Origin of the sequence: Pseudomonas sp. LAIL14HWK12:I7 (assembly GCF_000483465.1) — a bacterium.
GTDB lineage: Bacteria > Pseudomonadota > Gammaproteobacteria > Pseudomonadales > Pseudomonadaceae > Aquipseudomonas > Aquipseudomonas kermanshahensis.
The window spans coordinates 171,471-398,267 of the sequence record NZ_AXYZ01000008.1 but is presented as its reverse complement, the minus strand read 5'-3'; the positions used below and the strand labels follow the sequence as shown (position 1 = coordinate 398,267).

The window sequence follows — 226,797 nt, the reverse complement described above, 5'->3', positions numbered from 1 at the left end:
TCAGGCAGGGCGTTGAGAATGGCCTGGTAGAGCGTCGTGTGGCCGGCCAGCGGTTGGCCGTGTTCGTCGTAGGGTTGGTAGCCCCGATCATCGCGCACCACGGTTTTGCCGGCTCGTCCCCGGGCGTTAGTGCCCTGCAGTCGTGGGCCTTGCAGGTTGCCCTCTCGCAATTCGAGGTGCACCTCGCCCGTCCAACCCGGTAGCCGTCGCAGAAAACCCACGGCCAGGGCATCACGGTCCTGCACCGGGCCGCTGTGCTGATAAAAGCGCAGCAGCGCGCGGTCGAGGCGTGCTTCGTGCTGGTAGGCGCGGGCTGTTTCGGCTACCGAGAGCGGCAATCGGCCCTTTCGTTGGCCAAGGGCCAGGTCCTTGGTACGGGTATTGGCAAGGATCTCGGCCTTGGCTCTGCGGCTAAGGGACGGGAAGTCCCGGCCAAGCAGCAGCGTGATGGCGTCGGTGCTGGCCGCTGTGGGGGTATCGGTGGCGCCCAGTGCTTGCAAACAGTCGACAAGCAGGGCGGGGGTGGCTTCCTGATCGACCACCACGCGGCGCACGGCTGCTTCGCTGAAACCACTGCAGCGCAGTGCGCGCAGCAGGGTTTCATCACTCACCGCCGGGCCGCTGTTGGCGATGCGCCGCAGCAGTTTGGCCGCGTCCCACGCCAAGGGCTGTTCGTGCTCCAGCAACCACGGCACCTGGCCATTGCCGAGCAGGCGAGGGGCGCGTTGATGGCCTTTCGCGTGTGCCAGCTGCCAGCGACTGTCGGGGGCTTTTTCCAGCGGCATGGCCTTGCCCTCCAGGTTGATCCACGGTTGGCCCTGCCAGTGGTGCAAGCCATCCGCTCCAGGGGTGCCTGGCGGCCAGGGCGCCTCGCGGGTGAAGGGGCGCAGGTCGCCGTGCCACAGGCGCTGGCCTGTTCTGCCGGGGAGGCGTGTCCAGTTTTCAAGGGGGCCTGCCAGCTGGACCGCGCTGTGCACGGCACCCAGTGCCGCAACCTGCAGCAGGCTGTTGAGCACACCGAACAGATGGCTGATGGCGGCCTCGGTTTCGCCTTCGTTCAGCGCATGGACGCCTTCGAGGAACTCGCCCACGATTTGCGCCCCGCCGACCACCAGCATCACCTCGCCCAAGGCGGGCACGAAAAAGCTGGCCACATTCAGTACAGTCAGCCCCACACCCAGCCAACCGAGCAGCCGGGCAGTTTGCGCCGCCGCGTCGAACTGCGCCGTGGGCACAGCCAGTGTCACGGCATCTGCCAAGGTGGTTTGCACCTGGTTGCTGGCCCTGGCGGTGAAGCATTCGCTGGGCCACGGCGTGAAGTCCAGTGGCAGGCGGGCGTTCTTGTCCAGGGTTTCTTGCCACAGGTCGTGGGGCGAGGGGAACAGCCGGTTGATCCAGTTGAATGACTCACCTTTCTCCAGTGTAGGCGGGGTCGGGTACAGCGCTGCGTAGGGGTAGCGCGGGTAGAGTGTGTGCCGCAAACGCGCAGCGAAGGCGGGTTGCTGCGCGTGGCTGACAAAGCGTTTGAAATACACACGAAAAGGCTCCTCCCATAGCCGCTTCGTGAGTGCTATGCCGACGGCCTGCAAGGACGAGTACTGGTGCAGGGCGCCTTGGGTGTCCCCAGGCAGGTAAAGCAGGCACGGCTCGGTCTGCCCGTGTGGCTCGAGTCGCAGCAGCAGGGCGCCACTCAGCGGGAAACCGAGCAGGCTCAGGTAGCCACATTGCAGGCGCATCGCCCCACTGAGCGTCTGTACCTCGCGCGCGCCGGCAAGCGCGGCCTCGCCCAAGGCTTCGCCGCGGCTGTCGATGTGCCCTTGCAGCCGCGCTGATAACAATTCGACCGCGAAGGCGGCACGGTCCTGCTCACCCAGCAACGCGCGAAAATCAGCAGTGTCGACGTGCTCGCGCAGGTGGTCCAGGTAGCGCTGGCCGAGGTCGAGGCGCCGTACGCCTTTCACGAATCGCACGGTGTCGAGCTGTTCCAGTTCAGGCGCATCCTGGTTGGCATAGAGGCGTACCGGCGTGTCCGCTTGCAGATTCTGCAGGGCAGCTTCCAGCCAGGACCGACTGCGCAGGTGGCCCGTGGTGCGCTCGGTCAACACGGTGGTATCGAGTGGAGGCAGCGACACGCCGGGGTACCAGTGAGCGAGCGCGTCCCTCAACAACGGTCGGCAGAACGCCTCTACCGATTGCAGCGGGGCAAGGGCCTTCTGCAGTGCGCGTGTGGCGCGGTGGCTGTGCAGCAGATGGGTTTTCAGGGCCTGGCGCTGATGCGGGGAAGTCTGGCGAAGCCAGCCGGGCAGGCGCTGTTGAATCAGGGCTACGTGATGGGGGTGCAAATGGCTCATGGGCTGCTCCTGACAGGTTGGAGCAGCGAGGGTAATGACCCGCATTAGCCCGGCTTCAGTATGCTGATAGCACCTTCAACGCCCACCCTGCAGGTGGGCGGGTTCGAGCCCCTGTTCACGCAAGCGTTTGTACAGGGTGGTGCGGCTGATGCCGAGCAGGCGTGCCAGCGATGAGATGTTGCCGCCGCAGCTGTGCAGCAGGTTGGCCAGGTCCGTTGCTGGGGTTTGCGCCAGGGCGGGCGGCGGGCAGGGGGCAGGTGTGCCCGCCTGGGCAAGGAAACACGCTGAAAAGTGTTCGGTGCCGATGGGCTGGCTGCCAGCGAGGGCCAGCGCCACCTGCACTACGCTGTTGAGCTGGCGCAGGTTACCTGGCCAGGGGTGGTGCAACAGCAGGTCGAGTATGTGCGGGGGCAGTTGCCGGGGTTGCCCGGGGGCGAGGTGCCGGGCGTGCACCTGCTCAATCAACGCGCGTCGATCACTGCGTTCGCGCAAGGCGGGCAACACCAGGGTCAACCCGGCCACGCGGTAGTAGAGGTCCTCGCGAAACTGCCCGTTGCGCACGGCTTCGGCCAGGTCGCGGTTGCTGGCCGAAACCACGCGGATGTCCACGGTCACCGGCTCGCCGCTGCCCAATGGCTGGATGCTGCGCGATTGCAACACGCGCAGCAGCCGGGCTTGGGTCGGCAGCGGCATGTCGCCGATTTCGTCGAGAAACAAGATGCCGTGGTCGGCCTTGCGGATCAGCCCGGGGTTGCCCTTGTGGTGGGCGCCGGTAAAGGCCCCTTTGTCATAGCCGAACAGCTCCGACTCGACCAGCTCGGCGGGGATCGCCGCGCAGTTGACTGCAATCAACGGCTGCCCGGCGCGGCGGCTGGCGCGGTGCAGGGCCTCGACGAAGACTTCCTTGCCAACCCCGGTTTCGCCTTGGATCAACACCGGGATGTCTTTTTCCAGTAACAGGCTGGCCTGGGCCAAGGCGTTGTCCAGGCGTGGGTCGACAGGGCTAGGGGCCGGGCGCTTGGGGCTGTGGCGCGGCGCTTGCCACTGGCAGTGGAAGCGGTGGCGCCCGGCGGCCTGCAAGGCGAAGGGCTGTTGCGGCGGCTGGGCAAGCAACTGCTGCAACGGGACTTGGAACAGTTGCTCGAGGTTTTGCCGCAGCGGGTTGTCGCCGAGCAGGCTGTCGGCCCGGTGATTGGCCGCAATGACCTGGCCGCGCTCATCGAACACCAGCAAGCCCGCCCAGGGGCTGTCGAGGTTGTCGGAGGCGCTGTTGAACAGCAGTTGGGCGTGGTGGTCGGCATGCTGCGCCAGTATCAAACGGTTCTCCAGGCTCTGGCCCATCATCCGTACCAGGCCGAGCGTCTGGCTGGCAGGCAAGTACCCGTCGCTGGCCACATCGAGCGCGCCGACCAGCTGCCGTTCGCCATCGAACACCGGCGCCGCAGCGCTGCACAGGTAGCGGTTCTGGCGCAGGAAGTGTTCATCCTGGCCCACATGAATTGCCTCGGCGCAGACCAGCGCCGTGCCGAGTGCGTTGGTGCCGACGCCGCGCTCGTGCCAGTGTGCGCCGGCACTGAAGCCGTGGCGCTGGCGCGGGTCGACGAAGCGCCGCGAACCCCAGCTGTCGAGCAGGCAGCCACCGGCGTCGGCCAGCATCACCAGGTAGCTGGCGTTGCCCAGCAGATGTGCGTATTGCGGCAGCACCTCATCGCGTGTCAGGCGCAGCAGGGCCTGGCGGCGCTCCAGCAGGGCGCTCAGTTCGGCCGGCGGCAGGCAATCGAAATCGGGTGGGCTTTGCGGTTGCAGGCCGTGGTCGCGACAACGCGCCCAGGATGCCTGGATCAGTTGGGCATGCGGCGAAGCGGATGCGGCCATGGGCCTGTCCTGTGTGATTGTTGTTATCAGCCGACCGCTGTTCAGTGTCGTCCACCGTTGTTCATTGTCAAACCTTGGCGTGTTCAGTTGTCCAGCGAATGTGTTCAGCTGTGAACAGGCCATGGCTGACCTTGCGTGGTGAGGGCGTGCGGCAGAGCGTTCAGGCCGGGCTGGCACGAAACTCGCTCTGCCCAGCGGACAACAATCCTAAAAAGGCCACGCCATGTCCTTGGTGCTGGAGCAGGTCAGCCGCAGTGTCGATAACCAGGCCTGCATCGTCGATGCGTCCCTGCGTTTCGAGCCGGGTTCGTTCAACGTTTTGCTCGGCCGCACCCTGGCCGGCAAGACCAGCCTGATGCGCTTAATGGCCGGGCTCGACCGCCCGGACTTGGGCCGTGTGCTGCTGGACGGCAACGATGTCACCGGGGTGCCGGTGCGCCTGCGTAACGTATCGATGGTGTATCAGCAGTTCATCAACTACCCGACCTTGAGCGTGTACGAAAACATCGCCTCGCCCCTGCGCCAGGCGCGCCTGGCCGAATCGGAAATTCGCCGGCGGGTGCAGGAAACCGCCGAGATGCTGCGCATCGAAGCCTACCTGCAGCGGTTGCCGCTGGAGCTGTCCGGCGGCCAGCAGCAACGCACGGCGATGGCCCGGGCGCTGGTCAAGGACGCCTCGCTGATCCTCTTCGATGAGCCCTTGGTCAACCTCGATTACAAGCTGCGTGAAGGCCTGCGCCAGGAGCTACGGGCGTTGTTTGCGGCGCGTAATTGCATTGCCGTGTACGCCACCACCGAACCCAACGAAGCGCTGGCGCTGGGCGGCACCACGACGATCCTGCATGAGGGGCGCATCGTGCAGAGCGGCCCGACCGCTGCGGTCTATCAGCAGCCCAGCAGCGTGCTGGCCGCCGAGCTGTTTTCCGAGCCGCCAATCAACCTGGTGCCTGGGCGCATCGCCGGCAACGAGGTGAGCCTGGCGCAGGCGGTGCACTTTGCCCGCAATGCCGACCTGCAGCGCCTGGGCGAGGGGGACTACCGCTTTGGCGTGCGCCCCAGCCACATCACCCTGGTGCCGACCCATGATGATGACCTGGAGCTGGCGGTGCTGGTGGAGCTGGCCGAGATCAGTGGCTCGGAAACCTTCCTTCACGTGCGCAATGAACACTGGCGGATGACCCTGCACCTGCCGGGTGTGCACGAGTACCAGGTGGACACCCCGATCCGCGTGTTCATCCCCACGCACAAGCTGTTTGTCTTCGACGCTGCCGGGGCCTTGGTGCAGGCTCCAGGCGTGCGTCAGGCGAGGAGTCGCTGATGGCCGAGATCCGCCTGCGCCAGCTGGCGCACAGTTACAGCCGTCAACCGACCTCGGAGGCGGACTACGCCCTACACGCGCTGGAGCATGTGTGGGAGCAAGGCGGCGCCTATGCCTTACTCGGGCCTTCGGGGTGCGGTAAGTCGACCTTGCTCAATATCATTTCGGGGCTGCTTACGCCCTCCCATGGCGACGTGCTGTTCGACGGCAAGCCCGTGAACGCGCTGTCGCCGCAGGCGCGCAACATCGCCCAGGTGTTTCAGTTTCCGGTGGTGTACGACACCATGACGGTGTTCGACAACCTGGCCTTCCCCCTGCGAAACCAGGGCGTGGACGAGGGCAGGGTACGTGCCCGGGTCGAAGAGATCGCCGAGGTACTCGACCTGTCCGCTGTACTGAAAAAGAAGGCGCGAAACCTCAGCGCCGACGAGAAGCAGAAGGTTTCGATGGGCCGTGGCCTGGTGCGCGATGACGTCTCGGCGATCCTCTTCGACGAGCCGTTGACGGTGATCGACCCGCACCTGAAGTGGAAGCTGCGGCGCAAGCTCAAGCAGATCCATGAGCAGTTCAACATCACCATGATCTACGTCACCCACGACCAGTTGGAAGCTTCGACCTTCGCTGACAAGATCGCGGTGATGCACGGCGGGCGCATCGTCCAGTTCGGCACCCCGCGCGAGTTGTTCGAGCGCCCGCGGCACACCTTTGTCGGCTACTTCATTGGCAGCCCCGGCATGAACTTCATCGACGTGCGTGCCGAAGCCGATGGCGTCAGCTTTGACGGCTTGCACTTGACGCTGCCCGAAGGCCTGCGCGAACGCTTGGCAGCAACCACCGGCGGGCGCCTGCAAGTGGGCATCCGGCCGGAGTTCGTGCAGCTTTGGGACAGCCCGCTCGACAACGCGTTTGCCGTGCAGGTGCTGGATATCGAAGACCTGGGCACCTACCGCATCGTCACCTTCCAGCTCGGCAGCGCCACGCTCAAGGCGCGCCTGGGCGAGGATCGCCCGCTGCCGGCGGGGCAGGCCTGGGTCACCCTGCCGAGCCAGTGGCTGATGCTGTATGTCGACGATGTACTGCTGGAGGCCGGACCATGAACAAGGTGCGCAACAACAAGGCGTGGTGGTTGGTACTGCCGGTGTTCGTGCTGGTGGCGTTCAGCGCCGTGGTGCCGATGATGACCGTGGTCAACTATTCGGTGCAGGACATCTTCGACCAGTCCAACCGCTATTTCGTCGGTGCCGACTGGTACCGCCAGGTGTTGCGCGACCCGGCCTTGCACGATGCCTTGCTGCGCCAGTTCATCTATTCCGGCTGCGTGCTGCTGATCGAAATTCCATTGGGCATCGCCATCGCCTTGACGATGCCGACCAAGGGGCGCATGGCCTCGATCTGCCTGATCGTGATGGCTATTCCACTGCTCATTCCCTGGAACGTGGTCGGCACCATCTGGCAGATCTTCGGCCGCGCCGACATCGGCCTGCTCGGTGCCACGCTGGCCAAGCTTGGGGTCAACTACAACTATGCCGGCGACCCGTTCGATGCTTGGCTCACGGTGCTGGTGATGGACGTCTGGCACTGGACGTCGCTGGTGGCGCTGCTGTGTTATTCGGGCCTGCGCGCCATCCCGGATGTCTATTACCAGGCTGCCCGCATCGACCGGGCTTCGGCCTGGGCAGTGTTCCGTCATATTCAGCTGCCAAAGCTGAAGAACGTGCTGCTGATTGCGGTGATGTTGCGTTTCATGGACAGCTTCATGATCTACACCGAGCCGTTCGTGCTGACCGGTGGTGGGCCCGGCAACGCCACCACCTTCCTCAGCCAGACCCTCACGCGCATGGCGGTAGGGCAGTTCGACCTGGGGCCGGCCGCGGCGTTTTCGCTGGTGTACTTCCTGATCATCCTGCTGGTGTCGTGGCTGTTCTATACCGCCATGACGCACGCCGACAAGGACTAGGCCATGAGCGCGCGCAAAGCAGTGCCCCTGTTGCTGTACTTCTTCTTCCTGCTGGTGCCGATCTACTGGCTGCTGAACATGTCGTTCAAGAGCAACACCGAAATCCTTGGCGGCCTGACCCTGTGGCCGCAGGCATTCACGCTGGACAACTACCGGGTGATCTTTACCGATGCGAGCTGGTACAGCGGCTATATCAACTCGCTGTACTACGTGTGCCTGAACACAGTCATTTCGTTGGCGGTGGCGTTGCCGGCGGCCTATGCCTTCTCGCGCTATCGCTTCCTCGGCGACCGTCATCTGTTTTTCTGGTTGTTGACCAACCGCATGGCACCGCCGGCGGTGTTCTTGCTGCCGTTTTTCCAGCTGTATTCCTCGATTGGCCTGTTCGACACGCACATTGCCGTGGCGCTGGCCCACTGCCTGTTCAACGTGCCGCTGGCGGTGTGGATTCTTGAAGGCTTCATGTCGGGGGTGCCGAAAGAGATCGACGAAACGGCCTACATCGACGGGTACAGCTTCCCGCGCTTCTTCGTGAAGATCTTCATCCCGCTGATCGGCTCCGGCATCGGTGTGACGGCGTTTTTCTGCTTCATGTTTTCCTGGGTCGAACTGCTGCTGGCGCGCACCCTGACTTCGGTGAACGCCAAACCTATCGCAGCGGTGATGACCCGAACCGTGTCCGCTTCGGGGATTGACTGGGGCGTGCTGGCGGCGGCCGGGGTGTTGACCATCCTGCCCGGCATGCTGGTGATCTGGTTTGTCCGCAACCATGTCGCCAAGGGCTTTGCCCTCGGCCGAGTGTGAGGAGGGGAGCACATGGAATGGATGGCCTGGACCTTGCCCACGGCGCTGTTCTTCGCGGCCGTCGGCATGCTGCTGTTGTGCATGACCCTGCTTGAACTGCGCCGCCCCTGCGTGGAGCGGCGCGGCTTCCTGCCGATCGTCACCAGCCGTGGCGACCGGTTGTTCATCGGCCTGCTGGCCAGCGCCTACCTGCACTTGCTGGTAGTCGGGGTCAGCGACTGGCCTTTGTGGGTGGCCTCGCTGCTGTCGCTGGGCTGGCTCGTGGTGGTGTTGCGCTGGGGCTGAGCGACGGCTCCGGGAATAACTCAATCGGGAGATCACAATGTTCCACAACAATCATAAACGGCGACATTTGACCCTGGCCGCGTTGCTGGTGCTGGCCAGCGTGCACGGGATGGCGTGGGCCGACCAGTACGAAGACGCGGCGAACAAGTGGATCGGCAGTGAGTTCAAACCGTCGACCCTGACCCCAGAGCAGCAGTTGGCCGAACTCAAGTGGTTCATCAAGGCCGCCGAACCGTTTCGTGGGATGAAGATCAACGTGGTGTCGGAAACCATCACCACCCATGAATACGAGTCCAAGGTGCTGGCCAAGGCATTCAGCGAGATCACCGGCATCCAGCTGACCCACGACCTGCTGCAGGAAGGCGACGTGGTGGAGAAGCTGCAGACACAGATGCAGTCGGACAAGAACATCTATGACGGCTGGGTCAACGATTCGGACCTGATCGGCACGCACTTTCGTTACGGCAAGGTCGAGTCGATCACTGACCTGATGGCCAACGAGGGCAAGGCCTACACCTCGCCGACGCTGGACTTGAAAGATTTCATCGGCATCTCCTTTACCACCGCGCCGGATGGCAAGGTCTACCAACTGCCTGACCAGCAGTTCGCCAACCTTTACTGGTTCCGTGCCGACTGGTTCGAGCGGCCTGAGCTGAAAGCCAAGTTCAAGGAGAAGTACGGCTATGAACTGGGCGTGCCGGTGAACTGGTCGGCCTACGAGGACATCGCCCAATTCTTCACCGAAGACGTCAAGGAAATCGACGGTAAGCGCGTGTACGGCCACATGGACTACGGCAAGAAAGACCCCTCGCTGGGCTGGCGCTTCACCGATGCCTGGTTCTCGATGGCCGGTGGTGGCGACAAAGGCCTGCCCAATGGTTTGCCAGTGGACGAGTGGGGGATTCGCGTCGAGGACTGCCACCCGGTGGGCTCGAGCGTTACCCGAGGCGGTGACACAAACGGCCCCGCGGCGGTCTATGCGACACAGAAGTACGTGGACTGGATGCGTGCCTACGCGCCCAAGGAAGCCCAGGGCATGACTTTCTCTGAAGCGGGCCCGGTGCCGGCCCAAGGCAACATTGCCCAGCAGATCTTCTGGTACACGGCTTTTACCGCCGACATGACAAAACCCGGCTTGCCGGTGGTCAATGCCGATGGCACGCCGAAGTGGCGCATGGCGCCGTCGCCCAAGGGGCCGTATTGGGAGGAGGGGATGAAGTTGGGCTATCAGGACACGGGGTCGTGGACCTTCTTCAAATCCACCCCGGAGAAGCAACGCCTGGCCGCCTGGTTGTATGCGCAGTTCGTAACCTCCAAGACCGTTTCGCTGAAAAAGACCATCGTCGGCCTGACGCCGATTCGTGAGTCGGACATCAACTCCCAGGCCATGACGGACCTGGCGCCCAAGCTGGGTGGGTTGGTGGAGTTCTACCGCAGCCCGGCGCGGGTGCAATGGACGCCTACCGGCACCAACGTGCCCGATTACCCGCGGCTGGCGCAGTTGTGGTGGAGCCATATCGCCGAAGTGGCCAGTGGCGAAAAGACCCCGCAGGAGGCGCTGGATGGCCTGGCCCGCGATCAGGACCGCATGATGGAACGGCTGCAGCGTTCCAACGCACAGGCGACCTGTGCACCGAAGCTCAATCCGGAAAAGGATGCCCAGTACTGGTACGACCAGCCGGGTGCGCCGAAGCCGAAGCTGGCTAACGAGAAGCCCAAGGGCGAGACGGTGAGCTACACCGAGTTGCTGAAGTCGTGGGAGGCAGCGCGCAAGTAATCGGTTGATGACCGCGTTGGCCTCTTCGCGGGGCAAGCCCGCTCCCACAGGTTCATCGCTGTCTTGAAGACAGGTGCCGAACTTGTGGGAGCGGGTTTACCCGCGAAGAGGCCGGTGCAGCGAGCCTAAAACCTTCAGGCAAAAAAAACGGCACCTGCAGCAGGTGCCGTTTTCATGTCACGCCTTGTTACTTATGCAGCTCTTCCGCTGCATACAGCGTGTTTTCCAGCAAGCACGCCCGGGTCATCGGCCCGACACCACCCGGCACCGGGGTGATCCAGCCCGCGCGCGGCAAGGCGGTCTCGTAGACCACATCGCCGACCAGCTTGCCGTCTTCCTGGCGGTTGATGCCCACGTCGATGACGATGGCGCCTTCCTTGACCCACTCACCCTTGACCAGCCCCGGCTTGCCGGCGGCCACGACCACCAGGTCGGCACGGCCGACGTGGCCGGCCAGGTCCTTGGTGAAGCGGTGGCAGACAGTGACGGTGCAGCCGGCCAGCAGCAGTTCCATGGCCATGGGGCGGCCGACGATGTTGGACGCGCCGACGATCACTGCGTTCATGCCGTACAGGTCCTGACCGGTGCTTTCGAGCAGGGTCATGATGCCTTTGGGCGTGCACGGGCGCAGCAGCGGGATGCGTTGGGCCAGGCGACCGATGTTGTAAGGGTGGAAGCCATCGACATCCTTGTCCGGACGAATACGCTCGAGCAACAGCGAGGCGTCCAGGTGCGCGGGCAGCGGCAGCTGCAGCAGGATACCGTCGACAGCCGGGTCATCATTGAGGCGGTCGATCAGGTCGGTCAGGGTTTGCTGCGTGGTTTCGCTGGGCAGGTCGAACGCCTGGGAAATGAAGCCGACCTCTTCACAGTCCTTGCGCTTGTGCGAGACATAGACTTGGGAGGCGGGGTCGGTGCCGACCAGGATCACAGCCAGGCCTGGGGTGCGCAGGCCTTGCTGGCGACGCTCCACGACACGTTGAGCGATCTGCTGGCGCAGGCTGGCGGCGATCGCCTTGCCATCGATTAGGTGTGCAGTCATAGACGCGTGATTAACCATCGAGAAGGAAACAATAAAGAGGGCGCATTCTCGCACGACACGGCCCGAGGGCAAAGGCGGGTGGTCGGGCAAATCCCCTAACCCCTTAAATAATTTAAATTTTTTTGAGAAAGATGTTGACGACCCTGCGCCTCGACTATAACATTCGCCGCACTTGTCGGGCACTGCCTAGCACTGGTTGGCAAAGTCGGGCAGAATGAATGGTTTAGCGGTTCTCTGCTAAAGCATCGTTCGGTTAGGCTGATCGCTTATGCGCCCGTAGCTCAGCTGGATAGAGCATCCGCCTTCTAAGCGGATGGTCGCAGGTTCGAGTCCTGCCGGGTGCGCCATCAGGCAGCTTAGGCAAGCAAGTAGATGTACCGCAATATGGTGGGCGTAGCTCAGTTGGTAGAGCGCCGGATTGTGATTCCGGTTGTCGTGGGTTCGATTCCCATCGTCCACCCCATATTTTACAGAGGCGCCTTGATAGTATCTGGCGCCTTTGTTTTAAGCGTTACGCGGACGTGGTGAAATTGGTAGACACACTGGATTTAGGTTCCAGCGGCGCAAGCTGTAAGAGTTCGAGTCTCTTCGTCCGCACCATGCTTCTGTAAGGTTGTACCGCAACACCGCAATATGGTGGGCGTAGCTCAGTTGGTAGAGCGCCGGATTGTGATTCCGGTTGTCGTGGGTTCGATTCCCATCGTCCACCCCATATTTTTCGAAGGCGCCTTGATCGTAAGATCGGGCGCCTTTGTTTTTTGCGTTTCATGTTGGCGGGTGGGGCGTCTTTTTGTGAAGGGGCTGCCTGCAGCGGCCTCTTCGTGTTTTTTGCCTGGCAGGTCAGGGGCAGGTCGTGCTCATGCCGGGGTGTGTTCCTTGTCTGGCACCAGTCGCACCTCCACACGCTGCCCAAGTGCTCTGGCTGCACTGGCCAGGGTGGCCAGTGTCATACCTGGGTCGTTCTGGTCCAATGCTCTGTCAATCGCTGTTCTGCTGGTGTGCATGCGTTCAGCCAGCGCCTTCTTGCTCATCTTTTTGGCTTTCATGGCCTCGGCTATCTGCCAGGCAATGACGCGTTTGAGTGCGGTTGCGGAAACCTCTTCTGCGAGGTCCTGCTCTGCCAGGAAGTCTTCGAAGTTGGAGCCGATGTGTGGGTTCATCTGTTATCCCTCTTTAGTGCAGCTATACGCTGCCTGGCAGTTTCCAGGTCGATCGTGGGTATTTTTCGGCTTTTTTTGATGAAGCCGTGAAGCAGGATCATCGTCTTTCCTGTTGTGGTGAAAAGCACGCGGGCAATGGTGTCGACGAGATTCACCCTGATCTCCCAGAGGTCTTTCTCAAGCTTTCTTACGAGTGGCATGCCGATTGGCCATCCGATTTGGACTGTTTTGATCTCGGTGCCGATCAAGTGCTTGTAAGTGCGGGGCAATGAGGTCAGCCAATCGCGTACCGGCTCGTTACCTGCTTCGGTGCGATAGAAGTGAGCCTCCAGTGGCATGATTTTCTTGTTCATGGAATAGTACCAAAAAAGGTACTCCATTCAACCTGCAGGAGCCCTCTCGCGGTATAGGCGTATTCCTACGGCCTGGTAGGCGCAGTCTCTGACGTGGGGGTTTTTGGGTGGGATCTACATGCACCCCCTTGTAATCCTCTGGTGACACCCCAATAAAAGCTGATAGATTTCAGCCGGTTGAAACACCGGCCCCGCGGTCGGCAGAGGATAACCCCATGATTGCAAAAGAAGCCCGTCAGGCCCTGGCGCTGCAGCGCTTCGCCGAAGCCAATCCGCAACTGCTCGAAGAAATCCGCGAGTTGGATGCGCGTGAGCAAGCTCAGCAGCTCGAGTGGGCGTTCGAAGATGCGGCGCAGGAGCAGGGCATCGAGCCTTGGGAGCTGGCGCTGCAACTGATCGCCGAAAGCCCCGAGCAACTGCAGGCCATGCGCCTGGAGACCCATCGCGAGGTCGCTGAGGCGTTGGGCATGGCGTGGGAAGAGTACTGCCAGTTCAACGAGATCGACCCTCAATAAAGGAAGCGATTTCGTAGGCAGCAGTTGTTTGACAAGTTATTACGGCTGCGCGTCGCCAAAGGCGTTGCGCAGCCTCAATTGAAAGGGGCTTGGCGGTAAGCCGTGCGGGCCTTGCAAGTTAATCGACCGGCGTGGTTTCCCGTCGTCCCGAGTGGGGTGACTTCTGCTGCGCGACTCACTAGAATGCTTGCCCTTGATTCTGGAGTCGGGCTAACGCCGGCTAACGTCTGTGCAACGAGGAATATCCATGCAAGTTTCTGTTGAAAACACTTCCGCTCTCGAGCGCCGCATGACCATCGCCGTCCCGGCCGAGCGCGTCGAGACCGAAGTCAACAAGCGTCTGCAACAGACTGCCCGTCGTGCCAAGGTTGCAGGCTTCCGTCCTGGCAAGGTACCGATGAGCGTGATCCGTCAGCGTTTCGAAGCTGACGCCCGTCAGGAAGTGTTCGGTGATCTGGTCCAGTCTTCGTTCTACGAAGCCGTGGTCGAGCAGAAGCTGAACCCGGCCGGCGCTCCAGCCGTCGAGCCGAAGTCCTTCGAAAAGGGCAAGGACCTGGAATTCGTCGCAATCTTCGAAGTGTTCCCAGAGTTCACCGTTGCTGGCCTGGAGTCGATCAACGTCGAGCGCCTGAGCGCCGAAGTGGCTGATGCCGACCTGGACAACATGCTGGAAGTCCTGCGCAAGCAGAACACCCGCTTCGAAGAAGTTGATCGCGCCGCGCAGAACGACGACCAGGTCAACATCGACTTCGTCGGCAAGGTCGACGGTGAAGTGTTCGCTGGCGGTTCGGCCAAGGGCACCCAACTGGTTCTGGGCTCCGGCCGCATGATCCCAGGCTTCGAAGAAGGCCTGGTTGGCGCCAAGGCTGGCGAAGAGCGCGTTGTCAACGTGACCTTCCCAGAGGACTATCAGAACCTGGACCTGGCCGGCAAGGCCGCCGAGTTCACCATCACCGTCAACAGCGTTTCGGCCCCTGGGCTGCCTGAGCTGAACGAAGCCTTCTTCGCTCAGTTCGGCATCAAGGAATCGACCCTGGAAGGCTTCCGCGCCGAAGTTCGCAAGAACATGGAGCGTGAACTGCGTCAGGCAATCAAGGCCAAGGTCAAGAACCAGGTCATGGACGGTCTGCTGGCCGCCAACCCGATCGAAGTGCCAAAAGCCCTGCTGGAAAACGAAGTCAACCGTCTGCGCGTGCAGGCTGTTCAGCAGTTCGGTGGCAACATCAAGCCTGAGCAACTGCCAGCTGAGCTGTTCGAAGAGCAAGCCAAGCGCCGTGTGGTCCTGGGCCTGATCGTCGCTGAAGTGGTCAAGCAGTTCGAACTGAAGCCAGACGAAGGCAAGGTTCGCGAAATGATCGAAGAAATGGCTTCGGCTTACCAAGAGCCTGAGCAGGTCATCTCCTGGTACTACAAGAACGACCAGCAACTGAACGAAGTCCGTTCGGTTGTGCTGGAAGAACAAGTTGTAGATACTGTTCTGCAGAAAGCGACTGTGACCGACAAGTCGGTCTCGTACGAAGAAGCCGTAAAACCAGCCCAGGCACCTGCCGAAGCCGAGTAATACGCTACTCTCGTAGGAAACCCCCACAAGCCAGCCTTCGCGCTGGCTTGTGCGTATTCAAGCCATGACTATTTGGGAGTGAGCGCAGGACATGTCCCGCAATTCTTATATTCAGCAGAGCTCTGACATCCAGGCCGCAGGCGGCCTGGTCCCGATGGTTATCGAGCAGTCCGCCCGTGGCGAACGCGCTTACGACATCTACTCGCGCCTGTTGAAGGAGCGTGTGATTTTCCTGGTTGGCCCGGTAGAGGATTACATGGCCAACCTCGTCGTTGCGCAGATGCTGTTCCTCGAAGCGGAAAACCCGGACAAGGATATCCATCTGTACATCAACTCGCCGGGTGGCTCGGTCACCGCTGGCATGTCGATCTACGACACCATGCAGTTCATCAAGCCGGATGTTTCGACCATCTGCATCGGCCAGGCCTGCAGCATGGGCGCGTTCCTGCTGACTGCCGGTGCCAAAGGCAAGCGTCACTGCCTGCCGAACTCGCGCGTGATGATTCACCAGCCGCTGGGCGGCTTCCAGGGCCAGGCTACCGATATCGAGATCCATGCCCAGGAAATCCTCAATATCAAGGCGCGTCTGAACGAGCTGCTGGCCTACCACACTGGCCAGGATCTGGAGACCATCAAGCGCGACACCGAGCGTGACAACTTCATGAGCGCCTCGCGCGCGGCCGAGTACGGCCTGATCGACTCGGTATACGACAAGCGGCAACTGGCCTCCTGATCCCAGGGGCCAGAGCAGGTGGGTGCCGAAAGCGCCTACCTGCGGACTTGAAAAAGCCCGCAATTGCCTTCATCTTGTGTTGCAAGCCTACCGGATTGGATCGATCGAATGACTGACACCCGTAACGGCGAGGACAGCGGCAAATTGCTCTATTGCTCCTTCTGCGGCAAAAGCCAGCACGAAGTGCGCAAATTGATTGCCGGGCCCTCGGTATTTATCTGCGACGAGTGCGTCGACCTGTGCAACGACATCATCCGTGAGGAGGTGCAGGAAGCCCAGGCCGAGAGCAGCGCGCACAAATTGCCTTCGCCGAAAGAAATCAGCGGCATCCTGGACCAGTACGTGATTGGTCAGGAGCGCGCCAAGAAGGTGCTGGCCGTAGCGGTATACAACCACTACAAGCGCCTTAACCAGCGTGACAAGAAGGGCGACGAAGTCGAACTCGGCAAGAGTAACATCCTGCTCATCGGGCCTACTGGCTCGGGCAAGACCCTGCTCGCCGAAACCCTTGCACGCCTGTTGAACGTACCGTTCACCATTGCCGATGCCACCACCCTGACCGAAGCCGGTTATGTGGGTGAGGACGTCGAGAACATCATTCAGAAACTGCTGCAGAAGTGCGACTACGACGTGGAAAAGGCCCAGATGGGCATTGTCTACATCGACGAAATCGACAAGATTTCGCGCAAGTCGGACAACCCGTCCATCACCCGTGACGTCTCGGGCGAAGGCGTGCAGCAGGCGCTGTTGAAGCTGATCGAAGGCACCGTTGCTTCGGTTCCACCGCAAGGTGGGCGCAAGCACCCGCAACAGGAATTCCTGCAGGTTGATACCCGCAACATCCTGTTCATTTGCGGTGGCGCGTTCTCTGGCCTGGAAAAGGTCATCCAGAACCGCTCCACCAAGGGTGGCATCGGCTTCAGTGCAGAAGTACGTAGCAAGGAAGAAGGCAAGAAAGTTGGCGAGTCCTTGCGTGAAGTCGAGCCGGACGATCTGGTCAAGTTTGGCCTGATCCCTGAGTTCGTCGGCCGTTTGCCAGTACTGGCGACGCTCGATGAGCTGGACGAGGCTGCATTGATGCAGATCCTCACCGAGCCGAAAAACGCACTGACCAAGCAGTATGCCAAGCTGTTCGAGATGGAAAGCGTCGACCTCGAGTTCCGCAGCGATGCGCTCAAGGCCGTTGCTCGCAAGGCTCTGGAGCGCAAGACTGGCGCCCGTGGCCTGCGTTCCATCCTCGAAGGCGTGCTGCTCGACACCATGTACGAGATTCCTTCGCAGAAGGATGTCAGCAAGGTGGTGATCGATGAGAGCGTCATCGAAGGGAGTTCGCAGCCGCTGATGATCTACGAGAACAGCGAGCCGCAAGCCAAGGCCGCACCCGACGCCTGATTCAGGTGATGCTTGGGTGATGGTTGCAAGCAAGAAAGGGGCCTACGGGCCCCTTTCTGCTTTTCCTGCGCAAGCGCTTGTAATTTCCCAAGCGTGCCCCCACATTAGGTCCAAGCATCATTTCCACCGGTTTCCGGCCATCAAGGCCGCTGTTAGAGGCGAAATCATGAAGACCACCCTCGACTTGCCTCTTTTGCCATTGCGCGATGTCGTTGTTTACCCGCACATGGTCATCCCGCTGTTTGTGGGGCGCGAAAAATCCATTGAAGCCCTAGAGGCCGCGATGACGGGCGAGAAGCAGATTCTGCTGCTGGCCCAGAAAAACCCAGCCGATGACGATCCAGGCGAAGATGCCTTGTACCGCGTCGGCACCGTTGCCACCGTACTGCAATTGCTGAAGCTGCCTGATGGCACCGTCAAGGTGCTGGTAGAGGGCGAGCAGCGTGGCGCGGTAGAGCGCTTCACGGAAGTGGAAGGGCACATCCGTGCCGAAGTCTCCCTGATCGACGAAGTCGACGCCGCCGAGCGCGAGTCGGAGGTCTTCGTGCGCACGTTGCTGTCGCAGTTCGAACAGTACGTGCAGTTGGGCAAAAAAGTCCCTGCCGAAGTACTGTCCTCGTTGAACAGCATCGAAGAGCCTGGGCGCCTGGTCGATACCATGGCCGCGCACATGGCGCTGAAAATCGAGCAGAAGCAGGAAATCCTCGAGATTGTCGACCTGGCGACCCGCGTCGAGCACGTGTTGGCGTTGCTGGATGCCGAAATCGACCTGTTGCAGGTCGAGAAGCGCATCCGTGGTCGGGTCAAGAAGCAGATGGAGCGCAGCCAGCGCGAGTACTACCTGAATGAGCAGATGAAGGCCATTCAGAAAGAGCTCGGCGATGGCGACGAAGGCCACAACGAAGTCGAAGAGCTGAAAAAGCGCATCGAAGCCGCTGGCCTGCCCAAAGATGCCCTGACCAAGGCCCAGGCCGAGCTGAACAAGCTCAAGCAGATGTCGCCGATGTCGGCCGAGGCTACGGTGGTTCGCTCCTACCTCGACTGGCTCGTGCAGGTGCCGTGGAAGGCCCAGAGCAAGGTGCGCCTGGACCTGACCAAGGCCGAGGAAATCCTCGATGCCGACCACTATGGCCTGGAAGAGGTCAAGGAACGCATTCTCGAATACCTTGCCGTGCAAAAGCGCGTCAAGAAAATCCGTGGCCCAGTGTTGTGCCTGGTCGGCCCGCCTGGCGTCGGTAAAACCTCGCTGGCCGAGTCGATTGCCGCTGCCACCAACCGCAAGTTCGTGCGCATGGCCCTCGGCGGTGTGCGTGACGAGGCCGAGATTCGTGGCCACCGCCGCACCTACATTGGCTCCATGCCAGGCCGTCTGATCCAGAAGATGACCAAGGTCGGCGTGCGTAACCCGCTGTTCCTGCTCGATGAAATCGACAAGATGGGCAGTGACATGCGTGGCGACCCTGCCTCGGCACTGCTCGAAGTGCTCGACCCTGAGCAGAACCACAACTTCAACGACCACTACCTGGAAGTCGACTACGACCTCTCGGACGTGATGTTCCTGTGCACCTCCAACTCGATGAACATCCCGCCAGCGCTGCTGGACCGGATGGAGGTCATCCGTCTGCCGGGCTACACCGAAGACGAGAAGATCAACATCGCAGTCAAGTACCTGGTGCCCAAGCAGGTCAAAGCCAACGGCTTGAAGAAGGAAGAGCTCGAGGTCGATATCTCGGCGATCCGCGACATTATCCGCTACTACACCCGCGAAGCCGGTGTGCGGGGCCTGGAGCGGCAAATTGCCAAGGTCTGCCGCAAGGTGGTCAAGGAACATACCGGCCAGAAGCAGGTCAAGGTCAAGGTGTCCAGCGAGCAGCTCGAGCACCTGCTGGGCGTGCGCAAGTTCCGCTACGGCCTCGCCGAGCAGCAGGACCAGATCGGCCAGGTGACCGGCCTGGCATGGACCCAAGTGGGCGGCGAGTTGCTGACCATCGAGGCCGTGGTCATTCCTGGCAAGGGCCAGCTGATCAAGACCGGTTCCCTGGGCGATGTCATGGTCGAGTCGATCACTGCCGCGCAGACCGTGGTACGCAGCCGCGCCCGCAGCCTGGGCATCGCAGCCGACTTCCACGAGAAGCACGATGTGCACATCCACATGCCTGAAGGCGCTACGCCGAAGGATGGCCCGAGTGCCGGTGTTGGCATGTGCACCGCGCTGGTGTCGGCACTGACGCAGATTCCGGTGCGTGCCGATGTGGCCATGACCGGCGAGATCACCCTGCGTGGCCAGGTGCTGGCCATTGGCGGGTTGAAGGAAAAACTGCTGGCGGCACACCGTGGTGGCATCAAGACGGTGATCATTCCCGAGGAGAATGTTCGCGATCTGAAGGAGATTCCGGAAAATATCAAACAGGATCTTCAGATCAAACCGGTCAAATGGATTGACGAAGTCCTGCAAATTGCGCTGCAATACGCCCCGGAGCCCTTGCCAGATGTGGCTCCGGAGATTGTCGCGAAGGAAGAGAAGCGCGACAGCGACGCGAAGGAAAGAATCAGCACGCATTAGTAGTTTTTGGCTGGGGGGCTTTCCTTGACAGTTTTTTCGGGGCCTTGCTATAAAGCGGCACGCTATTGTTATCAGGCCACCCAGCACTCGTTTGATACGCTTTTCATTACATACTTAGAAACAAACTCAATAGAGAAATAAGGGGACTTAGAGTGAACAAGTCGGAACTGATTGACGCTATCGCTGCATCGGCTGACATTTCCAAAGCTACCGCAGGTAAGGCTCTGGACGCTGTGATCGACTCCGTAACGGGTGCCCTGAAAGCAGGCGACGACGTCGTTCTGGTTGGCTTCGGCACCTTCTCGGTCAAGGAGCGCGCCGAGCGCACCGGCCGCAACCCGCAAACCGGCAACGCCATCAAAATCGCTGCTGCCAAGGTTCCAGGTTTCAAGGCTGGCAAAGGCCTGAAAGACGCCGTCAACTAAGTCGTCTCTTTCAGCCGGGCCCGGCTTCGCCAGGTCCGAGCACGTTAAGGCGGGTCGCAAACGTTCCCGCCTGACACGTTTGCTAAGAAAAGGCGCATCCTCGGATGCGCCTTTCTTTTATCAGGATTCTACCCACGCTCCGCGGTTGTCGACGCAGTGGTACAGCCGTTTCTGGGGGACGCATGCTGCAAAATATCAGGGACAATTCACAAGGTTGGATTGCCAAGACCATCATCGGCCTAATCGTCGTGTTGATGGCGTTGACCGGCTTCGAGGCCATTTTCCAGGCTGCCAGCCATAGCCAGGACGCCGCCAAGGTGAACGGCCAGACCATCAGCCAGAACGAGCTGAGCCAAGCGGCCGACATGCAGCGCCGCCAGCTGATGCAACAGCTGGGCAAGGATTTCGACCCTGCACTGCTGGATGACAAGCTGCTGCGTGATGAGGCGCTCAAAGGCCTGATCACCCGCAAGCTGTTGTTGCAAGGTGCTGAAGATGCCAAGTTCGCCTTCTCCGAGGCCGCGCTGGATCAAGTGATCCTGCAAACCCCGGAATTCCAGGTTGACGGCAAGTTCAACGCCGATCGTTTCGACCAGGTCATTCGCCAGATGGGCTACGGCCGCCTGCAATTCCGCGACATGCTCGCCGAAGAAATGCTCATTGGCCAATTGCGTACCGGCCTTGCCGGCAGCAGCTTCGTCACTGACAAGCAGGTCGAGGCGTTTGCACGCCTTGAGAAGCAGACCCGTGATTTCGCCTCCCTGACCTTCAAGGCCGATCCGGCCGCGGTCAAGGTCAGTGAAGAAGAGGTCAAGGCGCACTACGAGAAGCACGCCAAGGAATTCATGTCGCCCGACCAGGTGGTCATCGATTACATCGAGCTGAAAAAGTCGGTGTTCTTCGACCAGGTCAAGGTCAGCGACGACGAACTCAAGGCCCAGTACGAGAAAGAAATCGCCAACCTCGCCGAGCAGCGCCATGCGGCGCACATTCTCATCGAGGTCAACGACAAGGTCACCGACGCCCAGGCCAAGGCCCGTGCCGAAGAGATCGAGCAGCGCCTGGCCAAGGGTGAAAACTTCGCCGCACTGGCCAAGGAGTTCTCCCAGGACCCAGGTTCGGCCAACAGCGGTGGTGACCTTGGCTTCGCCGGCCCGGGCGTGTACGACCCAGCCTTCGAAGATGCCTTGTACAAGCTGAAGGATGGCCAGGTGTCGGCCCCGGTTCGCACCGAGTTCGGTTACCACCTGATCAAGCTGCTGGGTGTCGAGGCGCCGGAAGTACCGAGCTTTGCCAGCCTGAAAGACAAGCTCACCCGTGACCTGAAGATCCCGCTGGTGGAACAGCGCTACGTCGACGCCAGCAAGCAGTTGCAGGATGCCGCGTACGAGGCGTCTGACCTGGCTCAGCCGGCACAGGACCTGAACCTGAAGGTGCACACCTCCGCAGCCTTCGGCCGTGAGGGTGGCGAAGGTATCACCGCCAACCGTGCGGTAGTCCAGGCGGCGTTCTCGGAAGAAGTGCTGGAAGAGGGTGCCAACAGCACCGCCATCGAGCTCGATCCGGAAACCACCGTGGTGCTGCGCGTCAAGGAGCACCGCAAGCCAGAACAACTGCCGCTGGAAGCCGTGGCCAAGAACATCAGCGAACACCTGGCCAAGGAGAAGGCGACTGCCGAGCTCAAGACCAAGGCGGACAAGCTGATTGCCGGCCTGCGTGATGGTTCTGTTGCCGCTGGCAGCGTCCATGAAGGGCAGGGCTGGAAAGCCTACGAGGCGGTGACCCGCGGTGAGGAGGGTATCGACCCGGCCGAACTGCAGGCCGTGTTCCGCCTGGGCAAGCCGCAAGCCAAGGACAAGCCGGTATACGGCAGCGTGGTCCTGGGCGATGGCAGCCTGGTTGTCTTGCAGCTCAAAGGTGTCAACGAAGGCGCCGCCGCCACCGACGAAGAGAAGCAGCAGATTCGCCGCTACCTCGCGTCGCGTGCCGGCCAGCAAGACTTTGCGGCTTACCGCAAGCAGCTCGAAGCCAATGCTGATATCACCCGTTACTGAGTGATCACTGCATGACAAGACAGGCCGCATAATGCGGCCTGTCTTGTTTCCGGCCTTTTGTAGGAGCGGCCTCCTAGCGCTTCACCCCTTCGTAGTTGTCCAGCGTGTCCCGCGCAATCTCCCGCCCCAGGGCGATCAGCTCGGGGGCCTTGTAGAACTCGAAGAACCGGCACACCCGCTTCGGTACGTTGATCAACACATCTGGCGGGTAACCGGCGATCTTGTACTGCGCCAACGACGTCTGCATCACCTCGAAGCTCTGGTTGATCAGGTCCAGCAGCGAAGCCGGCCCCACGTTGTCGATGATGAACGAGCCGGTGGCCGACTTGGGTGCGCCTTCGCGCTCGGGCGCGGCTGCGGGCTGCTGGCCTTCCGGGTCGGCGACATCCGCCAACCATGGGCTGGGTGGGGCCAGGCCTTCGGCAACGATTTCCTGTTCGATACGTATCAGTTCTTCCGCCGGCTTGCGCCGGAACGGCAGGCGCGAACCCAGTGAGCTAAGCAGCGAATCGAAGCGCATCTTGAAGGCTGCCGGGCGTTCGATCACCGGCAACTGGTACTGCTTCTGGTTGGTGGCGTTGAGGTTGACTGCGATGATCAGGTCGCAGTGGCTGGACACCACCGGCACGATCGGCAGCGGGTTGAGAATGCCGCCATCGACCAGCATGCGGTTGCCCTGCATCACTGGGGTGAACAGGCTAGGGATCGCCGCCGAAGCGCGCATGGCCTGGTGCAGGCAACCTTCCTGAAACCAGATTTCCTGCTGGTGGGTGAGGTCGGTGGCTACGGCGGTGTAAGGAATGCGCAACTGTTCGATGTTGATGTCGCCGACGATTTTGCGGATTTGTCCGAAAACCTTGTCACCGCGGATCGCGCCGAGGCGAAAGCTGACGTCGACCAGGCGCAGTACATCCAGATAGTCGAGGCTTTCGATCCAGTTGCGATACTCGTCGAGTTTGCCGGCGGCGTAGATGCCGCCAATCACTGCCCCCATGGAGCAGCCGGCAATGCAGGCAATGTCGTAGCCGCGCCGCTCTATTTCTTCGATCACCCCGATATGTGCATACCCTCGTGCACCCCCCGACCCCAACACCAGCGCCACGCGTTTACTCATGATTTTCCCTCAGCCTGTGCAACCATGGTTTAACAATGCACCCATTGCTGCCTGTGCTTCAATGTAGACCGCGCTGATCTACGCTAAGCAAAGCCCACACGCGGGCACTTTTTGCTTGCCCATGCGTCGAACAGCCACTCTTTTGACTTTGAGGAATTACCGATGAAAGCCTGGATCTGCCTTCCACTGATTGCCCTGGCCCTTGCTGGCTGTGCGGGCAAGACGGCCTACCGTGACAGCTGCGCGACCCAGCTGGATGCCGCCTGGAAGGAGCTCGACCTGGCCAAGGCCGAAGGGTTTGCCGGTACTGTCAGTTATTCGAAGGCGTTGTCGCTGCTGACGGGGGCCAAGACCCAGCAGCAGTTCGAAGGTTTTGAAGGGTGCACCAAGAAGGCCGAGAAGGCGCGTTTCTACATTCGTGAGTCGCGCGCTGGCCGCTGACCGAGGAGCGTCCCATGTCTGCCATGCTCGATCATGTCGTTTCACAAATCCTGGCCTTGCAAGTGCGCCTGCTGGCCTGCCGCGAGCGGCTTGCCGCGGATACCGACAGCGAGGCACTGCACGACCTGCGCATCGCTGTACGGCGCTTGCGCAGCCTGCTGCGGCCGCTGCGGGGGTTGCCGGGTGTCGAACAGCTGGAGGCCGCTGCCAAGTCCCTGGGCACATTGACGACGCCGTTGCGTGACCGTGAGGTGCTGGCGGCCGAGCTGGTCGGGCGAGGCTTGGTCGAGGTCGGGCAGCGGCGGCTGGCAGGGCGGGGCAAGGCCTTTGCCAGTGTCGCTGGCAGCCCGCAACTGACCCGTCTGCTGGCGATCGTGGATGCGTTTCCGTTGTTCCTGCGTGCGGCGGATCGCGAGGGCCTGGCGGATGCGCTGGAAAAACGCGTCGACAAACGCTTGGTTCAGCAATGGCGCAAGCTGCGCAAGGCACTGGCAGACCCGGCCCACGATCGGCATCGGCTGCGGCTGTTGATCAAGCGTGCACGCTACGGTGATGAGGCCTATCCGCAACTCGAGCATGCCGGAAAAAAACTGCAGCGCCTGCTGAAAAAGGCCCAGGGTGACCTGGGCACTTGGCATGACCGCCTGCAATGGTTGCTGCAAGCGCGCGAGCACGCCGACCTGGCGCCGTGCAAGATCGACTGGGAGCAAGAGCTGCATGAGGCGGAGCGTCAATCCGACCTCACGATGGAGGCTTTGCAGGTGGCGTTGAAGCAGCGATAGCCCGGCATATGACCGATTTAGGGCCTGATCGGTGCAGGCGGGCTGGTTAGTATGTTTCGATGCAGGGCGCGTGCACTACGTGCCCCCAGATCGATACGCTGCAGGAGCCTACGTGCGATGAACTTCACTGAACTGCTCGACGCCGTGCGAGCGAATGCTGAATCGGTAACCGTCCCCCCGACCTGGGCCCAGGGCCGCGCGGCCTTCGGCGGGTTGATGGCCGCCATGGTCTATGAAGCAATGCGCCTGAAGCTGACCGATGACCGCCCTGTGCGCTCCTTGGCCATCAGCTTCGTGGCGCCCGCGGCGGCGGATGTACCGATTCGTTTCGAGGTCGACGTGCTGCGTGAAGGCAAGGCTGTCACTACCTTGCTTGGCCGAGCGGTGCAGGAAGGGCAGGTGGTGACGCTGGTACAGGGTAATTTCGGTGCAGGCCGCCCCTCGGTGGTCGACATCCCGGCGCAACCGGCGTTTGCCATGAAACCGCTGGAGCAAGCCGCCCCAGAACTCCCTTACATCAAAGGCGTGACCCCGGAATTCATGCGCCATGTAGCCCTTCGCTGGGCGGTGGGCGGGCTGCCATTCAGTGGCAACGATTCGCGGCAGATGGGCGGCTGGGTACGCTTGCGCGACATCGCCGACGAAGCGTTGAACGTGTCTCACCTGCTGGCTTTGGTAGATGCTTGGCCACCGAGCCTGTTGCCGCACCTGAAACAGCCGGCAGCCGGCAGTACGCTGACCTGGACCATCGAATTCATCCAGCCCACGCCGACGCTGTCGACACTGGACTGGTGCCGCTATTGCGTCGAGACCGAATACGCGCGTGATGGTTATGGGCATGCCGCCGCCGCGCTCTGGTCGGCTGAGGGCGAGTTACTGGCGCTAAGCCGTCAAACGGTTACGGTTTTCGCCTAGAGGTCCGCTTCAGCCTTTAGTGGCGATGCTTGTGCCGTTCGCGCCAAGCCCGCCACCAGGCCCCGCTCAATACAAAGCGCGGAAAAGTGATGAACTGTTCGGTCAGCAGGCGCTGTACGGCGTCCTTGCGGTTGGCGAACGGCTCGGGTTGTTGGGCTTCCAGTCGATGCCCGTGACGTTGCAGGCCCAGGCCAGCGATCAGAGAAATGATGCCAACGGCAAGCTGACCCAAGTCCAGGGCAAAAAGGCCGGACAACACCAGCAGCACGCCGAGAATGAACAGAGGTACGGCAATCAGGTGCAGCGCCAGGTTGGTCGGGTGGCGATGATTGTGGTGATAGCCACGCCATTGCCAGGCGGGCAGATTGGGCAGGCGTTTGCTCATGGGTATTTCCTCTCGGTCATGCCCAAAGCTTAGTGCGGCCCCCGGGAGGGGGCCAATCGAGCCTGGCTATCGTGACACGCTAAGGTGACTATAGCTTGAGCTGGCCTATGGCCTTGTTCAGCTCGCCAGCAAGGGTCGCTAATTCGTTGCTGGTGGTGGCCGAGCCGACGGTCTGTTGCACGGTGTGTTCAGTGACATCACGGATGCTCACCACCGCCCGGTTCATTTCTTCGGCCACCTGGCTTTGCTCTTCGGCAGCTACGGCGATTTGCGTATTGCTTTCGCGCATCTGCGCCACTGCACCGGTAATCTCGGCCAGCGCCTCACCGGCTGCCTGGGCCTGTTTAACGCAATCGTCGGCCTTGTACGAGCTTTCCTGCATGAACTCCACTGCATCGCGGGTGCCGGACTGAAGCGCGGAGACCATGGTGGTGATCTCGTCGGTCGAGGTCTGCACGCGTTTGGCCAGGTTGCGTACTTCATCGGCGACCACCGCGAAGCCGCGGCCCAAGTCACCCGCGCGTGCTGCTTCGATGGCGGCGTTCAGTGCCAGCAGGTTGGTTTGCTCGGCAATGCTGTGGATCACCCCCACCACGCCGTTGATCTTCTGGCTGTCCTCGGCCAGTTGGCGGATCATCTCGGCGGTCTGCTGCACGCCGCTGGACAACCCTGCGATCGAATCCTGTACGCGGCTAACCACTTCCTGGCCGCTGCCGGCGAGCGTATCGGCCGTCTGCGACAGGTCGCGGGTAGCGCCGGCATGCTGGGCAATGTGGTGCACCGTGGCCGACATCTCGTTGATGGCCGTGGCGGCCTGGTCGGTTTCACTTTGCTGGCCGAGCATGCCGTGGCGCACGTCGTTCATGCTAGACGCCAGGCGCGCTGCACCGGCGTCGAGTTGCGCGGCGGTGAGGGCCACGGTGCTGACCACACGGTGGTAGGTCGACTGCATGGCATTGAAGGCCCCGGCCATCTGGCCGACTTCGTCGCCACATGCCAACGGCACCCGCGCCGACAGGTCGCCGGTCTTCTCCACGTGCAGCATGACGTCCTTGAGGGTGTTGAGCTGGCTGAGCAGGAAGCGGATCAGCAACTGCGAAGCTCCGAGCATGGCCAGCATCAGGATCAGTACGCACACGGCGTAGTTGGTGAAGCGTTCGAAGAACACCTGGCGCACGCTTGGCGACTGGGCCAGTACGGCAACCTGCTGGTCGCCGTGTTGCAGCACCTGGGCGCCGCGCAGCGGGTTGTCGCCCAGCAGCCACGCGGCGGGCAGGTCGACCCAGCCCTGGGCGTTGCGCAGAACTTCGATCGGTTCGCCAGCAAAACGTGGCGTCTGGCCCGGCAACCAGCTGATGACATTGGCTTGCCGGGGCAGCGCTTGCCCGGCAGGCCAGGCGGACAGCAGCTGGGCTTGTGCCGCAGCTTGCGCCTGGGCCGCGTCGGCGCGGGCGCGTTGCTCCAGGTGCACGGCGTAGAGCACCAGCAGCAAGGTCGTGACAAAGGCCACCGCGTTGACGGCCCAGAACTTGTACTTCAGGGAAACATTGCTAAGCCAGGCACCCATGGGCAGGTCTTCTCTGAGTTGAGCGGAAACAATATTGGCAAGGTGCCATCATTGTGCCTGCACCCGACAGAGGCATTCTTGATATGTATCAAGAAAAAACAGGGCAGGGGCCAGCTCAGACTAGTCGAAAGAATGCCCGTGCCGCCGCCGTCGTATGGGCTGCCGTGTGCTCCACGGGCTCGCCCCGGTGCAACGCCACTTCCCTCAGCACCTCCGGCAGAAACGCCGGTTCGTTACGGCCGTTTTTAGGCTTGGGCCTCAGGCTGCGCGGCAGCAGGTAGGGCGCATCGCTCTCGAGCATCAGGCGGCCTTCCGGGATGTTGCCGACCAGGGGATGCAGGTGCGTTCCGCGGCGTTCATCGCAGATCCAGCCGGTTATGCCGATGTGCAGGTCCATGTCCAGATAGGCGAACAATGCTTCACGCTCGCCGGTAAAACAGTGCACCACGGCACCGTTCAGCTGGTCGCGGTAGCCCTTGAGGATGGCCAGTAAGCGCTCGCTGGCATCACGTTCGTGCAGAAACACCGGCAAGCCCAGTTCGGCAGCCAGCGCCAGTTGAGCTTCCAAGGCCTTTTCCTGCAGCGGGCGAGGGGAGAAGTCGCGGTTGAAGTCCAAGCCGCATTCGCCCACTGCCCGTACCCGTTGCTCATTCAGCAATTGGCGCAGCTGACGCTCGCTGTTGGCATCCCAGGATTTGGCATCGTGAGGGTGCACGCCAGCGGTGGCGAACAGGTGTTCAGCGCTTGCATCCAGCTGCTGGCACAGCTCCAGCGCCTGCTCGCTGACCGCCAGGCTGGTGCCCGTCAGGACCATTTGCGCCACGCCTGCCTCGATGGCGCGCTCGACGATGGCCGCCTGTTGGTCGTGGAAACTGCTGTTGGTCAGGTTGACGCCGATATCGATCAGTTGCATGGTGCTATCTCGTGCCGCGGGGCGGCCAGCATAGCAAAATCCGCGTTTTTCGGAAAAAACCAAGAACTTCATGCTGTTGCCATGGTCTTCTGCCGTCATTTATCACGAAGCGGCGATGCCACATGAACGCCGCCCACCGACCTCGGACACGCTTCGCATGCTGCGATACCTGCTGACCTTCTTGCTGATGCTTGGGCTGACCACTGCCGGTGCTGCCCACGCACGCCTGCCAGGGCCGCAGCAAAATATCCCGCCCAGCAAGCTGCGTGACCTCCAGCAGATCCGTAGCAGCAAGGTGCTGCGGGTGTTGGTCAATCAAAGCCGCAACAGCTCTGGCGAGGTCAAGGGCGAGCCGGTCGGCATCGAATACTATCGCCTGCGCGCGCTTGAGCATTACCTGAATGCTCGGGCTGGCGATGGGCAGCAGATTCAGCTGAAACTCATCCCCCGCGCCAAAGAGCAGTTGCTGGGTGCCCTGCAGCGCGGCGAAGGGGACTTGGCTGCCCCGGGTGAACTGCTCGACCCGGTGGTGGTGCGGGGCGTCAGCAGTAGCGCGCCGGTGCTCGACCAGGTGCCGCTGATGCTGGTCGGGCGCAAAGGCGAGCGCAGCTTCAGCCATGTCGAGCAGTTGTCGGGGCGTACGGTCGCCTTGACCAGTGCCAGTGCCGCCGGGCCTTTGATCCAGCAGGTGAACCAGCAATTGGCCTTGCGCAAGCGTGCGCCGATCAAGGTGGAGTGGGTCGACTCGACCCTGGCGGTGGAAGACGTGCTGGAAATGGTCCAGGCCGGTATCTATCACCTGACAGTGGTCGAGCGCCCGATTGCCCTGCGTTGGGCCAGGGTGATGCCGCGTCTGCGCCTGGACAGCCGTGTGCACCTGGGGGCGCCGCAAGCCATGCGCTGGTACGTGGGGCGCGACGCCCCGCAACTGCTGGCCAGCGTCGATCGCTTTCTGCAGGGTTACCGCGCACCGGATAACCAGGATGCCGCGTTCGAGCGCATCTACCGTCGCCAGTACCGCGTACACAACCCCTTGGCGAGCAAGGATCGGCAGCGGCTGAGCGCAGTGCGTGCGGTGCTGCAGAAGCATGGCGAGGCGCAGCAGATCGACTGGCTCAACCTGGCCGCGCTCGCCTTCAAGGAATCGACGCTCAACCCCTCGGCCCGCGGCACGGGCGGCGCCCATGGCCTGATGCAGATTACCCCGTCGGCCGCGCAACGGGTCGGGGTGAGCAATACCGCCACGGTCGATGGCAACGTCCAAGCCAGTGCCCGCTACCTGGCGCTGATCCGGCGAAAGTTCTTTGCCAGTGCCCAGATCAACGAGCGAGAGCGCATGGCGTTTGTGCTGGCGGCCTATAACCTGGGGCCTGAACGGGTCCAGGCGATGCGTGCTGAAGCCCGCCGACGGGGGCTCAACGGCAACCAGTGGTTCTTCCAGACCGAGCGCATTGCGATGGAGCAGGTGGGCATGGGGCCGGTCAACTTCGTCAACAGTGTCAACAAGTACTTCCTGGCGTTCAACCGTGAGCGTGCTGTTCTGGAGCGAGTAGCCAAGCGCTGACAAATCGATTTTGTCGATTGTTATGTTGGGGTTTTTGCGATTTTCATATTCATTGAATTGATTATGATGGCGCCATTCCAACACAACTTCCCGGATTCAAGGACGCCACAACATGAACACCACCTCCCTCAACGCAGTGATCGCAACCCGTGCAGGCGCTGGCCTCAGCGTGATCCGTATCCTGGTCGGCATCATCTTCATGGCGCATGGCGCGCAGAAGCTGTTCGGCCTGTTTGGCGGCTATGGCCTGGAGGGCACCGGCCAGTGGATGGAAAGCATCGGGCTGGCACCGGGTTACCTGATGGCCTTGCTGTCTGGCAGCGCCGAGTTCTTCGGCGGCCTGGCCCTGGTGATCGGCTTGTTGGCGCGGCCAGCGGCCCTGGCGCTGACGGTGACCCTGGTGGTGGCGATCTTCTCGGTGCACATCGGCAACGGCCTGTTCATGTCCAACAATGGTTATGAATTCGCCCTGGCGCTGCTGGCCGGCACCTTGGCGGTGATGATCGAAGGTGCAGGTCGCTTCTCCCTCGACCGCCTGATCGCCCGCTGACAGGCCCCGGGCCTCAAGCTGCATCGTGCAGCTTGAGGCTTGAATCTTTGCGCTTGTAGCTCTAGCATACCGCCTGCGCCGATTTAAACAGCTACTTGCGGGGCGCAGGAGAGGCCCCTCCGGGTCATCCGAAATACCGCTAAAGCGCTGGTTCGGTGACGCCTCCCACCGCTGCCCAGCGGGATTCGCGAGGCGGAGAGAAGCACCATGAGTTGCCCACGTAGCCCACGTACTAGCGTCTGTTTGAGCCCGTTGCCTGCAAACGAGGCCTCCCGCACACCGCGCATCCTGCTCGGTGGCCAGCATCAGCCTACCCTTTTGCGTCATCTCGAAGGCCTTTCACGTCGCAAGGGCCAGGCGCGTGCCTTTCTTATCCAGTTCACCGAAACCTGCTGCCATCTCGCGCAGTATGGCAACGACCGTTTCGACTTGGCAGTCATTCAGGCCCCGGCCTCTGCCGAGGCCGCCGAAGTCATTGGCCATCTCACCCGCATCGCTCGTCAAGGCCTGATCACCCGCCGTTGAGGAGAACGCTGTTGAGCACCAACATCATCACCACCGAAGGCCATGAGGCCCTGAAAAAAGAGCTGGATCACCTGTGGCGTGTCTACCGCCCCGAGATCACCCAGAAGGTGACCTGGGCGGCATCGCTGGGTGATCGCAGCGAGAATGCCGATTACCAATACAACAAGAAGCTGTTGCGCGAGATCGACCGCCGGGTCCGGTACCTGCGCAAGCGCCTTGAGGATGTAAAGGTCGTGGCGTATTCGCCAGAGCAGGAAGGGAAGGTGTTTTTCGGTGCCTGGGTCGAGATCGAGAACGACGAGGGCGAGACCAAGAAGTTTCGTATTGTCGGGTATGACGAGATCTATGGGCGTAACGACTACATCTCGATCGACTCACCCATGGCCCGTGCCTTGCTCAAAAAGGAGGAGGGCGACGAGGTGGTGGTGCAGACCCCGACCGGCGACGCGGCCTGGTACGTCAACAGCATCAGCTACACGTAGGAGCGGCCTTGTGTCGCGATGGGCCGCAAAGCGGCCCCAGTACAGGCGATGGCTAATTAAGTGAACAGTATTACGCTCCTGTAGAGGTTTTTCACCCCTCCCGCAACACGGTCAATGGGCTGGCATTGAGCGCCCGCCGCGTGCCGAGCACCCCAGCACCCCCCACCAGCACTGCCCCCGCCAGCGGTAGCACGAGCAGCCACGGGTGCGGGTTCCATTGCAGGTCGAAGGCATAGCGGTACAGCACCAGCGTGATCAGCTCGCAACCCAGTGCAGCCAGCAACCCGCTGGCTGCGCCCAGCAGGCCAAACTCGATACGTCTTGCCTTGACCAGCAATGGCCGTGCCGCGCCCAGTGCCCGCAGCAGGGCGCCTTGGCGAATGCGTTCGTCCAGTGTTGCCTGCAAGCCGGCGAACAGCACCGCCAAGCCTGCCGCCAAGACGAACAGCAGCACATACTCGACCGCCAGGGTGACCTGAGCAAGGATGCTGCGCAGCTGATCCAGCAACGCGTCAACCTGCAGGATGGTCACCGCCGGGAAAGCCCGTGACAGCGCGACCACATCCAGGTCATGGCCTGGGGCCAGATAGAAGCTGGTGAGGTAAGTCGTGGGCAACCCCTGCAGCGTGCCAGGCTGGAAGATCATGTAGAAGTTCGGCTGGAAGCTGTCCCAGTGCACACTGCGCAGGCTGCTGACCCGGGCCTGGCGTTGCTGGCCACCGATGTCGAAGGTCAGCAGGTCACCCAGTTGCAGCTTCAGGCTCGTGGCCAGTTCGGCCTCCACCGAAACGCCCGGTATCTCGTCGCCCGACGGCAGTGCCTGCCACCATTCGCCTGCCGTCAGTGCATTGCCATTGGGCAATTCGGCGGCCCAGGTCAGGCTGAGGTCGCGTTGCACGGCGCGTTCGCCTGCGGAGTCCTTGCTGACGATCTGCTGCACCGGTTGCTGGTTGATCTGGATCAGGCGGCCGGGCGTTACCGGGTACAGCGGCGCCGAGGCTGCATTGACCTGCTGCAGGTGTTGAGCGAAGGGCTCACGATCATCCGGCAGGATGTTCAGGGCGAAGTGGTTGGGTGCATCCTTGGGCAATTGTGCCTGCCAGGTGTCGAGCAGCTCGGCACGCAGCAATGCGACCAGCGCCATGGCCAGCAGAATCAGGCCAAAAGCCAGGGCCTGGCCAGCGGCAGCCAACGGATGGCGCAACAATTGCCCGAGCCCAAGGCGCCAGGCCAGCGGGGCACCGACCAACAGTTGGCGCAAGCTGCGCAGGCCCAGTAGCAGCAGGCCGCCGAGCACCACCGCCGCGACCAGGCCACCGCCCAGCAGTGCGAAGGTCAGCAGCAGGTCTAGGCTCAGGCGCCACATGATCAGGCCCAGGGCCAACAAGGCGGCGCCATACACCAGCCAACTGCTGGGTGGCACCGGCAGCAGGTCACGGCGCAGCACGCGCAGCGGGGGTACCTGGCCGAGGGCGGCAATGGGCGGCAGGGCGAAGCCGGCCAGGGCGACCAGCCCGGTGCCGATGCCGGCCAGCGCGGGTACGACACCACCAGGCGGAACCACGCTCGGCAGCAGGCCGTGCAGCAGCCGGAACAGGCCCAGTTGCGCCAACCATCCAAGCAGGGCGCCTGCCACGGCAGCCACCAGGCCAAGCATGGCCAGCTGCACGCAGTACAGGCCCAGGGCCTGCCGACGGGAAAGGCCCAGGCAGCGAAGTAGCGCACTGGCATCCAGGCGCCGGGCGGCGTAGCGGCTGGCCGACATGGCCACGGCGACGCCGGCCAGCAATACCGCCACCAGGCTTGCCATGTTCAGGTAGCGCTCGGCTTTGCTCAGGGCGCCCCCAATCTGGCGGTTGCCATCGCGGGTGTCGAGCAGGCGCTGGTTGGCCGCGAGGTTTTTCTCCACGGCCTGGCGATACTGGGCCAGCGCTTCGACGTCGCCGCGCCACAGGTCGCGGTAGGACACCCGGCTGCCCGGCTGGATCACCCCGGTCGCGGCCAGGTCCGCCAGGTTCATCATTACCCGCGGGGTCAGGCTATAGAAGTTGTTGGCGCGGTCCGGCTCGTAGGTCAGTACGCGGCTCATGCGCAGGTTTTTCATGCCCACGTCGATGCTGTCACCGATCGCTAGCCCCAGCGCGGCCAGCAGCCTTGGTTCGACCCAGGCCTCCCCGGGCGCCGGGCCACCCCCGGGGGTTTCCTCGGCATAGGGGGCGGCGGCACTGCGAACTTGCCCGCGCAGGGGGTAGGCGCCGTCGGCGGCCTTGACGCTGGACAGTTGGATGCCGCTGTCACCGCCCACCACACTGGTGAATTCGACCACTTGGGCGTGGCGCAAGCCGAGGGCCTTGCCTGCGCTGATCTGTTCGTCCCGGGCAGGTGCGCTGCCTTGCAGCACCAGGTCGGCACCGAGGAATTCGCTGGCACGTAATTGCATGGCGCCGTTGAGGCGGGCACCGAAGTAACCAATCGCCGTACTGGCCGCAACGGCCACCAGCAGGGCAAAGAACAGCACGCGCACTTCGCTGGCGCGGATGTCGCGTAGCAACTGGCGCAACGCCAGGCCGCACAATCGGGAGAAGGGCATGCTGGTCATGAGCTCAGACCTCCACCGGGGCCACCAGGCGGCCGGCGTCCAGGCGGATAAGGCGCCGGCAGCGTCTGGCCAGGCGTTCGTCATGGGTGACCAGTACCAAGGTGGTGCCGCGCTCCTTGTTCAATTCGAACAGCAGGTCGCTGATGCGCTCGCCGGTGTGGCTGTCGAGGTTGCCGGTGGGCTCGTCGGCGAACAGCACGGCAGGTTGTGCCGCGAAGGCGCGGGCAATCGCTACCCGTTGTTGCTCGCCACCGGACAGCTGGCGCGGGGTGTGGCTCAGGCGCTTGCCCAGGCCAACCCGTTCGAGCAGGGTGCGCGCGTGTTCGCGGGCATCACGGCGGCCGTCCAACTCCAGGGGTAGCATGACGTTCTCCAAGGCGTTGAGGCTGTCTAGCAACTGGAATGACTGGAATACGAAGCCGACATGCTCGGCGCGCACGCGGGCGCGCTGGTCTTCGTCCAGTGGGCCCAGGTCATGCCCGGCGAGGATGACCTTGCCGGCGCTGGGCTGGTCGAGGCCGGCGAGCAAGCCGAGCAACGTCGACTTGCCAGAGCCCGAAGCACCGACGATGGCCAGGCTGTCGCCTTGGGCGAGATCGAGGGAGAGGGCGTGGAGGATGGTCAGATCGCCTTCCGCGCTGGGGACCACTTTGCTAAGGTTCTGCGCAACGAGAATGCTGGGGCCCATGGAGAATCCAATGCGAATGTGGTGGTTGAGTGCCGGTCTGGCCTTGTGTTGCCTGGCCCAGAGCGCCACGGCGGGAACGGTGCTAGTGGTTGGTGATAGTATCAGCGCCGGTTTTGGCCTGGATAGCCGCCAGGGGTGGGTCTCTTTGTTGCAGACCCGGCTCAAGGACGAAGGTTTCGATGATCAGGTGGTCAACGCGTCGATCAGCGGCGACACCAGTGCAGGAGGCCAGGCGCGGCTGCCGGCGCTGCTTGCAGCGCACAAGCCGGCGGTGGTGGTGCTGGAGTTGGGCGGCAATGACGGGCTGCGCGGGCAGCCGCCGCAGCAATTGCAACAAAATCTTGCTTCGATGATCGAGAGCGCTCGGCAAGCGGGTGCCAAGGTGCTGCTGCTGGGGATGCGCCTGCCGCCCAACTATGGTGTGCGTTACACCACGGCGTTTGCCCAGGTGTATGAACAGTTGGCTGCGGAAAAACAGGTGCCGTTGGTGCCGTTTTTCCTGGAGGGTGTGGGCGGTGTGCCGGCGCTGATGCAAGCTGATGGCATCCATCCTGCGCAAGGTGCCCAGCAGCGCCTGCTGGAAAATGCCTGGCCGGCGATAAAACCCTTGCTGTGACGCTTTAAACGGGGCCGGCTTTCGGCTAAGGTTGCGCCCCCCGTTTCGAGAGCCCCCGATGCCGCGCCCCGCCTGGTCCCTTTATGCCTACCAACTGATCGAGCCTGACGAACAGCTCGACCTGTTTGCCTGCCAGGAAGTTCGCGTCCACCTGGCGGCCCGCCAGCTTGAGCTGGGCGTGCCGGTCGACCGTACCTTGTGCGGCGGTTTGCTGCCCGCGCAGCCGCGCTGGTCCGGGGTGCAACGGTCGATCTACCGCGACGACCGCCTGTGCGCGCTCTGCCGCGCCATTCTCGACGCCCAGCGGCGCGGCATGCGCCCGGTGTGGCCGCAGCTTTGATGCCAAACCTGACACACCTTTCATCATCTGAAACGCTTGCGTGACGCCAATGCCTCCCGCTTGCATCGGTGCGGGTGTACAATCGATCCTCTTGACCCACCTTTCGAAGGATTTACCGGATGTTGCCGCGCTTTCCTGCCGTCACCCGTAGCCTGTCCCTGGCCGCCCTGCTGGTAGCGGGCCCCGCTGCTGCGCTGGAGCTGCCATTGCCCCCCCCCGGTGAAGACATTGTCGGCCAGGTGCAGGTGATCAAGGCAAAGTACGAAGACACCTTCGCCGATATCGGCACTGCCAACGACCTTGGCTACCTGGAAATGATCGCCGCCAACCCGGGCGTCGACCCTTGGTTGCCGGGTGCCGGTACCGAAATTATCCTGCCGACCCGCTATGTGCTGCCGCCGGGGCCGCGCGAAGGCGTCGTCATCAACCTGGCCGAGTACCGGCTGTACTACTACCCGAAAGGGCAGAGCGTGGTGTACACCTTCCCGCTGGGCATTGGTCGTGAAGGTTGGGGGTCGCCGATCGCCAACACCAAGATCACCGCCAAGACCCCGAACCCGACCTGGACCCCGCCCGCTTCGATTCGCGCCGAGCACGCCGCCGACGGCGACATCCTGCCGACCGTGGTGCCTGCCGGGCCGGACAATCCGCTGGGCCCGTTCAAGTTCACCCTGGGTGTACCGGGTTACCTGATTCATGGTTCAAACAAGAAGTTTGGCATCGGCATGCGCACCAGCCACGGTTGCTTCCGTATGCTTAATAACAACGTGGTCGAGCTGTCGAAGATGGTGCCGGTAGGTACCCCGGTGCGCATCATCAACGAGCCTTACAAGTTCGGTATCAGTGCTGGCAAGGTCTACCTCGAAGCGCACACGCCGTTGGACGATCAAGGTAATCCGTCGGTGGTGGATAAGCACACTGCGGTTATCAATGCACTGCTCAAGCGTGAAGACTTGGCGAGCAACCTGCGCATGAACTGGGACATGGTGCGTGACGTGGTCGCCGCTGAAGATGGCATGCCCGTCGAAATTGCCGTCCCAGTCGATAATCAGGGTACGGCGCCGATGGTTTCGAGCATCCCGCCTGAACTGCAGTAAGCGTTCGCGAGCTGCCCAGGGCCTGCCTTAGTGCAGGCCTTTTCGTTTGTGCACTGCGTGTTGCGCGGCAATAAAAAAGCCGACCCACAAGTGGGTCGGCTTCATAACAATCCGTGAGGACTATTACTTGCGGCTGGCTTTGTCCAGCATACGCAGAGCGCGCTCATTGGCTTCGTCAGCGGTTTGCTGAGCCTTCTGAGCGGCTGCCAGTGCGTCGTCAGCCTTACGGTAGGCTTCGTCTGCACGAGCTTGAGCGCGAGCTGCTGCGTCTTCAGTCGCAGTCAGACGAGCTTCGGTTTCTTTGGATACGCTGCTGCAACCGGTAGCCAGAACTGCGGCCAGAGCCAGAGCAGAGAATTTCAGAACGTTGTTCATCGTGTTCCCCTTCAAGGACTTTCTATTAAAGAGCCATCTCTCGGAAAAGAGAAACTGGCCGGCGTACATAGTACCCATTACTTGTAGTAAGTAAACTGACAGAGCGCAAGAACTGCAAAAAAAATGTTGCTCCAGGTCACGCCGACAAGATTTGCGACGCGTTTGTGAAAAAAACGTACAGGGGCCGCAACCGTCTGTACTACGGGAACTTTTTTGTTGAACTAACGGTGACTTTGTCTGTCGTTCAGCGTCTTAAGCCCTACAACATCCGGCGGCTGTTGGCGTAACGGGAAGAGTCCATTAGCGACGTTTTTTGCCGTTTTTTAACCGTTGCCACCTTGAGCAATCCTGCTTGCCGCGCCTACTATCTTGTGAATGCCCGACGGTAGAACGATTGCAATCGTCCTGTGGTCCAAGGGGCAACAGGTGGCGTAGAGGATTCTGTGCCGGATAAACCACCATCGGTTAAGGTATGGGTCTGCCGAGAAGACCTGCGAGGAGTAGTGATGAGCGAAGCGCTGACCATCCACCATGACCAAGCCGGTCATCAGTTCGAGACCAACGTGGACGGTCATCGTGCCTATCTGACGTACATGGATCTGGGCAAGCAGACGCTGGACATCTATCGCACCTTCGTGCCTAACGCCCTGCGCGGGCGTGGCATTGCCGCAGCGCTGACCGAGCGGGCCCTGGAGTATGCCGAGCAGATGGGGTACACGGTGATTCCGTCGTGCTCTTATGTAGAACGCTACATGGAACGCCAGCAGCGTCATTCGAGCAAAGTCTGAACCTGTAAAAAAAAGGGCCGCTAAGCGGCCCTTTTTTTGTCAGCCGCGCTGGCGCTGCGGCAGTACATCCTTGAGCTTGGCGTGCATGCTGCGCAAGGTCTTCTCAGTCGCAGCCCAGTCAATGCAGGCGTCGGTCACCGAAACACCATATTGCAGTTCGTTCAGGTCTTTCGGAATCGACTGGCAGCCCCAGTTCAGGTGGCTCTCGACCATCAGGCCGATGATCGACTGGTTACCTTCGAGGATTTGATTGGCGACGTTTTCCATCACCAGTGGCTGCAGGGCCGGGTCCTTGTTGGAGTTGGCGTGGCTGCAGTCGACCATGATGTTGGCCTTGATCTTGGCCTTGGCCAGGTCCTGTTCGCACAAGGCGACGCTGACCGAATCATAATTCGGCTTGCCATTGCCGCCGCGCAGCACCACGTGACCGTAAGGGTTGCCCTTGGTGGTGACGATGGAGACGCCGCCTTCCTGGTTGATGCCAAGGAAGCGGTGCGGTTTGGACACCGACTGCAGGGCGTTAATCGCAACGGTCAGGCCGCCATCGGTGCCGTTCTTGAAGCCGACCGCCGAAGACAGGCCCGAGGCCATTTCGCGGTGGGTCTGGGATTCGGTGGTGCGGGCGCCGATGGCCGACCAGCTGATCAGGTCCTGCAGGTACTGCGGGGAGATCGGGTCGAGCGCTTCGGTAGCGGTCGGCAGGCCCATTTCAGCCAGGTCCAGCAGCAGTTGGCGGCCGATGTGCAGGCCGTCCTGGATCTTGAACGAGTCATCCAGGTACGGATCGTTGATCAGGCCTTTCCAGCCTACGGTGGTGCGCGGCTTCTCGAAGTACACGCGCATGACCAGATAGAGGGTGTCGGACACTTCCGCAGCCAATACCTTCAGGCGTTCGGCGTACTCGTGGGCAGCCTTGATGTCGTGGATGGAGCAGGGGCCGACCACGACGAACAGGCGATGGTCCTTGCCGTCGAGAATATCGCGCACCACTTGGCGGCCGGCAGTCACGGTCTGCAGGGCCGTGGCGCTGAGGGGGATTTCCTTCTTGAGCTGATCGGGCGTGATCAGGGTCTCGTTGGAGGCAACGTTTAAGTCGTCGATCGGTAAATCAGCCATCGTGTTACTCGTCAGGTCACGGGTGCCGGCCGCCAGCAATCCCCGTGCGGCCCAGCAGCAAGAATGTTCGCAGCGGGGAGCCGAACCTTAGCGCGTTACAGGTGGCGCGACAATGGGCTTTGGCCCGTCAGGGCAGGGATTTTCCCGTGCTGGCGGCGCCGTTGCGCGATTGGGGTGCCCAGCGGGCCGCAACCGGTGTAAAAAAGCGCTCTGACATTTACCTGGAGATCGGCATGCATCCGCGCAAACCACGTATCGGGATCATCGGCAGTGGTGCCATCGGCGGCTTTTATGGGTTGATGCTGGCGCGGGCCGGTTTCGACGTGCACTTCCTGCTGCGCAGCGAATACGAGGTGGTGCGCGACCAGGGGCTGGTGCTTGAAAGTGCCGTGCATGGCGCGTTGCAGATGCAGATTCAGGCGTATGCCAATGTTGCCGACATGCCGCAATGCGACTGGCTGCTGGTGGGCGCCAAGGCCACCAGCAACGACCAGCTGGCGCCGCTGATCGTGCAGGCCGCTACACCTGACGCACGCGTGGTGCTGCTGCAGAATGGCCTGGGCGTGGAGGAGCAACTGCGCCCGGCATTGCGCGACGACATGCACCTGCTCGGCGGCCTGTGCTTCATTTGCGTCAATCGCCAGGCCCCGGGGGTGATCCGCCATCAGGCACTGGGTGCGGTCAACCTGGGCTATCACAGTGGGCCGGCAAGCGAGGGTGGTGCTGCGCTGGTCAAGGAGGGCGCTGGGCTGTTCCAGGCGGCGGGTATCGATTCGCAGGCCATGGACAACCTGAGCCAGGCCCGTTGGCAGAAGCTGGTGTGGAACGTGCCGTATAACGGGCTTTCGGTGTTGCTCGGCGCCAGCACCACGCCGCTGATGGCCGACCCGCATAGCCGGGCGCTGATCCAGGCGTTGATGGACGAGGTGGTGCAAGGCGCTGCAGCGTGTGGCCATGTGCTGCCCGAGGGGTATGCCGAGCATCTGTTCCAGGTCACCGAACGGATGCCCGACTACTGGCCAAGCATGTACCACGACCATGCCCAGCAGCGCCCGCTGGAGCTTCAGGCCATTTATGGCGAGCCGCTGGCGCGCGCACGGGCGGCGGGCTGCAGCTTGCCGCGCATGGAGATGCTGTACCAGGCGCTGTCGTTCATCAGCCGCGATACACGCCCCATCTGACGCCTCCTGCGGCCCGCGCCAGCAGCACGCCGGACGGCAAAGCGTGCGTGCGGCGCGCTGCTAAGCTGAAGCTTGCTCTGCCGCAGCGGCAGTCGAGGAGGTCGAATGATCCGCTCCATGCTGTACGCCACCGACCTCGGTGTCTACGCCCCTTTTGTCATGCAGCACGCCCTGGCATTGGCGCGCACGTTCAATGCCGAGTTGTATGTGATTCACGCCGTGGAGCCCATGGGCCAGTTCGCCGAGTCGCTGCTGCAAAGCTATCTCGATGAGCAGACGCTCGACCAGTTGCACAGCCAGGGCGTCAACACGGTCATGGCCAATATCGAACAGCGCGTGCTGGAAAATTTTCGCGATGAACTGGGCGAGGAGGCGGACCTTGCGGTCATCAAGGCGGTGCGTGTGCGCCAGGGTGACCCTGCCCAGGTCATACTCGACCAGGCGCAGCGCTTGAGCGTCGATTTGCTGATTTTCGGAAGCCACAGTGCCGGTGCGGGCGTTGATGTGCCGCTGGGGCGAACGGCGGTGCGGTTGCTGCAGTTGTCGCCTGTGCCGGTGTATATGGTGCCGCTTGCACAGCACCTGGGACGTAGGAAAACGTGAAGCTGGCCGTAGGCTATTACTGGGGCGCGTGTAACAAAATAGTTCTAGATTTATTTCCAGAACCACTAATATAGTTATATATCGTCGCTGCCTGCTGCCGCTGACTCACCGCTGAACCGAGGGAAACCTATGAAGCTTCAACAACTGCGCTACATCTGGGAAGTGGCGCACCACGACCTCAACGTCTCCGCGACGGCGCAGAGCCTGTATACCTCCCAGCCAGGTATCAGCAAGCAGATCCGTTTGCTCGAAGATGAGCTGGGCGTTGAAGTCTTTGCCCGCAGCGGCAAGCACCTGACCCGCGTCACGCCGGCAGGTGAGCGCATCATCAATACCGCTGGCGAAATCCTGCGCAAGGTCGAGAGCATCAAGCAGATCGCCCAGGAATTCTCCAACGAGAAGAAGGGTACCTTGTCCATCGCCACCACCCACACCCAGGCCCGCTACGCGCTGCCGCCGGTGATCAGCAGCTTCATCAAGCAGTACCCGGAAGTGGCCCTGCACATGCACCAGGGCTCGCCGATGCAAATTGCCGAGATGGCCGCTGATGGCACTGTCGACTTCGCCATCGCCACCGAGGCGCTGGAGTTGTTCGGCGACCTGATCATGATGCCGTGCTACAAGTGGAACCGCTGCGTGGTGGTTCCGCAGGGGCACCCGCTGACCAAGCTGCCGAAGCTGACCCTGGAAGCCGTTGCCGAATACCCGATCGTCACTTACGTGTTCGGTTTTACCGGCCGTTCCAAGCTGGACGAAGCTTTCAACCATCGCGGCCTGACGCCGAAAGTGGTGTTCACCGCCGCCGACGCCGACGTGATCAAGACTTACGTGCGCCTGGGTCTGGGTGTGGGCATTGTGGCCAAGATGGCCGTTGACACCAAGCTCGACAGCGACCTGGTGGCCCTGGATGCCAGCGAACTGTTCGAGGCCAGCATCACCAAGATCGGCTTCCGCCGTGGCACTTTCCTGCGCGGCTTCATGTGCGACTTCATCGAGAAGTTCGCCCCGCACCTGACCCGCGAAGTGATGGCCAAAGCCATCCAGTGCCATAACAAGCAAGAGCTTGAAGAGCTGTTCGAAGGCGTCGAGCTGCCGGTGCACTAAGCCGTTCGAGCATGAAAAAACCGGCCCTTGGGCTAATGGTCAGTTAAGCTTCATCCGCCTTAATTGGGGCTGCTGCGCAGCCCATCGCAGGCAAGCCAGCTCCTACAGGTGAGCGAGATTCTCAATAAATACGCTACACCTGTAGGAGCTGGCTTGCCTGCGATGGGCCGCGCAGCGGCCCCATTGGCCGGTTTTTCTTTACCTGTCGATCAGCCCTTGCTGATCAGGTTGCCGGCGTGCAGGCCGCATTCCTTCTGGGTCGACTCTTCCCACCACCAGCGGCCTTCACGCTCGTGCTGGTTCGGCAGCACCGGGCGTGTGCACGGTTCGCAGCCAATGCTGATGAAGCCGCGCTCGTGCAGGCTGTTATAGGGCAGCTCGAGCATACGGATGTAGCCCCACACTTCTTCGCTGCTCATCTGTGCCAGCGGGTTGAACTTGTACAGGGGGCGCTCGGGGGTAGAGAAGGCGCTGTCGATTTCCAGTGCCGCCACCTGGCTACGCGTGCCTGGGCTCTGGTCGCGACGCTGGCCGGTGGCCCAGGCGCTTACCGTGGCCAGTTTGCGGCGCAGGGGTTCGATCTTGCGGATGCCGCAGCACTCGCCGTGGCCGTCCTTGTAGAAGCTGAACAGGCCCTTTTCCTTGACGAACGGGTCGAGCTTGCTGCGATCCGGGCTGAGGATTTCGATCGGCATGTCATAGTGCTCGCGGACCTGGTCGATGAAGCGGTAGGTCTCTGGGTGCAGGCGGCCGGTGTCGAGGCTGAAGACCTTGACCTGTTTGTTCAGCTTCCAGGCCATGTCGACCAGCACCACATCCTCGGCGCCGCTGAAGGAGATCCACAAGTCGTCGCCGAAATGCTCGAAGGCGAGTTTCAGGATGTCTTGCGGTGACTTGTTGGCATAGGTCGCGGCGAGGGCGGCGACGTCGAAGGGTTGGCTCATCAGGCGGTTTCCATCTTGGCTGTGGCGCTGTGCGCTCGTAATGAGGTGATGGTAACAAAAAATGCTGGGTTAGACGCCTGGCATAAAGGCCTTGTGGCGCCGAATCAGAGCTGTTGCAAGGTCTCCATCAGCACCCGCACCTTGGCAATCGATTCTTCGTATTCCGACGCCCAGTCGGAGTCCGCCACCACTGCGCCGCCGCCCCAGCAGCTGACCTGGCCATCCTTCACCAGCAAGCTGCGAATGGCGATGGAGCTGTCCATCTCGCCGCGCACATCCACGTACAGCAACGAGCCGCAATACAGTGCACGGCGGCTGGGCTCCAGTTCGTCGATGATCTGCATGGCGCGGATCTTCGGCGCCCCGGTGATCGAGCCGCCGGGGAAGCTGTCGCCAATCAGGTCCAGTGGGTCCTTGTCGGTGGCCAATTGCCCGGTGATGCTGCTGACCAGGTGGTGAACGTTGGGGTAGCTTTCCAGGCTGAACAACTCGGGCACCTTGACCGAGCCGATCTGGCAGGTACGGCCCAGGTCGTTGCGCAGCAGGTCGACGATCATCAGGTTTTCCGAGCGGTCCTTGGGGCTGTGCAGCAGCTCTTCGGCGTTGCGGGCGTCCTGGTCGGGGTTGCTTGAGCGTGGTCGGGTGCCCTTGATCGGGCGAGTCTCGACCAGCCCTTGGCTAACCCGAATGAACCGCTCCGGCGAGAAACTCAGCAGTGCGCTGCCATCGGCCAATTGCTGATAGCCGGAAAATGGCGTCGGGCACGCCTTGCGCAGCGCCTGATAGGCGCGCCAGGGGTCGCCCTGGCACGGTGCGCGGAAGCGTTGCGTCAGGTTGATCTGGTAGCAATCGCCGGCCTGAATGTAGCGTTGCACCTGGTCAAACGCTGCTTGGTAGTGCTCGGGCTTCAAGTCGCCGGTCATGTTGGCCAGCAGGTGGAAATCGCCAGTTGCAGCACAATCGGGGGCTTCGAACAGGGCAATCAGGCGCTCGCGCTCAGCGCTTGCCAGGCTTGGGTGGAACACCAGCTGGCTGGTTGCCAGCGTGTGGTCGGTCACCAATGCCCAGCGGTACAGGCCAAGTTGCGCATCGGGCAGGCCGAGGTCATCGACGGCCAGGCTGGGCAGGTTTTCCAGGCGCCGGCCGAAGTCGTAGCTGAGGTAGCCGATCAGGCCGCCGGCAAACGGCAGTTCCACCCCAACCGGCAAGTCGGCGTGGCCCAGTTGTGCCAGCCCTGCGCGCAGCCGTTGCAGGAAGGCGCGGCCGTCCTCGTCTGCGTGGGCTTGCAGGTGTTGCATGGGCCAGGCGCTGAGCAGGTCGAAGCGGCCGCGTTCGGCACCGGGGCGGGCACTGTCGAGCAGAATCGCGCCGGGCGCCTGGCGCAGGCGGGCGAAATAGGCGGCAGGGTCAGGCTGGTAGGGCAGGGGGTGGAGCGTACAGGTCGGCATCAGTGTGGACGGCGATGTAAAAGCGAGGAGGGCGATTGTAGACCTGTGTAGGAAATGCGCCTAGCGTTAGCGCGACATTCAACATTGTGTTTTGCCCATTCGCAGCACAAGGCTGCTCCTACAGGGAAGGGCTGCGCGGTACCTGTAGGAGCAGCCTTGCGCTGCGAATGGCTGCAAAGCAGCCCCGGCAATCTCAGCGCGGATGCACGTGCCCGAACAGCCCTTGCGAGACACGAACGCGCTGTTCGGCATCCTCGGTCACGCCGTCCTTGGCCAGCGCCTCGATGTGCGCCTCGATGGCGTGGGTGCGCTGGGTCAGCCCGCAGTCGTTGGCAATCTGGATGTTCAGGCCTGGGCGGGCGTTGAGTTCCAGAATCAGTGGGCCCTTTTCCTGGTCCAGCACCATGTCCACACCGATGTAGCCCAGGCCGCACAGCTCGTAGCAGCCAGCCGCAAGCTTCATGAAGCCGTCCCAGTTCGGCAGTTGCACGCCGTCCACGGCGTTGGTGGTGTCCGGGTGCTTGCTGATGATGTTGTTCAGCCAGGTGCCGCGCAGGGTCACCCCCGTGGCCAGGTCGACACCTACGCCGATGGCGCCCTGGTGCAGGTTGGCCTTGCCGCCGGACTGGCGGGTCGGCAGGCGCAGCATGGCCATGACCGGGTAGCCCATCAGCACGATGATGCGGATGTCCGGCACGCCTTCGTAGCTGATGCTCTTGAAGATCTGGTCGGGCGTGACCCGGTACTCGATCAGCGCCCGGTCGCGGTGACCACCCAGCGAGTACAGGCCGGTAAGGATGCTCGAGATCTGGTGCTCGATTTCCTCGTGGCTGATGATCTTGCCCGACACCGTGCGGTAGCGGTCCTCGAAGCGGTCGGCGATCACCAGGATGCCGTCACCGCCGGCGCCTTGCGCCGGTTTGATGACGAAGTCACTGCGCCCGCCGATGATTTCATCGAGCTTCTCGATCTCTTTCTCGGTCTCGATGACGCCGTACATTTCCGGCACATGAATGCCGGCCGCGAGCGCACGCTCTTTGGTGATGATCTTGTCGTCGACGATCGGGTACAGGTGGCGCTTGTTGTACTTCAGGACATAGTCCGCGTTGCGCCGGTTGATACCCATGATGCCCCGGGCCTCCAGGGCTTTCCAGGTCTTGATCAGTCCGAACATCAGGCATCAGCCTTCTTCAGGAACGCCTTGAAGCGAACGAGCTCGGTCAGGCGGTAGCCGCGGTAGCGACCCATCGCCAGCATGAAGCCCACCAGAATCAGCAGCACCGCCGGGAAGGTGAAGACGAAGTACACCAGCTCCGGCACCATCATCAGCAGGTGCGCGACGGACGCTGCGAACAGGGTGCCGATGGCCACTTTCATGGCATGGCCACCGCCGCGCTCTTCCCAGGTGATCGACAGGCGTTCGATGGTCATGGTCAGGATCACCATCGGGAACAGCGCCACCGACAACCCGCGCTCCAGGCCCAGCTTGTGGCTGAACAGGCTGATGGCGGCGATCAGCACCACCACGAAGGTCAGCACCACCGACAGGCGTGGCAGCATCTGCAGCTTGAGGTGTTCGAGGTACGAGCGCAGTGACAGGCCCAGCGCCGTGATTACCGTGAACAACACGATCCCAAAGCCCAGTTGAGTCTCGCGGAAGGCCAGGGCGATCAGTACTGGGGTGAAAGTACCCAGGGTCTGCAGGCCGATCAGGTTGCGCAGCACCAGGATCACCAGCACGCCGATCGGGATCATCACCATGATCATGAAGGTCTGCTGGGTCTGCAGCGGCAGGCCGTACAGCGAGTACTCGAGGAAGTCGGCGTCGGTGTTCTCGTCGGTCAGCTTGGCCAGGCGGATGGCGTTCATCTCGCTGTTGTTCATGCTGAAGGTGACGTTGGCTTTCTTGCCGCCATCGACGGTGATCAGGTTGTCATCACCGGTCCACCACAGCAGGCGGTCGTTGGGCAGGCCCTGCTCGCCGGTGTCCGGGTTGAAGTACAGCCAGTCGTTGCCGTTGAAGCTGCGCAGCCACAGTTCTGGGGTCTGCGGGGTGTCGGCGACCAGGCGGATGGTGTGGACCTTTTCCATCGGCACGTGGGCGATGGACAACAGCAGGTCGATGACCTGGGCCTTCTTCATGGCCGAGGTGTCGCCGGCCAGCAGCAGCTTGACGTTGTCGTCGTTGAGGTTGTTGACCCGCTTGATGGTTTCGCTGACGAAGGTTTCGACGTCGGCAGAATGCTGGCGGATAGGCGCCATCAGGGCTTCGGCAGCGATCTTCTCGGGGCCGTCGACTGCCAGGCTGTCACGGAAGGTCGGGCCCTTGATGGTGGTCTTTTCGTTGCTGTAGCGCTTGGTCAGCACCAGGCGGTAGTAAAGCGTCTGGTTGCCGCTGGCGCGGCGTGCCGACCAGGTCACCTTGCGGTTGCCGTCGGCACGGTTGACGCTCACCCCATAGTTGTTGGAGATGAAGCTCTCGTTGAGGCTGACGTAGTCGCGGTTCAGTGGCGGCACGAACATCTGCACCTTGACCGGGTCCTTGGTGCTGGCCACGAACTCGACCTTGGCGTCGATATTCCACAGGTCGTCGGTTTCGTCTTCGGTCACCGGGATGCCGAGGAAGAAGATCTGATAAGCGGTGACCGCCACGCCCAGCAGCACCAGGACGGTGATCAGGACTTTCAGATGGAGGGTAAGAGAGCGCATCGGGATTACTCTGCTTTAGGAGCGTCGGTGGCACAGGCAGGTTTGCCGGCCGCGTATTTAAGGCTTGGGTCGACCAGCGCGTCGAAGTGCTTGAGCGCCTCGGAGCCGATCAGCAGCGGGAACTGGAACGCGCTGCGGTCGGTGAGGTTGACTTCGATGGTGCGCAGGGCCTGGCCCATGCAGATTTCGAGTTCGATGACCGGGCGCGCGGTGTAGGCCTTGCCCGATTCGGCATCGTAGTCGCCTGCCCGTCGCTTGATCTTGCTGACGCGCGCGAGGGGGCGTTCGATCGGGTGCGAATGGGCGGCATCGATGGCCAGGTAGAAACGCACCCAGCTCTCGCCGTTGCGCTTGAAGCGCTTGATGTCGCGGGCGCTGAGCGAGGCGGTCTTGGCACCGGTGTCGAGCTTGGCGGCCACTTCCAGGTCCAGGTCGCCCAGCTTTGCGTATTCGTTGAGACCGTACACGGTCTTGCCCGCCGCTTGGCCGATGGCCGGCAGCAGGGTGAGGCATAGCAGCAATAAAACGGGTGTAAGTCTCATAATCCTGGCGCGGTATTGTGCAGGGTTCGGGGCAAGGCGACTGGCAACGACTGCGCAAGCTTCCTCGTTCATCTGTCAACAACATGAATAGATGACAGACACGCTATCCATACTCCGTCGGAGGCGCGGCATTCTATCACGCCGACGTCTTGACGCCAGCGCGTCGCGATCTGACAGCGGCGGGGCAGGGTTAGTTCGTTATTAGACGATTGTCGACAATGTTCATTTTGTCTTTGACTGATCGCGCTTAATTAGCTAATTTCTGGCCATGTGATTATCAGGGTGTCGACAATATGCTGGACCTATCCACTCCCAGCCCAGCGTTGGCGGACGAAACGGAAACCTTGTCCGAAAACGTCTTTCGGCGCATCCAAGCGGCCATCGTCAAGGGCGACATCGCCCCGGGCAGCAAGATCTCCGAGCCGGAGCTGGCGCGCACCTACGGCATCAGCCGCGGGCCGCTGCGCGAGGCCATCCACCGTCTCGAAGGCCAGCGCCTACTGGTGCGCGTGCCGCATGTCGGGGCGCGGGTGGTGTCGCTCAACCATGCCGAGCTGATCGAGCTGTACGAAATCCGCGAGTCGCTCGAAGGCATGGCCTGCCGCCTGGCCGCCGAGCGCATGAGCCAGGCCGATATCGACGAACTGCGCCGGGTGCTCGACACCCATGAGCGCGATGCGGCGTTCCAGGCGGGTGTCGGCTACTACCAGCAGGAAGGTGACTACGACTTCCACTACCGGATCATCCAGGGCAGCGGCAACCAGACCCTGGTCAAGATGCTGTGTGGCGAGCTGTACCAGCTCGTGCGCATGTACCGCATCCAGTTCTCCGCCACGCCCAATCGGCCACGCCAGGCGTTTGCCGAACACCACCGGATTCTCGATGCCATCGCCGACCGTGACGGTGAACTGGCCGAACTCCTGATGCGCCGCCACATCGGCGCGTCCAAACGCAACATCGAGCGTCACTACCTGGACGCCAACGACAATAGCCCACGAGGTGATTCATGACTGTGAAGAGCACGCCCGGCCAACGTTTCCGCGACGCGGTTGCCGCCGAACATCCCTTGCAGGTAGTCGGCGCCATCAACGCCAACCATGCCCTGCTGGCCAAGCGCGCCGGCTTCAAGGCCATCTACCTGTCCGGTGGCGGCGTGGCCGCAGGCTCCCTGGGCCTGCCGGACCTGGGCATCAGCGGCCTGGACGATGTGCTCACCGATGTGCGCCGCATCACCGACGTCTGCGACGTGCCGCTGCTGGTGGATGTCGACACCGGCTTCGGTGCCTCGGCGTTCAACGTGGCGCGTACCGTGCGCTCGATGAGCAAGTTCGGCGCAGCTGCGATCCACATCGAAGACCAGGTTGGCGCCAAGCGTTGTGGCCACCGCCCGAACAAGGAAATCGTCACCCAGCAGGAAATGGTCGACCGTATCAAGGCCGCCGTCGATGCCCGTACCGATGACAGCTTCGTGATCATGGCGCGCACCGATGCCCTGGCCGTCGAAGGCCTGAATGCTGCGCTGGACCGTGCCGCAGCGTGCGTCGAGGCCGGCGCCGACATGATCTTCCCGGAGGCCATTACCGAGCTTTCGATGTACAAGACCTTCGCTGACCGCGTGCAAGCGCCGATTCTGGCCAACATCACTGAATTCGGCGCCACCCCGCTGTACACCACCGAAGAGTTGGCGTCGGTCGACGTGTCGCTGGTGCTGTACCCGCTGTCGGCGTTCCGGGCCATGAACAAGGCGGCCGAGAATGTCTACACGGCGCTGCGTCGTGACGGCACCCAGAAGAACGTGGTCGACACCATGCAGACCCGCATGGAGCTCTACGATGCCATTGGTTACCACGCCTTCGAGCAGAGCCTCGATGCGTTGTTTGCCCAGAAGAAAGGATAAGTGACTTCCTGTGCTGGCCCCTTCGCGGGACAAGCCCGCTCCCACAGGGGTGGCACAGGTCCAAGGCATGGCGCTGTACCTGTAGGAGCGGGCTTGCCCGCGAAGAGGCCGGTACAGGCAAACCGAATTAGCCAGCAAGAAATCCATAACAAATTCAAGAAAGGAGAAACACCATGGCCGAAGCAAAAGTACTCAGTGGCGCAGGCCTGCGTGGCCAGGTGGCCGGCCAGACCGCACTGTCGACCGTTGGCCAGGCCGGTGCTGGCCTGACCTACCGTGGCTACGACGTCCGTGACCTGGCGGCCGGTGCTGAATTCGAAGAAGTGGCCTACCTGCTGCTGTACGGCGAGCTGCCGACCCAGGCCGAGCTGGCTGACTACAAGCGCAAGCTGAAGGGCCTGCGTGACCTGCCGCAAGCCCTCAAGGAAGTGCTCGAGCGCATTCCACGTGACGCCCACCCGATGGACGTGATGCGCACCGGCTGCTCGGTGCTGGGCACCCTAGAGCCCGAATTGACCTTCGAAGCCCAGCACGACAAGACCGACCGCCTGCTGGCGCTGTTCCCGGCCGTGATGTGCTACTGGTACCGCTTCTCCCACCATGGCGTGCGCATCGACTGCACCAGCGATGAAGACACCCTCGGCGGGCATTTCCTGCACCTGCTGCACGGCAAGAAGCCAAGCGAGTTGCATGTCAAGGTGATGAACGTGTCGCTGATCCTCTACGCGGAGCACGAATTCAACGCCTCGACCTTCACCGCACGCGTCTGCGCTTCGACCCTGTCCGACCTGTACTCCTGCGTCACCGCCGCCATCGGCTCGCTGCGTGGCCCGCTGCACGGCGGTGCCAACGAAGCGGCGATGGAGCTGATCGAACGCTTCCAGAGCCCGCAGGACGCCACGGCCGAGCTGCTCAAGATGCTGGAGCGCAAGGACAAGATCATGGGCTTTGGCCATGCCATCTACAAAGAGTCCGACCCGCGCAACGAGGTGATCAAGGGCTGGTCGAAGCAACTGGCTGACGAGGTCGGTGACAAGGTCCTGTACCCAGTGTCCGAAGCCATCGACAAGACCATGTGGGAGCAGAAACGCCTGTTCCCTAACGCCGACTTCTACCATGCGTCGGCGTACCACTTCATGGGCATTCCGACCAAGCTGTTCACCCCGATCTTCGTCTGCTCGCGCCTGACCGGCTGGGCGGCGCACGTGTTCGAACAGCGTGCCAACAACCGCATCATCCGCCCGAGCGCCGAGTATGTCGGCGTCGAACAGCGCCAGTTCGTGCCGATCGAGCAGCGCTGAATAGATCTAGAGAGGCAACCCGTTCCCTTGTGGGAGCGGGCTTGCCCGCGAAGGCGTCAGACCGGGCAACCGATGTGCACCTGCTGACGCCTTCGCGGGCAAGCCCGCTCCCACAGGGACGGAGCAACCTTCCGAATCCTGTGACCGAGCCTGATTCCATGATGAACACCGCATTCCGCAAGCACCTGCCAGGCACCGACCTGGACTACTTCGATGCCCGCGCGGCAGTCGAGGCTATCAAGCCCGGCGCCTACGACGGGTTGCCCTACACCTCGCGCGTGCTCGCCGAAAACCTGGTGCGCCGCTGCGACCCCGCCACCCTCGACGCCTCGCTCAGCCAACTGATCGAGCGCAAGCGCGACCTCGACTTCCCGTGGTTCCCGGCGCGCGTGGTGTGCCACGACATCCTCGGCCAAACCGCTCTGGTCGACCTGGCCGGCCTGCGTGACGCCATTGCCGACAAGGGCGGCGACCCGGCCCAGGTCAACCCGGTGGTGCCGGTGCAGTTGATCGTCGACCACTCCCTGGCGGTCGAATGCGGTGGTTTCGACCCACAGGCGTTCGAGAAAAACCGTGCCATCGAAGACCGCCGTAACGAAGACCGTTTCCACTTCATCAACTGGACCAAGAAGGCGTTCAAGAACGTCGACGTGATCCAGCCGGGCAACGGCATCATGCACCAGATCAACCTGGAGAAGATGTCACCGGTGATCCACAGCGACCGCGGCGTGGCCTACCCGGACACCTGCGTTGGCACCGACAGCCACACCCCGCATGTCGACGCCCTGGGCGTGATCGCCATTGGTGTCGGCGGGCTGGAAGCCGAGAACGTGATGCTCGGCCGCGCCTCGTGGATGCGCCTGCCGGAAATCGTCGGCGTCGAGCTGACCGGCAAGCTGGCACCGAACATCACCGCCACCGACCTGGTGCTGGCCCTGACCGAGTTCCTGCGTAAACAGAAAGTCGTCGGCGCCTACCTGGAGTTCCATGGCGAGGGTGCCCGTGCCCTGACCCTGGGCGACCGCGCGACTATCTCCAACATGGCCCCTGAATACGGCGCCACTGCAGCGATGTTCGCCATCGACCAGCAGACCATCGACTACCTCAAGCTGACCGGTCGCGAAGAGCAGCAGGTCAAGCTGGTGGAAACCTACGCCAAGGCCACCGGCCTGTGGGCCGACAGCCTGGCCGGCGCCGTCTACGAGCGTACCCTGAGCTTCGACCTGTCGAGCGTGGTGCGCAACATGGCCGGCCCGTCCAACCCGCATGCCCGCGTGGCCACCAGCGACCTGGCGGCCAAGGGCATCGCCGGGGTCTGGGAAGATGTCCCGGGGCAAATGCCGGACGGCGCGGTCATCATCGCCGCCATCACCAGCTGCACCAACACCAGCAACCCGCGCAACGTGATCGCAGCGGGCCTTTTGGCACGCAATGCCAACAAACTGGGCCTGGCGCGCAAACCCTGGGTCAAATCTTCGCTGGCGCCAGGCTCAAAGGCTGTGCAGCTGTACCTGGAGGAAGCAGGGCTTGAGAAAGAGCTGGAGCACCTGGGCTTTGGCATCGTCGCTTTCGCCTGCACCACCTGCAACGGCATGTCCGGTGCGTTGGACCCGGTGATCCAGCAAGAGATCGTCGAGCGTGACCTGTATGCCACTGCGGTGTTGTCGGGTAACCGCAACTTCGACGGGCGCATCCACCCTTACGCCAAGCAGGCGTTCCTGGCCTCGCCGCCGCTGGTGGTGGCCTACGCCATCGCCGGGACTATCCGGTTCGACATCGAGAAGGACGTGCTGGGCGTGGTCGACGGCAAGGAAATCCGCCTCAAGGATATCTGGCCGAGCGATGAAGAAATCGACGCCGTGGTGCGTGCCTCGGTCAAGCCTGAGCAGTTCCGCAAGGTCTACATCCCGATGTTTGCCATCGAGGAAGACCGTGGGCCGAAGGTGGCGCCGCTGTACGCGTGGCGCCCGATGAGCACCTATATCCGCCGTCCGCCGTACTGGGAAGGTGCCTTGGCCGGTGAGCGCACCCTGCGTGGCATGCGCCCGCTGGCGGTGCTGCCGGACAACATCACCACCGATCACCTGTCACCGTCCAACGCCATCATGATGGACAGCGCGGCGGGTGAGTACTTGGCGAAAATGGGCCTGCCGGAGGAGGACTTCAACTCCTACGCCACCCACCGTGGCGACCACCTGACCGCCCAGCGCGCCACGTTCGCCAACCCCAAGCTGTTCAACGAAATGGTGCGTAAGGACGACGGCAGCGTGAAGCAGGGCTCGTTGGCGCGCATCGAGCCGGAAGGCAAGGTGACCCGCATGTGGGAAGCGATCGAGACCTACATGGAGCGCAAGCAGCCGCTGATCATCGTCGCCGGTGCCGACTATGGCCAGGGCTCGTCCCGTGACTGGGCGGCCAAGGGGGTGCGCCTGGCGGGTGTCGAGGCGATCGTGGCCGAAGGCTTTGAGCGCATTCACCGCACCAACCTGGTGGGCATGGGCGTGCTGCCGCTGGAGTTCAAGCCGGGTACGGACCGCAACACCCTGGGTCTGGATGGCAGTGAGACCTATGATGTGCTCGGTGAGCGCAAGCCGCGTGCAACGCTGACGCTGGTGGTTACCCGCCGCAATGGCGAGCGGGTCGAGGTGCCGGTGACCTGCCGCCTGGATACCGCCGAGGAAGTGTCGATCTACGAGGCGGGCGGGGTGCTGCAGCGCTTTGCCCAAGACTTCCTCGAAGCTTCTGCTTGAGTGTTTGGGGCTGCTTTGCAGCCCATCGCCGGCAAGCCGGCTCCTACAGGGATAGCGCTTTGCGCCGTAGCTGTAGGCGCTGGCTTGCCGGCGATGGGCCGCGCAGCGGACCTAAGGGTTATTGCATTTTCAGACAGGACAGCACAGCAATGGCACACGCACCACAAATCAAGATCCCCGCCACCTACATCCGTGGCGGTACCAGCAAAGGCGTATTCTTCCGCCTGGACGACCTCCCCGAGCAGGCGCAGATCCCAGGCCCAGCCCGCGATGCGCTGCTGTTGCGGGTCATCGGCAGCCCCGACCCCTACGGCAAGCAGATCGATGGCATGGGCGGCGCCACCTCGAGCACCAGTAAAACGGTGATCCTCTCGCGCAGCATCAAGCCCGAACACGACGTCGACTATCTGTTTGGCCAGGTCAGCATCGATAAGGCCTTCGTCGACTGGAGCGGTAACTGCGGCAACCTGTCTGCCGCAGTCGGTTCGTTTGCCATCAGCAGCGGCCTGGTCGACCCGGCGCGGGTGCCGCGTGACGGCATCGCGACCGTGCGCATCTGGCAGGCCAATATCGGCAAGACCATCATCGCCCACGTGCCGATCACCGAAGGTGAAGTGCAGGAAACCGGGGATTTCGAACTCGATGGCGTGACCTTCCCGGCGGCCGAGGTTCAGCTGGAGTTCCTGGACCCAGCTGCCGACGAAGAGGGCGCAGGTGGGTCGATGTTCCCAACCGGCAACCTGGTAGATGACCTGGAAGTGCCAGGGGTGGGCACGTTCAAGGCAACCCTGATCAATGCGGGTATCCCGACCATCTTCGTCAATGCCAGCGATATCGGCTACACCGGCGCCGAGCTGCAAGACGCGATCAACGGTGACCCGCAAGCGCTGCTGCGCTTCGAGACAATCCGTGCCTATGGCGCCGTGCGCATGGGGCTGATCGAGCATGTCGACCAGGCGGCCGGGCGTCAGCACACGCCGAAAGTGGCCTTCGTCGCGCCACCGAGCACCTACACTGCGTCCAGTGGCAAGGTGGTTGCGGCGGCTGACATCGACCTGCTGGTGCGTGCGTTGTCCATGGGCAAGCTGCACCACGCGATGATGGGCACTGCTGCGGTCGCCATCGGTACCGCTGCCGCCATCCCAGGCACGCTGGTCAACCTCGCCGCCGGCGGGCGCGAGCGCAGTGCCGTACGGTTCGGTCACCCTTCCGGCACCCTGCGGGTTGGCGCCGAAGCGCGTCAGGTGAAGGGCGAATGGACGGTGACCAAGGCAATCATGAGCCGCAGTGCTCGCGTGCTGATGGAAGGCTGGGTGAGGGTGCCTGGCGATAGCTTCTGACGCACCACTGGCGCTCGGCGTTCGATGACTGGGGCCGCTTAGCGGCCCATCGCCGGCAAGCCGGCTCCCACTCCGAACCTGTGGGAGCCGGCTTGCCGGCGATGGGCTGCCAGGCAGCCCCACAATCACAGGAGCTGCAAATGAGCGCCAACGTGGACCTTAACCAGCGCCCGGACTACGACCGGGTGCTGCAAACCCTCGCCGACTACGTCCTCACCTACCGGGTCGAATCCCCAGAGGCACTGGACACCGCGCGCAACTGCCTGATGGACACCCTGGGCTGCGGCCTGCTGGCCCTGCGCTTCCCCGAATGCACCAAACACCTCGGCCCGTTGGTGGAAGGCACGGTGGTGCCGAATGGCGCCCGCGTGCCCGGCACCGCCTACCGCCTCGATCCGGTCAAAGCCGCCTGGGACATCGGCTGCATCGTGCGCTGGCTGGACTACAACGACACCTGGCTGGCCGCCGAGTGGGCGCACCCTTCAGACAACCTCGGTGGCATTCTGGCCGTGGCCGATCACCTGTCGCAAAAACACGTAGCAAAGGGTGAAAGCCCACTGCTGATGCGCGAAGTGCTCGAAGCCATGGTCATGGCGCACGAGATCCAGGGCGTGTTGGCGCTGGAGAATTCGTTCAATCGCGTGGGCCTGGACCACGTGATCCTGGTCAAGGTGGCCTCCACGGCCGTGTGCGCCAAGCTGATGGGGGCCAGCCGCGAGCAACTGCTGTCGGCGTTGTCGCATGCCTTTGTCGATGGCCAGGCGCTGCGCACCTACCGCCATGCACCCAACGCAGGCTCGCGCAAGTCCTGGGCTGCTGGCGATGCGTCCAGTCGGGGTGTGCGCCTGGCCGATATCGCGCTGCGTGGCGAGATGGGGGTGCCTGGCGTGCTCACGGCGCCGCAATGGGGCTTCTATGATGTGTCATTCAGTCATACCAACAAGGACCTGGCGCTCAAACCCTCTGCCCAGCAAGAGTTGCGCCTGCCGCAGCCCTTGGCCAGCTATGTGATGGAGAACGTGCTGTTCAAAGTCAGTTTCCCGGCCGAGTTCCACGCCCAGACGGCCTGTGAAGCCGCCGTGCTGCTGCACCCGCAGGTGCGCAATCGCCTGCATGAGGTGGACCGTATTGTCATTACCACGCAGGAGTCGGCAATTCGCATCATCTCCAAGGTCGGCCCACTGGCCAATGCCGCTGACCGTGATCACTGCCTGCAGTACATGGTGGCGGTGCCGCTGATTTTTGGCCATCTGGTGGCCGAGCATTACGAGGATGTCTTCCACGCTGCCCACCCGAGTATCGACCGCTTGCGCGACAAGATGGAGGTGGTCGAGGACCCACGCTTCACCCGTGAATACTTGGAGGCTGACAAGCGCTCGATCGCCAACGGCTTGCAGGTGTTTTTCAAGGATGGCAACAGCACCGAGCAGGTGGTGGTGGAGTACCCGGTCGGTCACAGGCGTCGGCGCGGGGAGGGCATACCGTTGCTGGAGGCGAAGTTCAGGGAGAACCTGGCGACGCGGTTTGCGCGGCAGCGGTGTGAGGCGATTTTCGAGATGTGCGAGGATCAGCAAAAGCTGGAGTCGACTGCGGTGCACAGGTTTGTGGATTTGTTCGTGATGTGAGGTTGTCAGTGCGCCCCGCGAAGAGGCCCAAGAGGGCAATAAAAAAACCCCAGCATTTCTGCTGGGGTTTTTTTACAGCGTACTGCTACTTACGCTTGAACAACCGGGATCTTGGCGTTGGCCGCAGCCTCGCGGAACTCGGCGATCTGGTCGAAGCTCAGGTAGCGGTAGACGTCGGCAGCCATGCTGTCGATGTCCTGCGCGTACTGCATGTACTCTTCGACAGTCGGCAGTTTGCCGATGATCGAAGCGACAGCAGCCAGCTCGGCCGATGCCAGGTACACGTTGGTGGCGTCGCCCAGACGGTTCGGGAAGTTACGGGTCGAGGTGGAGACCACGGTCGAACCGGTCTGCACACGTGCCTGGTTACCCATGCACAGCGAGCAGCCTGGCATTTCCATGCGCGCACCGGCCTTGCCGTAGATGCCGTAGTAGCCTTCTTCGGTCAGCTGGTGAGCGTCCATCTTGGTTGGCGGGGCCAGCCACAGACGGGTCGGAATGCCACCCTTGACCTTCTCCAGCAGCTTGCCGGCTGCGCGGAAGTGGCCGATGTTGGTCATGCACGAACCGATGAACACTTCGTCGATCTTCTCGCCCTGTACCGAAGACAGCAGGCGGGCATCGTCCGGGTCGTTCGGCGCGCAGAGCACAGGCTCTTTGACGTCGGCCAGGTCGATTTCGATGATTTCGGCGTATTCGGCATCGGCGTCGGCCGACAGCAGCTCAGGCTTGGCCAGCCAGGCTTCCATGGCCTGGGCGCGACGCTCCAGGGTGCGGGCATCGCCGTAGCCTTCGCCGATCATCCAGCGCAGCAGGGTGATGTTGGAAGTCAGGTACTCGGCGATGGCCTTTTCTGGCAGCTTGATGGTGCAACCGGCAGCCGAGCGTTCAGCCGAGGCGTCGGACAGTTCGAACGCTTGCTCGACGGTCAGTTCGTCCAGGCCTTCGATTTCCAGGATGCGGCCGGAGAAGGCGTTTTTCTTGCCCTTCTTCTCGACGGTCAGCAGGCCCTTCTGGATGGCGTAGTAAGGGATGGCATGAACCAGGTCACGCAGGGTGATGCCAGGTTGCAGCTTGCCCTTGAAACGCACCAGGATCGACTCTGGCATGTCCAGCGGCATGACGCCGGTGGCGGCAGCGAAGGCCACCAGGCCGGAACCGGCCGGGAACGAGATGCCGATCGGGAAGCGGGTGTGCGAGTCGCCACCGGTGCCGACGGTGTCAGGCATCAGCATGCGGTTCAGCCAGCTGTGGATGATGCCGTCGCCTGGGCGCAGCGACACGCCGCCACGGGTGCGGATGAAGTCTGGCAGGGTGTGGTGGGTGGTGACGTCGATCGGCTTCGGATAGGCCGCAGTGTGGCAGAACGACTGCATGACCAGGTCAGCGGAGAAGCCCAGGCACGCCAGGTCTTTCAGCTCGTCGCGGGTCATCGGGCCAGTGGTGTCCTGGGAACCGACGGTGGTCATCTTCGGCTCGCAGTAGGCACCTGGGCGCACGCCCTGGCCTTCTGGCAGGCCGCACGCACGGCCGACCATCTTCTGCGCCAGGGTGAAGCCCTTGGTCGAAGCGGCAGGCTGCTCCGGTTTCTTGAACAGGTCGACAGGGCCCAGGCCCAGCTCGGCGCGGGCTTTATCGGTCAGGCCACGGCCAACGATCAGCGGGATACGACCACCTGCGCGGACTTCGTCCAGCAGCACTTCGGTTTTCAGCTCGAAGTTGGTGACCAGTTCGTCGCTGCCGTGACGGCGCACTTCACCTTTGAACGGGTAGACGTCGATGACGTCGCCCATGGCCAGGTTGGTGCAGTCGAACTCGATTGGCAGGGCGCCGGCGTCTTCCATGGTGTTGTAGAAGATCGGGGCGATCTTGGTGCCGAAGCAGAAGCCACCGGCGCGCTTGTTCGGCACGTACGGAATGTCGTCACCGAAGAACCACAGCACCGAGTTGGTGGCGGATTTACGCGACGAACCGGTACCGACCACGTCACCCACGTAGGCAACTGGGAAGCCTTTGGCCTTGACCGCTTCGATCTGGGCCAGAGGGCCGACCGACCCTGGCTGCTGTGGCTCGATGCCGTCACGGGCCATTTTCAGCATGGCCAGGGCGTGCAGCGGGATGTCAGGGCGCGACCAGGCGTCCGGGGCAGGGGACAGGTCGTCGGTGTTGGTTTCGCCAGGCACCTTGAACACGGTCAGGGTGTACTTGTCGGCGATGGCCGGACGCGAGGTGAACCACTCGCCGGCAGCCCAGGACTCGAGCACGGCCTTGGCGTGGACGTTGCCCGCCTTGGCTTTTTCGGCCACGTCGTGGAAGGCATCGAACATCAGCAGGGTGTGCTTGAGCTTTTCGGCCGCGACGGCGCCCAGTTCGGCGTCATCCAGCAGCGCGACCAGCGTTTCGATGTTGTAGCCGCCCTGCATGGTGCCCAACAGCTCGGTCGCGAGCTTGCGGTCGACCAGCGGGGATTTTGCTTCGCCCTTGGCCACGGCGGACAGGAAAGCAGCCTTGACGTAGGCAGCTTCGTCTACCCCTGGCGGTACACGGTTGGTGAGCAGGTCTACGAGGAAGGCTTCTTCGCCGGCCGGCGGGTTTTTCAGCAGCTCGACCAGGCCTGCAGTTTGTTCGGCGTTCAGCGGCTGGGGCACGATACCCAGGGCGGCACGCTCTTCGATGTGTTTGCGGTAGGCTTCAAGCACAGTTATTACCCTCATCAGTGGTCCCTAAAGGGAGTCCGGGACGCTCATCCAGCATTCCCTGCACCCATGCGCAATGACGGCTTCTTGGGCCGCCCAGCCAGGGTCGCAGAGAATCCTTACAGAAGCTGCTTTCAAAGTTTTACGCCTGCAGAACGGGGAGCTGATGAGGGCTGGCACGGGCATGCGAGGGTGCATGGCCCGGGCCAACGCCGTTCTACCGGATTAACTGTGCTCGTGACGCTTTGAAAACAGCTTCCAACGGACATTGTTGCCTTGAAAAGGCCGGGTGATTCTACGGCAAAAAAAGCCTGAAGGTAAGGCGGCGAAGATGACTTTAACGAGTGACCCTGGTTAGACAAAGGGCTAACATGGGCCCGTGTTCCACCGCCAAGCCGTTGTTTTTCATGTCCAACAAGTCCATCAAGACCCCTTGCGTCGGCCTGTGCTCCACGGTGTACGGAGACACGGTATGCCGTGGCTGCAAGCGTTTTCACCACGAAGTGATCAACTGGAACGGCTACGACGACGCGCAGAAGCGCGCCGTGTGGCTGCGTCTGGAGCAGTTGCTGGTGCAGGTGATGATGGCCAAGCTGGAAGTCTTCGACAAAAGCCTGCTGCGCCTGCAGCTGGAGCAGCGCTCCATCCGCTTTGTGGACCAACAGTCGGAATATTGCTGGGCCTACCAGTTGATCGCCCGTGGGGCCCGGATGATCCGTGATCTGGAGGCTTACGGCATGGTATTGCTGCCGGAGTTTCGAGGCTGGGAACTGCCGCAGTTGCGCGACGCCATCGACCGCGAGTTCTTTCTGCTGTCCGAGGCGCATTACCAGCGCTATATCGCCCCGAGCTTCTTGCGCGATGCCCTGGAGAATGGGCAGGGCTGAAATTTCACTGGCCTCTTCGCGGGGCAAGCCCGCTCCCACAGGATGCTGCGTATAACTGTGGGAGCGGGCTTGCCCGCGAAGAGGCCAGTGAAGATACCGGCTCAGTCGCCGGTATATTCGCACCCGCTGGTGCAGGTCTCGTGAATGCGCACCTTCGACAGCTCTGGCAGCAACGGCTTGACCTGCTCCCAGATCCACTTGGCGATCACTTCGCTGGTGGGGTTTTCAAGGCCAGGAATGTCATTCAGGTAGTTGTGGTCCAGCTGTTCGTAGATCGGCTTGAAGATCGCCTTGATCTCGGAAAAATCACGAATCCACCCGGTGTGCGGGTCAAGCGGGCCGGTCAGGTGCAGGCCGACCTTGAACGAGTGACCGTGCAGGCGACCACACTTGTGCCCGGCTGGGACGTGCGGCAGGCGGTGGGCCGATTCGAATGTAAATTCCTTAAAGATTTCCACGCTGTCAGAACTCTGTATGAATCAAGAATGCGCGCAGTTTATCATGGCGCCAGCTGTTTTCAGGTTGAATTAAGGACCGCTGGGTAATCTTAACCCCGTAGACAACTTGAACATCTCTCAGGAGAGAAGACACGATGAAAACCTTGACTGCCCTGTTCACCGCCGCCGCCCTTACCCTGGGCGCCAATGCCGTTTTCGCCAAGGACGTTCAGCCTGACGAAGTGGTCAAACTGGTCAGCGCCAAGACCATCAAGTCGCTGGATGAGCTGAAAGCCACCGCCATGGCCAAGCACCCAGGCGCCGAGGTCACAGACTCGGAACTTGAAGACGAATACGGCCGCTACATCTACAAGGTCGAGCTGCGCGACGCACAGAACGTCGAGTGGGACGTCGACCTGGATGCCAAGACCGGTGAAGTACTCAAGGACGCGCGAGATAACTGATGATCCACTTACCGCGGCCAGCGCGATACCTCGCGCTTTCGCTGCTGGCTGTCTGCTCCCTGGCGGCTGCCCGTGACCTGGATCAGGACGAGGCCCTGGCGTTGCGCCAGAAGGGCGTCATCCTGCCGCTCGAGCAGCTGCTGGAAACCGCCCTGGGGCGTCACCCCGGGGCGCGTTTGTTGGAGGCCGAGCTGGAAGAAGACGACGATCGCTACGAATACGAAGTCGAGTTGCTGACTGCCGAAGGTGTGGTCCGCGAAATCAAGCTAGACGCCAGTACCGGTGCCCTGCTCAAAGACGAGGAAGACGACTGAATGCGCCTGTTGCTTGTCGAGGACAATGTCCCGCTGGCCGATGAACTGATCGCCGGCCTGCAGCGCCAGGGCTACGCCGTGGACTGGCTGGCCGATGGCCGCGATGCGGTGTACCAGGGCCAGAGCGAACCCTACGACCTGATTATCCTGGACCTCGGCTTGCCAGGCTTGCCGGGGCTCGACGTGCTCGCCCAGTGGCGTGCCGCTGGCCTGGCCACGCCAGTGCTGGTGCTGACCGCCCGCGGCTCCTGGGCCGAGCGCATCGAAGGCCTCAAGGCCGGTGCCGACGACTACCTGAGCAAACCCTTCCACCCCGAAGAGTTGCAGTTGCGCATCCAGGCGTTACTGCGCCGTGCCCGTGGCCTGGCCAACCAGCCCACCTTGGAAGCCGCCGGCCTGCACCTGGATGAAAGCCGGCAGTGCGTGAGCCGTGACGGTGTCGATATCCAGCTGACCGCTGCCGAGTTTCGGCTGCTGCGTTATTTCATGCTGCACCCGCAGCAGATCCTGTCCAAGAGCCACCTGGCCGAGCACCTTTACGATGGCGAGACGGAGCGCGATTCCAATGTCCTTGAAGTGCACGTCAACCACCTGCGCCGCAAGTTGGGCCGCAGTGTGATCGAGACGCGCCGCGGGCAAGGCTATATCTACGCCGGGAGCGTTGCGTGAAGTCGATTCAGGCGCGGTTGAGCCTGGGTTTGGTGGCCGTGCTGGTGGTGGTGGGTGCGGTGCTGGCGCAACTCACCCTGTGGCTGTTCGAGGCGGGCCTGCAGCGCTACCTGGAAAACGGCTTGCGCAAGGAAAGCGAGAACCTGCTGGTGGCCCTGGTGCGGGGGCCTTCAGGTTTGCAGTTGGATGAGCGGCGCATTTCTGCGGCCTATCAGCGGCCGTTTTCCGGGTATTACTTTCGCATCGATTTTGACCAGGGCACCTGGCGCTCGCGTTCGCTGTGGGACCTGGACATGCCCAAGCCCGCCGCCCCTGGGCTTTCCGATAGCCACGAGCTGGGCCCAGAGGGGCAGCAATTGCTGGCGCTGCGTGCTGACTATCGCCGCCTAGGCCAGGACATCTCGATCAGCGTGGCGCAGGATTACTCACCGGTGCGTGAGGGCTTTCGGCGCATGCAGCAAATCGGCCTGGGCATGGGGCTGGTGGCGTTGATACTGGTGCTGGTGCTCCAGCGCGTCACGGTTAAGCGCTCATTGCGCCCGCTGGAGCGTGCCCGCCAGCAGATCGCCCAGCTGCAACAAGGGCAGCGCTCGCAACTGGATGCCGAAGTGCCTGTCGAGCTGGCGCCGCTGGTAGGGCAGATCAACCACTTGCTGAGCCACACCGAAGACAGCTTGCGGCGCTCGCGCAATGCACTGGGCAACCTTGGCCATGCGCTGAAGACGCCGTTGGCGGTCTTGCTGAGCCTGGCGTCCAGCGCGCGTTTGGAGGGCCTGCCCGACGTGCGCGAGCAAATGCGCGCGCAGCTTGAGCACATTCAGCAGCGCCTGGCACGCGAACTCAACCGCGCTCGCCTGGCGGGTGACGCTTTGCCCGGTGCCCAGTTCGACTGCGATGCCGAATTGCCGGGGCTGTTGGGCACCTTGGGCATGATCCACGGCGAAGGCCTGTTGCTTGAGCGGGACGTACCGCCGGGTCTGCTGTTGCCGTGGGACCGCGAGGACGTTCTGGAGTTGCTGGGCAACCTGCTGGACAACGCTTGCAAATGGGCAGACTGCGAAGTGCGCCTGGGCATTGCACCGGGCGACGGCGGTTACCGGCTGTGGGTCGATGATGATGGCCCAGGTATTCCAGAAAGCCAGCGCCTGCAGGTGCTGGAGCGGGGCTCGCGGCTGGATGAGCAGGTCGATGGGCATGGCCTGGGGCTGGGCATCGTGCGCGATATCGTCGAGACCTGGGGCGGGCAGCTGGCGCTGCTTCAGAGCCCGTTGGGCGGGTTGCGGGTGAGCATCGACTTGCCGCGCAGGGCTCGATAATGCCGGGGCCGCTTCGGGCCCCTTTCGCGACGCAAGGCCGCGCCCACAGCATTGCCGCAGCGGGCCTGTGAGCAGATCACCACTGCAAAAAAATTGCAGTACAGGCGCATTTTTTTGAATTGGCCCTCGCCAATCCCACCCGGCACAATCCCCGCACGAAACTTCCCAGTTTCCATCTCTCCACGGACGGAGCCCCTTGCGCTATTGCTCTGGCAATACAGGGCCCAGGCCGGCGCGGCTGGGCTTTCTTTTTAACCAGAAAAACTACGATTTCGATTATTCACATGCCTGCTTCGCGTTCCGAAAGTCGTCTGCAGCGGCTGTTGCCCGCACCCCTGAATATCCCCCCCAAAGAATGGCTGCGCGCTGGTATCGGCGCCTTGCTTGGCCTGCTCCTGGCCGGCTGGCTGACCAGCATGGCCTATGGCCCTGGCATCGCTTTGCACCTTCTGGGCCCTTTGGCCGCCTCGGCAGTGTTGGTATTTGCCGTGCATTCCGGGCCTTTGGCGCAGCCCTGGCCCGTGCTGGGCAGTTACGCCCTGGCGGGCGCCGTCGGCCTGGCCATGCGCCAGGGTTTCGGGCCCGAACTTTGGGTGGCGGCTGCTGCCCTGGCGCTCTCGGTACTGGTGATGTGTCTGTTGCGCTGCCTGCACCCGCCGGGCGGCGGTGTGGCGGTCAGTGCGGTGCTGGCCGACCCCGGCCTGGCCGGCCTGGGGGATCACCTGCTGGAGCCGGTGCTGCTCAATGCGCTGATTCTGGTGGCAGTGGCGGTGGTCTACAACCGCCTGACTGGCGTGCGCTACCCCAAAGGCACGGCCCCACGCAAAGAGCTGCATCACACCCACGACCCACTGCCCAGCGAGCGTGTCGGGGTCAGCGGCGCCGACCTGGACCAGGCCCTTGAAGACCTGGGCGAGTTCGTCGACGTCACCCGGGACGAACTGGAGCGCATCATCCTCGCCACTGAACAGCATGCCTTGCAGCGCAGCCTGGGCGGTATCACAGCAGCCTCCGTGATGTCGCGCGATGTGCAGTTCGCGTCACCGGACACCACCCTGGAGCAGGCATGGAAGCTGCTGGCCAGCCACCACCTGAAAACCCTGCCGGTGCTGCAGCACGGCAAGCTGGTCGGCATCGTCAGCTTAAGTGACCTGGTAGGGCCGGCCATGCAACGCGGGCGGTTCCGCTGGCGTGGCCTGTTCGGGCGCAAGGCAGTGCGCATGGAGCAGGTGATGAGCCGGCGGGTGGTCAGTGTCAGCAGCCAGCACCCGCTGGAACGCCTGCTGCCCTTGTTGTGCGAGCAAGGGCTGCACTGCCTGCCGGTGATCGACAATGGCCAGCTGGTCGGGGTGGTTACCCAGACCGACCTGATCGCCGGCCTCAAGCGGCAATTGCTGAGCGCCGCGGGCAGTGCCTCAGATAACCGGGTCCCAGCGCTGTGACCAATCGCTCGCGCCGGCAGCCACCAGCTGGCGGAGTATCGCGAAGGCCTGTTGCAGCGCTTCGCTGTCGCGCTTGCGCGGGTACACCAGAAACGTCGGGTAGGTGAACTCTGGCGCCTGCGGCACGCGCTCGAACACGCCGCTGTCCAGGTAAGCCTGCACCACGCGGGTACGGAAGTAGCCACTGCCGCCCTGGTCGAGGATGAACTGCAAGGCCAGCGGCCCGAGGTTGAAACTCAGTGCCGGGCGCGCGCAGTCGGGCAGGGCGGCGTCGTGCTGGCGGCGGAACGCCTCGCCCCAGTCGATGTAGATGTACGGGTCAGGCTGATCGACCCGGCGCACGCGGATCAGCTTCTCTTCCATCAATTGCTCGACTTGCAGGCCTGGCCCGTAGGTCGGCTGATAGACCAGCGCGGCGTCCAGTAGGCCCATTTCGACCTTGCGCAGCAGCGATTCGCCGTCGCTCACTTCGCTGCGGATGGCATGGCTGGTCAGTTCGCGGTGCAGCGCACTGACCCAGTCGAGCATCATCGGGTTACCCAGGCTCACTTCGCCGCCCACATGCAGCACTTGCTGGCAACCTTCGGGCAGCGGCAGGTCGCGGCGCGCCGCTTCCCAGGTCTGCACCAGCTGGTTGGCATAGCTGACGAAGGCCTCACCATCGCTGGTCAGGCTGGCGCCGTTGCGGCTGCGCACGAACAACTGGCAGCCCAGTTGCTGCTCAAGGCGCTGTACCCGCGCCGTGATCGCCGTTTGTGACACGAACAGGCGTTCGGCGGCGGCGACCAGGCTGCCGCAGCGCACGATTTCCAGAAAGGTACGGGCCTGATCGATGTCCATGGGCTGCTCGGTGGCTAAAAGGGGCGGCCTATTCTAGAGGCTTTGCACCGTTATGGGGCGTATTCGTGTTGTCTGCAAATTTGCAGGTCGGTTGTGACTTTAGTCCCATGGCGCGCCCGGCGTGGCGGTCCATACTCAAGTTTCGCCCTTCAATAACAACAAGTACCGGGTTCCCTTCGACATGAGCTATCAGCACAGCTACGCCCACTCCATCGCCGACCCTGCCGCTTTCTGGGCCGAGCAAGCCGCGCACCTGGCCTGGCACCGCACGCCTTCCCTGACCCTGCAGGAAAACCCAGACGGCACCCACCGCTGGTTTGCTGACGGCCGCCTGAACAGCTGCCACCTGGCACTCGACCATCAGATCGAACAAGGCCGTGGCGAGCAGTTGGCGCTGATCTACGACTCGCCGGTGACCGGTACTCAACAGACGTATACCTACCGACAGCTACGCGACGAGGTGGCACGCCTGGCCGGTTTGCTGCGTCAATTGGGGGTTGGCAAGGGCGATGGGGTGATCATCTACATGCCCATGGTGCCGCAGGCGGCCATGGCCATGCTGTCGTGCGCGCGGATAGGCGCGGTGCATTCGGTGGTGTTCGGCGGTTTTGCCGCCAACGAGCTGGCCTTGCGCATCGATGATGCCCGGCCCACGTTGCTGCTGACGGCGTCCTGTGGCCTGGAGTTCGACCGGGTAATCGAATACAAGCCGCTGGTCGATCGTGCCCTGCAGTTGGCCCGTCACCAGCCGCGCAACGTGCTGGTCCTGCAACGCCCCCAGGCCACCGCCCAGTTGCAGCCAGGCCGCGACCTGGACTGGCAGCAGGCATTGGCAACGGCCGAGCCGGTGGCCCCTGTCGAGCTGGACGCCGGTGACCCGCTGTACATCATGTACACCTCCGGTACCACCGGAAAGCCCAAGGGCATCGTGCGTGAAAACGGCGGCAACGCGGTTGCGCTGTGCTATGCCATGCGCCACATCTACGGCATGCAGGCGGGCGATGTGTGGTGGGGTATTTCTGACGTGGGTTGGGTGGTGGGCCATTCGCTGATCGTCTACGGGCCGTTGATGAGCGGCTGCACCACGGTGTTCTACGAAGGCAAGCCGATCCGCACCCCGGACGCCTCCGCCTACTGGCGCGTGGTCGAGCAATACAAGGTCAACGCGTTGTTCTGTGCGCCGACCGCCATGCGCGCCATCCGCAAGGAAGACCCGGACGGTGAGCGGATCAAAGGGCACGATCTGAGTTCGCTGCGCCAGTTGTTCCTGGCGGGGGAAAAACTCGATTCAAGCACCCACGAATGGCTGGAGCGGGTCACTGGCAAACCTGTGCACGACCATTGGTGGCAAACCGAGACTGGCTGGCCGGTCACCGCGCCCTGCGTTGGGCTGGAGGGCAGCGCGGCGCGCGCAGGGTCGAGCAACCGCGCAGTGCCGGGTTACCACGTGCGTGTGCTGGACGATGACGGCCATGTGTTGGGGCCGAACCACCAGGGGTCGATCGTGATCGCGCTGCCGTTGCCGCCTGGGTGCAGCCAGACGCTGTGGGGCGATCACGAGCGCTACCTGCAAGCGTACCTGCGCACTTACCCGGGCTACTACCACACGGGCGATGGCGGCTACCTGGACGATGACGGCTTCGTCTACATCATGGGGCGCACGGACGACGTGATCAACGTCTCTGGGCATCGCCTGTCCACCGGTGAAATGGAGGACCTGGTGGCGCGTCACCCGGCCGTGGCCGAGTGCGCGGTGATCGGCGTGCATGACGCTATCAAGGGTCAGGTGCCGCTGGCGCTGGTGGTGCTGAAAGATGGCGAGGGCATTGCCGAATCGCAGTTGCTGGTGGACCTGGTCGGCAGTGTGCGCGAAGAAATCGGTGCGCTGGCGTGTTTCAACCGGGTGCGGTTGGTCAAGCGGCTGCCCAAGACCCGGTCGGGGAAAATTTTGCGGGCGGTGCTGCGCAAGATTGCCGATGGGCAGGACTATGTGCCGCCGTCGACCTTGGATGATCCGGCGGTGCTAGGGGAGATCGAGGCGGTGTTGGCGGACCTGCCACGGGCGGGTTGATTCGGTGGTATTGATGGCCCATTCGCGGGGCAAGCCCGCTCCCACTGGAAGCCCTCGGCATTCAGGTTCGGTGACATGCCGGTGGGAGCGGGCTTGCCCCGCGAATGCGCCAGTTCAGCCAACAAAGTACTCAGGCCCCACCTGATGCAACTGCCCCAAGCGGCTGCGGGTGCGCATCAGGTCGGCAATCGCTCCGCCCAGGCTTTCATCCAGCGGCCGCCGCCCGATCACTGTCACCTGCTTGTCCTGGTCATACAGCACATCCACCAGGTTGACGAACCGCTGCTGTGCTGCCAGCGAACATTCCGACAGGTCGTCCAGCCCATCGATCACCCACGCATCGTACTGCGCCGCCAGTGCCAGGTAATCGATCACCGCGGTGGGCTGTTCGCACAGGTCGTCGAAGGCGAACATCACCTGCCGGTCGTTATTGGCCAGCACGCGCAGGCTGCGTTTATTGATGTCCAATGTGGCCGGCTGCGCGTCCGGTACGTTCACCGCCTGGCGTTGCTCGGCAGTGCCGGGCCACACATAGTGCCCCTGGGTAAAACGCTGATGCTCGCGGTTGGCCGGCAGGCTGCGAAAGTCGGTGTCGCCACCGACTTCCAGCACCCGCATGCGCCCGTTGATCAGGCGGATCACCGGCAGGAAGCGTTCGTGGTACAGCGGATTGGGCAGCAGGCCTTCAGGTGCGTAGTTCGACGTCACCAACAGGAAAACCCCACGCTCGAACAGCGCGGTGAACAGCCGAGTGAGCAGCATGGCATCGCCGATGTCATGCACATGGAACTCGTCAAAGCACAACACCCGGCACTGGCCAATCAGCTCGTCCAAGGTAGCGCCCAGTGCATCGTCCAGCGCGCGGTGGCGGTGCATGCCCTGGTGCAGGCGGGCAAAAAAATCATGGAAGTGCAGGCGTCGTTTGGCCTCTACCGGCACAGCCTGGAAAAACCCGTCGAGCAGCCAGCTTTTGCCGCGGCCGACCGAGCCGTGCAGGTACAGGCTGCACGGTTGCCCGTGTTCCAGCTGCGCCAGTTGCTCGGCCATGCTGTGGATGACCCGGCGTTGGCCGTCACTGAGCTGGTAGCCACGGCTGCACGCCTTGTCTTCGAACCAGGCCAGCAGTTCGCTTTCAGGGGCAGTGTTAGCGCGCAGGCGCTGGCCGAGCTGACGCAACGGGGTAGGGATCCAGGCAGGCAAATCGATAGCTCCTTGGTCGATGGCGGTGCAGGGCGCAGCTTGCGCGACGGTCGCCATTTTGACCAATAGAGAAAGCAGTGGGCAATGATCGCCTGACGAGATAGGTCGAGCGCCCGCTTAGGCTTTGCGCTCCAGCTGGCGCTCGATCATGTACTTCACCGTCAACCGGCGCTCCTTGAGGTGGCGCAGGTCTTCGTCGACGAAGTTGCCGGCCGAGATCGATTCGGCGGCCAGCACCTGGTTGTCGATGTCCATGTACTCGTCCAGCAGGCGGTCGAGGGCTTTGTCTTGCTGGCGACGTTGCTGGACGATTTCCCGCGGGTAGTGCAGGTCTTGGTAAAGGTCGTGTGAGACAGGCATGGATACCTCCTTGGTCAATGAATGCGCCTATCTGATTGGAAAGGCGAAATGCGATTGTGTTGAAGCCATGCAGGCGGAAAGCGACGGATGGTTGCCAGGATGGGGTATTGGCAGAGGGAAGGGACTAACTTGCTGTTTTAAAGCATTTTTTTTACATCAGGGGGTTCACAGGCCGAAAGAATGTTGTTAAAGTGCCGCGCATTCCAAGACAACAACCCAGTTGTCACTCAGTTGGAATTGTCAGAGCAGCGTTTGCTGCATCTCGATACAGGGGCGTCGCCAAGCGGTAAGGCAGCAGGTTTTGATCCTGCCATGCGTTGGTTCGAATCCAGCCGCCCCTGCCATTTTCTGATTCAACTCAATATTTCTTCCCGGTGCTTAGCCAGATAAGCGCTGGGTTTTGTCGTTTCTGTTCTTAAGTACTGCCATGCCCGCCAACTGTAGGAGCAGCCTTGTGCTGCGAAGAGGCCAGTGACCGTCAGGGAATGTCCGCTGCGGCTGCCGGCCTCTTCGCAGCACAAGGCTGCTCCTACAGGTAGCGTAGATACGGCAGGTACAGTTGGCGTGCGTACAGCACGTCCGGTTAGCGTGCATACAACAGGTGCTGTAAAGCTACGCCGAGACCCGCAGCAATTCACTCAGCACCCGCGCCAGTTCATCGGCCTGCACCGGTTTTTGAATCACCAGGCTACCGGGCAGTTCCAACCCTTCCAGTTCCGCATACCCCGTCAGAAACACCACCGGTAAACGCGGGTGTCGCTCGCGCGCTGCCAGGGCCAACTGCGCGCCATTGAATTCGGGCATGGCGAAATCGGTCAGCAGCAGGTCGATGCCGTCGTCGAGCAATGCCAGTGCCTGTTCGCCACTGTGTGCCTGGCGCACCTGATAGCCGTACTGGCGCAGCACATCGCCGAGCATGTCGCGTACCAGGTGGTCGTCATCCACCAGCAAGACAGTGTGGTTTTGGCCACTGTCACCGATCGGCTGGGAAACCTCTGGCACCACAGGCTCGCTCTGCGCTTCACCCTTGACCGCCGGCAGGTACACCGCCACTTGGGTGCCGCGCCCGGGCACGGTGTCAATGCGCACGCCGCCACCCGACTGCTTGGCGAAGCCAAACACCTGGGCCAGGCCAAGCCCCGAACCCTTGCCGATGTCCTTGGTGGTGAAAAACGGCTCGAACACTTTCGCCAGCACATCTTCGCTCATGCCGCAGCCGGTATCGCGGATGCTCAGCATCACGTACTCGCCAGGGTCCGGGTCTTCCGGGCGCTGGGGGCGGGCCTCGATGTGTGTGTTGCGGGTGTAGAGGGTCAGTTGGCCGCCGTCGGGCATGGCGTCGCGGGCATTGATCGCCAGGTTGAGGATGATCATCTCGGTCTGGGTCGGGTCGGTCAGTGCTTGCCACAGGTGCGGGTCCAGGTCCAGGCGCACCGACACGTTACCGCCCAGGGTTCGGCGCAGCAGTTCTTCAAGGCCGGCCAGTGTCCGGTTCAGGTTCAGCGGCACGGGCTCCAGGCGCTGGCGCCGGGAGAAGGCCAGCAACTGCGAGGTCAGCTTGGCACCGCGTTCGCCTGCTTCACGGATGTGTGTGAGGCGGGTACGTGCTTTGTCCAGGTCGGCCTTGTTGAGGTCCCGTTCAAGGAAGCTGGCACCGGTGAGGATCACCGTCAGCAGGTTGTTGAAGTCGTGCGCCACACCCGCGGTCAACTGGCCGACCGCTTCCAGGCGCTGCATCTGTTGCAGCGCAGCCTCGATACGCTCGCGTTCGGTGATTTGTTCACGCAGGCGGGTGTTGGCCTCGGCCAGCCCCAGGGCGGACTCGCGCTCGCTGGTGATGTCGCGGGCCACCACGTACAGCAGGGTGTCTTCGGGTACCACCACCCAAGACAGCCAGCGTTGCTGGCCACCGGCATGCAGGATGCGGCCGACAAAGCGCGCGCTGGTGCGGCCGTGGGCGAGGGCGGCCAGCTCCGTGAGGAAAAGCTCCTGATCGGACTCGGGCAGCAGGTGCAACAGTGACGTTTGGCTCAGGCGTTCGCGCGAAAGGCCCAGGCTGGCTTCCCAGGCTGGGTTGAGGGCGACCGGAGTGAGGTCTTTGTTCAGCACCGCCAACAAGTCTTGCGACAGCTCCCAGGCGCGGTCGCGTTCACGGGTACGGCGCTCGACCCGTTCGCCAAGCATCTCGTTCAGTTGCTTGAGGGCGAGGGTGGCCTGGCGTTGGGTGTGAATGTCCTGCAGCACGCCAGAAAAGCGCACGCACTGGTCATCGACGAACTGGCTCTGGCCGCTGCTGAGCAGCCAGCGGGGTTCCAGGCCGTGGGGTTGCGCGATGCGGAACTCGACCCGGTAGTGGCCGCCGCTCTCGGGGCGCATGGCATGCTCCACGGCGTCGCGGACCATGGCCAGGTCTTCGGGGTAAATACCCGCGAAGAACACGTCCAGGGTCATTTCGGTACTGGTGGGCAGCCCGAACAAGGTCTTGCAGCGGTCGTCCCACAGCAACAGGCCTTCCTGTGGGCGCAGGTCCCAGGTGCCCATGCCGGCGGCGTCGATGGCGATGCGGGCGCGCGCCTCGACATCCGCCAGCGCTTCTTCGGCGCGGCGCCGACGCTGGCGTTCCTGCACTTCGGTCAATGCCCGGCGCACGGCCTTTGGCAGCAGCGGCAGGTTTTTTTTCAGTACATAGTCGGTGGCACCCAGGCGGATCATCTCCACCGCGTGCTCTTCGCCGTAGATGCCGGAGAGGAAGATGAACGGGGTGTCTGGCGCCAGGCGCTGGGCGATGGCCAGCACGTCGGTACCGGACGAGCCGGGCAGCACACAGTCGCAAAGGATCAGGTCGTAGTGGCTCTCACGCAGGGCGTGTTCGACGCCGACATGATCGAACACCAACTGCGACTGAACGTGCAGCCCGCTGCGCTCCAGGCGCAGCAGGGTCAGCTCGGCGTCCATCGAGCTGTCTTCGACCATCAAGAGTTTCAGCGGCGTTGGCAGCATGTTCGCGTTGGCCTCAGTTGCTGCCGCGGCGGTTTAGGCGCAGCGAGCCGGGTGGCGGTTCGTTGAGCACGGCCCAGAACACCCCGAGGTCGGAGATGGCGGCGACGAATTCCTTGAATTCCACGGGCTTGACCACGTAGGCATTGACCCCCAGTTCGTAGGCGCGCAACAGGTCGGGCTCCTCCCGCGACGACGTTAGCATCACGGTCGGGATGCTGCGCAGGTCAGGGGTGGTGCGAACTTCCTTGAGCACTTCCAGGCCATCGACTTTGGGCAGTTTCAGGTCCAGCAGCAGCACGGCGGGGTTGCCACCGTCGCGTTCGGCATAGGCATTGCGGCGCAACAGGTAGTCGAGCGCATCGGCGCCGTCACGCAGCACGATGACTTCGTTGGCCAACTGGCTGCGCTCCAGCGCCAGCAGCGTCAGCTCCAGGTCCCGGGGGTTGTCTTCTACCAGCAGGATAGGTTTGAGCATGATGGTACAGGGGCCTCATGTAGTCGCGGCGGGGCGCGGGAGGGTGAAATGGAAACTGGCGCCCTGGTCGATCTGGCCTTCGGCCCAGACACGGCCGTCATGGCGCTCAATGATGCGGCGTACGCTTGCCAGGCCTATCCCGGTGCCTTCGAAGTCTTCCATGCGGTGCAGGCGCTGGAACACGCCGAACAGCTTGTTGGCGTAGGCCATGTCGAAGCCTACGCCGTTATCGCGGATGCACACCTCGACCTCGTCTGGGTGCTCCTGGGCGCGGATCTCGATGCGCGCAGGGTCGCGACCGCGGGTGTATTTGATGGCGTTGCCAATCAGGTTTTGCAGCGCCAGGTTGATGAACGCCGGGTCAGCGATCACCTTGGGCAGGGGGGCGATGTCCCAGACAATTTCGCGGCCCTGGTAGTCCGGTGCCAGCTCGGCGCGTATGGCGTCGACCAGGGCATTGAGGTCGACATCCGACAGGCGCAGGGCCGAGCGGCCCATTTGCGAGAAATTCAGTAGGTTGTCTACCAGGCTGCCAGCGAATTGCGCGGCTTCGCCAATGTGCTGCAGAAAACGCCGGCCACGCTCGCTAAGGCCCTGGCCTTCGATTTCGCCGAGCAACTCGGTGTACCCCGCAATGTGCCGCAAGGGCGCACGCAGGTCGTGGGACACGCTGTAGGAAAAGGCTTCGAGTTCTTTGTTCGAGCGGCGCAGTTCGCCGGCCAGTTGTGCCAGCTCTTCGGCCTTGCGCAGGACGATGCCCAGCACGGCAGTGCGCAGCTCCACCACGCCTTCGACGATCAACGGGTCCCAGGCTTGGCAAAAGCCGCGTACTTCTTCCTGCCAGCGTTCAAAGCTGTGGCGTGGGTCAAGCTGGCCTTGCGGCCCGACCTGTTTGCTTGGCTGCCCGGCCCAGTTGACCGTGCGCACCTGCTCGGGGCGGAACCACAGCAGGTAGTGCGAGTGGATTTGAGAGATGGCCACTGCCAGCACACCGCCGACATGGTCTGCCAGTTCAGGCAGCTCGTCGATGTCGCGGCGTACGTTGTCGCTGTGGAAGACCGTGTCTTCACCGCGCTGGGCCAACCAGTGCACCAGCGCCGTGACTTGCGCCTGCGGTGGCGTCTTGCCGATCAGGTCGCAACGGTCGGCGGATATCACTGCGGCGCCGCTGGCACCGGCAAACTCCAGCAGCACATCGGGCAGGTCGCGCAGGCCCTCACTGACGCTGTCGTGATCGGCCATCGACGAGATCATCCGCACGATGTGCTGGCGCAGGTCGAGCAGGGTACGCGTGCTGGCGTGGGATTCACGCGACTCGATCTGCAGCGACAACACGCTGGCCAGCAGCTCACAGGCGGTACGGGTACGCAGGTCCACCGGGCGTGGCTGGTCATGGTGGCAGGACACCAGCCCCCACAGTTGCCCGTCGACCACGATCGACAGCGACATCGAGGCCAGGGTGCCCATGTTGCGCATGTATTGCAGGTGCACCGGCGACACGCTGCGCAGCGCGGCGAAACTCATGTCCAGCGCCTTGCCGGTGCGCGGGTTGGCGGCGGGTACCAGTTTGGAGGGCTGGTAGTTGGCGTCTTCGATCACGCGGATGCGGTTGACCCGATACAGTTCGCGCGCCTGGCGCGGGATGTCCGAGGCGGGGAAGCACAGGCCCAGGTAGCTGGGGTAGCCGGGGTCGGCCACCTCGGCCAGCACCTGGCCGTTGCCTTCGCTGTCGAACCGGTACGCCTTGACCCGGCCGAACCCGGTGATGCGCTTGAGCTGTTCCACCGACTGCTGCAGCAGGTCTTCAAGGCTGGCGGCCATGTGCAGGTTGCCGACGAAGCTGCGCACCAGTGGGTAGTAATCACCTTGCTCAGCCAGGTCGGCCGGCAAGCGCACGGGCTCGAACTCGACGATCAGCACCTGGTCGTGACGGTGGGCCAGCACGCGCAGCTTGTCGCGCCAGGGCGCACCTGGGCGCAGGCACACGTCGCCGATATGAAATGGAAAGGCCTCGTCGTCGGGCAGGCGTGCAAGGTGCGCGCGCATATCGAAGCCGTCACCGACCAGCTCGGCCAAGGCGCAGCCCAGCAGCTCCCTGGCGGGCAGGCCTAGCCAGTGCTCGGCGTTTTCGCTGGCCTGGAGGATGTGCAGGTCGGCCTCGTCCAGCACCAGCAGAAACCCGTGGGGCTGGATGCTGCCCGGCACCTGGATCGGCTCCTGGGCACAGCGCTCTACGGCCTCGGCGAGGGGGTTGTCTGCAGTTATCAATGAAAACGCTCCTGTCATGCCCGCCCATGCAGCGGTCACGTGTCTGGTGCAGGACGATGGTTGACATGCACCGTACCAGAATGTCGGCTGATTTGCCGGCTCATGGCCATTGGAGGCACTGTGCGACGAGGGGTTCGGTGGCATTGAAGATTTTTTCGCGGTGGCCGCGAACGCCCGCTATCGCTTTATCGCTAATACAAAAAAATGGCTTGAAGCCATCACTGCTATTCCACCCCGCTGCTACGCTCCAATGGGTACACAGCTTCAATGCAAAGCGTCAGCACACAGCGATAAGGATTATAAAGTGACGGAACGCTTTTTGGCCGCGTTGTTTGGCCTGTTGTTGAGCGGCAGTGCCGTAGCGACGGACTTTCTCGTTGAAGTGCGGGTCCTGGTGCAGCGGGGCTGCATGCTGGTCAACCAGACGCGAGATGCCGGGGCACAAGCGTTGGGCCTGATCGACCTGGGCAGTGCCGCGCGGCTCGATGGCCCAGGCGCGCCCTTGAGTGGTGTACTGCACAGCCAGCGGCCGCCACGCTTGGAATGCAACCCCGACACGCCCTATCAGGTGCGGGTCGATGGCGGCCAGCACGGTGGCGCAGGTGAGCTGCGCTTTCTGGCCAACGACGACGGCAAGGCCCGGCCTATTCCTTATCGCTTGTATCGCGACCCCGCCTGGCGCGAGCCGTTGGCGGTCGATGTCGCGCACTCGGCGCGGGTGCCGAGCAGCGGTTCGATCGAACTCCCGCTCTATGCCCGCATCGACAAACTGGCCTGGGTACCACAGGCAGGCCTGTATGGCGACCTGCTCAAGATCACGGTCACCTGGTAAGGATGCCCCCTGCACAAGGACGCGACGCCATGAACCGCACCTCGATCCTGCTGCTTACCCTCGGCCCGCTGCTGTTGCCCGGTGGCGCGGCCCATGGCACCACCACCGGGTTCATCCAGGCGCGGCTGGTGATCAGTGCGGCCTGCCAGATCAGCAGCGGCACCGACCAGCCTGCAACCCTGGGCAACCCAGGCCTGATGGACTTCGGTGAACGTGGCCCGAACTGGGACCAGCCACTGCGCAGCCGGGTCGACGAAGTGGCCGGCGAGGGCCGCTTGCAGATCAGTTGCACGCCCGAGGTCAGGGCCTTCAACGTGCGGATCAACGGCGGCCTGAATGGCAATGACGGCGTACGGCGCCTGAGCAACGGCCGTGAACTGATCCCTTATCAACTGGCGGTGGACCCGGGTGGCAACAGCCGCTACGGCATCGGCCAGGCCCGCGCCTTCACCATCAGCAGCACCCAGCAGATACCGATTCCGATCTACGGCGTGGTAGTGGCGCAACCGCGCGCCCTGCCTGCCGGGCTGTACCGCGACACCCTGAGAGTGACCCTGGACTGGTAACCACGCAAGGAGACTCCGATGCGCACGAACCTCACCCACTGCATCCTCGCCGGCCTCGGTTTGGCCTTGGCTTCCCAGGCCCAGGCCGCCACGGTGACCGGTAACATCACCTCGACGCTGACACTGATCGCGGCCTGCCAGGTCAATGGCAGTTCCGCGAGCTCAGGGTTGAACTTCGGTACCCTCAACTTCGGCACCCAGGATGCCCTGTTCGGTACTGCCAACGCCCAGGTGCTTGGCGGCACGGGTAGCGCCCTGAGCATCCTGTGTTCGGCGGGCAGCATCCCGGCGATCCGCGTGCGGGCCGGTAGCCACGATGGCCAGTCCAGCGGCGGCACGCGTGCACTCGCCGATGGCGCCGGCAACTTCGTGCCCTACGACTTCTACACCGATACCGGGCGCACCCAGGTTCTGGTCATTGACGCCACCATCACCTTGCCGACCAGTACTGGCGTGGCCCAGACCGTCAACCTGTATGGCCAGGCGCGCGGCAAGGCGGGCCTGCCAGCGGGGGTGTACACCGACACGGTGGCCGTCGAGCTGACCTTCTGAGCCATGCGCGGTTGGCTGGCAAGTGGCATCACGGGTATCGGTGTGCTGCTGGCCACGCCTCTGGGGGCGGTGCCCACCAGCACGTTCCAGGTGAATGCGCAGATCGTCGCCGGTTGCCTGGTGGTCGGTGGCGTGAGCAACTACGGCACGCTCGACTTCGGCACCCAGTCGGCGCTGGCCAGCGGCACCCTGAGCACCTCACTGGGGGGCGCCAGCGTGACGTTTCAGTGCACACCCGGGGTAACCCTGAACATGAGCCTGGACGGCGGCCAGAACAACGCCAGTGGCACACGCAACCTCAAGCGTACGGGCGGCACGCAGGTGTTGGCCTACCAGTTGTACCGCGACGCGGCGTACAGCCAAGCCTTCGGCATTGGCCAGAGCGTGGCGGTCAGTTACACCGACCCCACGTCAATCAAATTGCCGGTGTACGGCAGAACCCAGTTGACCGGCACGCTGCCGGCAGGGACCTACACCGATGTAGTGCAAGTGACGGTGACCTGGTGAAACGGCCAGCACCCATGACAGCAGTCTAAGGAGAGTGGCATGTGGGCAGGCGCGAAGTGGGCGCGTGGTTTGATCGGGTTATCGCTGCTGGCAAGCCTGCCGGCGGGGGCAGCCACCTCGGTGCTGATCTGGCCGATTGACCCGGTGCTGGAGGCTGACCAGAAGGCCGGCGCACTGTGGCTGGAAAACCGCGGCACTGCGCCGGCGAACCTGCAGGTGCGGGTGTTCGCCTGGCGCCAGGGTGATTACCAAGAGCAGTTTCAGGCACAGCGCGACATCATTGGCAGCCCGCCCGTGGCCAATATCGCCCCGGGGCAAAAACAGTTGATCCGCCTGACCCGCACCGGCAGTTCGCCCGCCGGCCAAGAGCAGGCCTATCGCATCATCATCGACGAAATCCCCCCAGCAGTCCCGGCAGACAACGCCAGTCAGGGCGCTACGGCCGCGATCCGCCTGCAGATGCGTTATTCGGTGCCGCTGTTCGTCTACGGCGAAGGGTTGTGGGGCAAGGCCGACCCTGAAGGCAAACGTAATGCCGAAGGGGTGGGCAAGCCGCAACTGAGCTGGCACGCAGTGACCGTGCAGGGCAAACCCTACGTCGAGCTGCGCAACACCGGCCCGGTGCATGCGCGCCTGACCGATGTGGTGGTGCAGCAAGGCAGCCAGAGCAAACCGCTGGCCGAAGGCCTGCTGGGCTATGTATTGCCCGGTGCCAGCATGCGTTGGCCGGCGCCGATGGCGCCGAGCGCCGGCAGTGTGCTGAAAGGGCGGGTCAATGGCCAGAACGTGGCGGATGCCATCCGCCAAGGTCAATGAGCCAGCGGCTGAATGAAGGGCAGGGGCCAGGGAGGACCCGGCAATGGTCGGAAACCGTGTGTGAAATGGCTGTCGGCGACGCCGCGCCGCTGGTGCCTGGGGCTGGCCCTGTTCGGCCCCTGCCTGGCACTGGCCGACGACCTGCCGCCACCGCCCACGGAGATGTCCGCCATCGCCGACGCCACGCTGTACCTCGACCTGCTGGTGAACCAGATGCCCAGGGCTGAACTGGTGCCCGTGCAGCAACGGGCCGGGCAACTGTTCCTGGGCAGTGATGTGCTGCGCACGGCCGGTATCAGCCTGCCAGGCGACCCCCAGGGCGAAGTGGCACTGGATGCCGTGCCAGGTCTGCACGCCGACTACGACAGCCAGAGCCAGCGCCTGCTACTGCAGGTGCCGCCGGCCTGGCTGCCGGACCAACAGGTAGGCGATCGCAACCTGTACCCGGCCAGCGATGCGCGCAGCAGTTTCGGCGCCTTGTTCAACTACGACCTGTACCTGAACGACACCGATGAGGGTGGCACCTACCTGGCAGCCTGGAACGAACTGCGCCTGTTCGACAGCTGGGGGACGTTCTCCAGTACCGGCCAGTGGCGCCAGTCATTCAATGGCGCCCAGGCCGACCAGTCGCGGCAGGGCTTCCTGCGTTACGACAGCACCTGGCGCTTCACCGATGAACAACGGCTGCTCAGCTACGAAGCCGGTGATTTCGTCACCGGTGCCTTGCCCTGGACCAGCGCGGTGCGGGTCGGCGGCCTGCAACTGTCGCGCGATTTCGCGGCTCGTCCGGACTTGGTGACCTACCCGCTGCCCGCATTCGCCGGAGAGGCGGCGGTACCGACTTCGCTGGACCTGTTCATCAACGGCTACAAGTCCAGCACCACCGAGCTGCAGCCCGGCCCGTACACCCTGACCAACGTGCCGTTCATCAACGGTGCAGGTGAGGCGGTGGTGGTAACTACCGACGCCCTCGGCCGGCAGGTGTCGACAACACTGCCGTTCTATGTCACCAGCAGCCTGCTGCAAAAGGGCCTGTCGGACTTCTCAGTGGCTGCCGGTAGCCTGCGCCGCGATTATGCCGTGCGCGATTTCAGTTACGGCCCAGGGGTCGCCTCGGGGAGCTTGCGCTATGGCCTCAGCGACAGCTTTACCCTGGAGAGCCACCTCGAAACCGCCGAGTCACTGGTGCTGGGCGGCTTGGGTGGCAACATGCGCCTGGGCAACTTCGGGGTGCTGAATGCGGCCTTGGCACAGAGCCAGTTCGACGGCGAAAAGGGCCATCAGGTCGCCCTTGGTTACCAGTACAACAGCCAGCGCATCGGCTTCAGCTACCAGCGCCTGCAGCGCCATGGCGACTACGCCGACCTGTCGCGGGTCGACAGCCCGGACATGCAGTTGAGCCAACGTAGCGAGCAGGTCACCGTCAGCCTCAACCTCAATGAATACGGCAGCCTCGGCGCTGGCTATTTCGACGTACGCGCCGCAGACGCTTCGCGCACGCGCCTGATCAACCTGAGCTGGAGCAAGCCGCTGTGGGGCAACAGCAGCATCTACCTGTCGGCCAACCGCGAAATCGGTGACAGCCAGTGGGCCGTGCAGGCGCAATTGGTCATGCCGTTCGACCTTAACGGTACCCTGGCGTTAAGCGCAGAACGCAGCAAGGAAGGCGAGGACTTGCAGCGGGTCAACTACAGCCGGGCGGTGCCGGTGGGCGGTGGCGTCGGGTACAACGTGGGGTATGCCACCGGTGGCAACCGCGATGCCTATCGCCAGGCCGATGTCACCTGGCGCCTGCAGTCGGTGCAGTTGCAGGCCGGTGTATACGGCAGCAGTGGCGAGATGACCCGATGGGCAGACGCCAGCGGCTCGTTGGTTTGGATGGACGCCGGGGTGTTCGCCGCCAACCGCATCGACGACGCCTTCGTGGTGGTCAGTACCAACGGCTACGCCGATGTGCCGGTGCGCTACGAGAACCAGCAGATCGGCCGCACCGACAGCAGCGGCCATTTGCTGGTGCCGTACAGCAGCGGTTACTACCGGGGCAAGTATGAGATCGACCCGATGGACCTGCCGCCCGACATCCTGGCACCCGAAGTGGAGCAGCGTGTGGCGGTGCGTCGTGGCAGCGGCTACTTGCTGGAGTTCCCGCTCAGGCGCGTGCTGGCGGCGAGTATCGAGTTGGTGGACGCTAGCCAGCAGGTGATCAAGCTCGGCAGCCGAGTGACCCACGAGGAAAGCGGCAGCCAGGCGGTGGTTGGCTGGGATGGGTTGGTCTACCTGGAGAACCTCTCGCCGCACAACCGCCTGCAGGTGGCGCTGGAGGGCGGAGGGCAGTGCCAAGTCGAATTCGACCTGCCTGAAGGCGCAGGCTCGGTCCCCTTGATCGGCCCATTGGTGTGCCGATGAAGGCCTGGCAGCGAGGGTTGTGGGCGTGCGCGTTGCTGCTGCCGGCAGGTGCGGCGTGGGCCAAGTGCGCGTCGGTGCCAACCTCGCCCGCAGCGTTTGGCACCGTCAGTTCGACCCTGGTACGCAGCACGGTACAGACCGCCTTCAGCAGCAATTCGGGGTTGCAGTGCAACGGCTCGGTGCTCAGCGTGCTCGGCAGTGGCGATACCTTCAAAGCGACCATTCTGCCGGCCACCGGTGGTTTGGTCGGCCCCACCGGTGACGTCATCCCCTACACGCTGTATGCCGACAGCAGCACCAACTACCCGATCACCCGTGGTGTGGCCTTCGATTTTGCCCGCAACGGCATTCTTGACCTGCTCGGGTTGCTCAACGGTACACCCAAGGCGGTGCCGATCTACATGCGCACGCAGCTCAACAGTAACGTCGCGGCGGGGCTTTACCAGGAGACGCTGAGCGTCAACTGGGCCTGGAACTACTGCGATGGGATTGGCATTGGCGGTTTGTGCATCGGCCGAGATAACAGTTCCGGCACTCAGTTTCTCACGGTCAGCCTGACGGTGAGCAACGACTGCCAGATCACCACACCCACCATCAGTTTCGGCAGTGCGCCGGTGGTGTCGGGGTTTGCCACGGTGAACCAAGGCGTGAGCCTGTCATGTACCAAAGGCACCAGCTACACGGTGGGGCTGGATGACGGGCAGAACGTGTCGGGTGGGCGGCGCAGGATGAAGTCGGCGGCCAACAACTACCTGGCCTACGATATCTTCAAGAGCGGCAGTACAGTGCGCTGGGGCTCGGTCACCGGTGCCCGGCGTTCGAGCAGTGATGCCGATATCAACCCAGGGGTGGGTACGGGGACAGGCAGCCAGGTGTTCAACTACAACGCCAAGGTGTACACCGACCAGGCCACACCGCCGGCGGCGAGCTACACCGACAGTGTGACGCTGGACGTGCAGTTTTAGCGTTCTACTGAACCTGCCTCTTCGCGGGCAAGCCCGCGAAGGCGCCTTGAAGGTCAACGCAGTTCGTCAGCCATCTTCAGCAATGTCTCCAACACTGCCCCTGCCAGTGCCTTCGACCGCGCCCCTGACCACCCGGTTACGGCATTGGGTGCATCGTCATGGTCCTTGAAGGGCATTTCCAGCGTCAGTGACAGGCAGTCATGGGCCATGCCCACCGCATTGCACGCCAGCGTGGTATTGGCTTGCCCAGGCTCATCACGTGTATAGCCATGCACGGTCTGGAAGTCCGGGGTCACGCTGCAAAGCGTGCTCCGGAACTGCTCCTCCAGCTTAGCCAGGCGTGGTGTGTAACCGGGGTTGCCCTCGCACGCCGCAGTGAACACATGGGGGATTTCTTCATCCCCGTGCACATCGATGAATGCATCCACCCCGTACTGCTTCATCTGCGCCTGGGCAAAGAACACCTCAGGGCTGAACTCGACGCTGGCGTCCTGCCAAGCACGGTTGAGGTCCTTGCCCTTGAAGTTGGTGCGCAGATGCCCGAGGAAGGCGCCGTCCGGGTTCATGTTGGGGATCAGGTACAGGTCGGCTTTTGCCAGCAGTTGCTGCACCTGGCCATCGTTGGCTTGCAGGCGGTCGATCACGCCCTCCATGAACCACTCGGCCATGTGCTCGCCGGGGTGTTGCTGTGCAATCAACCACAGCTTGCGCTTGCCGGCTGCGCCGTCGCCCGCACGCAGCAAGGGGATATCGCGCCCTTGCACACTGCGGCCGCTGGCCAGCAGTTCGACACCGGGGATCTGCTTGGCGCGCTCGATCAGTTGGTTGTGGCGCGCGCGCGGGTAGGGCTCGAAGTAGGCGAACCAGATCTGTTCCTGCTCGGCAGTCACTTCGAATGACAATGCCTTGCCATCGAACTGGCTGGGTACGCGAAACCAGGTCTGCTGGTCGTAGGAGGCCACGGCGTTGTACCCGGCCCAGGCATTCTTGTAGGAGGATTCGGAGGCGTTATCCAGGCTGAAGCGATGGACCTGGCCCGGCGTCAACCCGCTGACCTTGAAGTGGAACCACTGGAAGTGGCCGCTGTGGGTGTCCGGCCGGATGGCCAGGTGGACCTTGGCAGGGTTGCTGGCATCCAGTACCTGGATGTTGCCGGAATCGAAATCGCAGTCGATCTGCAGGGGGGACAGCGTCACGGTCATCGCCGGGCTCCTTGACGGGCTTTGTTGTGGGGTTACTGTACACCGGTTGCGCGCTTGAGTGATGCAGGTGGCCTGTTGCTTCAGGTGTCGAGGGCTCGACAGTCACTGGTTTGTGCTTTGTTTTGCATATTAGGTTATCGCTAAAATCACTTTCATTTATTAATTGGCTGCCGTTAGAGTCCAGGTTCCCTACCTGCAAGGAGCCGCGGATGTCCATCCGATCCCACCTTTTGATGATTGCCGCCAGCGCATTGCTGGCGACCCAAGCCTTCGCAACCGAACGCCTGACCCTGCGCATTGGTGACCAGAAAGGCAACATGCGTGCGCAGCTGGAGGCCGCCGGTGCCTTGCGCGACTTGCCCTACGACATTCAATGGGCCGAGTTCCCCGCCGCTGCGCCCTTGGCCGAGGCGCTGAATGCTGGGGCGATCGATGCCGGCATCATCGGCGATGCACCGTTGCTGTTCGTGCTCGCCTCAGGGGCGCCGGTCAAGGCGATCGCCGTCGACAAGTCCGACCCTTACGGCACGGCATTGTTGGTGAACCCCGACGCGCCCTTCAACAGCGCCGCCGACCTCAAGGGCAAGCGCATCGCCACGGGCCGCGGGTCGATTGGCCATCACCTGGCGCTCAAGGCGCTGGACCAGGCTGGCCTGTCGGAAAAGGACGTCGAGTTTCGCTTTCTCGGCCCGGTCGATGCCAAGATTGCCTTGGCCAATGGCGCGGTGGACGCCTGGTCGACCTGGGAGCCCTACACCGCGCTGTCCGAGTTGAGCGGGCAGGGCAGGGTGCTGGTCAATGGCCGTGGCCTGTCCAGCGGCAACAGCTTCCTCGCAGCCACCGACAGCGCGCTGGAGGATGCGCCACGCCGGGCCGCACTGCAGGACTACCTGGCACGCCTGGCCGGCGCCCAGGTCTGGGCGTATCAGCACCTGGACAGTTATTCGAAAACCCTCGCGGCGATCATCGGCTTCCCTGAAGAGGCCGCGCGCCTGCAGTTCGAGCGCCGCCAATTGCGCTGGCAGGCCATCGACGCCACCACCATTGCCGAACAACAGGAAACCGCCGACTTCTATAAAGCCCACGGCCTGATGAGCCAACGGCTGGATGTGGCACCGACCTTCGCCAGCGGCTTCAGCGTGCCCGCAACCGATGCACTGGCGGCTCAACGCTAACCCTGTGGCGGGCTTGCCTGCGAGAGGCCACGGCAGTTACAGGGTTTCTCCTTAGTCGAAGGCGATGACCGACGAACAGATGGCGCCTTTGCTGCTTGCCGCAGTCAGCAATATGACGCTTTGAATGTCCTGATCAGGATGGCTCGCGCTCCAGGCTTTGCCGGGCCATCCACTTCAGCAGCGTTGCGATGGGCACGCGGCGGTGCACTTCGTGACGCTGCTGTGCAGCAGCGCCGTCGCCCGTGCGCTCGCGATAACGGCTCAGAATCAAATGCTGGCCATCCTCGGAGACCCGCGCCTCGAGCTCGTGCAGCACCTGCTGGCGAGTGTCGCGCTGCAGGCGCCTGAACAACACCACCGGTTGGGGATCATTCATCGGTGGGTACCCCCGCAGCTCCCCGGCCGTTTGCCAGGCGCGCCAGCCTTGCCTTCGGCCACCCGCTCGGCACGCTGTTGGGCAGTGTAGTCACGCACTGCCAGGTAGTAATCAGGCAGGATGCGCAACGTGTCGGTAACCGGCAGCGCTTCGGCGCGGCCATCCACCACACTGCCTACCATGGCCACATTGCCCAAGGTGTCGACCGTGTCGCTGTTATCGCCGAACGGGTCGAGCGCCAAGCTCAGCAAGCTGCCGGTCGCATCGCGCAGGTTGTGGGTGCCCAGCAGCGGTAGCTCGACGATCGGGCCATCGGCGATGTTCCACACGCCGAAGGTTTGGCCAAAGTCCGACGTGTGTCGGGGTAGCCCCATCTTCCCGGACACATCGATCAAGCCGGCGACGCCCAGGGTCGTGTTGAACATGAAGCGCGTGAGGCTGGTCATCGCCCGTTCGCCGTTGCCTTGCAACAGGTCGTTGACCAAGACCTTGGGTTCGCCGAAGTTGGCGGCGAAGTTGTGCACGCCCTGCCGGGTGAAATCAGGCAATGCGCTATAGCCACGGGCGACCGGTGCCAGCAGGTAATCGTCGACACTGCGGTTGAAGGCGAACACGGCGCGGTTGGCGGGCTCGGCGGGGTCGCTGAGCTGATAGGCCACAGGGCCACAGGCACTGGCAGGTGGCCGCTGGCTGCAGCCGCCGGCAGCGAGCAATGACAAGGCCAGTAGCGCATGGCGGGCTGAAAACCAGGCAGTGGGGGTAGCGGTGGGCATGGGCACATTCCAGACAAGAACTGGCGCCGATGGTGTGGCCGGTTGATTGCCTGGGAATGTCTGGATTATTGCCCGGCTGACACTTTGTTTCCGGGTTGAAATATATGACGGCAGCCCTGGGATGGCCGTAAAGTAAGCCTTTACTCCCTCTGTTCGCGGTGCCCCGGTGTGAGCCATTTGCTGATTGTCGACGATGATGTCGAAGTACTCGACCTGCTGCAGAAGTTTCTCCGCCAGCACGGCTACGAGGTCGATGTAGCCAGTGATGGCCAAGGCCTTTGGCAGGCACTCGAACGGCGCGTGCCGGACTTGGTCATTTTGGATGTCATGCTACCGGGCGACAGTGGCCTGGTGCTGTGCCAGCGCTTGCAGGCCGAGTACAAGGTAGCGGTGATCATGCTCACCGCCATGGGCGAACTGAGCGACCGTGTGGTGGGCTTGGAGCTGGGCGCGGACGACTACCTGACCAAGCCGTTCGCCGCTCGCGAGTTGCTGGCCCGGGTGCGGGCGGTACTGCGCCGGGCAGGCGAGAGTCCGGGCAGCCCATTGCCTGCCTCGTCGCGTGCCGTACTCGAATTCTCTGGCTGGCAGCTGGACGTGCTGCGACGTGAGTTGCGCTCGCCGGAGGGGGTCATGATCCCCTTGTCCAACGGCGAATTCGAGCTGCTGCTGGTCTTCGCCGAGCACCCCAGGCGCGTGCTCAGCCGCCAGCAACTGCTGGACCTGGCGCGTGGCGAAGCGCACGAGGCCTATGACCGCAGCATCGACGTGCAGGTGAGCCGGCTGCGGCGCAAGCTTGAAAGCGACGGCGACAGCGAACCGTTGATCCGCACCTTGCGCAACGTCGGCTACCTGTTCACCGCCAGTGTGACCAAGCGATGAGGCTGTTGGCCTGGGCGCGCAGGGCCCTGCCACGGCCACGCGTCACCATTGCCCGCTGGATCGCGCTCACTACTCTGGCGGCCATGCTCAGCCTGCTGCTGCTCAAGTGGCTGTTCGGTGTGCTGCTCAGCGTGTGGGCGCAGCCGCCGTTGTTGGAAAGCGGCTTGATCGAGAAGGTTGCTACCGTCGCCCGCATGGTCGACGCCGCACCTGTGGCGCAGCGGCCGACCTTGGCCAGCGCCGCAGGTGATGTGTCGTATAGCGTGCAATGGCTACTGCAGCGTGACGAGGCCGGTTTGCCAGCCCTGGTAGATAACGAATTCCACCAAGGGGCGCCGACATTGCGCGCACTCCTGGCGCGCCCGGACGCGCAGATCGAAGTCTACGGGCCGTCCGACTTGCCCGCGCAGGCGCAACCGCGTGGCTATGCGCTTCTGATCGAACTGTCAGACAAGTCATGGCTGCTCTATCGCGCCACCGACCGCAGCTGGGGGCTGGATGAACTGCCGCGCAACCTGATCATTGTGGCGCTGATGATCGTCTCCAGCCTGGCGCTCGCGCTATTTGCCACGCGCTACCTGGCCCGCCCTCTGGAGCGCTTCGCCGAAGGCGCGCGGCGCTTTGGCAAGGACTTCAACGCCCCACCGATCCCAGTGGTCGGCCCTTACGACCTGCGCCAGGCCATTCTGGCTTTCAACGCCACCCAGGCCCAGCTCAAGCATTTTCTCGACGACCGCACGCAGATGCTCGCGGCGATTTCCCATGACCTGCGCGCCCCGTTGACACGCATGCGCCTGCGCGCCGAGTTCATCGAAGAGGGCGAATTGCAGGCCAAGTTGTTCAAGGACGTGGACGAGATGCAGGCGATGGTCGACGCCGCGTTGCAGTTTTTCCGCGATGATGCACGGCTGGAGCCGGCCACGGCGTTCGACCTGGGCGAATTGTTGTCGACCGTGGTCGACGACTTCAAGGATGCTGGGGTGGACATCGACCTCAGCGGGCCGCGCCGGTGGGTCTATGTGGGCCGCCCCATTGGTATCAAGCGGGTGATGGTCAACCTGATCGAAAATGCGGTGAAGTACGGCACTGAGCCGACGGTGCAGTTGGCGATCACTGACGAGCAGATCATCATCCGCGTTCTTGACCGAGGCCCGGGCATCCCAGAGCACTTGCAAGCATGCGTTTTCGAGCCCTTCTACCGCATCGAAGGCTCACGCAACAAGGACACCGGCGGGGTCGGCCTGGGCTTGCCGGCGGCGCGCGCCATCGTCCTCGAACAGGGCGGTAGCGTAACCCTGAGCAACCGCCAGGGCGGTGGGCTCGAGGTCAGGGTCACGCTGCCTGTCGGCTGACCCACCGGTGGCGATCAGAGCCCCAGGTCACTTAGCCCGGGGTGATCGTCCGGGCGCCGCCCCAGGGGCCAATGGAACTTGCGATCCGCCTCGGCGATAGGTTGCTCGTTGATACTCGAATGGCGGTTCTGCATCAGGCCATCCTCGGCAAATTCCCAGTTCTCATTGCCGTAGGCACGGAACCACTGGCCGCTGTCATCGTGGTACTCGTAGGCGTAGCGCACGGCAATGCGGTTGCCGGTGAAGGCCCACAGCTCCTTGATCAGGCGATACTCCAGTTCATGGTTCCACTTGCGTGTCAGAAAGGCCTCCACCTCGGCCCGACCACGAGGGAACTCGACACGGTTACGCCACACGGTATCGGGCGTGTAGGCCAACGCCACCTTGGCGGCGTCGCGGCTGTTCCACCCGTCTTCGGCAAGACGGACCTTTTCGATGGCGGTTTCGCGGGTGAAAGGGGGCAGCGGTGGGCGGGGCATCGTGGGCACTCCTCAGGTGGTTTATAGCTAGGAGCGTAGTCATCGAGGGCGGTACAGGGAATCGGCGTGCCCGGCACTTCATAATTGCGGGCGGCGGAATAATGTTGGGATGCGGAGGTCGCAAGTGAGTCCCTGACTCTGTGGGAGCAGCTGTCTTGTGGTGCTTGTTCCGGCCTCTTCGCGGGCAAGTCGGACCGCCGCACCTGTGGGAGCCGGCTTGCCGGCGATGCAGGCGACGCGGTTTATGGCACCGGCTTTGCCGGTGTTCGCCGGCAAGCCGGCTCCCACGGGGCCCTGCTAAATCAATGAAACATCCTCTCTAGGGGAGGTTCTCAGGCGTTCAGGCTGCGCCGTCCAACGCTGTGCCCGTCGCCTTCGCGCGCCCGCCGAGCCATACCAAAAGCAGCCCCGCAGCCGCCAGCAGCCCACCAGCCATCGGTACCGCCGCGTAGCCCAGGTTCAGGCTGATCACCCCACCCCCGAGCGCAGCGCCCACGGCATTGCCAAGGTTGAACGCGCCGACGTTGATCGAAGAGGCCAGCCCTGGGGCCTCGGCGGCGGCGGTCATGACGCGCATCTGCAGTGGCGGCACCACGGCGAAGGTGAACACACCCCACACCAGCAGCGCGAGGGCGGCGCCCAGGTGGCTGCCCAGCACCAGTGGCATCAGCAGCATGATCACCGCCAACGCACCCAGGAAGATCCGTGCCGCGCCATCCAGTGACCAATCGGCCAGTCGTCCGCCGAGGCTGTTGCCCAAGGTGAAGCCCACGCCGATCAGGACCAGCCCGAGGGTGACGAAGCTGTCCGAGGCACCGGTCAGTTCGGCCAGTACCGGCGCCACGTAGGTGTACAGGGTGAACATGGCGCCGGCACCCAGCACGGTGGTGGCCATGGCCAGCAGCACGCTGGGGCGGGCAATCACGGCCAGTTCCTTGCGCACATGGGGCACGCTGCCGCGCTCACCCTTGGGCAGGGCGTACCACAGCGCGGCCATGGCCAGCAGGCCGAGCACCGCTGTGCCGGCAAACGCCATGCGCCAGCCGACCTGCTGGCCGACCCAGGTGGCGGCAGGCACACCGCCGATATTGGCGATGGTCAGGCCCATGAACATGGTCGCCACGGCGCTGGCTTGTTTGTCCTTGGGCACCACGCTGGCAGCAACCACTGCGCCCAGGCCGAAGAAGGCCCCGTGGTTGAGGCTGGTGACCAGGCGGGAGGCCAGCAGCGTGTAATAGTCCGGCGAAAGTGCCGACAACAGGTTGCCCAGGGTGAAGATGGCCATCAGCGACATCAGCGCGGCGCGCTTGCCGAAGCGGCTGAACAGTAAGGTCATGATCGGTGCGCCGACCATCACGCCGATGGCGTAGGCGGTGATCAGCATGCCCGCGCTGGGGATGCTTGCATCGACGCCTTGGGCGATCACGGGCAACAGGCCCATGGGAGTGAATTCGGTGGTGCCGATGCCGAAGGCGCCGATGGCCAGGGCGAACAGGACCCGTTTGGGAGAAAGCGTGCTCATCGAGCGCTCCGGATGGGATGAAGGGGGGGTAGGAGCAGCCTTGTGCTGCGAAGAGGCCCGTAAACACAGCGAAGATTCATGCTGTGTTCACCGGCCTCTTCGCAGCACAAGGCTGCTCCTACAGTGCAAGCTGCAGCGGCGGGTTGATCAGTCCCAGGCAGGCGCCAGGCCATCCGGGCTGACTTCACGCCCGTTGCGTTCGAGCGTGGCGATGCGCGCCATGTCGTCGGCGTCCAGGCGCAGGTCCCGGGCGAGCAGGTTGCTGGCTAGGTTCTCGCGTTTGGTCGACGACGGAATCACCGCATAGCCCAATTGCAGGGCCCAGGCCAGTGCCACTTGCGCGACGGTGGCTTTGTGCTTGGCGGCGATCTCGGCCAGCACCGGGTCTTTCAGGACCTTGCCATAGGCCAGGGTCATGTAGGAGGTGACGGTGATGCCCTGATCCTGCAGGAACGCGGCCAGCTTGGCATTTTGCAGGTAAGGGCTGAGCTCGATCTGGTTGGTGGCGATTTCGCCCTCGCCAACCACCGCGATGGCTTGCTTGGTCAGGTCGATGTTGAAGTTGGACACACCGATCTGGCGGGTCAGGCCCTGCGCCTTGGCCTCAGCCAGGGCTGCCATGTACTCGGGCAGCTCGACGCCATTGCCCGGTGCCGGCCAGTGGATCAGCAACAGGTCGACATGGTCGGTACGCAATTTGGCCAGGCTCTCGCGCAGGCTGGGGACCAGCTTGTCGGCGGCGTAGTTGTCGACCCAGATCTTGGTGGTGATGAACAGCTCGCTGCGCGGCACGCCGCTTTCGGCGATGGCTTGGCCCACCTCGGCTTCGTTCTTGTAGATCTGTGCGGTGTCGATGACGCGGTAGCCCAGCGCCAGGGCCGACTTGACCGAATCGATGACCGCTTGGCCGGTGAGGCGGAAGGTGCCCAGGCCGAAAGAGGGAATGTTCATGATCTTGCTCCTGATGAGGCTACGTGAACCGAACGGTGCTGGCTTTGGTTGTTCAGGTGAGGGAGCAGTGTGCGGCTTCTCCAGAAGGTGATAAAGCCGTCGTCACTCCAAAGTACTTTGCGTCTGGAGCAAGAATTGGCGCTTGTGGATAAACGCACCGAGAGGTAATGGCGTCGCGATGCGCGCTCTGCGCAATCGCTTTTCAATGGCAAGCAGGTATTCATCTACCACCGCCGCCTGCAGCGCAGCTGATGTGATCAAGCCCCAATTCAAGTGGAGCGCTCGATCATGCCGATGGCAACCCATAGCGACGACCTGCTGGACGAGTTGATCGCCAGCCGCCTTCCCAACTGGCTGGCCAATGCCACACCGGAGCGTCTGAGGGCACTGAACCTTTGCCTGAGCCAGCAAATGGACGTTCAGCAGCAGCTACAGGGTCTTTACCAAGGGACTACTGGGCTCGATGACTTTGCCGCCCCCCTGTTACAGCAGGCTCTGCACGATCAGCAGTTGCAGCTGGACGTGAGCAAGGCGCAGATTCAGTTGAAAGTTGTGCTCCCTGCACCCTTGGCAAAACTGCTGGGCAAGCCGCAAGTGCGGTTTTTCAAGCATTCGTTGCTTGAGGCCGCACTGCACAACTTCAGTGCGGGTGAGGCGGCCTCTCAGGACGGCGCGACATTGCTCGATGAAAACGCCAGCCCCCTTGCGTTTGCGCCCGTGGCATTCGCTGAGCTTTGTCGCACACTCGATGTGGGCAAGCAGTATCAGGACTACCTCAAGGCCCGCTATCAAGCCCCGTTAGAGGAGGGGCACCGTGTCAACCGGATAATCGAAGAGGGCCACCGGGCAGCATTGGAGGCGGCAGTGCGGCTGTCGGCCTTGAAGGGTGAGATCAATGAGCGAAGTTATCAGCTGTTTCTACCGCTCATGTCATCTGTGCCCACCGAGGGCAGTGATTCAGCGGTGTTGATCCCCAAAGCCCTGCGGCTGCTCGGCAAGCAAATTCGTGGGGCTATGGCCTTTGAAGTGCGGCAAGGCGGGCAGGCAACTGCACCTCTGGAAGGCGTACTTTGCTGGATCCCAGGTGACGAGCAGGGGGCCCTCACCTGGTATGGCAACTGGGACACGTTGTTCAGTAGCTTAGGCGAGCTGTTCCGGCTGCCCGGTTATGAGGCGTTTTTCCAGCGCTTCATCGGCCAGCGCGACCGAATGGCATTCACCCAGGCGCTGAGCAAAGCAAAAGCAGCGCGGGCTGCCCACCTGCCTGCCGAACTCGACGGCCGTTATGAAGCTATCGAGCTGCCGCTGTTCGAGCACATGCGTAAGGTGCAGCTCGACACGTTGCTTGATGATGCCAGGGTCTTGGCGGTACCCACGGCAGATCAGGACAGTAATGAGCGCAACGCGCGCCTGCACTTCTACCTGGATGTAGGCTTGTCCGTGCTTGGGGTAGCGAGCCTGTTCGTGCCTTGGTTGGGCTTGCCCTTGCTGGCCATTGCGGCGGTCGAGGTGGTCTCGGGGGTCTACGAGGGCTATGCCGATTGGCAACTGGGCGACCGGCAGGGAGCGCTCGAGCACCTGTTGGGCGTTGCCGAGAACATCGCTCTGGTTGGGGTAGGTGTCGGCGTCGGCGTAATTGCTGGGCGTGTGCTCAAAAGCGCCGGCCTGGTGCGCCGGTTGGTGCCCGTGCGGTTGACTGAGGGGCAGGTAAGCCTGGTACACCCCGAACTGCCGGGTTACGAAGTGCTGGACGACACGTTGGCGGTGGGTGAGCGAGGCGGCGAGGCAGGGCAGGAGCGACTTCGCACCCACACTGGCACCTACAGGTTCGCTGAGGATCCGTTGACACGACAGCTGTGCATTTTGCACCCAACGCGCCTGCAAGCCTACGCGCCGTTGCTGGAGCACAATGGTGCCGGCGGCTGGCGCCACGCGCTTGAAGTTCCGCAGCAGTGGCAGGATGCAGCGCAGATGTTCAGGCGTTTGGGTAGCGCGTTGAGTGAGGTATCCGATGCCACGGCAAACGATGTGTTGCACATCACCGGTTTTGACCAAGCCCGCTTACGCCGTCTGCATGCGCAGAATGCGCCAGCCCCCGCACAACTGCTCGATGCCCTGCAACGCTATCAGCTGCATCAACGTGAGCCCGGGCTGCAGGGTGCAGCATTCGAGCAACGGTTACAGGCGGAGCAGCCTTTGGCCTCCCCTGAGGCAAGTATTCTTCGGGGTGCTTTCCCCGGGCTGAGTGTGCGTGGTGCGCAGGAGATCGTCGCCAATGCCGAGCCAAGCCTGGTGCAGCGCATGATCACTCAGCGGAAAGTGCCCATGGCGCTGGCTGGCACTGCCCGCTGGTACCTGCGCGATGCGCGCGTGGACCGCGCCTGCGCGGGCTTGTGGCAAGCACCGGCGATCAATGCCGATACCGAGCGGCTGGCCCTAGGGCTGCTCGAAGGCTGGGCGCCTTGGCCTGAAGGCGAAAGGGTGGAGATACGCCAAGCGACTCGAGAGGGTGAATTGATCGCCTGGGCAGGGGCGAACAACGCCGATCAGGTGCGTATCGTTGTCCGAGATAACGACCAATACCTGGCTTACAGCGGCACTGGCACACAGCTGACTAACGTTGTACAGGGTGAGAGCCTCTTCGAAGCGTTGCTAAAGCAGCTGGATGCAGCGCAGCGCGGTGTGCTGGGGGAGGCAGGGCAGTCCGCCACGCAGTTGGGGGATGGCTTGAGACAGCGCGCAAACGCGCGCCATGAACAGGCGGAACAATTGATTGGGCTGACACCCGCGTCATTGGGCTTGAGGCCACTCGCACGCTTGAGCGGCGGGCGTTTAGGCTATCCGTTAAGTGGCAGGCCGGGTATGCGTCTGCCAGAAGAACAACCTTCGTTGGTGATCGACGAGGCGCAGGTTCGCCCTCTTCTCGAAGGCCTACGGCGCCTGTTCCCCGACCGCGAAGAGCAAACCCTGCGCCAGTACGCGGATGCCATTGCCCGCACGCCAAGGCGGGATGTCTGGAACCATTATGCTGACTTGGCGCGGCAGGTCAGTACATTGCGCACCAGCCTGGATACCTGGAGCCAAGCGGGGGATGCGGCGCAACGCGCTGCAGGTGCGGACCGTGGTGTGCGGCTGCATTGGAGTGCGTCGCGAGCGATCATGGCGCACGAGATTCTGCAGGCTTGGCATCCACAGTTGCCAGGTGAAACGCCAACCTTCCAACTTGATCTTGACGGCGCGCTGACCGGCGGGGTGCCACCGTTCCCGCACACCGTTGGCTGGGGCCGACTGAGCGGCTTGACGGTGCGCAACGCCAGCGCAACAGAGATGCCGCCCTTCACTGCGCAACAGTTTGCCGGCCTGCGTAGTTTGAGATTGATTAATACGGCCTTGGAGGCACTGCCTCAGTGGCTGTTAAACCTTGAACACCTCACCCACGTGAGCGTGCGAGGCAACCGCTTGGCGGCACTGCCGGCTCAACTTTCGCGCATGGCGCGTTTGTCGAGCCTGGACCTGGGCCACAATCGTTTGACGGTGATCCCGCAGGTGCTTGGGCAATTGGGCGAACTGCGGACCTTGAATCTGGAAAGCAACGGTATCGTCATCGATGCACAAAACGCCGCTCGGCTCGAAAGCATGCAACAGCTGGAGGTGTTGATACTCGACGGTAACCCGCTGGCGAGCATGCCTTCTTTGGTCAGAAGCATCGAGTTGAGACGGGTTACGCTGCGCAACACTCAACTGCAGGCGTTTCCAACCGAGCTGCTTGGCCAGCATCCGAGTATGAGCCTAGCGCTCGAGGGCAACAGGATCGTTGAGCTGGATGATGAGTCTTTGCGATTGATCGCTCGCGACAGGGCGCGTATTTGCCTCGATTACAACCCCTTGTCCCAGGCGTCTGTTCAGCGACTGGACGCCAATGATCGCTTGGAACCGGTGGATCCGTTTGCACCTCAAGAGGGTGATCAGATAATTGCAGATGATCCTCAGCGCGTGCAGGCACTTCGCGCCATCTTGATAAGGATTGGCAACCAGGTGACCAATGCCAGTGCGCGTCTGCCACAGCATGAGGTGCTGGCTGCACATCTCAATGTGCTTGAGCAGGCCAGTACGTTGCGAGAAAGCCTGGAGCAATGGTGCGGCGACGACCCTAACCGGCTGGCCTTTGCACGGCGTCTGCTTGCCAGCTGGCTGCCGGAGGTGCCGGGAAGCGTATCGCCCCCCCACGAGCGACATTTTGCCCTGCGCATTGACGGTGCGCAGATTGGTGCATTGCCGCCATTTCCTGACACGATCAGTTGGGGGCGGCTGCGCTGGCTGCGGCTGATAAACATCGATTTTTCCAGCGTCGCGCCCGACTACTTCAGCCGCTTCACTAATCTGATTCAGTTGCGGATCAACAACTGCCACCTCAGCGAAGTGCCGGCATGGGTCTGTGACCTGCGCAGGCTGGATGATCTGTCATTGTCCAACAACCAGTTGGCGTCGCTGCCTGAAGGCTTGGAGCGATTGACTGACCTGACGATGCTGTTTCTGAATGACAATCGCCTCACCCAGGTACCCGACGCCTTGCGTGGATTTGGCCGGCTTCAACGGTTGGGCCTGGCGAACAACCAGATTGTCGTGGATGTCGGGGGCGCCGCTCGACTGAACGCATTGTCAGCGCTGAGGATGTTGGACCTGAGCACTAACCCGCTCGGTAGCCTACCGACGCTACCGCAAAGCACTTCACTGGAGAGCGTGGCGGTCGCCAATTGCCAACTGGGCGAGTTCCCTTTGGCGCTTATGCGTGAACACCCCAACGTGACGCTCAGGCTCGATGGCAATCGTATCAGTGAGCTGAGTGAGGAAGCGGTCCGCTTGATCCGAGCGAACCCTCAGGGCGTCAACCTCCAGCTCAATCCACTGTCTGAAGGCAGCGCGCGTCGGTTGGCGGCTGTCCAGCCAGTGTTGGAGCCTGCGCAACCGCCTCAGCCGGAGCCACAGCCGCAAGCTCAGGCTGCCCGTGCGCCGGAGCGGGTAGTGGTGAGGATGGCGAACCCGCAGGCTCAGCATCATGGCGTCGACGCCTCGCGTGATCGGTGGCTGCAAGGCCTGCCCTCGCCACTACAGCAGCAACGGCAAGCGCAATGGGCACGGCTCACGGCAGAGCCAGGTGTCGAAGATTGGTTGGCGTTCCTGGACGGTTTGAGTCGAACCGCAGATTTTCAACAGGATGTTGAAGCCCTACAGGCGCGAGTGTGGAGCCTGATCGACGCCTGTGAATTGAACGCACGCGTTCGAGGGGCCATTTTCGATGAAGCGCAACGAGAGGGCATGGCCGAGAGCTATCTGGCCCAGCTCGATCGGCTTGAGTTCGCCCGGGTTCGCGCGCTGCGTACTGAAGGCCTGCAGGGTGATGAACTTGAGCGTGCCTATGTGCAGTTGGCTCGCGAACAGTTGTCCCTTTTGCAGGAAGGCAGGCCTGAAGCACTCATCGAATCGCTTGCAGGCAGCAGGTACTGGCAGGATTATCTCAATCAGCGCTTTACTGAACGGTTTGATGCTCGGCTACTGGGTTTCAATACGCGCGTGGATGCGTTGGATGCCCTGGCGATCGATCCAAATGAATACATGCAGCGTATGGCAGTGTTGGCGGCTGAGCGAAACGCTGTTTTCCATACGTTGATTCGTGAGCTCACCGTTGAGGCGTGCATGCGTCATCCTGCACAGGAGCATTAAGTACCGCAGTGGTGGGGGGGAATGCTGTTTATCTCGGGTTTTGACCAACCAGAGAAGCCGCCAATGCCCTCACCACAGCCTCAACCCTACGCAGTGGATACCCTGATCGCCAGCCGCTTGCCGGCCTGGCTTGCCAGTGCATCCGAGGATCACTTGGGCAAACTGCGGGTTAGTCTGCAGCGCCAGCAACGTAGCCAGCACCGCTTGGCTGAGCTGTTTTCCCGTGTCACGCCACTGGACGCTTTTGCCAAGACATTGCTAGACCAGGCACTGAGTGATCGCCAGTTGCCGGCGCTGGATGTGCGCCAGGTGAAGCTGCGCACCACCACCACCCTTCCGATTGCATCGGTGGGCCCTGGGGGGCTGGGCAATTCGGTGAGCGAGATCGCTGAGGTGAGTTTGCTGACGGCCGCGCTGCACAATTTCAGCGAGCATGAGACACCGCCCTCTGGTGCTTTTCAAACCCACGTCATCGTCGATGCGCAAGGTGAGCCGCAGTCACTGAGCCCGCAGGCCTATGTAGCGCTTTGCCGAAGTGTGGACGTGGGAGGGCGCTACCAGCACCATCTTGAATCAATTCTGTTGGGGCCGGGGGAGAAGAGCAAGCGCGTGGAGGCCCTGCTTGAAGACAGCGCGCGTGCCAACCTGGAGGCTGATGTACGTCTGGCTGTGCTCAAGGGCGAAATTGATGAGCGCGTGTACCTGCAGTTCCTCCCTGTGCTTTCAACGGTGGCCGTGGTGGACTCCGACACTACGCGCCTGTTGCCATTTGATCTGCGTGTGCTGGGCAAGCAACTGCGCGGCGTCTTGGCTTTCGAGGCGCGGCGAGGGGGGCTGACGAGTGCGCCTCTGGAGGGTGTGGTGCTATGGGTTCCCGATGACCCCCACGGTCCGCTGCAGCGTTTTGCGACGTGGGATGAGTTGTGGCACGGCCTGGGTCGACGATGCCAGGCGAAGGGTTACCCAGCCTTCATCCAGCGGTTCATCGGCGAGCGTGACCGCTGTGCCTTCAGCCGCACACTGCGTCGTTTGCTACAGGCCAGAGCGGGTGCGCTGCCGGTTCAGCTAGACGGTCGTAGCCAAGCGATTGATCGGCCGTTGTTCCCGCATCTGCGAAAAGTCCGCCTCGATACGCTGCTGGACGATGCGCGTGTACTGGCCACGCCAACTGCCGAGGCGGACCAGGCTGAGCGCGAACGACGCATGGGCGACTATGCCAGCGCAGGGTTCGATCTCTTGGGGTTGGCCAGCCTGTTTGTCCCTGTTCTTGGCCTGCCGCTGTTGGGCATCGCTGCCTTGCAGATCGCTGACGAAGTCTATGAAGGTTATGCAGATTGGAAGCTAGGTGACCGTGAGGGCGCGTTGAACCACCTGTGGGGCGTTGCCGAAAACGTGATTGCCGGCGTTGCTGTGGCATCGATTGGGCTCGTGGCGGGACGATTGATCGAGCGTTCGGCGTACGTTGATGCGCTGGTGCCGGTGTTGAAGGCACACGACGAGGTTCGCCTGATCGATGCTGAACTACCCGGCTACGCGGTGCCGCAGGTGGGGTTGGCCGTTGGCGAGCGTACCCGTGTGGCCGGGCAGACACGGCTGCGCACCCATTTGGCGACCTACCAGGTAGCCGAGGATGCGCAAGGCGCGGGCTTGCGTATTCAGCACCCCAGCAGACCGAGCGCCTACTCGCCCTTGATCGACAGCAACGGCGAGGGCGGTTGGTGCCATCAGTTGGAAACCCCGCAGCACTGGCAAGGGGCGACGCAGTTGATGCAGCGCTTGAACAGCGCATGGGCGGCGCTCGACCCCCTGACGGCCGAGCGTGTCATGCACACGACCGGCTTTGATGAGGCGCGCCTGCGGCGCCTGCACCTTGAGCATGCACCAGCACCGGCGCGGCTGCACGACGCCTTGCAGCGCTATCAGTTGCATGCGCAGTACCCTGAATTGCACGGCGATGCGTTCGAGCTGCACCTGAGTGGGCTGCAACGCCCCCTGGAGGCGGCAGAGCAGCTGTTGAAGCGCGACTTCCCGGGCCTTACCCCGCGCGCTGCGCGGCAGATCACCCAGCGCGCCGGCCCTGAAGAGGTCGAACGCATGATCGGCACCCAGCGCGTGCCGCTTGCCTTGGCCAGCGAAGCGCGCTGGCTGTTGCGTGACAGCCGCCTGGACCGTGCCTGCGCAGGCTTCTATCAAGCGGCGGCGGTGAATGCCGACACCGAACGGTTGGCATTCGGCCTGCTGGCTGATGCGGCGCCATGGGCACAAAGCGTGCGGGTCGAACTGCGCAATGAAAGCCTGAGCGGGGACCTGCTCGCCCACGTCGGGGCAGAAGGGGCCGCTGACGTGCGTTACGTCATCAGGCGCGGCCAGGGTTACCAAGCGTCGCCTGCTGCCAGCGAAAATGGCACTCTGTTCCAGGCGCTGTGGTGGCACCTCGATGAGGCGCAAAAACAGGTACTAGGTGAGGGTGGCCAGACCGGCGAGCAACTTGGGCATGCCTTGGCGGTGCGGGCCGGTGAGCAACGTGAGCGCGCGGCAACATTGCTTGGCATGGCGCCAAAAGAGGGGGTAGTTCGTCCGCCCGTGCGTTTCGGCGATGGTCGGTTGGGCTACCCATTGAGCGGTGGCGATGCCCTGCGCTTACCGCGCGGTCAGGTCCTGACCACTGCTGATATGCAGGCACGCCAGTCCATTCGGGCAGGGTTGCACCAGTTGTTTCCGCATCGCCCGGCGCAGGATGTGATGTGGCTCGCGCTGCAACTGGCGCAAAGGCCAGGGCGCACGGTCTGGACAGCCTTCAGCGAGCTGGCCAGGCAGGTCGAACGGCTCGACGTGAGCTTGCGCGCTTGGCGGGGGCAGGCTACGGCCGTCAATTACCATCGACGTCAGCGCGTCGGGCAAATGATTCGCGAGGCCTGGGAGCCCGATTTCTATGGCCCTGGCGGGGTCGATGAGTTGATTGTACGCAACGAGCCTGTGGGCAACCTGCCCGTACTGCCGGCAGATCTTCACTTTGGGCATTTGCATCGCCTGAGCTTGAGCAATGTCGGGATGAGCGCGCTGGAGGGGGATTTCCTCGGCCGCTTCCCTCAGTTACGAAGCTTGCAGTTGAGCGGCAACAGGCTGATGGCGCTGCCTGGGCTAGGCAACCTGCGTCGCTTGGTCAGCCTAGATGTGCAGCATAACCGGTTGACCACCCTTGAGGGGGTGCAGCACCTGTCGTCATTGACCCAACTGATCGCGAACGACAACGCCCTCACGGAGGTGCCCGGGTTGGCAACCCTGACCCGGCTCACGCGCCTGGACTTACGGGGCAACCAGCTGGCTGTGCTTGACGGTGTGCAGGGCCTGACACTGCTGACCCAACTGGACCTCAGTGACAACCTGTTGTCAGCGCTACCCGAGCAGATTCACCGGTTGATCCGGCTGCAGTACCTGAACCTGAGCAACAACCAGTTCACGTCGCTGCCAGCGGGTATCGAGCGCATGGTCGGCCTGACCCAATTGAATCTTTCAGGTAATCGCCTTGGCGAGCTACCGGACACACTGCGCGCGCTGACCAGGCTGTTGCAGCTGCACCTGGCCGAGAACAGGTTGCGCAGCGTACCGACGGTGATTGGCACTATGCCCAGCTTGAGAATCCTCAATTTACGCGGCAACCAGCTTGAGGCGATACCCGAGGGTTTGGAGCGGCTGCGGCAGTTGACCGAGCTGTACCTGGCGGACAACCAGATTGTCATCGACGTGGCAGGCGGCCAACGCCTGGAGGCGTTCAGTGAGCTGCGAACGTTCAGTTTGAAGGGCAATCCGATAGGCATGATCCCGCCGCTGCGCAACCTCGACCACTTGCGCCATCTGTCGCTGCGCGCGACCGGTCTGAGTGAGTTCCCCTTGGCGTTTCTGGAGCGTCATACACAGGTGTACGTGGACCTCGCCGACAACCTGATCGTCGAGCTGAGCGAGCGAGCATTGGCGTGGATTCGGCAATACCCCAACCGGCTCAACCTGAACAACAACCCCCTTGATGAGCAGGACCTGGCGCGTTGGCGGGCAGTGTGGGCGCAGTTTGACACGCTGAGCCAACGCGGCTGATACCGCTGCGGGCGGGGTGCTTTGCATAGTTACCGCAAACGCCTCGCCCTGCACTGGTGCAATCGCAGCTCCGGCCCTAGGAGCCTGCGATGCCAGATCTACCCTTTGCCAGCGATTCCACCGACGCCCTGATCGCCAGCCGTTTGCCTGCTTGGCTCACAGCGGCATCACTGGAGACCCTCTACGCCCTGCACGAAAGCCAGCGCTGGCAGCAGCAGGTGCAGCATGAGCTGCACGGTTTGCTGGCGCGGATCACGCCATTGGATGCGTTTGCCGCGCCGTTGCTGCAACACGCATTGCGGGAACAACACTCGCTGACACTCGATGTACGCCAGGCCACGCTGCGGCGCAGAACCTTGCAGCGCTTTCCGTCGTTCGTTGCCCAGATCCCAGATGGGGTCAAAACGCAGGTCTACCAGCACAGCCTGCTGCAGTCGGCGCTGCACAACTTCACCGAGGGCGAAACCCTCGCCACTGGGCTCATGCAGGGGAGTGCGGTATTGGACAGCGAGGGGCAAACTCTCGGGCTTTCGCCAAGGGCCTTCACCTTGCTGTGCCGCTCGCTCGACCTGGGTGGCCAATACCAGGCTTACCTGCGGGGGCAGTTGACCCCAGGCGGGGAGGCTGGCCGGCACATCGAAGCGTTGATGGAGGAGGGCTTTCGCGCAAGCCTGGAGGCTGCCCTGCGACAGTCGCTGGTCAATGGAGAGATTGTGGCGCATGCCTGTGAGCAGTGTGCGCCGCTGGTGGCCATGGTCGCGACAAAGTCAGCGATTGCCGGGTTCGAGCCGCGACAAATCAGGGTGTTTGGCCAGTGGGTGCGAGGGGCCGTGGCCTTTCAGGTCCGTCATGCTGGCCAGGACGGCGTGCTGTGTTGGATCCCCGATGACCCTCACGGCCCATTGACCTGGTTCGCCTCCTGGGACTCGCTGTTCCTAACGTTGGGCAAACAATTCCGCTTGCCGAAGTACGTCGAGTTCTTCCAGCGGTTCATCGGTGAGCGAGACCGAGAAGCCTACACGCGAGCCCTGGACAACGCGTTGAAACGTGCGGGCCAAAATGCACCTGTTCAGCTCGACGGCCGCCACGAGGCGATCGAGCTGCCGTTGTTCGAGCACTTGCGCAAGCAGCAGATCGATACCCTGCTGGACAACGCCAAAGTGCATGCCGTCCCCACCGCCGCTGTGGATGCCCAGGCGCGGGATCGGCGTTTGCACTTCTACCTGAGCTTTGCCCTCGATGCACTGGGCTTGGCGAGTTTCGCCTTACCGGTGCTGGCGTTGCCGTTGTTGGGCATCACAGCGCTGCAGGTGGCGGACGAGGTGTACGAGGGGTATGCCGATTGGCAGCTGGGTGACCGGCAGGGCGCACTGGAGCATGCCTATGCGGTGGCCGAGACCGTGATCATGACAGCCGCCAATGTCGGCGCGGGTGCAGCCTCGCATCGCTTGGCCCGTGCAGCCGTGGTCGATGAATGGGTCCCCGTGCTGGCAGGTCCGCACGGGTTGAAACTGTGCGACCCCGAGCTCCCCGGGTATGCCGTCGAGGGGCCAGGCGCTGTGGGGCAACTGACCGTGGCAGAGGGGCGAGAGTACCTGCGTACACCGGTAGCAAGGCACTTGACCGAGCTGGACGCTGAATCGCAGCAACGGCGCATACGCCACCCTGTCCACGCCGATGCCTATGCGCCCTTGCTTGAGGGCAATGATGCCGGCGGCTGGCAGCATGAACTCGAATGCCCCCACGAGTGGCAGGGGAGTGCTCAATTGTTGCGCGACCTGGGCCATGACCTGGCGCACCTCGATGACCAGGTGGCCCATAAAGTGTTGCGCGCAACCGGGCTCGACGAGGCCCGACTGCGCCGGCTGCATGTAGAGCACGCACCGCCCCCCGCGCGGCTGCTGGATGCCGTGCAGCGTTATCAACTGCATGACCAGTTGCCCTGGTTGCGGGACGAAGGCTTCGAGCGTCATCTGCAGGCGCAGCAAGCGCCCCCCACGGTGGACGAAGCCCTGTTGCAGCGTGACTTCCCCGGGCTCACGGTAAGCGGGGCGCGGGAGATCATCGAGCACGCTACCGAGGCGCAGGTCGAGCACCTGCAAGCACGCCAGCGCGTACCACTGGCCTTGGCCGAACAGGCGCGCTGGTACCTGCGGGATGCGCGCCTGGACCGCGCCTGTGCCGGCCTGCTGCAAGCGGCAGCGCTCAATCGCGACAGCGAGCAACTGGCCTTGGCCTTGATTGCCGACCGGGCGCCCTGGCGAGCTGTACGCATAGAGCTGCGCAGCGGCACGCTGACCGGCGAGCGGACCGCCTGGGCGGGTGCCCAGGCCGCCACTGAAGTGCGCAGCGTGCTCAGAACTGCCAAGGGCTATCAAGCCTTGGATGCCTACGGGCGCCCCTTGCCCACGGCCAATGCCGAGGACAGCCTGTTCCAGGCGCTGTTGCTGCAGCTCGACCCGTGGCAGCGTCGGGCGCTGGGTGAAGCCAGCGAGTCCCCGCAGGCACTGGCCGATGCCTTGTCGAAGTGGGCCAGCGAGCATCGCGACAAGGCCGCCACCCTGCTCGGCATGGCGCCGGTCGGGCTGGGCTTTCGGCCACCGGTGCGGCTGGGCGATGGTCGCCTGGGCTACCCCCTGAGTGGGCGTGGCGAAAGCAGCAATCGCGCACTGCGCCGGGGTATTCAGCGGCTGTTCCCCGATTACGATGACAGCGCCCTTGAAGCCTTCACGAATACCGCCCGTGAGCAGGGGCTGACGCCCTGGAGCTACTACCTGCAACTGTGCGAAGCGCTGCGTGCACTGGATCAGGCGTTAGGGCGCTGGCGCCGGCAATCGTCCGGGCCGATACAGTTGATCAGGCGCACGCGCGTGGCACGGCGCATTCGGCATGCCTGGCAGCGACGCGTACGTGATGCCAGTGGCAACCCCATACTGGTCCTTGACGGCACACGGTTGGGCAGCCTGCCCGACCTTCCGCCGGCGGTGAATTTTGATCATGTGACCGCGTTGACGCTGCGCAACCTTGAGCTGACGGCGGTCAACGCCGATTTTCTCGCCCGCTTCCCGCGGCTGAGCCAACTGGACCTGTCGCGAAACCGGCTGACAGCCATACCCGATACCTCGCACATGGCGAACCTTGAATGGGTCGATCTCAGTCACAATCGCATCGTTGACGTCAGTGAGGCGCAGGCCGCCTTGCTGCGGGCCAACCCCGACAGCGTGCGTTTACACGGCAACCCGTTGTCTCCGGTTGCGCTTGAGCGTGTAAATGTTGCCCCGCCCGCGCCAGTCGTGGAAAGGGTAAATGAGCATGAACAGTGGTTCGAGGGGCTGAGCGAGGCGGAAGCCGCCCGTCGTCGCGGGCAATGGGAAGCGCTAAGCGCCGAAGCCGACAGCGATGCGTTCTTTGGGTACCTCGCAGAACTGCTGCACTCAGAAGACTTTACCCGGCAAGCGCAGGGTATGCGGCGTCGTGTCGGTGAATTGCTCAATGCCATGTTTCACCATACCCACGTGCGGCGTGCAGTGTTCGAGCAGGCCGCCATGCCGCGCGGGCGGGCCGACCTGGATGTGCTGATCGTGAGGCTGCAGGTCGCGCTGCGCACCGATGGCCTGCGAGGCCGGCGGGTCGAGCGTGAGTTACGCAACCTCGGCCGTGAGCTGTTTCGGCTCGATCAGGTCGACCGCTTTGCCGCGCGGCACATCGAACGCTTGCAAGGGCGGCCAGGCCAACTTGATCAGGACGAAATCTACTTGGCATTCCGGGTGGGGCTTGCAGAGCCGTTGAGCCTCTATGGCCAACCGACCTACCTGGACCTTCAGCACGTCGATACCGTAACGCTGGGGGACCTGGCCGAGGCCGAGGCTGCCGTACACCGGGCCGAGACGCCAGAGGCGCTCAGCCAGTTCCTGGTGCAGCAGACGTTCTGGCAGGACCACGTGCGGGTCGAATACAGCGCGCAGTTTGCAGCCATACGCCGCAGGTATGGTGCGCGTTTGGCCGCGCTGGTGCCAGAGCCGGGCCAGGACCATGCGCCAAGTGGGCCGGTCAATGCAATTGTTGCCCAGCGCAGGGAAGAGGAGCAGGTACTCACGCTGACCCTTGCGCGTGGCAACCCGTGGACCTGGTATCGGCTTGAACCCCCGCATGGGCCCGGTTCCCTTGCCTATGCGCATTTGTCGCGGCAGCTTGAACACAGCTTCGAGGCGTGGCGCGGGCAACCCAGTGAACCGGAATATGCTGCGCGGTCCTACATCGCCGGTGTGTTGCGCGAAGCCTGGCAGGCAAATTACCGAGATGAACTGCCGTCTTTGGGCTCATCCGTCGATGGGCTGGCAGTCAGTTCGCTTCCTGATCTGCCGGCCGGCATCCTGTTTGAACGCCTGCGCGCGTTGTCCCTGCGTAACCAGCAGATTGCCACACTGAGCGGCGACTTCCTGCGGCGCTTCCCCAACCTGGAGGATGTCGACCTCTCAGGCAATCAGCTCTCGGCCTTCGAGGGGCTTGAGCATTTGCCGCGCCTGCGCAGGTTGAATCTGGGGGGTAATCTGCTCGAGACCTTGGACGGCTTGGGCAATGCCAGGCAACTGACGGACCTGGACCTCAGTGGCAATCAGTTTGGCGAGTTGCCGGCCGGTATCGAGCAGTTGGAGCATCTGGCCAGTCTCGACCTTTCTTTCAATCAAATGGCTGTGCTGGATGACCGCGCAGGGCAACTGTCGAACCTTGAAAACCTGCAGCTGGGTGGCAACCTGCTGAGCGATGTGCCACGCAGCCTTGGCAACCTTGCCCGGCTAAGCATCCTGAACCTCAGTGCCAATCGGCTGACCCGCGTGCCGGAGCAACTGAATGGCCTCGGCCGCTTGACCCGTCTGGATTTGCGCGACAACGCGATTGTTTTGGACGCCCAAAGCGAGTTGCGACTGGAATGGTTCTCCCGGTTGCAAGTCCTGAGCCTGGAGGGTAACCCGTTGGGTATGGCGCCGAGGCTGCACTACAACGTGCAACTGCGCTATCTGTCATTACGCGCAACCGGCTTGCGCAGTGTGCCCCTGGCGTTGCTGCAGCGTCATCCCGACATGGTCGTGGACTTGCGTGGCAACCGTATCGCGGCATTGAGCGAGGAGGCACTCGGCTGGATAGAGGCGCATCCGGAGACTGTAAATCTTGAGCAGAACCACTTAAGCGAGGCGGTCATGGCGCGGGTGCGCAATGCGCTGGGGCGTCTGCAAGCCGAGTGGGCGCGGGCGGCAGAAGCGGGGGAGGTGAGCGTGACCAGGAAGCCACCGGGGCGCAGGGGCTGACGGGCGGCGGGTGAAGAGGGGTGTACAACAACGCCCCTGACCCGCCAGAGCGCGGGCCGGGGGCGATGAAGATCAGCGGCGGCGGAACAGCGGCAGCGGCTGGTCGGCGGCGGCCTGGTAGGTCACCGAGAAGTCCTTCAGGCTTTGCAGTGCGTCTTCCGGGTCCTTGTCGGCACGGATGGCAAACGCATCGAAGCCACAACGGGCCATGAAGAACAGCTGGTCGCGCAGCACGTCGCCTATGGCGCGCAGCTCACCGGTGAACTTGTAGCGGTCACGCAGCAGGCGCGCGTTGGAGTAACTGCGCCCGTCGGTGAAAGCCGGGAAGTTCAAGGCGATGACCTGGAAGTGCTGCACGTCTTCGCCGATCTCTTCCGCTTCTTCGTCGCTGTCCAGCCAGATACCCAGGCCGCCGTCGCGGGCCTTGAGCACGTGGGCATGGTCGCGCCACAGTTGCAGCGGGACGATGTAGTCGTCGCAGTTGGTCAACTCGTCGAACGACGTTTCCTTGGGCAGCAGGTGCCAGGTTTCGTCGACGATCTCGTTGTTCTTAATGATTCGCTGCATAGACGCGTTCCTTGAAGGGGTCGATGCCGATACGCTGGTAGGTGTCGATGAAACGCTCTTCCTCGGTACGCTGCTCTACGTACACGGCGATCAGCTTTTCAATCACATCGGCCATGGCGTCCTGGGCGAAGGATGGGCCGAGGATCTTGCCCAGGCTCGCGTCACGCGCAGCGTTGCCGCCGAGGGACACCTGGTAGAACTCCTCGCCTTTCTTGTCCACGCCGAGGATGCCGATGTGGCCCACGTGGTGGTGGCCGCAGGCGTTCATGCAACCGGAGATGTTCAGGTCGATCTCGCCGATGTCGAACAGGTAGTCCAGGTCGTCGAAACGGCGCTGGATGGATTCGGCGATCGGGATCGACTTGGCGTTGGCCAGCGAGCAGTAGTCACCGCCCGGGCAGCAGATGATGTCGGTCAGCAGGCCGATGTTCGGCGTGGCAAAGCCACCTTCGCGCAGCTCCAGCCACAGGGCGTGCAGCTGGCGCTGCTCAACGTCGGCGAGGATGATGTTCTGCTCGTGCGAGGTGCGCAGGAAGCCGAAGCTGTAGCGCTCAGCGAGGTCCGCCACGGCGTCCAGCTGCTTGTCGGTCAGGTCGCCAGGGGCAACGCCGGTGGGCTTGAGCGACAAGGTCACGGCCACATAGCCAGGGCGCTTGTGGGCGCGGGTGTTGCGCGAGCGCCAGCGGGCAAAACCTGGGGCTTCGGCGTCTTGGGCGCTGTAGTCGACGTTGTCCAGGGCCAGGTAGTCCGGGTCGACGAAGTGGCGCGAAACACGCTGTACTTCCTCTTCGGTCAGGGTGCTGTTGCCGCCGCGCAGGTGGACCATTTCGGCCTCGACCTTTTCGGCGAACACTTCAGGCGTCAGCGCCTTGACCAGGATCTTGATCCGCGCCTTGTACTTGTTGTCACGGCGACCGTAACGGTTGTACACGCGCAGGATGGCGTCCAGGTAGCTGATCAGGTCCTGCCAAGGCAGGAACTCGTTGATGAACGAGCCGACCACCGGGGTACGCCCCAGGCCGCCGCCAACCAGCACACGGAAGCCCAGCTCGCCCGCTGCGTTACGCACCGGCTCCAGGCCGATATCGTGCACTTCGATGGCCGCGCGGTCTTCTTTCGAGCCGTTGATGGCGATCTTGAACTTGCGCGGCAGGTAGGCGAATTCCGGGTGGAAGGTGGTCCACTGGCGGACAATCTCGCACCAAGGGCGCGGGTCGATGATTTCATCTGCGGCAACACCGGCGAACTGGTCGGTGGTGGTGTTGCGCAGGCAGTTGCCGCTGGTCTGGATCGCGTGCATCTGCACGGTGGCCAGCTCGGCGAGGATGTCTGGGATGTCTTCCAGCGCCGGCCAGTTGAACTGCACGTTCTGGCGGGTGGAAATGTGGGCGTAGCCCTTGTCGTAGTCGCGAGCGATCTTGGCCAGTGTGCGGACCTGGCGCGCGTTCAGCTGGCCATAAGGCACGGCGACACGCAGCATCGGGGCGAAACGTTGGATATAGAGGCCGTTCTGCAGGCGCAGAGGGCGGAATTCTTCTTCGCTCAGCTCCCCGGCCAGGTAGCGGCGGGTCTGATCACGGAACTGCTTGACGCGGTCCTCGATGATCCGCTGATCGTACTCGTCGTATACGTACATAAAAGTCCTGTCTCAGGCTGCATGCAGCTATTCGCGCGCACGGCCGCGCACTCCGGTTCGGAGCTGGGGAACGATATCAGAGTGTGTTTATGCGCTAAAGTGATGTTTTTGCATATGAAAAGAACCAAACGAACTAAGTGAGACTGACTGGCATTTGTTCGTCCGCGTGTGCCGTGGGTTTATACTCGCGGGTTTGTTGCAAGGGGTGTTACCGCATGCTCAAGGCGCTTTGCCAAAGCTTGTGCCTGAGCCTGCCGTTGGCAGCCAATGCGCAGGCTGCTTCCGTCGTGTTCCTTAACCCAGGCTTGTCCACCGAGACATTTTGGGTCAGTTATGCGCGCTTCATGCAGGCCGCGGCTGACGACCTGGGCATGATGCTGCGGGTCGAATACAGCGAGCGCAATGCCGAGCGAACCCTGAGCCAGGCACGGGCGCTGCTAAAGGGCCCGCAGCGGCCGGACTACCTGGTGCTGGTCAACGAACAGTATGTGGCGCCGGAAATCATCCGCCTTTCGAAGGGGACCGGGGTCAAGCTGTTTCTGGTCAACAACGGGCTGACGGCCAGCCAGGCACAAAGCATCGAGGCGCAGCCCGAGAAGTATCCCCAGGTGCTGGGCACGCTGACCACCAACGACGAGCAGGCCGGTTACCAGATGCTGCACCAGATGGTTGCCTTGCTCCCACGCACTGACGGGCCGGTGGACCTGGTGGCCTTCGCCGGGGTCAAGACCACGCCAGCCTCGCAACGGCGCGAAGCGGGCATGCGCCGCGCCTTGGCCGACTTCCCTCAGGTGCGTCTGCGCCAGGTGGTGTATGGCGGCTGGAGCCGTGAGCGCGCCTTCGAGCAGGCGCGTGTGTTGCTGCAGCGTTACCCGAACACCACGCTTGTGTGGTCGGCCAACGATGAGATGGCCTTCGGCGCCATGCAGGCATTCGAGGCGGCTGGGCGCATGCCAGGGCGCGATGCTGTGTTCAGCGCCGTCAACAGTTCGCCCGAGGCGTTGCGGGCGCGGGTCGACGGGCGCCTTGGGGTGTTGATGGGTGGGCACTTCACCTTGGGTGGCTGGGCCATGGTCATGCTGCACGACGATGCGCGCGGGGTGGTGGTCAATCGCGATGGCCTGCGTGAGCACAGCGTGCCCGCGTTGCAGTCGATTGACCAGGCAAAGGCGCGGCGTTGGCTCAAGTTGCTCGAGCAGGCTGATCATGGTGTCGATTTTCAGCCCTACAGCGCTGAAGGGCGCCCGGCTGACTACACGTACCCGTTTCTGACCGCACCGATGGATTACTGAACGCATTGCCACTTGGCGGCGTTGGCGAGGGATGCGGGCTTGGCAACGCCTGAGCGTCGCCCGTCGCCGGACAAAAGACCTTGCTTGAGGAAAGGGCATTGCTCGTCTTAACTGCTGTGGGTGAAGTGCATTCCCATAACCACAACAAGAGGCAATGCAATGGGAAACTCAACCAAGGTCCGCAAAGCTGACAGCAGTGTCGATGCCTGGGCGATTCTTTGCTTGATCGTCCTGGTGGTGGTCACCGCCGTGTATTGGGTCAGCCACCAGTAGACTGCCATTCAGACCGTGATGCAGCCAAGACGCCTGCGGGAGGGATTCCCGCAGGCGTTTTCATGGGCTCAACGCGCGGTCAGGTGCAGGGCCAATTGCACCAGGCCGATCAGTATCAGAATGAACAGCAGGGTGAACACGGTACCCATCGCAATGAAATGGCTGGCTTTGCCGTGGGTGAAATCGCGTGCGCGGTTCTTGCCGCTCTGCACACCGAAGGCGGCGGCGAGGATGCTGTGCAGCATTTGCCAGAAGGTGGGGGGCTTGCCTTGGCTTGAGTCGTCCATGGGGGCTCCTGGGTTTCGGAGGCAATCAGGGACAGTGTAGGCAATGGAAGGGGTGTTGGCTTTGCTGGCCTCTTCGCGGGCAAGCCCGCTCCCACAGGAGGGGCGAGCAAATCCCTGTAGGCGCGGGCTTGCCCGCGAAGAGGCCAGTCAGGCTAGAACGGTCTTAGCTGTCGTACCCAAGGTTCGGCGCCAACCAACGCTCACTCACGCTAACCTCCTGGCCTTTACGCGCGCTGTAGCTGTCGATCTGGTCCTTGTCGACCTTGCCCACGGCAAAGTACTGCGCCTGCGGGTGGGCAAAGTACCAGCCGCTGACCGCCGCCGCCGGGAACATCGCAAAGTGTTCGGTCAGGAACACGCCGCTTGGGCCTGTCTCGCCAATGGCCGTGCCGTCGAGCAGGCGGAACAGGGTTTCTTTCTCGGTGTGGTCCGGGCAGGCCGGGTAGCCGGGGGCAGGGCGGATGCCGCTGTACTGCTCCTTGATCAACGCTTCGTTGTCCAGGTGCTCGTCGCGGGCGTAACCCCAGTGCTCTTTACGCACCTGCTCGTGCAGCCATTCGGCGCAGGCTTCGGCCAGGCGGTCGGCCAAGGCCTTGACCATGATCGAGCTGTAGTCATCGCCCTTGTCCTGGTAGGCCTTGGCCACTTCCTCGGCGCCGATGCCCGCGGTGGTGATGAAGCCGCCGACGTAGTCGGTGACGCCGCTGTCTTTGGGTGCGACGAAGTCGGCCAGCGACCAGTTTGGCTTGTTGTCAGGCTTGATGGTCTGCTGGCGCAGGTGGTGCAAGGTGGCCAGGGGCTGGCCGTCATCGCCATAGACCTCGATGTCGTCATCGGCGACCTGGTTGGCCGGCCAGAAGCCGAACACGGCGCGGGCACTGATTAGCTTCTCGTCGATCAGTTTGTCGAGCATCTCGCGGGCGTCCTTGTACAGCGACGTCGCGGCCTCGCCGACCACTTCGTCGGTGAGGATGCGCGGGAATTTGCCGGCCAGGTCCCAGGAAATGAAGAACGGCGTCCAGTCGATGTACTCGGCCAGGGTGCGCAGGTCGATGTCTTCCAGCACCTTGACGCCGGTAAAGGTGGGCACGGCTGGCTGGTAGCTTGCCCAGTCATACTGCGGTTTGGCCGCGATGGCCTTGGCGTAGCTCAGGCGCTCGGTGCGGGCACTGCGGTTGGCGGTGCGCTCGCGCACTTCGACGTAATCCTGGCGGGTCTTCTCGACGAAGCCGGGCTTGAGCTCCTTGGACAACAATTGGGTCGCGACGCCGACGGCGCGCGAAGCGTCGGTGACGTAGATCACCGCGTCGTTGCTGTACTTGGGTTCGATCTTCACCGCCGTGTGCGCCTTGGAGGTGGTCGCGCCCCCGATCATCAGCGGCAGGTTGAAACCCTGACGCTGCATTTCGCGGGCAACGTGGACCATCTCGTCCAGCGACGGGGTGATCAGGCCGGACAAGCCGATGATGTCGCATTTCTCGTCGCGTGCGGTCTGCAGGATTTTCTCGGCCGGCACCATCACGCCCAGGTCGACGATGTCGTAGCCGTTACAGCCCAGCACCACGCCGACGATGTTCTTGCCGATGTCGTGCACGTCGCCCTTGACCGTGGCCATCAGGATCTTGCCCTTGGCTTCGGGCTTGTCCCCTTTTTCGGCTTCGATGAACGGGATCAGGTGTGCCACGGCCTGCTTCATCACGCGCGCCGACTTGACCACCTGCGGCAAGAACATCTTGCCGGCACCGAACAGGTCGCCGACCACGTTCATGCCGCTCATCAGCGGGCCTTCGATGACTTCGATCGGGCGCGCGCACTGCTGGCGGCACTCCTCGGTGTCTTCGACGATGTGCGCGGTGATGCCTTTGACCAGGGCATGTTCCAGGCGTTTGCCGACCGGCAGCGAGCGCCAGGCTTCGTTTTCGACTTCCTTGGTGGCGCCGCCGCCTTTGTAGTCGTCGGCGATGGCCAGCAGGGCATCGGTGCCTTCCGGGGTGCGGTTGAGCACCACGTCCTCGACCTTGTTGCGCAGGTCGGCCGGGATTTCGTCGTAGATTTCCAGCTGGCCGGCGTTGACGATACCCATGGTCAGGCCATTGCGGATGGCGTGGAACAGGAACACCGAGTGGATCGCTTCACGCACCGGGTTGTTGCCGCGGAACGAGAACGACACGTTGGACACACCACCCGAGCTCAAGGCGTGGGGCAGGTGGTCGCGGATGTAGGCGCAGGCTTCGATGAAGTCGACAGCGTAGTTGTTGTGCTCTTCGATGCCGGTGGCGACGGCGAAGATGTTCGGGTCGAAGATGATGTCTTCCGGCGGGAAGCCGACTTCGTTGACCAGGATGTCGTAGCTGCGCTTGCAGATTTCCTTCTTGCGCGCGGCGGTGTCGGCCTGGCCGACCTCGTCGAAGGCCATCACCACCACGGCGGCGCCGTAGCGCTTGCACAGGCGGGCGTGGTGCTTGAACTGCTCGACGCCTTCCTTCATGGAAATCGAGTTGACAATGCCCTTGCCCTGGATGCACTTGAGGCCCGCCTCGATCACTTCCCACTTGGAGGAGTCGATCATGATCGGCACGCGGGAGATGTCCGGCTCGCCGGCGATCATGTTGAGGAAGCGGACCATGGCGGCCTGGGAGTCGAGCATCCCTTCGTCCATGTTGATGTCGATCACCTGGGCGCCGGCCTCGACCTGTTGCAGGGCCACTTCCAGGGCTTCGGTGTAGTTCTCTTCGCGGATCAGCCGGGCGAACTTGGCGGAACCGGTGATGTTGGTGCGCTCGCCCACGTTGACGAACAGCGACTGGCGGTCGATGGTGAACGGCTCCAGACCCGACAGGCGGCAGGCCTTGGCGATCTCCGGGATCTCACGTGGCTTGTACTTGGCAACCGCCTCGGCGATGGCCTGGATGTGGCCCGGGGTAGTGCCGCAGCAGCCGCCGATGATGTTAAGGAAGCCGCTGGCAGCGAACTCCTCGACCACCGCGGCCATTTCGGCCGGGGTTTCGTCGTACTCACCGAAGGCGTTGGGCAGGCCGGCGTTGGGGTGCGCAGAGACGTGGGTGTCGGCCTTGGTCGACAGCTCTTCCAGGTACGGGCGCAGGTCCTTGGCGCCGAGGGCGCAGTTGAGGCCGACGGAAATCGGCTTGGCGTGGCGCACCGAGTTCCAGAAGGCTTCGGTGGTCTGGCCCGACAGGGTGCGGCCCGAGGCGTCGGTGATGGTGCCGGAGATCATGATCGGCAGTTCGACGTTGTCATCCTCGAACACCTGTTGCACGGCGAAGATCGCCGCCTTGGCATTGAGGGTGTCGAAGATGGTTTCGATCAGGATCAGGTCGGCGCCGCCCTCGATCAGGCCGCGGGTGGCCTCGATGTAGTTTTCCACCAGCTCGTCGAAGGTGACGTTGCGGTAGCCGGGGTCGTTGACGTCCGGGGAAATCGAGCAGGTGCGGCTGGTCGGGCCCAGCACGCCGGCGACGAAGCGCGGTTTGTCCGGCGTCTCCAGGGTCTTGGCGTCGGCCACCTGGCGGGCGATGCGCGCGCCTTCGACGTTCAGCTCGTAGACCAGCGACTCCATGCCGTAGTCGGCCTGGGAAATCTGCGTGGCGTTGAAGGTGTTGGTTTCGAGAATATCGGCGCCAGCGTCCAGGTAGGCTTTCTCGATCGCGGCGATGACATCGGGGCGGCTAAGCAGCAACAAGTCGTTGTTACCTTTCACATCGCTTGGCCAATCGGCAAAGCGCGTGCCACGATAGTCGTGTTCCTCGAGGCGATAACTTTGGATCATAGTACCCATGCCGCCGTCGAGGATCAGGATGCGCTCTTTGAGTGCGTGCTGGAGTGCTTGGAGACGAGCGCTGCGGTCGGACATAGGAACTACCTGGTCGGGCGAATATCAGAAGGTGCCGAATCATAACAAAGCTGCGCGGTTTTTAGGCGCACTGCCCATTTGCATGAATTTAGCTCATGTTGGCGCACAAGCACCCAAGGACGACCAGGCAATCGTGATGGCTTTCAAGAACCAGGACTTTCCGCACATGGTGCATCGTTGTATTCGTGCTTGGGCAGGCGTTTTCGCCTTGCTCATCAGTGGCGCGACCTTCGGGCAGGCTGCCCAATCGAGCCCGGCTATTTCCTACACCCGGGATATCCAGCCGATTTTCACCGAGAAGTGCGTGGCCTGCCATGCCTGCAACGACGCGGCCTGCCAGCTCAAGCTGGAAAGCCCTGAGGGCGCGGTGCGGGGAGCGACCAAGGTGCCGGTGTACCAAGGTGACCGCAGCGCGGCGGTGCCGACTACGCGGCTGTTCTACGACGCCCACAGCGAGGGCGAGTGGCGCAAGAAGGGCTTTTACTCGGTGCTCGACGGCCAGGGCAGCCAGGCCGCGCTGATGGCGCGCATGCTCGAGCTGGGGCACAAGACGCCGCTTACGCCCAATGCCAAGCTGCCCGAGGACATCGTCTTGGGCATCAACCGCAACAACATGTGCCCTTTGCCCCATGAGTTCGACGCCTACGCTGGCGCGCACCCTAAAGAAGGCATGCCGCTGGCGGTCACCGGCCTGACCGACCAGGAGTACACCACCCTGCAACGCTGGCTGGCAGCTGGCGCGCCGGTGGAGTACCAGCCGATTCAGCCGAGCGCGGTCGAGGCCAAGCAGATCGCCGACTGGGAAGAGCTGCTCAACCGCCCGGGTTCGACCGAGGCGCTGGTTGGCCGCTGGCTTTACGAGCACCTGTTCCTTGCGCACATCTACTTCGTCGGCGGCGAGCAGGGCCACTTCTTCCAGTGGGTGCGTTCCCGCACGCCCAGTGGCCAGCCGGTCGACGTGATCGCGACCCGACGCCCCAACGACCCGCCAGGCACCGACTTTTACTATCGGCTGATGCCGGTGCAGGGTGTGATCGTGCACAAGACGCACATCACTTACCCAATGGGGCCGCAGAAGCTCAAGCGGGTCAAGCAACTGTTCTACGCGGGTGACTGGCATGCCTCGGCGCTGCCAGGCTATGGCCCGCGCCACCGGGCCAACCCGTTCGAGACCTTCGAGGCGATCCCGGCGGTGGCGCGTTACCAGTTCATGCTGGATAACGCCGAGTACTTCGTGCGCACCTTCATCCGTGGCCCGGTGTGCCGTGGGCAGATTGCAACCGACGTGATCCGCGACAACTTCTGGGCGCTGTTCCAGGAGCCGGCCCACGACCGCTACATCACCGATGCCCAGTACCGTGGCGAGGCCACGCCGCTGCTGGCCATGCCGGGCCAGATCGACGACGTGGGCAGTGTGCTGGGCCTCTGGCATGCCTACCGCGACAAGCGCAACGAATACGAAAAACTGCGTCGCGAAGCCTATGCCGAAATGCCGGCGCCGGGCTGGTCGACATTGTGGGCCGGTAACGACAATGCACTGCTGAGCATTTTCCGTCACTTCGACAGCGCCTCGGTGACCAAGGGCCTGATCGGGGATGTGCCGCTCACCGTGTGGCTGTTCGACTACCCCTTGTTCGAGCGCACTTACTACCAGTTGGCTGTCAACTTCGATGTGTTCGGCAACGTTTCGCACCAGTTGCAGACCCGCCTGTACTTCGACCTGATCCGCAATGGCGCCGAGGTCAACTTCCTGCGCCTGATGCCGGCCGACCAGCGTGGCGCGATCCTCAGCGACTGGTATCAGAACAGCGGCAAGGTGAAGATGTGGCTCGATTACGAGGACATCGACACTGACACCCCAAGTGGTATCAAGCTGGACCCGGCGAACCCAAAACGCGACTTCGGGCTCAAGCTGGTGCAGCGTACCGGCAGCCTGAATGCGGCACCTGACCCGATCAACCGCTGCCAGGGGGCTTACTGCTCGCGGCCGCAGATGAACGAAGCGTTCCGCAATGTCGAGCAGTCGCTCAGCCGCCTGGTGTCGCGCCCGGCTGCCGGGCTCAAAGTCATCAACCAGCTGCCTGAGGCGACGATGCTGCGTATCGAAGGGCAGGGCGGCCAGCGCCAGGTGTACAGCCTGCTGCGCAACCGTGCGCACAGCAACGTTGCCTTCCTACTGGGTGAGGCCTACCGCTATCAGCCTGGGCTGGACACCCTGACCTTGTACCCGGGCGTGCTCAGCAGCTACCCGAACTTCATCTTCAACATTCCGGCCGAGGACGTGCCCGAGTTTGTCGAGGACATGGAGTATGCGCGTGATGATGCCGACAAATTCGAGCGCATCGTCATGCGCTGGGGCGTGCGCCGCAGCCATCCGCAGTTCTGGCAGTACTTCCACGACCTCAATAGCTACATCAAGGAGACCCAGCCGGTGGAAGCGGGTGTGCTGGACATGAACCGCTACGAGAACCTCTGATCGGTCAACCTGACCTTTCCGAAACAACTGCGGTCGGAAAGGTTGGGTGGTCTTGATCGATTGCAGGGGGGCTGCTTTGCAGCCCTTCGCGGGTGAACCCGCTCCCACAGGGAAAGCGCTGGCCTCTTGACCGGTGCAGTACCTGTGGGAGCGGGTTTACCCGCGAACGAGCGCGTAGCGCTCGCCTCTGCATTCGGCCAGCGGCCTCAATGCACCGGCAATCGCAGGGTATTTCATGCTGTATTCGCTTCAGGCACTGCGGGCGTTCGCCGCCTGGGTGGTGGTCTGCCACCATTTCATGCAGATCTTCTTCGACTTCAAGGCCAGCGGGCCCATCGGCCAACTGCTCACCGACCGGGGCGCTGTCGGCGTCGACATCTTCTTCGTCATCAGCGGCCTGGTTATCTACCTCTCCACCCGCGACAAAGCCATCGAACCCCGCCAGTTCCTGCTCAACCGGGTGCTGCGCATCGTCCCGGCGTACTGGTTCTACACCTTGGTCATGGCGGGCCTGCTGCTGGCGGCCAGCCGCTGGATGCCGCACCAGGAATTCGACTGGCACCACCTGCTGTTGTCGCTGCTGTTCGTGCCTGCGGAAAACCCCGGCGGGTATGGCCTCTATCCGACCTTGAACGTGGGCTGGACGCTGAACTTCGAGATGTTCTTCTACCTGCTCTTCGGCCTGGCATTCCTGGTCCGCCAGCGCCATCAGTTGCTGCTGGTCACCGTCGCGCTGCTGCTGGTGAGTGAAGTGCTGGGGCGGCTGGGTGTGCTCAGCCGCTTCTACAACAATGACATCATTTATGAGTTCCTGCTCGGCATCGGCCTGGGTGTGCTGTATCGGCGCGGTGTGATCCGCCAGGGCATCTGGACGCCCCTGGCGTTGCTCGCGGTGGCGGGGTATGCCATCTACCACCTCGACGCCTCCCAGCGCCTGCTGCATTGGGGCCTGCCGAGCGCGCTGGTGGTGCTGGCCTTTGTCTCCCTGGAACCGTTGTTCGCGGGTAACCGGCTGCTCAAGGCGCTGGGCGACTGTTCGTATTCGGTCTACCTGATCCACGTACTGGTGCTGTATGCCGGCTGGTTCGCCAGCCAGCGGCTGCACCTGAACCCGTACCTGGTGTTTGCCCTGTGCGTGCCGTCCATTGGACTAATGTCGTGGTTCAGCTACCAGTGGCTGGAGCGCGGCCTGTATAGGCGGATGCAGGCCTGGCTGGCGGCGCCACGGGGGCAGGCGCCGGCGTATGCGCTTTCCCGAGTCAAATACTAGGACTTTGTACAAGGGCCAGGTTGGCGTACACTTGGCCGCAAGTCTGTGAGGAACTTCCATGAGCGCTATAACCATTACCGACGCCGCCCATGATTACCTGGCCGATCTGCTCTCCAAGCAGAATACGCCCGGCATCGGCATCCGCATTTTCATCACCCAGCCAGGCACCCAGTACGCAGAGACGTGCATTGCCTACTGCAAGCCGGGCGAAGAGAAGCCTGACGACACCGCCGTGGGTCTGAAGAGCTTCACCGCTTACCTCGATGCAGTCAGCGTACCTTTCCTGGAAGACGCCCTGGTCGATTACGCCACCGACCGCATGGGCGGCCAGCTGACCATCAAGGCGCCGAACGCCAAGGTGCCGATGGTCAACGAGGACAGCCCGATCAACGAGCGTATCAATTACTACCTGCAGACCGAGATCAACCCGGGCCTGGCCAGCCATGGCGGCCAGGTAAGCTTGGTGGACGTGGTCGACGACGGCATCGCTGTGCTGCAGTTCGGCGGCGGTTGCCAGGGCTGCGGCCAGGCCGACGTGACCCTGAAGGAAGGCATCGAGCGCACCCTGCTCGAGCGTATTCCGGAGCTCAAAGGTGTGCGCGACGTGACCGACCACACCCAGAAGGAAAACGCGTACTACTGATACCAGGGTTCGCCGCTTCCTTAGCAACAAACTGTTACGAGTTCAACCCCTGCGACAACAGGCCGCAGCCCGTATTCAAAGGGCTGCAGGCCATCTGCGCCTTCGTCGGGTAGAAGCACTTGGGGTGTCATGTAAGAATGCCCCGGTTTTTCGGCTGGCCCGTCCCAAGGGCCGGTACCTTTCCTGTAAAGGATGGCCTGTAAAGGATAGTTCCATGAATGATCTGTATACCCGGCGCGCGGTTGTCGCCGGGATGGGCGTTCTCGGGCTTGGCCTGCTGGCTGGCTGCAGCCCGGCCCGGGGTCTTGAGTTCAAGTACGGCAAGAACATGAGCAACGAAATCCTTGGGCGCAAGTTCAACCTCAAGGACCCCCAAGGCAACCCGCGTACCCTGTCGAGCTTCTACGGCAGCATGCCAATGATTTTCTTCGGCTTCACCCAGTGCCCGGCGGTCTGCCCGACCACGCTGGCGCGGGCGGCGCAAATCAGGCAGTTGCTCAGGGGCCGCGACCGTGACTTGTTCCAGGTGGTGTTCATTACCCTGGACCCGGAGCGCGACACCCCCGAAGTGCTCGACGCCTACGTCAAAGCGTTCGACCCCTCGTTCACCGCGCTGACGGGCACCCCCGAAGAAATCGCCGAGGTGGCCAAAGAGTTCAAGGTGTTCTACGAGAAGGTCCCGGCCGGGGATACCTACACCATCTCTCATTCGTCCACCAGCTACGTCTACGATACGCGTGGCACCCTGCGCCTGAGCCTTGGGCATTCCCTGAACGCCAAGGAATGCGCTGAAGACCTGGTCACCCTGATGGAGATTTGCTAATGGCTGTTTCACTGCAACCGATCAAGCGCGGCCTGGCCGCCATCGCCCTGCTGGGCCTTGCCCTGCCTGCCCTGGCCCAGACCACCGTGAGTGATGCCTGGGTCCGCGCCAGCGTGCCGCAGCAGCAGTCCACCGGTGCCTTCATGACCCTGACGGCCAGCAGCGACAGCAAGCTGGTTGGCGTTGAATCGCCTGTGGCCAAGACCGTGCAAGTGCATGAAATGACCATGAACGGCGACGTGATGGGCATGCGCGAGGTCAAGGCCGTCGAGTTGCCGGCTGGCAAAGCGGTCACCCTGGACCCGAACGGCCTGCACGTGATGCTGATGGGGTTGAACCAGCAGGTGAAAGAAGGCGAGCAGGTGCCACTGACCCTGGTCATCGAAGATGCCAAAGGCGGCAAGGAAACGCTGCAGGTGCAAGCGCCAGTGCGTCCGCTCAACGCCGAGGCAGGCGGTGGGCATGACCACATGCACATGAAACACTGATTCATCTGGGGCCGCGCATAGCGGCCCCAATTCATTCAGCTACGAAAACGCGGCAATGGCCTGTCGAGGGTCAGCGAGGTCAAGGTCTTGCGTACCTGGGCTTCGTCGGCCTCCAGGGCCTTTAGACTCGCGCGGATCTTGCCGGCGGCGGGCACATCGCCCTGCCGGTCGATCCAGTCGGCAATCTCCTTGCAGGCACTGCTCAGGCAGGCCTGACGCTGGTTCATCAGCGATATGAGGGTGGTGAGCTCTCTTTCGGACATGGCAGGATCCTCCAATTCAGCCCTGTCAGTGTAGCAGTGGCCAGCAAGCTTGCCTGGGGCCGGGTGTCGCAGGGCGTCAGCTTGGCAGGCAGGCGCTGCGGTATGCGCCTGGGGTTACCCCATAGGCCTGCTTGAACTGCCGGCTCAAGTGGCTCTGGTCGGCAAACCCAAGCGCAAACGCCACCTCCGAAGCCGCCTGGCCGCGTTTCAAAAACTCACGGGCACGGGCCAGGCGCCGTTGCTTGAGCCAGGCATGGGGCGGCAGGCCGGTGGCCTGGCGAAACACCCGGGCGAAGTGGAAGGGTGACAGGTTGACCGCCGCCGCCAGGGCTTCAAGCGATGGCGGGTCGGTCAGCTGACTCTCCAGCAGTTCACGGGCGCGGGCCACCGCCTGCGGCTCATGGCCGGGTGCAGCGGGTTCGGCGCATTGCCCATGGCGCTGCACCAGGGCCAGCACGGCATGGCGCCAGGCAGTCTGCTGTTCCAGGGCGCTGGCTGCGCCTTCGGATAACTGGTGCAGCTGGCTGAAGGCGAGCGCCAGGGCCGGGTCCTGGATCACACTGTCCTTGAAGGTGGGCATGCCGTGGCGGCCCAGTTCCAGCTCCTCCAGCACGCCCGTTACCCGCTCATGTTCTGGGTAGAAACCGCGGTAGCGCCAGCCGGCTTCGTGGGCCGTGGCGCCGGTGTGCAGTTCGTCGGGGTTGATCAACACCATGCTGCCCACCGGGGCCAGGTGTTCGCTGCCGCGATGCCAGAAGCGCTGGGCGCCCGACTCGATCACGGTGAACACGTAGCCTTCATGCACGTGCGGGGCGAAGCGCTGCTGGAAATACCGCGCGTGCAGCATTTCGACGTCGCCCAGCGCCGGCGCCTGCCACAGGTGCGTCTGCTCGCGCAGGGGCGTGGTCATGCCAGCCAGCTGCGCAGGAGGAAGAAGATCAACATGCTCACCAGCATGCTCAGCAACACACTGCGGGTCAACAGCACCAAGGCGACGGCCACCACCGAGCCCAGCAGATAAGGGTTGAGCAGGCTCAGGTTCAGCTGGTGGTCAGGCATGAAAATGATCGGCCCGCAGATGGCGGTGAGCATGCCCGGCACCGCGAAGCCCAGAAACTGCCGGGCATTGGAACTCAGGCGCAAGGGCAGGCGTGGTTCAAGAAACGCATAGCGATTGAGAAACACGATGGCGCCCATGGCGAAAATCAGTAACCAGGTCATGCGCGGCCTCCAAAGCACTTCTGGCAAATGAAGCCGGCGCCCATCCCGAGCAAGCCAGCGGCCACCAGGGCGGTTTCCCAGTGCCAGGCACTGAACAGGACCGAGCAGAACAGCGACACGGCCACGCACACCACCGTGGCCAGGTTGCGCACCAGTGGCGCGATCAGGGCGACGAAGGTGGCGACAATCGAGAAGTCCAGGCCCAACTGGTCGAGGTGCGGGATGTTCTGGCCAAGGACGATGCCTGCCAAGGTGAACAGGTTCCAGGCGATGTAGAAGGTCAGGCCCACGCCTAGCGCATACCAGCGATTGAACTGCTGCTGGTCATAATGGCTGGTCAGGGCAAAGAACTCGTCGGTCAGCAAAAAGCCCAGGCCCAACCGCCAGCGCAGCGGCTGGTTCGACAGCACCGGGCGCATGGACAAGCCGTACAGCAGGTGCTGCGATGTCAGCAGCAAGGTGGTGAGCAGGATCGACGCCAGGTTGGCGCCGCCCTTGAGCATGCCGATCGCCACCAGTTGTGCGGCACCGGCAAAGACGATGGCCGACAGCCCTTGGCCTTGCCAGGCGCTGAGGTTGGCCTCGATGGCCATGGAGCCGGCCAGCAGGCCCCAGGGGGCGACGGCCAGGGAAAGCGGGAGAATGGCGATGGCGCCATGAACAAAGGCTTGGCGAGCGATGTGTGGGCTGTGGGGCATGGTGGCTGCAACGCGTGTACTCGGTTGGGCAGCATGCCAGAGTGAAGCGGGCCATGGCTTGAACGATCTTGCTGGTTTGTCGACTGGCCGCTATCGATGGCTGGTCAACCAGCGCTGCGCAGTCGAGCATCCGTTGATGTCCACGGCCTTCTGCAGCAAGGCTTGGCGATGCCCTGGGTCAAGGTCGGCCAGCACCCGGTACACCTCGGCCTGGTAGTCACGCTGGCGCCCCCACTGCATGTTCAGGCCTTGCGGCTGGCTGCGGTTGCAGGCCAGTCGTGTGGTGGGCTGTGGGTAGTAGGGGGCGTATTGGGGGGCCATGCTTGGGATTGCCTCCAACGCAGCGCGATAGTCTGCGCTGGCGTTGTAGGGCGGGCACCAGGTGGCAATGGCCGGTGCCGGGGGCGCGAAGCCTTGCTTGAGGCTCGCCTCCAGCAAAGGGCAGGCAGCGTCCGGGATCTGGGCCACCGGCAGGTAGGTCATGTAGTACAGCGCCAGCCGGTACTGCGCCACGGGGTGGCCAAGCTCCACCGACTTTTTCAGCAGTGCCACGGCGGTGGGCAAGGTGTGCGCCAGGGCCTGGCCCTGGCGGGTGAGCTCCGGGTCGCTACCCACGGCAGTGCGCAGTGAGCTGGCGCCGTCGTCCTGGCTGTCGGCCTGCTCGAGCAAGGGCAGGGCCTGGCGGTAGAGCAAGTCGGCATGCGGGTCGATGCGCACGTCGAGCGCTTGCGCGGCCAGCGGCATCAAGGCGATCACCAGCGGCGACAGGGTTGCCACACGACTCACAGGCAGGCCTCGTGAGGCGGGCGGTCACGACAGGCGGCCAGTGGTTGATGCACGGCTTGGATGTTCATCACAGGTACAGGTACGCCTCGGGCGAATCGGAACGACGACGTATTCTAGCCACCCAAGGGGCCTCGCCGGAAGACCGGCGGGCAACTGTCAGACGAGCTTGATAGGCGTGACCTTGCGCTGAGCGTGTTTTTCCTGGGCCAGGCCCAGCTTGGCGGTAATGACTTTGGCCAGTGCGTTGTTGCCCAGGTCGTTGAGGTGCAGGCGGTCGACGAACAGGTCGGCGCCAAACACGGGGGAGCTGCTGAGCATGCTGTTCATGTCATAGCAGGCTACCGGGTCGGCCTGGTCTTTGATGCGGCGAAAGAAGGCTGTGTGCAAGTGGCTGTCGAAGACCCCGTCCAGCAGGCGCTCGAAGTTCGCGGGCTGCCGCGCCAGCGCCGCCAGCATGGCTTGCTCGCCCGCTGGCAAGGTTTCTCGGCACCAGGGCAGCAGCGGCTGAAGAATGAAGGTGAGGGTGGCGTGGCTGTCTGCCAGCAGCCGCTCCCACTGGCGCAGTGTACGGCCGATGCTGTCGGCCGCGCGGGCCAGGCGTTTTTCTGGGGGCGACAGCGGTTGGGCGGCTGGAGGCGCGGGAGGGGGCGCGGCCAAGGCTTGGCCGATGCGCCGCCAAAGCGATTGTCGGCGGGGGGCTGCGGCAGGCGGCATGCCGTCGCTGAAACTGTTCAAGGCTTCCTGAAAACCTGTGACGTGATGCGCCTCGCGGGGGCTGGCGAGGATTTCGTAGAGGGCCTCATGGGCTAAGGTATTGAGGCCGCTGAGCACCACCACGTGGCCGAGCTGGCCGAGGCGGTGCTGGTGAGTCAGGAACATCAGCAGCTCTTGGCCGGCATTGAGCCCGCAGCCTGCCAGGCTCAGCCAGACCTCGCCGGTCAGCATCGACAGGTGCGAAGCCACCGTGTGCTCATCGCTGCTGGCGCCGACGCCCAAGGCGGTGGAGCCCCCGACCAACAGGTTGATGCGCGGCGCCGTGCCGCGCTCGGCGGCCGAGAAGCGCTTACCGGCGCAGTGGCTGTAGCGCAGGCCGAGCGCATCGGTGTTGATGGTTCCCGAGCGGTAGCCGCTCTCGTGGATGTGCAACGCGTGTGGCGCACGGCGGCTGCCCAGTTGCAGAAAGCGCTGGTAGTCCTGTTGCAGCGGCGAAGGAAGGCCCAAAACATCTGTGCTCGTGTCGGTCGATCTCATGGGCACTCCTTGCGAGGCATCCGGCTCAGGCCGCCAGTTCCTTGAGGTTGTATAGCAGGCCGCCGGCCGCGATCAGTAGCAGGGCGACGCCCGAGGCCAGGCTGATGACGCGATTGCTGCGCTGCGAAGCGATCTTGCCGATGGCGAAGATGTACAGGCTGAGCACGGCAAAATCGATGGCCACCCACAGCAGCGACAGCACCACCATGCTCTTGCCGAACGACTCGGTGATCTGGATGAACTGAGGGAAGAAGGCGATGAAGAAGATAATGTCCTTGGGGTTGGAGATACCCACCATGAACCCTTGCAGCAGGCCGCCACGCCCAGGCCCAGGCGCTTCGTTCGCCGACTCTGAGGTGGGCGCCTGCAGGGCTTCCTTGAGGGTGCCCACGGCGATGTAGCCGATGAACAGGCAGCCCAGCAGGCTCATGCCGCTGAGCCAGGCCTTGTCGATGGCCGCGCTGGTCAGGATGATCCAGGCCGCCGCGCCAATCAGTACCAGGGACGCCCAATTGGTCCCCACGGCAGTGAACATGGCTTTGCGCGACCCGGAGGCGGCAGCGGTGTTGACGATCAGTGCCACCACTGGGCCAGGGGTGGCGATCAGTAGCAGGACAGTCAGGGCATAGGTGGCGGTGAGTGCGGTATTCACGGTCAATTCTCGATCAGTGTGTCGGCTGTTACATGGGCGTGGAACGGGCAGCGCGACGGGTTGAGCGAACCCGCCTCCTGTAGCTGGTACTGCTTCCACTCGTAGTTGTCGGCATCGCCGAACGCGCCAAGGGTGTCGGGCATGATGCCGTTGTTGTAATGCTGTACCCGCTCGCGGATGCGGGCACGGATACGCTTGCCACTTTCGGTGCTGGCGTTGGCCACTTCGTCGAAGTTTTCCCGCGGGTTGATGACGAAGGTGATGTGCGGCCCCAGGTTGCGGCTTTTCATCTGTTGGTGGCCGGGGAAGTTCATGTTGATGAACAGCGGCATGCCGGCGTAGCAGAACGACCAGCCCGTGTCGTGAGGGTCGGTCGGCATCGCCTGCGGCCAAGGATGCGGGTCGCGCGCGTGCACGCCCTGCAAAACTTTCCAGGCCAGCGCCTGTTGCTCGGCAAGGGTGTATTCGCTGGCGGTTTCGAGAAACACCACCAATGGGCTGCCGATGCGCTGCTTGAGCGGGATCGGAGTGATGGTGCGCACGTAGTCAGCCAGGCCCTGGGCGATGTCGTCGGCCAGTTGTTCGGCGCGGGCGAAGAGGATGTGGCAGGTCTCGCTGGCGACTGCCTTGCGGCCAAACAGGCAGGGGAATTCGGGGTTGGCGAGAATGCTGCGAAAATGTTGTATGGTTTTGTACGTCCAATGTTGCGTGTTCCGCACATGTTCAGCGGCCAGCTCTAGCGCATCCAGGCGATAGCAGTTTCCATAACCCGTAAACATGATTTCCCCAGGCATCTAATTAAGTAACGTTCCAGTCATATGCAGGCAGAATCGTTGGTAATCTTTATTATTTACCCGCATTTTCTGAGACAGACTTAACGTTGTAAAACGCGTGGAACTATGACCTACTATTAGTCTCACTCATGCTTCGGACGTCGCCATGTCGGAACGGATTCAGGCCTTGCACGCCCTGCGTGCTTTCGAGGTGGCCTCTCGTTATGGCTCCTTTACCCGTGCGGCGGAGGAGCTGGCGCTGACCCAAGGGGCGGTCAGCCACCACATCAAGACCCTCGAGGCCATGTTCGGCTGCGACCTGTTCGAGCGTCGTGGGCCAAAGCTGAGCCTGACCGAGCACGGGCGTTTGCTGTCACAAGAGCTCAAGGTCGGCTTCAAGATCATCGAGAACGCCTGCGCGTTGCTGCGACAGGACCGTTATGGCGTGCGTCTGAAGGCGCCATCCACGCTCACCATGCGCTGGTTGCTCAGGGCCCTGGACGGCTTCAAGAAGCTCGATGACAGCAGCAGCGTGCAACTGTCGAGCGTGTGGATGGACATCGACAGCGTGGACTTCTATTCGGAGCCCTACGACTGCGCCATCCTGCTGGCCAACGGCCGTTTCCCCGCCGATGTCGAGAGCTTCAAGCTGTTCGATGAGTGGCTGATCCCGGTGTGCCACCCCGATTACATGGCGCAAGCCCAGCCCGACCTTGCCGACCTGCGCCAATGCGAGTTCCTGCACCCGTCGCCGGACCGTCGCGACTGGCGACGCTGGCTGGCGCGGATGGACGCACTGGATATCAGCATCGACCAGGGGCAGGTGTTCGATACCCTAGACCAGGGGATTTCGGCGGCCCAGCAAGGCCTGGGCATCTCGGTGGTGGACTTGGTGCTGGCCAGCTCCGACCTGTCGGCAGGGCGGCTGGTGACGCCGTTCAAGCACGCGGTGGCCACCGGTGACGGATATTACATGACCTGGCTGAAATCCAGCCCCAAGGCCCGGCAGATGCACAAACTGCGTGACTTCCTGATCAGCCAGGTACCGCCGTTGGCCTACAAGGACATCAACTATTTGTACGGTTGAGGGCTGCCTGGGAATACCCGCTCAAGCATGAAATCGATGAACACCCGCAGTTTGGGCGGCACCTGGCGCCCCGACGGCCACAACAGGTAGAAACTGCCACGCCGCTCCATGAAACTGTCGAGTACCGTCACCAGCGTGCTGGCGGCCAGCTCGCGGCGCACGCTGAAGTCTGGCAGGCAGGTGATGCCGCGGTGGTTGAGGGCGAAGCAGATGCGTGTCTCGACGTGGTTGCACACCATCGAAATGGGGATGTCATAGCCCTGGTCGGGGTGCTCCTGACGCAGCGGCCAGGTCTCCAGCTTGCCGTTGCTGGGGAAGCGGTAGTGCAGGCAGGTGTGTGCACGCAGGTCGCGGGGGTGGGTGGGCGTGCCGCGTTCGCGCAGGTACTCGGGCGATGCCACCAGGCGATGCTGGAAGTGGCCGAGGAACTTGGCATTGAGGCGCGAATCCACAGGTTGACCGCCGCGCATCACCACATCAAAACCTTCACCGACGATATCCACCATGCGGTCGGTAAACTCCAGGTCCAGTTCAACTTCAGGGTACAACGCCATGAAGTCGGCCAGCGCCGGCATGACCAGCCCGGTGACCTGGGGCAGGCTCACACGCAGGCGACCGCGCGGGGTTTCACTGGCCTGTGACAGTGCCTGCTCGGTGGCCTCGATCTCAGCCAGGATACGGCGGCTGCGTTCAAGAAACAGCGTGCCTTCGGCCGTCAACGTGATGCTGCGTGTGCTGCGGTGGAACAGGCGCACACCCAGGCGGCTTTCCAGCCGTGCCACGCGCTTGCCCACAGCCGAAGCGCTGATGCCCAACGACTGGCCTGCAGCCACGAAACTGCGGGTTTCGGCCACCCGGTTGAAGACTACGAAGCCGCTGAGGCTGTCCATTGCGCACTCCTGATTGCGGACATGAATGTCCGGGGTGAACGGCATTGTACCCATCTTTTTCCGCAATACCCCCGGCATGCACACTGCCGGCCTCGATCACCACTTCAAGGCACCCTGCAATGTCCCAGACTTCTTCCGCACCGCTCCTGGGTGACAGCGCCGAGCGCTTACCCTTGAGCGGCCTGCTGGCCCTGGCGATGACTGGCTTCATTGCCATCCTCAGCGAAACCCTGCCTGCCGGCCTGCTGGACCAGATCGCCGGCGGCATGACGATCAGCCAGGCCATGGCCGGGCAGTGGGTCACGGCGTATGCATTGGGCTCGCTGCTGACAGCCATCCCGCTGGTGACCCTGACCCAAGGCTGGTATCGCCGCCGTGCATTACTGCTGGCGATTGGTGGCTTCGTGCTGTTCAACGGGTTGACGGCCTTGTCGTCCTCCAATGCCCTTACCCTGGTGCTGCGCTTTTTCACCGGTGCCGCAGCCGGCCTGGCTTGGGGATTGATTGCCGGCCATGCCCGGCGCATGGTGCCGGTGGCCTTGCAGGGGCGGGCGATGGCGGTGGCCATGCTCGGCCAGCCGATAGCCTTGTCCCTCGGCTTGCCCATCGGCACCTGGCTAGGGGCACTGTTGGGGTGGCGGGCCACCTTTGTCGTGGTCACTGTGGTGGCGCTGCTGCTGGTCGTCTGGGTGTTGCGCGCCGTGCCGGACTACCCGGGGCAGGCCGCCGGCAAGCGACCGGCGGCGCTGCAGGTGTTGCGCACACCTGGCGTGGCGTTGGTGCTGTTGGTGATCATGACCTGGATCCTCGGCCACAACATTCTGTATACCTACATCGTGCCGCTTCTGGGGGCGGCGGGGATGGCTGCCGAAATCGGCCAGGTGTTGATGGTGTTCGGCTTGTCGGCGCTGGCGGGCATCGGCCTGGTCGGGCTGTTGGTCGATCGCCACCTGCGCACGCTGGTGCTGCTCAGCCTGGCCGGTTTTGCCGTGGCCACGCTGGTGCTGGGGCAGGCGTCCTCGTGGGCCCTGTACCTGAGCATCGCGCTGTGGGGTGTGACCTACGGCGGCGCGCCAACACTGTTGCAGACGGCCTGCGCAGATGCAGCGGGCGAGGGCGGTGACGTGGCGCAGTCGATGCTGGTGACGGTATGGAACAGCGCCATCGCCTTGGGCGGGATTATCGGTGGGTTGCTGTTGACCGGGGCGGGCGTCGCCTGGTTTGGCCCCGTGGCGCTGGTATTGATTGGCCTGGCGTGGCTGCTGGCCTGGGCAGGGCGCCGTGGCGGGTTCAAGGCCGGCTCCCGATAGTTTCCCAGGCCTACGCGGTCGTTGTAGGAGCAGCCTTGTGCTGCGAAGAGGCCAGTACTGACCATGCAACTCTGCCAGGTTTACCGGCCTCTTCGCAGCACAAGGCTGCTCCTACAGAGGCCAAGTCGGATCTGAGGGCAAAGCCGGATATGGCAGCCCCTGGATTGCCGTGCACAGGGTAGAATCGTCACTTACAGCACAACAGACGATCAGAGGTCCACGCGGTGGAATTGCAGCAGGGCTTTGTCCTGACCCGGCATTGGCATGACACACCCGAAGGCACGTGCGTGGAGTTCTGGCTGGCGACGGACCAAGGCCCGCGCCAGCTGCGCCTGGCGCCGCAAGTCTCGGTGGCGTTCATCGCGCAGGCGCAGGCCGAACATGCCCGCGTGCTGCTGGCCAACGAGCCGGGTGTCGAGCTTAAGCCCTTGCAACTGCGCGACTTCGATCAACGCCCGGTGCTGGGCTTGTACTGCCGCCAGCATCGCCAGCTGATGCAACTGGAGCAACGCCTGCGCAACGCCGGCGTCGAGGTGTACGAAGCCGATATCCGCCCCCCCGAGCGCTACCTGATGGAGCGCTTCATCACGGCCCCGGTGCAGTTCACCGGCCAGCCAGACGCCCACGGCGTGCTCTGCGACGCCCAGCTCAAACCACTGCCAGACTACCGACCACCGCTGCGCCTGGTGTCGCTGGATATCGAAACCAGCGAGCGCGGCGCGCTGTACAGCATCGCCCTCGAAGGCTGCGGCCAGCGCCAGGTGTACATGCTCGGCCCGGCCAACGGCGACAGCAGCGCGGTGGACTTCGACCTGCAGTACTGCGACGACCCTGCCGCGCTGCTCGATTGCCTCAACCAATGGATGGCCCGGCACGACCCGGATGCGATCATCGGCTGGAACCTGGTGCAGTTCGACCTGCGCCTGTTGCACGAACATGCCAAGCACCTGCAGGTGCCTTTGGCCCTGGGCCGCAACGGCGCGCCCATGGCCTTGCGCGCTCACGCCAGCGGCGGCCACGTGTTCGCCGATGCTCCTGGGCGCTTGCTGATCGACGGCATCGAAGCCTTGCGTTCGGCAACCTGGAGCTTCCCGTCGTTCAGCCTGGAGAGCGTTGCCCAGACGCTGCTGGGGGAGGGCAAGGCGATCAGCACGCCATACCAGCGCATGGATGAAATCAACCGCATGTTCGCCGAAGACAAACCGTCGCTGGCGCGCTACAACCTCAAGGACTGCGAACTGGTCACGCGCATCTTCGCCCACACCCGGCTGCTCGAGTTCCTGCTCGAACGCGCCTCGGTCACCGGCTTGGCCGTGGACCGAAGCGGTGGCTCGGTGGCCGCGTTCTGCCATTTGTACATACCGCAGATGCACCGTTTGGGCTTTGTCGCGCCCAACCTCGGCAGCCGCCCGGACGAAGCCAGCCCCGGCGGTTTTGTCATGGACTCACGCCCTGGCCTCTACGACTCGGTGTTGGTGCTGGACTACAAGAGCCTGTACCCCTCGATCATCCGTACCTTCCTGATCGACCCGGTCGGCCTCGTCGAAGGCTTGCGTCAGCCCGACCCGCAGCACGCGGTCGAAGGTTTTCGCGGGGGGCGCTTTTCGCGCAGCCAGCACTGCCTGCCGGCCATTGTCGAGCGGGTATGGCAGGGCAGGGAGGCGGCCAAGCGCGCGGGCAACGCGCCGCTGTCGCAGGCCCTCAAAATCATCATGAATGCCTTCTACGGTGTACTGGGTTCCAGTGGCTGTCGCTTCTTCGACCCGCGCCTGGCATCGTCGATCACCATGCGCGGGCACCAGATCATGCGCCAGACCCGCGAACTGATCGAAGCCCGCGGTTTCGATGTGATCTATGGCGATACCGACTCCACCTTCGTCTGGCTCAAAGGCGCCCATGACGAGGACGCTGCTGCGCGCATTGGCCGCGAGCTGGTGGCCGAGGTCAACCTCTGGTGGCGCCGGCACTTGAGCGATTCGATGGGCCTGGAAAGTGCCCTGGAGTTGCAGTTCGAAACCCATTACCGACGCTTTCTGATGCCGACCATCCGCGGTACCGAAGAAGGCAGCAAGAAGCGCTACGCAGGGCTGGTGCAGCGCGCCGACGGCAGCGAGGAGATGGTCTACAAAGGCCTGGAGTCGGTACGCACCGACTGGTCGCCGCTGGCCCGGGAATTTCAGCAGGCGCTTTACGGGCGGATCTTCCGTGGCCAACCGTACCGCGACTATGTGCGTCAGTATGTGCAGCAGACCTTGGCCGGGGAATTCGATGAGCTGATGGTGTACCGCAAGCGCTTGCGTCGTCCGCTGGCCGATTACCAGCGTAACGTGCCGCCGCATGTGCGCGCCGCGCGCCTGGCCGATGAGTACAACAGCCGCCTTGGCCGCCCCCGGCAGTACCAGAACGGCGGCTGGATCAGCTACCTGATCACCACGGCCGGCCCTGAACCCTTGGAAAGCCTGCAGGCACCCATCGATTACGAGCATTACCTGAGCCGCCAACTGCAACCGGTGGCCGATGCCATCCTGCCCTTTGTCGGGGGTGATTTCGCGGCGTTGACCGGCCGCCAGCTACAGCTGTTCTGAGCACAGGCATTACCTATCTAGCGCCTCGACAAACCGTGGCTGCCTAGGCTGGCCTCTTTACCCACAAGAGGCTTTACGCATGGGCACTACACACTCGCCAGAGGATCAGGCTGGGGGCAATGCCGTCGTCCGCCCCGACACGCTGCAGCACGACAGCGACGCGTTTCAGGATGGTTTCATCAGCAAGCGCCTGCCCCGTTGGTTGCGACAGGCGCCCATTGACCAACTGCCTGCGATCAGCCACGCGTTGGCTAAGAGCCTTGAAAGCCGTCAGCAACTGGGCGCGTTGCTGACGCGCATCGAAGGCATCGATGGCTTCGTCGCCTCCAGGCTGGAGAAGGCGCTCAGCGAGCGTTACGGGGTTACCTACAACCTGCACCGGTTAAAGTTTCTCGAAGGGCGCCGTGAACCGGTGATCAACGCCCAGCCGGTGGGGGCTCACCTCACAGAAGTGGTGTACGACGAAAAACCACTGCTTGAGGTGGCACTGCGCAACTTTACCGCCGAACAGGCCAGCGCGGGCGGCCAGCCGGCGGGCAACCGGTTGCTGGTACCGCGCTCGGGCGCGCGCAAACCGCCCACCGCCATCGCCTTTGCTGCGCTGTGCCGCGAGCTCGACCTGGGGCAGGGCTACCAGCAGCATCTGGACAGCATTCTGAAACCGGCCAATGACGAAAAACGCATCGAGACGTTGCTGGTCGATGCCGTGCGCTACGCCATGCTGGTGGATGGCTACAAGGCCCGGCAAGACAATCTGCTGGATGCCAGCGAGCTGAAATTGCTGGTGGGCATGTGCCTCGAGGGCAAGCTGCTGCGCCTGGCAGGTGACCTGGTGGTGGCCAAGCAGCTGAAGCTGCTCGGGTATGCGCTTGAGCAGGTGGTGGTACTGGAGGTGATCGATCAAGGCCCTTTGTTCAACACCACGCGGCGTTTGCTGATGTATGTGCCGGGTGATCCGGTGGCGCCCTGGAGTGCATTCGGCAGCCTCAATGACCTCAACCGTGAACTGGGCCACCGCTTGCGCGTCAAGACGTATCAGCGATTCTTCAGCCGCTTTGTGCTCAGGCGCGACAGCCAGGCGTTCTTCGCCACGGTAACGCCCGTTTTTGATGACCTGCCGGCCTGGGCAAGTTATGACCTCGTCCCCCGTTTGCAGGCCTACCCGTCACCGCTGTTCAACAGCCTCGCACAGTCGCGTATCCGCCAGATCAAAGAGGATGCGGCAATGATCGCGGTGCCGGTGGCGCGGCTCGACCGCGGGGTCCAGCGTGCCCATGACGAGCGCCTGGCTGCCGAAGGCTGGCTGCTGCTGAACCTGGCGTCGTTTTTTGTCCCGGGCCTGGGCCTGGTCATGCTCGCGGTGACTGTCTGGGAGTTGCTGGGCGAGGTTTACCATGGCATCGAAGCCTTGCAGGCGGGTGATGCCCAGGAGGCACTCGACCATTTGACCCACGTCGCCACTGACCTTGCGGTGATTGCGGCGACAGTGGCGGGCGTTACGGTGGCGCGGCGGTTGTGGGCGCGTTCTGCTGTGGTCGATGCGATGGTGCCTGCACAGCTGGAGGACGGTAGCAGCAAGCTTTGGCAGCAGGACCTGGCACCTTACCGCAGCGTCGCGCCGGGGCCTGCGGCTACGCAGGATGCCTTGGGGATTCGACGCCACGCCGGGCAGGCCTGGATCGAAATGGACGGCCACCACTACCCTGTGGTCGACTCCGGTAGCGATGGCCAATGGCAGCTTCGCCCGCGCAGCGGCAATGGGCCTGCGCTGCGTCACAACGGTGCCGGCGCCTGGCGCGTCTGGAGCGAGCAACCTGCGCAATGGGATGACACCCACCGCATGTTCCGCCGCCTTGGCACGCCGTTGGACAGCATGACGGACGAGCAGATCGACCAGGTGCTGGGCTTTCATGACCTGGGTGCGGATCAGCTGCGGGCCCTGCATGTGTATGGGCGTGCGCCCGAGGCCGGCATGCTCGACAGCGCCGAGCGTTGCAGGATCGACCAACGGATTCGCCAGGTGATCAGCTGCTTGCGGGCGGGTGAGCCGGTCGAGGATGCCACCGTGTTGCAGCATGCCCAGCGCTTGCCGGGTGCAGCCGGTGCGTCGGACCCGCAGCTGGCCGAGCTCGCCTGGGCCCAGCGGCGCCTTTTATTGGGGCGTGTGTATGACGCTGTGCAGGTCAGCGACAGCCCGGGCAGTGCCTTGCTGCGCAACGTGTTTTCGGGCTTGCACCCGCGGGCCGCGCAGGCGCTGCTGACGGCGGCCAATGGGGATGATCGACGGCGGTTGCTGCAGACTGGCCGCGTGCCATTGAACCTGGCCGAAGCGGCCAGGGGCGCTGTGGCGACCATTCGCAAGGTCAGGGTACTTGAAGCGTTGAGCCTGGATACCCCACAGAATGCCGACTTGGCGCGTGTCGCACTGGGGCTGCTCAAGCACTTGCCTGGCACTGGCCAAGGCGTGCGTTGGCGCTTGTTCGAAGGCCATCGCGGTGGGCCGCTGCTGGCATCGACCGAGGACGGCGCGCAGGCATTCGATTTGCTGCACCACGCGGGCACGTTCCAATTGCTGGATGCTCAAGCGGTGCCGCAAGGTGAGGCGGGCGAGCTGTTCGAGGTGATGGCCGCAGCCTATTCACCGTCCCAGCGGGAGGCGATGCAGGTAGCGGAGCCCTTCGCCCATAACCTCAGGGTTGTGCTGGCGCGTGAGGCCCTACGACGTCGTGCCGAACTTGAAGGGCTGCTGGGTGTGCAGCCCCCGGGGGTGTTCCGCCCACCCCTGCGTTTGGCCGATGGCCGCCTGGGTTACCCCTTGGGTGGCCGTAACTCGGGTGGCCCAGGCAGGCCAGAGCGGGCGCTGGCGCTGGCAGCGTCGGTGCGTGACCTGTTTCCCTCGTTCAGTGACGAACAGGTGGCGACATGGACCGACAATGTGCGGCGTTCGGGGCGCCAAGTGGAAGCGGTATTGGCCCAATTGCGTGCAGAGTACAGGGTGCTGCGCAACAGCTTGGAAGGGTGGGTCGGGGAGGCCCAAGGTGCTGAGAGGGAAGACCGTACCTGCATGCGCAACACGCTGCTCGATTGCTGGCGGCGCACCACCGACGGAGGGCAAGCGCACCTCGACACCGACCACAACTACCGCATGGTCCTTTACAACATGCGGCCTGGGGAGCTGCCGGAAATGCCAGCACAGGTCAGCTTTGCTCATGTTTCCGATGTGTCACTGCTGCGCATGGAGCTGCAGGAAATTCCAGCGAGCTTCCTGCTCGCTTTCCCGCGTGCACGGTTACTGGACCTGGGGGGGAATTTGCTGACCCGCTTGCCGCAGCCGTTGCTGCAAATGCAGCACTTGCGTCAGTTGACCCTGACCAATAACCAGATCGTGTTGAACACCAGCCAGGCCGCTACGTTGGCAAGTGCCACAAGCCTCGAGTACCTCGACCTGTCCCATAACCCACTGGGTCGCGCCTTCACCTTGAATGGGCTCACCGTTCTTCGCTGGCTGAACTTGCGCAATACGGGGCTGACGCAGTTTCCGCACGGCGTGGAGAGCCGCTCAAGCCTGGTGTACATGGACATGCGCGAGAACCGCCTGACGCGGATTCCAGAGTGGTTCTATCAACTGGCACCTGGCTTTCGGCGGCGCATCAGGTTGGCCGGAAACCCGTTTGAGAACGCCGAGCTGATTCGCCTGCAGGCGGCGCTGATGGGGCCGGCCATGCCGACGGACGAGGTGTTGCTTTACGAACAACTCGAGCGTGCCCGTGCCGTTTGGGGGGATGCTGTCGGGCCGCGTTATCGGGGCCTGCTGATGGCGGCTTGGGAGTCGGTAGACATAGGGGAGCCTGCCGATCGCTTCTTTCGCGTCCTGCAGCAGTTGCTGCAGTCCGCAGATTTCCACATCAATGCTGAAGCCCTCGCCCAGCGGGTACTGGCCGTGCTGCAGGCGATGGCACGGGAGCCGGCCCTGCGCGAAGCCTTGATGGACATCGCCAACGACGAGTGGGGTTGCCAGGACGGCGCGACCTGGTGCCTCAGTAACCTTGAACTGAACGTGCTGGTGTGGCGTGCCCGGACCGATGAGCCAGGTAATACCGAGCAGGCCTTGCTTGCGTTGGGGCGGCGTTTGTGGCGCCTGGATGAGGTCGATCGGCTGGCTGTGCTGGACATCCTGAATCGCGGCGGCAACCCAGATGAAAGCGAAGTGGGGCTTGCCTATCGCCTCGGGTTGCGCGATCGCCTGAACTTGCCCATTGCAGTGGCCGACATGAGTTTTCGCCCCCTGGCAGGGGTCACTGAGGCGCACCTTGCACGGGCGCAAGCGCAAGTGCTCGAGGCAGAGACGCAGGAGGAAATCGCACGTTCACTGGTGGACCGAACGTTCTGGCAGGGGCACCTGGAACGTGCCCACCCTGAACGCTTTGCGCAAGTGGACAGGCCGTTCCGGCGCCGCCTCGATCGCGTGCTCGACGATGAGGCGTTGACCGACGAGGCCAGGCAGGCTGAGTCGGATGCGATTCTTGCCGCACAGCGCGCTGCCCGGCGCGGGTTGATGCTCGACATGACGCTGGCGGCATTGGAGGCGGGGCCTCCGGGCGCTGGCATCGACGTGTAACAACACCGCGTGTGGGGCGTAGCGCAGCCTTGCCAGCAGTGCCTTTGGGCTATGCTCAGTCAGGAGGCGGCCTTTTCGGCAAAGTCCGTCATCCTGATCTGACGCATGCCTGGAAATTGTCAGTTACTTTTCCTTCGCCACGCAGCTTTTGAAGTGGTTTAGGCTCCAGGTCGGATTTTTCTCCGTGATCTGTAGTCATTGGTTTATCGAGACATTAAGGAGATGTGTATGCTCGTCCGGTCACTGACCCTCGCTACCTTGCTCGCCGTCACCGGCCCACTGTTCGCCGCCGACAGCGACGCTCCATTGGCCAAGGAGCTGGGCAAGGCACGGCCTCTGGTGATCATTGCTCCCAGTTCTGCCGACCCGACATTACGTGGGTTGAACAAAGCCTTGGAAGACCCGGAAATTCAAAAAGCCTTCAAGGAGCGCAGCCTGGTGCTGTACAGCGTTGCCAAGATGGTCGGCAAGCGCGAGGACAAGAACCTCGAGCAGCAGACCACCATGGCCCTGATCCGCGAACTCAAGCTTGGCGCGAGCGCGGGCACCAAGGTGATTCTGGTGGGCAAGGACGGCGAACGGCACATGCTCAAGGATGACGCCACGGGCGAGCCAATCGACCCGCAGGCCATCCTCAAGGCGGTCGATGAGCTGCCGGCGAGCGAGAAGGCCGTGACTGCGCCAGAGCCTGTCGCGGCGGCACCTGAAACCAAGGGCAAGGACAGCAAACCGGCCAAACCCGTCAAACCTGCCAAGCCCGCAGCGCCGCCCAAGCCGCTGGAAGACTGACAGCCTTCACCCGCCACTGGCCGCAGGGGCGGGTGCTCTGTATCACACTGTATCCTGCAGGCCTACAGACCGATTCATGTACAAAATGCCGATTTCGGCGATACAACCCCGACACACCCACCCGGCCTAATGGCTCCACTTTCCAACCACAGTGGAGCTACACCATGACTCATGCACGCAACACTCTCGGCCTGCTCGGCGCCGCCCTGATCGGCAGCATGGCCTTTGGCAGCAGCGCGTTCGCTGTCGAGCCGCTGTCCCAGGGGTATCAACTGGCGTCGGCCAAGGTGCCTGGCGAAGGCAAATGCGGTGAAGGCAAGTGCGGTGGCAGCGGCAAGGCCACCCAGGGTGAGGGCAAGTGCGGTGGCGACAAGAAGGCCAGCCATGGCGAAGGCAAGTGCGGTGAAGGTAAATGTGGCGGCGCTGGCAAGGCAGCAGAAGCCTCGTCCAGCGAAGTGACCGGTAAGTCCTGAGTTAAACCCTTGGAATGACACAACGCCCCTCCTGCTGGTCAGGCGGGGCGTTTTGCGTGTAGTGGAGACTTATCGATGACGACCACACCCTTGCTTGTCGGCCTTGGCCTGCGCCGTGGCCTGATGGCTGAATTGCTTACGCTGGAAGACGGTGCCGTGGATTTTCTGGAGTGTGCGCCAGAAAACTGGATTGGGGTCGGAGGCGCCTATGGCAAAGGCCTGGCGCAATTGACCGAACGGTTTGCGCTGGCCTGCCATGGGCTGTCCTTGTCCTTGGGCGGCAGCCTGCCGCTGGACCGGGGTTTGCTGGACCAGACCCGGCGCTTTCTCGATCGCCATCAGGTACGCCTGTATAGCGAACACCTGAGCTATTGCAGCGATGACGGTCACCTCTACGACCTGATGCCGATCCCCTTCACGCAAGAAGCTGTGCATCACGTCGCCGCCAGGATTCGTCAGGCCCAGGACCACTTGCAGCGGCGTATCGCCGTGGAAAACATCAGCTATTACGCCGCCCCGTACCAGGCGATGAGCGAGCTGGACTTCATTCGCGCCGTGCTCGACGAGGCCGACTGCGACCTGCTTCTGGACGTCAACAATGTGTTCGTCAACGCCTGCAACCATGGCTACGATGCGCAGGCCTTCCTTCAGGGGCTGCCGCCGGCACGCGTCGTCGCCATGCATGTGGCGGGTCATTACGACGAGGCCCCGGACCTCAAGGTGGATACCCATGGCGCACCCGTGAAGGAGGATGTCTGGTCGTTGTTCTCGATGGCCTGCAAGCATTTTGGCGCACAGCCGACAACGCTCGAGCGAGACTTCAACTACCCGCCCTTGGCCGAGCTGCTCGAAGAGACTGACCGCATTCGCACGGTGCAGCGGGAGGTGTCGCATGAGCGAATTGTTGCGTGAACAGCAGTTCTCGCTGGCGCGGCATCTGCGAGATCCGCAGCGGCATGCCCCACCGCCTGGCATCGAGGCACGCCGGCTGAAGGTTTACCGTGAACTGTTCTATGGCGCCATCGAAGGCCTGCTGGCCGGCAGCTTTCCGGTGCTGCGGCAAACCTTGGGCGAGCCGCGCTGGCATGCCCGCGTGCGGGATTTTTATGCCAACTACCGCAGCCAGACACCCTTGTTCACCGAGATCGCCGAAGCGTTCATCGACTACCTCCAGGGCATCGAACTGGATGCCCCGTGGCAACTGGAGCTTGCCCACTACGAGTGGATCGAGGCCCAGCTGTACCTCAGCGATGCTGAAGACCCGGCTCATGACCCACAGGGTGACCTGCTGCAGGGGGAGCCGCTGCTGTCGTGCACGGCCAGGGTATTGGCCTACCGTTGGCCAGTTGACCGTATCGGCCCGGATTATCAACCGCAGGAGGCACCTGAACCCACCTTGCTGCTGGTCTACCGCGACGCCGGGCTGCAGGTACGCTTCGCTCGCCTGGCACCCATGGCTTACCGCTTGCTCACAGAGGTGAGGGGTACTGGGCTGGCGCGTCTGCACGCATTGGGTGGGGATCAGGAGCAAGGCTTGGCACTGCTGGAAAGCCTGCGTGCGCAAGGCATTGTCATCGGTACAGCCTGAGACAAAAAACGGGCTCGGCGCCGACTGGCCCCGAGCCCGTTGCTATTTACGCGTCATGCTCTGGCTGCGAACCGCGCGTTGAGCCAGTGGTCAAGGCTCAAGCGCCCGGCCCCCTTGAGCAGCAGTGGCAGCAGTGCCACCAGGTAGATCAGCGGCAACTTGAAGTTGCCGAAACCCTGGTCGGTGATGGCATAACCCTGCGCCAGCTCCGCCAGGCTCGACCACTGTGACGGCCAATGCACCGCAGCAATGGCCACCACAGTGATGACCATGAGCCCGGCCGAGGCCAGCCGTGTGCCCAGGCCAAGCAACAGCAGTAAAGGCAGCACCAGCTCGGCCCACATCGACAGTTGCCAGTTCAGCGCTGCGGGCAGTGCACTGAACGGGAAGGGGAAGCTGGACTGCAGGTCGCCGAACCAGTTGGTGCCGTTGTATTTTTCCAGACCAGACTCGAAAAACTCCCAGGCCAGAAACAGCCGCAGCGGCACGTCGGCGCTCCAGCTTCCGATCCGGTCAATGTGGCTGAAGGGGTGGGTAAATGCCGTCATGTTTGGACGTGTCATCGGTTTAACTCCTGGCGTGCCAATGTGTGGCCGGGAGTGTGGAGCGGTGGCGTATCGACAGTGTGTCGGCGGAGGCGACAGTGTGTATCGGACTGTAGCGATCGGTTGCGTAAGGCGGCATCGCTATCACGCGTAAGACCTGGAGGGCGACATGCCGGTGGCACTCACTTCAACTCGATCTGTGCACACAACCCGCCACCTTGGCGATTGCTCAGGGTCAAGCGCCCACCCATGGCCTGGGTCAGTTGCTGCGCGATCGCCAGCCCCAAGCCGGTGCCTCCGGTACTGCGGTTACGCGAGCTTTCTACCCGGTAAAAAGGCTTGAGCACTTCATTGAGCTCATCTTCCGGAATCCCTGGGCCGTCATCGAGTATCCGAATCCGGGTGCATCCTGGTTCACGGCTGACCTCCAACTGTGCTTTACCCGCGAACTTCAAGGCGTTGTCCACCAGGTTGACCAACACCCTGCGCAGCGCATGCGGGCGGGTTTCCAGCAGGCCGTCGGCGTTGCCGTGGCGTTCGACCTGGGCGCCGCTGTCCTGGTAGTCGAATACCAGGCTGTCGAGGAAGGCATCCAGGTTGATTCGGCATGGGGCTTCGGTGTTGATGTCCATGCTGCGGGCATAGGCCACACCTTCGCGTACCAGGTGCTCCATGGCATCCAGGTCGTGCGACAGCTTGTCTTTCTCGACCCCCTCGTCCATCACTTCGACCCGCAATTTCATGCGGGTGATGGGGGTTTGCAGGTCGTGGGAAATCGCCGCCAGCAACTGCATGCGCTCCTTGAGGTAGGCCGCGATGCGTGCCTGCAAGGCATTGAAGGCAACGGCGGCGTACTTCACCTCGCGCGGGCCGCTCTCGTCCAGTTGCACACCGGGTTTGTCCGGGTCGAGGTTGTCCACGGCCTGCGACAGGCGGGTAAGCGGGCCGATGGCCAGGCGCACTGCCAGCCAGGTGCACAGCAACAGCACGGCCAGCTGAATCAGCAAAACCACCGGCAGCCAGCGGGCAATCGGTACGGGGGTCGGGGTGACGTCGATGGTCAGGGGCGCGCCATCTGCCAGGTTCAAGTGCACCTGAAAATGCGCATTGGGGCCGGGGATCTCCTGGAAGGTCAGGCGAAAGTCGTCGCCAATGGCTTTGACGATCGACTCGGCGGCCATGGGCGGGTCGCTGGTCGGCATCGCCTGGCCATCCTGGCCCTGGTCAAGGTGGTAGCGGTAGGTGCGCCGCTCCAGGCGCGGCAGCCAGGCGGCACGTTCGGCGGCGGGCAGGCGGTCGAGGATGGCGACCGAAGTGGCAACGTCCTGTTCCAGGTTGCTGAGCATCATCGAGCGGCTGCTGATGTAGCGCTCGTAGGCTTGCAGGCCGAACGACAACCCATAGGCCAGGACCAGCCCTGTGAAGAAGATCAATGCCAGGCGCGAGGCCAGGGTACGGGGCCATTTCATGAGGGCGACTCGAGCAATTGCACCGGCAGCGAGAACACGTAGCCTTCGCTGCGCACGGTCTTGATGCAGCTGGGTTCGCGGGCGTCATCACCCAGGCGCTGGCGCAGGCGGCTGACCAGCAGGTCGATGGAGCGGTCGAAGATGTCCGCCTCACGGCCCTGGGTGAGGTTGAGCAGTTGTTCGCGGCTGAGCACCCGCTGCGGGTGGTCGAGAAATACCCGCAGCAGCCGGTACTCGGCGCCGCTCAGGGCCACCAGGGTGTCTTCACTGTCGAGCAGGTGCCGTGCGGTGGTGTCCAGACGCCATTGGCCGAAGGCCAGCAGGCGGCTGCTTTCGCTGATGGTCAGGTTGGGCGGCAGCATGCGCGTGCGGCGAAGCACCGCATTGATGCGGGCGAGCAGTTCGCGGGCGGAGAACGGCTTGGTCAGGTAGTCGTCGGCGCCCATCTCCAGGCCGATGATGCGGTCGGTTTCGTCGTTGCGTGCGGTCAGCATCAGCACGGGCGTGTTGCGGTGCTTGCCAGCGCGCAGTTCACGGCACAGCAACAGGCCATCGTCGCCAGGCATCATGATGTCGAGGACGATCAGGTCGACGCTGTTGGCTTCGAGAAAGGCGCGCATCTGCCGGCCATCGGCAACGATGCTGGTCCGCAGGCCGTTCTTCTTCAGGTAGTTGCCGACCAGTTCGCGGATCTCGCGGTCGTCGTCGACGATCAGGATGTGATCGACGTGTTCCATGCGCAGCGTTCCTGTATGGGGTGGGGTTGGCGCAGTGTACCGAGCGTCATCGCGCTTGCCTGCTGGGTTTTGTATTGCAGTGTATCTGCCGTTGGCAGAGATACAGGAGGAAGCAGATCACAGGCTCGGGTGACACATACGGGATACCTGGCAGCCGTGTAATGGCTCTCGACCGGGGAGTAACCCTCCCCACCTAAAGCGTTACACAGGAGAGTTGCCATGAACCTCAAAGCCTTCGCCAGCGTCAGCCTGTTTGCCGTGTTCAGTTTCGGCGCCATTGCCGCTCAGGCCGCCACCACCGCGATGAACGATGCCAGTGTGATGCAGTACCGCTACGGTGATCATCTGGATGTGAACAAAGTCCTGTCGGTGCAGGATGATCAGGGCAACACCTGCGGCCTGGTCAACACCCGCATGGACTACCTCGATTCCAAAGGTCAGCATCGGAGTGTGGAATACCGCTCGTACGCCACCGGCGGTTGCCATGAGAATTGATCGCCGCCTGATGTTAAAGGTGGGCGGCATTGCGCTGGCCCTGACAGGCCTGGGCCTGGCGGGCTATCTGGAGGCCCGCGACAGTTACGGCGCCATGCCGTCGCTGGCGGGGGCCAGCCAGTGGTTGAATTCGCCGCCACTGGATGCGCCGGCGCTCAAAGGCAAGGTGGTGCTGGTGGACTTCTGGACTTGGGACTGCATCAACTGCCAGCGCAGCCTGCCGCATGTGAATGACTGGGCACGGCGTTACGCCGACCAGGGGCTGGTGGTGGTGGGCGTGCACACGCCTGAATATGACTACGAGCATGACGTCGCGACCTTGCGCGACAAGGTAGCTGCGCTGGGGATCGGTTACCCCGTGGCAGTGGACAACGATCACCAGGTGTGGAATGCCTGGGGCAACCAGTTCTGGCCGGCGCATTATTTTGTCGACCGCACAGGGCAAGTGCGCCACGTGCATTTTGGCGAGGGGGATTATGCGGGGCAGGAACAGGTGTTGAAGGCCTTGCTGGATGAAAAGGGTTGATGCGCCTGCACCGGCCCTTTCGCGGGGCAAGCCCGCGAAAGGGCCGGTGCCGACTCAGCTAAAACTGGCAAAATGCGCCTGCATCCGCGCCGCATCGGCCTCGCGGCCACTGAACAGCTCGAACGCCTTGACCGCCTGGAACACCGCCATGTTGCTGCCATCCAGCGTGCGGCAACCCAATGCCCGCGCGGCGCGCAACAGTTCGGTTTCCAGCGGGAAGTAGATGATCTCCGCCACCCACAACCGTTCATGCAGCAACTCCACCGGCAGCGGCGTCCCCGGCAGCTTGGCCATGCCCACGGGCGTGGTGTTGACCAGCCCGTCTGCCTCGGCCAATGCTGCGCGCAGGTCAGTGCCGAGCACCGCACGGCCGGCACCGAAATGCCCGTTGAGGTTGTCGACCAGCGCTTGTGCCCGCGTTGCGTCGACTTCGAACAGCACCAGCCGTTCGACCCCTTCGCCCAGCAGCGCATGGGCCACCGCCGAGCCTGCGCCCCCCGCGCCCATTTGCACCACTTGCAGGCGTGCCACATCTGGCAGGCCGCGGCGCAGGCCTTCGGCGAAGCCCAGGCAGTCAGTATTGTGGCCGACCCGTTTGCCGTCCTTGAGCACCACGGTGTTCACCGCGCCGATCCCTCGGGCTTCATCCGACAGCTCGTCGAGCAGCGGCAGAATCGCCTGTTTGAACGGGTAGGTGATGTTGAGCCCGGTGAACCCGGTGTGCTGTGCGGCATCGAGCAGGCCGGGCAGGGCGCTATCGTCTAGCTGCAATTGATCGGCGTCGATCAGGCGATACAGGTAACGCAGGGATTGCGCGTCACCTTCATGCTCATGCAGCGCAGGGGTGCGCGACAGCTGGATGCCGCGGCCGATGAGGCCGGCGAGGATAGCCTGTTGGCTCATGCGGTCTGCTCCTGGAACATTTCCGCGAAGTGGCTCAGGGCCAGGCGGTAGCCATGGCTGCCCAGGCCGCAGATCACGCCGACGGCAATCGACGAGACGAACGACAGGTGGCGGAAGGGCTCGCGTTTGTGCACGTTGGACAGGTGCACCTCGATGACGGGCAGTTCACTGGCCACCAGGGCGTCGCGGATGGCCACGGAGGTGTGGGTCCAGGCGCCCGGGTTGATCAGGATGCCAGCACAGCGGCCACGGGCGGCATGGATCCAGTCGATCAGTTCGCCTTCGTGGTTGGTCTGGCGGAATTCGATTTCCAGGCCTTTGGCAAGGGCACTGTCGGCGCAGCCTTGGGCCAGGTCAGCAAGGGTTTCATGGCCATACTGAGTGGGCTCGCGGGTGCCCAGCATGTTCAGGTTAGGGCCGTTCAGCACAAGAATAAGGGGCTTCATGAAAGGCATCGCTTTGTTGTTTTTGGATGCGCTTATCTTTGTACCACCTGGTTAGTTTCGTCAATTGCGTGAATGGACTTGGATGGGAAAGTGGGCGATAACCGGACGTTTTGCGCCAGTGCCGCCCCCCGCTGATTACAGCATTGTAATGTTCACGCCACCGCCCCGATAAGCACGCCGCCCTACAGTCCCTCGCCAACGCTCGCCGACGAGGACCTGTTTCGTGCCCTGCACCCGTGCCATCCCCCGCAAGATCGCCTTGCTTTGCCTGCTACTGGCGGCCACTGGCAGTGCCCACGCCAGTGGCAGCCTGAGCCTGCCCGAAGCGCTTAGCGCTGCCTTTGCGCAAAACCCGGAACTTGCTGCCGCGGGCCGTGAAATCGGCATTGCCGAAGGCGAGCGGCGCCAAGCGGGGTTGATACCTAACCCGCAGCTGTCCTGGGAAGTCGAGGACACCCGCCGCGAGACGCGCACCACCACGGTCATCCTGAGCCAGCCACTGGAGCTGGGCGGCAAGCGGGGAGCGCGCATCGCCGTGGCCGGTGCCGGCCAGACCATCGCCCAGCTTGACTTGGAACGCCAGCGCAATGGCTTGCGCGCCGATGTGGTGCAGGCCTTCCACGCGGCCCTGCGTGCGCAAACGGCGCTGGAGCTGGCGCAACAGTCCCAGGCACTGACGGAGCGCGGGCTGCGGGTGGTACAGGGCCGCGTCACGGCCGGCCAGTCTTCGCCGGTGGAGGCGACGCGGGCCCAGGTGCAACTGGCCCAGGCGCAGGCGCAAGTACGCCGCGCCGCCTCACAGCGCAGTGTGGCTTATCAGGCGTTGGCGCGGTTGACTGGCAGCCCGGTGGCACGCTTCGACCGCCTGCTGGCCACTGATTTGTCGCCGGGTGCCGCGCCTGCGGCCGAGGCCCTGCTGGCCAGGGTCGAACAGACCGCCGAGTGGCGCTTGGCGGCGGCGCAGGTTGAGCGCGGCGAAGCGTCGTTGGGCTCTGAAAAGGCTCAGCGCATACCCGACCTCACCGTCAGCCTCGGCAGCCAATACAGCCGCGAGGACCGCGAGCGAGTCAACGTGGTCGGGCTGTCTATGCCGCTGCCGTTGTTCGACCGTAACCAAGGCAACGTGCTGGTGGCTGCGCGACGTGCCGACCAGGCCCGTGACCTGCGCAATGCCGTTGAGTTGCGCTTGCGCAGCGAAACCCGCAGCGCCCTCAGCCAATGGGCCACGGCCATGCAGGAAGTGCAGGCCTACGACCGCACCATCCTGCCCTCGGCGCAGCAAGCGGTAGACACCGCCACCCGCGGCTTCGAGATGGGCAAGTTCGCCTTCCTCGATGTGCTCGATGCCCAGCGCACGCTGATCGAGGCGCGGGGCTTGTACCTGCAAGCCCTGGCCTCGGCGACCGATGCGCGGGCTCAGGTCGAGCGCCTGTATGGCGACCTTGAGGGCGGCTTGTGATTCAGGGGCCGCTACGCGGCCATCGCCGGCAAGCCAGCTCCCACAAATGAAGCGCCACGTTGATGCACGGTGCCGTCCCTGTGGGAGCTGGCTTGCCGGCGATGGGTCGCGCAGCGGCCCCATTGGCTTGAGCAACAACACGAACAGCAGGAGCAACAATGAATAACCCACGCAAGATCGCCCTCCTGGCGGTCGCTCTGGCCGTGCTTGGCCTCGGTGGCCTGGCCTGGACCGGCAACCTCGGCCAGGCCACGAGTGGCGAAGCCCAGCACGACGCGCATGGCGAAGACGGCCACGGCCACGATGATGAGCAGGCCGAAGAAGGCCACGCCGACGAGGAAGGCAAATTGTACCTGTCCAGCGCCCAGATCGAGGCGGCTGGCGTGCAGTTGGTAGCTGCCGGCCCCCGCGAGCTGGGCACTGCCATCAGCTACCCGGGTGAAATCCGTTTCGATGAAGACCGCACCGCGCATGTCGTGCCGCGTGTACCGGGTGTGGTCGAATCGGTGCAGGCCGACCTCGGGCAGGCGGTAAAGCGCGGCCAGGTGCTGGCAGTGATCGCCAGCCAGCAGATTTCTGACCTGCGCAGCGAACAACAGGCAGCCCAGCGCCGCCTGGAGCTGGCGCGTCTGACCTTCCAGCGCGAACAGCAGCTGTGGCAGGAACGCATCAGCGCCGAACAGGACTTCCAGCAGGCTCGCCAAGTGTTGCAGGAGGCCGAGATCGCGCTGGCCAATGCTCGGCAAAAGGTCGCGGCAGTCGGCCCCGCCGGCGCCGGCAACCGCTATGAGTTGCGCGCACCCTTCGATGCGGTGGTGGTGGAAAAACACATGAGCGAGGGCGAGGTGGTCGACGCCTCCAGCAACGCCTTCACTCTGTCCGACCTGAGCCGGGTCTGGGCCACCTTCGCCGTCGCCCCCCGCGACTTGAACCGTGTCGTCACCGGGCGCAGTGTCACGGTCAGTGCGCCGGACCTGGGCGCCGAGGTCGAGGGCACGGTCAATTACGTCGGCAGCCTGCTCGGTGAACAAAACCGCGCCGCCACCGTGCGCGCCACCTTGGCCAACCCCAACGGCGCCTGGCGCCCTGGGCTGTTCGTGAACATTGCGGTCAGCGTCGAGCGGTCGACCGCCGCCGTGGTGGTACCGGAAAGCGCGTTGCAGACCTGGGAGGAGCAGACCGTGGTGTTCGTGCGTACCGAGCAAGGCTTCGAGGCACGCCCGGTGACGACAGGGCGCCGCGACGCCGGCCAGGTAGAACTCGTCGCCGGCCTGGCTGCAGGCACTCAGGTCGCTGCCGCCGGCAGCTTCGTCCTCAAGTCGGAGCTTGGCAAAGGCTCCGCCGAGCACAGCCATTGAAACCGGGGACGACGCCATGTTCGAACGCCTGATCCAATTCGCCATCGAGCAGCGCCTGGTGGTGATGCTTGCCGTGCTGCTGATGGCTGCGGTGGGTATCCACAGCTACCAGAAACTGCCCATCGATGCCGTGCCGGACATCACCAACGTCCAGGTGCAGATCAACACCGCCGCGCCCGGTTACTCGCCATTGGAGACCGAGCAGCGCATCACCTTCGCCATCGAAACGGCCATGGCCGGCCTGCCAGGCCTCAAGCAGACCCGTTCGCTGTCCCGCTCGGGCTTGTCCCAGGTCACGGTGATCTTCGATGACGGCACCGACCTGTTCTTCGCCCGTCAATTGGTCAACGAGCGCCTGCAGGTGGCCCGTGAACAGTTGCCCGACGGCATCGAGGCGGGCATGGGGCCGATTTCCACAGGGCTGGGCGAGATCTTCTTGTGGACCGTCGAGGCCGAGGAGGGCGCGCTCAAGGACGACGGTACGCCCTACACCCAGACCGACCTGCGGGTGATCCAGGACTGGATCATCAAGCCGCAGCTGCGCAATGTGCCGGGGGTGGCCGAGGTCAACAGCATTGGCGGCCATGCCAAGCAGTACTTGATCGCACCGGAGCCCAAGCGCCTGGCGGCCTACAAGCTCACCCTCAATGACTTGATCGCGGCACTGGAGCGCAACAACACCAACGTGGGGGCCGGCTACATCGAGCGCAATGGCGAGCAGTTGCTGATCCGCGCACCGGGCCAGTTGGACTCCGCCGAGGACATCGCCAACATCGTCATCGCCAGCGTCGACGGCACTCCGATACGCGTCAGCCATGTCGCCCAGGTTGGCCTGGGCCAAGAGCTGCGCTCTGGGGCTGCGACCGAAAATGGCCGTGAGGTGGTGCTGGGCACGGTGTTCATGCTGATCGGCGAGAACAGCCGCACGGTGTCCCAGGCGGTGGCGGCCAAGCTGGTCGAGATCAACCGCAACCTGCCCAAGGGCGTGGTCGCGGTGACGGTGTATGACCGTACCAACCTGGTCGAAAAAGCCATCGCCACGGTGAAGAAAAACCTGATCGAAGGCGCGATCCTGGTCATCGCCGTGTTGTTCCTGTTCCTGGGCAACATCCGCGCTGCGGTCATTACCGCCATGGTCATCCCGTTGTCGATGCTGTTTACCTTCACCGGCATGTTCAGCAACAAGGTCAGTGCCAACCTCATGAGCCTCGGCGCGCTGGACTTCGGCATCATTGTCGACGGCGCGGTGGTGATCGTCGAGAACGCCATTCGCCGCCTGGCTCACGCCCAGCAACGCCATGGCCGCATGCTGACCCGCGCCGAGCGCTTCCATGAAGTGTTTGCCGCCGCCCGTGAAGCACGGCGCCCGCTGATCTACGGGCAGTTGATCATCATGGTGGTGTACCTGCCGATCTTTGCCCTGACCGGGGTCGAGGGCAAGATGTTCCACCCCATGGCCTTCACCGTCGTGATCGCCCTGCTGGGTGCCATGATCCTCTCAGTGACCTTCGTGCCGGCGGCGCTGGCGCTGTTCGTGACCGGCAAGGTCAAGGAAGAAGAAGGCTTGGTCATGCGCACCGCGCGCAAGCGCTATGCGCCGGTGCTGGGCTGGGTGTTGGGCCGGCGCAAGCTGGCGTTCGCCGGGGCGGCAGCGCTGGTGGTGTTGTCCGGGGTGATGGCCAGCCGCATGGGCAGCGAGTTCATCCCCAGCCTCAGCGAGGGTGACTTTGCCCTGCAGGCGCTGCGCGTGCCAGGCACCAGCCTGTCGCAGTCGGTAGACATGCAGCAGCGCCTGGAGCGGGCGATCATTGCCCGGGTGCCGGAAGTGGAGCGCGTGTTCGCCCGCACCGGCACTGCCGAAATCGCCTCGGACCCGATGCCGCCGAACATCTCTGACGCCTACGTGATGCTGCGTCCGCCCGCGCAATGGGCTGACCCGAGCAAGCCACGTGAGGCGCTGATTGCCGAAGTGCAGCGCGCCGCGGCCAGTGTGCCGGGCAGCAATTACGAGCTGTCGCAACCGATCCAGTTGCGCTTCAACGAACTGATCTCGGGTGTGCGCAGTGATGTGGCCGTCAAAGTGTTTGGGGACGACATGGACGTGCTCAACCAGACCGCTGCGCAAATCGCCAGCAGCCTGCAGCGTGTGCCGGGCGCCTCGGAGGTCAAGGTCGAGCAGACCACAGGCCTGCCGGTGCTGACCATTGATATCGACCGCGACAAGGCCGCCCGCCATGGCCTCAATGTCGGCGATGTGCAAGACGCCATCGCCATTGCCGTGGGGGGGCGCACGGCAGGCACGCTGTATGAGGGCGACCGACGTTTCGACATGGTGGTGCGCCTGCCCGAGACCGTGCGTACCGATGTCGACGGGCTTTCCAGCCTGCTGATACCGGTACCGGCGAGCAGTGCAGCCGGCGCTGCCCAGATCGGTTTCATCCCGCTGTCGCAGGTCGCGACGTTGAACCTGCAACTGGGGCCTAACCAGGTCAGCCGTGAGGATGGCAAGCGCGTGGTGGTGGTCAGTGCCAACGTGCGTGGCCGCGACCTTGGCTCGTTCGTGCAGCAGGCCGAGCAGGCCCTGATCGAACAGGTGCAGATACCGCCCGGTTACTGGACGCGCTGGGGCGGCCAGTTCGAGCAGTTGCAGTCGGCCGCCGAGCGTCTGCAGGTGGTAGTGCCGGTGGCCTTGCTGTTGGTGCTGGCCTTGCTGCTGATGATGTTCAACAACCTCAAGGATGGCTTGCTGGTGTTCACCGGTATTCCGTTTGCCTTGACCGGTGGGGTACTGGCGCTGTGGTTGCGGGATATTCCATTGTCTATTTCCGCAGGGGTGGGCTTCATCGCCTTGTCGGGCGTGGCGGTGCTCAATGGCCTGGTGATGATTGCCTTTATCCGCAGCCTGCGCGAGGAAGGGCGCACGTTGCGGGTGGCGGTCGAGGAGGGTGCGTTGACGCGCTTGCGGCCAGTGCTGATGACCGCGTTGGTGGCCTCGCTGGGGTTCATCCCGATGGCATTGGCGACCGGCACCGGGGCCGAAGTGCAACGGCCGCTGGCGACTGTGGTGATTGGCGGGATCCTGTCGTCCACGGCGTTGACGTTGCTGGTGTTGCCGGCGCTGTACCAATGGGCGTATCGGCGCGAAGAGGTGGAGGAAGGCTGATAATGCCGGGCCCGCTGTGCGGCCCATCGCCGGCAAGCCAGCGCCTACAGGTACCGCGCCTTTTCTGGCTGGCGCACTACCTGTAGGCGCTGGCTTGCCGGCGATGGGCTGCAAAGCAGCCCCAAAAATCTCAAACGCTGCTCCGTACCCCAGGCCGCACGCTATCGACGCCGGGCTCATCATGCAACGAAATCCGCGACGTCTCCGGCAATGCCAACCCTCCGACCAGCGCCACCAGCGCAATTACCACCAGGTAAAACGCCGGTGCCAGGCTGCTACCCGTCTGCCCAATCAACCAGGTCGCCACCAACGGCGCAGTGCCACCGAACAGCGTATAGGCCACGTTGTAGGTAATCGCCGACGCGGTATAGCGGGTCCGTGTAGGGAAGCTTTCCGACAGCAATGCCGCAGTCACCACCCCGCTGCACAGCGCGCCCACGGCCAGCAGAATCACCCCCAGCAGCGCCCCGGACAGTGAGCCGGAACTGGCCAGCCAATACGCCGGGAACACACAGACCATCACCCACAGGCAGGTGAAACCAATGGTCTTGCGCCGCCCCACCCGGTCAGAAAACGCCCCGGCCAACGGGCAGCCGACGGCAGCGAACAACAACGCCACAGTGGTTACCAGCAGCGATTGCGCACGGGTGAGGTTGCCGACCAGTTGCAGGTAGGTGGCAAAGTAGGTGGTGAACATATAGAACGACAGCGCCGTCAGCGAGATGAACGCCCCTAGGTTGCGGATGGCCCGGCCATGGTTGCGCAGGGTCTCCTTGAGCGGCGAGTGCTCGTGTTCTTTGCCCTGGGCCACGGCTTCGCGGAACGCCGGGGTTTCTTCCATGCGCCAGCGCAAGTACAGGCCAACCAGGCCCAACGGGGCGGCGATCAGGAAAGGCACGCGCCAGCCCCAGGCGTTCATCGCCTCGGCCGTCAGGTTCGCTTCCAGGCCGTAGGCGATCACCGCCGCGCAGGCAAAGGCAGAAAAGGTCGAGACCGGCACGAAGCTGCCGTAGAACGCGCGCTTGTCGTTGGGCGCATGCTCCATCAGGTAGGCGCAGGCACCGGCGTACTCGCCACCCGCCGAGAAGCCTTGCAGGCAACGGGCCAGGGTCAACAGCACAGGGGCCGCCAGGCCAATGCTGGCATAGGTCGGCAGCAAGCCGATCAAGGTGGTGGAGCCGGCCATCAGCAAGATGGTCAGCGACAGGATGCGCTTGCGCCCCAGGCGGTCACCCAGTGCGCCGAACACGATACCGCCGAGCGGGCGCAGGGCAAATGCCACGGCAAACACGGCGAAGGTCTTGAGCAAAGCCACGCTGGCATCTTCACTGGCGAAGAACTGGCTGGCAATCAGGGTGGCGAGAAAGCCATAGACGGCAAAGTCGAACCACTCGACGAAGTTGCCGATGGCAGAGGCGGCGATCACCCGGCGCAGGGTGGCGGGGGATACCTCATGAGGTGCGGACATGTGGGAGCTCTCCGGTTTTCATTGGCAGCCTGAATGAACGTGACGCGGTCGGGCCGCGTCATCATTGTTGTGCTTGCCAGTAGATCGGTGAGTGCCTGCGGGGGCTTCGTCGAGGGCGACACTGGGATGTCTGTTTCAACCAGGCAGGCTACTGCCGGCCAACCTTCCACGGGGCGTAGTCGAGTTCGCTGTAGCCCTCGGCTGTGCCTTGCTCGTTGGTGCTGAAGCCCGGCATCGTGCTCAGGTCGAGCTTCATGCAACGGCTGTTGAGCTGCGCCTGCAGGTTGCCGTCCAGGCGGAAGGCCGCTTCACGCAGGCGGGTTGGGGAAAGCTGCACCAGGCAACCCTCGACCTTGCCTTGGGCATTGGCCTGGTAGAACACCGTCGCCTTGCCGATGCTGGTGACCGGCTGATCGCGCAGCAGCTGTTGCCAGAAGTACTCGCGCTGGGCGTTGGCGCGTTGGCGCGCACTGCCGGGGGCCTGGATAGACGCAGGCAGCTGAACGATGATCGGTGCGCGTACGTCGAGCGTTGCCTCGCCGCCGAACAGCGACGCAGGCACGACCGGGTAAATGGTCTTCCAGCACAGTGCCTCGACCAGGTTGGCCAACGCCTGATGGTCGGAGGGCATGACGTCGGCGGGCAGCAGCGCGCCGTATTTGAACGGGGCCTTGCTGGCCTTGCAGGCGACTGGGGCGCTGTGCCGGTCGAAGGTGACCTGCAGGGTGACGGCGCCCAGCTGCTCGCCGGTTGGGGCCAGGGCAATGCTGCGCTCCAAGGCGCGCTGCATCTCGACAGTGAAGGTTTTGAACGCCTGCGCATCGGCGGCTGCCTGAGTGTCCGTGGACGCGGACGCTTGGCAGCCAGCCAGGGCAATCAGAGCCGCGCTCAGGAGCGCGGGGGGCAGAGTTTTGAACACGTGAACTTCCTTGCTGAAACGGTAGCCGGGTGTCTTCGTGAGCCGGCGGGTCATGAACGTGGCAGCTTATCACTGGCAGCGCTGCCACGGGATAACCCCCGTGGCAGCGCTGTTCGATCAGAAGCGCATGTCCAGCGCCACCTCGAAGGTGCGCGGAGCTCCCATGTAGTACTGGGAGCTGTAGGCCTGCTTGGCATACACCTCGTCGGTCAGGTTGCGCACTCGCCCGGTCACTGTGGTGTGCTCATCCAGCCGGTAGCGGGCGAAGGCACCGAACAGCGTGTAGGCCGGTGCCTTGAGGGTGTTGGCATTGTCGGCATACACCGAGCCCACGTAGCGCCCATCGACCCCCGCCGACCACGCGGACGTGAAGCTGTAGGTCAGCCACAGGTTAGCGACGCTGGCCGGTACGTTGACCGGCGTATTGCCCTTACGTGACACCGATACCCCGTTGACCGCTTCGTTGAACGTGTCGTACTGCGCATCGACGTAGGCGTAGTTGGCCTCGGCCAGCAGTTTCGGCGTGACCTGCAGCCGCCCCGACAGCTCGACGCCGCGCGAGGTCTGCTGCCCGGCCTGCACCGTCTGGTTGGCATCGTTGGAGTCACGCACGGCAAAGTCCTTGCGCACGATCTGGTACAGCGCCAGCGTGGCGGCGCCGCGGCCGTCGAGGAAGTCGAACTTGCTGCCGACCTCCCATTGCTCGCCCTTGGACAGGTCGAACAGGCCGACGTTGGAGTAGGTCGCCGCCGCCAGTGAACCGGCTGGCAGATCGGCCGAGCTGCTGTACTGCGCGTACACACTGGCACTGGGCGTCAGCGCGTAGGTCAGGCCGATGCGCCCGGAAAGCGGCTCCCAGCGGCGCTCGAAAAACGCCGGCGAGGTGGGCGAGACCGTTCCGTAGTTGGTCACTTGCATGTCCAGGTAGTCATAGCGCAGGGCCGTCAGCAAGGCCAGGCGATCGGTCAGTTGCAGGCGGTTTTCGGCAAACACCGCGCGGTTGGTGACTTCGTGACGACGCTGCTTGGTCAGGCCGGCATTCACCCCGGGGATGTCGTCGAAACTGCCAGGGTCGAAATGGTCGGGGTCGACGACGTCGCTCCAGCTGCTCGACGTCGGGTAAAGGGTCTGGCGCATGCGCGAGTATTCCAGCCCTAGCGACCATTGGCTGGCGAAGCCAAACAGTGTGTTGTCATGGCGCAACTCGATGCGATCGCCCAACAGGTTCTGGTCGTGGCTTTGCAGGTAGGGGCTGCTGCGCTGCACATTGCCATTGGCGGTGTAGCTGTAGCGTTCAACGTTGCGGTAGTCGCGCTGGGCGTTGTAGTGGTACAGCGTGTTCTGCACGCTGGTGCTGTCGCTGAGCTGGTAGTCGAGGATCGAACGCAGCCAGCGTACCCGCTGCTCGTAACGGCCGTCCGCGACATTGTAGTTTTCGAAGCGGCGGCTTTTGTCGATCTTCATCGTGCTGCGGCCCGGCAGGATCGGCGAACCCCAGTACGGGCTGTCTTCACGGTCTTCCTGGTACTCCAGCGCCAGGGTGTGGGTGAGGTTGGGCGCCAGGTCACTGAGTACCGAAAACGCGAGGCTGTCGGTGTTGCGCTGGTTACGGTCGATGTAGCCGTTGCCCTGGCCCCGGCTGAAGTCCAGGCGCATGAAGTGGCGGGCGTCGGCGGGGTTGCTGGCCAGCGCCTGATTGATGCCGAAGGCCACTTCTGAGTCATCGAAACTGCCGTATCGCAGGCGGCCGTCGATGATCTGCTGATCGCGGCTGGCAAGCTTGGTGATGTAGTTGATCGAGCCGCCCACGGCCCCCGCGCCATGCAGGAAAGAGGACGGCCCGCCGATCAGCTCGACCCTGTCGAGTACCCAGGCATCCACTGGCCGGTTGGCACTGCTGTAGCCCAGGTTGATGCCGTTGTAGAGCTGGGTGACCTGGTTCTGGGTGAAGCCCCGGTAGGCGACGAAACCGCCATAACCGGGGTTGGCCGAGGCGTTGACGCCGGTCATGGCGTTGATCACGTCCTGGCTGTCCTTGGCGCCGTGCGCCTCGATCAGGCGGCGGTCCGAGACACTGACCGACGCCGGGGTTTCCCGTGCGGTGAGGCCCAGGCGCGAACCTGTTTGGATCGGCTCGTCCAGTTGCACACCGGAGGGGGCGTCGCGTTCGCCATCAATGGTGGTGGCGTTGAGTTCAACCGGGGCAGTGTCGGCCCAGGCGAAGGTGCAAGTGCCCATGAGGAGCACCAGGGAGGTCTTGCGGATCATGTTGTCGTGTCTTCCACGCAAAAGTCATGGCTGACCGCGAGCGCGCACAGGCGCACCCGATCGAGGTCAGGCGAACAGAAGGGCTGCGGGAAGCGCGGCGGGGGAGGCGCGGGGGTTTAGGGCAGGTCGCAAGTAGCGCGGCGGCGGTTGTGCCCAGCTGCGCACGACAATGGGCGAGGTGGCCCCGGCCTGGGGGGGCAGGAACGCCCAGCCGGTGTGGGCAAGCGGCACTGCCAGGCCGAACGAGGAGCACACGGGGCAGTCGAGCTGGGCCATGTGCTGGTCGCCACCGGCGTTGTCCAGGTTGATGGCCGGGCCGTGGTCACTGCTGATCGAACAGAACCCACCCTCGAGGCCCGCCAGGCGCAGGCCACTCATCTGGCCGTGATGCAGGCCGCACAGCAATAGGCTGAACAGGACGCTGGCATAGAGTGTCCAGGCGGTCAGCGTGCGGGTCTGCCGGGTGGTTTTCATGGCGGCGAATCTATCACCCGAATGCGTGATCGGGTAGCCCTGGTGACGCAAAATGCTGGGGTGCAAAGCACCCCGCTTGGCTCAGGCCGCGCGCTCCAGCACGTCCAGCAGGTCGGCAAACTCCAACGCCAGCTTGTGCCGCGGTGCCATGTGCACCAGCGGCACCGACGCCTGGTGCGACTCGCGCATCTTGATCGAGCTGCTCAGGTACACCGGCAGCACCGGAACCCCTTCACCGCGCAACTGATCGACCAGTGTCTGGTGCAGTGCCGTGCGCCCGGCGAACTGGTTGACGACCACGCCCTCCACCTGCAGCGCTGGGTTGTGGTCCTGGCGCAGCTCCTCCACTTCGGCCATGACGCTGTGCAGCGCATGGCGCGAGAAGCTGTCGCAGTCGAACGGAATCAACAGGCGTTCGGCGGCCACCAGGGCGCTGAACGTGTAGAAGTTCAGCGCCGGCGGCGTGTCGATGTAGATCCGCTCGTAGTCTTCGGCCAATTCCACCAGCAGCTTGCGCAGCTTATTGATCTTGAACTTGCTCTCCAGCTTGCTTTGCAGGTCGCTGAGGTCGGGGCTGGCGGTGATCAGGTGCAGGTTGCTGTAGCGGGTTTCGGTAATCGCCACACGGGGCTTTTTGCCGTGCGCGGTGGCGGATGACAAGGTCTGTCGGAAGAAGTCGGCAATGCCCGAAGGGATGGCGTCATTGACCAGGCCGGTCAGGTAGTAGGTGGCATTGGCCTGCGGGTCGAGGTCGACGAGTAAGGTCCGATAGCCTTCAGCGGCACTGGCGGCAGCCAGGTTGCAGGCGATGCTCGACTTGCCGACGCCACCTTTCTGATTGAAAACCACACGACGCATGAGACGCTCATCCATGAAGAGTGAAAATGTCAGGTTGGGGTCAATCCTATGACTGAAACACGACAGTTTTATGACAAGGCTTGTAACAACTTTTGCGAAGGGTCTGGCCGTGACGGTCTGCGCAGGTTTCAGGGCTGAACCCGCGCGACACACACCCGATTGCGCCCATTCTGTTTGGCCGCGTACAGCGCCCGGTCCGCCTCGCTCAATGCATCGCCAGGCTCGCTTCCGGTGCCGCCCGGCCAATGCGCAACCCCCAGCGAAATCGTCACCGCGCCCACGGGTTCCACCGGCGTATCCTGCACCGTTACCCGTAGCCGTTCTGCAACCGCTGCCGCGACCGCCAAGCTAGCCCCCGGCAGTAGCATGAGAAACTCCTCGCCGCCGGTGCGGCAAAGCAGGTCGCCCTCTCGGCAACAGCGGCGCATCAGCTCGGCCAGCCGCTGCAGTACCTGATCGCCCACCTCATGCCCATGGCCGTCGTTTACCCGCTTGAAGTGGTCGATATCGAGCACGATGGCCGAAAAAGCCCGCCCTTCGGCCTCCAACAACGACAGGCTGAATTCCAGGTTGCGGCGGTTGCCCAGCCCGGTCAGTGGGTCGGTCTGGGCATCGCGGTTAAGCCGGCCGATGCGCTCTTGCAGCAGGTTGAGCCCGAACAGCAGCGCACGCTTGAGCTCAGCCGCCTCGAAGTACCAGGCCGGCACCCGATGCAGGCGCTCGGCGGTGCCTGCGCGGTCCATCGACCTGGCCCCGGCTGCCAATTGCCAGAGTGGCCGAGCGATGGTCATCGCCAGCCACCACAGCACCAGGCTGCCCACCAGCGCCAGCGGCGCCGAGGTGCCGATAACGTTGAGCACAAGGTGGCTCAAGGGCGCCACGGTCTGCGCCAGCGGCTGCTGCGCCACCACACCCCAGCCAGCGCTCGGCACCGTGGCAAACCCTGCCAGCATTTCCACGCCCTGGCTGTTGGTCAGCTGGCGGGTGCCGCTGTCCAGGGTCGCCAGTTGATCGATCAGCGGGTTGCCTTCCACCACCGTGCCCACTCGCTGGTTGTCCGGGTGATAGAGCAGGCGGCGGTTGCGGTCGACCACATAGAGGTACGAGCCGTCCTTGTAGAAGTGCTCGCCCAGCAGGCTGTTGAGGATGTTGCGCTCGCGCAGGTACAGGCTGCCACCGACGTAGCCCAGGTAACGCCCATTGGCATCGAAGATCGGCTGCGACAGTGCCACCACCAGGTTGTTGGCGGCGGACAGGTAGGGCGTCGACACCAGCGCCTTGCGCCCTTGCAAGGCCTCCTGAACCCCGGGCGACTGCACCTTGGTATTGAGGTAGTGGCGCAATGAGGCAGGGGAGATTGCCCGCAGGATCCCGTCGGCATCGACCACGAACGTCGAGTTGAAGGCCAGGCCCTGGTGCAGCACGCGGTCGGTCTCCGCCTGCAGCGCGGCGGCATCAGCCAACTGGTGGGCTTGTACGCCGGCACTGAACGACAACTGCTGCAAGGCACTGGCGATGAAGGTCTCGGTGATCGACGCCAGCTTCGCCGCGTACACCCGGTTGGCCTCCAGGGCGTGGTCGATCAGCAACTGACGCTGAACCCGGTAGCTGGCGAAATAACTGGCGCACAGCATCAGCAGCGCGGTGAGGGCGCAGAGAATCAGAATGAGCGAGCGTAAATCCAGGCGCAATCCGTGCTTGGGGTGTGGCAATCCTGACCTCACTGGTACGAAAAGGGAGTAACCCTGCTGCTTGTAGGTGTAGTGCGTTATTGTCGCCGCGGCGGTGTGTTACGTCGATCAGGAACCTGCTTTTTCCAGTTCAGCCAGCTCATCTTCGACCTGCTGCATGCGCTGCTCGGCCAATGCCTGCACCTGGGTGTCGCGGGCGGTTTCGCGCATCAGCGCGGTCAGTTTTTCGCTCAGGCGCTTGCCGGCCTCTGTCTCTTCAAGTGCGCGGGCCTTGGCCGGGTCCTGCATGGCGTCGACGATGCTGGCGAATTCAGCATCGCTGAAATTCTTTTCGCTGTAGAGCTTGAACAAGTCCTGGCGCTGGTCTTCGACCGTCAGGTGTTTGCGCAGCACCTCACGGATGCGCGCCTCGGGCACCTGCGGGTGGGCTGGGGCCAGCAACGACGCCATGCGGTCGATGTTGTGCTCATAGGCGTCCTGCAGCGGCAGCTTGGCCAGAATCTGCGCTTCGCGGGAGGGTTGTTGGTCGCAGGCGGCGAGGGCGGTGATCAGTAGCAGGGGCAGTAGCAACGTCTGGAGGCGGGGCATGGGGTGGCCTGGTTGGGCGGTCTAGGCCTGCGATTATACCGGGGTCTTGATCGCGATGAGCCCAGAATTTGCCAGGGGCGGCGCGCTGGGGTAGAACCTTTGCCCTCGACTCATTGCCTGTAGCCCACATGCCGAATTGGATCATCCAACCCGTCCCGCGTGACGCCATCGACGAGGTGGTCGTTTTTGTCGACAGCGCCCGCCGCGAACTTTTCCCGCAGCTTGCCGACGCACCGTTGCCCCCTGACTTGGCTCGCTTCGCCGAGACATACCTGGACGGCGAAGGCGTGTTTCTCGAAGCCCGCGATCAGGGCCGACTGGTGGCCGTGATCGGTTATGTGCCCTATGACCACCGCTTCGCACAACTCGACTATCAGCGGGTGCGCGTGGTCGAGGTGGTGCGCTTGTTCGTGTTGCCGGCCTATCGACGCCATGGCCTCGCCGCCGCCTTGTTCGCCGCCTTGCGCGGTGCGGCCGAACAGGCGGGTGTCGAATGCCTGTACCTGCACACCCACCCGTTCCTCCCGGGCGCGATTGCCTTCTGGGAGCGCCAGGGGTTCGTGGTGATCGATGTGGAGCAGGACCCCGTCTGGCAGACCACCCATATGCAGCTGACGCTGGCATGACGTCGCCGTAATCGGTCAGAAACCGCCTACAGCTGTTGTTGTGGCGTGTTCAACGCGTTCATTTCCATAACGCACCTGCTTGCTTACCGTCTCCCTCAAGGCTTACCCAACGCCCCCAAGGGAGATTCACCGATGCCACACATGGCCCTGTACAAGCTCAAACTGCTGGACGAATTCGAAGACTGCAGAGACCCGTGGTCGTTCGGCCACTTCGAAAACAGGCTGATGGATTTGTGGCGGGGTGCCACGCGCCACGACGCTAAGGGCATCATCAATGCGGCACACAAGGAAGGACGTTGGCCCAATACCGTGAAGCGCTACCTGCTGACCAACTACAAGGCGTTCGGCAATGTCAGCGCAGAATTGGAGCAGACGTTTATGGAAGTGCTTGCTGCGATGACCTCGCAGGAAAAAGCCGAATGGGGCTTGCAGCCGCTATCCGCTGCAGCGTCTTGAACCGGGGGGCTGCTGCGCAGCCCGTCACCGGCACGTTGGTGTGAAGCCTGGGTCCCTGAACGATGATCAGAACCCGCCGCCCAGCGGCCATTCGACCGCCAGGCGGATCTGGTCACCATCCAGTTCCGCCTGCGCCGTGTTCCCCCGGTGCGCGTTATGCCGTACCGAGAACGTGGTGCCCTTGGCCTTGCCACTCTGCACCACATAGCGCGCTTCCAGGTCGCGCTCCCAGTGCTTGCCACCCTTGCCATAACCCAGGTACGCGTAGCCGCCGGTGGGGTCGACATGCGTGCCATCGATATCAAACCCGCGCACGTACAGCGCCGTCAGGTTCAACCCGGGCACACCGTAGGCGCCCATGTTCAGGTCATAGCGCGCCTGCCATGACTTCTCGTTCGGTGCATTGAAGTCCGACATCTGCACGGCGTTGGCGATATAGATCGCGCCCCGCGTCACATAGTCGAACGGTGTATTGCCGTCTACCTGCTGCCAGCCCAGGCTGAACCCGTGCGGCCCCTGGTTGTAACGCGACACCAGGCTCCAGGTGGTGTTGTCGATGCGCCCGGACAGCGCCTTGCCGGTGTCGGTGGTGCGGTACAGGTTGAGGTCCAGGCTCAAGCTGCGCCGGTCATCCAGGGCGTGGGTCAGGGTGCTGCCCAGGTAGTGCTGGTTCCAGCTGTCCTCGTAGCGCGAGGTATACAGGCTGCCGCTGAAGGCCGCGCCGGGGTTCCAGACCACGCCGGCCAGGTCGAAGGCATTGCCCTGGCGGCCATTGGAATAGTTCACCACGAACCCTTGATCGTGGCTTGAAGCGTTGCGATCCGCGTTTTCATTGAAGTGGCCGGCCACCAGCCGAAGCGTGTCGATCTCGTTGCTGGTGAGGAAAAACCCCGTCGCGGTCTCGGGCAGCAAGCGGCTGTCGGACGAACTGAAGACCGGGGTTTTCACCCGCTGCTCGCCGTAGGACAGCACCGTGTTCGACACCCGCATCTTCAAGGCTGCGCCTGCTCGGCTGTATTCGTTTTTCGGGTGCCCGTCGTTGTCGATGCCCAGCAAGCGCGCCTTGCCGGCTCGGCCACCGCCGCTGTCGAGCTGTACGCCCAGATAAGCGTGGGCATCGACACCGACGCCGATCAGGCCTTGGGTAAAGCCAGACTGCAAGGTCCCCATCAAACCGTAGGCCCATTCCTCAGCTTTGCCGCTACGTTCGTCGCGTGGCTTGTAGGCATTGCGCGCACTGCTGTTGCGCCCGCCATGCTTGTAGTCGCGCTGGTCGAACACGCTGCGGTTGAGGATGCTCCAGCTGGCGTCTTCTACCAAACCGTTGCTCTGGGACTGAGCGGATTCAGCCAATGCGAGCGGGGTGAGCCCGAGCAGAGGCAGGGCCAGCAACAGCCGGCTCATTGCCCGGCCCCCAGCTTCTGCAGTTGCGCTTCGAAGCGGTTTTTCGCCCGTGCAGGCAGGCTGGCAGGCACTGTGGCCGGCGCCGCGTCACCCACCTGGATCACCATCACCATGCCCATCGCCAGGTGCGGAATGCACTGGATACCGTACATGCCGGGTACGCTGAAGGTGTGCTCGTAGGGCTGGTTGAGCTTGCTCTTGAACGCCTCAGCGCCCTGCGGCAGCAACCCCGGCACACTGGCTGCGTTGTGCCCACTCATGGTCGGCACAAAGCGCACGGTATCGCCGGGTGCGATGCGCAAGTGGTCCGGCTCGTAGACCATCGCGCCCTCCGTACCGCGGTTGAGCATCTTCACTTCATGCACGTCTGCCAGCGCGGCAGGGGCAAACAGGGTGCTGGCGAGCAGCAGGGCGACAGGGCGCAACAACATGGTGGGAACTTCCTGGTTCAGGGGGCGCGAAAACGCAGAATGCGTGCGCCGTCGAAGGGGTCGGTAAGGTAGTGGGCGTGTACGCCGAAGGTGCTCAGCAGGCGCTCTGGGGTGAGGACGTCGAGCGGCTTGCCGAGGGCGACCAGGCAGCCTTTGTCGAGCACCGCGAGGCGGTCGCAGGTCAGCGCCTGGTTGAGGTCATGCAGGGCCACCAGCGTGGTAACCGGCAGCCCCTGCACCTGTTGCAGCAGGCTCAGCTGGTGCTGGATGTCCAGGTGGTTGGTCGGCTCGTCGAGCAACAGCACCTGGGGGCGTTGCGCCAGGGCGCGGGCAATGTGCACGCGTTGGCGTTCGCCACCTGAAAGCGAATGCCAAAGGCGCGTGCGCAGGTGCAGGGCATCCAGGTCGGCCAAGGCCTGCTCGACGATGGCGCGGTCTGCTTTGCTGAACGGCGCCAGGGCCGACAGCCAGGGCGTGCGGCCCAGGGCAACGGCGTCGTACACGCTGATGGCGTCAGCGGTATCCGCTTGCTGCTCGACCAGCGCCAGAGCCTGGGCAATGCGCCGGCGTGGCAGTTGCGTGAGCGGCTCGCCCAGCAGCTCGACATAGCCACTGTCAGGCTTGCGCAGGCCCGCCAGCAGTTTGAGCAAAGTCGACTTGCCCGAGCCGTTAGGGCCGACGATGCCCAGCGTTTCGCCGGGGATAACGGTTAGCTCGATGTCGCGCAGTACAGGGTTGCCGCCCAACTGCAGCCCTAAGCCCTGGCAGGCCAGGGGGGCAATCTTCACGTTGGCCATGACGGTCATGGGCGCCCCCTTCTGCTGACCAGAATCAGCGCGAACACTGGCGCGCCGATCAGCGCGGTCACCACGCCCACCGGGATCACCTGGCCTGGGATCAGCGTGCGCGACAAGATATCGGCGCTGATCAGGAACAGCGCGCCGCCCAGCGCACTGGCCGGCAGCAGGCGGCTATGCCCGGGCCCCAGCAGCAGGCGCAGGGCGTGGGGGATGACCAGCCCGACAAAACCGATGGCGCCGACGATGGACACCATCACTGCCGTCACCAGCGCGGCACAACTGATCAGCAACAACTGGGTGCGCCGTACCGGGATCCCCAGCGACGCGGCCGAGTCGGCGCCGAAGGTAAAGGCATCCAGCGCGCGGCGATGCCACAGGCACACCACCAGCCCGAACAGTGCCACGGGCAGGGCCAGCCACACGGACGGCCAGCGCACGCCACTGAGGTTGCCCAGCAGCCAGAACAGAATGCCGCGCGCCTGCTCGGCAGTGGCCGACTTGGTGATGAGGAACGCGGTCAGCGCAGTGAACAGTTGCGAGCCAGCGATGCCGGCGAGTATCACCTGGGCGTTGTTGCTGCTCGGCCCGGCGGCGCGTGCCAGCACCAGCACCAGCGCAAACGCCGCCAACGCGCCGATGAAGGCACCCCCGGACATGCTCAGGGCGACGCTGCCCAGCCCCAGCAGGCCTACCATCACCGCGCCGGTCGAGGCACCGGCCGACAACCCCAACAGGTAGGGCTCGGCCAGCGGGTTGCGCAGCAGCGCCTGCAGGATCACGCCACACGTGGCCAGCCCGGCGCCACAGGCGGCGGCGACCAGGGTGCGGGTCAGGCGGTAGTTCCAGACGATACCGGCATCGATGGGGTCGACCGGGTAACCGGCCTGCCACAGGTGATTGGCCAGCACTTGGTAGACCACGTTCGGCGCCAGGTTGCTCTCGCCGATCGCCGTGCCGGCCACCAGCGCGACACACAGGGCTGCCAGGGCCAGGGCGCTGTAGGGCAACAGGCGGCTCATCACTGGGCTGCTTTACCGCTGGCGAACGCCGTCGACAGCGTCTGCAGGCCACGGAACAGGCGGATGCCGGCCTGCATGGCGTCGGCGTCGAGGACGATGATGCGGTCGTTCTTCACTGCGTCCATGTTGCGGGTAACCGGGTCGTTGCGCAGGAATTCGAGTTTTTTCTGGTAGTCGTCTGCCGGGAAGCGGCGACGGTCCATGCGGGCGATGATCAACCAGGTCGGGTTGGCCTTGGCCAGGGTTTCCCAGCCCACGGTCGGCCATTCTTCGGTGGACTCGACCACATTGCGCACCCCCAGTGTACGCAGCATGAAGTCAGCCACCCCTTGGCGGCCGGCGACGTAGGGGTCGATATCCAAGTCGGCGCTAGAGAACCAGAACAGTGCCGAGGTGTTCGACAAATCCTTGCCAGCCAACTGTGCCTTGGCGCTGTCCAGGCGGCCCTTGAGGTCGGCGTTCAACGCGGTGCCGCGGTCTTGCACGTCGAAGATTTCGGCCAGCTGGTTGACGCTCTTGTAGATGCTCTCGACCTGGAACGCCTGCAGGCGGGTGCCGTCGGCGCCCACCAGGTTGTCCTTGCCTTCGCAGTCCGACGGCAGCAAGTAGGTCGGGATCTTCAGCTCGTCGAACTGCTCGCGGGTGCCGACCACGCCTTGTGCGCCGACCATCCATTCAAACTGTACGGCCACCAGTTGCGGACGCTTGCCGACCACTGCCTCGAAACTGGGGTCGTTGTCGGCCAGGCGCTCGACCTTGTCGTTCAGCGCCTTGTACTCGGGCAGCACGTTGTTGAACCACAGCGAGGTGCCGGCCAGTTTGTCGCCCAGCCCCAGTGCGTAGAGCATCTCGGTGCCGGCCTGGCCAATGGTCACTGCACGCTCGGGCGCGTGGGCGAAGGTCTGCGGCATGCCGCAGTTGTCGACCGTGAGCGGGTAGTGGGTGGCGGCAGCCTGGGCCAGGCTGGTGAGGCCGAGGCCGGCGATCAAAGCGGCAAGACGAGGCAGCATGAGGGGACGATCTCCTATCGAAGGGTTCACGGAATGAACGCATGGACAGGCATCGCCGAGCCCCGTGCACGCGGCAGGGGGCAGCACCCAGAAAAGGGTGGAGATGGCCATCCCGGACACCCCGCCGGTTGGTGTTTTTGCGCCGGCAGGTCTCCTGACTGGTGCGTCATGGCCCAGCTCCAGCCTTCCCGGACAAGGTTATCCAGTGGCATCGATGGAGCAGGCTCGGCACCTACAGTTGCGGGGGCAGTTCCGTTTGGCCCGCGTTAGCGGGCTTGGGATTCCCTATTAATTCCGTGGTGGAAACCGGCGGCCGGCATGGTAGACCATCAGGCAGCCGGGTGAAAACGCTTTTCAGAAGTACTTGAGCCAGGTGATGTCACGCCGACGCGCCTTCAGCCGGGCGAAGCTACGTACCGGTAGGTACAGCGACACGGCGAGCAAGGCGGCGCCCAGCCACACGGCGCCGATGCCGTCGAAGCCAAAGTAATCCCCCTGGTTGTGGCCGAACAGCGCGACGCAGGCCAGGTAAAGCAGCTTCAGCACATACAGGTGCAGCAGGTAGAAAAACATCGGTGCTGCGCCGTAAACCGCCAGGGCGTTGATCCAGCGGGCCTGGCCGGCACGCTCGAAGGCGCGCAACAGCAGCAGGCCACAGCCCAGGGTGAGGGCCAGGAACAGCAAGGACGGCGGATACTTGGTGATGTTGAAGAAGCTCATCAGCGTTTGCGTCAACGTCGGGTACCCGCTCCAGGGTGCCTCGCCGTAGCCGTTGAGCATGCGCAGCACGACAAAACCAAGCAGTGCGATCACCCCGGCCAGCAGCAGGCGGTGCTGGCGTTGGCCTGCGTCGCTGCCACGGGCGAACCAGGGGCCAAGGCCGTAGCCCAAGGCGATGACGCCGATCCAGGGCAGCACGGGGTACGACGTGCGCAGGCGCAGGTTGTCGGAGAATGCCAGCCAGCCACGGTCGTGCAGGATCGCCCACGGCACGTGCAGGGCCGACTCAGCGCCGAAGTGCAGGCTGTCGAGCAGGTTGTGCCCGGCGACGATGATTGCACCCAGGGCGATCAGCGCTGCCCGTGGCAACCACACCAGCAGCGACAGGGCGATCATGCTCACGCCAATGGCCCAGATCACCTGCAGGTAGATCACGCTGGGGGGCAGTTGGAAGGTCCAGGCGAAGTTGACGAGGGTGAACTCGAGCGCCACCAGGAACAGCCCGCGTTTGAACAGAAAGGCCGAGACATCGCTACGGCCCTGGTACTTCTCGCCATACAGCCAGGCCGAAAGGCCCGTCAACAGGACAAACACCGGCGCGCACAGGTGGGCCAGGGTACGGCTGAAGAACAACGACGGGTCGGTGACGTCGATGGCCATCGGGTCGCTGACCTGGCGGTGCAGAAAGAAGGTCTCGCGGACGTGGTCCAGGAGCATGAACAGGATGACCAGGCCGCGCAGGGCATCGATGCTCTGCAGGCGCTGGGTAAGCAGGGTGGGGGAGGCGCTGGCGCTAGTCATGGAAGGTCGCTGGTAGGAATGGGTGTCAAATGAAACGTTATCTTATAACTTAAATTGGGTGATCAGCAATGGGGATTTGGAGGGGGTGTATGGCGCTGCATAGCCCAAGGCATTCGCTCTCAATGAATTTTTTCGAACTTTCTCCAAAGCGTGTCTCTCGAACCGCTCGTTATCACTGTTTTCACGTCATGGAGACTTCACGCATGTCCGCTCGTCACCTGTTGCGTCACACTTGCCTGCTCGCCTTGATCGCTTCGCCTTTAGCCGCCACCGCCGCGCCCAGTACCGACCCGCTGTTCACCCTCGGCCTGCTGGGTGCCTATAACGACTTCAAATTCGAAGGCGGCAGCGAAACCGACAAGGAACACTTGGGGCAGGGCGGTGTATTCGCCACCTTCGGCAACAAGATGACCGCCGAGTCCGGCTTCATCTACCAGATCGGTGCCGAGGCCAAGTACGGCAAGAAGAATGACAACAAACTCAAGGAAGCCCAGGCCGATCTCGACCTCGGTTGGCGTGCTGCACTGGATGCGCGCAACTTTGTCGATGTGACCGTGGGCGGCGGCTACAGCTGGTCGCGCTTCGAGCCCGAAATCAACGACCTGGACACCAAACTCACGGTCAAGTCGCCCTTCGCCAAGGCGGCCTTGGGTTACAACCATCAGTTCGATGCGTCGACCCTGCGCGTGGAGGTGGGCGCGCGCCACACCCTCGATGGCCGTGCGCGCCTGAAGGTGGATGATTTCGGCAGTGACACCGTGGACCTGAAGGACCGCACCAACCCCTATGCCGAGGTCAGCCTGCTGATGAACCAGCAGGGCGGCATGCCGGTACAGGCGGGGGTCTACTACACCCGCACCGAGTACAAGCTGGATGGCGACTCGCCCGTGGCGGACAACACCAAACTCAAGCGTGATGAGTTTGGCTTCAAAGTCGGCTTGGCGTTCTAAACAGCGATTTGCCAACACCGCGGTTTGTGTAGGAGCAGCCTTGCGCTGCGAAGGGGCCAGTGCAGGCGATGACCGGCATGGTGCATGCGCTGCCTCTTCGCAGCGCAAGGCTGCTCCTACCGTCGGTTAACGCCCCCGGCGGCGCGACACGCGGGCCTCGATGTTCTTGCGCCCGATCAACAGTGGCGGTTTTTCCACCACTGGCTCATCCGCCAGCCACTTGTACATCACTAGGCAATCCACCAAGCCCAGCCGGGCATGCCGGAAAGCCTTGGGCAGGCGGCCGACCGTTTCGAAACCGAGTTTGTGCCACAGCGCCACGGCCACTTCGTTGCTGGCCACGACCGAATTGAACTGCAGCGCCAGAAACCCCTCCTGGCGCGCCAGCTTCTGCGAATGCTCGCACATCATCCGGGCCACGCCACGGCCACGCGCGGCCTCGCAGACCATGTAACCGCAGTTGCCTACGTGGGCCCCGGGGCCGGCAGCATTGGCTTTGAGGTAGTAGGAACCCAGCAGCTCACCGTCGTCCTCTGCTACCCAGGTGCGAAGGGGCATCTCCAGCCACAACTGGCGGGCCTGGTCGAAGTTCAGGGCAGGGTCGAAGGCGTAGGTTTCACGGGCCTGGACAATGGCCTGGAAGGTGGGCCAGAAACGCTCGAAGTCCTCGGGCGTCATGGGGCGGATGTGGATCATGGTGGTTCCTGCAATGGCTGGACCGCCAAGTCTGGGTGGCGCGGCGCCGTCGCGCAAGGGCGGCGACGCCACGCGGGGTCAGCCGTTGGCCTTGCCCACTGCGTCCATGGCGCGTGCCGAGTACACCAATGCGGCGCCGGCGTTCATCGCCACCGCTACGCCAAGGGCTTCGGCAATCTCTTCGCGGCTGGCGCCGTGTTTCACTGCCTGCTGCGAATGCACGGCGATGCAGCCGTCACAACGGGTGGTCACGGCCACCGCGAGGGAGATCAGTTCGCGGGTCTTGGCGTCCAGGTGGTTGGTCTTGGTGCCCGCACCGCTGGCGGTCATGTAGCCGGCCACGGTGTCGGGAGACAACTGCTTGAGATCGCCGATGCCGGCCATCAACTGCTTACGGTAGGCGTCCCAGTCCATCATGCTCATCGTCTTCACCTTGGGGTGGTTGCGAGTGGAGCTTTCAGGCTAGTCGAAAAAGGCGAGGGCATCTGCTGCCTGTACCGACGGCACAGGCAGCGCTGAATCAGATGTAGATGAACACCAGCACCAGTGCAGCCACCACCGCCCATTTTTCCAGGTAATAGCGCATGCGATTGCGCTTTTTCAGCGCCTTGCCGCGTTCGCGGATCTTGTAGATGCGGGTGAATAGCCGGTTGATGCCACCCGTCTTATCGTTGGCATCGTTGGGCGCGGCGGCGGCTGCCATCACGTTGCGGCTGAACCAGCGGTTGAACGCCGTTGCCCAGCGGTACTTGAGCGGGCGCTCGACATCGCAGAACAGGATGATGCGGTTGTGGTCGGTGGTGTTGGCCGCGTAATGGATGTAGGTTTCGTCGAAGATCACGCCCTCACCGTCGCGCCACGAGTACTTCTCGCCGTCCACGTCGATGTAGCAACCGTCATCGTTCGGCGTGTCCAGGCCCAGGTGGTAACGGTAGGAGCCGGCATACGGGTCGCGGTGGCGCACCAGCTTGGCGCCCGGTGGCAAGGTGGCGAACATTGCAGCCTTGACCGTGCCGATGCCTTGCAGCAGTTCGGTGGTGCGTGGGCACAGGGTCATGGCCGAAGGGTGGCTTTCGCCGTACCACTTCAGGTAGAAGCGCTTCCAACCGGTCTTGAAGAATGAGTTGAAACCGACGTCATCGTAGTTCTCGGATTTCTTGATTTCACCGACGTGGAGCAACTGCTGGGCCTCGGCACGGATTTCCTGCCAGTGGTCCTGCAGCGGTTGCAGTTCGGGGAAGGCCTCGACCGGCAAGTAGGGCTTGGCCGGGTGCTTGGAAAACAGGTAGAGGAAACTGTTGACCGGGGCCAGGAAGCTGGAGTGGTCGCCCAGCTGGCGAGTCAGCTTGTGGCGAACGCGACCGCGTAGGTGAACATAGGCGATCGACAGAACAAAGAGGAGTACGAGTGCAATTTTCATGGACGTTTACTTGTCGAAAAATGGCCATGCGCCATGGCATAAGCTGGCCAGCATAAACAATCATGGGAGCAGTTTGTACTTATTGTTACGTGACTACCGCGCGACTTAGGTGTAATGGCCTAGCGCTTGCGCAAACGTTTCATGTCAAGGAGATCACATGGTTCAGGACGTTCGCCCCAGTGGCGCCCCCTTCAAACGGCTGTTTTTCGCCTTGCCGGTCAGCGATGCCCAGCGCCGTGCCCTGGCCCAGTGGCGGCGCGGTTTGAACCTGCGCACTGGCAAGCCGGTACCCGCCGACAACTTCCATGTGACGCTGCTGTTTCTCGGTGATGTAGATACTGCTTTGCTGCCCTCGATCTGCGCTGCGGTCGATGCGCTCAAGCGCCCGGCGGCGGCGCCGCGGCTGTTGCTCGACCGTTTGCAGGTGTGGCCGCGCGCCAGTGCACTGGTGCTTGAGCCGCAGCAAACGCCGCCGGCCTTGCTGCAACTGGTGTATGGCCTGCAGCAGGCGCTGCTGCCACTGGGGTTGGAGGCGGCGAGCCGTGAATACCGCCCGCACCTGACCTTGTCCAGGGACTACCGCGGCCAGCCGCCGGAGGCCGCCACGGCGCCGGAGTTCTTCCTGGCCGCGCGGCACTTCGCCCTGTATGAATCGCGCAAGGGTGTGTACTGGCCGCTTGCGCAATGGCCGTTGACCGAGTGATGCGTGCTGCGTTTTAAAACTCAGGCGTGTACTTGACCGTCAACATGAAGTTGCGGGGTTCGCCGTAGTTGTTGCTGCCATTGAGCTGGTTGAAGCCGGCAACCCAGTACTTCTTGTCGAACAGGTTGTTGGCGTTGACTGCAAGGTTCACTTCCGGCGTCAGCTGATAGGCCAGGCGCCCGCTCCACACGGTGTAGCCAGGCACGGTGTAGGTGCGTTCGTAGCCCAGGGTGTGGCTTTGGCTGGTGAAGCCCAGGCCGGTGCTCCAGCGTTGGCCGTCCAGTGGCAGGGTGTAGTCGGCCCAGGCACGCAACATGTGCTTGGGCGTCCACTGGCTGAACACGCGGCCTTCTTCGTCCGGGTCGTCGAGGAACTTGGTGGTGTTGTAGGTGTAGCCGGCAAACAGCTGCAGGCCGCTGAGCACTTCGCCGCTGATCTCGGCCTCGATGCCCTGGCTACGCACCTTGCCCGCCGCAGTGGAGCAGTACCAGTCATCACAGGCAAAGCCCGAAGCCACGTCGGTCACCGCACGGTTTTCCTGGTCGTAGCGGAACACCGCCAGCGAGGCATTGACCCGGCCGTCCAGCAATTCGCCCTTAAGGCCGGTTTCGTAGTTGCTGCCGATCACAGGCTTGAGTGGCACGTTGTTGACGGCCCGCTCGGTCTGCGGCACGAACACGTCGGTGTAGCTGGCGTACCAGGCCCACTCGCGGGTCAGGTCGTAGACGAAGCCGGCATACGGGGTGACTTCGCCCGACTCGGTCATGCGGCTGGTGGGGGTGCGGCTGCCGGGGTCGGTGCGGCTGTTGAAGTCGATCGAGTCCCAGCTGTAGTCGAACCAGCTGACCCGCGAGCCGAGGATCAGGGTCAGGTCATCGGTCGGCTTGACTCGCCACACGCCGTAAAGGCCTTTTTGGCGGATGTCATAACTGGCCTTGTTGGAGCGCGCGAGCTTGCCGTCGAACACACTGTCACGGCTAGGCTCGGGGCGGTTGTGGTCGATGTCGAAGAGGGTGTCGCCAGACGCGGCGAAGTTGCGCCAATAGGCGTCGTCCGACGTCAGCTTGGAGTAGTTGCCGCCGACGGTGATTTCATGGGCCAGCGGCCCGGTGTTGAAGTGGCCCACCACATTCATGTCCAGGCCCAGCTTGGTGTTGTGGAAGTCGGTGAGCCAGTCGGCATAGGTGATGCCGCTGCCGTCCGGCGCCACGCCCTGGCCGGTGGACTGCACGCGCTGGTGCGTGGAAGTGTTGACTTCGTCCATGCGCACGGCGGCGGCCTTGAACGCCCAGTCGTCGTTGAAGCGGTGTTCGAGGTCCGCGTAGTAGGTGGTCACGTCGGTTTCGGCACGGTTCCAACGGGCGCCGGTGAAGGTCGAGCGGGGCAGGTCGACCGGCTTGCCGTCGGTATAGCGCGGGATGCCACGCAGCATTGGCCGCGACTGCTGGCGGTTGTAGCTGATGCCGGCACCTACGGTGGTGGCGTCGTTCAGGTCAATGTCCAGCGCACCATACAGGGAGTGGGACTTGCTCCATTGGTAGTCGATGAAGCTGTCGCTCTGGTCCTCGTCGGCCACCATCCGGCCGCGTACGCGGCCGTCGGTGGTCAGCGGGCCGCCAGCGTCCAGTTGCAGGCCGTAGTGGTCCCAGGAGCCGGCCTTGCCGGTGACGGTGACGGTCGGGGTGGCCTGGCCGCGTTTGCGCACCAGGTTGATCGCGCCGCCGGGGCTGCCGGTGCCTTGCAACAAGCCCGAGGCGCCGCGCAGGACCTCGATGCGGTCGAAGAACACCAGGTCCTGGGTCGCCCAGTTGCCCAGCGAATAGTTGTTACGCGGGATAGGCACGCCGTCGTACTGCCAGTCGTCGATCTGGAACCCGCGCGATGTCACCACCACGCCTGGGCCGATGCCTTGCGCGCCGACGATCCCGGTGGTGTGGTTGAGCGCCTCCTGCAGGTCGGTGATGCCTTGGTCATCCAGCTGTTTACGGGTAATCACCGTCACCGATTGAGGGATTTCCTTGAGGGTGTGCGTGCCTTTGCCAAGGGTTACCGCGCGGGCGGCGTACGAGCCGCTGCCTTCGCTGGTGGCATCCAGGTAATTGTCGGTGATGCTGGTACTGCCAAGCTCCAGCACGTCGCTCTCTGGGGTTGCCGGGGCGATGCTGAAATGGCCGCTGCTGGTCAGCCGCAATTGCAGGCCGCTGCCGACCAGCGCGGTTTGCATGGCTTGCTCGGCACTCATCTGGCCGACGATTGCCGGCGCCTGCTTGCCGCGTACCAGCTGGGGTTCGAGCGCGATGATGTAGCCGCTCTGGCTGGCAATCCGGTTAAGGGTGGTGGCCAGGCTGGCAGGCGGCAGGTCGAACGCCAGGGTCTGCACCTGGGCATGGGCATTGAGGCTGCTCAGGGCAACGACGAGGGGCAAGGCGCGGGGCCAGAGGTTGAGCACAGAATTCTCCCGAATGAAGTGACTTGTCAGGAGATAGGTGGGACGAGAAACGAAAACCGGACACGCCCGCGAATGATTTTCAAAAATATTTTCATTAGCCGTGGGCGGGGCCGATCAACGTTACCCAGGGGCCGAACGGTTCGACCTTGATCGGCAGGGCTTCCGCCAGGGCGGCCAGCGCCTCCTGCGGCTGGTCGAGCGGGAATACGCCTTGCACGCGCATCCCGCGCACCGCCGGGGCCAGCCGTATGTAGCCGCGCTGGTAGGGGCGCAGGGCATCGATGACCGCGTGCAGGGGTTCGTCGAGCACTTCCAGGCGCCCATACAGCCAGGCGCTGCGTTGTTGCTGCTCGCCGCCCAGTTGCTGGATGCCATCGCTGCGCAGCAGGGCTGCCTGCCCCTGTTGCACGTCTTGCCAGCGGCCATCGCGCAGGCTGGCGCGCACGCTGTGCTCCAGCACCACGACGCGGGTAGCGGCTTGCTCTTGGCTTACCAGAAAGCGGGTGCCCAGCGCCTGCACTTGTCCTTGGGGCGTGCGCACGCGCAGGGGCCGCTGAGGGTCGGCCGCAACCTGAATCACCATTTCGCCACGGCGCAGTATCAGCAGGCGTTGGCTGGCATCGAACTGTAGGTCGACGGCACTGGCGCTGTTGAGGCTCAGGCGGCTGCCATCTGCCAGGGTAAAGCTGCGCCGCTCGCCGCTGGCGGTGTGCAGGTCGGCCAGCCAGTTTTGCGCGCTGTCGCTGCGCCAACCGCTCCACAAGGCGCCTGCGACGACACCCATGCCTGCCAGCGCGCCCAGCACTTCGCGGCGAGAGTGGGTGGGCGTGAGCAGCAGTTGGCGGGCTTCGGCGGCTTGCCCTGGGGCACGTTGGTCCAGCGCGTGCAGCGCCGCAAACGGGCTGCCCAGGCGTTGTTGCAAGCGGTCCCAGGCGCGTTGGTGTGCGGGGTCCTGGCGCAGCCAGTGCGCCAGGCGTTGCAGCAGCGCCTGGTCAGGCGTGCCGGCCTTGAGTGCGACCATCCAGTCGATGGCCTGCTCGCTGATCGGGTCCAGGCGTGTTGCGCTCATGCGTGCACCTCGCACAGGTAGCACTGGCGCAGGGCCTGCTTCATGTGGCGGCTGACGGTGCGTTCGCTGATCTGCAAACGGGCGGCGATGTCGACGTAGCTCATGCCGTCGAGCTGGCTGTACAGGAAGGCGGCCTTGACCATGGCGGGCAAGCCGTCCAGCACCTTGTCGATGGTCACCAGTGCCTCGATCAGCAGCAGTTGCTCTTCGGCAGAAGGGGCGATGGGTTCGGGCAGCAGCGCCAAGCGCTCGAGGTACGCCTGCTCGAGTTGGCGACGGCGGTACCGATCGAAGATCAGCCGACGGGCGATGGTCGAGAGGTAGGCACGTGGTTGCTCGATGCTGTCCGGATCGACGCGTGCGCCCAGCATCTGGCAGAACGCCTCGGCTGCCGTGTCCTCGGCATCGGCGCGATTACGCAGGCGTTTGAAGACATGTTGGAGCAGCCAGCGGTGATGGTCGCTGAAGAAGAAGCCCAGCTTGCGGGTCGATGTGCTGTCCAACGCCTGGTATCCAGTTGTGAGTGTGAATCGTTCTCAATATTAGCTGGGTCGGTTAGTGGGTAGCAATGGGGGGTGAGATGCTGGGTGTGTATGGCTGGGGTTTGATGGTGTGGCGGAAACCGAGCGCCGCGCGGGCGGCGCTCGGTTTCTGCCACACCACAACGCCCCAGCCAGACACCTGACGGCCACCACCAATCAAACCGGCAAACTCTGGTACGCCACTTCATCCCCCGGGCTGCGGTCAAACTGGCGTTTGTACTCGCGGCTGAACTGCGAGGTGCTCTGGTAGCCCACCCGGTGCGCCGTCTGCGCCACTCCCAGGCCCTCGCCGATCAGCATCTGCTGCGCCTTGAGCAGCCGCAGGCGCTTGAGGTATTGCATGGGGGCCATGTCGGTGCAGCGTTTGAAATGCTCATGGAAGGTCGACACGCTCATGTTGGCGCGTGCCGCCAGCGCCTCGACGCTCAAGGGGTCGGTGTAGTGTTCACGCAAGTGGGCGAGGGCGGCGCCGATGCGGGCGAAATGCCCCTGCTGTTCGACCAACGCCCGCAACACGCCGGCTTGCGGGCCGCGTAGCGCGGTATAGAGCACTTCGCGCACCCGCGCCGGGCCGAGCACCTTGGCATCCAGCGGGTCTTGCAGGCAGCTCAGCAGCCGTTCGACGCTTTCGCGCATGGGCGCATCCAGCGCTGCAGAGGTCATGGATTGCGGGGTCTGGGCTTGGACGGCGGCATCCGGTGCCAGGTCCATGCTTTGCACCAATTCACCGAGCACGCTGCGGTCAATGTCCACTGCCACGCCCAACAGCGGCGCCTCGCGGGTGGCGAAGGTTTCGCACATGAACGGCACCGACAACGCCTGGACCAAGTAGTGGCCCGCACCGTACTCCAGGGTGCGCGGCCCCAGCCGCGCGAGTTTGCTGCCCTGGGCCAGGATCATCAGGCTTGGCTCGTAAATTTGTGGGCTGCTGGCGACATAGTGGTCCCAGCTCAGCACTTGCACCTGGGGCAGGTGAGTGGGCACGAAACCCGGGCGCGTGGCGAGGCGGCGGATCAGCGCGCAGAGGGGGGCGTTGGCGTCGACATGGCGGGTGAGCTGCATGGTGAACCTGGGCAGAGAATCAGACAGTTGCATCATCGCAGATTGAAGGTCTAGCGTCAGATGCTTGCGGGTAACTCCGGAGAATCAGGCATGCATGCCGGAGAATCTGCGGTGGGCGAGGGGAGGCAGGGCGCGCAAAATGCGCCGCCTGAATCGTTTCACTTCTCTGCGAGGTCCCGCATGTACACCGCCATCGGTTATGCCGCCCAAACCCCGACCAGCCCTCTGGCTCCCATGACCTTCGAACGCCGCAGCCCGCGCCCGGACGATGTTGCCATCGAGATTCTCTACTGCGGCGTGTGCCACTCCGACATCCACCAGGCGCGCAACGAATGGGGCATCGCCGTGTACCCGTTGATGCCGGGCCACGAGATCATCGGCCGGGTCACCGCGGTGGGCGACAAGGTGTCCGCGCACAAGGTCGGCGACCTGGTAGGCGTCGGTTGCATGGTCGATTCCTGCCGCCACTGTGAGGCGTGCGCCAAGGACCTGGAGCAATATTGCCTGGAAGGCCCGACCATGACCTACGCCACCCCTGACCGGGTCGATGGCAGCAACACCATGGGTGGCTATTCCAGCAGCATCGTCGTCAGCGAGCACTTTGTGGTGCGTATCCCTGCCGGCATGGACCTGCCAAGCGCCGCGCCGATCTTGTGCGCCGGTATCACCACCTATTCGCCGCTCAAGCACCACGGCGTTGGCCCTGGCCACAAGGTAGGCATCCTGGGCATGGGCGGCCTCGGCCACATGGGTATCAAACTGGCCAAGGCGCTGGGCGCGGAAGTGACCTTGTTCACCCGTTCGCCAGCCAAGGCCGAGGAAGCGCGCCGCCAGGGTGCCGACCATGTGATCGTGTCCTCCGATGATGAGCAGATGCGCGCCGCGGCAGGTCGCTTCGACTTCCTGCTCGACACCATTCCGGTGCAGCACGACCTCAATCCGTACCTGGAAACCCTCACCTTCGATGGTGTGCATATTCTGGTCGGCCTGATCGAACCGATTGAACCGGCGCTGCACGCGGCCAACCTGGTGCTCAAGCGTCGGGTACTGGCCGGCTCGCTGATCGGCGGCATCGCCGAGACTCAGGAAGTGCTGGATTTCTGTGCGGAGCACGACATCCGTTGCGATATCGAGATGCTCGATATTCGTAATATCAACCAGGCTTACGAGCGGATGATTGCTGGGGATGTGAAGTACCGCTTTGTGATCGACATGGCCACGCTTCAGGGCTGATCGAGTAGTCGACTGTGCTGGCCTCTTTGCGGTCCGACTTGCCCGCGAAGAAGCCAGTGCAGATCTACCAGACCAGCGCCTTGTCCCACCCCTTCCAGAACAACCAGCGCCGCACTTCACCATGCTCGCCGGTACCGATCTGCCACTCAGGCCGCCCACTGCCCAGCGCAATCACCGAGATGAACCCGGCATGGCTCGCCGCTACCAGCGTGCGTCCATCGGCGCTGATGTCCATGGCGCTGATGGTCGACCCCAGGAAGTGCTGCCAATGTTCCGTGCCCTCTTCGCCAAAGGCCCGCAGGTAGCCGTAGGCATCGCCGACGATGTACTCGCCATTGCCTGCGACCCCGGCATACACCCGCGCTCCGTCTTGCAGCAGTGGGGTGCGTGGGTCTTCGCTGTAATAGTCGGTGTCCAGGCCCGCAAGGTCTGCCACGCGTACCCCCAGTGTGCCGCCGTTGTAGAAGTGGCAGGCATTGACGATCAACTGGTCGCCGCTGCGGTTGAACAGGGCGAAGTGCGGGTATTCGCCGCCGGGGCCGATCTGCGCCACTTCCTCCAACTGGTCATTCAGCACCAGGTGGCGGCTGCATTGTTCACCCACCACGATCAGGCGCCCGTCCGGCGACACTGCACCGTGCTCCATGGCCAGGCCCAGGGCAATATCATCCGGGTCGGTGCCTTCGGCCAGTTCCTCGAGAATCTGCGATTGGCGTGGCAGCAGCCGGGTGGCACCTTCGGCGGCCAGCAGGTAAATCCCCTCGGCGCTCACCAGCAGCACCCGCTGGCCATCGGCGAAGGGCACCAGGCTGGTGGGTGTGGGTGGCAGGTCGAGCGGCTCGAACGGGTAACCCGCTGGCAGGCCTTCGAGCCCGCTAGGCCAGGCCAGGCGAGCGACCTGTGGGCCGCCCCAGCCATCGGTCACGCGCACGCCCTCGGCGTTGGCCAGGGCAAAGTAGCGGCGCTGCGGGCAGCGCCCGAAGTGCTCGATACCGATGACGGGCGTCACGCCTTGTTGATCGATGCGCACCACCTGGCCCTTTTCATAGGGCATGCCAATGCGCGCGAGCAGGCTGCCGTCGTCCAGCAGCAGGACGCTGCAGATGCCTTGCCCATGCGCATCGAGCAGCGGCACCAGCGGCAGGTGGGCGGGCGGCCAGGCGGCGCGGAAGGCTTGGCGTTGCTGTTCGTCCACCCCCGGCCGGTTGATCGCTTCCAAGGCGGCCTGCCAGGCGTCGAGCAGGTGCTCGGTGGCCGCAGGCTGTGGTTCTTCGAGGTTGTCCCAGCCCTGTGCGCAGCCTTGCGCGACGTAGCGGTTGATGGCTTGGGCGTAGGTGGTGACCGCCTGCTGCCACTGCTGCTGGGGTTGTTGCTTGTCCATGGGCGGATCGGGCTCCTTGTTCCGCTTGCAATTCACATTAAGCGGGCATGTTACTCGCAATGTGCCGCTGGTTGTGAGGCCCGGTATTGACGCGTACCATGCCGGCATTCCTTCCAATAACAAACCCGTGCCCCAGCGCGGCCGATACTTGGCCCCTGACGCGCGTCTTTTCGCCATGCCTGCGGAGAATAGAACCCCACCCATGAACGGACCCCTACCCACCGATGTGCCGCCGACCACCGGTAACGGCAGCTGGCTGAGCGTGATCGCCCTGGCCCTCGCGGCCTTCATCTTCAACACCACCGAGTTTGTCCCGGTAGCGTTGCTCAGCGACATTGGCCGCAGCTTCGACATGAGCACTGCCCAAGTCGGCCTGATGCTGACCATCTATGCCTGGGTCGTGGCCCTGGCTTCGCTGCCGATGATGCTGCTGACCCGCAACATCGAGCGCCGGCGCCTGCTGCTGTTCGTGTTTCTCGTGTTCATCGTCAGCCACCTGTTGTCGTGGCTGTCGCAGAGCTTTGCCATGTTGCTGGTGAGCCGCATCGGCATCGCCTTGGCCCACGCCGTGTTCTGGGCGATTACCGCGTCGCTGGCCGTGCGTGTGGCCCCGCCTGGCCAGCAGGCCAAGGCGCTGGGCCTGCTGGCCACCGGCACGACCTTGGCGATGGTGTTGGGTATCCCGCTGGGCCGTGTGGTGGGTGAAGCCCTGGGCTGGCGCGTGACGTTCCTCAGCATTGCCGGGGTGGCATTGGCCACCATGCTGTGCTTGATGAAGTCGTTGCCGCTGCTGCCCAGCCAGAACTCCGGTTCGCTGCGCAGTTTGCCGATCCTGTTCAAGCGCCCGGCCCTGGTGATCACCTACCTGTTGGTGACGCTGGTGATCACTGCGCAGTTCACCGCTTACAGCTACATCGAACCGTTTGCCCTGCATGTGGCGCAGATCAGCGGTGAGCGCACCACGTTGCTGCTGCTGTTGTTTGGTGGCGCCGGCGTGTTCGGCTCGGTGCTGTTCAGCCGTTACAGCGACCGCTTCCCCCAGGGTTTTCTGGTGGGCTCGATTGGCCTGCTGGCGGCCTGCCTGCTGTTGATGTTGCCGTTGTCGGGCAACTTCTATGCGTTTGCTGTGTTGAGCATGTTCTGGGGCGTGGCGATTTTGAGCTTCAGCCTGTCGCTGCAGTCCAAGACACTGAAGTTGGCGTCCGATGCCACGGACGTGGCCATGGCCTTGTTCTCGGGCATTTACAACATCGGTATTGGTGGAGGTGCATTGCTGGGCAGCATCGTCAGCAGCCAGATGGACGTGGCCGACATCGGCCTGGTCGGAGGCTGTGTCGCGGTTGTCGGGTTGCTGCTGGCGGCGGCCAGTACCCGGCGGTTCCGTGATGCCTTAGGTGGCTGATTTGCCTGTACTGGCCTCTTCGCGGGCTTACCCGCGAAGAGGCCGGCAAAGCCAACATCACAATCAACCCAGCAGCGTCGCCCAAGCCGACACCAGCAACACCACCGCCAACCCCCGGTTGAACCACAGCAACCGCGCAGGCACCTGCAACCAGCGTGCACTTCCTACCCCCAGCAGTGCCCAGGCCGTCATGCACGGCAGGGCAATCAGCAGAAACACCAGCGCCAACTGCCACACCGGCAGTGCTGGCGCGGCAAATACCCCGATCACGGCCACGGCCATCATCCATACTTTCGGGTTCACCACTTGCAGCGACGCCGCACTGAGCGCATCCAAAGGCTTGTCTGCGTTGATGTCCAAGGGCTGCCCAGCGCTGCGCAGAATGCGCCACGCCAGCCAACTCAACCACAGCACGCCGGCCCAGCTCATCAACTGCTGGGCCAGTGGATGGCGCAGTAACAGCTCGCCCAGCCCCAGCCCGACCAGCAGCACCACGGCCGCCGCCGCGCCACAGCCGGCCAGGATGGGCGCTACGCTCGCCCGCAAGCCCTGCCGTGCGCCATGTGCCAGGATCAACAGATTGGTCGGCCCGGGGCTGATGCTGGCCACCAGGGCGAAGAGGATGAAAGGCAACAACGTCTGCGACATGGCACAAGGCTCCGAGGGTTCGAAGCGCCATGTTCGCTGCCTGGCTGCAGTCAGTCTGGAAGGTTTGAGCAGCGCCTGCGGTAGTCGGCCGGGGTCAACCGATACGCCCGGCGGAACCAGCGCCCCAAGTGGCTCTGGTCGGCAAAGCCCAGCGCCATGGCCACTTCAGCAGGTGTCTGGCCTTGGCTGAGCAGGCGCCGCGCGCGGGCCAGGCGCAACTGGATCAGGTAGGCGTGCGGGGCCAGGCCGAAGGCGGCTTTGAACGCCCGGGTCAGGCGAAAACGGTCGACGCCGCAGGCCTGGGCCAGGTCTTCCAGGCCGATGTCGCGGTCCAGGTGAGCATGCAGGTAGTCACGCGCCCGCTGCGCGGTCAACGGCAGGCGCGGGTCGGGGTTGACGCGTTTGCGCCAGTGCAGGTGGCGGGTCAGGCAGGCCAGCAGGTCGTCCATGGCGGTCTGGCGGACAATGCGCAGGTCCTGATAGTGCACGCTGTTAAAGGCCAGCGCGGTGGCGCGGGCCAGGCGCTCATCGTGGCACAAGGTATCGGCAAAGCTGGGCAGGCCGGCGCTGTGTGCGTGTTCGAACAAGGACCGCAATTGATCGTCCAGCCAGGCAGGCTCCAGGTACAGCGTCGAGTAGGTGAAGCCTTCCTCGGTCGGTGCAAGGCCGTCGTGGATGTCGCCGGGCTCGAGCAGAAACACCTGGCCCGGCGTGCTGCGATGGCGTACCCGCCGGCAGTTGAACTGCTGGACACCTTGCTCGGTGACGCCGACCAGGAAACTGTCGTGCCAGTGCGGGTCGTAGGCATGCCCGACAAAATGCGCGCGGACCGACTCGATGCCGGTGTCGGCGTCTTGTTTGAGGTCGATCCAGTTGCTCATGGGGGCAGGCCGTGGGGGTAAAACGCTACCTTAGCGCACGCGTGCGGTTCAGTCTGGAACGATTGTGCAGCCCTTGTTCAGCAGCCGCGGCCGCAGGGCCTCGAAGCGTTCGCGCAGCCACAGGTGCAGCTGTGTCACCGCCGGCGTCAGCTGTTTGCGGTGCGGGCAGACCAAGGTGACCGGCGTTGGCTCGCCCAGGTATTCGGGCAGCAGAATCTCCAGTGCGCCCGCCTCGATGTCGGCGCTGACATCCAGCCACGATTTGTAGACGATACCTTCACCGAGCAGCGCCAGGCGGCGGATCACGTCGGCGTCGTCGCTGACCAGCGGCCCACGCACCTGCACGGTGCGGTTACCCACCCGCCATTTGTCATAGACCCGGTTCTGTTGCATGTACAACAGGCAGGCATGTTGCTGCAGGGCCTCCGGCATCAGTGGCCGGCCGTGGCGCGCGAGGTAGTCGGGGGAGGCGACCAGTACCCGGCGGTTCCAGCTGGCCAGGGGCAGGGCGATGTAGTTGGCATCCTGGTTGAGGCCGTAGCGGATGGCGATGTCCACCGGGTCACGATTGAGGTCGGCCATCTGGTCGGACAGAAAGAAGCGCAGGTGCAGCGCCGGGTGCTCGCGGCGAAAGGCACTCAACCAGGGCAGCAGCATGTTGCGGCCCATGTCCGAAGGGGCTGAAACCTGCAGGGTGCCGCGCAAGGTACTGGCATTACCGTGCAGGTCCTCGCGGCCCTGGCGCAGGCTTTCCAGCACGTTCTGCGCGGTCGGCAAGTACAACTCGCCCGCAGCGGTCAGGCGCAGGCTGCGGGTGGTCCGCGCAAACAGGCGCACGTCCAGCTCGCGTTCCAGGCGTTTGATGGCGGCGGCCACCTGGCCCGGCAGCAGTTCGGCCTCATGGGCGGCGGCGGTGAAGCTGCCCAGCACGCTGCTGCGTACGAACAGTTCAAGGTCAGTGATGCGCAGCATTTTCACTCACAGGATGAAAGTGTTGCTGTAGTTTGCCGGTTTTTCTTATCTGCAGGAAAGATAAGATGCGCGACAAATCCCGTTTCACTGCAGGAGTTGTTGCATGGATACCGTTTCCCTGGCCAAGCGCCGCTACACCACCAAGGCTTACGACGCCTCGCGTCGCATTCCCCAGGCCACCCTCGATGCGTTGCTCGAGCAACTGCGCCATAGCCCATCGTCGGTCAACTCACAGCCTTGGCACTTCATCGTCGCTGACAGCGCCGAAGGCAAGGCCCGGTTGGCCAAGAGTACCCAAGAGCGCTTCGCCTACAACACGCCGAAGATTCTCGATGCGTCCCATGTGATCGTGTTCTGCACCCGTACCGAGATGACCGAGGCCCATTTGGATGCGGTGCTCGCGCAGGAAGCCGCTGATGGCCGTTTTCGCGACGAACAGGCCCGCGCCGGGCAGAACCAGAGCCGTCGTCACTACGTCGACCTGCACCGCTTCGACCAGAAAGACGTGCAGCACTGGATGGAAAAGCAGACCTACCTGGCCTTGGGCACCGCACTGCTTGGCGCTGCGGCACATGGCCTGGATGCGACGCCGATCGAGGGCTTCGACAGCAAGGTGCTGGATGCCGAGCTGGGGCTGCGCGAGCAGGGCTACACCAGTGTGGTGATCATGAGCCTAGGCTATCGGAGCGAGGCTGACTTCAATGCGGGGCTGAGCAAGTCGCGGTTGCCGGCTTCGAAGGTCTTCACTTTCCTGTGATATCGCTGGGGGCCGCTTCGCGCCCCATCGCGGGCAAGCCAGCTCCCACCGGAATTGCGCCGTCTTCAGGACAGTGATGGCCCTGTAGGAGCTGGCTTGCCGGCGATGGGGCGCGAAGCGGCCCCTGACAAGCTCGGCCTCACCACAATGCCATTGAAGCCTGCGCTGTCACCTTGGCAAACACCTCGATGGCCTTGTCCACTTCAGCCTCGGTGCTGAACCGCCCAATGCTCAACCGCACGCTGTTACGTGCCTGGCTTTCATTCAGTCCCAGCGCCAGCAGCACATGCGATGGCGCATTGCTCGCCGAATTACACGCTGACGTGGTCGACAATGCCAGCTCACTGGCCAACGCCGCACTGTTGAAGCCTCGGCTCTCGATACACAGGTTCAAGGTATGCGCAATGCGCTGTGTGTCGCAGCCGTTGAGGCTGACCGCTGGCAAGGCCAGCAACCCATCGCGCAGTCGCCGGGACAGGTGCTCGATGCGCTGGTGCTCGCTGTCCCCCGGCTGGCCGGCGAGGGCAAAAGCGCTGCCCATGCCGACAATCTGGTGGGTCGCCAAGGTGCCGGAACGCAGCCCGTGCTCATGCCCGCCACCGTGCATCTGCGCACGCATCAGTTCGCGCGCGCGCGGCCGGACGTAGAGCGCGCCGATGCCTTTGGGGCCGTAGGCTTTGTGGGCCGAGAACGACATCAGGTCTACCGCCATTGCTGCCAGGTCGATGGCCAGTTTGCCCACCGCCTGCGCGGCGTCCACATGCAACAGCGCACCGTGGGCACGCACACGCTCGCCAATCGCCGCAAAATCGGTCACGGTGCCCAGTTCGTTATTGACCGCCATCAGCGAGACCAGGCGGGTATCGGCCTGCAGTGCCGCCTGCACGGCTTCAGGCTGAATGAGGCCCGAAGCGTCCACAGCCAGGCGGGTAACGGCCCAACCTTGGCGCTCCAGTTCAGCGACCGTGTCAAGCACGGCTTTGTGTTCCAGCTGGCTGGTGATCAGGTGGCCGGGCTCGCCAATGCCTTGGGCGATACCCTTCAGCGCAAGGTTGTTGGACTCGGTAGCGCCTGATGTCCACACCAGCTCATCGGCGCGGGCGCCGACGCGTTCGGCGACCTGCTGGCGCGCCTGCTCCACAGCATTGCGGGCTGCTTGGCCATAGGCGTGGCCACTGGATGCGGGGTTACCGAAGTTGGCTTGGCGGCCAAGGCAGGCGAGCATCGTTTCGATGACGCGGTCGTCAACGGGCGTGGTAGCGGCGTAGTCGAAGTAGAGCGGGGCGCTGGGCATGGGGCAGGTCCGTGTCTGTCACGTTGAATTCAGTGATCGTTGCAGTAAGCGTACCCGGCCCTTGGCCAAACATTTTTGCCTTCTGTTTGGCTGATTCGCACCTTTTTGGTAAAAAAATCTATGTATGAAGGCTGGTAGAGAAAATAATTCTCCACCAGGCTGGCATCTGTACCATGGTAGGAACGTCAGGCAGGTTCAAGCGTGCGTTCTTCCTCCGCCACCACCCGTTCGCACAACTCGATGATCTGCTCGCGCATCCAGCGGTTGGCGGGGTCCTGATCCGTGCTTTCATGCCAGTACAGGTGGGTTTCCAGCGCTGGTACATTCACTGGCAATGCCTGGTAGCGCAGTTGATGGCGGCGGGCGAAACGCTCGGGGACGGTCATCACCATGTCGGTCTGCTGCAGCACCTGCGAAGCCATCAGGTAGTGCTGGGAGCGCAAGGCCACCTTGCGTTGCACGCCCATCTTGCCCAGGGCCAGGTCGACATAGCCGAGGCCATTGCGGCGGCTGGAAATATGGATATGGGTCATGCCCAGGTAGCTGTCGAGGGTCAGTTTGCTGTCGGCCAGCGGGTGGCCCTGGCGCAGGGCGCAGACATAGCGGTCTTGCATCAGTTTGACGTGGCGTACCTGTGGGTCGGTGTTCAGCGGGGCGTCGACGGCAAAGTCCAGCCGCCCGGCTGCCAGCTCCTTGGTGGTTTCGCGACGTTTGCACAGGAAGCTCTCGATCAGCACCGAAGGCGCCAGGCGGCGCAGGCGCTGGAACAGCGGCGGCAGGATCACCGCCTCGGTCAGGTCGGTCATGCTGATGCGGAAGGTCTTGTTGGCCTGTTGCGGGTTGAAGATGCGGCTTTCTTGCACCGAGGTGCGCAGCAGGGCAAGGGCGTTGCGCACTGGGCCGATGATGTTCTGCGCCATCGGCGTGGGCACCATGCCTTGTGCGGTGCGCACGAACAGCGGGTCGTTGAAGGTTTCTCGCAGCCGCGACAGGGCATTGGACACCGCCGGTTGGGTGATGCCGACAATTTGCCCGGCGCGGGTCAGGTTGGCTTCGGTGTAGATCGCGTCGAAGACGATGAACAGGTTGAGGTCGACCTTGCTGAGGTTCATGTGCGCCGCTCGTTGTTGGAATTATTGCCCGATCATATATCGGTTATGAATGTTTATACACGCGGAAAATAGACTAGGTGGATGGACGCGTGCTGCTCTAGGCTCTGGCCCATGTCCTACGAACCGTGAAGGTAGCCCCGATGGATTTCGCCTATTCGCCCAAGGTCCAGGCATTGCGTGAGCGCGTCACCGCGTTCATGGATGCCTATGTCTATCCCGCCGAGGCGGTGTTCGAGCGCCAGGTCGCCGAGGGGGATCGCTGGCAGCCCACCGCGATCATGGAAGAGCTCAAGGCCAAGGCCCGCGCCGAGGGGCTGTGGAACCTGTTCTTGCCTGAGTCGGAGTACGGCGCCGGGCTGAGCAACCTGGAATATGCCCCGCTGGCCGAAATCATGGGCCGCTCGCTGCTCGGGCCAGAGCCGTTCAACTGCTCGGCACCGGACACCGGCAACATGGAAGTGCTGGTGCGTTATGGCAGCGAGGCGCAGAAACGCCAGTGGCTTGAGCCCCTGCTGCGCGGGGAGATCCGCTCGGCGTTCGCCATGACCGAGCCGGACGTGGCCTCCTCGGACGCCACCAACATGGCCGCCACCGCTGTGCGTGATGGCGATGAGTGGGTGATCAATGGCCGCAAGTGGTGGACCTCCGGGGCCTGTGACCCACGCTGCAAGGTCATGATCTTCATGGGCCTGTCCGACCCCGAAGGGCCGCGCCATCAGCAGCACTCGATGGTGCTGGTGCCGACCGACACGCCTGGCGTGAAGATCGTCCGGCCGCTGCCGGTGTTCGGTTACGACGACGCGCCGCATGGCCATGCTGAGGTGTTGTTCGAGAACGTGCGGGTGCCTTACGAGAACGTGATTCTGGGTGAGGGCCGTGGCTTCGAAATCGCCCAGGGTCGCCTCGGCCCAGGCCGCATCCACCACTGCATGCGCTCGGTCGGCATGGCCGAACGGGCCCTGGAATTGATGTGCAAACGCTCCGTGGAGCGCACTGCCTTCGGCCGCCCGCTGGCCCGCCTGGGCGGCAACGTCGACAAGATCGCCGACTCGCGCATGGAAATCGACATGGCCCGCCTGTTGACGCTGAAAGCGGCCTACATGATGGACACGGTCGGCAACAAAGTGGCCCGCAGCGAAATTGCGCAGATAAAAGTAGTGGCGCCGAATGTGGCCTTGAAGGTGATTGACCGGGCGATCCAGATGCATGGTGGCGCCGGGGTGAGCGGTGATTTCCCGCTCGCGTATATGTACGCCATGCAGCGCACCTTGCGCCTGGCCGACGGGCCGGATGAAGTGCATCGGGCGGCGATTGGCAAGTATGAGATTGGCAAGTATGTGCCGGTGGAGATGCTGCGTAGTTCCAAGTGATTTGTAAGCAGATTTCGTAAGTGCTGTAGGAAGTGTCTGGTTTTGACGTTCAGGCACTAAAAGCGCTGTTGCAGCTGTTAGGTTTCGACACCTCACCTATGCACAGAGAGCGTGTCGATGCGTGTCAACCTGGGAGGAAAAGGTCAGGCGGTAGACGGTGATGTCACCACGACGGGCGCTGTTTGCATCGCGACTGATCCCTGCTATTTGAGCGATGGGCGTAGGGTGCTCAGGGAGGGCGACAGGACAACACCCTGTCCCCTCTGCGGCAATGAAGGGACCGTCGCTGAAGGCGTTTTGCATTTCTTCTCTGATGGCCATGCCGTGGCCATGGATGGGGCGCTGGTGAACTGTGGTTGCCCGCCCGGTAGTAACCGAGTCGTAGCACCGCTGGATGTGGCACCGCCACCTCTGCGGACTTTGGCGTCTAACCGCGTAATGTCTATTGTGCCAACCGCGGGTGCTCAAGCAGGCAACTGCTCGCGAGGGTCAGTTACAGCATTGTCGGGGACAATGGAGCCGGGCTTTTATGTGGTTCCCAGAAGCATGTCGTTCTCTCAGGTTCTGCTGCGGTTGGCCGAGCAGGACGCCACGTTACCCATTTCCCGTTTGCAGCGGCTTAATCCTACCTACGATCAAGGATTCAAGGCTGGGGAAATTTTCGTCATTGGTGACCCAGATAATGGCGATGCCTGTACCCGTGAGGAAGCCAAGCTGATGGCTGCCGCTCAGGACGCCCGGCACGCGTTGGCGGCGCTGGATTTTGCCGAATCGGATTTCATGATGAAGCACCAGGCTGATATTGCCGGCTTGCTCAGCAATGCCAGCCAATCGATGGGCGTGGGCAAGGACATGCTGGATCAAGGGTTGAAACAGGTCCGCAACACCTTGAACCAGATCGAGCAATTGCATCAGCGGGAGTTTTTGCGGCATGGGCATTTGAACAGTCGCGAATTCTTCGTCTCGCGGCGTCAGCTGTTGCAGCAGCTGGATGGACAGTTGAAGGCGGCATTGCTTAACAAACAGCTGAACTTGGGGAGTTATGAGCGGCTGAAGAAGAGTCTTAATATTTCGACCAAGAGCCTGGTGCACCATTGGTCGAAAGCGGGTGGGGCGGGGCAGATACCGGGGTATGCGACGCATCTCGATAAAGTGGCGAAACTCTCCAATTACCTCAAACACGGCGGGAATGCTGCAATTGGACTGAGCGGGGCTTCGTCGTACCTCAATGTGAGAGAGGTTTGTCAGGCAGGGAGTACAGAGGCTTGCAGGAAAGCCCGTTTCGTAGAAACAGGAAAATTTAGCGGGGGCGTGGGTGGTGCAATGGTAGGGTCGATACTGGCCACTGCAGCGATTGGCACATTGTGTGTTGGTTTTACCGTAAGCACAGCGGGAGTAGGGGCCCCACTGTGCGGCATTATAGTGGCAGGGGGTAGTGGCCTAGTTGGCAGTAAGCTTGGCGAACTAGCCGGTGAACACACGGGAGAGTTCATATATGAGGTGTCAGGTGACTGATATTCATGCCTGGCCCGCGATGGTAAAGCTGCTGTTAATAGCTGTGCCATGCTTTGTCTGTATGGTGGGTGTTGCTATTAATGTGTACACCACCTTAAGCCGCGATTACCACGTTGTATGCGACTCGATCACTACCAGTCCTTATATGGAAATGCTGAAGGTTACTTGGGGTGCATCCACCTTCAAATGGCGCGTGCTTTTAATGTGTGCGATAGGAGGGCTTGTTATTTTTCCAGGACGAGCCTTGCGTCTTGGACAGTTGAGTCCGGATGAGCTAAAAGCATTTCCACCTAATCTGAGGCTAAGATTTTTAGTGGCTTTATGGCTAACTGCTGTAGGTTTCATCGGGGCCGCAGCCGTCACCTTGGTGCTTGAACTGTCCAAGAGTAATTAACTGACTCCTAAGTTCCATAACCTTTTCGCGGCGTTCTGCCGCGAAGAGGCTCGTCAACTGACAGAGTTCTGCTTCGTGTCAGCAGCCTTGACCGCAGTCTTTTGTTCAGCAGAAGCTCGCTCCAACCGATCCCCCTCTGTTGCCACCTTATCCCCCCGCGTCTTGACCAACGACACCACCACCCCACCCAGCAACAACCCAAACGTCACCCCCAGCGACAGCAACGCCGGTACCTTGCCGACCATCCCGTGGTAGAAGATCTTGCAACCAATGAAGATCAACACTAACGCCAGCGCGTACTTGAGGTAGATAAACCGGTGCATCAACGCCGACAAGGCGAAGTACAGCGAGCGCAAGCCAAGGATGGCGAAGATGTTCGAGGTGTAGACAATGAACGGGTCCTGGGTAATGGCGAAGATCGCCGGCACGCTGTCGACCGCGAACACCAGGTCGGCCAGTTCGATCAGTACCAGGGCCAGAAACAGCGGGGTGGCATACCGCAGCGCCTTGCTTTGCCCTGGCGGGGTCTGGCGCACGAAGAAGTGCGAGCCGTGGATCTGGTCGGTAACCCGCATGTGCCGGCGCACGAATTTCAAGATTGGGTTGTTGGCCAGGTCCGGATGGCTGTCCTCCTTCGACAGTGCCATCTTCACCCCGGTAAACAGCAGGAAGGCGCCAAAGATGTACAGTACCCATTCGAAGTTCTGCACCAGTGTCGCACCCACGCCGATCATGATCGCCCGCAGGAACACCACGCCCAGGATGCCCCAGAACAGCACGCGGTGCTGATAGCGGCGGGGGATGGCGAAGAAGCCGAAGATCATCGCCATGACGAACACGTTGTCCATCGACAGCGACTGCTCGACCAAGAACCCGGTGTAGAACTCCAGCGCCGACTGCGCGCCCAGCTCATACCAGACCCAGGCGCCGAACAGCACGCCGACACTGAAATAGCCTGAGTACAGCAGCAGGCTTTCGCGCATTTCGATCTCGCGGTCCTGGCGGTGCAGCACGCCCAGGTCGAGTACCAGCAAACCGATGACGATGGCCATGAACACCAGCCACAACCACGTGCTGGTACCGAGAAACGGAGTGGTGAGGAATGTCTGCAGAGCCGTCATGAGCCCCTCCTTGATTGTCGACGTTGCAAGGCAACAGTGATCCGACATGGCGGCTTGGCAGCCGTCAGAGGGGCCCGGTATCACATGGGCTTGAGCCTAGTCCCGTTTGCGCGGGATGCCGAATGCAGACCTGTTACATTTCTTTGCCTGGCACCCGGCGGGTGACGCCTTAATACACCCACACTTCTACCCGCCGATTGCGCAAGCGGCCTTGCTCCTGGTCGTTTCCTGCCACGGGCAGTTCGTCGCCCATGCCGGTCACTTCCAGCACGTCCACGCCGTCGCGTGCCAGCTCGCGACGAACCGCCAACGCCCGTAAGCGCGAAAGCAGCGCCGCGCGCCCCGGTGTCTCCTTGGGGTCACCAAAGCCCACCAGCACCGCCTTGCTCTGCAACTTGCCGGCCTGGCGCAGGTACTCGGCTACCCGCTGCACATCGCGCAACGCTTTGTTGTCGAGGCTGGCGCTGCCCTCCTGAAAGCGAAAATTCACGCTCAACCGCTGGGCTTGCTGGGCCAGCGTGCGGTAGCGTGGCGGCATGTCGGCCTGAGGGGGGACCGGTTGGGCCTTGACCTGCTGCGAAACGAAACCCAGTTGCGCGACGATGGCCTGGCCGGCTGGGCTCTGGGCGAAGTCGGCCAGGGCCTTGGCCTGAGGCTTGGGGTTGGCTGGCAGGTAGAAATACAGGCGCCGCGACAGCGGGTAGTCCTCGCTGGCCACGAGCGAGCGCTGCGGCAGCATTGCCGGTGCATCGCCCTGGGCGACGGCCAGCACCTTGGCCCCGTGTACTGCCGCCAGGCTGCTGAAACCGATGGCCTGGCGGTCGGCAGTGACGCGCTCAGCCAGCGTGTCGCTGGATTCAAAGCGCTGAGCATTGGCAGACAGCTCGCCTTGATTAGGGTCGAGCACCAGTGCCTTGAAGGTTTCGAAGGTGCCGGAACGGTCGTCGCGGGCATAAAGGTGAATCTTCCCACCCGCAATGCCCACCTGGTCCCAGCGCTGTATCTGCCCGGAGAAGATCTGCGCCAGTTGCAGCGTGGTCAGTTGCGGCAGTGGGTTGTCGGGGTGGACGATCACCGCCACGCCATCGAGACCGATGACCTGTTCGGCGCTGGCCGCACGCAGGTCACCCAGGGCATGCAGTTGCTGAACTTCTGTATCGTTGATCGGCCGCGAGGCGGCAGCCAGGTCGGCCTCGCCCCGGCCCAACGCTGCAAAGCCGGTGCTGGAACCATGCGCGGCGATGTCGATACGCAGCGGTTGCCCGCGAACGTCGCGGGCGGTGATGACGGTTTCGTTGGTGTGTGTGCCGGGGGCCTGTTCAATCGCCGTTGCACCTTGAGCCCGCAATTGCCCTTGCACCAAAGCCGGCAGCAAGGCCGCGCCGATGGTGTTGGAGCCCTGCACGCGCAAATGCGCAAAATCGGCCAGGGCCGACAGCGGAAGCAGGGCAAGAAGAATGAGCAGCAGGCGGGGCATGCCGGGCAACCTATGGCACAGAGTTGCCCGGCAGATTACGACGGTGGCGTGATAGAAATATGACAGGCAGTCGGGAGGGCGTTAATCCTGTGGGAGCTGGCTTGCCCGCGAAGAGGCCGGCAAGCACCACAAGACAGTTGCTCCCACAGGTTGCTGTTAAATCAGTGCGCGCCTGCCGACTTGCTCAGGTCACTCTCCGCCCACTCGGTATAGATGCAGGCATCGGCCACGGCCCAACGCACGTTCACGGTATCCCCTGGCTGCATCGGCATGCCTGCCGCAGACAGCGCCTTCACGGTCATTTCGGTACCGCCGGCAGTGACTACATGGCACGTTTGGCTTTCACCCAGGAACAACACTTCGGCGACCTTGGCCCGCACCTCGTTCCAGCCCGCTGGCAGGGGTTGCGCGGCGGCTTGGGCTGCGGTCAGTGCCAGGGCTTTTTCCGGGCGTACCATGATCAATGCCTGCTGCTCGGCAGCCAACCCGGCGGTCAGGCGAATGGCCACCGGCTGGCCCTCGAAACTGCCCGCGCCATTGCTGCTGGCCTTGATCCGCAGGAAGTTGGAATTGCCCAGGAACGAGGCGACGAACGCGTTCGGCGGGTTCTGGTAAAGGTCATAACCACTGCCCAACCCAACGATCTTGCCATGGCTGAAGATGGCGATGCGCTGGGACAGGCGCATGGCCTCTTCCTGGTCGTGGGTGACGTAGACGATGGTGATGCCTAAGCGGCGGTGCAACTGGCGCAGTTCGTCCTGCAGGTCTTCACGCAGCTTTTTATCCAATGCGCCGAGCGGCTCGTCCATCAGCAGGATGCGGGGCTCATAAACCAGCGCGCGGGCGATCGCCACCCGTTGCTGTTGGCCGCCCGACATTTGCGAGGGCTTGCGGTGAGCGAACTTTTCCAGCTGCACCAGCTTGAGCATGGCATCGACCCGCTTGTTGATCTCGGCGGCGCCGAGCTTGCGGATGGCCAGGGGGAAGGCGATGTTGTCGCGCACGTTCAGGTGCGGGAACAGCGAATAACGCTGGAACACCATGCCGATATCACGCTTGTGCGGCGGCACGTTCACCAGCGACTGGCCTTCGACCAGAATCTCGCCGCTGCTGGGGGTTTCGAAACCGGCCAGCATTGACAGGGTGGTGGACTTGCCCGAACCGCTGGAGCCGAGGAAGGTGAGGAACTCGCCGTCCTGGATTTCGAGGTCCAGGTTGTCCACGGCGGTGAAGTCGCCGTAGTGCTTGTTCAGGCCGCGCAGGCTGACCAGGGTCTTGTTGTGCGCGTTGTCTTTGATCACTGCACTCATTGTTGTTTTCTCCGGGCGCTCAGGCGTTGACTTCGGTGCGCCGGCGCAAAGCGGCGGCAATGACCATCACAAGCAGGGACAGGCCGATCAGCAGCGTCGAGGCGACGGCGATCACCGGGCTCAGGTCCTGGCGCAGGGTGGTCCACATCTTCACGGGCAGGGTCTGCAGGTCGGGGCTGGCCATCATCACGCTGAGCACCACTTCATCCCACGAGACGAGGAAGGCGAACAGGCCGCCGGCGATCATGCCCGGGCGAATGGCTGGGAAGGTCACCTTGAAGATCGCCTGCAGGCGCGAGGCGCCGCAGATGACCGCGGCATCTTCGATCGACTGGTCGAACAGCTTCAGCGAGTTGATGATCGAGATAATGGTGAAGGGCAGGGCGACGATCACGTGGCTGACCACGAACGCGAACAGCGTGCCGGTGTAGCCCAGTTTGAGAAACAGCGCATACACCGCGACGGCGATGATCACCAGCGGCACGATCATCGGCATGGTGAACAGGCCGTAGAGCATCTCACGGCCGGGGAAGCGGCCGCGCACCAAGGCAAACGCCGTCGGTAGGCCCAGCAGCACTGCGGCAACAGTGGTCAGCACGGCGACCTTGAGGCTGGCCAGGGCGGCATCCATCCACTCTGGGTTGGAGAAGAACTGGCCGTACCACTTGAAGGTCCAGCCCGGCGGTGGGAACACCAGCCACTGCGAAGAGCCGAACGACAGCAGCACGATGAACACCACCGGCAGCAGCAGGAAGGCCGCGATGACCCCGGTGGTCAGGTACAGGCCCGTACGCAGCGGGCGGCCCATGGCATTGGGTGACAGGAGCATGGCGGATTACCTCGCGTTGCCGACCGGGGATTCCGGCTGCAGCTTCAGGTACAGGTAGAAGAGCACCAGGGTGATCACCACCAGCAGTGCGGCGGCGGCGCTGGCCAGGCCCCAGTTGAGGAACGACTGCACCTGTTGAATGATGAATTCGGGCAGCATCATGTTCTGCGCACCACCGAGCAGGGCCGGCGTGACGTAGTAACCGAGCGACATGACGAACACCATCAACGCCCCCGAAAACAGCCCCGAGCGGCACAGCGGCAGGAACACCTTCCAGAAGTTGGTCCACGGGCTGGCCCCGCAAATCGACCCGGCTTGCAGCACCATCGGGTCGATGGCGTGCATGGTCGCCTGCAGCGGCAGCACGATGAACGGGATCATGATGTAGCTCATGCCGATCACCACGCCGGTGAGGTTGTGCACCATCTCCAGCGGGGTATCGATGATGCCCATGGCCATCAACGCCTTGTTGATCACACCCGAGCTTTGCAGCAGCACCAGCCACGAGTAGGTGCGCGCCAGCAGGCTGGTCCACATCGACAGCAGCACGATGTTCAGCAACCAGCGGCCCCAGCCGTTAGGCACCAGGGTGATCGCCCAGGCCAGCGGGAAGCCCAGCAGCACGCTGATCAGGGTCACCACACCGGCCACCGAGAAGGTGTTGAACAGCACCCGCGCATAAGCCGAGTTGGCGAACAACTGCTCGTAGTTGCCAAGGCCTGGCACTGGCTCCAGCACGCCGCGCAGCAACAGGCCGATCAGCGGGGCGAAGAAGAACAGACCGAGGAACAGCAGGGCAGGCAGCAGGTTGCGGCTGCCTTTCCAGCGCTGGCCCAGGCTCACACGGCGGGGGGCCGTTCCCGGAGCGCCGGCGCCCGTGGGGGCACCTTGCGCGTTGTGCAGGGCGTTGATGGCGACTTTCATTTGACCAACCACTCATTCCAGCGTGCGGCGATGGCCTGGCCGTTTTTCGCCCAGTAGGCAAAGTCCAGTGTCACCTGGTCCTGGGCGTAGGCGGTCGGCAGATTAGGTGCCAGGTCGGCTTTGAGCTTGGGCACGCTGTCCAGGTTGACCGGCGCGTAAGCGGTCAGGTTGGCGAACTCGGCCTGGCCTTCGGGGCTGCTGGCGTTGGCCAGGAACTTCATGGCCGCGTCCTTATTCTTGGCACCCTTGGGGATGACCAGAAAGTCGGCCATGACCAGGTTCTGCTTCCAGCTCACGCCCACCGGTGCACCGTCTTGCTGCAAGGCATACACGCGGCCGTTCCAGAACTGGCCGAGCGAGGCTTCACCAGAGGCCAGCAGTTGCTGCGACTGCGCGCCGCCACCCCACCAGACGATGTCTTTCTTGATGGTGTCGAGCTTTTTGAAAGCGCGGTCCAGGTCCAGCGGGTAGAGCTTGTCGGCGGGCACGCCGTCGGCTAGCAGCGCCAGTTCCAGCACGCCAGGGCTCGGCCATTTGTACAGGGCGCGCTTGCCGGGGTAGGTCTTGGTGTCGAACAACGAGGTCCAGTCAACCGGCTTGTTGGCACCCAGCTTGCCTTCGTTGTAACCGAGCACGAACGAGAAGAAGAACGAGCCGACGCCATGGTCGGACACGAAGCGCGGGTCGATGCGGTCTTTTTTGACGGTGTTGAAATCCAGCGGCTCGAGCAGGCCTTCACTGGCGGCGCGCAGGGCGAAGTCGGCTTCGACGTCGACCACGTCCCACTGCACGTTGCCGCTTTCGACCATGGCCTTGAGCTTGCCGTAGTCGGTAGGGCCGTCTTGGACGACTTTGATGTTGGTCGCTTTGGAGAAGGGTACGGCCCATGCTTCTTTCTGGGCGTCCTGGGTGGTACCGCCCCAACTGACGAAGTTCAGGCTGTCAGCGGCCTGCGAGGCCTGACACGCCAGGGTCAGCAGGCTGGCGGACAGCACTGCGGTTACACGTTTGCTCAACAGCATGGTTACGCCCTCGTTGCTTTTGTTATTCGAGGCGGGGCTTTTTGGTGCGCCCGCCAACAGTATTCGGGGAGCAGCTAAAACAAAGTGTCGGTGGCCGATTGTGAGTGTAGGTGCCGGCCTGCACATTCAAGGTCTACGGGATATCATATTATGGTATTCCAAACTTTTGGCAAGAGGCGGAGGCGACCGGCCATCACTCCAACCTTTCCAACCATCGCCTCCACGTGCTGTAGGCGCAGCCTTGTGCTGCGAAGAGGCCGGTGCAAACAGGACCCTTCTCTGGGTAAGTACCGGCCTCTTCGCAGCACAAGGCTGCTCCTACACGGCGTGGGCGCTATGGCAGCGGTGTCAGCTAGCCAACACTGGCTCGAACGGAATGCTCTGCACCACCTCCAGCTCATACCCTGCCAACCCCGCATACTTGAGCGGCGGCCCAAGGTGGCGCAGCTTGCCTACGCCCAGGTCCTGCAAAATCTGTGCACCGGTGCCGACTTCCGAATACACCTTCGACTGCCCGCGCTGGTAAGGCCGCACCGGCTGGGTCAGCTGCGGAACGCGTTCGAGCAACGTCTGCGAAGATTCATGGTTGGCCAGGATCACCACCACGCCGGTGCCTTCTTCGGCGACCTTCTGCAGCGCCGCCCACAGTGTCCAGTTGGCCGGGCCGGCGTATTCGGCGCCGACCAGGTCGCGCAGCGGGTCGATCACATGCACGCGCACCAGCGTCGGTTGCTCGCGGCGGATGTCGCCCATGACCATGGCCATGTGCACGCCACCTTCGATGCGGTCTTCGTAGGTGACCAGGCGGAAGGTGCCGTGCACGGTGGGCAATTCGCGCTCGCCGATGCGCTTGATGGTCTGCTCGGTGCTCAGGCGGTAGTGGATCAAATCGGCAATGGTGCCGATCTTGATGCCGTGCCTGGCGGCGAACACTTCCAGGTCCGGGCGGCGCGCCATGGTGCCGTCGTCATTGAGCACTTCGACGATCACCGAGGCGGCTGTGAAACCGGCCAGGCGCGCTAAATCGCAGCCCGCTTCGGTGTGGCCGGCGCGGGTCAGCACGCCGCCTTCGCGGGCGCGCAGGGGGAAGATATGCCCAGGCTGCACCAGGTCTTCCGGGCGCGCGTTCGGCGCCATGGCCGCTGCCACGGTGCGCGCACGATCGGCAGCGGAAATACCGGTAGTGACGCCAGTGGCGGCCTCGATCGACACGGTGAAGGCGGTGCTGAACACGCTGCCGTTGGCCGGTACCATCTGCTCCAGGCCCAGGCGCTGGCAATGATCGTCGGTCAGCGTCAGGCAGATCAGGCCACGCGCTTCGCGGGCCATGAAGTTGATGGCCTGGGCGTCACAGCGTTCGGCGGCGATCAGCAGGTCGCCTTCGTTTTCCCGGTCCTCATCGTCCACCAGCAGGACCATCTTGCCTTGCCGGTAGTCCTCGAGAAGTTCTTCGATGCTGTTGAAAGCCATGCTGCACGCTCGCTGTGGTGGGGTGATTTTTATGGTATACCATCATACACAAATACTTTTGCAACAGGAGAGCAGCGGATGAAAGCGTATTGGATCGCCCACGTGGATGTGACCGACCCCGAGCAATACCAGCAATACACCCAGCGCGCGCCCGCTGCCTTCGCCGCATTCGGTGGGCGGTTTCTGGCGCGGGGCGGGCGTAGCGAGGCGATGGAAGGGCGACCGACGCCGCAGCGCAGCGTGGTGATCGAGTTCGACTCATACGAGCAGGCGGTGGCCTGTTATCAGTCGGCGCTTTATCAGGAGGCCTGCAGCCACCGCCAAGGTGTGGCGAAGGCTGAAGTGATCATCGTCGAAGGGTTCGAGCCCTGAGGTGATCAGGGCCGGCATCGTTTTACGGCATGCCTGGCAACTCATGGGGGCGCAAGTCGAACACCAGGACCTCTGCATCCTGGCCATTGCCAAGTTGCAGCAGCTGCTCCTGGCGCACCCGAACGCCATCGCCCTCATTCAGCACCTGCCCATTGAGCTCGATGCTGCCGCGCGCCACATGCACGTAGCCGTGCCGATCCTGCGGCAAGGTCAGGCTCGCCCGTTCTGCACCGTCGAACAACCCGGCGTACACCCGCGCGTTCTGGCGCACCTGCAATGAACCTTCGGCACCATCCGGGGAGATGATCAGCCGCAATTTGCCGCGTTTTTCCTCGGCACTGAAGTGCTGCTGCTGGTAACGCGGCGTTGCGCCCTGGACGTTAGGCACGATCCAGATCTGCAGGAAGTGCACTGGCTGCGCCTGGCTGTGGTTGAACTCGCTGTGAGCCACACCGTGCCCGGCACTCATCAGTTGCACGTCGCCAGGGCGGATCACCGAGCCGGTGCCCAAGGTGTCCTTGTGCTCCAGCGCACCTTCGAGCACATAAGAAAAGATTTCCATGTCCCGGTGCGGGTGCTCGCCAAAGCCCTTGCCAGCGATGACGCGGTCGTCGTTGATCACCAGCAGGTCCGAGAAGCCTTGTTCGTCGGGGTTGCGGTAGTGGCCGAAAGAGAAGGTGTGAAAGGATTTCAGCCAGCCATGAAAGGCCAGGCCGCGGTCTTGGGCGTTACGGACGGTGAGCATGGGGAGTTCTCCTTGAATGCCGGGGCCGAGAGGGCTGCCGCGCAGTTGATGGAGACACTTTACTGTCACTTCAAAATAGGAAAAATAAAGGTGTGCAAGTATCATTGTCACTTTTAATTTGACAAATAAATGGATCTTTCTACGAGTTTGCCGTGAATGTCGTAGGAGTATTCTGATTCTTTCTCGGCCAGGATTCTGCGCGCTATGCCGGTGTTAGCTTCCCGTTTTCTACCGAGGGAACGGTACATGACGCGCATATCGATACACGGCAAAGGACAGGCATTTGACGGGGATTTCACCACCACAGGTGCAGTATGTGTCGCCAGCAATACAAATTATCGAGGGAACAACCAGATCGCGCTACGCCTGGGAGATGTCACGACTGAGTGTCCGAAGTGTAAAAAGCCAGGCGTCATTGTCGAGGGCGTCCCTTTCTTCATCATCAAAGGTAGCCCTGCAGTCGTGGATGGTGCGCTGGTCCAGTGCGACTGCCCCAGCGGCAGCAACCGGGTCCTGGCACAGTCTGCCCTGAACGGGGTTGGCATCCGCTCCAGCCACACTTCCTCGCCCGTTCCGGCCGCCCGGTCTTCAACTTCCTCATCGGGGCAAACACCTGCCCAGTCATACAACACATCGGTAGTCGATTCTGCCACTGTACTGGAGCCGGGCTTTCATATTGTTCAACGCAGTATGTCATTCGAACAAGTGCTCAAGAGCCTGGGCGAAACGAACAAGCCATTACCTGTTTCGTTACTCCAGCGCTTGAACCCCACGTTTACACAAGGCTTTAAAGCCGGTGAGATTTTCGTACTCGGCAGTACGAGCAGCGGCGTTTCCTGCAGTCCCATGGAAGCAGAGCTGATGATGGTGGCAGAGAAGGCGAGGGAATCGCTGGCCGTTCTTTCCGATGAGGAAGCCAACTTCATGATGAGCCATATCGGCGAGATCGCTGGAGTACTCAGTGGGGCGAGTCTGTCGATGGGGGTGGGCAAGGACATGCTTGAGCGTGGCTTGGGGCAGGTCAAAGATACGCTGAAAGGGATTGAGGTTTTGCATCAGCAGCAGTTTGCTTTGCATGGCCATTTGAAAAGTGCGGATTTTTTTGCGAAACGCAAAGAGCTTTACCAGCATCTGGGCGCTCAGTTACGCACAAGTTTCTTGAATAAAACATTGAATCTCGGTAGCTACGATACGCTTCGGCGTGATCTGGGGATCTCCACGAAAAGCCTGGTGCACCATTGGAAAAAAGCTGGCGTCCCGGGGCAAATTCCAGGGTATGCGACGCACCTTGATGAGGTGGTGAAGATGTCAAACTACTTGAAGTATGGTGGGTACGCAGCGATTGGGCTTGGGGCGGGTTCTTCCTTGTTGAAAGTCCAAGCGGCCTGCCGAGCAGGCGAAACCGAAGCGTGCAAGAAAATTCGTTTTACTGAGACCGGGAGCTTTACCGGTGGATTAGTCGGTGGTGTTGCGGGCGGTAAGGTCGGATCTATTGCCGCAGCGGCTGTCTGTTCATTTGGTGTATACGGTAAGGCTATCTGCGGCATTGTGACGATTGGAGGTAGTTCCTACTTAGGCAGTAAGACCGGAGAGACATTTGGAGAGGGGATGATGGAATGGTCCTATGAGGTACTTCATGATTGACTTTTCATACCTGCCCACTGGCGTAAAAATTGCGTTAGGAGTAGTGCCTTTCACCCTTAGCATGGTGGGTATCGGCATGGGCTTTTACATCGCAGGTTCTCGTCACTTTAACGTGCTCTGCCGCACATTCAAGAATAGCAACGGGTTGGTCGATGATCTTAAGTACTGGAGCACAATCTCCATCAGAACAAGATCAATGGTGGTAAATCGTTTCACCTTAGCGGCTGTATGGCCGAATCTGGGTATTCGCCAAGGCTGGTTGAATGCCGAAGACTTTAGGAATTGCCCAGTCTATTTGAAGCGGCGCTTACAGGTATCGTTTTGGTGTTCCATTACCGGTTGTACTGGAATCGTCGCCGGTGGTACTTTGATTGAACTCGGCAGATTCTGATGCCCAGAAGACCCGCTCACGCGGGTCTTGTTCTATCTCACTATTGCAAATGCACCTTCAGCTCCCCAGCCGCCTGGCGCATCGCCGCTTTCACTTCAGGCACCTGGCTCAGTGGGTTCAGCAACCCATAGTCATGAATCATCCCGTTGTACCGCACCGCAGTCACCGTCACTCCCGCCGCATCCAGCTTGCGTGCATAGGCCTCGCCCTCATCACGCAACACATCGAACTCTGCGGTCTGCACCAGCGCTGGCGGCAGGCCTTTGAGCTGCTCGCTGCTGGCGCGCAGCGGCGAGGCGTAGATTTGCTCACGTGCCTTGGCGTCAGTGGTGTAGCTATTCCAGAACCACTTCATCATGCCAGTCGTGAGGAAGTGCCCTTCAGCGAACTGCTTGTACGAGCCGGTTTCGAAGCTGGCATCGGTCACCGGCCACAGCAGCAACTGGAAGCGCAGCTTAGGCGTACCGGCCTCCTTGGCCTTGAGCGCGACCACTGCGGCCATGTTGCCGCCGACGCTGTTGCCGGCCACGGCCAGGCGCTTGCCATCCACGCCGATCGCTTTGCCATGCTCGGCCACCCAGCGGGTGGCGGCATACGCCTGGTTGATGGCAGTGGGGTAGTGCGCTTCAGGCGAAGGCGTGTAGTCCACGTACACCGCTACCGCGCCGGAACCGACCACTAGGTCGCGAATCAGCCGCTGGTGAGTCGGGAAATCGCCCAGTACCCAGCCGCCGCCGTGGAAGAACATGAACACCGGCAACTCACCCTTCACATTGGCCGGGCGGACAACTTGCAGCGTGATCGCCTCGCCGTTGGCCTGGATCGTGTGTGCTTTGACTTCGATGCCGGACAGGTCAACCTTGACCGACGATTGAGCACCGGTCAGCACTGCACGGGCGTCCTTCGGCGCGAGCTGTTCCAGGGGCTTGCCGCCACCCTTTTCCAGGGCTTCGAGGAAGGCCTGGGTGTGCTGCTCAACGCCTGGGCTGCCTGCTGCGAACGCAGTGGAAACGGAGAGGGCAAGGAGGCTGGTGGTGAGTACCTTGTGGACAATGTTCATGTGCGAATCCTTTTCTATGCAAGTGTTTGAGAGGGGCGCATTGCCTGGCCTTAAAGGCCATCGCTGTGACTTGCGAGTAGATTAAGGAGATGCCTTCGTGGGAAAAAGCGGCTATAAAGCGTTTGACTGTCACCAGGAGCGAGACAATGAACCCTTACGAAGACATGCGGATCTTCGCCCAGGTCATGGAAGCCGGTAGTTTCACCGCTGCGGCGGACCGTCTGGGCATGTCCAAGCAATCGGTCAGCCGGCGCCTGATGCAACTTGAAGAACGCCTGGGCGTGCGCCTGCTCAACCGCTCGACACGGCGCCTGGACGCCACTCCGCTGGGGCAGCACTATTACCAGTCGGCGTTGCGCTTGCTGGGCGAAGTGCAGCAGGTGGAGCACGACATCAGCGGCCAGGCCCAGGCCTTGCGCGGCACCTTGCGCCTGAGTGCGCCGCTGTCGTTCGCCATGGCCCACCTGGGGTGCCTGCTGACCGAATTTCTGCAGTTGCATCCGCAGGTGGATGTAGAAGTGGACCTCAGCGACCGGGCTGTGGACCTGATCGGCGAAGGCTATGACCTGGCCTTGCGCATTGGCGCGCTGGAGGACTCCAGCCTCATCGCGCGGCGTATTGCCGGTGTTGAACGGGTGTACTGCGCAAGCCCGGCCTATCTTGAGGCGCATGGGGTGCCCGCATTCCCCGAGCAGTTGGCCGGGCATGACTGCCTGCCTTATGGGCATTCACGCCAGGTGCAGTGGCAGTTCAAACAGGGCGGCAAGACGCAGGCAATTGCGGTGGCGGGGCGGATGCGCGCCAACAATGGCGAAATGCTCAGGGATGCGGCGATAGCGGGGATGGGCGTGACGTACCTGCCAACGTTCATCGTTGGCCAGGCACTGACGGATGGCCGCTTGGTGACGTTGCTGGAAGACTGGACGCCGCCGGCGTTGCAGTTGTCGGCGGTGTATCCGCAGCATCGCCAGGTGGCGCGGGCGGTGCAAACCTTTGTCGGGTTCTTGCGGGAGCGGCTGGCGCAGTTGTGACGGGGCCGGCGCGTTCGCCGCTGGTGGGCAGAAGTGCAATTCGGCTAGCATGAGGCTCTGCCAAGCAACCCGCGCGCGACTGCGCAAGGCTTGATCCCTCCCTTCTGATCCGAACCTCTGCATGACTGCCTTCTACCTCAAACTACTCATGACACCCACCCTCATGCTGGCCATCTCGCTGGCGGGCAAACGTTGGGGTACGCAAATTGGCGGGCTGCTCTCGGGGCTGCCTGTCACCTCGGCGCTGGTGATGCTGTTTCTTAGCCTTGAACAGGGCGAGGTGTTCGCGTCGCAGGCCGTACCTGGGGCATTGGCGGGGGTGGCCGCCGTGCAAGCGACCTGTTTGTTCTACTACTGGGTGACCCAGCGCGTCAGTGTGTTTGTCGGCTGCATCGTAGCGCTGCTGTTCTTTGCTGTGGCCGCCTTGGCGACCAGCCACCTGGGCTGGGTGGCGCTGTCTGTCGTTGCCACGCTGTTACTGGTCGTCGCCATCGTCGTCGCTACCTCGCAACCGGCCCAGGCCAGTTCAGCGCGTTACGTGCCGATGCCGCGCTGGGTCATCCCGATGCGCATGATGACCGCCACCTTGTTGCTGTTGGTGATCACGGCCAGTGCAACGATGCTCGGGCCGGTGGTCAGTGGGATGCTGGCGCCGGTCCCGGTAATCGCCTGGCCGCTTGCAGTATTTGCCCACGTCCAGGGCGGGCGCCACGAGTTGGGCGCGATCGTGCGTGGCAATGCCATTGGCGCGGTGGGCGTGGTGGGCTTCTACCTGGCTCTGCAAAGTACGCTGTTGCAGTGGGGCGCAGTCCTGTCGATTTCGCTGGCGGTGTTGCTGGCGGTGGTTGTGACGTTCGTCTTGGCGAAGCTCTTGCAGTCACGCTAGCGCGCGCTGCAAGGCTCCTGTGCATCAAGCGCTCAGGGGGTGCCGTTCCTGCCATGCAGGCAAAACGCCCGGCGCTTGCTCAAGCGTTCGTAATACGCCCTGACGGCTGGCAAATGAGGATGCTCGAAAGGCGTCTCGAACCACCGGTTGACCGAAAGGCCGATGGGGATGTCAGCCAGGGTGAACATGTCGCCGGCCACATACGCACCGGTTGCGGCGAGCTGGCGGTCGAGGATCTGCATGTAGCGAGACCATTCGGCACGGCCGGCGGCCAGCGCCTGCGGGTCCTGATGGGCGGGTGAATGCCTGACCAGCGACATGAAGGTGTAGCTCCAGGACCTGTTGAGGTCCGAAGCCTGCCAGTCGATCCATTGATCGATACCTGCCCGTGCTTTTGCCTCGGTCGGGTACACCGAGGCGTGGCCATAGCGCGTCGCCAGGTAACGGATGATGGTGTTGGATTCCCACAGGGTGAAGTCGCCATCCTGGATGACCGGGATCATGGCGTTGGGGTTAAGTGCCAAGAATTCGGGGGTGTCGGTGGCGGTGAAGCCCGCGCCCCAGTCTTCCCGTTCGAAGGGAATATCAAACTCGGCACAGGCCCAGAGGACTTTACGCACGTTGATCGAAGACGCTCTGCCCAATATCCGTAACATGGTATTCGTCCTTGCTTGTGGAAGGCTGATCGTCCTTCACGGCATGACCTCGGTCAAGGATTAACCGTGGACGGTGGGCAGGGTTTTTCGTTCGTTAAAAATAATGCTGCAAGGCTGTCCCTTTTTTTCAGGCCGCCTGTCATTAGCGGTAGTAGAGAATAAAGGGAGCCTGTTTCAATGCCTGCCGTATTGCCTTGCCGCCCGCGTGCGGCGTCACTTCGTTCGCGTCCGTTGATGTACCTGGGTTTTGCCATCAGCCTGAGTGCCAACCTGTTGTCTTCGTCAGCCTGGGCCGACGACCTCGCGCGGCGTACCTACACCGTGCCCGCCGGCACCTTGGGCGCCGCACTGACCCGTTTCGCCCACCTCGCCGGGGTCAGCCTTTCACTCGACCCGGCGCTGGTCACTGGCCGGCAAAGCAGGGGGTTGTCAGGCAGTTACAGCGTTGACGAGGGCTTCATGCAGCTGCTTCAAGGCAGCGGCCTGCAGCTGCAACCAGTGGGTAACGGGGCGTTTACCCTGGTGCCTGTGGCGCAAGCGTCGGATGCGCTGGAGATCGCCCCGACCAGCATTGTCGGTGGCCATGTGGCTGGCAGCGACGCGCCACCTTATGCCGGTGGCCAGGTCGCCCGCCAAGGGTCGCAAGGCCTGCTTGGCTCGCGCGACTTCATGGACACCCCGTTCAGCATGACCACCTACACCAGCGACCTGGTGAAGAACCAGCAGGCACGTACCCTGGGTGACCTGATCGCCAGCGACCCCTCGGTGCGTGCGACCAACCCGGCAGGTGGGCGCTTCGAGCAGTTCACCATCCGCGGGTTCAGCTTGTTCAACAGCGATGTATCCTACAATGGCCTGTTCGGCATCTTGCCGACCTACTCGATCGACATGGAGATGGCCGACCGGGTCGACATCATCAAGGGGCCGAGCCAGTTGCTCAATGGTATTTCGCCGCGTGGCAGCGTGGGCGGCGGTATCAATGTGGTGCCAAAGCGGGCAGGCGATACGCCCATTACTGAGTTCACCGGCAGTTTTGCCTCGGGCAGCCAGGCCGGCGGTGCGGTGGATGTCGGCCGCCGCTTTGGCGAGGGTGGGCAGTTTGGTATCCGCTTCAACGGCGTCAAGCAGGCCGGCGACACCGAGTGGGATCACCAGCGTGTCGAGCGGGACATGGCGGTGCTGGGCCTGGATTTTCGCGGCGAGCGGCTGCGCTTATCGACCGACATCGGCCACACCGAGCGTGATACCGATGCCCCCCAGGAGCGTGTGCTGATTGGTGCCAATGCCAAGGTGCCGAGCGCCAATGACGTACACCACAACTACGCACAGGCCTGGAGCAAGGCGCGCACTAATGACACCTTCGGTGCCGTCAATGCCGAGTACGACATCAGCGACTCGCTGATGGCTTATGGCGCAGTCGGTGCGCGCAAGAGCAACCATGACTTCTTGCGCCACAACGTTTCGATCATCAACGATGCCGGGGACTTTACTGTTCAGCCGCGCGATTTCACCCGCGATGAAAGCGTGCGTACCGCCACGGCCGGTGTGCGCAACTGGTTCCATACCGGGCCGGTCAGCCACGAAGTGAACCTGGCCGCCACGTACTTCTACATGGACTTCACCAACGGCGGCGCGCGCTATGCCTCCGCGCCCAGCAACCTCTACAACCCGGTGGCCACGCCGACACCCGGCACCCCGACCCGGCTCGACCCCAAGGTTTACACCGAGAACCGGTTCAGCGGCGTCGCCCTGGCCGATACCCTTGGCTTTTTCGATGACCGCCTGCTGCTGACCTTGGGCGCCCGCTGGCAGCGGGTGCAGGTCGATGACTGGAGCGACGGCGTCAAAGGCGACACGGCCTACGATGAAGAAAAGGTTTCGCCATCGGCGGGCGTTCTGCTGAAGGTCAGCGAGCAGCTGTCGCTGTACGCCAACTACATGGAAGGCTTGAGCCAAGGCAAGATCGCGCCGTCGACGTCGGTCAACGAAGACCAGATCTTCCCGCCCTTCACCAGCCGGCAGGTGGAAGTCGGGGCGAAGTATGACTTGGGTAAGGTCGGCTTCACCGCCAGCGTGTTTCGCATACGCCAGCCCGCCTACGAAACCAATGCCACCACGCGGGTGTTCGGGCCCAATGGCAAGCGCGACAACCGAGGTGTGGAGCTCAGTGTGTTTGGCGAGCCGCTGGAGGGCGTCCGCCTGCTGGGCGGGGTGATGTACATCGACAGCGAACTGACCGATACCGTCGGCGGCGCCTTCGACGGCAACCGCGCACCGGCAACGCCCGAGTACAACGTCAATGTGGGGGCTGAATGGGATGTGCCGAAGGTAAACGGGCTGACCTTGACCGCGCGGGGTATTCACTCGAGTTCGCAGTACCTGGACCAGAACAACAGCAAGCAGATCGACGGCTGGGAGCGTTTCGACTTGGGCGCCCGCTATGCCTTCAAGGTTGACGCTACCCAGGTCACGCTGCGGGCCAGTGTCGAGAACGTGTTGGACGACCGCTACTGGGCGTCGGCAGGGGCTTCGGACGACAGTGAGCCAGGGCTGACGCTGTCTACCCCTAGGACCTACCTGCTGTCGGCGACGCTGGGCTTCTGAGCCCAGGGTCAGAACTTCAACCTGTCGATGCTGAGGGTGGCTATGCTCTGCTATCAGGGTACCGGTGTGGTCGCTTTCGGCTCCCAGGGCGTTGAACGCTTGCCTGGGTGCCACGAAATTGGCACCCTTGGGCGCCTTGAACCGTCAGTATCACGACAGAAGGAAGTTTGCGTTGAGCTGGGACAAAGTCGGCAAAGTCCTCGTAGCCCTGCTGATTGGCCTGATGGTCATGGTAGTGGCCTATGTGGTGATCAAAGGCAGCCCTCGCCTGGAGGCCTCCCTGACCTACGCCTACCTCACTTACCCGAGCCAATTCAGCGAACGCATCACCAAGGCCAGCGAGCAACTCAAGTACGAGCAATTGCAGGGCCGTATCAACACCATCAGCGAAGGGCAGTTGCATCAGGATCAGGTCGACAGGTTGATCGAACTGGCCCAGGCGCCTTACGCCCAGTTGTTCGCCAAACCGTTCGAGGCGGGGCTGGTGGACCATCGCACCGGTCTGCTCATCGACCTGCGCAACACCGGGAATGCGCCGGTTCGCCTGGTGAAGATTCGCCTGCCGGCCAAGGGCCTGGTGCAGGTGCGCGATGCGGCTGGCAACGACACCATTATCGAAGCCGCCACGCCCCTGGTCGAAATACCCTCCATCGAACCGGGTGGGGCGTGCAAGGTGTGGGTGTACTTCGATGCCGACTACTCGCAGATCCGCCAGGGCGGCGTCAGCATCCGTCATGCCGACGGCGTGGCCGATGTGCAGGTGTACCGCGAGTTCACCGGCTTCCCCGCGCAAGTGGCGCGCTACAGCCGCGAATTGATGGTGTTATTGGGGATATTGGGGTTCAGCGTGCTGGGGTTGGCGTACGCCTGCCTGTCACGCCGACGTGAGTCGGTGTTGCCTTCCTGAACCTGTCAATGGGTCACTGTAGGAGCAGCCTTGTGCTGCGAAGAGGCCCGTAGCACCAGCGAAGATTCCCGGTGTTGTCGCGGGCCTCTTCGCAGCACAAGGCTGCTCCTACAGTGAGTTAAGTGGGTTGGTCACGTCCGCAGTGAGCCACACTGCGTCCCAATGGGGATAGTCACCGATGTGTTCAACCAAACCCGCACGCAATGGGTTTGCAACGATGTACCTGGCTATCTTGCGCACGTCATCGTCCTTGCGTACGGCACGGTCTTGATAACCACGTTGCCAGATTTGGCCGCGACTTACCCCTGCTTTGCATAGTGCAGTGCCAGAACGCGACTTGAACTGCCGCATCAGGCTGCACAGTGTATCGGTGTGAAGCTCAATCAGCCAATGTAAGTGGTCAGGCATCACCACCCAGGCAAGTGAATGGCAGGCATCTTCTCGTTCCGAATGGCGCATTTGCCCGATGACAAGGCGCGCGGCACGCAGGTTTGCAAACAGCGGCCTGCGCTGGTGAGTGACGGTGGTGAGCAGGTATAGCCTGCCGGGTTCAGAAAACCGTCCCCGCCGTAGTAGTTTTGCTTTGGCCCAATCCATGGTGTGCCCCTCGTTTAACGATCCTTGTCGTTACGAACAATAGGAGACACAGCAATTCAGCACTCGGTAGATCGTTACTGAATATCACAACCAAATACCGAATAGCGGTTGTGTAGGAGCAGCCTTGCGCTGCGAAGAGGCCCGTAGCACCACCGAAGATTCCCGGTGTTGTCGTTGGCCTCTTCGCAGCGCAAGGCTGCTCCTACACGCTCGTGCTTAGCTGCATTCTTCGTGCAGCGCCAGGCTCTGGCGCTGCTGCTCCAGCAGGGCGGCGCGCAGTGATGCGGGAGCTAGGACACGAATCGACCCTGCCTGGGACAGTAACCAGCCCATCAGTGCACGGCTGTCGTCGACGGTAGCGGCCAGCGCGGCGCCGCCGTCTTGCTGAGGTGCCAACTGCATGTCTGTGGACAGTGGCTGCTGTTCCAGGCGCCGTGCGAGCGCGTCATCGACCCAGGCGCGTAGCCCGATCTGGCGAACCGGTGCGAGGGCATCCGGTTGCAGTTGCTGCGCCTCGTCCAGGCTCAGCCCAGGTTGCCAGTACCAGCCATAAGGCATGCCTTTACTGTTGCAGTGCAGCGGAAACAACGCCGACAGTTCCACCAGGTCGCGTTCCACGGTGCGCTTGCTGGTGGTGTGGCCCACCTTCGCCAGCGCTGCCTGCAACTGCGTAGAGCTCATGCCTGGGTGGCGCCCCGGCAGCAGCTTGAGCAGCTGCCATTGGCGGGCGATGGTGTGGCGGGTAGGGTGGCTGGGCAAAGGAGGCTCGTCCGTGAATGCCAGGCACTGAGCGCCCGGATGGTGGCATTTGGCTATCCTGCAAGCATACCCTGCCCGGGGATGGGATCCAAACTTTTACGGGGCCGTCCCTTGCCATGCTTCTTAAATTTGACCAAAATATCGGTCTTAATTGAGGGCGATAGCATGCAGAATATTTTCGCTGACGTAGCGGTAAGCGTTTCAGAGCTAAAAAAGAACCCAACTGCAGTAATGTCTGGCGCCGCAGGCATGCCCATTGCCGTACTGAATCACAATCGTGTGATGGGTTACATGGTGCCGGCCGAACTGTATGAAGCCATGATGGAAAAACTGGAAGACATCGAGCTAAGCGAGCTGGCCAAGTCCCGTCTTGGTGAGCAAGGTATACCGGTGTCTTTGGATGACTTATAAGCTTGAGTTCGTCCCTTCAGCGTTCAAGGAATGGGGCAAACTGGGCCATACGTTGCGTGAGCAGATCAAGAAGAAGCTTGGCGAACGTTTGCAGGCACCGAGGGTGCAGGCCGATGCTCTGCGGGAGCTGCCTAATCACTACAAAATAAAGTTCAAGGCTTCAGGCTACCGCCTCGTCTACCGGGTCGAAGATGAGCGGGTCGTTGTTGTGGTAGTTTCAGTGGGCAAGCGTGAACGCAGCGCGGTTTATCAGTCAGCCAAAAAGCGCTAGAGGGGCGTTCACAAGCAGCGTTTTTGCGATGTTGCGATGAACTCCCCCTCACTGTGTCCTACGATTCTTTGTTATCCCCGCACTGTTGCAGGGCCTCGATAAATACTCGCTCGGCCCGGCTCAGCCGTTGCTCCCTGTTCCACAGCAGGTGGATATCCACATCCGCGATCCCCTCCTGCGGTGGCAGCTTCCATAACAACCCCGCCGCCACATCCGCCGCCACCACGTGTTCCGGCAGGCAGCCGATGCCAAAGCCCGCGATCACCAGCCGGCGTACCTCTTCAAGGCTGGGCGAGGACGCTACGATCCGCCCGGAGAACCCTTGCTGGTCCCGGAAGATGGTCAGCGGCGAGAGCATCCCGCCGATCTGGTCGCTGGTGAAACTGACGAAGTTCTCACGCTGCAGGTCGCCCTCCAGCTGGCCGAACAAGGCATGGTGCTTGCCGCAGAAAAACCCATAGCGCTGGCGCAGGAACAGCCGCTGCTCCAAACGCGGTTGCGGCCGTCGATTGAGGCTCAAGCCCGCCGTGGCAGTCTTCTCCTGCAAGGCGGCGACGATGTCGGAGCTGCGCATCACCTCGATTTCCAGCTCTACCCGTGGGTGCTGGCGGTGGAAGTCGGCGAGAAAATCGTCGAACTGCTCGCTTTCGATGCGGCTGATCATCAGCAAGCGCACCTTGCCCACCAGCTCGTCCGCCGGTTGCTCCAGCAGGCCGCCGATCAGCGACATTTGCCCATACACCTCGCCGGCCAGCACAAACAGCTGCTCGCCCATTTCAGTCAGCACAAAGCGTGGCCCACGGCGGGCGATGAGTTGCCGGCCGAGCTGATCTTCGAGGCGTTTGAGCGCCTGGCTCACCGCCGGCTGGGTAAGGTGCAGGCGGGCGGCCGCGCGGCTGATGGACAGCTCCTGGCCGATGACCCGGAAAGTGCGCAGCAGGTTCCAGTCGAGGCGGTCGTTGAGCAGGCGGTCAGACATGGTCGGGCTCGATGATAAGCATGGCTAATAATGCGAATAATAAATAGAAAATTGACTAATCATAGCCCGGGGACGATAAATCGCAGCCATGCACCGACCAAGCGCCACCAGAGCGCAACTGTGATGACCCACAACTCCTGCCAGAACAACAAGCAAAGGAGCCCACCATGAAGCCCACCGCTTCGCCCCAGCCACCGCGCAGCGATAGAGGCTCTACAGTGGATTTAAATGACTGCAGCAAAGGTTAGGGGGCTCTGCCCTGGGAAATACCCAAAGGTCCTGCAGGGTGGTGGATCGTGTTCAAAGGCGAGTACCACTGTTCGGTTCCATCGGCTGTGTAGTGAGCTGTCTCAATTCACGCGCGGTGAGTGATAACAGCGCCGCATTGAAGTGAGTTCGGTTGGCTCTAGACTCATTAGGTGTGTTCTGTTTGAGTGGATCTACCTTGATACCCGTGGGTGTTTGATAGAGAGAACCCTCATCGTACGTATTGACAGGTTGCAGGTTGAACCCGGCGGCTACAAGTGTATCGTGGTGTGAGAGCATTAAACTAGCGTCTGGATCACCTAGACGTTGGCCAAAGCCAAGTATCACCACGCTGTTTTCCTCGTTGGTGTAGTAATGGCCGGTAGGTATTTGTCGTTGGTTTTGCAAGAGTTTAGAAGTCGATTTAATTCTCGGGCGTTTTTCTGCGGCATCATATTTTAAGTATGTACGGTTATAACCTTTTGGGGCGGTTGGAGTTTTACCGTCGCCGAAGCCAATTGCGTGTAAGCGCTGTTCCGGATTATCAACCAAATACTGGAGCACTGAGCTACCTTTGGTGGTAAGTTTTTGGTAGAGTTCGAAAGTCCATCGCCCGGTGGGATCAGCGCTGTTTATTGGATCCCCCGCGCAGTAGGCGTACGCGTTAAAGCCCCCTTTGCCAAACGGGCTCAGCGCATCGGGGCTGCTGAAGCGCCGTAATTGTGGATGATAGAAACGGTGCCCATTTCCCAGCGGGTAGGTGCCAGATATAGGATCTATCCATTGTCCTGTGAAGCCCAATAGTGGCGCGCTCTCAGCAGCGAAACGATGGCCATAAGGCGTATAGACTGTCCCCTGATACTCATCGTTGAAACTGCCCAAAGCCGAGCCTTGCTGGTCTGTCTGTAGCATCTGATTGTGCCACGTTCCACTTACTTGCGTGCCCTGCGCCACTCCGATATTGAGTGCCCAGATTACGCGCTGACAACCCTGGGTGTTCAGCCGTGTTGCCAGGCGGTTACCGTTGTAAAAGTGATAAGTGTGAGGGCTGTTTAGCTGGGAAGCCGGCGGCGTTGAGCGTTGTGGCGTCAGCTGTTGAGCATGAAGGCTGCGTATTGAATCATTCATTATCGCGACCTGCTGGAGGGAGATGTCCCAGTTTGGATCACTCCGGCCGCCCCTCACAACTGGCAGTTTTACTAGGCTCTGTCCCTACACCCCACCCCGCCGCACATGCTTCACCAGCACCTTCTCCAACAACTCCCACATCGCCGGGTCCGTACTGAACGCCACATTGAAGCGCATCCACCCGGTCGGCTTGGCATCGACCATGAACAGCTGCCCAGGCCCAAGCATGATGCCTTTCTCCAACGCATCATCCAGCAGCTCCGCGCTGTCGGGGATGGCGGGGTGGCGGGTCCAGATGTACATGCCTTCGTCCGACTCGGTGAACAGCTCGAAGCCCAGCCGGTGCAGGTGCCGGCCCACTTCCTGGTGCGCCTCGGCCAGGCGCTGGCGCAGGCGTTTGAGGTGTTTGCGCCAGCGGCCGTCGATGATCGCGGCATACACCACGCGTTCCATCACCTGCGAGGTGGTGAGGCCTGAGCGCATTTTCAGGTGCACCAGTTTCTGCATCAGCTCCGGGTTGGCCATCATGTAGCCAACCCGTACGTTGGGCGAGATGCTCTTCGAATAGCTGCCGACGTACACCACCTGCTGCAGGTGGTCGAGGCTGGCCAGGCACGGTTGCGGTTCGGCGACCATGTCGGCGTACAGGTTGTTCTCGACCAGGCGGAAGCCATGCTGGCTGGCCAGTTGCAACAGCCGATGCAACTGCGGCAGCGGGGTGCGCGAGCAGGTCGGGCTGTGCAGGTGCGGCTGGGTGAAGAACGCGGTCGGGCGGTGATGCGCCAGCAACTGCTCCAGCTGGTTCAGGTCGTAACCGGCAGGGGTGCGGGGTACGCCCACCAACGTCGCGCCCTGGGTGCGCAGGATGCTCATCAGGTTGGGGTAGCCGGGGTCGTCGACCAGCACCACGTCCCCTGGGCGCACCAGGGTGCGCGCGGCCAGGTCCAGGGCCTGGCTGGCGCCGTGGGTGAGCATCAGCTGCGCCGGGTTGGCGACGATCGACAGCTCCTGCTGCAGGTTTTGTGCGGTCAGCGTGCGCAGTTCGGCCAGGCCCATGGGGTCGCCGTAGCCGGACAGTTCCAGCGGGCTGCCAGCGACCTGGCGCAGGCCGCGGCGCAGGCCTTCCTCGTACATCCAGTCATTGGGCAGCCAGCCGCAGCCGGGCTTGAAGGGCAGCTGGCGGATCTCGAAGATCTGCTGCAGGTACCACTCGGAGTTGAACGTTGGTCGACTGGTGTCGGCCTCGACATTGTGTTTGTCCAGCAACTCGCCAGCCGCGCGGTTGATGAAAAACCCGGCATTGCCGCGGCTGACCAGCAGGCCCTGGGCGACCAGGCGGTCGTAGGCCTCGACCACGGTGAAGGTACTCACCGAGTAGGTCGCGGCAAAGGCGCGGATAGACGGGACCTTGGCCCCAGGCTTGAGCGTCTGGTTGTCGATCAGCTCGCGCAAGCCGTCGATGATCTGGTTGACCAACGGGGTGGGGGCGTCTGGGTGTAATTCGAACATTCGAGGGCCTTTCAGGGTGCGTAGCGTCAGGTGCCTGCAGGGTGTACTGCATTGGCGACCTGTACAGTGCAGTGCGAGATTCATGCCACTGTGCATGGCTCTCTGCGTCGGACATTTTTACATTAGGTGTCGGATATCGCCACATAAAGCATGTTCAGTTCGCTCGAAGGGCAAACCTTCGGGCGCGTCAGCAGGCCGCCATGGATGGCCTGCGTGTGTTTGCTCACACCATCCTGCCCGCATTAGCACTGATGTACAGGTGAGGCCGCTAGCCATCGGGGTCTCACAGTTTTCCTTGGATAAAAAGAAGCACGGGGTACACAACTGATGGACGCAACATCCACAACCACCACCGCGAAAGGCGGGCACGAGAGCAAGCTCAGTGCCTCGCTCAAGTCGCGCCACCTGACGATGATGTCAATCGCCGGGGTTATCGGCGGCGCCTTGTTCGTCGGTTCCGGCAGCGTGATTCACAGCGCCGGCCCGGCCGCTGTCCTGGCCTACCTGGCAGGCGGCATCCTGGTGGTGCTGATCATGCGCATGCTTGGCGAAATGGCGACGTCCTCGCCTGACACCGGCTCGTTCTCCACCTACGCCGACCGCGCCATTGGCCGTTGGGCAGGTTTCACCATCGGCTGGCTGTACTGGTGGTACTGGGTCATCCTCATGGCGTGGGAAGCCTATGTGGCGGGCAAGATCCTGCATGGCTTCTTCCCTGACGTCAGTGTCAACGTGTTCGTGCTGGCCACGACCCTGCTGCTGATCACCGTCAACTTCTTCAACGTCAAGCATTACGGCGAGTTCGAGTTCTGGTTTGCCTTGATCAAGGTGATCGCCATCGTCTGCTTCCTGGTGGTGTGCACCGCAGCGGTGATGAACGTCTGGCAGTTCGGTGAAGTGCGTGGCATCAGCCACCTGACCGCAGAAGGCTTCATGCCCAACGGCATCACTACGGTGATTGGTGCGTTGCTCGGGGTGATGTTCGCCTTCCTCGGCGCAGAGATCGTGACCATCGCCGCGTCCGAAGCCAAAGATCCGGCCGCGCAGATCGTCAAGGCCACCAACTCGGTGGTGTGGCGTGTGTGCTTGTTCTACGTTGGCTCGATCTTCCTGATCGTCTGCCTGGTGCCGTGGAACGACCCGCACCTGGGCGTCTCGGGCTATGGCGCCTACCGCCGTACCCTGGAGCTGCTGGGCGTGCCGTATGCCGAGTTGCTGATGAACTTCGTGGTCCTGACCTCGGTGAGCAGCTGCCTGATCTCCGGTCACTACACCGCTTCGCGCATGCTGTTCTCGCTGTCCCAGCGTGGCGACGCGCCGTCGTTCTTCAAGATCACCCGTGCCGGCACCGGCGTACCGGTGTACGCGATCATGGGCTCGTGCGCCGTGGCGGTGGTGTGTGCGCTGATCAACTTCAGCGAAACCCTGCGCCCGAAAGACGTGCTGGACACCCTGATGAACACCACCGGCATGATCGCGCTGCTGGTGTACTTGGTGATCGCCTTCTCGCAGCTGCGCATGCGCCGCAAGCTGATTGCCGAAGGCAAGGAAGTGCGCCTGAAGATGTGGCTGTTCCCGTGGCTGACCTACCTGGTAATCGCGTTCATCGTGGCTGCCCTGGTGACCATGGCGTTCATGCCTGACTACCAGATCCTGGTGATCTCCACCGGTATTGCTGCCGCAGTCGTGGTAGCCATGGGTGTGGTGCATCAGATCCGTAGCGCCAAACGCCACTAAGCTTCAGTTGTGGTTCAAGACGGCCGGCTCCCTTGAGGACCCGGCCGTTTCGCGTTGTTGGGCCGGGTGTTTGTCCGGCGGCATGTGAAAACGCTGGTTCATCCACGGCGAGCCGAGGAGGGCGGCAGCGGCGATCAGGGCCAGTATGGCGAGGGCCAGGAATGTTTTCATGGGCAGGCGCATATAAGGACTGACTTCAAGGATAGACGCTCGGTTCCGGCCCGCGAATAGACCCTAAGTGCCACTACTTGGCTTATGCTGGGCACATTGCCCGCCCAAAGGAGCCGCACATGGCCTGGTCCGCCACCCAGTATTCCCTCTTCGAAAACGAGCGCACCCGCGCCGTACGCGACCTGCTGACCGCCGTGCCGCCACGCCCGGTCCGCCATGCCACCGACCTGGGCTGCGGCCCGGGCAACTCGACCGAGGTGCTGCTGCAGCGCTACCCCGATGCCCAGGTGACGGCGTTGGACAGCGACCCGGACATGGTCGAAAAGGCCCGGGAGCGCAAAAGGCTGTGTGTACCACGCGTGCGCTGCGCCATTGCCGACATCGCCCAGTGGTCCGCGCCAGAGCCGCAAGACCTGATCCTGGCCAATGCCTCGCTGCAATGGGTGCCGGACCACGCTTCGCTGTATCCGCACCTGGTCAGCCAGCTGAGCGAGGGCGGCAGCCTGGCGGTGCAAACCCCTGACAACCTTGACGAGCCAGCGCACCGGCAACTGCGCGAAATCGCCAGCAAAGGCCCCTGGGCCGCCAAATTCGCCGATTTCCAGCTACCGCCCAGGCACAACGCCGCGTTCTATTACGACTTGCTCAGCCCGCGGAGCGCGCGGGTGGATGTGTGGCGTACTACGTACCATCATCCGTTGGAGGGTGGCGCCGAAGCGGTGGTGGAGTGGTTCAAGGGCTCGGCGTTGCGGCCTTACCTGGCCAGGCTGGACGAACAAGAGCAAGCAGCCTTCCTGCAGATGTACCTGCAGGCGATGCAGCACGACTACCCACCGGCCACCGACGGTAAGGTGCTGTTGCCGTTCCCGCGCTTGTTCGTGATCGCTACGCGGTAGGGCGGCGCCTGCGCCCGAGCACGTAGCCGTAGATGCCGAGGTTGACCAGCAGGACGATGGCGCCCAGCAGCCATTGGATCTGCGGCGTCAGCCCGGCCGGATAGATCAGCGGCCAGATGTAATGTTCGACGAAACCGCCGTGGTAGCCCGCGTCGCCGGCGGCGAAGCGCATGCGGTTTTCCCAGTCGGTCAGCGGGCATTCCAGGTGCAGCCCTTCCACCGCCAAGCCCCAGGCCAGGGCAGGCAGGTGGACGAGCAGGGCGGGGCGCCACTTGAGTACCAGCAGGCCACCGAACAGCACCCACAAGATGAAGGCCAGGTGCAAAAGCACCAGAGCGTCGGCGGCAAATCGAAAGAGCATGGGGCGTGATCCTCGTGATCCTCGTGATCCTCGTGATCCTCGTGATCCTCGCGATCCTTGTAGGAGCAGCCTTGTGCTGCGAAGAGGCCGGTACAGGCACCATACATCAATGCTGCCTGCACCGGCCTCTTCGCAGCACAAGGCTGCTCCTACCAAGCAAACATTGGGAATGCAGCTTTACAGCCCTTCCTCAACCATTTGCAAGAACGTCGCTACTACCCGTCGCGTACGTTGCTCGCTGAGGCACACCAGCGTCTCGGTCAAATGCCGCTGACAGTCGACAATCGGCAACGCACACACCCGCGCATCCGCGCCAAACTCCGCCGCCGACACAACCCCCACGCCAATCCCCACCACCACCGCTTCGCGCGCCGCCTCCCGGCCTTCCACCTGGATCGCCGGCCGAATCCGCAGCCCGGCGCGCTGCATTTCTTCTTCCAGCGTCTGCCGCGTCACCGACCCAGGCTCCCTCAGCACCAACGGGGTGTCATCCAGGTCCGCCAGGCTGATCGAGCCCCGGCTGGCCCAAGGGTGATGGTGGCTGACGAAGGCAACCATCGGGTCGCGGCGCAGCGGCAGGCAGTGCAGGCGCTCATCGTCGACGTCCCGTCCCAGCAGTGCCAGGTCCGCCTGGTAGCTGAACAGCCGGGCCAACGATTCATCAGTGTTGCCGGTTTCGACCTTCACCTGGATGCCCGGGTAACGCTGGCAGAACCGCGCAATCTGCGGCAGCACGTGCACCGGCGCGTCCACCGCCAACACCAGGCTGCCGGTGTGCAGGGCGCGTGAGTCCTGCAGCAACTCGTGGGCTTCGGCTTCGCAGGCGAACAGGCGTTGGCTGATGCCCAGCAGGCGCTCGCCCAGGTCGGTCAGTTGCACCGAACGCTTGTTGCGGTGGAACAGCAGCACGCCGAAGCGCTCTTCCAACTTGCGCACCTGGTCGGAGACAGCCGGCTGGGTCAGAAACAGTTTTTGCGCGGCACGGGTGAAGCTGCCGTGCACCGCCACCGCGTGGAAGGCCTTGAGTTGAGCGTGGGACACCGACATGACGACTCCAGTAACAAGCTGGGCTTATGAGTGAAATACGATAAATCGATTTTATTTATCAGTCACCAGCTGTTTCCATACCTCCCAGCCCCGCCGCAGCCACAAGCGCCGGTCGGGGCCATGGCGCTGATACAGCGCCATCTGACCCGATGACGGGCCCCCGCCATCGCTGTGCGTAACACAAGAACAAGACAGGCGTTTCTTCACATTCTGCCGGCACACTTGAGCAAGAGGTCAGACTCACATGAACCATTCCCTAGCCACGTTCAAACGCTGGCGTATGCAGATTTTCGCAATCACCTGGCTGGCCTACGCCGCCTTCTACTTCACCCGCAAGGCATTCTCGGTCGCCAAGCTAGGCATCGCCGAAGACCCAGGCTTCATGCTCGACAAGGCCGCCATGGCCAACCTTGACGCGATCTACCTGGCCGCCTATGCCGTGGGCCAGTTCACCTGGGGCATGCTTGCCGACCGCTTCGGCCCACGTGTGGTGGTGCTTGGCGGCTTGCTGATCTCGGCGGCGGCGGCGGTGGTGATGGGCAGCTACGCCACCTTCCCAATCTTCGCCACCTGCATGTTGATCCAAGGCCTGGCGCAGTCCACCGGCTGGGCCGGTTTGTGCAAGAACATCGGCAGTTTCTTCCCAGCCGCGCAGCGCGGGCGGGTACTGGGGTTGTGGAGCTCGTGCTATGCCTTTGGCGGCCTGGTGGCTTCGCCGTTTGCCGGCTGGTGGGCTTACACCCTGGTCGGCACCTGGCACGCCGCGTTTTTCTCCAGTGCCGTGGTGGTCGCCCTGGTGGCTGTGCTGTTTTTCTTCCTGCAGCGCAACAGGCCAGAAGACGTCGGCTTGCCTGCCGTAGAGCCCGAGCCGCAGAGCATGGCACCGGGCGCGAACCTGTGCAGCGTCTGGGCGCCATTGCGCGAGATCCTGCGTAACCGCACGGTGTTGACCCTGGGCCTGGCCTACTTCCTGCTCAAGCCGGCGCGCTACGCCATTCTGCTGTGGGGGCCAGTGATCGTCTTCGAGCAAATGCCGTCGGTGGGCAAGGTCGGCGCGGCGATCATCCCCACGGCCTTCGAGCTGGCCGGGTTGCTGGGGCCGATCATGATCGGCCTGGCCTCCGACAAACTGTTCGGCGCGCGGCGCATGCCGGCCTGCGTGATCAGCCTGGTGCTGTTGACGGTGACGCTAGCCGCGTTCATGGCGGCCATGCACACCGGCAGCGTGATGCTGGTGGTGGGCCTGCTGTTTGTCATGGGCCTGACCTTGTATGGCCCTGACTCGATGATCAGCGGCGCTGCGGCCATCGACTTCGGCACCGCCAAGGCAGGTGCCACCGCAGCAGGCTTCGTCAACGGCTGTGGCTCGGTGGGGGCCGTGCTTGGCGGGCTGCTGCCGGGTTATTTCGACGGCGTCACGGTGTTCATCGTGTTCGCCGGTTGCGCACTGTTCTCGGCGCTGGTGCTGCTGCCGCACTGGAACAGCCGCCCGGCCACCGCGGTGCAGCGCTACGACGTGGCACCGAACACCAGCATGGCAATCAAGCCACTGCGTACCTAAAGGAAAGCGAGCGAATGAGACCCTTCTGGCTGCAACAGGCCCTGGATTCGGCGCAGGAAGCGGCGTGCCCGCCGCTGCAAGGCGACAGCCGTTGCGATGTGTGCATTGTCGGCGGCGGCTACACCGGCCTGTGGACCGCGTTGATGCTCAAGGAGGCGGTGCCGGCGCTGGATGTCGTGCTGATCGAGGCCGACATCTGCGGCGCTGGCGCCAGTGGTCGCAATGGCGGTTGTGCGCTGTCGTGGTCGGCCAAGTACTTCACCCTCGAGCGCCTGTTCGGGGCGGCCGAAGCGGTGCGCCTGGTGCGCGAGTCGGAACGCAGCATCGGTGCCATCGGCGCGTTTTGCGCGGCCAATGGCATTGACTGTGACTACCGGCTGGACGGCACGCTGTACACCGCCACCAACTCGGCCCAGGTCGGTGCCACCGATGCGGTGATCGCCGCGCTGAAGCAGCAGGGGGTGAATTCGTTCCAGCGGCTGCCGCTGGACCAGGTGCAACGCCTGGCGGGGTCGGCGCGGCACCTGGAAGGCTGGTTTTCGCCGGCCGCCGCCACCGTGCAGCCCGGGCAGTTGGTGCGCGGCCTGCGGCGGGTGGCGTTGCAGCGTGGCGTGCGCATTCACGAAGGCACGGCCATGACGAGCCTGGCGCACGGTGCGCCGGTACAGGTGCGCACGGCCCACGGCACGGTGCACGCCGACCGTGTGGTGTTGGGCCTCAATGCCTGGATGGCGCGGGCGTTCCCGCAGTTCGAGCGCAGTGTAGCGATTGTGTCCAGCGACATGATTATCACCGAGCCGTGCCCTGAGCTGTTGCGCGAAATCGGCCTGGACAGCGGCGTCAGCGTGCTCGATTCGCGCATTTTCGTGCATTACTACCACAACACCTCCGATGGCCGGCTGATGCTCGGCAAGGGCGGCAATACCTTCGCCTATGGCGGGCGCATGCTGCCGGTATTCGACCAGCCCTCACCCTACCGGCCGCTGCTGCGTGAAAGCCTGGGCGAGTTTTTCCCGGCGTTGGCGGGCGTGCCCTTGGCGGCCAGTTGGAATGGGCCGTCGGACCGCTCGGTCACGGGCTTGCCGTTCTTCGGCCGGTTAGACGGGCAGGGCAATGTGTTCTATGGCTTTGGCTATTCCGGCAGCGGCGTCGGGCCGTGCCACATGGGGGGGCAAATCCTGTCGTCGCTGGCGCTGGGGCTGGACAACCCCTGGACCCGATCGCCATTGGTCCAGGGGCCGCTGGGGCTGTTTCCGCCAGAGCCGATTCGCTACCTGGGGTCGCTGATGGTGCGCAATGCCATTCGCCGCAAGGAGCGCGCCGAGGACCGCGGGCTGCGGCCACGGCACCTCGATGTACGCCTGGCACGTTTTGCGGCGGCGGCGGGGAAGGCCGACAAAGCATGAGATTTCTTGTCGATCACATGCCCGAGGGCGTATAAACTGCACCCACTTTTGGCCGGTCGCTTCCTGAACTGGCCGTTGAAACAAGAGAGTCGACATGGGCGCACAGTGGAAAGCCAAACATAGAGAAACAGCGGCCAATGCCAAAGGCAAGATCATGGGCAAGCTGTCCAAAGAGATCCAGATCGCTGCCAAATCGGGCGCCGATCCCGACATGAACCCGCGCCTGCGCCTGGCGATCGTGCAGGCCAAAAAGGCCTCGATGACCCGCGAGACCCTGGACCGGGCAATCCGCAAGGGTGCCGGCCTGGACGGTGATGCCGTGCAGTATCACGCGGTCAGCTACGAAGGTTTTGCGCCGCACCAGGTGCCGCTGATCGTCGAGTGCCTGACGGACAACATCAACCGTACCGTCGCGCAGATCCGCGTGCTGTTCCGCAAGGGCCAGCTGGGTGCGAGCGGTTCGGTGGCCTGGGACTTCAACCACGTCGGCCTGATCGAAGCCTCCCCGAGCGAAGGCGCAGACCCGGAAATGGCCGCCATCGAAGCCGGTGCCCAGGACTTCGAGGAAGGGGAAGAAGAGGGTTCGACCCTGTTCATCACCGACACCACCGACCTGGACGCGGTGCAAAAGGCCCTGCCGGAGCATGGTTTTACCGTGACCTCGGCAAAGATCGGCTACACCCCGAAGAACCCGGTAAGTGCTGCCAGCTTGAGCGCTGAGGCATTGGCCGAGGTCGAGGCGTTCCTCGAGGCGATCGATGAGAACGATGACGTGCAGAACGTCTATGTCGGCCTGACCGACTAAAAGCCGGGGCCGCTTTGCGGCCCATTCGCGGGGCAAGCCCGCTCCCACAGGCCCCACGATGCTGAAGATTGTGGTACCCCTGTGGGAGCCGGCTTGCCGGCGATTGGGCCAGTAGTCTTAATGAAGGGAAGCCTGCATGACCCCCACCTTCGCCTCCCTCAGCCTCGCCCACCTGCGTACCCTCGACCACCTGTTGCAGCTGAAAAACCTCAGCCACGCCGCCGAGCGCCTGGGTGTCAGCCAATCTGCCCTGAGCCGTCAACTGGCCCACCTGCGCGAAGCCTTCGACGACCCGCTGCTGGTGCGCCAAGGCCGTGGCTACGTGCTCAGCGAGCATGCCGAAGCCCTGGTTGAGCCACTGCGCCAGGTCCTAGAAGAGCTGCACGCCCTGCGCCAACCGGCCGTGTTCGACCCCGCCCGCTGCGAGCGCCGTTTCTGCCTGGCGGCCTCGGACTACGTCGCCGAGCATATGCTGCCGCTGCTGGTGGCGGCGCTGGAGCACGAAGCGCCCGGCGTGTCCCTCGAATACCGCACCTGGCAGGCTGGCCAGTACGCGTTGCTGGCCAGTGGCGAGATCGACCTGGCCACCACCTTGTTCGATGAGTCGCCGCCCAACCTGCATGGTCGTCTGCTTGGCGAGGACCGCGCGGTGTGCCTGATGCGCCGCGACCACCCGTTGACCGCCCATGAAACGCTCAGCCAGGCAGCCTATCTGACGCACAAGCATGTGCGCATTTCCGGGGGTGGCGACAAGGACAGCTTCATCGATCGCCACCTGCGCGCCCAAGGCCTGCAGCGGCGGGTCAGCCTGGAAGTGCCGTTTTTTTCGGCCACCGTGCAGGTGATCGGCAACAGCCAGGCGGTGGCCACGGTCCCGGAGCACATCGCCCGGCAACTGTGCCGTTTGCATGACCTGGCCTGGCGACCGTTGGGCTTCATCGATCACAGCCAGCGTTACTGGGTGGTCTGGCACCAGCGCCTGCAGGCCTCGGCCGAGCACCGCTGGTTGCGCAACCGGGTGTTCGAGCTGTGGCGCCAGTCCCAGTTCGGCGTGCAAGGGGGGCATGCGCCAACGCCATAGGAGGTATGCACGAAGCGGGGTTCTTTGCAGGGCGGGTGGCACCTAGACTGGTGGGCCTGTATTGCCAGTGCCCAATGGAGACCGCCCGTGACCCCAGAACAATTCCGCCAGTACGGCCACCAATTGATCGACCTGATCGCCGACTACCGCCAAACCGTGGGCGAACGCCCGGTCATGGCCCAAGTCGAACCGGGCTACCTGAAAGCGGCCCTGCCTGAGTGCGCCCCGCAGCAAGGCGAACCCTTCGAAGCGATTCTCGACGACGTCAACAACCTGGTCATGCCGGGCCTGTCGCACTGGCAGCACCCGGATTTCTACGGTTACTTCCCGTCCAACGGCACGTTGTCATCGGTGCTGGGCGACTTTCTCAGTACCGGCCTGGGTGTGCTTGGCCTGTCCTGGCAGTCCAGCCCAGCCTTGAGCGAGCTGGAAGAAACCACCCTCGACTGGCTGCGCCAGTTGCTCGGCCTTTCAGGGCAATGGAGCGGGGTGATCCAGGACACCGCCTCAACCAGCACCCTGGTGGCGCTGATCTGCGCCCGCGAACGGGCCAGCAATTACGCGTTGGTCCGCGGTGGCCTGCAGGCCCAGCCCAAGCCGCTGATCGTCTACGTCAGCGCCCACGCCCACAGCTCGGTGGACAAGGCCGCACTGCTGGCCGGTTTTGGCCGTGACAACATTCGCCTGATCCCCACCGACGCGCAGTTCGCCCTGCAGCCAGACGCGCTGCGGGCGGCGATAGAGCAGGACCTGGCGGCAGGTAATCAGCCCTGTGCGGTAGTCGCGACCACCGGCACCACCGCCACCACGGCACTCGACCCACTGCGCCCGATTGGTGAAATCACCCAGGCCCATGGCCTGTGGCTGCACGTTGACTCGGCCATGGCGGGGTCTGCAATGATTCTGCCCGAGTGCCGCTGGATGTGGGACGGCATCGAGCTGGCCGACTCGGTGGTGGTCAACGCGCACAAATGGCTGGGTGTGGCCTTTGATTGTTCGATCTACTACGTGCGCGACCCGCAGCACCTGATCCGGGTGATGAGCACCAACCCCAGCTACCTGCAGTCGGCGGTGGATGGTGAGGTCAAGAACCTGCGTGATTGGGGTATTCCACTGGGCCGGCGGTTCCGCGCTTTGAAACTGTGGTTCATGTTGCGCAGCGAGGGCGTCGAAGCGCTGCAGGCGCGCTTGCGCCGTGATTTGGATAACGCTCAGTGGCTTGCTGGGCAGGTCGAGGCGACGCCGGGTTGGACGCTATTGGCACCCGTGCAGTTGCAGACGCTGTGCATCCAGCATCGGCCGGCGGGGCTGGAAGGGGAGGCGCTGGATGCGCATACCAAGGCCTGGGCCGAGCGGCTCAATGGTTCTGGGGAGGCGTATGTAACGCCGGCTACCCTTGATGGGCGGTGGATGGTGCGGGTGTCGATTGGCGCATTGCCGACCGAGCGGGAGCATGTTGAACAACTGTGGCAACGGCTGCAGGAAGTGATCAAGGGCTGAAAACGCTGGGGCCGCTTTGCGGCCCATTCGCCGGCAAGCCGGCTCCTACAGGGATTTGCGCACACTTGTAGGAGCCGGCTTGCCGGCGAAAGGGCTGCGCAGCAGCCCCCTGCGATCTATCAGTGGCTTGCAGTCTGCAAGCTGCCTTTACGGCTGGCTTCGTACGCGGCCTTTTCCATCGGCTTGGCTTGCGGGTTGCCGAGGTCTTCCATCGACAGGCGATGGGTTTCTGGTGCGATGTACGCCGCCAGGGCGCAGATGCAGGTGATGAAGAACGCCATGCCACCCACGACCAGTGGAATGTTGTCCGAGCCCGGTGGCGCCACCAGGGCGAACAGCGCCGGCAGCATGGCCGTCAGCATGGTGCCGATGTTCTGCGCAATGGCCATGGCCGAAACACGGTAGCGGGTCTGGAACAGCTCAGGGTAGAAGCTTGGGAACACCGCGTTGTAGCCCTGGTAGACCATGCCCCACATCACGATCGAGGCAGCGAAGGCCAGCGGTACGTTCTGGATGCTGATCGCATACAGGTAGACGAAGGCCAGCAGGCCCGAACCCAGGCACCCGGCGATCATGGTCGGGCGACGGCCGATCTTGTCGGAAAGGTTGCCGACGAATGGAATCACCAACACCGCGACGATGTTGCCGACCACCGGAATCCACAGGTACACGCTCTTGTCGAAGCCGATGCCATAGGCCGGCTGCACCGCGTAGGCCGCACCGAAAATGGTCGCGACGACCGGGATCACGTTCATCAGGGCCATGAACATCACCAGCACCATGTGTTTCCAGCTGTGGCGGAAGGCCTCGCTGACTGGCGATTTGGCAACTTTATCCTGCTTCTCTTCCTTCACGAAGGCAGGTGTTTCGTGCACTTCTTTACGGATGATGAAACCGGCGATCAGCACCACGGCGCTCATCAGGAACGGAATCCTCCAGCCCCAATCGTTGAAGGCTTCACTCGGCATGAAGTAGGCCAGTGGCAGGAACACCGCCGCCGCCAAGACCTGGCCGGCTTGTACGCCCTGCAGGGTAAAGCTCGCGTAGTAGCCTCGTCGGCCGAACGGCGCGTGCTCCATGATCATCGAACTGGCACCGGAGATCTCGCCGGCTACCGCGAAGCCCTGGACCAGGCGCAGCAGCACCAGCAAGGCGGGGGCGAGGATACCGATGTCGTGGTACGTCGGCAGCAGGCCGACGGCCATGGTCGACACACCCATCAGGAACATGCACAGCAGCAGTACGTTCTTGCGTCCGCGGGTATCACCCCAGTGGCCGAGCACGATGGCGCCGACCGGGCGGGCCAGGTAGCCGACACCGTAAGTGGCCAGCGAGGCGATGATCGCCATTTTCGGGTCGGTGTTAGGGAAGAAGATTTGCGGGAAAATCAGGGCCGCAGCCTGTGCATAGATGAAAAAGTCGTAGTACTCGAGTGCCGAGCCTATCCATCCACTGGCGGTCGCTTTCTTGGCTTGAGAGCTGGAGTGAGCCATCGGTGTCTCCGTTGTTCTTGTTGGTTCCCGCACGGCGCAAGGCGAGCGTGGGGTTATCTCGGGAGTGGGGTCAAACGTGAAGTGCGGGCGTATTCCGCGCCAAGGCCGTGACAGGCAGCCAGGAGACAGGTGCGGATCGCAAGGCGAGAGCAGTGTTCATAGGTCGGTACCCGGTTTTATTGAACTTATTATGTTGTGGCGTTGGGCTTGTTAGCGCAGGTTCTGCCGAATGACCGTCTGGCAAGAAGGCGGTGGTCGGTGTGCCTGCGTCTGGTTTCATGTTGACCACGGGGTGGCGGTCTAGCAATTCGCGAAATCCGGTTTTGTTCGGTAATCGAACACAAAACTAACCATTCCGTACAAAGAGATTGATGAGGCGACTTTACCTGCGAATAATCCATCATGCCAGGCACCGTTACCGTGGTTTTCCTGCGCCGTCGTCCCCTAACAACAAGGAACTCCCGCCATGCAGCGTTCGATTGCCACCGTGTCCTTGAGCGGCACTCTGCCGGAAAAGCTCGAAGCTATCGCCGCCGCCGGTTTCGACGGCGTCGAGATTTTCGAAAACGACTTGCTCTATTATGCCGGCAGCCCGCGTCAGGTTCGCCAGATGTGCGCGGACCTGGGTATCGCCATCACCCTGTTCCAGCCGTTCCGCGACTTTGAAGGCTGCCGCCGCGACCGGCTGCAGCGCAACGTCGACCGCGCCGAGCGCAAGTTCGACTTGATGCAAGAGCTGGGCACTGACCTGGTGCTGGTGTGCAGCAACGTCCAGGCCGATGCCCTGGGCGACGAGCAACTGCTGGTGGACGACCTGCGCCTGCTGGCCGAGCATGCCGGCAAGCGTGGCCTGCGCATCGGTTATGAAGCGTTGGCCTGGGGCCGACACGTCAATACCTACCAGCAGGTCTGGAACCTGGTGCGCCAGGCCGACCATCCGTCGCTTGGGGTGATCCTCGACAGTTTCCATACCTTGTCGCTCAAGGGCGACCCGAGCGCGATCCGTGACATCCCGGGCGACAAGATTTTCTTCGTGCAGATGGCCGACGCACCGATCCTGGCCATGGACGTGCTGGAGTGGAGCCGCCATTTCCGCTGCTTCCCGGGGCAGGGCGAAATGGACCTGGCCGGCTTCCTCGCGCCGATCCTCGCCACCGGCTACCGCGGCCCGCTGTCCCTGGAAATCTTCAACGACGGCTTCCGCGCCGCGCCACCTCGGCAGAATGCTGCCGACGGCTTGCGCTCGCTGCTGTACCTCGAAGAGCAGACCCGCCTGCGCCTGGAGCAAGAGGCCGTGGCGGTGGAGCCGGGCGTGCTGTTCAACCCGCCGGCGGCGAGTGCCTATGATGGCGTGGAGTTCCTCGAATTCGCCGTCGACGAGGCGGTGGGTGCGCGCTTGAGCAACTGGCTGAAACGCCTGGGCTTCGCCGACGCCGGCAAGCACCGCAGCAAGGACGTGCAACTGTTGCGTCAGGGCGACATCAACATTGTCCTCAATGCCGAACCCTATTCGTTTGGCCACAACTTCTTCGAGGCGCATGGCCCGTCGTTGTGCGCCACGGCGTTGCGCGTCAAGGACCAACAAGCTGCCTTGAAGCGCGCCACGGCTTTCCGTGGCCAGCCGTTCCGTGGCCTGGTCGGCCCCAACGAGTGCGAAGTACCCGCCGTGCGCGCGCCCGATGGCAGCCTGTTGTACCTGGTAGAACAGGGCACTGCTGGCCAGACCCTGTACGACACCGACTTCAGCCTGGACAAAACCGCCACTGCCAGCGGTGGCCTGCGCCGTATCGACCACATGGCCCTGGCGCTGCCGGCCGAGTCGCTGGACAGCTGGGTACTGTTCTACAAGAGCCTGTTCGACTTCGCCGCCGACGACGAAGTGGTGCTGCCCGACCCGTACGGCCTGGTCAAGAGCCGTGCGCTGCGCAGCCAGTGCGGCACCTTGCGCCTGCCGTTGAACATTTCCGAGAACCGCAACACCGCCATTGCCCACGCATTGTCCAGTTACCGCGGCTCGGGTGTGCATCACATCGCCTTCGATTGTGATGACATCTTCCGTGAAGTGGCGCGTGCCAAGTTGGCTGGCGTGCCGCTGCTGGAAATCCCGCTCAACTATTACGACGACCTGGCGGCGCGCTTCGACTTCGACGACGAATTCCTCAGTGAACTGGCGTATTACAACGTGCTGTATGACCGCGATGCCCAAGGCGGCGAACTGTTCCACGTGTACACCGAGCCGTTCGAGGAGCGCTTCTTCTTCGAGATCATCCAGCGCAAGGGCGGCTATGCCGGGTATGGCGCAGCGAACGTCGCCGTGCGCCTGGCAGCCATGGCCAAGGCCCGCAGCGGGGCAGCGCGCAAGCCGGTGCTGTAAGCGCCGCTACCCTGTTGGATCAAACTGATCCTTTTTGCTTCCACAGGGCCCCTGTGGGAGCGGGTTTACCCGCGAACACCGGCGAAGCCGGTGCCATACACCGCGTCGCCTGCTTCGCGGGTGAACCCGTTCCCACAGGGTTCACCGCCCTTCGGCCACCATCAACAACGCCTGCGGCACCGCACTTTGCGGATGCTGCGGCTCCTGCAGGCTGACCAGGCGCAGCCCGGCCATGTCCAAAGCATTCAGCCAACTGGCCAAAGTGCGGAAGTACCAAGGCATCGGCCGCCAGTCCCCGGCAAACCCTGCGAACGACTCTTCCCGCCAGCCATCCTGATAATCGCCCGCAGCCACACTCCAGGGGTGCAACGTCTGGATCACCACTGCACCACCCGGAGCCAGCAGCCCATTCATCGCCGCCAGCAAGGGGATGACGTCCTGCTGCAACAACGCAAAATTGGCACAAACCAAATCGTAGCCACGGCCAACGCTGACGTCGCCCTCGGCCAGCTGTGCGTAACTGGCAAGGTGCACCTCGGCGGAGCCTGCCGCACGGGCCGCCTCCACCAGGGTGTGGTCGCCATCCACGCCGACCGCCTCAATGCCGCGATCAGCCAGCGCCCGCAGCAACCAGCCTTCACCACACCCAAGGTCGAGCACGCGCTCGGGTTGCCGGCTGAGAACGGCCAGCAGGATAGCCTGGTCTGTCACCTGCCGACGGCTTTCGATGGCGCCACTGCGCACCGCGTCGATCCAGGCCTGGGCGTTGTGCTGCCAGCTGTGCAGCAGGTTGTCTTCGGGGTTGTGCATGAGGGTTTCCGCCGCCTTGGGTGAGTTGAAGCATAGGCCGCGAGCGCGTGCCTTTGCGGCTGAATGCTGGCCCATATTGAACTTGCTTTGCGCGCCAGCGCTAAATTACCATTGAAAATAGTTCTCACTTGCGTAGACAAGACCGCCCATGAGCGACGTGCTGCCCAGCCCTGACAATCACATACGCAATGTCGAAGCGCTTTACACCGGCCACCAGGGCTGGTTACACGCGAAATTGCGCAGGCGCCTGGGCAACGCGGTGGATGCGGCCGACCTGGTTCAGGACACCTTCACCCGTATCCTCGCCTCCAAAGCCGTCGTATTCGATGAACCCCGCGCTTATCTGAGTTGCGTCGCCGGCGGCATTCTCGCCAACTGGTGCAAACGTAAATCGCTGGAGCGTGCGTACTTGGCGGCGCTTGAGCACCTGCCTGCCCCTGAAGTGCCTTCGCCAGAGACGCGCTTGCTGATACTGGAAACCCTGCACGAGATCGATGCCATGCTCGATACCTTGCCGCCATTGGTCCGGCGCGCGTTTCTGCTGTCGCAGTTGGCTGGCATGAAGTACGAGGCGATTGCCGAGCAGCTCGGTGTATCGCTGATTACCGTCAAACGCTACATGAAGCAGGCATTCGTTCAGTGCTTGAGGCTGCTCGACTAGATGGCCGATGCACAGCGCGCCGAGCCGGTAGACGCCGAAGCGCTCGAAGAAGCCGCCGAGTGGTTGATGTG

196 protein-coding genes, 5 tRNA genes, 1 pseudogene and 1 riboswitch (2 of these 203 running past the window's edge) are annotated in these 226,797 nt (G+C 63.0%); of the genes and pseudogenes, 106 read left to right on the top strand and 96 right to left on the bottom strand.

What is annotated here, in order from left to right; translation table 11 throughout:
• Both D886_RS0110905 and D886_RS26905 read right to left on the bottom strand, forming a co-directional pair.
• Positions 1-2,351: the start of a dermonecrotic toxin domain-containing protein gene (locus tag D886_RS0110905; protein WP_027593964.1), read on the bottom strand. The gene continues 2,476 nt to the left of window position 1, outside the view; only the first 2,351 of its 4,827 coding nucleotides appear in the window; its start codon is at positions 2,349-2,351; its stop codon lies beyond the left edge, outside the window.
• 75 nt (positions 2,352-2,426) lie between these two features.
• Positions 2,427-4,226 carry a sigma-54-dependent Fis family transcriptional regulator gene (locus tag D886_RS26905; protein WP_033694140.1) on the bottom strand — a complete coding sequence of 600 codons (1,800 nt, stop codon included), beginning with the start codon at positions 4,224-4,226 and terminating at the stop codon, positions 2,427-2,429.
• A gap of 223 nt (positions 4,227-4,449) precedes the next feature.
• Here D886_RS26905 and D886_RS0110895 point away from each other — a divergent pair, with 223 nt between their 5' ends.
• From D886_RS0110895 to D886_RS0110870, 6 genes are read left to right on the top strand one after another with little or no spacing between them, the layout of a single operon-like run.
• Complete coding sequence (locus tag D886_RS0110895) at positions 4,450-5,544, top strand: ABC transporter ATP-binding protein (protein ID WP_027593963.1); 1,095 nt, start codon at positions 4,450-4,452, stop codon at positions 5,542-5,544.
• The gene (locus D886_RS0110890; protein ID WP_027593962.1) at positions 5,544-6,641 is read left to right on the top strand and encodes an ABC transporter ATP-binding protein; all 1,098 of its coding nucleotides are present in this window, start codon (positions 5,544-5,546) and stop codon (positions 6,639-6,641) included. Before D886_RS0110895 ends, D886_RS0110890 begins: the two co-directional genes overlap by 1 nt.
• The gene (locus tag D886_RS0110885; RefSeq protein WP_027593961.1) at positions 6,638-7,501 is read left to right on the top strand and encodes a carbohydrate ABC transporter permease; all 864 of its coding nucleotides are present in this window, start codon (positions 6,638-6,640) and stop codon (positions 7,499-7,501) included. Before D886_RS0110890 ends, D886_RS0110885 begins: the two co-directional genes overlap by 4 nt.
• 3 nt (positions 7,502-7,504) lie before the next feature.
• Entirely contained in the window at positions 7,505-8,305 is an 801-nt protein-coding gene (locus D886_RS0110880; protein WP_027593960.1) for a carbohydrate ABC transporter permease, read from the top strand.
• 12 nt (positions 8,306-8,317) lie between these two features.
• Positions 8,318-8,590, top strand: coding sequence for a DUF2160 domain-containing protein (locus D886_RS0110875; RefSeq protein WP_027593959.1), 273 nt, complete (start codon positions 8,318-8,320; stop codon positions 8,588-8,590).
• Positions 8,591-8,627: 37 nt separating this feature from the next.
• Complete coding sequence (locus D886_RS0110870; protein ID WP_027593958.1) at positions 8,628-10,367, top strand: ABC transporter substrate-binding protein; 1,740 nt, start codon at positions 8,628-8,630, stop codon at positions 10,365-10,367.
• Positions 10,368-10,554: 187 nt separating this feature from the next.
• Here the strand turns inward: D886_RS0110870 and folD are convergent, their stop codons facing one another.
• Positions 10,555-11,409, bottom strand: a complete 855-nt coding sequence (folD, locus tag D886_RS0110865) for a bifunctional methylenetetrahydrofolate dehydrogenase/methenyltetrahydrofolate cyclohydrolase FolD (protein WP_027593957.1) — start codon at positions 11,407-11,409, stop codon at positions 10,555-10,557.
• A 270-nt stretch (positions 11,410-11,679) separates the two neighbouring features.
• On the opposite strand from folD, the gene D886_RS0110860 reads away from it, so the two are divergent.
• The 4 genes from D886_RS0110860 (at position 11,680) to D886_RS0110845 (ending at position 12,121) form a co-directional block, all read left to right on the top strand.
• Positions 11,680-11,756: transfer RNA gene (locus D886_RS0110860), tRNA-Arg, on the top strand.
• Positions 11,757-11,796: 40 nt separating this feature from the next.
• Positions 11,797-11,872, top strand: a tRNA-His gene (locus D886_RS0110855).
• Between the two features lie 52 nt (positions 11,873-11,924).
• A tRNA-Leu gene (locus D886_RS0110850) sits at positions 11,925-12,009 on the top strand.
• Between the two features lie 36 nt (positions 12,010-12,045).
• A tRNA-His gene (locus D886_RS0110845) sits at positions 12,046-12,121 on the top strand.
• A 145-nt stretch (positions 12,122-12,266) separates the two neighbouring features.
• Here D886_RS0110845 and D886_RS0110840 read toward each other — a convergent pair.
• A complete protein-coding gene (locus D886_RS0110840) occupies positions 12,267-12,569 on the bottom strand; it encodes an XRE family transcriptional regulator (protein WP_027593956.1) in 303 nt (100 codons plus the stop codon).
• Positions 12,566-12,922 carry a type II toxin-antitoxin system RelE/ParE family toxin gene (locus D886_RS0110835; protein ID WP_027593955.1) on the bottom strand — a complete coding sequence of 119 codons (357 nt, stop codon included), beginning with the start codon at positions 12,920-12,922 and terminating at the stop codon, positions 12,566-12,568. The genes D886_RS0110840 and D886_RS0110835 overlap by 4 nt, the downstream gene beginning before the upstream one ends.
• Positions 12,923-13,137: 215 nt before the next feature.
• Here D886_RS0110835 and D886_RS0110830 point away from each other — a divergent pair, with 215 nt between their 5' ends.
• The 7 genes from D886_RS0110830 (at position 13,138) to D886_RS0110800 (ending at position 22,165) form a co-directional block, all read left to right on the top strand.
• On the top strand, positions 13,138-13,437 hold the full coding sequence (locus D886_RS0110830; protein WP_027593954.1) for a DUF6388 family protein: 300 nt from the start codon (positions 13,138-13,140) through the stop codon (positions 13,435-13,437).
• 247 nt (positions 13,438-13,684) lie between these two features.
• The gene (gene tig / locus D886_RS0110825; RefSeq protein WP_027593953.1) at positions 13,685-14,998 is read left to right on the top strand and encodes a trigger factor; all 1,314 of its coding nucleotides are present in this window, start codon (positions 13,685-13,687) and stop codon (positions 14,996-14,998) included.
• Between the two features lie 91 nt (positions 14,999-15,089).
• Positions 15,090-15,731 (top strand): ATP-dependent Clp endopeptidase proteolytic subunit ClpP, encoded by a 642-nt coding sequence (gene clpP, locus D886_RS0110820; RefSeq protein WP_027593952.1) that lies wholly within the window; start codon positions 15,090-15,092, stop codon positions 15,729-15,731.
• Between the two features lie 108 nt (positions 15,732-15,839).
• Positions 15,840-17,123, top strand: a complete 1,284-nt coding sequence (clpX, locus tag D886_RS0110815) for an ATP-dependent Clp protease ATP-binding subunit ClpX (RefSeq protein WP_027593951.1) — start codon at positions 15,840-15,842, stop codon at positions 17,121-17,123.
• A gap of 166 nt (positions 17,124-17,289) precedes the next feature.
• Entirely contained in the window at positions 17,290-19,686 is a 2,397-nt protein-coding gene (lon, locus tag D886_RS0110810; RefSeq protein ID WP_027593950.1) for an endopeptidase La, read from the top strand.
• Between the two features lie 152 nt (positions 19,687-19,838).
• Entirely contained in the window at positions 19,839-20,111 is a 273-nt protein-coding gene (locus tag D886_RS0110805) for an HU family DNA-binding protein (protein ID WP_027593949.1), read from the top strand.
• A gap of 182 nt (positions 20,112-20,293) precedes the next feature.
• Entirely contained in the window at positions 20,294-22,165 is a 1,872-nt protein-coding gene (locus D886_RS0110800; RefSeq protein WP_027593948.1) for a SurA N-terminal domain-containing protein, read from the top strand.
• Between the two features lie 73 nt (positions 22,166-22,238).
• Here the strand turns inward: D886_RS0110800 and D886_RS0110795 are convergent, their stop codons facing one another.
• A complete protein-coding gene (locus tag D886_RS0110795; protein ID WP_027593947.1) occupies positions 22,239-23,279 on the bottom strand; it encodes a patatin-like phospholipase family protein in 1,041 nt (346 codons plus the stop codon).
• A 162-nt stretch (positions 23,280-23,441) separates the two neighbouring features.
• Between D886_RS0110795 and D886_RS0110790 the strand changes: the two genes are divergently transcribed.
• The 3 genes from D886_RS0110790 (at position 23,442) to D886_RS0110780 (ending at position 25,417) form a co-directional block, all read left to right on the top strand.
• Positions 23,442-23,720 carry a hypothetical protein gene (locus D886_RS0110790; RefSeq protein ID WP_027593946.1) on the top strand — a complete coding sequence of 93 codons (279 nt, stop codon included), beginning with the start codon at positions 23,442-23,444 and terminating at the stop codon, positions 23,718-23,720.
• A gap of 14 nt (positions 23,721-23,734) precedes the next feature.
• Positions 23,735-24,502 (top strand): CHAD domain-containing protein, encoded by a 768-nt coding sequence (locus D886_RS0110785; RefSeq protein WP_027593945.1) that lies wholly within the window; start codon positions 23,735-23,737, stop codon positions 24,500-24,502.
• 117 nt (positions 24,503-24,619) lie between these two features.
• A complete protein-coding gene (locus D886_RS0110780) occupies positions 24,620-25,417 on the top strand; it encodes an acyl-CoA thioesterase II (RefSeq protein WP_027593944.1) in 798 nt (265 codons plus the stop codon).
• Positions 25,418-25,433: 16 nt separating this feature from the next.
• Here D886_RS0110780 and D886_RS0110775 read toward each other — a convergent pair whose 3' ends face one another.
• The 3 genes from D886_RS0110775 to D886_RS0110765 all read right to left on the bottom strand — a co-directional run bounded on the left by D886_RS0110775 (position 25,434) and on the right by D886_RS0110765 (position 28,282).
• On the bottom strand, positions 25,434-25,802 hold the full coding sequence (locus D886_RS0110775) for an Mpo1-like protein (RefSeq protein ID WP_027593943.1): 369 nt from the start codon (positions 25,800-25,802) through the stop codon (positions 25,434-25,436).
• A gap of 88 nt (positions 25,803-25,890) precedes the next feature.
• On the bottom strand, positions 25,891-27,369 hold the full coding sequence (locus D886_RS0110770) for a methyl-accepting chemotaxis protein (protein ID WP_027593942.1): 1,479 nt from the start codon (positions 27,367-27,369) through the stop codon (positions 25,891-25,893).
• Between the two features lie 115 nt (positions 27,370-27,484).
• Complete coding sequence (locus tag D886_RS0110765) at positions 27,485-28,282, bottom strand: TatD family hydrolase (protein ID WP_027593941.1); 798 nt, start codon at positions 28,280-28,282, stop codon at positions 27,485-27,487.
• A gap of 157 nt (positions 28,283-28,439) precedes the next feature.
• Here D886_RS0110765 and D886_RS0110760 point away from each other — a divergent pair, with 157 nt between their 5' ends.
• The 4 genes from D886_RS0110760 to greB all read left to right on the top strand — a co-directional run bounded on the left by D886_RS0110760 (position 28,440) and on the right by greB (position 31,403).
• A complete protein-coding gene (locus D886_RS0110760; protein WP_027593940.1) occupies positions 28,440-29,846 on the top strand; it encodes a transglycosylase SLT domain-containing protein in 1,407 nt (468 codons plus the stop codon).
• 112 nt (positions 29,847-29,958) lie between these two features.
• Positions 29,959-30,396: a DoxX family protein gene (locus D886_RS0110755; RefSeq protein ID WP_027593939.1), complete on the top strand. Its 438-nt coding sequence runs from the start codon at positions 29,959-29,961 to the stop codon at positions 30,394-30,396.
• A 207-nt stretch (positions 30,397-30,603) separates the two neighbouring features.
• On the top strand, positions 30,604-30,921 hold the full coding sequence (locus D886_RS0110750; protein WP_027593938.1) for a hypothetical protein: 318 nt from the start codon (positions 30,604-30,606) through the stop codon (positions 30,919-30,921).
• Positions 30,922-30,932: 11 nt separating this feature from the next.
• Positions 30,933-31,403: a transcription elongation factor GreB gene (greB, locus tag D886_RS0110745; RefSeq protein WP_027593937.1), complete on the top strand. Its 471-nt coding sequence runs from the start codon at positions 30,933-30,935 to the stop codon at positions 31,401-31,403.
• A 91-nt stretch (positions 31,404-31,494) separates the two neighbouring features.
• Here greB and D886_RS0110740 read toward each other — a convergent pair whose 3' ends face one another.
• Both D886_RS0110740 and D886_RS0110735 read right to left on the bottom strand, forming a co-directional pair.
• The gene (locus tag D886_RS0110740) at positions 31,495-34,002 is read right to left on the bottom strand and encodes an ABC transporter permease (RefSeq protein WP_027593936.1); all 2,508 of its coding nucleotides are present in this window, start codon (positions 34,000-34,002) and stop codon (positions 31,495-31,497) included.
• Between the two features lie 4 nt (positions 34,003-34,006).
• Positions 34,007-34,690, bottom strand: a complete 684-nt coding sequence (locus tag D886_RS0110735) for an ABC transporter ATP-binding protein (RefSeq protein ID WP_027593935.1) — start codon at positions 34,688-34,690, stop codon at positions 34,007-34,009.
• A 10-nt stretch (positions 34,691-34,700) separates the two neighbouring features.
• Here D886_RS0110735 and D886_RS0110730 point away from each other — a divergent pair, with 10 nt between their 5' ends.
• From D886_RS0110730 to D886_RS0110720, 3 genes are all read left to right on the top strand, one after another.
• Positions 34,701-35,306 carry an arylesterase gene (locus tag D886_RS0110730; protein WP_027593934.1) on the top strand — a complete coding sequence of 202 codons (606 nt, stop codon included), beginning with the start codon at positions 34,701-34,703 and terminating at the stop codon, positions 35,304-35,306.
• Positions 35,307-35,364: 58 nt separating this feature from the next.
• Positions 35,365-35,646: a hypothetical protein gene (locus D886_RS0110725; RefSeq protein WP_027593933.1), complete on the top strand. Its 282-nt coding sequence runs from the start codon at positions 35,365-35,367 to the stop codon at positions 35,644-35,646.
• Positions 35,647-35,765: 119 nt separating this feature from the next.
• Positions 35,766-36,743: a L,D-transpeptidase family protein gene (locus D886_RS0110720; RefSeq protein WP_027593932.1), complete on the top strand. Its 978-nt coding sequence runs from the start codon at positions 35,766-35,768 to the stop codon at positions 36,741-36,743.
• Between the two features lie 123 nt (positions 36,744-36,866).
• Here D886_RS0110720 and oprI read toward each other — a convergent pair whose 3' ends face one another.
• On the bottom strand, positions 36,867-37,118 hold the full coding sequence (gene oprI, locus D886_RS0110715) for an outer membrane lipoprotei OprI (RefSeq protein WP_003259780.1): 252 nt from the start codon (positions 37,116-37,118) through the stop codon (positions 36,867-36,869).
• Positions 37,119-37,624: 506 nt separating this feature from the next.
• Between oprI and D886_RS0110710 the strand changes: the two genes are divergently transcribed.
• Positions 37,625-37,906, top strand: coding sequence for a GNAT family N-acetyltransferase (locus tag D886_RS0110710; protein WP_025338432.1), 282 nt, complete (start codon positions 37,625-37,627; stop codon positions 37,904-37,906).
• A gap of 39 nt (positions 37,907-37,945) precedes the next feature.
• Here the strand turns inward: D886_RS0110710 and D886_RS0110705 are convergent, their stop codons facing one another.
• Positions 37,946-39,022: a 3-deoxy-7-phosphoheptulonate synthase gene (locus tag D886_RS0110705; RefSeq protein WP_027593931.1), complete on the bottom strand. Its 1,077-nt coding sequence runs from the start codon at positions 39,020-39,022 to the stop codon at positions 37,946-37,948.
• A 233-nt stretch (positions 39,023-39,255) separates the two neighbouring features.
• Between D886_RS0110705 and D886_RS0110700 the strand changes: the two genes are divergently transcribed.
• From D886_RS0110700 to cysB, 3 genes are all read left to right on the top strand, one after another.
• Entirely contained in the window at positions 39,256-40,203 is a 948-nt protein-coding gene (locus D886_RS0110700; protein ID WP_027593930.1) for a putative 2-dehydropantoate 2-reductase, read from the top strand.
• A 105-nt stretch (positions 40,204-40,308) separates the two neighbouring features.
• On the top strand, positions 40,309-40,806 hold the full coding sequence (locus D886_RS0110695) for a universal stress protein (RefSeq protein WP_027593929.1): 498 nt from the start codon (positions 40,309-40,311) through the stop codon (positions 40,804-40,806).
• A 129-nt stretch (positions 40,807-40,935) separates the two neighbouring features.
• Positions 40,936-41,910, top strand: coding sequence for an HTH-type transcriptional regulator CysB (cysB, locus tag D886_RS0110690; RefSeq protein WP_027593928.1), 975 nt, complete (start codon positions 40,936-40,938; stop codon positions 41,908-41,910).
• A 209-nt stretch (positions 41,911-42,119) separates the two neighbouring features.
• Here cysB and D886_RS0110685 read toward each other — a convergent pair whose 3' ends face one another.
• From D886_RS0110685 to D886_RS0110665, 5 genes are all read right to left on the bottom strand, one after another.
• The gene (locus D886_RS0110685) at positions 42,120-42,854 is read right to left on the bottom strand and encodes a phosphoadenylyl-sulfate reductase (protein ID WP_027593927.1); all 735 of its coding nucleotides are present in this window, start codon (positions 42,852-42,854) and stop codon (positions 42,120-42,122) included.
• 104 nt (positions 42,855-42,958) lie between these two features.
• On the bottom strand, positions 42,959-44,302 hold the full coding sequence (pabB, locus tag D886_RS0110680; RefSeq protein WP_027593926.1) for an aminodeoxychorismate synthase component I: 1,344 nt from the start codon (positions 44,300-44,302) through the stop codon (positions 42,959-42,961).
• 193 nt (positions 44,303-44,495) lie between these two features.
• A complete protein-coding gene (locus D886_RS0110675) occupies positions 44,496-45,476 on the bottom strand; it encodes an alpha-L-glutamate ligase-like protein (protein ID WP_027593925.1) in 981 nt (326 codons plus the stop codon).
• Positions 45,476-47,011 carry an inactive transglutaminase family protein gene (locus D886_RS0110670; protein ID WP_027593924.1) on the bottom strand — a complete coding sequence of 512 codons (1,536 nt, stop codon included), beginning with the start codon at positions 47,009-47,011 and terminating at the stop codon, positions 45,476-45,478. Before D886_RS0110670 ends, D886_RS0110675 begins: the two co-directional genes overlap by 1 nt.
• Positions 47,012-47,016: 5 nt before the next feature.
• Positions 47,017-47,553, bottom strand: a complete 537-nt coding sequence (locus tag D886_RS0110665; protein WP_027593923.1) for an ATP-dependent zinc protease — start codon at positions 47,551-47,553, stop codon at positions 47,017-47,019.
• Between the two features lie 293 nt (positions 47,554-47,846).
• On the opposite strand from D886_RS0110665, the gene D886_RS0110660 reads away from it, so the two are divergent.
• From D886_RS0110660 to prpD, 6 genes are all read left to right on the top strand, one after another.
• Positions 47,847-48,563, top strand: coding sequence for a GntR family transcriptional regulator (locus D886_RS0110660; protein WP_027593922.1), 717 nt, complete (start codon positions 47,847-47,849; stop codon positions 48,561-48,563).
• Positions 48,560-49,450, top strand: a complete 891-nt coding sequence (gene prpB / locus D886_RS0110655; RefSeq protein WP_027593921.1) for a methylisocitrate lyase — start codon at positions 48,560-48,562, stop codon at positions 49,448-49,450. The genes D886_RS0110660 and prpB overlap by 4 nt, the downstream gene beginning before the upstream one ends.
• Positions 49,451-49,623: 173 nt before the next feature.
• Positions 49,624-50,751 (top strand): 2-methylcitrate synthase, encoded by a 1,128-nt coding sequence (prpC, locus tag D886_RS0110650; protein WP_027593920.1) that lies wholly within the window; start codon positions 49,624-49,626, stop codon positions 50,749-50,751.
• Positions 50,752-50,912: 161 nt separating this feature from the next.
• Positions 50,913-53,501, top strand: coding sequence for a Fe/S-dependent 2-methylisocitrate dehydratase AcnD (acnD, locus tag D886_RS0110645; RefSeq protein ID WP_027593919.1), 2,589 nt, complete (start codon positions 50,913-50,915; stop codon positions 53,499-53,501).
• Between the two features lie 149 nt (positions 53,502-53,650).
• Entirely contained in the window at positions 53,651-54,841 is a 1,191-nt protein-coding gene (prpF, locus tag D886_RS0110640; RefSeq protein WP_027593918.1) for a 2-methylaconitate cis-trans isomerase PrpF, read from the top strand.
• A gap of 140 nt (positions 54,842-54,981) precedes the next feature.
• Positions 54,982-56,466 carry a 2-methylcitrate dehydratase gene (prpD, locus tag D886_RS0110635; RefSeq protein ID WP_027593917.1) on the top strand — a complete coding sequence of 495 codons (1,485 nt, stop codon included), beginning with the start codon at positions 54,982-54,984 and terminating at the stop codon, positions 56,464-56,466.
• An 89-nt stretch (positions 56,467-56,555) separates the two neighbouring features.
• On the opposite strand, the gene acnB is transcribed toward prpD, so the two are convergent.
• Complete coding sequence (acnB, locus tag D886_RS0110630; RefSeq protein ID WP_027593916.1) at positions 56,556-59,165, bottom strand: bifunctional aconitate hydratase 2/2-methylisocitrate dehydratase; 2,610 nt, start codon at positions 59,163-59,165, stop codon at positions 56,556-56,558.
• 404 nt (positions 59,166-59,569) lie between these two features.
• Here acnB and D886_RS0110625 point away from each other — a divergent pair, with 404 nt between their 5' ends.
• Entirely contained in the window at positions 59,570-60,049 is a 480-nt protein-coding gene (locus tag D886_RS0110625) for a DUF1289 domain-containing protein (RefSeq protein ID WP_177323889.1), read from the top strand.
• Between the two features lie 101 nt (positions 60,050-60,150).
• Here the strand turns inward: D886_RS0110625 and queD are convergent, their stop codons facing one another.
• Positions 60,151-60,507, bottom strand: coding sequence for a 6-carboxytetrahydropterin synthase QueD (gene queD, locus D886_RS0110620; protein ID WP_033699061.1), 357 nt, complete (start codon positions 60,505-60,507; stop codon positions 60,151-60,153).
• Positions 60,508-60,641: 134 nt separating this feature from the next.
• Here queD and D886_RS0110615 point away from each other — a divergent pair, with 134 nt between their 5' ends.
• The 5 genes from D886_RS0110615 to D886_RS0110595 all read left to right on the top strand — a co-directional run bounded on the left by D886_RS0110615 (position 60,642) and on the right by D886_RS0110595 (position 64,691).
• Complete coding sequence (locus D886_RS0110615; RefSeq protein ID WP_027593913.1) at positions 60,642-60,950, top strand: PepSY domain-containing protein; 309 nt, start codon at positions 60,642-60,644, stop codon at positions 60,948-60,950.
• Entirely contained in the window at positions 60,950-61,264 is a 315-nt protein-coding gene (locus tag D886_RS0110610; RefSeq protein ID WP_027593912.1) for a PepSY domain-containing protein, read from the top strand. The genes D886_RS0110615 and D886_RS0110610 overlap by 1 nt, the downstream gene beginning before the upstream one ends.
• Complete coding sequence (locus tag D886_RS0110605) at positions 61,265-61,933, top strand: response regulator transcription factor (RefSeq protein WP_027593911.1); 669 nt, start codon at positions 61,265-61,267, stop codon at positions 61,931-61,933.
• Positions 61,930-63,249, top strand: coding sequence for a sensor histidine kinase (locus tag D886_RS0110600; protein WP_027593910.1), 1,320 nt, complete (start codon positions 61,930-61,932; stop codon positions 63,247-63,249). The genes D886_RS0110605 and D886_RS0110600 overlap by 4 nt, the downstream gene beginning before the upstream one ends.
• 284 nt (positions 63,250-63,533) lie before the next feature.
• On the top strand, positions 63,534-64,691 hold the full coding sequence (locus D886_RS0110595) for an HPP family protein (RefSeq protein ID WP_027593909.1): 1,158 nt from the start codon (positions 63,534-63,536) through the stop codon (positions 64,689-64,691).
• On the opposite strand, the gene D886_RS0110590 is transcribed toward D886_RS0110595, so the two are convergent.
• Complete coding sequence (locus D886_RS0110590; protein ID WP_027593908.1) at positions 64,665-65,531, bottom strand: LysR family transcriptional regulator; 867 nt, start codon at positions 65,529-65,531, stop codon at positions 64,665-64,667. The genes D886_RS0110595 and D886_RS0110590 overlap by 27 nt on opposite strands.
• A 181-nt stretch (positions 65,532-65,712) precedes the next feature.
• Here D886_RS0110590 and D886_RS0110585 point away from each other — a divergent pair, with 181 nt between their 5' ends.
• Complete coding sequence (locus tag D886_RS0110585) at positions 65,713-67,602, top strand: propionyl-CoA synthetase (RefSeq protein ID WP_027593907.1); 1,890 nt, start codon at positions 65,713-65,715, stop codon at positions 67,600-67,602.
• Between the two features lie 114 nt (positions 67,603-67,716).
• Here the strand turns inward: D886_RS0110585 and zapE are convergent, their stop codons facing one another.
• Together zapE and D886_RS0110575 are read right to left on the bottom strand one after the other, a co-directional pair.
• Entirely contained in the window at positions 67,717-68,802 is a 1,086-nt protein-coding gene (gene zapE / locus D886_RS0110580; RefSeq protein WP_027593906.1) for a cell division protein ZapE, read from the bottom strand.
• 117 nt (positions 68,803-68,919) lie between these two features.
• Positions 68,920-69,162, bottom strand: a complete 243-nt coding sequence (locus tag D886_RS0110575; RefSeq protein WP_027593905.1) for a hypothetical protein — start codon at positions 69,160-69,162, stop codon at positions 68,920-68,922.
• Positions 69,163-69,431: 269 nt separating this feature from the next.
• Here D886_RS0110575 and D886_RS0110570 point away from each other — a divergent pair.
• Positions 69,432-69,506 (top strand) — tRNA-Gln (locus tag D886_RS0110570).
• 268 nt (positions 69,507-69,774) lie between these two features.
• On the opposite strand, the gene D886_RS0110565 is transcribed toward D886_RS0110570, so the two are convergent.
• The 3 genes from D886_RS0110565 to D886_RS0110555 are packed head-to-tail and all read right to left on the bottom strand — an operon-like array spanning position 69,775 to position 74,902.
• Positions 69,775-72,162 (bottom strand): hybrid sensor histidine kinase/response regulator, encoded by a 2,388-nt coding sequence (locus D886_RS0110565; RefSeq protein WP_027593904.1) that lies wholly within the window; start codon positions 72,160-72,162, stop codon positions 69,775-69,777.
• Positions 72,163-72,175: 13 nt separating this feature from the next.
• Positions 72,176-72,637, bottom strand: a complete 462-nt coding sequence (locus D886_RS0110560; RefSeq protein WP_027593903.1) for a response regulator — start codon at positions 72,635-72,637, stop codon at positions 72,176-72,178.
• 15 nt (positions 72,638-72,652) lie between these two features.
• Positions 72,653-74,902, bottom strand: a complete 2,250-nt coding sequence (locus D886_RS0110555) for an ATP-binding protein (RefSeq protein WP_027593902.1) — start codon at positions 74,900-74,902, stop codon at positions 72,653-72,655.
• Positions 74,903-75,209: 307 nt separating this feature from the next.
• On the opposite strand from D886_RS0110555, the gene D886_RS0110550 reads away from it, so the two are divergent.
• The 7 genes from D886_RS0110550 (at position 75,210) to D886_RS0110520 (ending at position 81,549) form a co-directional block, all read left to right on the top strand.
• Positions 75,210-75,737, top strand: a complete 528-nt coding sequence (locus D886_RS0110550; RefSeq protein ID WP_027593901.1) for a spore coat U domain-containing protein — start codon at positions 75,210-75,212, stop codon at positions 75,735-75,737.
• A gap of 29 nt (positions 75,738-75,766) precedes the next feature.
• A complete protein-coding gene (locus tag D886_RS0110545) occupies positions 75,767-76,303 on the top strand; it encodes a spore coat U domain-containing protein (RefSeq protein WP_027593900.1) in 537 nt (178 codons plus the stop codon).
• Positions 76,304-76,321: 18 nt separating this feature from the next.
• Entirely contained in the window at positions 76,322-76,855 is a 534-nt protein-coding gene (locus tag D886_RS0110540) for a spore coat protein U domain-containing protein (RefSeq protein WP_027593899.1), read from the top strand.
• 3 nt (positions 76,856-76,858) lie between these two features.
• A complete protein-coding gene (locus tag D886_RS0110535; RefSeq protein WP_027593898.1) occupies positions 76,859-77,362 on the top strand; it encodes a spore coat U domain-containing protein in 504 nt (167 codons plus the stop codon).
• Positions 77,363-77,401: 39 nt separating this feature from the next.
• Entirely contained in the window at positions 77,402-78,178 is a 777-nt protein-coding gene (locus D886_RS0110530) for a molecular chaperone (RefSeq protein ID WP_027593897.1), read from the top strand.
• A 162-nt stretch (positions 78,179-78,340) separates the two neighbouring features.
• The gene (locus D886_RS0110525; protein ID WP_371097556.1) at positions 78,341-80,584 is read left to right on the top strand and encodes a fimbria/pilus outer membrane usher protein; all 2,244 of its coding nucleotides are present in this window, start codon (positions 78,341-78,343) and stop codon (positions 80,582-80,584) included.
• Positions 80,581-81,549 carry a spore coat U domain-containing protein gene (locus D886_RS0110520; RefSeq protein WP_027593895.1) on the top strand — a complete coding sequence of 323 codons (969 nt, stop codon included), beginning with the start codon at positions 80,581-80,583 and terminating at the stop codon, positions 81,547-81,549. The genes D886_RS0110525 and D886_RS0110520 overlap by 4 nt, the downstream gene beginning before the upstream one ends.
• A gap of 53 nt (positions 81,550-81,602) precedes the next feature.
• Here D886_RS0110520 and D886_RS0110515 read toward each other — a convergent pair whose 3' ends face one another.
• Positions 81,603-82,751: a M14-type cytosolic carboxypeptidase gene (locus D886_RS0110515; RefSeq protein WP_027593894.1), complete on the bottom strand. Its 1,149-nt coding sequence runs from the start codon at positions 82,749-82,751 to the stop codon at positions 81,603-81,605.
• 209 nt (positions 82,752-82,960) lie between these two features.
• On the opposite strand from D886_RS0110515, the gene D886_RS0110510 reads away from it, so the two are divergent.
• Positions 82,961-83,926 (top strand): ABC transporter substrate-binding protein, encoded by a 966-nt coding sequence (locus D886_RS0110510; protein WP_050580744.1) that lies wholly within the window; start codon positions 82,961-82,963, stop codon positions 83,924-83,926.
• A gap of 133 nt (positions 83,927-84,059) precedes the next feature.
• Here the strand turns inward: D886_RS0110510 and D886_RS0110505 are convergent, their stop codons facing one another.
• Both D886_RS0110505 and D886_RS0110500 read right to left on the bottom strand, forming a co-directional pair.
• The gene (locus D886_RS0110505) at positions 84,060-84,302 is read right to left on the bottom strand and encodes a hypothetical protein (RefSeq protein ID WP_027593892.1); all 243 of its coding nucleotides are present in this window, start codon (positions 84,300-84,302) and stop codon (positions 84,060-84,062) included.
• The gene (locus D886_RS0110500; RefSeq protein WP_027593891.1) at positions 84,299-85,075 is read right to left on the bottom strand and encodes a VacJ family lipoprotein; all 777 of its coding nucleotides are present in this window, start codon (positions 85,073-85,075) and stop codon (positions 84,299-84,301) included. Before D886_RS0110500 ends, D886_RS0110505 begins: the two co-directional genes overlap by 4 nt.
• Positions 85,076-85,243: 168 nt before the next feature.
• Between D886_RS0110500 and D886_RS0110495 the strand changes: the two genes are divergently transcribed.
• Positions 85,244-85,957: a response regulator gene (locus D886_RS0110495; protein WP_027593890.1), complete on the top strand. Its 714-nt coding sequence runs from the start codon at positions 85,244-85,246 to the stop codon at positions 85,955-85,957.
• A complete protein-coding gene (locus D886_RS0110490; protein WP_027593889.1) occupies positions 85,954-87,309 on the top strand; it encodes an ATP-binding protein in 1,356 nt (451 codons plus the stop codon). The genes D886_RS0110495 and D886_RS0110490 overlap by 4 nt, the downstream gene beginning before the upstream one ends.
• Before the next feature lie 14 nt (positions 87,310-87,323).
• Here the strand turns inward: D886_RS0110490 and D886_RS0110485 are convergent, their stop codons facing one another.
• The 3 genes from D886_RS0110485 to dkgB form a co-directional block, all read right to left on the bottom strand.
• Positions 87,324-87,788, bottom strand: coding sequence for a nuclear transport factor 2 family protein (locus D886_RS0110485; RefSeq protein ID WP_027593888.1), 465 nt, complete (start codon positions 87,786-87,788; stop codon positions 87,324-87,326).
• Positions 87,789-88,128: 340 nt separating this feature from the next.
• Positions 88,129-89,310, bottom strand: a complete 1,182-nt coding sequence (locus D886_RS0110480; protein ID WP_027593887.1) for an MFS transporter — start codon at positions 89,308-89,310, stop codon at positions 88,129-88,131.
• A 147-nt stretch (positions 89,311-89,457) separates the two neighbouring features.
• Entirely contained in the window at positions 89,458-90,261 is an 804-nt protein-coding gene (gene dkgB / locus D886_RS0110475) for a 2,5-didehydrogluconate reductase DkgB (RefSeq protein ID WP_027593886.1), read from the bottom strand.
• Positions 90,262-90,534: 273 nt separating this feature from the next.
• Here dkgB and D886_RS27440 point away from each other — a divergent pair, with 273 nt between their 5' ends.
• The 3 genes from D886_RS27440 (at position 90,535) to D886_RS0110460 (ending at position 105,380) form a co-directional block, all read left to right on the top strand.
• On the top strand, positions 90,535-95,982 hold the full coding sequence (locus D886_RS27440) for a dermonecrotic toxin domain-containing protein (RefSeq protein ID WP_155951415.1): 5,448 nt from the start codon (positions 90,535-90,537) through the stop codon (positions 95,980-95,982).
• Positions 95,983-96,045: 63 nt separating this feature from the next.
• Positions 96,046-100,074: a leucine-rich repeat domain-containing protein gene (locus tag D886_RS27435; protein ID WP_177323888.1), complete on the top strand. Its 4,029-nt coding sequence runs from the start codon at positions 96,046-96,048 to the stop codon at positions 100,072-100,074.
• An 89-nt stretch (positions 100,075-100,163) separates the two neighbouring features.
• Positions 100,164-105,380 (top strand): NEL-type E3 ubiquitin ligase domain-containing protein, encoded by a 5,217-nt coding sequence (locus D886_RS0110460; protein WP_027593884.1) that lies wholly within the window; start codon positions 100,164-100,166, stop codon positions 105,378-105,380.
• A gap of 72 nt (positions 105,381-105,452) precedes the next feature.
• Here D886_RS0110460 and D886_RS0110455 read toward each other — a convergent pair whose 3' ends face one another.
• Both D886_RS0110455 and D886_RS0110450 read right to left on the bottom strand, forming a co-directional pair.
• The gene (locus D886_RS0110455; RefSeq protein WP_027593883.1) at positions 105,453-105,947 is read right to left on the bottom strand and encodes a DUF934 domain-containing protein; all 495 of its coding nucleotides are present in this window, start codon (positions 105,945-105,947) and stop codon (positions 105,453-105,455) included.
• Positions 105,931-107,583: a nitrite/sulfite reductase gene (locus D886_RS0110450; RefSeq protein WP_027593882.1), complete on the bottom strand. Its 1,653-nt coding sequence runs from the start codon at positions 107,581-107,583 to the stop codon at positions 105,931-105,933. Before D886_RS0110450 ends, D886_RS0110455 begins: the two co-directional genes overlap by 17 nt.
• A gap of 215 nt (positions 107,584-107,798) precedes the next feature.
• Here D886_RS0110450 and D886_RS0110445 point away from each other — a divergent pair, with 215 nt between their 5' ends.
• Positions 107,799-108,875, top strand: coding sequence for an ABC transporter substrate-binding protein (locus D886_RS0110445; protein ID WP_027593881.1), 1,077 nt, complete (start codon positions 107,799-107,801; stop codon positions 108,873-108,875).
• Positions 108,876-109,216: 341 nt separating this feature from the next.
• Here D886_RS0110445 and D886_RS0110435 read toward each other — a convergent pair whose 3' ends face one another.
• Both D886_RS0110435 and metH read right to left on the bottom strand, forming a co-directional pair.
• Positions 109,217-109,435, bottom strand: a complete 219-nt coding sequence (locus tag D886_RS0110435; RefSeq protein WP_027593880.1) for a DUF2970 domain-containing protein — start codon at positions 109,433-109,435, stop codon at positions 109,217-109,219.
• A gap of 163 nt (positions 109,436-109,598) precedes the next feature.
• Complete coding sequence (metH, locus tag D886_RS0110430; RefSeq protein ID WP_027593879.1) at positions 109,599-113,306, bottom strand: methionine synthase; 3,708 nt, start codon at positions 113,304-113,306, stop codon at positions 109,599-109,601.
• A gap of 136 nt (positions 113,307-113,442) precedes the next feature.
• Here metH and D886_RS0110425 point away from each other — a divergent pair, with 136 nt between their 5' ends.
• From D886_RS0110425 to D886_RS0110405, 5 genes are all read left to right on the top strand, one after another.
• Positions 113,443-115,782, top strand: coding sequence for a fatty acid cis/trans isomerase (locus tag D886_RS0110425; protein WP_371097526.1), 2,340 nt, complete (start codon positions 113,443-113,445; stop codon positions 115,780-115,782).
• A 235-nt stretch (positions 115,783-116,017) separates the two neighbouring features.
• The gene (locus D886_RS0110420) at positions 116,018-117,052 is read left to right on the top strand and encodes an acyltransferase (protein ID WP_027593877.1); all 1,035 of its coding nucleotides are present in this window, start codon (positions 116,018-116,020) and stop codon (positions 117,050-117,052) included.
• Between the two features lie 58 nt (positions 117,053-117,110).
• A complete protein-coding gene (gene nfuA / locus D886_RS0110415) occupies positions 117,111-117,695 on the top strand; it encodes a Fe-S biogenesis protein NfuA (RefSeq protein WP_012271640.1) in 585 nt (194 codons plus the stop codon).
• A 214-nt stretch (positions 117,696-117,909) separates the two neighbouring features.
• Complete coding sequence (locus tag D886_RS0110410; RefSeq protein WP_027593876.1) at positions 117,910-118,518, top strand: SCO family protein; 609 nt, start codon at positions 117,910-117,912, stop codon at positions 118,516-118,518.
• The gene (locus D886_RS0110405; RefSeq protein ID WP_027593875.1) at positions 118,518-119,006 is read left to right on the top strand and encodes a copper chaperone PCu(A)C; all 489 of its coding nucleotides are present in this window, start codon (positions 118,518-118,520) and stop codon (positions 119,004-119,006) included. Before D886_RS0110410 ends, D886_RS0110405 begins: the two co-directional genes overlap by 1 nt.
• Before the next feature lie 35 nt (positions 119,007-119,041).
• Here D886_RS0110405 and D886_RS0110400 read toward each other — a convergent pair whose 3' ends face one another.
• The 8 genes from D886_RS0110400 to D886_RS0110365 form a co-directional block, all read right to left on the bottom strand.
• Entirely contained in the window at positions 119,042-119,269 is a 228-nt protein-coding gene (locus D886_RS0110400; protein WP_027593874.1) for a hypothetical protein, read from the bottom strand.
• Between the two features lie 76 nt (positions 119,270-119,345).
• Positions 119,346-120,179 (bottom strand): AraC family transcriptional regulator, encoded by an 834-nt coding sequence (locus D886_RS0110395; RefSeq protein WP_027593873.1) that lies wholly within the window; start codon positions 120,177-120,179, stop codon positions 119,346-119,348.
• Complete coding sequence (locus tag D886_RS0110390; RefSeq protein ID WP_027593872.1) at positions 120,176-120,490, bottom strand: AzlD domain-containing protein; 315 nt, start codon at positions 120,488-120,490, stop codon at positions 120,176-120,178. The genes D886_RS0110395 and D886_RS0110390 overlap by 4 nt, the downstream gene beginning before the upstream one ends.
• Entirely contained in the window at positions 120,487-121,188 is a 702-nt protein-coding gene (locus D886_RS0110385; protein WP_027593871.1) for an AzlC family ABC transporter permease, read from the bottom strand. Before D886_RS0110385 ends, D886_RS0110390 begins: the two co-directional genes overlap by 4 nt.
• Before the next feature lie 90 nt (positions 121,189-121,278).
• Positions 121,279-121,974: a sel1 repeat family protein gene (locus D886_RS0110380; RefSeq protein WP_027593870.1), complete on the bottom strand. Its 696-nt coding sequence runs from the start codon at positions 121,972-121,974 to the stop codon at positions 121,279-121,281.
• Between the two features lie 156 nt (positions 121,975-122,130).
• Positions 122,131-123,225 (bottom strand): hypothetical protein, encoded by a 1,095-nt coding sequence (locus tag D886_RS0110375; RefSeq protein ID WP_027593869.1) that lies wholly within the window; start codon positions 123,223-123,225, stop codon positions 122,131-122,133.
• Positions 123,226-123,250: 25 nt separating this feature from the next.
• Positions 123,251-123,877 carry a LysE family translocator gene (locus D886_RS0110370; protein ID WP_027593868.1) on the bottom strand — a complete coding sequence of 209 codons (627 nt, stop codon included), beginning with the start codon at positions 123,875-123,877 and terminating at the stop codon, positions 123,251-123,253.
• 2 nt (positions 123,878-123,879) lie between these two features.
• Positions 123,880-124,656 (bottom strand): YqcI/YcgG family protein, encoded by a 777-nt coding sequence (locus tag D886_RS0110365; protein ID WP_027593867.1) that lies wholly within the window; start codon positions 124,654-124,656, stop codon positions 123,880-123,882.
• A gap of 160 nt (positions 124,657-124,816) precedes the next feature.
• Here D886_RS0110365 and D886_RS0110360 point away from each other — a divergent pair, with 160 nt between their 5' ends.
• Entirely contained in the window at positions 124,817-125,737 is a 921-nt protein-coding gene (locus tag D886_RS0110360) for a LysR substrate-binding domain-containing protein (RefSeq protein ID WP_027593866.1), read from the top strand.
• Here D886_RS0110360 and D886_RS0110355 read toward each other — a convergent pair.
• Positions 125,722-126,627 (bottom strand): LysR family transcriptional regulator, encoded by a 906-nt coding sequence (locus D886_RS0110355; RefSeq protein WP_027593865.1) that lies wholly within the window; start codon positions 126,625-126,627, stop codon positions 125,722-125,724. The genes D886_RS0110360 and D886_RS0110355 overlap by 16 nt on opposite strands.
• A gap of 119 nt (positions 126,628-126,746) precedes the next feature.
• On the opposite strand from D886_RS0110355, the gene D886_RS0110350 reads away from it, so the two are divergent.
• From D886_RS0110350 to D886_RS0110320, 7 genes and pseudogenes are all read left to right on the top strand, one after another.
• Positions 126,747-127,937: an MFS transporter gene (locus D886_RS0110350; RefSeq protein WP_027593864.1), complete on the top strand. Its 1,191-nt coding sequence runs from the start codon at positions 126,747-126,749 to the stop codon at positions 127,935-127,937.
• A gap of 224 nt (positions 127,938-128,161) precedes the next feature.
• On the top strand, positions 128,162-130,522 hold the full coding sequence (locus tag D886_RS0110345) for a DNA polymerase II (protein WP_027593863.1): 2,361 nt from the start codon (positions 128,162-128,164) through the stop codon (positions 130,520-130,522).
• A gap of 79 nt (positions 130,523-130,601) precedes the next feature.
• On the top strand, positions 130,602-135,140 hold the full coding sequence (locus tag D886_RS0110340; protein ID WP_081717483.1) for an NEL-type E3 ubiquitin ligase domain-containing protein: 4,539 nt from the start codon (positions 130,602-130,604) through the stop codon (positions 135,138-135,140).
• A 228-nt stretch (positions 135,141-135,368) separates the two neighbouring features.
• Positions 135,369-135,929 (top strand): DUF4174 domain-containing protein, encoded by a 561-nt coding sequence (locus tag D886_RS0110335; RefSeq protein ID WP_027593861.1) that lies wholly within the window; start codon positions 135,369-135,371, stop codon positions 135,927-135,929.
• A 164-nt stretch (positions 135,930-136,093) separates the two neighbouring features.
• A pseudogene (locus D886_RS26890) lies at positions 136,094-136,384 on the top strand (EF-hand domain-containing protein); the annotation flags it as partial.
• Positions 136,385-136,477: 93 nt separating this feature from the next.
• Complete coding sequence (locus D886_RS0110325) at positions 136,478-137,314, top strand: DUF692 domain-containing protein (RefSeq protein ID WP_027593860.1); 837 nt, start codon at positions 136,478-136,480, stop codon at positions 137,312-137,314.
• Positions 137,295-137,990, top strand: coding sequence for a DUF2063 domain-containing protein (locus D886_RS0110320; RefSeq protein WP_027593859.1), 696 nt, complete (start codon positions 137,295-137,297; stop codon positions 137,988-137,990). The genes D886_RS0110325 and D886_RS0110320 overlap by 20 nt, the downstream gene beginning before the upstream one ends.
• 53 nt (positions 137,991-138,043) lie before the next feature.
• Here D886_RS0110320 and D886_RS0110315 read toward each other — a convergent pair whose 3' ends face one another.
• The 3 genes from D886_RS0110315 to D886_RS0110305 all read right to left on the bottom strand — a co-directional run bounded on the left by D886_RS0110315 (position 138,044) and on the right by D886_RS0110305 (position 140,741).
• Positions 138,044-138,538, bottom strand: a complete 495-nt coding sequence (locus D886_RS0110315) for a DoxX family protein (RefSeq protein WP_027593858.1) — start codon at positions 138,536-138,538, stop codon at positions 138,044-138,046.
• A gap of 179 nt (positions 138,539-138,717) precedes the next feature.
• Positions 138,718-140,004 carry a HAMP domain-containing sensor histidine kinase gene (locus D886_RS0110310; RefSeq protein ID WP_027593857.1) on the bottom strand — a complete coding sequence of 429 codons (1,287 nt, stop codon included), beginning with the start codon at positions 140,002-140,004 and terminating at the stop codon, positions 138,718-138,720.
• A complete protein-coding gene (locus tag D886_RS0110305) occupies positions 140,001-140,741 on the bottom strand; it encodes a response regulator (protein ID WP_027593856.1) in 741 nt (246 codons plus the stop codon). Before D886_RS0110305 ends, D886_RS0110310 begins: the two co-directional genes overlap by 4 nt.
• A gap of 219 nt (positions 140,742-140,960) precedes the next feature.
• Between D886_RS0110305 and D886_RS0110300 the strand changes: the two genes are divergently transcribed.
• Both D886_RS0110300 and D886_RS0110295 read left to right on the top strand, forming a co-directional pair.
• Positions 140,961-141,236, top strand: coding sequence for a DUF2790 domain-containing protein (locus tag D886_RS0110300; RefSeq protein ID WP_027593855.1), 276 nt, complete (start codon positions 140,961-140,963; stop codon positions 141,234-141,236).
• 10 nt (positions 141,237-141,246) lie between these two features.
• Positions 141,247-141,762, top strand: coding sequence for a thioredoxin family protein (locus tag D886_RS0110295; protein WP_027593854.1), 516 nt, complete (start codon positions 141,247-141,249; stop codon positions 141,760-141,762).
• A 54-nt stretch (positions 141,763-141,816) separates the two neighbouring features.
• Here the strand turns inward: D886_RS0110295 and D886_RS0110290 are convergent, their stop codons facing one another.
• Both D886_RS0110290 and aroQ read right to left on the bottom strand, forming a co-directional pair.
• Positions 141,817-142,665 carry a shikimate dehydrogenase gene (locus tag D886_RS0110290; protein WP_027593853.1) on the bottom strand — a complete coding sequence of 283 codons (849 nt, stop codon included), beginning with the start codon at positions 142,663-142,665 and terminating at the stop codon, positions 141,817-141,819.
• The gene (gene aroQ, locus D886_RS0110285; RefSeq protein WP_027593852.1) at positions 142,662-143,111 is read right to left on the bottom strand and encodes a type II 3-dehydroquinate dehydratase; all 450 of its coding nucleotides are present in this window, start codon (positions 143,109-143,111) and stop codon (positions 142,662-142,664) included. Before aroQ ends, D886_RS0110290 begins: the two co-directional genes overlap by 4 nt.
• A 223-nt stretch (positions 143,112-143,334) precedes the next feature.
• Between aroQ and D886_RS0110280 the strand changes: the two genes are divergently transcribed.
• The 3 genes from D886_RS0110280 to D886_RS0110270 all read left to right on the top strand — a co-directional run bounded on the left by D886_RS0110280 (position 143,335) and on the right by D886_RS0110270 (position 149,091).
• A complete protein-coding gene (locus D886_RS0110280; RefSeq protein ID WP_027593851.1) occupies positions 143,335-144,570 on the top strand; it encodes a TolC family protein in 1,236 nt (411 codons plus the stop codon).
• A 158-nt stretch (positions 144,571-144,728) separates the two neighbouring features.
• Positions 144,729-145,928 (top strand): efflux RND transporter periplasmic adaptor subunit, encoded by a 1,200-nt coding sequence (locus tag D886_RS0110275; RefSeq protein WP_027593850.1) that lies wholly within the window; start codon positions 144,729-144,731, stop codon positions 145,926-145,928.
• A 16-nt stretch (positions 145,929-145,944) separates the two neighbouring features.
• Entirely contained in the window at positions 145,945-149,091 is a 3,147-nt protein-coding gene (locus D886_RS0110270) for an efflux RND transporter permease subunit (RefSeq protein ID WP_027593849.1), read from the top strand.
• A 130-nt stretch (positions 149,092-149,221) separates the two neighbouring features.
• Here the strand turns inward: D886_RS0110270 and D886_RS0110260 are convergent, their stop codons facing one another.
• The 7 genes from D886_RS0110260 to D886_RS0110230 all read right to left on the bottom strand — a co-directional run bounded on the left by D886_RS0110260 (position 149,222) and on the right by D886_RS0110230 (position 157,357).
• A complete protein-coding gene (locus tag D886_RS0110260) occupies positions 149,222-150,559 on the bottom strand; it encodes an MFS transporter (protein ID WP_027593848.1) in 1,338 nt (445 codons plus the stop codon).
• Positions 150,560-150,707: 148 nt separating this feature from the next.
• A complete protein-coding gene (locus D886_RS0110255; RefSeq protein WP_027593847.1) occupies positions 150,708-151,478 on the bottom strand; it encodes a hypothetical protein in 771 nt (256 codons plus the stop codon).
• Positions 151,479-151,595: 117 nt separating this feature from the next.
• A complete protein-coding gene (locus D886_RS0110250; RefSeq protein WP_027593846.1) occupies positions 151,596-153,746 on the bottom strand; it encodes a TonB-dependent siderophore receptor in 2,151 nt (716 codons plus the stop codon).
• A gap of 66 nt (positions 153,747-153,812) precedes the next feature.
• Entirely contained in the window at positions 153,813-154,220 is a 408-nt protein-coding gene (locus D886_RS0110245) for a DUF2946 family protein (protein WP_027593845.1), read from the bottom strand.
• A gap of 81 nt (positions 154,221-154,301) precedes the next feature.
• On the bottom strand, positions 154,302-155,078 hold the full coding sequence (locus tag D886_RS0110240; protein ID WP_027593844.1) for a ParA family protein: 777 nt from the start codon (positions 155,076-155,078) through the stop codon (positions 154,302-154,304).
• Between the two features lie 128 nt (positions 155,079-155,206).
• Positions 155,207-156,790 (bottom strand): sensor domain-containing diguanylate cyclase, encoded by a 1,584-nt coding sequence (locus D886_RS0110235; protein WP_027593843.1) that lies wholly within the window; start codon positions 156,788-156,790, stop codon positions 155,207-155,209.
• An 87-nt stretch (positions 156,791-156,877) separates the two neighbouring features.
• Positions 156,878-157,357, bottom strand: a complete 480-nt coding sequence (locus D886_RS0110230) for a hypothetical protein (protein WP_027593842.1) — start codon at positions 157,355-157,357, stop codon at positions 156,878-156,880.
• 128 nt (positions 157,358-157,485) lie between these two features.
• Between D886_RS0110230 and D886_RS0110225 the strand changes: the two genes are divergently transcribed.
• Together D886_RS0110225 and D886_RS0110220 are read left to right on the top strand one after the other, a co-directional pair.
• Complete coding sequence (locus D886_RS0110225; protein ID WP_027593841.1) at positions 157,486-157,983, top strand: GNAT family N-acetyltransferase; 498 nt, start codon at positions 157,486-157,488, stop codon at positions 157,981-157,983.
• Positions 157,984-158,124: 141 nt separating this feature from the next.
• Positions 158,125-158,439 carry a hypothetical protein gene (locus D886_RS0110220; protein WP_256214993.1) on the top strand — a complete coding sequence of 105 codons (315 nt, stop codon included), beginning with the start codon at positions 158,125-158,127 and terminating at the stop codon, positions 158,437-158,439.
• Between the two features lie 66 nt (positions 158,440-158,505).
• Here D886_RS0110220 and D886_RS0110215 read toward each other — a convergent pair whose 3' ends face one another.
• The 6 genes from D886_RS0110215 to D886_RS0110190 form a co-directional block, all read right to left on the bottom strand.
• A complete protein-coding gene (locus tag D886_RS0110215; protein ID WP_027593839.1) occupies positions 158,506-159,843 on the bottom strand; it encodes an OprD family porin in 1,338 nt (445 codons plus the stop codon).
• Positions 159,840-160,274, bottom strand: a complete 435-nt coding sequence (locus tag D886_RS0110210) for a pseudoazurin (RefSeq protein ID WP_027593838.1) — start codon at positions 160,272-160,274, stop codon at positions 159,840-159,842. The genes D886_RS0110215 and D886_RS0110210 overlap by 4 nt, the downstream gene beginning before the upstream one ends.
• A 17-nt stretch (positions 160,275-160,291) precedes the next feature.
• Positions 160,292-161,071: an ABC transporter ATP-binding protein gene (locus D886_RS0110205; RefSeq protein ID WP_371097553.1), complete on the bottom strand. Its 780-nt coding sequence runs from the start codon at positions 161,069-161,071 to the stop codon at positions 160,292-160,294.
• 5 nt (positions 161,072-161,076) lie between these two features.
• Positions 161,077-162,093 carry an iron ABC transporter permease gene (locus D886_RS0110200; protein ID WP_027593836.1) on the bottom strand — a complete coding sequence of 339 codons (1,017 nt, stop codon included), beginning with the start codon at positions 162,091-162,093 and terminating at the stop codon, positions 161,077-161,079.
• Positions 162,093-163,103, bottom strand: a complete 1,011-nt coding sequence (locus D886_RS0110195) for an ABC transporter substrate-binding protein (protein WP_027593835.1) — start codon at positions 163,101-163,103, stop codon at positions 162,093-162,095. The genes D886_RS0110200 and D886_RS0110195 overlap by 1 nt, the downstream gene beginning before the upstream one ends.
• Before the next feature lie 126 nt (positions 163,104-163,229).
• Positions 163,230-163,429, bottom strand: a riboswitch (cobalamin riboswitch).
• Between the two features lie 28 nt (positions 163,430-163,457).
• On the bottom strand, positions 163,458-164,624 hold the full coding sequence (locus D886_RS0110190; RefSeq protein WP_027593834.1) for a DUF1624 domain-containing protein: 1,167 nt from the start codon (positions 164,622-164,624) through the stop codon (positions 163,458-163,460).
• A 203-nt stretch (positions 164,625-164,827) separates the two neighbouring features.
• Between D886_RS0110190 and D886_RS0110185 the strand changes: the two genes are divergently transcribed.
• Complete coding sequence (locus D886_RS0110185; protein ID WP_027593833.1) at positions 164,828-165,574, top strand: outer membrane beta-barrel protein; 747 nt, start codon at positions 164,828-164,830, stop codon at positions 165,572-165,574.
• 126 nt (positions 165,575-165,700) lie between these two features.
• Here the strand turns inward: D886_RS0110185 and D886_RS0110180 are convergent, their stop codons facing one another.
• The 3 genes from D886_RS0110180 to lpxO form a co-directional block, all read right to left on the bottom strand.
• Positions 165,701-166,270 (bottom strand): GNAT family N-acetyltransferase, encoded by a 570-nt coding sequence (locus tag D886_RS0110180; protein WP_027593832.1) that lies wholly within the window; start codon positions 166,268-166,270, stop codon positions 165,701-165,703.
• Positions 166,271-166,348: 78 nt separating this feature from the next.
• Positions 166,349-166,693, bottom strand: a complete 345-nt coding sequence (locus D886_RS0110175) for a carboxymuconolactone decarboxylase family protein (protein ID WP_027593831.1) — start codon at positions 166,691-166,693, stop codon at positions 166,349-166,351.
• 97 nt (positions 166,694-166,790) lie between these two features.
• Positions 166,791-167,690 carry a lipid A hydroxylase LpxO gene (lpxO, locus tag D886_RS0110170; RefSeq protein WP_027593830.1) on the bottom strand — a complete coding sequence of 300 codons (900 nt, stop codon included), beginning with the start codon at positions 167,688-167,690 and terminating at the stop codon, positions 166,791-166,793.
• 157 nt (positions 167,691-167,847) lie between these two features.
• On the opposite strand from lpxO, the gene thpR reads away from it, so the two are divergent.
• On the top strand, positions 167,848-168,393 hold the full coding sequence (gene thpR / locus D886_RS0110165; RefSeq protein ID WP_027593829.1) for an RNA 2',3'-cyclic phosphodiesterase: 546 nt from the start codon (positions 167,848-167,850) through the stop codon (positions 168,391-168,393).
• Between the two features lie 13 nt (positions 168,394-168,406).
• Here the strand turns inward: thpR and D886_RS0110160 are convergent, their stop codons facing one another.
• The 4 genes from D886_RS0110160 to D886_RS0110145 all read right to left on the bottom strand — a co-directional run bounded on the left by D886_RS0110160 (position 168,407) and on the right by D886_RS0110145 (position 173,515).
• Positions 168,407-170,842 (bottom strand): TonB-dependent receptor, encoded by a 2,436-nt coding sequence (locus D886_RS0110160; protein WP_027593828.1) that lies wholly within the window; start codon positions 170,840-170,842, stop codon positions 168,407-168,409.
• 94 nt (positions 170,843-170,936) lie between these two features.
• On the bottom strand, positions 170,937-171,911 hold the full coding sequence (locus tag D886_RS0110155; RefSeq protein ID WP_027593827.1) for a FecR domain-containing protein: 975 nt from the start codon (positions 171,909-171,911) through the stop codon (positions 170,937-170,939).
• Positions 171,908-172,414: a sigma-70 family RNA polymerase sigma factor gene (locus D886_RS0110150; RefSeq protein ID WP_027593826.1), complete on the bottom strand. Its 507-nt coding sequence runs from the start codon at positions 172,412-172,414 to the stop codon at positions 171,908-171,910. Before D886_RS0110150 ends, D886_RS0110155 begins: the two co-directional genes overlap by 4 nt.
• Before the next feature lie 195 nt (positions 172,415-172,609).
• The gene (locus D886_RS0110145) at positions 172,610-173,515 is read right to left on the bottom strand and encodes an AraC family transcriptional regulator (RefSeq protein ID WP_027593825.1); all 906 of its coding nucleotides are present in this window, start codon (positions 173,513-173,515) and stop codon (positions 172,610-172,612) included.
• A 180-nt stretch (positions 173,516-173,695) separates the two neighbouring features.
• Here D886_RS0110145 and calA point away from each other — a divergent pair, with 180 nt between their 5' ends.
• Complete coding sequence (gene calA / locus D886_RS0110140) at positions 173,696-174,748, top strand: vanillin reductase (RefSeq protein ID WP_027593824.1); 1,053 nt, start codon at positions 173,696-173,698, stop codon at positions 174,746-174,748.
• Positions 174,749-174,812: 64 nt separating this feature from the next.
• Here calA and D886_RS0110135 read toward each other — a convergent pair whose 3' ends face one another.
• Entirely contained in the window at positions 174,813-176,129 is a 1,317-nt protein-coding gene (locus D886_RS0110135) for a hypothetical protein (RefSeq protein ID WP_027593823.1), read from the bottom strand.
• 202 nt (positions 176,130-176,331) lie between these two features.
• Between D886_RS0110135 and D886_RS0110130 the strand changes: the two genes are divergently transcribed.
• Positions 176,332-177,531, top strand: coding sequence for a sugar transporter (locus D886_RS0110130; RefSeq protein WP_027593822.1), 1,200 nt, complete (start codon positions 176,332-176,334; stop codon positions 177,529-177,531).
• Between the two features lie 63 nt (positions 177,532-177,594).
• Here the strand turns inward: D886_RS0110130 and D886_RS0110125 are convergent, their stop codons facing one another.
• Genes D886_RS0110125 through D886_RS0110115 form a run of 3 tightly spaced genes read right to left on the bottom strand, consistent with a single transcriptional unit; the run spans position 177,595 to position 180,032 of the window.
• Positions 177,595-178,179: a LysE family translocator gene (locus D886_RS0110125; protein WP_027593821.1), complete on the bottom strand. Its 585-nt coding sequence runs from the start codon at positions 178,177-178,179 to the stop codon at positions 177,595-177,597.
• 50 nt (positions 178,180-178,229) lie between these two features.
• A complete protein-coding gene (locus D886_RS0110120; protein WP_027593820.1) occupies positions 178,230-179,060 on the bottom strand; it encodes an AraC family transcriptional regulator in 831 nt (276 codons plus the stop codon).
• 48 nt (positions 179,061-179,108) lie between these two features.
• Positions 179,109-180,032 carry a LysR family transcriptional regulator gene (locus D886_RS0110115; RefSeq protein WP_027593819.1) on the bottom strand — a complete coding sequence of 308 codons (924 nt, stop codon included), beginning with the start codon at positions 180,030-180,032 and terminating at the stop codon, positions 179,109-179,111.
• Positions 180,033-180,135: 103 nt separating this feature from the next.
• On the opposite strand from D886_RS0110115, the gene D886_RS0110110 reads away from it, so the two are divergent.
• Positions 180,136-180,789, top strand: coding sequence for an oxygen-insensitive NAD(P)H-dependent nitroreductase NfsB (locus D886_RS0110110; RefSeq protein WP_027593818.1), 654 nt, complete (start codon positions 180,136-180,138; stop codon positions 180,787-180,789).
• 139 nt (positions 180,790-180,928) lie between these two features.
• Here D886_RS0110110 and D886_RS0110105 read toward each other — a convergent pair whose 3' ends face one another.
• Together D886_RS0110105 and D886_RS0110100 are read right to left on the bottom strand one after the other, a co-directional pair.
• Positions 180,929-182,083 carry a cysteine desulfurase family protein gene (locus D886_RS0110105; protein WP_027593817.1) on the bottom strand — a complete coding sequence of 385 codons (1,155 nt, stop codon included), beginning with the start codon at positions 182,081-182,083 and terminating at the stop codon, positions 180,929-180,931.
• Positions 182,084-182,268: 185 nt separating this feature from the next.
• Positions 182,269-183,195: a LysR family transcriptional regulator gene (locus D886_RS0110100; protein WP_027593816.1), complete on the bottom strand. Its 927-nt coding sequence runs from the start codon at positions 183,193-183,195 to the stop codon at positions 182,269-182,271.
• A 140-nt stretch (positions 183,196-183,335) separates the two neighbouring features.
• Here D886_RS0110100 and D886_RS0110095 point away from each other — a divergent pair, with 140 nt between their 5' ends.
• The 3 genes from D886_RS0110095 to D886_RS28205 all read left to right on the top strand — a co-directional run bounded on the left by D886_RS0110095 (position 183,336) and on the right by D886_RS28205 (position 186,474).
• Positions 183,336-184,565, top strand: coding sequence for an acyl-CoA dehydrogenase (locus tag D886_RS0110095; protein WP_027593815.1), 1,230 nt, complete (start codon positions 183,336-183,338; stop codon positions 184,563-184,565).
• 117 nt (positions 184,566-184,682) lie between these two features.
• On the top strand, positions 184,683-186,080 hold the full coding sequence (locus D886_RS0110090; protein WP_027593814.1) for a PAAR domain-containing protein: 1,398 nt from the start codon (positions 184,683-184,685) through the stop codon (positions 186,078-186,080).
• Positions 186,073-186,474 carry a hypothetical protein gene (locus tag D886_RS28205; protein WP_143491067.1) on the top strand — a complete coding sequence of 134 codons (402 nt, stop codon included), beginning with the start codon at positions 186,073-186,075 and terminating at the stop codon, positions 186,472-186,474. Before D886_RS0110090 ends, D886_RS28205 begins: the two co-directional genes overlap by 8 nt.
• 53 nt (positions 186,475-186,527) lie before the next feature.
• Here the strand turns inward: D886_RS28205 and D886_RS26885 are convergent, their stop codons facing one another.
• From D886_RS26885 to ribBA, 7 genes are all read right to left on the bottom strand, one after another.
• The gene (locus D886_RS26885; RefSeq protein WP_033694108.1) at positions 186,528-187,595 is read right to left on the bottom strand and encodes a TerC family protein; all 1,068 of its coding nucleotides are present in this window, start codon (positions 187,593-187,595) and stop codon (positions 186,528-186,530) included.
• A 169-nt stretch (positions 187,596-187,764) separates the two neighbouring features.
• Positions 187,765-189,072: a substrate-binding domain-containing protein gene (locus D886_RS0110080; RefSeq protein ID WP_027593813.1), complete on the bottom strand. Its 1,308-nt coding sequence runs from the start codon at positions 189,070-189,072 to the stop codon at positions 187,765-187,767.
• A 161-nt stretch (positions 189,073-189,233) separates the two neighbouring features.
• Positions 189,234-190,382, bottom strand: coding sequence for an ABC transporter ATP-binding protein (locus D886_RS0110075; RefSeq protein ID WP_027593812.1), 1,149 nt, complete (start codon positions 190,380-190,382; stop codon positions 189,234-189,236).
• A 19-nt stretch (positions 190,383-190,401) separates the two neighbouring features.
• The gene (locus D886_RS0110070; RefSeq protein WP_027593811.1) at positions 190,402-191,211 is read right to left on the bottom strand and encodes an ABC transporter permease; all 810 of its coding nucleotides are present in this window, start codon (positions 191,209-191,211) and stop codon (positions 190,402-190,404) included.
• Positions 191,212-191,217: 6 nt separating this feature from the next.
• Entirely contained in the window at positions 191,218-192,135 is a 918-nt protein-coding gene (locus D886_RS0110065) for an ABC transporter permease (protein WP_033694105.1), read from the bottom strand.
• Entirely contained in the window at positions 192,132-193,157 is a 1,026-nt protein-coding gene (locus D886_RS0110060; RefSeq protein WP_027593809.1) for a polyamine ABC transporter substrate-binding protein, read from the bottom strand. The genes D886_RS0110065 and D886_RS0110060 overlap by 4 nt, the downstream gene beginning before the upstream one ends.
• Positions 193,158-193,505: 348 nt before the next feature.
• Positions 193,506-194,627, bottom strand: coding sequence for a bifunctional 3,4-dihydroxy-2-butanone-4-phosphate synthase/GTP cyclohydrolase II (gene ribBA, locus D886_RS0110055; RefSeq protein WP_027593808.1), 1,122 nt, complete (start codon positions 194,625-194,627; stop codon positions 193,506-193,508).
• Positions 194,628-194,705: 78 nt separating this feature from the next.
• Here ribBA and D886_RS0110050 point away from each other — a divergent pair, with 78 nt between their 5' ends.
• Positions 194,706-194,999 carry a DUF1330 domain-containing protein gene (locus D886_RS0110050; RefSeq protein WP_027593807.1) on the top strand — a complete coding sequence of 98 codons (294 nt, stop codon included), beginning with the start codon at positions 194,706-194,708 and terminating at the stop codon, positions 194,997-194,999.
• A gap of 22 nt (positions 195,000-195,021) precedes the next feature.
• Here the strand turns inward: D886_RS0110050 and D886_RS0110045 are convergent, their stop codons facing one another.
• Positions 195,022-195,744, bottom strand: a complete 723-nt coding sequence (locus D886_RS0110045) for a pirin family protein (RefSeq protein ID WP_027593806.1) — start codon at positions 195,742-195,744, stop codon at positions 195,022-195,024.
• A 246-nt stretch (positions 195,745-195,990) separates the two neighbouring features.
• On the opposite strand from D886_RS0110045, the gene D886_RS0110040 reads away from it, so the two are divergent.
• Positions 195,991-197,388 carry a PAAR domain-containing protein gene (locus tag D886_RS0110040; RefSeq protein WP_027593805.1) on the top strand — a complete coding sequence of 466 codons (1,398 nt, stop codon included), beginning with the start codon at positions 195,991-195,993 and terminating at the stop codon, positions 197,386-197,388.
• On the top strand, positions 197,381-197,779 hold the full coding sequence (locus tag D886_RS0110035) for a hypothetical protein (protein ID WP_143491068.1): 399 nt from the start codon (positions 197,381-197,383) through the stop codon (positions 197,777-197,779). Before D886_RS0110040 ends, D886_RS0110035 begins: the two co-directional genes overlap by 8 nt.
• 40 nt (positions 197,780-197,819) lie before the next feature.
• Here D886_RS0110035 and D886_RS0110030 read toward each other — a convergent pair whose 3' ends face one another.
• Positions 197,820-198,839 carry an alpha/beta hydrolase gene (locus tag D886_RS0110030; protein ID WP_027593803.1) on the bottom strand — a complete coding sequence of 340 codons (1,020 nt, stop codon included), beginning with the start codon at positions 198,837-198,839 and terminating at the stop codon, positions 197,820-197,822.
• A gap of 146 nt (positions 198,840-198,985) precedes the next feature.
• On the opposite strand from D886_RS0110030, the gene D886_RS0110025 reads away from it, so the two are divergent.
• On the top strand, positions 198,986-199,870 hold the full coding sequence (locus D886_RS0110025) for a LysR family transcriptional regulator (protein ID WP_027593802.1): 885 nt from the start codon (positions 198,986-198,988) through the stop codon (positions 199,868-199,870).
• 121 nt (positions 199,871-199,991) lie between these two features.
• Positions 199,992-200,756, top strand: coding sequence for a hypothetical protein (locus D886_RS0110020; protein WP_027593801.1), 765 nt, complete (start codon positions 199,992-199,994; stop codon positions 200,754-200,756).
• Positions 200,757-200,788: 32 nt separating this feature from the next.
• Here the strand turns inward: D886_RS0110020 and D886_RS0110015 are convergent, their stop codons facing one another.
• Entirely contained in the window at positions 200,789-201,412 is a 624-nt protein-coding gene (locus tag D886_RS0110015) for a glutathione S-transferase family protein (protein ID WP_027593800.1), read from the bottom strand.
• A gap of 177 nt (positions 201,413-201,589) precedes the next feature.
• Here D886_RS0110015 and D886_RS0110010 point away from each other — a divergent pair, with 177 nt between their 5' ends.
• Together D886_RS0110010 and D886_RS0110005 are read left to right on the top strand one after the other, a co-directional pair.
• Positions 201,590-204,016, top strand: a complete 2,427-nt coding sequence (locus D886_RS0110010) for a TonB-dependent receptor (RefSeq protein ID WP_027593799.1) — start codon at positions 201,590-201,592, stop codon at positions 204,014-204,016.
• A gap of 172 nt (positions 204,017-204,188) precedes the next feature.
• A complete protein-coding gene (locus tag D886_RS0110005; RefSeq protein WP_027593798.1) occupies positions 204,189-204,923 on the top strand; it encodes a hypothetical protein in 735 nt (244 codons plus the stop codon).
• Between the two features lie 108 nt (positions 204,924-205,031).
• Here the strand turns inward: D886_RS0110005 and D886_RS27750 are convergent, their stop codons facing one another.
• Both D886_RS27750 and D886_RS0109995 read right to left on the bottom strand, forming a co-directional pair.
• Complete coding sequence (locus tag D886_RS27750) at positions 205,032-205,520, bottom strand: transposase (RefSeq protein WP_081717482.1); 489 nt, start codon at positions 205,518-205,520, stop codon at positions 205,032-205,034.
• Positions 205,521-205,736: 216 nt separating this feature from the next.
• Positions 205,737-206,279: a WYL domain-containing protein gene (locus D886_RS0109995; RefSeq protein ID WP_027593797.1), complete on the bottom strand. Its 543-nt coding sequence runs from the start codon at positions 206,277-206,279 to the stop codon at positions 205,737-205,739.
• A 165-nt stretch (positions 206,280-206,444) separates the two neighbouring features.
• Here D886_RS0109995 and D886_RS0109990 point away from each other — a divergent pair, with 165 nt between their 5' ends.
• Both D886_RS0109990 and D886_RS0109985 read left to right on the top strand, forming a co-directional pair.
• Positions 206,445-206,690: a type II toxin-antitoxin system Phd/YefM family antitoxin gene (locus D886_RS0109990; RefSeq protein WP_027593796.1), complete on the top strand. Its 246-nt coding sequence runs from the start codon at positions 206,445-206,447 to the stop codon at positions 206,688-206,690.
• The gene (locus tag D886_RS0109985; protein ID WP_027593795.1) at positions 206,680-206,961 is read left to right on the top strand and encodes a type II toxin-antitoxin system RelE/ParE family toxin; all 282 of its coding nucleotides are present in this window, start codon (positions 206,680-206,682) and stop codon (positions 206,959-206,961) included. The genes D886_RS0109990 and D886_RS0109985 overlap by 11 nt, the downstream gene beginning before the upstream one ends.
• Positions 206,962-207,019: 58 nt before the next feature.
• Here D886_RS0109985 and D886_RS0109980 read toward each other — a convergent pair whose 3' ends face one another.
• From D886_RS0109980 to D886_RS0109975, 3 genes are all read right to left on the bottom strand, one after another.
• Entirely contained in the window at positions 207,020-207,940 is a 921-nt protein-coding gene (locus D886_RS0109980; protein WP_027593794.1) for a LysR family transcriptional regulator, read from the bottom strand.
• Between the two features lie 300 nt (positions 207,941-208,240).
• Positions 208,241-209,314 carry an RHS repeat-associated core domain-containing protein gene (locus tag D886_RS27745; RefSeq protein ID WP_085273291.1) on the bottom strand — a complete coding sequence of 358 codons (1,074 nt, stop codon included), beginning with the start codon at positions 209,312-209,314 and terminating at the stop codon, positions 208,241-208,243.
• An 84-nt stretch (positions 209,315-209,398) separates the two neighbouring features.
• Positions 209,399-210,823, bottom strand: a complete 1,425-nt coding sequence (locus D886_RS0109975; RefSeq protein ID WP_027593793.1) for a PLP-dependent aminotransferase family protein — start codon at positions 210,821-210,823, stop codon at positions 209,399-209,401.
• Between the two features lie 327 nt (positions 210,824-211,150).
• Here D886_RS0109975 and D886_RS0109965 point away from each other — a divergent pair, with 327 nt between their 5' ends.
• Positions 211,151-212,560 carry an amino acid permease gene (locus D886_RS0109965; RefSeq protein ID WP_027593792.1) on the top strand — a complete coding sequence of 470 codons (1,410 nt, stop codon included), beginning with the start codon at positions 211,151-211,153 and terminating at the stop codon, positions 212,558-212,560.
• A gap of 3 nt (positions 212,561-212,563) precedes the next feature.
• On the opposite strand, the gene D886_RS0109960 is transcribed toward D886_RS0109965, so the two are convergent.
• Positions 212,564-212,743: a hypothetical protein gene (locus D886_RS0109960; protein WP_027593791.1), complete on the bottom strand. Its 180-nt coding sequence runs from the start codon at positions 212,741-212,743 to the stop codon at positions 212,564-212,566.
• A 107-nt stretch (positions 212,744-212,850) separates the two neighbouring features.
• On the opposite strand from D886_RS0109960, the gene tam reads away from it, so the two are divergent.
• Positions 212,851-213,627: a trans-aconitate 2-methyltransferase gene (gene tam / locus D886_RS0109955; protein WP_027593790.1), complete on the top strand. Its 777-nt coding sequence runs from the start codon at positions 212,851-212,853 to the stop codon at positions 213,625-213,627.
• On the opposite strand, the gene D886_RS0109950 is transcribed toward tam, so the two are convergent.
• Entirely contained in the window at positions 213,617-213,988 is a 372-nt protein-coding gene (locus D886_RS0109950; protein WP_027593789.1) for a DUF2784 domain-containing protein, read from the bottom strand. The genes tam and D886_RS0109950 overlap by 11 nt on opposite strands.
• 177 nt (positions 213,989-214,165) lie before the next feature.
• Complete coding sequence (locus tag D886_RS0109945; protein WP_027593788.1) at positions 214,166-215,035, bottom strand: LysR substrate-binding domain-containing protein; 870 nt, start codon at positions 215,033-215,035, stop codon at positions 214,166-214,168.
• Between the two features lie 244 nt (positions 215,036-215,279).
• Between D886_RS0109945 and D886_RS0109940 the strand changes: the two genes are divergently transcribed.
• The 5 genes from D886_RS0109940 (at position 215,280) to D886_RS0109920 (ending at position 221,388) form a co-directional block, all read left to right on the top strand.
• Positions 215,280-216,596, top strand: a complete 1,317-nt coding sequence (locus tag D886_RS0109940) for an MFS transporter (RefSeq protein ID WP_027593787.1) — start codon at positions 215,280-215,282, stop codon at positions 216,594-216,596.
• Positions 216,597-216,610: 14 nt separating this feature from the next.
• Positions 216,611-218,002, top strand: a complete 1,392-nt coding sequence (locus D886_RS0109935; RefSeq protein WP_027593786.1) for an FAD-dependent oxidoreductase — start codon at positions 216,611-216,613, stop codon at positions 218,000-218,002.
• Between the two features lie 94 nt (positions 218,003-218,096).
• Positions 218,097-218,807: a YebC/PmpR family DNA-binding transcriptional regulator gene (locus tag D886_RS0109930; protein ID WP_027593785.1), complete on the top strand. Its 711-nt coding sequence runs from the start codon at positions 218,097-218,099 to the stop codon at positions 218,805-218,807.
• 136 nt (positions 218,808-218,943) lie between these two features.
• Positions 218,944-219,888, top strand: a complete 945-nt coding sequence (locus tag D886_RS0109925) for a LysR family transcriptional regulator (protein ID WP_027593784.1) — start codon at positions 218,944-218,946, stop codon at positions 219,886-219,888.
• A gap of 87 nt (positions 219,889-219,975) precedes the next feature.
• On the top strand, positions 219,976-221,388 hold the full coding sequence (locus D886_RS0109920) for a DOPA decarboxylase (protein ID WP_027593783.1): 1,413 nt from the start codon (positions 219,976-219,978) through the stop codon (positions 221,386-221,388).
• 119 nt (positions 221,389-221,507) lie between these two features.
• Here D886_RS0109920 and D886_RS0109915 read toward each other — a convergent pair whose 3' ends face one another.
• Positions 221,508-222,881, bottom strand: a complete 1,374-nt coding sequence (locus tag D886_RS0109915; protein ID WP_027593782.1) for an MFS transporter — start codon at positions 222,879-222,881, stop codon at positions 221,508-221,510.
• Between the two features lie 466 nt (positions 222,882-223,347).
• Between D886_RS0109915 and quiC the strand changes: the two genes are divergently transcribed.
• Positions 223,348-225,255: a 3-dehydroshikimate dehydratase QuiC gene (gene quiC / locus D886_RS0109910; protein WP_027593781.1), complete on the top strand. Its 1,908-nt coding sequence runs from the start codon at positions 223,348-223,350 to the stop codon at positions 225,253-225,255.
• A gap of 141 nt (positions 225,256-225,396) precedes the next feature.
• On the opposite strand, the gene D886_RS0109905 is transcribed toward quiC, so the two are convergent.
• Positions 225,397-226,065, bottom strand: coding sequence for a bifunctional 2-polyprenyl-6-hydroxyphenol methylase/3-demethylubiquinol 3-O-methyltransferase UbiG (locus tag D886_RS0109905; RefSeq protein ID WP_027593780.1), 669 nt, complete (start codon positions 226,063-226,065; stop codon positions 225,397-225,399).
• Between the two features lie 148 nt (positions 226,066-226,213).
• On the opposite strand from D886_RS0109905, the gene D886_RS0109900 reads away from it, so the two are divergent.
• Together D886_RS0109900 and D886_RS0109895 are read left to right on the top strand one after the other, a co-directional pair.
• Positions 226,214-226,726: a sigma-70 family RNA polymerase sigma factor gene (locus tag D886_RS0109900; RefSeq protein WP_027593779.1), complete on the top strand. Its 513-nt coding sequence runs from the start codon at positions 226,214-226,216 to the stop codon at positions 226,724-226,726.
• On the top strand, positions 226,727-226,797 hold the 5' end (the start) of the coding sequence (locus tag D886_RS0109895) for a FecR domain-containing protein (RefSeq protein ID WP_027593778.1). The gene runs 907 nt beyond the window's last position; 71 of the gene's 978 nt are visible here — the first part of the coding sequence; the start codon lies at positions 226,727-226,729; the stop codon falls past the right edge of the window.

What these genes read in the sequence shown, in the direction of transcription:
- D886_RS26905 (WP_033694140.1), bottom strand. Translation starts at nt 4,226, where the DNA reads ATGGCCGCATCCGCTTCGCCGCATGCCCAACTGATCCAGGCATCCTGG.
- D886_RS0110895 (WP_027593963.1), top strand. Translation starts at nt 4,450, where the DNA reads ATGTCCTTGGTGCTGGAGCAGGTCAGCCGCAGTGTCGATAACCAGGCC.
- D886_RS0110890 (WP_027593962.1), top strand. Translation starts at nt 5,544, where the DNA reads ATGGCCGAGATCCGCCTGCGCCAGCTGGCGCACAGTTACAGCCGTCAA.
- D886_RS0110885 (WP_027593961.1), top strand. Translation starts at nt 6,638, where the DNA reads ATGAACAAGGTGCGCAACAACAAGGCGTGGTGGTTGGTACTGCCGGTG.
- D886_RS0110880 (WP_027593960.1), top strand. Translation starts at nt 7,505, where the DNA reads ATGAGCGCGCGCAAAGCAGTGCCCCTGTTGCTGTACTTCTTCTTCCTG.
- D886_RS0110875 (WP_027593959.1), top strand. Translation starts at nt 8,318, where the DNA reads ATGGAATGGATGGCCTGGACCTTGCCCACGGCGCTGTTCTTCGCGGCC.
- D886_RS0110870 (WP_027593958.1), top strand. Translation starts at nt 8,628, where the DNA reads ATGTTCCACAACAATCATAAACGGCGACATTTGACCCTGGCCGCGTTG.
- folD (WP_027593957.1), bottom strand. Translation starts at nt 11,409, where the DNA reads ATGACTGCACACCTAATCGATGGCAAGGCGATCGCCGCCAGCCTGCGC.
- D886_RS0110840 (WP_027593956.1), bottom strand. Translation starts at nt 12,569, where the DNA reads ATGAACCCACACATCGGCTCCAACTTCGAAGACTTCCTGGCAGAGCAG.
- D886_RS0110835 (WP_027593955.1), bottom strand. Translation starts at nt 12,922, where the DNA reads ATGAACAAGAAAATCATGCCACTGGAGGCTCACTTCTATCGCACCGAA.
- D886_RS0110830 (WP_027593954.1), top strand. Translation starts at nt 13,138, where the DNA reads ATGATTGCAAAAGAAGCCCGTCAGGCCCTGGCGCTGCAGCGCTTCGCC.
- tig (WP_027593953.1), top strand. Translation starts at nt 13,685, where the DNA reads ATGCAAGTTTCTGTTGAAAACACTTCCGCTCTCGAGCGCCGCATGACC.
- clpP (WP_027593952.1), top strand. Translation starts at nt 15,090, where the DNA reads ATGTCCCGCAATTCTTATATTCAGCAGAGCTCTGACATCCAGGCCGCA.
- clpX (WP_027593951.1), top strand. Translation starts at nt 15,840, where the DNA reads ATGACTGACACCCGTAACGGCGAGGACAGCGGCAAATTGCTCTATTGC.
- lon (WP_027593950.1), top strand. Translation starts at nt 17,290, where the DNA reads ATGAAGACCACCCTCGACTTGCCTCTTTTGCCATTGCGCGATGTCGTT.
- D886_RS0110800 (WP_027593948.1), top strand. Translation starts at nt 20,294, where the DNA reads ATGCTGCAAAATATCAGGGACAATTCACAAGGTTGGATTGCCAAGACC.
- D886_RS0110795 (WP_027593947.1), bottom strand. Translation starts at nt 23,279, where the DNA reads ATGAGTAAACGCGTGGCGCTGGTGTTGGGGTCGGGGGGTGCACGAGGG.
- D886_RS0110790 (WP_027593946.1), top strand. Translation starts at nt 23,442, where the DNA reads ATGAAAGCCTGGATCTGCCTTCCACTGATTGCCCTGGCCCTTGCTGGC.
- D886_RS0110785 (WP_027593945.1), top strand. Translation starts at nt 23,735, where the DNA reads ATGTCTGCCATGCTCGATCATGTCGTTTCACAAATCCTGGCCTTGCAA.
- D886_RS0110780 (WP_027593944.1), top strand. Translation starts at nt 24,620, where the DNA reads ATGAACTTCACTGAACTGCTCGACGCCGTGCGAGCGAATGCTGAATCG.
- D886_RS0110775 (WP_027593943.1), bottom strand. Translation starts at nt 25,802, where the DNA reads ATGAGCAAACGCCTGCCCAATCTGCCCGCCTGGCAATGGCGTGGCTAT.
- D886_RS0110770 (WP_027593942.1), bottom strand. Translation starts at nt 27,369, where the DNA reads ATGGGTGCCTGGCTTAGCAATGTTTCCCTGAAGTACAAGTTCTGGGCC.
- D886_RS0110765 (WP_027593941.1), bottom strand. Translation starts at nt 28,282, where the DNA reads ATGCAACTGATCGATATCGGCGTCAACCTGACCAACAGCAGTTTCCAC.
- D886_RS0110760 (WP_027593940.1), top strand. Translation starts at nt 28,440, where the DNA reads ATGCTGCGATACCTGCTGACCTTCTTGCTGATGCTTGGGCTGACCACT.
- D886_RS0110755 (WP_027593939.1), top strand. Translation starts at nt 29,959, where the DNA reads ATGAACACCACCTCCCTCAACGCAGTGATCGCAACCCGTGCAGGCGCT.
- D886_RS0110750 (WP_027593938.1), top strand. Translation starts at nt 30,604, where the DNA reads ATGAGTTGCCCACGTAGCCCACGTACTAGCGTCTGTTTGAGCCCGTTG.
- D886_RS0110740 (WP_027593936.1), bottom strand. Translation starts at nt 34,002, where the DNA reads ATGACCAGCATGCCCTTCTCCCGATTGTGCGGCCTGGCGTTGCGCCAG.
- D886_RS0110735 (WP_027593935.1), bottom strand. Translation starts at nt 34,690, where the DNA reads ATGGGCCCCAGCATTCTCGTTGCGCAGAACCTTAGCAAAGTGGTCCCC.
- D886_RS0110730 (WP_027593934.1), top strand. Translation starts at nt 34,701, where the DNA reads ATGCGAATGTGGTGGTTGAGTGCCGGTCTGGCCTTGTGTTGCCTGGCC.
- D886_RS0110725 (WP_027593933.1), top strand. Translation starts at nt 35,365, where the DNA reads ATGCCGCGCCCCGCCTGGTCCCTTTATGCCTACCAACTGATCGAGCCT.
- D886_RS0110720 (WP_027593932.1), top strand. Translation starts at nt 35,766, where the DNA reads ATGTTGCCGCGCTTTCCTGCCGTCACCCGTAGCCTGTCCCTGGCCGCC.
- oprI (WP_003259780.1), bottom strand. Translation starts at nt 37,118, where the DNA reads ATGAACAACGTTCTGAAATTCTCTGCTCTGGCTCTGGCCGCAGTTCTG.
- D886_RS0110710 (WP_025338432.1), top strand. Translation starts at nt 37,625, where the DNA reads ATGAGCGAAGCGCTGACCATCCACCATGACCAAGCCGGTCATCAGTTC.
- D886_RS0110705 (WP_027593931.1), bottom strand. Translation starts at nt 39,022, where the DNA reads ATGGCTGATTTACCGATCGACGACTTAAACGTTGCCTCCAACGAGACC.
- D886_RS0110700 (WP_027593930.1), top strand. Translation starts at nt 39,256, where the DNA reads ATGCATCCGCGCAAACCACGTATCGGGATCATCGGCAGTGGTGCCATC.
- D886_RS0110695 (WP_027593929.1), top strand. Translation starts at nt 40,309, where the DNA reads ATGATCCGCTCCATGCTGTACGCCACCGACCTCGGTGTCTACGCCCCT.
- cysB (WP_027593928.1), top strand. Translation starts at nt 40,936, where the DNA reads ATGAAGCTTCAACAACTGCGCTACATCTGGGAAGTGGCGCACCACGAC.
- D886_RS0110685 (WP_027593927.1), bottom strand. Translation starts at nt 42,854, where the DNA reads ATGAGCCAACCCTTCGACGTCGCCGCCCTCGCCGCGACCTATGCCAAC.
- pabB (WP_027593926.1), bottom strand. Translation starts at nt 44,302, where the DNA reads ATGCCGACCTGTACGCTCCACCCCCTGCCCTACCAGCCTGACCCTGCC.
- D886_RS0110675 (WP_027593925.1), bottom strand. Translation starts at nt 45,476, where the DNA reads ATGTTCGGACTGATCAAGACCTGGAAAGCCCTGGAGGCCCGGGGCATC.
- D886_RS0110670 (WP_027593924.1), bottom strand. Translation starts at nt 47,011, where the DNA reads ATGCGCTCTCTTACCCTCCATCTGAAAGTCCTGATCACCGTCCTGGTG.
- D886_RS0110665 (WP_027593923.1), bottom strand. Translation starts at nt 47,553, where the DNA reads ATGAGACTTACACCCGTTTTATTGCTGCTATGCCTCACCCTGCTGCCG.
- D886_RS0110660 (WP_027593922.1), top strand. Translation starts at nt 47,847, where the DNA reads ATGCTGGACCTATCCACTCCCAGCCCAGCGTTGGCGGACGAAACGGAA.
- prpB (WP_027593921.1), top strand. Translation starts at nt 48,560, where the DNA reads ATGACTGTGAAGAGCACGCCCGGCCAACGTTTCCGCGACGCGGTTGCC.
- prpC (WP_027593920.1), top strand. Translation starts at nt 49,624, where the DNA reads ATGGCCGAAGCAAAAGTACTCAGTGGCGCAGGCCTGCGTGGCCAGGTG.
- acnD (WP_027593919.1), top strand. Translation starts at nt 50,913, where the DNA reads ATGAACACCGCATTCCGCAAGCACCTGCCAGGCACCGACCTGGACTAC.
- prpF (WP_027593918.1), top strand. Translation starts at nt 53,651, where the DNA reads ATGGCACACGCACCACAAATCAAGATCCCCGCCACCTACATCCGTGGC.
- prpD (WP_027593917.1), top strand. Translation starts at nt 54,982, where the DNA reads ATGAGCGCCAACGTGGACCTTAACCAGCGCCCGGACTACGACCGGGTG.
- D886_RS0110625 (WP_177323889.1), top strand. Translation starts at nt 59,570, where the DNA reads ATGTCCAACAAGTCCATCAAGACCCCTTGCGTCGGCCTGTGCTCCACG.
- D886_RS0110615 (WP_027593913.1), top strand. Translation starts at nt 60,642, where the DNA reads ATGAAAACCTTGACTGCCCTGTTCACCGCCGCCGCCCTTACCCTGGGC.
- D886_RS0110610 (WP_027593912.1), top strand. Translation starts at nt 60,950, where the DNA reads ATGATCCACTTACCGCGGCCAGCGCGATACCTCGCGCTTTCGCTGCTG.
- D886_RS0110605 (WP_027593911.1), top strand. Translation starts at nt 61,265, where the DNA reads ATGCGCCTGTTGCTTGTCGAGGACAATGTCCCGCTGGCCGATGAACTG.
- D886_RS0110595 (WP_027593909.1), top strand. Translation starts at nt 63,534, where the DNA reads ATGCCTGCTTCGCGTTCCGAAAGTCGTCTGCAGCGGCTGTTGCCCGCA.
- D886_RS0110590 (WP_027593908.1), bottom strand. Translation starts at nt 65,531, where the DNA reads ATGGACATCGATCAGGCCCGTACCTTTCTGGAAATCGTGCGCTGCGGC.
- D886_RS0110585 (WP_027593907.1), top strand. Translation starts at nt 65,713, where the DNA reads ATGAGCTATCAGCACAGCTACGCCCACTCCATCGCCGACCCTGCCGCT.
- D886_RS0110575 (WP_027593905.1), bottom strand. Translation starts at nt 69,162, where the DNA reads ATGCCTGTCTCACACGACCTTTACCAAGACCTGCACTACCCGCGGGAA.
- D886_RS0110565 (WP_027593904.1), bottom strand. Translation starts at nt 72,162, where the DNA reads ATGCTGCCAACGCCGCTGAAACTCTTGATGGTCGAAGACAGCTCGATG.
- D886_RS0110560 (WP_027593903.1), bottom strand. Translation starts at nt 72,637, where the DNA reads ATGCTCAAACCTATCCTGCTGGTAGAAGACAACCCCCGGGACCTGGAG.
- D886_RS0110545 (WP_027593900.1), top strand. Translation starts at nt 75,767, where the DNA reads ATGAACCGCACCTCGATCCTGCTGCTTACCCTCGGCCCGCTGCTGTTG.
- D886_RS0110540 (WP_027593899.1), top strand. Translation starts at nt 76,322, where the DNA reads ATGCGCACGAACCTCACCCACTGCATCCTCGCCGGCCTCGGTTTGGCC.
- D886_RS0110535 (WP_027593898.1), top strand. Translation starts at nt 76,859, where the DNA reads ATGCGCGGTTGGCTGGCAAGTGGCATCACGGGTATCGGTGTGCTGCTG.
- D886_RS0110530 (WP_027593897.1), top strand. Translation starts at nt 77,402, where the DNA reads ATGTGGGCAGGCGCGAAGTGGGCGCGTGGTTTGATCGGGTTATCGCTG.
- D886_RS0110525 (WP_371097556.1), top strand. Translation starts at nt 78,341, where the DNA reads ATGTCCGCCATCGCCGACGCCACGCTGTACCTCGACCTGCTGGTGAAC.
- D886_RS0110520 (WP_027593895.1), top strand. Translation starts at nt 80,581, where the DNA reads ATGAAGGCCTGGCAGCGAGGGTTGTGGGCGTGCGCGTTGCTGCTGCCG.
- D886_RS0110515 (WP_027593894.1), bottom strand. Translation starts at nt 82,751, where the DNA reads ATGACCGTGACGCTGTCCCCCCTGCAGATCGACTGCGATTTCGATTCC.
- D886_RS0110510 (WP_050580744.1), top strand. Translation starts at nt 82,961, where the DNA reads ATGTCCATCCGATCCCACCTTTTGATGATTGCCGCCAGCGCATTGCTG.
- D886_RS0110505 (WP_027593892.1), bottom strand. Translation starts at nt 84,302, where the DNA reads ATGAATGATCCCCAACCGGTGGTGTTGTTCAGGCGCCTGCAGCGCGAC.
- D886_RS0110500 (WP_027593891.1), bottom strand. Translation starts at nt 85,075, where the DNA reads ATGCCCACCGCTACCCCCACTGCCTGGTTTTCAGCCCGCCATGCGCTA.
- D886_RS0110490 (WP_027593889.1), top strand. Translation starts at nt 85,954, where the DNA reads ATGAGGCTGTTGGCCTGGGCGCGCAGGGCCCTGCCACGGCCACGCGTC.
- D886_RS0110485 (WP_027593888.1), bottom strand. Translation starts at nt 87,788, where the DNA reads ATGCCCCGCCCACCGCTGCCCCCTTTCACCCGCGAAACCGCCATCGAA.
- D886_RS0110480 (WP_027593887.1), bottom strand. Translation starts at nt 89,310, where the DNA reads ATGAGCACGCTTTCTCCCAAACGGGTCCTGTTCGCCCTGGCCATCGGC.
- dkgB (WP_027593886.1), bottom strand. Translation starts at nt 90,261, where the DNA reads ATGAACATTCCCTCTTTCGGCCTGGGCACCTTCCGCCTCACCGGCCAA.
- D886_RS27435 (WP_177323888.1), top strand. Translation starts at nt 96,046, where the DNA reads ATGCCCTCACCACAGCCTCAACCCTACGCAGTGGATACCCTGATCGCC.
- D886_RS0110460 (WP_027593884.1), top strand. Translation starts at nt 100,164, where the DNA reads ATGCCAGATCTACCCTTTGCCAGCGATTCCACCGACGCCCTGATCGCC.
- D886_RS0110455 (WP_027593883.1), bottom strand. Translation starts at nt 105,947, where the DNA reads ATGCAGCGAATCATTAAGAACAACGAGATCGTCGACGAAACCTGGCAC.
- D886_RS0110450 (WP_027593882.1), bottom strand. Translation starts at nt 107,583, where the DNA reads ATGTACGTATACGACGAGTACGATCAGCGGATCATCGAGGACCGCGTC.
- D886_RS0110445 (WP_027593881.1), top strand. Translation starts at nt 107,799, where the DNA reads ATGCTCAAGGCGCTTTGCCAAAGCTTGTGCCTGAGCCTGCCGTTGGCA.
- D886_RS0110435 (WP_027593880.1), bottom strand. Translation starts at nt 109,435, where the DNA reads ATGGACGACTCAAGCCAAGGCAAGCCCCCCACCTTCTGGCAAATGCTG.
- metH (WP_027593879.1), bottom strand. Translation starts at nt 113,306, where the DNA reads ATGTCCGACCGCAGCGCTCGTCTCCAAGCACTCCAGCACGCACTCAAA.
- D886_RS0110425 (WP_371097526.1), top strand. Translation starts at nt 113,443, where the DNA reads ATGGCTTTCAAGAACCAGGACTTTCCGCACATGGTGCATCGTTGTATT.
- D886_RS0110420 (WP_027593877.1), top strand. Translation starts at nt 116,018, where the DNA reads ATGCTGTATTCGCTTCAGGCACTGCGGGCGTTCGCCGCCTGGGTGGTG.
- nfuA (WP_012271640.1), top strand. Translation starts at nt 117,111, where the DNA reads ATGAGCGCTATAACCATTACCGACGCCGCCCATGATTACCTGGCCGAT.
- D886_RS0110410 (WP_027593876.1), top strand. Translation starts at nt 117,910, where the DNA reads ATGAATGATCTGTATACCCGGCGCGCGGTTGTCGCCGGGATGGGCGTT.
- D886_RS0110405 (WP_027593875.1), top strand. Translation starts at nt 118,518, where the DNA reads ATGGCTGTTTCACTGCAACCGATCAAGCGCGGCCTGGCCGCCATCGCC.
- D886_RS0110400 (WP_027593874.1), bottom strand. Translation starts at nt 119,269, where the DNA reads ATGTCCGAAAGAGAGCTCACCACCCTCATATCGCTGATGAACCAGCGT.
- D886_RS0110395 (WP_027593873.1), bottom strand. Translation starts at nt 120,179, where the DNA reads ATGACCACGCCCCTGCGCGAGCAGACGCACCTGTGGCAGGCGCCGGCG.
- D886_RS0110390 (WP_027593872.1), bottom strand. Translation starts at nt 120,490, where the DNA reads ATGACCTGGTTACTGATTTTCGCCATGGGCGCCATCGTGTTTCTCAAT.
- D886_RS0110385 (WP_027593871.1), bottom strand. Translation starts at nt 121,188, where the DNA reads ATGCCCCACAGCCCACACATCGCTCGCCAAGCCTTTGTTCATGGCGCC.
- D886_RS0110375 (WP_027593869.1), bottom strand. Translation starts at nt 123,225, where the DNA reads ATGAGATCGACCGACACGAGCACAGATGTTTTGGGCCTTCCTTCGCCG.
- D886_RS0110365 (WP_027593867.1), bottom strand. Translation starts at nt 124,656, where the DNA reads ATGTTTACGGGTTATGGAAACTGCTATCGCCTGGATGCGCTAGAGCTG.
- D886_RS0110360 (WP_027593866.1), top strand. Translation starts at nt 124,817, where the DNA reads ATGTCGGAACGGATTCAGGCCTTGCACGCCCTGCGTGCTTTCGAGGTG.
- D886_RS0110355 (WP_027593865.1), bottom strand. Translation starts at nt 126,627, where the DNA reads ATGGACAGCCTCAGCGGCTTCGTAGTCTTCAACCGGGTGGCCGAAACC.
- D886_RS0110350 (WP_027593864.1), top strand. Translation starts at nt 126,747, where the DNA reads ATGTCCCAGACTTCTTCCGCACCGCTCCTGGGTGACAGCGCCGAGCGC.
- D886_RS0110340 (WP_081717483.1), top strand. Translation starts at nt 130,602, where the DNA reads ATGGGCACTACACACTCGCCAGAGGATCAGGCTGGGGGCAATGCCGTC.
- D886_RS0110335 (WP_027593861.1), top strand. Translation starts at nt 135,369, where the DNA reads ATGCTCGTCCGGTCACTGACCCTCGCTACCTTGCTCGCCGTCACCGGC.
- D886_RS0110325 (WP_027593860.1), top strand. Translation starts at nt 136,478, where the DNA reads ATGACGACCACACCCTTGCTTGTCGGCCTTGGCCTGCGCCGTGGCCTG.
- D886_RS0110320 (WP_027593859.1), top strand. Translation starts at nt 137,295, where the DNA reads ATGAGCGAATTGTTGCGTGAACAGCAGTTCTCGCTGGCGCGGCATCTG.
- D886_RS0110315 (WP_027593858.1), bottom strand. Translation starts at nt 138,538, where the DNA reads ATGACGGCATTTACCCACCCCTTCAGCCACATTGACCGGATCGGAAGC.
- D886_RS0110310 (WP_027593857.1), bottom strand. Translation starts at nt 140,004, where the DNA reads ATGAAATGGCCCCGTACCCTGGCCTCGCGCCTGGCATTGATCTTCTTC.
- D886_RS0110305 (WP_027593856.1), bottom strand. Translation starts at nt 140,741, where the DNA reads ATGGAACACGTCGATCACATCCTGATCGTCGACGACGACCGCGAGATC.
- D886_RS0110300 (WP_027593855.1), top strand. Translation starts at nt 140,961, where the DNA reads ATGAACCTCAAAGCCTTCGCCAGCGTCAGCCTGTTTGCCGTGTTCAGT.
- D886_RS0110295 (WP_027593854.1), top strand. Translation starts at nt 141,247, where the DNA reads ATGTTAAAGGTGGGCGGCATTGCGCTGGCCCTGACAGGCCTGGGCCTG.
- D886_RS0110290 (WP_027593853.1), bottom strand. Translation starts at nt 142,665, where the DNA reads ATGAGCCAACAGGCTATCCTCGCCGGCCTCATCGGCCGCGGCATCCAG.
- aroQ (WP_027593852.1), bottom strand. Translation starts at nt 143,111, where the DNA reads ATGAAGCCCCTTATTCTTGTGCTGAACGGCCCTAACCTGAACATGCTG.
- D886_RS0110275 (WP_027593850.1), top strand. Translation starts at nt 144,729, where the DNA reads ATGAATAACCCACGCAAGATCGCCCTCCTGGCGGTCGCTCTGGCCGTG.
- D886_RS0110270 (WP_027593849.1), top strand. Translation starts at nt 145,945, where the DNA reads ATGTTCGAACGCCTGATCCAATTCGCCATCGAGCAGCGCCTGGTGGTG.
- D886_RS0110260 (WP_027593848.1), bottom strand. Translation starts at nt 150,559, where the DNA reads ATGTCCGCACCTCATGAGGTATCCCCCGCCACCCTGCGCCGGGTGATC.
- D886_RS0110250 (WP_027593846.1), bottom strand. Translation starts at nt 153,746, where the DNA reads ATGATCCGCAAGACCTCCCTGGTGCTCCTCATGGGCACTTGCACCTTC.
- D886_RS0110245 (WP_027593845.1), bottom strand. Translation starts at nt 154,220, where the DNA reads ATGAAAACCACCCGGCAGACCCGCACGCTGACCGCCTGGACACTCTAT.
- D886_RS0110240 (WP_027593844.1), bottom strand. Translation starts at nt 155,078, where the DNA reads ATGCGTCGTGTGGTTTTCAATCAGAAAGGTGGCGTCGGCAAGTCGAGC.
- D886_RS0110230 (WP_027593842.1), bottom strand. Translation starts at nt 157,357, where the DNA reads ATGCCCCGCCTCCAGACGTTGCTACTGCCCCTGCTACTGATCACCGCC.
- D886_RS0110225 (WP_027593841.1), top strand. Translation starts at nt 157,486, where the DNA reads ATGCCGAATTGGATCATCCAACCCGTCCCGCGTGACGCCATCGACGAG.
- D886_RS0110220 (WP_256214993.1), top strand. Translation starts at nt 158,125, where the DNA reads ATGGCCCTGTACAAGCTCAAACTGCTGGACGAATTCGAAGACTGCAGA.
- D886_RS0110215 (WP_027593839.1), bottom strand. Translation starts at nt 159,843, where the DNA reads ATGAGCCGGCTGTTGCTGGCCCTGCCTCTGCTCGGGCTCACCCCGCTC.
- D886_RS0110210 (WP_027593838.1), bottom strand. Translation starts at nt 160,274, where the DNA reads ATGTTGTTGCGCCCTGTCGCCCTGCTGCTCGCCAGCACCCTGTTTGCC.
- D886_RS0110205 (WP_371097553.1), bottom strand. Translation starts at nt 161,071, where the DNA reads ATGGCCAACGTGAAGATTGCCCCCCTGGCCTGCCAGGGCTTAGGGCTG.
- D886_RS0110200 (WP_027593836.1), bottom strand. Translation starts at nt 162,093, where the DNA reads ATGAGCCGCCTGTTGCCCTACAGCGCCCTGGCCCTGGCAGCCCTGTGT.
- D886_RS0110195 (WP_027593835.1), bottom strand. Translation starts at nt 163,103, where the DNA reads ATGCTGCCTCGTCTTGCCGCTTTGATCGCCGGCCTCGGCCTCACCAGC.
- D886_RS0110190 (WP_027593834.1), bottom strand. Translation starts at nt 164,624, where the DNA reads ATGACTAGCGCCAGCGCCTCCCCCACCCTGCTTACCCAGCGCCTGCAG.
- D886_RS0110185 (WP_027593833.1), top strand. Translation starts at nt 164,828, where the DNA reads ATGTCCGCTCGTCACCTGTTGCGTCACACTTGCCTGCTCGCCTTGATC.
- D886_RS0110180 (WP_027593832.1), bottom strand. Translation starts at nt 166,270, where the DNA reads ATGATCCACATCCGCCCCATGACGCCCGAGGACTTCGAGCGTTTCTGG.
- D886_RS0110175 (WP_027593831.1), bottom strand. Translation starts at nt 166,693, where the DNA reads ATGAGCATGATGGACTGGGACGCCTACCGTAAGCAGTTGATGGCCGGC.
- lpxO (WP_027593830.1), bottom strand. Translation starts at nt 167,690, where the DNA reads ATGAAAATTGCACTCGTACTCCTCTTTGTTCTGTCGATCGCCTATGTT.
- thpR (WP_027593829.1), top strand. Translation starts at nt 167,848, where the DNA reads ATGGTTCAGGACGTTCGCCCCAGTGGCGCCCCCTTCAAACGGCTGTTT.
- D886_RS0110155 (WP_027593827.1), bottom strand. Translation starts at nt 171,911, where the DNA reads ATGAGCGCAACACGCCTGGACCCGATCAGCGAGCAGGCCATCGACTGG.
- D886_RS0110145 (WP_027593825.1), bottom strand. Translation starts at nt 173,515, where the DNA reads ATGCAGCTCACCCGCCATGTCGACGCCAACGCCCCCCTCTGCGCGCTG.
- calA (WP_027593824.1), top strand. Translation starts at nt 173,696, where the DNA reads ATGTACACCGCCATCGGTTATGCCGCCCAAACCCCGACCAGCCCTCTG.
- D886_RS0110135 (WP_027593823.1), bottom strand. Translation starts at nt 176,129, where the DNA reads ATGGACAAGCAACAACCCCAGCAGCAGTGGCAGCAGGCGGTCACCACC.
- D886_RS0110130 (WP_027593822.1), top strand. Translation starts at nt 176,332, where the DNA reads ATGAACGGACCCCTACCCACCGATGTGCCGCCGACCACCGGTAACGGC.
- D886_RS0110125 (WP_027593821.1), bottom strand. Translation starts at nt 178,179, where the DNA reads ATGTCGCAGACGTTGTTGCCTTTCATCCTCTTCGCCCTGGTGGCCAGC.
- D886_RS0110120 (WP_027593820.1), bottom strand. Translation starts at nt 179,060, where the DNA reads ATGAGCAACTGGATCGACCTCAAACAAGACGCCGACACCGGCATCGAG.
- D886_RS0110115 (WP_027593819.1), bottom strand. Translation starts at nt 180,032, where the DNA reads ATGCTGCGCATCACTGACCTTGAACTGTTCGTACGCAGCAGCGTGCTG.
- D886_RS0110110 (WP_027593818.1), top strand. Translation starts at nt 180,136, where the DNA reads ATGGATACCGTTTCCCTGGCCAAGCGCCGCTACACCACCAAGGCTTAC.
- D886_RS0110105 (WP_027593817.1), bottom strand. Translation starts at nt 182,083, where the DNA reads ATGCCCAGCGCCCCGCTCTACTTCGACTACGCCGCTACCACGCCCGTT.
- D886_RS0110100 (WP_027593816.1), bottom strand. Translation starts at nt 183,195, where the DNA reads ATGAACCTCAGCAAGGTCGACCTCAACCTGTTCATCGTCTTCGACGCG.
- D886_RS0110095 (WP_027593815.1), top strand. Translation starts at nt 183,336, where the DNA reads ATGGATTTCGCCTATTCGCCCAAGGTCCAGGCATTGCGTGAGCGCGTC.
- D886_RS0110090 (WP_027593814.1), top strand. Translation starts at nt 184,683, where the DNA reads ATGCGTGTCAACCTGGGAGGAAAAGGTCAGGCGGTAGACGGTGATGTC.
- D886_RS26885 (WP_033694108.1), bottom strand. Translation starts at nt 187,595, where the DNA reads ATGACGGCTCTGCAGACATTCCTCACCACTCCGTTTCTCGGTACCAGC.
- D886_RS0110080 (WP_027593813.1), bottom strand. Translation starts at nt 189,072, where the DNA reads ATGCCCCGCCTGCTGCTCATTCTTCTTGCCCTGCTTCCGCTGTCGGCC.
- D886_RS0110075 (WP_027593812.1), bottom strand. Translation starts at nt 190,382, where the DNA reads ATGAGTGCAGTGATCAAAGACAACGCGCACAACAAGACCCTGGTCAGC.
- D886_RS0110070 (WP_027593811.1), bottom strand. Translation starts at nt 191,211, where the DNA reads ATGCTCCTGTCACCCAATGCCATGGGCCGCCCGCTGCGTACGGGCCTG.
- D886_RS0110065 (WP_033694105.1), bottom strand. Translation starts at nt 192,135, where the DNA reads ATGAAAGTCGCCATCAACGCCCTGCACAACGCGCAAGGTGCCCCCACG.
- D886_RS0110060 (WP_027593809.1), bottom strand. Translation starts at nt 193,157, where the DNA reads ATGCTGTTGAGCAAACGTGTAACCGCAGTGCTGTCCGCCAGCCTGCTG.
- ribBA (WP_027593808.1), bottom strand. Translation starts at nt 194,627, where the DNA reads ATGGCTTTCAACAGCATCGAAGAACTTCTCGAGGACTACCGGCAAGGC.
- D886_RS0110050 (WP_027593807.1), top strand. Translation starts at nt 194,706, where the DNA reads ATGAAAGCGTATTGGATCGCCCACGTGGATGTGACCGACCCCGAGCAA.
- D886_RS0110045 (WP_027593806.1), bottom strand. Translation starts at nt 195,744, where the DNA reads ATGCTCACCGTCCGTAACGCCCAAGACCGCGGCCTGGCCTTTCATGGC.
- D886_RS0110040 (WP_027593805.1), top strand. Translation starts at nt 195,991, where the DNA reads ATGACGCGCATATCGATACACGGCAAAGGACAGGCATTTGACGGGGAT.
- D886_RS0110035 (WP_143491068.1), top strand. Translation starts at nt 197,381, where the DNA reads ATGATTGACTTTTCATACCTGCCCACTGGCGTAAAAATTGCGTTAGGA.
- D886_RS0110030 (WP_027593803.1), bottom strand. Translation starts at nt 198,839, where the DNA reads ATGAACATTGTCCACAAGGTACTCACCACCAGCCTCCTTGCCCTCTCC.
- D886_RS0110025 (WP_027593802.1), top strand. Translation starts at nt 198,986, where the DNA reads ATGAACCCTTACGAAGACATGCGGATCTTCGCCCAGGTCATGGAAGCC.
- D886_RS0110020 (WP_027593801.1), top strand. Translation starts at nt 199,992, where the DNA reads ATGACTGCCTTCTACCTCAAACTACTCATGACACCCACCCTCATGCTG.
- D886_RS0110015 (WP_027593800.1), bottom strand. Translation starts at nt 201,412, where the DNA reads ATGTTACGGATATTGGGCAGAGCGTCTTCGATCAACGTGCGTAAAGTC.
- D886_RS0110010 (WP_027593799.1), top strand. Translation starts at nt 201,590, where the DNA reads ATGCCTGCCGTATTGCCTTGCCGCCCGCGTGCGGCGTCACTTCGTTCG.
- D886_RS27750 (WP_081717482.1), bottom strand. Translation starts at nt 205,520, where the DNA reads ATGGATTGGGCCAAAGCAAAACTACTACGGCGGGGACGGTTTTCTGAA.
- D886_RS0109990 (WP_027593796.1), top strand. Translation starts at nt 206,445, where the DNA reads ATGCAGAATATTTTCGCTGACGTAGCGGTAAGCGTTTCAGAGCTAAAA.
- D886_RS0109985 (WP_027593795.1), top strand. Translation starts at nt 206,680, where the DNA reads ATGACTTATAAGCTTGAGTTCGTCCCTTCAGCGTTCAAGGAATGGGGC.
- D886_RS0109980 (WP_027593794.1), bottom strand. Translation starts at nt 207,940, where the DNA reads ATGTCTGACCGCCTGCTCAACGACCGCCTCGACTGGAACCTGCTGCGC.
- D886_RS27745 (WP_085273291.1), bottom strand. Translation starts at nt 209,314, where the DNA reads ATGAATGATTCAATACGCAGCCTTCATGCTCAACAGCTGACGCCACAA.
- D886_RS0109975 (WP_027593793.1), bottom strand. Translation starts at nt 210,823, where the DNA reads ATGTTCGAATTACACCCAGACGCCCCCACCCCGTTGGTCAACCAGATC.
- D886_RS0109965 (WP_027593792.1), top strand. Translation starts at nt 211,151, where the DNA reads ATGGACGCAACATCCACAACCACCACCGCGAAAGGCGGGCACGAGAGC.
- D886_RS0109960 (WP_027593791.1), bottom strand. Translation starts at nt 212,743, where the DNA reads ATGCGCCTGCCCATGAAAACATTCCTGGCCCTCGCCATACTGGCCCTG.
- tam (WP_027593790.1), top strand. Translation starts at nt 212,851, where the DNA reads ATGGCCTGGTCCGCCACCCAGTATTCCCTCTTCGAAAACGAGCGCACC.
- D886_RS0109950 (WP_027593789.1), bottom strand. Translation starts at nt 213,988, where the DNA reads ATGCTCTTTCGATTTGCCGCCGACGCTCTGGTGCTTTTGCACCTGGCC.
- D886_RS0109945 (WP_027593788.1), bottom strand. Translation starts at nt 215,035, where the DNA reads ATGTCGGTGTCCCACGCTCAACTCAAGGCCTTCCACGCGGTGGCGGTG.
- D886_RS0109940 (WP_027593787.1), top strand. Translation starts at nt 215,280, where the DNA reads ATGAACCATTCCCTAGCCACGTTCAAACGCTGGCGTATGCAGATTTTC.
- D886_RS0109935 (WP_027593786.1), top strand. Translation starts at nt 216,611, where the DNA reads ATGAGACCCTTCTGGCTGCAACAGGCCCTGGATTCGGCGCAGGAAGCG.
- D886_RS0109930 (WP_027593785.1), top strand. Translation starts at nt 218,097, where the DNA reads ATGGGCGCACAGTGGAAAGCCAAACATAGAGAAACAGCGGCCAATGCC.
- D886_RS0109925 (WP_027593784.1), top strand. Translation starts at nt 218,944, where the DNA reads ATGACCCCCACCTTCGCCTCCCTCAGCCTCGCCCACCTGCGTACCCTC.
- D886_RS0109915 (WP_027593782.1), bottom strand. Translation starts at nt 222,881, where the DNA reads ATGGCTCACTCCAGCTCTCAAGCCAAGAAAGCGACCGCCAGTGGATGG.
- quiC (WP_027593781.1), top strand. Translation starts at nt 223,348, where the DNA reads ATGCAGCGTTCGATTGCCACCGTGTCCTTGAGCGGCACTCTGCCGGAA.
- D886_RS0109905 (WP_027593780.1), bottom strand. Translation starts at nt 226,065, where the DNA reads ATGCACAACCCCGAAGACAACCTGCTGCACAGCTGGCAGCACAACGCC.
- D886_RS0109900 (WP_027593779.1), top strand. Translation starts at nt 226,214, where the DNA reads ATGAGCGACGTGCTGCCCAGCCCTGACAATCACATACGCAATGTCGAA.